The following is a 166145-nucleotide window of genomic DNA, read 5'->3' as shown; positions in this document are numbered from 1 at the left end:
CCGAGGCTGCGGTGCGCAGCGTCCGGCAAAATGGCGAGATCAAGTGGAACGGCGGCTTCATCTACGTGTCGAAGACGCTGGCCGGCGAAGCGGTTGCCGCGACCGAGACCGAGACAGGGCAATGGGCGCTCCACTTCTATGCCCACCCGCTCGGCTTCATCGACGGCCGGCACAAGAAACTGGTCCGCCGCAGCCCCATCCAACCCCGACCAGATGGCGCTGCGGCGGACAGCAACTCAGGGAGAAAACTGTAACCCATGTATCCGGTTCAAAGTGTTACCCATCTATCGGCTGGACATCACGGTCTTAGCCGGAGCTCTTGCGGAGGCTAAGTCGTAGAAAATCCAAGAGAGGGGATTTCATAGGGCACGGACGTCCACGTTTTGCGGGAACAGCGCTCTTTTCTCGGAGGCTGGCGCGGTGCCCCCTCTCTTGCGATTTCTAACACTTAGCCTTCGGCTAAGATGTTGAAATCGCTTTCTCCCCCACCGAAGGGGAGATAGTGCCCAGCCTGGCGATGTCGCCGATTATCCGCTGAAACGCCGCCGCCGCACTTGGCACCGTGGAACGTGCCCGCAGAAAACTGTGCACCAGCCGCTTTTCCTCGCGCCACACCGCCTGTCCACCCGCAGCGAGGACGCGGTCGCGATAAGCCTCGCCATCCGACGACAGCGGATCGCACTCGGCGGTAACGATGACTGTCGGCGGCAGGCCGGAGAAATCGCGATCCCTGAGCGGCGAGAAGGTCGGATCATCGAGCGACTGACCAGGCGCGGATCGGACACGCCGGTAGAACTCGATATCGGCGAGCGTCAGCAGCGGTGCCTCGGCGTGCTCGACATAGGAGCGGCCGCTTTCGTCACCGCCCAGGCCGGGATAGATCAGCATCTGGCCAACGGCATGCCGCGCATGTTGCCGTGTCGCCTGCGCCACCGCCGCGGCCAGATTGCCGCCGGCGCTTTCGCCGCAAAGCACGATCGGCAGCGTGCTGGTCGCCGAGGCCCATTCGAACACGGCCAGCGCATCGTCGAACGAAGCGGGGTGCAGGTGTTCCGGCGCCAGCCGGTAGTCTGCCGAGATCACCTCGAATCCGGTGCCGGCGCAGATTTCCGCGCAGATGTCGTCATGGCTGTCGAGGTTGCCGAGGACGAAGCCGCCGCCGTGATAGTAGACGACGACCGCCGCTGCCGCCTTGCCCGCCGTGCGGTAGCGGCGGACCGGGATCGCATGCGCAGCGGTGGCGACGACGCCATCGCTGGTCGTCACACCGTCCGGGCGGCCTTGCTGAAATGCCACGCACATCCGGTCATAAACCGTGCGCTGCTTCGCGATGGGTGCTGCCACGATCTCGGGCGGGTACCAGCTGTTGACCTTGTCGATATAGTCCCAAAGCTCCTGGTCGAGCCGATCGGCATATCCGCCGCGGCTCGTCGGATCGGTTGGGTTGCCGGCCATTGCCGTCAGAGCTCTGCGTAAAGCCGCGCCGCATTCTCGAAAGTGAAGCGCAGCGGCACCGAGCCCTCGACCTGCCAGACAGCGACCGTATCGCCGGCCATCAGCCGGCAGGCATCGAGCGTGTTGGTGACGGCGCCGCCATAGAGCCGGTTGGCGAGGTTGAGGATGCCGGTCTGGTGCATGGCCGCGCTCGCGCTGCCGCAGGCGTCCTTGACCAAAAGCACGCGAAAACCGCGAGCCACCGCGTCCTTCACCGTGGCGTCGATGCAGGCCTCGGTCCACACGCCGGCGACCACCAGCCATTCGATAGCGGAAGCCTTGAGCTTGTCGGCGAAATCGTTCTTGCCGAAGGCGCTGGCTTCCTGCTTGACCAGCATGGTTTCACCGTCCTTCGGGCCGACTTCATGGCAGATCGCCGTCAGCGGATCGTCCTTGTCGGAGAAGGCCGACTTGCCGCTGTCGTCCACGGGGTGGAACGGCCGCGCCGCGGCGAGGTCGACGATATAGGCCCAGTGGTGGAGCGGCACGAAATTGCGCCGCGCTGCCTCCTGCAGGCGCTGGACGTTGGCGAGGATGTCGCCAAACCCCTCGACCAGATAGCGTTTGTCCTTGCGATGCTCCTCCTGGAGATCGATGAACACTGCGGCCACTGAGCCGCGCCGGATGGAGATGGGCGTTTTCATGCGGGTCTTGCTGTCGATGCGTAGGCGCTACTTGTCAAGAAACTCATCCTCATAAGGGAAGCGCGAGAGCAACTCGGTTCCCGTCTCGGTGATCAGGATCTCATCCTCCAGCTTGACGCCTTCGCGGCCGCCCTTCTCGCCGATATAGCTTTCGACGCTGACCACCATGCCGGGCACGATCATGCCGTCGCGGCCATAGGTCTCGTAATCCATCGCATGCGCGATGAAAGGCGTCTCGCCATGCATGCCGACGCCGTGCATCACCGATGTGTAGCGCTGGTCGACGAAGCGGTCGGGGATCTTCCACGCCTTCTCGGCGACCTCGCGGAACGCCATGCCTGGCTTCACGATGCCGATATTGTGCTGCACCTGGTCATAAGCCATGCGGTAGAGCGACTTCTGGTAGGGCGTCGGCTTGCCGGGTCCGCAGCGGAAGGTGCGCGAGAAGTCGGAATAATAGCCGTAGCAGCCGATAGTGTCGGTATCGAGCGCCAGCAATTCACCCGGCCGGATCTTGCGGCCGCTCGCTTCGTTGAACCACGGATTGGTGCGCTGTCCCGAGGTGAGCAGGCGGGTCTCGATGAACTCGCCGCCCTGGCGGATGACCTCGCCATACATGATGGCGAAGAGGTCGTTCTCGGAAACGCCGGGCTTGATCGCCTCGCGCACCGCCGCCACCGCGGCTTCGGCGCCCGCCATTGATGCCAGCAGGCATTTCACTTCCTCGGGCGTCTTCACCGCGCGCACAGCGAGGATCTCCCCTTGGCAATCGCGAACCTCGCAGCCGCGTTTTTCCAGCGCCAGCGCCTGCAGATGGCTGCAGCGGTCTAGGCCAAGCTTCATCGAGCCGCCGCCATGCTTCTTCAGAAGCTCGGCGATCTCGTCGGCGAAGGGGCCGGCGGTCTCATCGTCGCGACCCGAGACCGACGACCAGACCAGCTTGGACGGCCGCGCCTCATCGATCGTGTCGAGCACCATCGAGACATGGTAGCTCTGCGGATATTCGAACAGCACGATCGGCCCGTCGGTCGGGATGAAGAAATAGCGTGTCGAGTTGCGCAGGAAATAGCCGAACATATTGCGCGAGCCGGTGGCGTAACGCTGGTTATAGGGATCGAACAGCACGACGCCGCCATAGCCCGCCTCGCGCATCCAACCGCGCAGTTTTGCCAGCCTGCCCTTGCGCAGCGCGTCGGCATCGATGAAGGAGGGCTCGGTGTCGGACAGCCACATGCCGCCGGCGGGATCGGCGGCCGCCGGGTGGCGCATGCGGTCCTTGAAGTCCACATCCTCGGTGCTGTCGGGGTCGAATACGACGATGCTCATGCGGGGCCTCCTGTTCTCGCGAACATAGCGGGGCGCTCGAAGATCGCTGTGCGGAATTCCGCAGATGTTATGCTGGGTGCCGCAGGCGTGACGGGGGGGAAACGACAGGTGCCGCGATCCTTCGCGCCCCTCTGTCCTGCCGGCGTCTCACCGGGCCAGCGCGTTCCTAATGTCTTCTCCCCGCCTTCGGCGCGTGCCCATGCTCTTCGCGAAAAGCGCGCGAGAAACTCGACATCGAGGCAAACCCGCAGGCCAAGGCCACATCGCGCACCATCAGCGTCGAATGCGCCAAAAGATCGGCGGCGCGTTTCAGCCTGAGCCTCCGGTAATAGCCGTTCGGCGAGATATCGAGTTCCGCCCGGAAATTGCGCTCCAGCTTGTCCGACGACACCCCCAGCCGCTCGGCCAGCTCCGCCATGCCAAGCCTTTCCTCCACCGCGTCCTCCATGATGGCGATGGCCGACAGCACCAGCTCGTTCTGCACGCCGGTGCGCAGCCTGAGCGGCATCAGCTTGCGGTCGACGCTCGACCTCAACGGGCTGTGCACGAACCATTCCGCGACCCCCGCCGCGATCTCGGCGCCACAATCGCGCGTGATGATCTCCAGCATCATGTCGAGGCTGCCGACGCCGCCGGCAGAGGTGAAGCGCTTGCGGTCGATGACGAAGAGATCGCGCCGAAGCTCGATATCGGGAAAGGCTTCGGTGAAAGCGGCCTGGCTGGTCCAGTGCAGGGTGCAGGCATGGCCGTCGAGCAGCCCGGCGCGGGCGAGGAAGAAGGCGGCGTCCGCGACCGCGCCGATATGCGCGCCGCCGCGCAGGCTTTTCCTGATCCAGCTCATCGCGTCGTCGGCAATGACATGGTCGGCATCGCCGCCGGAGCACACTACGATGCGGTCGACCTTCGGCGCGTCGGAGGCTGAAAAGCCCGGCTGGATGACGACGCCGTTGGAGGCCTCGACCGTGCCTCGGTCGGCGCCGACGATCACCCAGCGGTAGCATTCGCGCCCGGCAAGCACGTTGGCGGCGCGCAGCGGCTCGATGACGGACGAAAACGCCATCATCGGAAAGCCGGGGAACACCAGAACGGCGAAGGTGAGGGGCGCTTCGCCTGCCCCCGGCTGGGCGCGGTCGCGTTTTCGGCTGGCTTGGGCGGCACTCACGATTGTGTATTTCCCGGGCGCTGCATTGATGGCAGAGAGAGCGGGACTCTACCGGGCGCGTCAGCGCCCTTGCAACGGAGAGACGACACGATGTTTGCGGCAACCGCCATAGACACGAGCAACAAGCAGGCCTTCTACAACGAGCTGGCGACGCAGCTGAAGGCGTTGCTGGAAGGCGAGGGCGATTCCATCGCCAATGCCGCCAATACGGCGGCGCTGATCTACCAGATGGTGCCCGACCTCAACTGGGCCGGCTTCTATTTCCTCGCTTCCGACGACGAGCTGGTGCTAGGGCCGTTCCAGGGCAAGCCGGCCTGCGTTCGCATCGCCGTCGGCAAGGGCGTCTGCGGCGCCGCCATCGAGCTCGACATGTCGATGCTGGTCAAGGACGTGCACGAATTTCCCGGCCACATCGCCTGCGATGCCGACTCGCGTTCGGAGCTGGTGGTGCTGTTGCGCGACGCCGAAGGCGCGTTCGGCGTGCTCGACCTCGACAGCCCGCTGCCCGGCCGCTTCGACAAGGAAGACCAGGCCGGCATCGAGAAGCTCGCCGCGATCTATGTCGCGGCCAGCTCGTTCGAGGAGGATGACGACTAGGTCGCCGGAACCTCAGGCAAACTTCACCAGCGTCAGACTGAAGCCCGCGATGAAGATGAAGGCCGAGAAGGCCAGCATCAGCGGGCGCAAGCCGCGCGAGCGCAACTGGGAAATGTCGGCCTGAAGGCCCATGGCGGCGAGCCCCATGGTCAGCATGACCTGGGCGGCCAAGGCGATCGCTGAATGGACCTGCGTTGGGACCGCGACCAGACTGTTCAGGGCCACGACCGCGACGAAAGCGACGACGAACCAGGGCATCGGCGGCTTGGCGCTGGAAGCCTCAGTGCTGCCGCGGCGCGCCATCAGGCCGAGCGCGATGACCATCGGCGCCAGCATCGCGACGCGGGTCAGCTTGGCGACCGTGGCGGTCTCGCCGGCCTGCGTGCCATTCTGGAAACCGGCGCCGATCACCTGCGCCACCTCGTGGATGGAGGCGCCGGCCCAAAGGCCGAAAGCGTGCTGGTCGAGCCCGAAGACTGGCGCCAGCAGCGGGAAGCCGAGCATAGCGATGGTGCCGAACAGCGTGATCGCGGCAACCGCATAGGTGACGTCCTCGTCGTGCGCTTCGGTGACGATGTTGGTGGCGACGATGGCCGAGGCGCCGCAGATCGAGGAGCCGGCGGCAATCAGCCGCGCCAGCTTGGCGTCGACGCCGAGCAGCCGGCCGAGCGTGACCGTGAACAGGAAGGTGGCACCCAGCGTGGCGGCGACGATGCCGACGCCGCCGAGGCCGATGCCCGCGACCTGGCCGAGCGTCAGCTGGAAGCCGAGCAGCACGATGGCGAAGCGCAGCAGGCGCTTTTGCGAGAAGGCGATGCCGGCCTTGGCGTGCGCGGGAAGGCCAAGCACGTTGGAATAGACCATGCCGGCGACGACCGCGAGGATCATCGGACTGAACAGGGTCAGGCCCGAGAGATTGCGCATCGAATAGGCGACGGTGGTTATCATCGCCACCAGCACTAACCCCGGCACGATGCCGGACCAGACCGGCGCGAGAGCCGGGCTGTTGCCGGCCGGATTGAGGTCGTTTGGAAGATCGTTCGCGGTGGCGGGCAGGAAAGACAATTGAATTCTCCGGGCACTCTCGCCCCCGAAATGCCATTCCAGAACCAATCTTTCCAACGAATTATGCGAGTTATAATGATCGATTTTTGCGAACGATTGAGCGGAACCGCCCAATGGGTGGCCCAACGACCGGCTCCGGCCGAGTCTTGACGCTTGCCGGCTCCTGCCTCAGCTTGCCGGGATGTCTACTGCCGCACCCGCCAATGCCAAGCGACGCCGCCTTCGCCGAGTGCGAAGCGGCAGGCTGATTGCGCGACGATAAAACCTGGCGCGACAGATCCGGTTCGTTCGTTTCCTGCCTCGCCCGCGACTTCAGCCGGCGGGGTTTTTCATATCTGGAGCCGTGTAATGACCACCACTTCTTCCATCCGGTTTCGGCCGGCCGAGGCGGCGGATGCCGTTGCCATCCGCGACATCGTGCGCGCCGCCTATACCAAATGGGTGCCGGTGATCGGCCGCGAGCCGCTGCCGATGCGTGCCGACTATGACAAGGCCGTCGCCGAGCATCCATTCGACCTCGCCATCGCGCAGGATCGCATTGTCGGCATGCTCGAGACGATGCTCGCAGCCGACCACCTCTGGATCGAGAATGTCTGCGTCGCGCCGGACGCGCAGGGCAGGGGAATCGGCCGGCTATTGCTCGAACGGGCGGAGGCCAGGGCGCGCGAGGCCGGGCGCGATGAGCTTCGCCTGCTGACCAACGGCGCCTTCGAAGCGAATGTGTCGATCTATCGAAAACAGGGTTATACGGTCGACCGGGAAGAGCCGTTCATGAATGGCACCACCGTCTATATGAGCAAGAGGATCGCCGGATGACCGCCGATCGCAGCCCGGCAATGGCTGCCGGGATCAGGCTGAAGCAACTGTCCGGCTTCTACGCGATTTCACGGCTGGAAGCCGGACATGGCATTCCCGATTGGGCGGATGGACCAGGGTTCGTCAGCATCACCAGAACCGAGGATGAACTCTCGATCACGTGTCTGCAGGATCGCGTTCCGGATATCGTCAGGCAGGATGGCGACTGGGTCGCCTTCAAATTCGAGGGGCTTTTGCCTTTGGCGAAACCGGCATCGTGTTGTCCGTCATCCGGCCGTTGTCGGAGAACGGGCTGGGCATCTTCGTGGTGTCCACCTTCGACGGCGACCACCTGCTGGTGAAGGCCGCCGATCGGGATGCGGCTGCACGGCTGCTGGGCAAGGCTGGACATACGCTGCTGTAGTCCATCCCAACCGACTTGAGCCGATATGTCGGGCCTAACGGAGGGGTGGCTCAATCGCCCGCGCTTGCGTTTGACAGGGCGCTTGCGGCATCGTTATCTCTGGCGGTATACGACGACCCAAATCCACTACAATCGAGCACCACGGCTGGCCGAGGAGGAAATCCATGTCCCACAATCTGCAGTTCTATATTGACGGCGCCTGGGTCGATCCCGTGGTGCCGAACAATTTCGACGTCATCGATCCTTCCAATGAGGACGCCTTCGCGCAGGTCTCGCTGGGCGGCAAGGCTGACGTCGACAAGGCGGTGGCCGCCGCCAAGCGCGCTTTCAACACGTTCGGCTTCACTTCGGTCGAGGAGCGCCTCGACATCCTCAACCGCGTCATCGAAATCTACAAGAAGCGCAGCAAGGACCTCGCGCTCGCCGTCTCGCGCGAGATGGGCGCGCCGCGCCAGATGGCACTGGACAGCCAGGTCGGCGTCGGCCAGGCGCATCTGGAGAAGATGGCCGAGGTGCTGAAGAGTTTTCAGTTCCGCCATGTCAAAGGCTCCTCGCTCATCGTCAAGGAGCCGATCGGCGTCGTCGGCCTGATCACGCCGTGGAACTGGCCGCTGAACCAGATCACCTGCAAGGTCGGCCCGGCGCTTGCCGCCGGCTGCACCATGGTCCTGAAGCCGTCCGAGATCGCGCCGCTCGATGCCATCATCTTCGCCGAGATCATCGACGAGGCCGGCGTGCCGAAGGGCGTCTTCAACCTCGTCAACGGCGACGGCCCGACCGTCGGCCAAGCTCTGGCCAGCCATCCGGACATCGACATGATGTCCTTCACCGGCTCGACCCGCGCCGGCATCCTGGTCGCCAAGGCGGCCGCCGATACGGTCAAGCGCGTGCATCAGGAGCTCGGCGGCAAGTCGGCCAACATCCTGTTCCCCGATGTCGATCTCCAAAGGGCCGTCACCAAGGGCGTCGCCGGCTGCTTCGGCAACAGCGGCCAGTCCTGCAATGCGCCGACCCGCATGTTCGTGCCGCGCGACCGTCACGACGAGGCCGCCGGCTATGCCAAGACGGCGGCGGAAAAATTCACCGTCGGACCGGCCGATGCGCCAGGCTCCAAGCTCGGCCCGGTGGTCAGCCAGCTTCAATTCGACAAGATCCAGGGGCTGATCCAGAGCGGCATCGACGAGGGCGCGACCCTCGTAACCGGCGGCCCCGGCCGTCCGGCCGAGCTCAATCGCGGCTATTATGTGCGCCCCACCGTCTTCGCCAACGTCACGCACGACATGCGCATCGCCACCGAAGAGATATTTGGGCCGGTGCTGTCGATCATGCCCTATGACACGGTCGAGCAGGCGGTCGAGCAGGCCAACGACACCGTCTTCGGCCTTGCTTCCTACATCCAGGCCAAGGACATCGAGAAGGCGCGCCAGGTTGCTGCCCGCATGCGCTCCGGCAATGTCTACATCAACTACCCGACCTGGGACGCGGGCCTGCCCTTCGGCGGCTACAAGCAGTCCGGCAACGGTCGCGAATATGCCGAATACGGTCTGGAGGATTTCCTCGAGATCAAGGGCATCGCGGGATATGAGGCTGCTGAATAGGGTTCACTGTTCAGCCAGCAATCGTCGGAACTGAAAAGAGCGCTGCTTCGGCCGCGCTCTTTTTTTTGAAAGCCGGTCGAAACCGGGTGAGATGACGCGATCTATCGGGCCTGGCTGATGCGATCAGGGCTGGTCGACTGCTTGTGTTTCTCGAACAATCGGAGCTTGGCCGGATATCCGAGCCGCAGTGCCGTCTGGCAGCCCGCGCATTTGAATGTGGCCACGGACTTGAACCAGGAGCCCTTCCGGACAATCGGATGCTGGCACCTCGGACATTCGAATCTGAGATCCGCGTCATTCAGGCTTTGAGGGATCGACATTTGCCACACGCCCCTAATGCACCACCGAGAGCACGCTAAAGTAGCAGTGTTTCTGTTTTGCGACCGCCGAGCAACCGTATTGTAACGAGAGTGTTTCCTGGCTACGGATGTCCGACCAGGGCGAGGCTTGCGGTCAACGCCGTGGCCAGCCGATCAAGCGTTTGTTCGCAAAGCTAATTTTCCGGGAAACGCATCAGAAAGTATGCTTGGTAAGGGTTAATTCAACCCCGCCGGGTATTGTGAAGGTGGCGGCTCCAGCTGGGTGCGGGGTTGCGTGGGCTAGAGCCGCCTGCACGGTCATTGTGTGGCAGTAGACCGCGCTGTTCCAGAATAGGACAGCGCGGTCTACGATTAGTTAATGCTAATAAAATGCGTCATGATACCCCGACGGCGCCTTCAGGCCTGCAGCGCTTCAGGAATTTATCCGCCGCGCGAAATGCTCATAGGTAATGCGCCAGGGGTCGCTCTCGGCGGCTCTTTCCTCGCCGAACCAATGAAAGCTGTCGGCGGTGATGCCGGTGAAGCGCCATCGCGTTTGCAGGCCGCGCGAGTCCTCGCCGATCTGGACGATATCCTTGCCCTCGGCGCGCCCGATCTGGCGCGAATAATCCTGGTTGAGCGGATCGCTCCAGATGATGTGCCAACCACCGACCCCGGGATCGAAGACGCGCAAGGTCGTGCCGTACATGATGGATGGGGCAGGGCGCCTCGGCCTGATCCAGAGGTCCTGTATGGCGCGGCCTTCGAGCACCCAGCCGAAGTGGCATTCGCCATCCCATTTCTGGATCGTGCCGTCGTCGAGATGGTGGACCGTGTCCATGTCCCAGCTTCCGACCAGCCATCCGTAAAGGCCCATGTCTTTGGCCATGTCGGCCGAAGGGCCTTCGGACCCGAGAGCGGCAAGAAACGGGGGCATTGCGATCGGCATGATTTTCTCCCAAGGACAACGCAAACGCGAACAGAACCGTTGCAGCGCTACGGGTTTCAAAGCTTGGGAAAAATTGCTGAAATGCCGGTTTGGATCAGATTGCCGAGGGACCAGCCGACAAAGGGACTGGGCTCCTGGTGTGCGGCACCGCTCGTTGGGAAGAATGCCACGGGCGAGCAGAAACCGTTACCCCTTTCGAAACGCAAAAAGGCCCCGCCGGCGATATGCCGGCGAGGCTCTTTCCAGCGCGACGTGCCGATTAACGGCGATCGCCGCGGCTCTCGTGGTGACCGCCATTGTTCGCGGCGCCGAGGCACATGCCATAGTAATCGTCATGGTTGCTGCACGAATTGATGGTTGCCTGCTGAGCATAAGCCGAGCTCGCCAGGCCGGCGACGGCAACAACGGCGAGAATTGCATTGCGAACGATCTTGGACATTTCGTCTTTTCCTTCGTTTGAATTCCGGTCGTGCCGGTCGATGGCGGTTTTCCCGCAGCTGGGTTTCGATTTGATGGCGCTTGAGCGCGCTTTTGTTTCGAAACGGCAACTATGCATCCGCCGGTAAGCCAGGAAGGCCTGACGCCTTGCATGCAACGATCAACTCATTTGCATGCAGATGTTTCAGAGGCAGTCGTTCTCGTTACGGGCCTCATGTTTGCGTGCAATGCGACGGAAACAGTCATCGACCATTTAGACCGCCACAATGAAGGCGGCGGGGATTGTCTCCGTCATAGCCTTGGCGAACAGGATAAGGTCTATGTCGCTTTTGAAGACGTTGAATCGCATGGGCATGGCCTTGAAATACGCGCAGGACGGCCGCAGGACGGCGCGGATGCCGAACGGGCTGCCGTCCGACACTCAGATGGATGTTTGCTGGCCGGTGATGCCGACAGCCAGGCATCTGTCGTCGAACACTTGGGGCGGCCTGAGATGACGATCGCCTGGAAGTTTTGATCTTTGACCGGTGGCAACCATCGCCGCCGGGCTTCGGGCAATGCGCCGGCACCGCGCTTCTCGGCACTTCCAAATTCGTCGCGAGCGTGTCGGCGTCCGCGGTTTACCCGCGCCCCGCCTCGATGATGCCGACCATCGCCCGGGTAAATTCGACCATGCTGTTTGCCGTGATGGCCGCGTTGTCGGGGGACTGCCCGATATGCTCGGCCGCGCCGCAGCATGACCGGCGGATGCTGTCGTAGTATGGATCTCTCTCATCGTCCGGCATCGTCGCCAAATTCAGGGCGCGGCGATGGATCATGCGCAATATCTGCGCCAATGCTGTTTCGACACTCATGCGTTTGCTCCGCATCGGTCGAGCGTCTCGGCACACAGAGCGCCGGATCGTCGATCGGGGATACTCCCGATTCGAGCAGGCTGCGCCGCAGCTGTTAATATATGGTTGATTGCTAATATAGATGGCGGATCAGCAGGGGTTTAGCCAATGGGGATGTCCTGTTCCGATGAGCTCACGGTTTGAGTTTGAGAACGGACCGGAAAACTTTGGCTGGGGAACCTGGAAGCTTTTCGAACTTTCTGGGCCGCGCCTCAGCCCGATTTGCGCGGGCTTATGGACAAAGCGGGGCAGTAGATGCGGGTTTTGGTCAATTTGACATGCATCGAGTGGAGACGGCAGCTTTGCGCCTGGAGATTTGCTTAGACGCGGCCTGAAAGGGGACGCGGCTAGCCACAGGACTGGACGTCTTAATTGCGCCAGGTCTTGCGCTTCGCCGAGCTATTTCGAACGACTCGGGTCGAACCTATGCGGACCATCTGACCAATGACTCGGGGCTATCTTCCCTGTGCTCAATGGCTCTATGTTGAGAAGGACGGCGCGATCTGGCTGCAGTTGGCCGGATGAAGGAGCACGACGTGAGTGAGACCCGGAAAATAGCAGCGATCCTGGTCTCGGATGTGGTCGGCTACAGCCGGCTCGCCGGCGCGGATGAGGATCGCATCCTAGCGCGGCTGCGGGCGCTCCGCAGCGATCTGATTGATCCGACGATTGCCGTGCATCATGGTCGCGTGGTCAAGCGCACCGGGGACGGAGCCCTTGTCGAGTTCCGTAGCGTCGTGGACGCGGTGCGCTGCGCCATCGAGGTGCAAAATGGCATGGTTGAGCGCAATGCCGGGCTGCCGCCCGACCGCCGCATCGACTTTCGCATCGGCATCCATCTGGGCGATGTCGTGGAGGAGCGCGACGGCGATCTGATGGGCGACGGCGTCAATATCGCCGCGCGGCTCGAAGGCATTTGCGAGCCTGGCAGCATCTGTCTCTCCGAGCAAGCGTACTGGCAGGTCAAGGCAAGGCTCGATCTCGCAATCAACGATCGTGGCGCGGTGCAACTCAAGAACATCGCCGATCCGGTCCGAGTTTATTCGCTGCAAGTCGGAGTCCCCGCTCAGGCGAAGCCGGCGGCAGCCGCGGAAGCCGCTGTGCCGGAGAGGCCTTCGCCACAGCTCGCGCTGCCCGACAAGCCTTCAATTGCCGTGTTGGCGTTTCAGAACATGAGCGGCGATCCTGATCAGGAATATTTCGCCGACGGGATAACCGAGGATGTGATCACCGACCTCTCTAAAGTCAGCGGCCTGCTGGTGATCGCGCGCAATTCGAGCTTCGCCTATAAGGGCAAGGCTGTCGACGTGCGGCAGGTGGCCCGTGAGCTCGGTGTCCGCTCGGTGCTTGAAGGGAGCATCCGCCGCGCCGGCAACCGGGTAAGGATTACCGCTCAGCTGATCGATGCGGAAACCGGCGGACACCTGTGGGCCGACCGCTTCGATCGCGAACTGAGCGACGTCTTCGCGGTCCAGGATGAGGTCACCCGGCGGATCGTTGACGCGCTGATGATCGAATTGAGCCCGAGCGAAGCCGCGATGCTTGGTGCTGTCAAAACGACCAGCAAGGCACACGACTTTTTCCTGCTCGGGCGCGAGGCGCTATGGGGGACCATCAGGAACCGTGGCGTGTTCGAGCGCTCGACCGACCTATTCGCGCAAGCGATCGCCCAGGATTCGAACTATGGCGAACCCTATGCCGGGCTCGCAATGGCCGAGGTGCTCAACTGGCAGTTCCATTGGACGGATGGCTGGAGCGAGTCGCTTGAAAAGGCCGAGCGCCATGTCGACTTGGCCTTGCAGAAGAGCCCGCAGGTTGCCTTCGTGCACTACGTCGCCTCGGTCTTTTACTTGTGGAACAAGGATCTCGACCGATCCGCGGCTGAAGCGGACGCGGCGCTTAATCTCAATCCGAACTACGCTCAGGCACACAACTCGCGCGGCATCGTCAACATCTATGGCGGCCAGCCCCTCGCGGCTATTCCCCATATCGAACAAGCCATCCGGCTCGATCCCGCGTTGAGGCAGCTATACATCCACTTTCTCGGCTCTGCCTATCTTGTCGCCGGCAAATTCGAAGCTGCCTCGGCGCTGTTCAGGGAGCGTATCCGGCTCGCCCCGAACACAGACCTCTCTCGCGCTTTTCTTGCTGTTGCGCTCGGCCATTTGGGCGAGGCCGAGGAAGCCGGCCGGGTCTGGCGCGAACTGATGGAGATCAATCCGAAATACTCATTTGCCGAGCATGTCGGACGGCTCCCCTTCCGCGATCAGGCCGACGTTGACCATCTGTCCGAGGGCCTTAGCAAGGTTGGCCTCCCGAGTTAGATGCAAATTGGCATCGAGCTGGCTGTCTTGCTGAAGGGCATCGTCTCGGCTCTACTTCCCGAGCTTCAAATATGGCGTTCGCACAAAGGGAGCCACGTCCGTCCTGGCACAAGGCCGGTGCCAGGATGAGGTCGCCCTCGGCCACTTCGTGATCGGTTAGACCCCGAGCCCGGTTCACGCAACGCTCCGAACTCTCCAGCGCATCTATCGCGCAGCCTGTTTCAGCTCGGATCGTAAATTCTCCCAGCCTTGATGTCGATCAAGGGGGCTCGTGGCCTTCTTCGCTATCAAACCGTGATGATCGAGAACTCAGCCTTCCCAACGTGGCACGGCGTGGCGAGCCCTACTGGTCGCGACCGGCTATCGAGGTACTGCAGGAATGCCGCTCTCGACCCACCGGGCTGACTTCGACCGAGGCGCGCAACTGGCTTTCGCGCCAGGGGCCAAACACGTTCGCCGAGCTGGCGGTCCTGTTGCGGCAGTTTTGCAATCCACTGGTTCTGATGAGCCGAGCGACAGTCCGGGGCCTGATTGAGGATGCCTGTTCAGCCGGTCACCGACAGGGTGCGTTGCCCTTCCCGGGTGGACCGGAATTGGAGGCGACGGAGGCGCACCGAAGGTGAGCGGCATTTTCGCGACAATAGCAGGGCGCTTCACCCCCTTGGAGCTGATGGCCGACGCGATGCGCCCTGGCGGAAGTTTCCCAGTTTTGTCCGGCGCGCCAGCGGCACGTATGAGGTCTATATCAGCGGGCGGATGACGATCCCGTCGGCATAGGCAGGATCTCGACCGGGCGGCCGACGGCCGTCGACAGGACCGAGTATTTGTTGGTGTCGAAGCGAACCGTACAGGTCTTCGACACCGAGGTCGGCACCGTGTGGAAGCCGTCGAAGGGCCGCGATACTCGACTATAGCCATCGCGCCACGGGGCGTCTCCGACCTTCTATCGTAACGAGGCGGCGCACGGTGATCTGCGCGCGTTGCGGCGGCGCGGAGAAATCGACGTCCCAGAATGAGGGATCAATGACTTGTTAAAAACGGGCATCATTCACGCCGCCTCCGCAGAGACAGACTCTTACCGTTGGCATCGGTTGCGGCGGGCGCTGTTTGCAAAAACGCAGTTGGTTGTGACGGCGCTCAGGCCTTACGGCTGCAGTTGCGTGTAACCCTGCTGGACAAGTTCGATGACGCGAAAATTTGCGCCGGCGTTGATCTTCACGCCAGGCAGCATGTCGGCATTTACCCAATGATTGTCCACCATCGTCTTGCCGCACTCCTCGAACTGGACGCCCAGTTCCTGAAATTCCGCGATCTGCTTCTTGTAGGGATTGCCGTCCTGCCATTTACGCACTCGATTATATGTATCGTCATCGAGAAGCATGTAGCCGGACTCACCGTGAAACACCGCGATGATGTCCGCCTTGGCACCGTCTTGTTGAAAGTGGCTGGTCATCACGCGGATATAGGATAGCGCCGCTGGCTCGTCGCCTTCGAAGGCCGGGCGACTGATATTCAGAACGACCTTCGCTTCCTTGATGTTTGCGGGGATGTCGATCGTGATGCCGCCGCGATCAGCGCTCTCTTCGGCGAAGGCAGGAGAGAGCGCGAACATCGCCAACGCAAGCGACGCCGTAATCGCTTGGATGTGCAATTTCAGGTGCTTGAGTCGCCGGCTCGTCAGAGTGGGGGTTTCATGCATCGCCAAGGACCTTTCATAAAGCTTGCGAATCTGTGTTCCCTTCGAGCCCTGCCAAAATCATATATCGACGTAGGGAAGTTCGTTTTTGTTGGAGAGGTAGGATCGCGTAACGTTGAGGGCGAACGAAGAATACATGCAAACTAGGGATCCTGCTTTCAGTATCACATAAGCCGCAAACAAAACCGGGTTGTCCGACTCTTTCAGCTTGGGTGGAGGATTAATGAAAAGCGCCACAAATATAGATCCCACCATGCCGAATTTCAGTCCCCTCTGAGCATCGGATACGTCCTTTTCGTCAAATGACGCAATCGTATAGTTTGTGCAAACTAAAATGAATCCCAAGGCCCCTAGGGCGGCGTTGATTGCATAATAAAGCATTGGCTGAACGTTATCGTCCGCTGACTGTAGATACGACGTGATACACAGTATTATTAGTATATATATAACCGCACCTTCTATTAGAAGAACAAGAGTGTTTTTGGCTGGGTTGTTCAAGGTTGTTATTATGGATACTGCGGCAGTTAAAGTTTTCAGCGTCGACGATATTACGCTCACGTATTTTAGGGGTTTACCTTTTAGGACGATTGCGACTGTAGACAGAATTGCCGTAGAAAATCGACACCCCGCCGCGACGCACGACAAAATGAATGTCGCATACCATGGCATTGCTGGGGACTTGCTATCCATCAGTGCTTGCGTAGCACGCGGTGCAGAACCGTGCTGCGCGGAGAGGATCGTCTGAAAAGCATCGAGCGAGTCCGCGCCGTATAGCGCGTCGGCTTGCGCGCCGGAGAATGGCGCTTTGTCCGTCACAAGCTTGCAAATTACAGTCGCCGGGATTGCAGCGATCAGGCAACTGACGTCCAGAACCGTCAGCTTGCTGCCAGGTGCGATGATATTCTCGTACAGCCACGTGATAACTGGGATGTTGATATGGGCGTTCAGGATGGAGTCGATTGCCTCGATCGCAAGTTGGGTCACATCGCAGACGACCGTCACGATATTCTTCGCCGTATCGAGCAGCGCGTCAGTGAACGCGACAATCACCCGGTTAAATATCGCTTCGAGATCGAAGTGCATTATGTTCTTTGCGACGTCGACAACGATTTCATCATAGGCGGTCTGAATGGCCTTGATCTCGTCTTCTCCAATGCCCTCGAGCGTTTTGGCGATCGAGTCCGAAGGCAGATCGGAATGCGTGGAACTCGCTCGACCAACCGTGTGACGGTTGACCTTGCTGGCGATCCAACTCGTTTTCGTGTCCTTGGTGAGGGATTGGGCCTTGCTGCCTTTGGGCGCGGCTGCGATGGTCATGTGCGATACCCCGTCCGCGGGCCATTTCAAAGTCTTCTTGGCCAGGTCTGGCTTCAGCCTATCGAGAGCTGCGATCACGTCCTTTTCAACAGATGAGATGGAGGTTTCGATGTGTTTGAAAGCAAGCTGCGTCATTTTCCGCATCACCACGTGGGTGTTGAGAATGTCTCCCCATTCAAATAGGAAGCTCAGCCATTCGATGAGTTCCTCGATGGCCGCGCCGATCTGTTGAAAGACCCATTCAACGACGTTCCAGACCTGCTCCGCGAATTTCAGCACGGCTGAGAACGCCGTCTTCAAGCCATGGATGACGATCCGCAGCCCGTCATCGACCTTCTCGATAACGATCTTCGCGACATCGATCAGGCCGTTTTTCACGGCTTCCCACGCATCGCCGAAAGCGTGTTCGATGGAGTCGAAGATACCTTCCGGGGCGGCCAGGCGGGCCGGCGTCGCGGCTGTCGTCGGTAGCGTCAGAACAACGCCGTTTTGTAGATGCGAAACGTCGAGAGGCGTCGCCACTGCGCTGCTGAGCGGCTTGATGTCATATGATTCCGGGCCGGCATCGCCGACATCAACGTCGACGTCATCGGCTTTGCCGGGCTTCGCTAGGCGGGTCTGTACCTTGACGAGTTGGCGCAGGGACTGTGCCGCATCGGAAAGCTGGGCCGATCGACCCGCGGGGACCAGCGGTACCTTCTTGCCGCCCCGTGTGACGGTTGCCCCCTTCAGGTCGTCGACACTGATGGATTTCAGCCGGTTTCCCACCGCGGTCTTGGGGTCGAAGTCGATGGCCTCCTTCATGAAATCGCCGGTGAGCCGGATCTTGGGGGTCGCGAGACCCTTTGCCGCCGTCGCAACGCTGAGCATGCCGAGAGCGTTGGTCTCGGCCGTGGCGACCTGGCCGGACTGGTCGACGAAGAAATGCGACCCGTCGACGGAGACGAGGCTGAGCGACGAAGCCGAAATCTTGACGGTCTGGTTGGCAAGAGGAGCGCCATCCGCATCGCTGAGCGTGATCTGCGTCGTATAGGCGCTGCACTCCACGGTCTTGGTCAGATTGCTTTTATCGACCGGCAGCAGGATCGATCGCGCCGACCATAGCGTCGTCGTGCGGTCCTGCGCGAGATGGGTAAGGGAATGATTCTGGTCGACCGTGAAGAGATCGATCTCGCCGCTCACCGGATTGCGCCACGCGGTCATCTCACCGATCTGCTTTTGCAGTGCGATCGGCTGTCCCCAGCCGCCGGCAGGCTTCTCTTCCACGAAGGACAGGATGCCGTTCTTGTTCAGCCACCAGATTTCGAGCCGGCCGTCGGGATGGCGCCCTGTCGCCATTGCAAGCGCCGAAGCGTCCGGCCCCATGGGCACGATCTTGGTAGACGCTTCCGACACGTCCGCTGCATCCTGCGTCATCTGCTGCTTGGGGCTGAGCCCGTAAAGGCTGTCGGTGCCGAGGAACAATTGCGTATCGCCGGACGGCAGGCCGATCGCCGCAAGCGCGGTCGGGCTGGTGGTAACCGGTATGACGTGGTTGTAGACGGTGAAATCGGGAAATGAGGTCACGATCACGCGTGTCGAGACGTCATCGACGCGGAGCAGCGTATAGATCAGTCCCTCGAGCCCCGCGACGCCGGCTTCAAGCTTTGCATTGTGTCCGATCGCCATATCCACGACACCGCTGCCATTGAGCGGCAAAGGGACTTCCTGCCAGATGGTGTTCCCACCCTTCGGGTCGGGATGAAGGAAGAAGGTGGACATGTGCCGTTGCCCGTCGACGGTAGCCACGGCAACGACGGGCCGGCCGTCGGTGGCGGAGCCGGTTGTCATCGCGGTTATTTCCACGCCGGTGCGCGAGCCTCTCGGGCTCCAGCGCTTCGGCTTCGGCGTGAGTGAGAAATCCGTCGCGACATAGACCGTCCGCTCGGCACCCGATTGCGGTGCAGTCGCGATGGCCAGGATCGGCGAACCGTCAACCGCCTGCGCGGCGCACAGATGCAGTGTGCGGATCCCCGCCGGCAGATCCGCGCTGAGATCAGTTCGCTTCCATCCCGTGCTCGAACCCGGCGCCTTGGTGAGCATGTAGACATGCTCGTCGACGCCGATCGAGAAGAGAAGGAGCGTGCCGTCCTTCTGCATCGCCGCCACGATATCGCGGTCGCCGGCCAGCTCGCTTCCCGGTACATAGTCTTTCATGATTTCAGAACGGAGGCTGACATTGATCATCGATCTCTCCTGCAGAGATTGGGATTGCCGCGAAGGTTTTTTTGAGCCACGTGTCACCAGTTAAGGTGGCCGCCTCAATTCTTAATCGTGGTCGTCATCTTGAGATGGCCCTGTGGCGTCGTGGCGATGTCCTTGAAGAAGAACTCGGAGCCAGCGGCCAGGATAATGCGCGACTTCAGGTTCAACCCGCTGGCTTCGAGTGGCGCCGCGATGCCCTTGGGCCACGCCTGGCTCTCCATGTTGTGGAAAATGCCGTTAACTTTGTTGTCTGAGATCGCCGACATTGCTGTGTCCGCGATCATGGAGATCACTTGCTCGAATTCACCGAGTGAGTTCGGATGCTTATGGATGTTGTTGCTTGTCTTGCTGTTGACGAGGTTGAGCGTCAGATTATTGCCCCCGTCGAGGCCAAAAAGAAAATCCGCGTTCCAGAACATCTCGACATCTGCATATCCAATATAACTTCCGGCCATGTCTTTCGCATCGACCTTGAACGCGACGCGGATTTGACAGGAATATTGGGGCTTGTTGGCAACCGGCGTGAAGGTGATCGTCGTGGATTTATCCGATTTTCCTGATTTATGCGCGGTGACGGTATTGTTCGATTGCTGGAAATCCTGTGGCTGGAACCCAAACAATTTTGCAACTGGGGGCACCAGTAATTCCATTACGAGGCGCTCGGCGATCACGTAGGTGCCTTGGACCTGATCAGAACTGATCCAGTTGCTGTCGAAGAGCCCCGACTTGGCGTCGGAAGGAACAGCTCGTCCTTGCGTTTGCGACAGGAAGTTCAGACTACTCCGGCCGGGATCCGAGCCTTCAGCGTAAATTGAATAGCTGGATCCCGTCGGCACGAACATCGCATCCTTTGGCGGCACTTTCTTGTTTGTTACCGCATAGCCGAAGATGAAGGGATTGTTCGATCCACGGAGGGTCTCGATCACGCTTTGCACCACGGCGCGCAGTTGGGTGATCACGTTGGGGGAGACGAGGTCGGCGTTCTTTACACCAGCGGCCGGAATGAACTCGTAGCTGTCCGTAATCAAGTCCGCGTCCTCGAAGTTGAGAAACAGATGACGAATGTCGTACATGTCGACGGTGAAGGCCTTCAGTTGCCGCTTGACTGCATCTGGAATGAGCTTGTGTGCCGCGATGTCTGTCTGGGCGATTTCCGCAAGACTCATATTAACCGTGACTTTCAGCCCCCAGCCCTTCATCTGGATCGTTTTGCTGATGACGGCAGGCTTGCCGTTTGCGTCACGGCCGAGGCTCGAATAGGTCATCGTTCCTCCGGTAAACGGAAAGATGACGTTGAGCGCTCTTGCGCCGACGTTGCCTGTCACTGCGTCGACGGTTGGGGTTCCGACCGAAAGGTCGATAGACCAGAATCCATCGGGGTCGGCGGCCTTCCAAGTGGTTGGCATAACCGAGAGGGCTGATAGTAGCTCCAACTGGTTATTGATCGTCTTCTGGCTGACCGCGTAGACAAGGTCGTAGCCGCTCAACTCGTTTAACCCGCTCATCCCTGTCTCCTGCCGCTGGTCTGCGGTCGGGGAGACTGTCACGCCAGGACTGACACCGTTAGTCAGTTTGTCTCATGGAACAGGACGTTTTATCTCCGCGGCATGGATCGGTTTTGCAACGAAAAGACTTGGTATAATAATCGTTAATTTCACGACAAATTTTTTACTAAACTTCCGCCTGCAAGTTTATTCCTATTTTAACGCCGCCATAGCCAAAGTATATATCTCAAGTTTCAGAAATATCAGTCAGGTCTTTATTAGTATTTTCTGTAATATGCTGTCACAATTCTGTTTGATAGAATACAGTCCAGGCGGCGGAGCCGTGAAATCAGCACCCACATCTCTCGCGAATCTGACCACGACATCGGTGCCGGTCGCAGACCACCTGGACTTCTGGCAGGAGCAGTTCACATCCTGCGTGATATCCCGGCCTACAAACAGTACCGGAGCCGATTTCTGTAGCGAGTTGCTTCGATGCAAGGATAGTGACGGAACGTCCTTCATTCATATCCGCGGCGACCCGCTGATATGCGGCTTCGGCAACCGCGAGAGCGGCCTGGTGCTTGTCGGGTGCGTGCGCTCGGGGATGTTCGAGGTCAGTCATGACGATGAGTGCACAACGGTGCTTGATAGCAACAGCGGGCTGATCCTGTTGGATTGCGACCGCCTTTTTGTGACCTCGTCCACTCGGTACGAACTCGCGCAGCTTGCGCTTCCTCGTTCGCTGATAATGAGTGTGCTTGGCCCCAGACCGGCGTTGCGTGACAAAGCTGTTGTCAAGTTACCAAAGAGCGGTTTGACGCCAATCCTGCTTGCCCATCTCGACGCCATGTCACGCCATGGCACCGAACTGGATAAAGCCGACGCTGCGGCCGCAATGCACTCGATGGCCTCTCTCGCGATCGCCATGCTCTCACGCCTTGCACAAGGCGAAGATCGAAAGAACGAACTCGACGAATATCTCTTCGCCGCAGCCAGGCGCTACATAGAGGCGCATGCTTCACGCCACGATCTGACTGCCGCTCGCATTGCAACAGCTATAGGGTGTTCACGCGCGCGTCTCTATCGACTGTTCGCCGATCGATCGATGTTTGTTGCCGGTCTCTTGCGGGAAGTTCGGCTTACGCGTGCACGCGCCTTGATCGAGACATACCCTAGGCGGCCGGTTGGGCAGATTGCATTCGATTGCGGATATTCCGATCTCTCAACTTTCGGCAAGGCGTTCAAGCGGCGTTACGGGATGTCGCCAATCGAATATCGCGGAGAGGTCATCAGAGAAAACCATCCGCATTTCAGGGAGACGTCTCGCCGATCGTGATGTTTGGGAATAGTAAGACGCAGGAAGGAAACGATTTTAGGGAAGTGGGGATATGATAGACGCGGGCACGTTAGCGACATTGAACCGTGCAACGCGAGAGAGTTCAGTTGTCAGCGCATTGGATGACGCCTATTGGCGAGGCGCGGCGTTAGGCTTGCTCACCGTGCGGGTCGTGCACGGTTTCATATATTGGGGCGGGGGCTCGCGCCGCTTCATTTACGATCCCGAAAAACTTGACCCGAGCGCACATAACTGGATGGCGAACAAGTTACAGGATGCCATGCCCGGTGCGCTTTTTGGAACCGATCAGGCCATCTCCTTCGTACTCAAACACTTCGATCTTCTCTATGCGACGATCATCGTGTTCAGTGCTGCCGAGTTGATCGCGGGGATGATGCTCATCGCGGGCTTTATGACGCGCGCCGCCGCGTGTGCGTCTCTCGGCATTTCAATCATCTTGATGGCGATGTTCGGATGGATAGGTGCTGTATGTCTCGAGGGATGGACGATGGCCGCATCCAACATCGCCATGGCCTGCACCCTAATGCTTAACGGCAGTGGCGCATATTCGGTTGATAATTTGCTGCTCAGGCGCCGTCCGCATCTGGCCACGCATCGCTGGTTCCGATGGACCAATGGAAGCCTTCCTTTGCCGCTCTCAGAAGGGACTTTCCAGAAGGTCGCGCTGCTAGGCTTCTTTCTCGCCACGATCTTTGTGGTCGGGCTCTACAGTCACTTTCGCGGCGCTGTGTTGACCTCATTTCATCCTGGTCCAGTGAGCCCATCGGTAACCCATTTCAGCGTGGGAAACGCGAGGTTGAGCGGAAACTTTGTCAGCCTTCACGTCTACCTCGATGCTGGCACGCCCGAAGCTCCAGCCTTTATAGTGGAAGCGGCGGTCGAGGACAGCTCCGGAAAGATTCTCGCCCATTGGGACGCGACAGAACTCGCAGCCCTGCCCTCAGATCACATCAAGAACGAGTACGCGTATAATCAGGTCGTCCCGGGGCCGCACGGGCTGATTGCCCGCATGGGCGCAAAGGCAGAAATACGATTACCACTTGAGCATTCGCTTCCTGCTGCGGCGCCAAATGCCGTTATCAGGTTGGTTGCTGTCGATGGTCAAAGCTTCCGCGGCGACCTCAATATGGACAACAGCAATTCGAGCTCTCTGGCAGAAGAGCAGAGGTAGGATTTCTGACTTCCGTTTCCCCCATCGATTGTGATGTAGCATTGCTTTCCGCCAATTCTGTCATTGGCGCAGCTCAAGCCGCATTCGCATCGGACCATCCATAACTCTCCTGGAGCTTTCGGTCCTCCTGGCGAGCACGAACATGCCGACGATCCCGTCGGGAGTGCCCTAACTGAAACAGGGTCATTCCATTGTGCTCTCAAGCAAGAGCAGAAGCAGGAAACCAGCGAAAAACATAGCCGTGACCCAAGGCCGGTCTGGGGTCTCGTGAGCCTCGACGAGGAGTTCTTCCGTCACCAAATATAGAAGCGCGACCACGCCGAAGGCAAAGAAGCCGGTAAGATACGGGCCAGGAAGTGTCGAAATCGGGACTGCGGCAACTGCACCGAGCGGCGCAAAAGTACGAGCAAGGCGGTAACTGCGACGACCCAGATGGGAGTTTTGACCGACTCGCCGAGTTCGACCGCTACAGTCAACCCGAGAAAGAGCACTTCGATTGTGAGTGCAATCGTCAGAAGCAACCCGACCTTGGCGCCGGCCACGAAACCGAGACCAAGCACCAGACCATCGACGAGAATGTCAGCTCCGACGATCGTCAAGAAGCCGATCTGTCCCTTGCTCCTCTCCTCGAGGTTCTTCAGCAGCAGCATGACGACCACACCCACGGCGCCGCCGATGGCGACGGGCACGGCTGACCCTTCGTGCTTCAGGCCCGGGAGAATTTCACCTGCCGCAGCGGCGAAGACGACGCCGGCAGCGAAATGCTGAATTGCGCTGACAAGCGCGGCCCCGGGGCGGCGATAAGCAGCAATTGCGGCTCCAAGAATTGCGGCACCCACAGGAATGAGCGTGTAGACAAAAGAGGCCATTCCGAATGATTGCGGCATAGCGTATCCCCCATGGCCGAAATCGCACGGCGGAAGATAGTATTAGAAGCCAGTGTCTAAGGACGATACCCTAACTTTCTCGGGTCGACATCGACCTGTCTACAATCGCTCGGAAACCGTGCCGGAAAACGCGCCGCCGCAGGCTATCTTTTGGCCTGGCAATCCGGCCTTACATGGCAGGAGATCCCGCCAGACCGCCCGCCGGCACAAGTTGGGGCATGGTCAAGCTCGACGGATGCGCGCGAATATTCGGTCGTCTTCGAAACCGATCTGAAAGACTGGACCGAGCAACGTTTACCCTCTTCATAAGGTTGGCGAGGTAGTCGCACTTATCAAGGCCATGCATTGCGGCTTCTTTGGCGTCAATAGGCGCATAAGGATGATCTCTCAAACTTGGTATCGAGGCAAAACGCCTGCTGTGATCGCTACGCCGATTTCAACCTGACCCACTACCGAGCGCGGACACAACTTGACGTAGCAAGAATGGCGTGTGCATCTGTGCCATAACCCTTTGATGGAGACGGCACATGCCTTTTCGAGCATTTGCTTCGCGCCGTTGTCTCATGCCCCACGGGTACAAGCACTCATCAGTGCTCCGATCATCGCCGGACAGCAGCCGCTCTATCTTGCCAATGCGGTTCACGCCTGGGGCAACGGCATCCATGCAGGAAATCGTCAAGGATGCTGCCGACGCCGACATCAAGGCGTTAGCCGATTGGGTTGGAGCACAGCAATGAGAACAACAATCGCTTTCGCACTTGTGGCGCTGGTTCTGGCCTTGCCCATGGCTCGTGCTGATCAGCTTATCTACCTAACCGAACCCGCCGGCGAAAAACTGTTCGACGAGGCTGATGAAAAGTCGCCTTACTTCAAGCTAGCGACCTATCTTGAAACCGAGCAGATCCTCACGTTTTGCGCCCCGGCCACCATTGCCGCCGTTCTCAACAGCCTTGAAATAAAACGCCCGTCGCCGCCGCGCCTGTATCCGTGGGGTCTGTTCACACAGGATCTCGTGTTCACTCCGGAAAACCAGAAGATAAAGTCCTATGCCATGGTTGAAGAGGACGGCCTGGTGCTGGAGCAGATCAACGCCTTTCTCCTGAATCTAGGCGTCAAGGCGGAGTTCCACCACGCCGACACCATCGACGTGTCCAGACTCCGGCAGCTGATCAAGGATACGCTTGCCGATCCGAGCAAGCGGCTCATTGTCAACTATACACGCCAGGCCATCGGTCAGAACGGCGCTGGTCATGTCTCGCCGATTGGTGCCTATGACGCCGAGACGGATCGCGCCCTGGTGCTCGACGTGGCCAAATACAAATATCCGCCCGTGTGGATGACACTCGCCGACCTTTACAGGGCTATCGATACAATCGACAGCAGCTCAAACAAGACCCGCGGCATTATCGTGGTAACGAAATGAGGTTCACAGTTCGTTGGCCTGTCCATCTTGGCGGGGCAGCCGGCTGCCTGCGCAACGCGACAAACTGGCGCTTCTAGGCGGAGGGGATAATTCGCGCGACCGCAGCAAATCGAGACATCCAGCGATCTGCGGCAATCCGTTGATGCGGCAGTGATCGCTGCGGCATCGTGGGCGGTCTTCGCGGTCTACTAGTTGGCGCAGTGCTCCTTGAAGGTCGCGCTTGTCGAAAGGGATACATCGGCGCCGAGCAGTCGAGCCGGAACTGGGGCAGTGCAGCCAGCAGAAACCGCGCCGCCGGCGAGGCGCAAAGCCGCCGTTTTTCACCCTAACCAGTACCACTCCTTGCGATATCCAGCTGCGGGCGGCTATTTATCGACGCCGAGACGGCCAAAACCACTGGCCGGACCAACTTCACCGAAATGGTCAAATATCTGCGAAAGCATCCCGGCATTCGAAGCGTCCTGGTCGAGAAGACCGACCGGCTCTATCGCAACCTGAAGGACTGGGTGACCCTCGATGAGCTGGATGTCGAAATCCACCTTGCGAAAGAGGGTGTGATGCTGTCGCGAGACTCGCGCTCGTCTGAAAAGTTCATGCACGCATCAAGGTCTTGATGGCCAAGAATTATATCGACAACCTGTCGGAAGAAGCTCGCAAGGGGCAAATGGAGAAGGCGGAGCAGGTATATGGCCGACCAAGGCTCCGTGCGGCTATGTCAACACCACGGGGAAGGATGGCAGAAAGGTTATCGAGCCGCATCCTGAACTGGCTCCAGTGGTCACACAGCTATTTGAGCGCTACGCAACCGGCCAGTATTCGCTCAAGGCCTTGGCCAAGGCAGCCCATGGCGATGGGCTGATCTATCCCAAGAGCGGCAATCTGGTTCCGGTCAGCACCGTGCATATGATCCTGCGCAACCGCCTCTACACAGGGCTGTTCCAATGGAACGGCAAATTGCACCAGGGCAAGCACGAACCTCTCGTATCGATCGAACTGTGGGAGCGGGTCCAAGGCATCCTGACGGGCCGCAACGCGGTGCCGACCCACCCGATATGGAACGAGTTCGCCTTCACCGGATTGATGACCTGCACCGAATGCGGCTGCATCGTAGCGGAGATCAAGAAGGGCAAATACGTATACTATCACTGCACGGGGCACGCGAACAAAGGCCGAGGCGGGTACGCAGATTGCCGCCGCAAATATGTCCGCGAGGAAATGCTCGACAGGCATTCGCCAACCTGCTCGACCGGTTGCATTTCGACGAAGAGATACTGGAATGGGTCAAGGCAGCCCTCATGGCCAGCCATGCGGATGACCGCCGCGAGCACGAACAGGCGATCCATCGATGCCAAGTCGAGTACAAGCGGCTCGACGACAGGCTGCACGCCATGTATCTCGATAAGCTCGATGACCGCATCGACACCGCCTTCTACGACCGGATGTCGGCACAGTGGCGAACCGAACAGACGCGGCTGCTTCGCGAGATAGAGCGCCATGGCAGCGCCGAAGAGTCATACATGGCGGACGGCATCCGGCTGTTGGAGTTGGGGCGCAATGCCAGCCGACTGTTTGCGAAGCAGCCGGTACACGAGAAAAAGCGGCTCCTGAATCTCGTGCTGTCGAACTGCCAATGGGACAAAGGCGACGTTCACGCAGTCTGCAGACAACCGTTTGATCTGCTTGCGGAAACCGTCGCATCGGGGACAACGGTAGGAGCACAGCAGACAGCTTTATCGTCGGGGAGTCCAGTTTGGCTGGGGAACCTGGATTCGAACCAGGACTAACGGAGTCAGAGTCCGTGGGTCTACCGTTAACCTATTCCCCAGCAGGGCGCGATTTGCGTCGCGCGAAGCGGGCGGCTATGTGCCGCGAGCGCTGCCTTGTAGCCGCCATCCGAAAATAGTCAAGCCCGCAGCTGAGTTCAACCGCAGCCTTTTTGACGAGGCCTGCCATGAGGCGAGCGGAAGGCTTCAGCCTTCGCCCTTGCTGTATTGCGAATGCTCGAAGAACAGCACCAGGCACAGCCCGATCACGAGCGGGATGATGAGATAGAACAAGCGGAACACCAGAAGCGCGGCGAGCACGCCCACTGGGTCCATGTCCGAAAGGCCGGTGAGGAAGACGACCTCGAACACGCCAAGCGCGCCCGGCGCGTGCGATAGCAGCCCGATCGAGAACGACACCATGAACACGCCGAGCACGACGAAATAGCCTGGATTGCCGGCTTCGGGCAGGGCAAAGTAGATGATCGCGGCGGCCGCCAGCAGTTCGACCGGGCCGATCAGCAATTGCCGCGCGACGATCGGCAGCGCCGGATAGTGCAGCTGGAAGGAGCCGATCTTTAGCGGCCTGAGCCCCAGCCAACTGCCGAATACATAGGCGCCGACGAGGATGAGCATGGCCACGCCCGCGGCAAAGGCGGCGCCATGATGCGGCGCGCCGGTGAAGCGATCGATGACCTGGGGCTCCAGCAAGAGCACGAGGCCGCCGAGAAAAACGCTGGACAGGATGAAGGTGAACCAGCAGATGGCCACCAGCACGCCGATCTCCTGGCCGGTCAGCCCCCGCGTGGCATAGGCGCGGTAGCGGATCACCGCGCCGGAAAACACCGAGCCGCCGATATTGTGCGACACCGCGTAGGTGGTGAAGGAGCACAGCGTGACGAACAGCCACGACACTTTCTTGCCGATATGCAGCAACGCAATATGGTCGTAGCCGGCGAGCGCCGCATACGCGACGACCGAGCTCAGCGCCGCGAGCACCCAGCTGCGCGGCGGGATAGCGGCGATGCCCGTCCAGACATCGTTGAGCGAAATGCCGCGCAGTTCGTGGATAAGCAGCCACAGCGAGAAGGCCACGGCCGCGATGCCGATGACCGGCCAGAAATAGCGCCTCCAATTCATGGCGTCGTCATCATGCGTTGCAGCTCATTCGTCCGGATTGGCCCCACTTCGCCCGCATAGTCTCATTTCAGACATGCCTGATCGAAGCCGGCTATTCAACCGGCAAGACATTGCCCTTACGTGACCTTGGCAAAATTCGGGCCATGCGCTCTTGGTGATTGCCAAACGCACTGCTACTCTGTTGCCAACTTGAAACAAATCGAGGTGCCTGCTGCGTCCGTTCAGGTTCGCGCGGCGCCGGAAGGAACCGAAGTGGAAGACCACGACACCGGCGCGGGCGCGTCGGCAGTGGGTGTGTCCGGGGCATCGCCGGCGGAACCGGTGAGCCCGCATGCGGGGCGTTTCAGCCGCCACGCGGGCGCGCATGCCAGACATGCCGATCAGCGACATACCGGCCAAGGAAAGGCCGACCATCAGGCCGAGCAGCCGAAGGGCAAGACGCGCAAGCGGCGCAAGCGCAGGCGCGGCCGCAAGGTGTTTGCGCGCGACGAGAACGGCGCCGTGCCGCGTGCAGCGCCGGCCGCTATCTCCGCCAGCCAAGCCAAGACCGCGCCGCCGCTGAGTGAGCCAGGGCCACCGCTCCAGGCCCCGCCACGCCCGCCGCATCAGGAACTGCCGGTTTTCGCCGCGCTCGACCTCGGCACCAACAATTGCCGGCTGTTGGTCGCGGTGCCCGGCCGTCACGGCCAGTTCCGCGTCATCGACGCCTTCTCACGCATCGTCAGGCTGGGCGAGGGGCTGACGGCCAGCGGCAGGCTCGGCCAGGCTGCGATGGACCGCGCGGTCGAGGCGCTGAAGATCTGCGGCGAGAAGCTGCGCAACCGCAAGATCAGGAAAGCCAGGCTGATCGCAACCGAAGCCTGCCGTTCGGCCGCCAACGGCGTCGAATTCCTGGAACGCGTCGAGCGCGAGGCCGGGCTGAAGCTCGAGATCATCGACCGCCAGACCGAGGCGCGCCTTGCGGTCTCCGGCTGCGGCTCGCTGGTCGAGCGCGACACGCAAGGCGTGGTGCTGTTCGACATTGGCGGCGGTTCGTCCGAAATCGCGCTGATCGACCTGACGGGGCGGCGCTCCCCGCGGCTTGCCAACCACATCGTGTCGTGGACCTCGCTTCCCGTCGGCGTGGTGTCGCTCGCCGAGCGCTTCGGCGGCCGCACGGTGACGCGCGAGACCTTTGCCGCCATGGTCGACGACGTGGCCACGCGGCTGAAAGTCTTCGACGGCCGCGACCGGCTCGCGCATGTGCTGGCCAGCCCCAACTTCCATCTGCTTGGCACCTCCGGCACGGTGACGACGCTTGCCGGTGTGCATCTCGATCTCGAACGCTACGACCGCCGCCGCGTCGACGGGCTGTGGATGGATCGCGACAGCGTCGATCGCATGATCGAGCGGCTGATCGGCTGGGATTTCCAGCAGCGCTGCGCCAACCCCTGCATCGGCGCCGACCGCGCCGACCTGGTGCTTGCCGGCTGCGCCATCCTGGAAGCCATACGTGGCGTTTGGCCGTCCGAGCGCCTGCGTGTCGCCGACCGTGGCCTGCGCGAGGGGATCCTGAGCGAACTGATGGCCGATGACGGCGTGTGGCGAAATGATGGGCGTGGCCGGTGATGGGCAAGAAGCCGGAAAAGCCGGGCTCGGGGAGCATTCGCGTCCTCAAGACCAGGATCAAGAAGAAGAGCGGCCTGAAGGAATCGTCGCGCCGCTGGCTCGAGCGTCACATGAACGACCCCTATGTGCAGCGCTCCAAGGCCGATGGCTACCGCTCGCGCGCCGCCTACAAGCTGATCGAGATCGACGACAAGCATCATCTCCTGAAACCCGGCATGAAGGTCATCGACCTGGGTGCCGCTCCCGGCGGCTGGTGCCAGGTGGCGGCCGCGCGGACGAAGTCGAGTGCCGAGAATCCGCATGTCGTCGGCATCGACTATCTCGAAATGGGCACGGTTCCGGGCGCGGTCATCCTGCAGATGGACTTCCTCGATCCGGACGCGCCGCAAAAGCTTGCCGAGGCGCTCGGCGGCCAGCCGGATGTGGTGCTCTCCGATATGGCCGCGCCCACGACCGGCCACCGCCGCACCGATCATCTGCGCACCATGCATCTGTGCGAAGTCGCGGCCGATTTCGCGCTGCATGTGCTCAAGCCCGGCGGCCATTTCCTCGCCAAGACATTTCAGGGCGGCGCCGAGAACGAACTCCTGTCGCTGCTGAAGCAGAACTTCCGTTCGGTCCATCACGTCAAGCCGCCGGCTTCGCGGGATGAGTCGGTGGAGCTTTATCTGCTGGCGAAGGAGTTCAAGGGGTGAGAAGCGGTCCGCGTTAGCGGACGAAAGCCAATTGCTTGGCTTTTCGAGCTTCGAACGCCCTGAGCCTGCGAAGGGCCGGGCGGCCGCCGAAGGGAAAGGCGCCTACTTTCCCGCGGTCCCGACCGTTTCCAGCGTCTTCGGCGTGGTCAGCCGCCCGTGCCCCGACACCGCATTGCCGGCATCCGGCGCCAGCCGCATGAAGGTGATCGACGCCGCCGCGGACACTGCCGCCACGATGAAGAAGGCGATGTGGAAATCCTGCAAGGTCAGCGGGCCGCCATGGATCGAGGTCGACACTTCGAGGATGCCGCCGGCCAGCGCCACGCCGAGCGCGATCGACAATTGCTGGAAGACCGCCGTGATCGGCGTCGCCTTGCTGGTGTCGGCGGGCGTGATCTCCGCATAGGAGAGCGCATTGACGCCGGTGAAGAACATCGAGCGGATGAAGCCGCCGACCAAAAGGATCGCCAGCATCAATGCATAGGGCGTCTGCGGCGTGAACAGGCCGTAGATGGCGATCGAGGCGGCGGCGATCAGCGAGCCCCAGATCAGCACTCGCCGGAAGCCGGCAAGGCGGAAAAGCAGCGCGGTCACGAATTTCATGCCGATGGCGCCGATCGCCGAAACGAAGGTGATCATGCCGGACTGGAAGGGCGTCAGCCCGAAACCGATCTGGAACATCAGCGGCAACAGGAACGGCACCGCGCCGATGCCGATGCGAAACAGCGAGCCGCCGAGCACCGAGGATCGGAACACCTGGTTGCGGAACAGCTCCAGCGCCAGCAGCGGATTCTGGGCGCGCCGGGCATGGATGAGATACAGCACGCCCGAGACCACGCCGACCGCCACCGTGACGAAGCCGGCGATCGGTGGCAGCGCCGGCAGGCTGACCACGGAAAGGCCGAAGACGACGCCGGAAGCGGCCAGCCCCGATAGCACGAAGCCGGGGAAATCGAGCGGTGGTGTCTCGGCCGGCTCGGTTTGCGGCAGATAGCGCGTGGCGAGCCACATGCCGATCAGGCCGATCGGCACGTTGATCAGGAAGATCCAGTGCCAGGTGAAATAGGTGGTGATGAAGCCGCCGATCGGCGGGCCGACCAGCGGGCCGACCAGCGCCGGCACGGTCAGCCAGGACATTGCCGCGACCAGCTCGCTCTTCGGCGTGGCGCGCACCAGCACCAGGCGCCCGACTGGCGTCATCATCGCGCCACCCATGCCTTGCAGGAAGCGCGAGACCACGAAAGCCGGCAGCGAATTCGCGAAGGCGCAGGCGACAGAGCCCGCAATGAAGACGCCGATCGCGGCGCGAAACACGTTCTTGGCGCCGAACCGGTCCGCCATCCAGCCGCTGATCGGAATGAAGATCGCCAGCGACACCAGATAGGCCGTCAGTGCCAGCTTCAGCGCGATCGGACTGGTGTGGATGTCGATCGCGATCGCCGGCAGCGAGGTGGCGATCACGGTCGAATCCATGTTTTCCATGAAAAGTGCGACGGCGAGAATCAGCGGGATGACACGCGAGACCGAGGCCGGTGGGATTGAACTTTCCATATTATAATCAGCACTTTAGGTTGGCATTGCACAATGGCGCACAGGAGCTCTGCACATTGCTGCACATTGGCGAACATGTACGCGAATTATGGTTGACGGGACCAAAACCATAATTTCTCCTTTCGCATCCGGCGAGTTGTGTCCTATGCGTTGCTGACACTGATTTAGGGCGCTCCAGGGCAAAGGAATGAGCATGGCAAGGGCTGTCAACAAACTGACCGACACGTGGTTGAAGCGGGCACAGGTGAAGCCAGGCATCTATAGCGACGGAGGGTCGCTTTACCTACGAGTAGCGGGCGACACGCGGTCCTGGTTTTACATATATGTGGATGGCCGGGGCAAGCGGCGGGAGATGGGCCTAGGTGGCTACCCTTCGGTTTCGCTGTCAATTGCTCGTGAGAAAGCGCGTGATGCACGTGATGTCCGGGCAAAGGGCCTTGACCCAATCGAGCACCGCAAGGCTGCGAAGGAAGCAGCTATGCGTGCCGAACGGCAGACTTTTGGTTGCGTCGCCGATGAGTTCATCACTGCAAATTCCGCTCGATGGGTGCCAGCGCAGACTGACCGTTATAAAGGCTATTGCGCCAATTGGCTCAAGGATGTCGTAGGGCTTCCCGTCGAGACCGTTGATGACGACCACGTGGTTGACGCGCTGCGCCCCGTTTGGGGCACACCAACCGGCGCTTATCTCCGATCTTTCATTGAGCGGGTGTTGGATTTCTCCGTCGCGAAGCGATATCGGCCGAAGGGCCTGAATCCTGCTCGTATCAAGGGCCATATCGCGGTCTTGCTGCCACAGCCTCGTGCCGCGACTGTGCACCATGCTGCGTTAGCATGGGCGGGAGTAGGCGATGTTATGCGATCCCTTCAAGGGATGGCGGGTGAGGGTGCCCGCGCGTTTCGCCTCACGATCCTATGCGGGCTGCGCCAAAAGGAAGCGCGTGAACTCCGCTGGCGTCACGTCAAGGACGACAGGCTGGTTTTTCCGGCGTCCGAGTACAAAACCCGCCGCGAGCATGTGGTGCCGCTGTCGGCGCAAGCCAAAGCTGTCCTTGCTGAGATAAAGTCCAACCGCGAGCCCGAAGCGCTGGTCTTCAAAGGCCGTCTGCATGATCGCCCGTTGTCGAGCCACACTTTCGAGTATCTGCTAGCCGATCTTGAGCTGGCCGTTAAGCCGCATGGCTTCCGCACGTCACTTGCCGTGTGGGGGGTCGAAGCTGGTGGCTTTGCGGACGACATCATGCAGCGCTGCCTCGGCCATGTAGTCGGCACTGAGGTCAGCCGCGCCTATCAGCGTTCCGATTTCTTTGAGGCGAAACGGGGAGTTTTCGATGCCTGGGGCAATCACTGCATCGCCCAAGCTTGAAAGGTTAGTCCTTGTCCTTGATGCCGGCCTCAGATCGACGTCGGTCGATTTCGGCATCAACACGCTTGCGCTGAATATCCATGAGCATTTTTGGCATTCCCAACGTGAGAACGAAAGCTGTGACGCCTAAGGCCAGATGGACGTGCGCAATCATCGATTTGGTGTCATCCGATATGACGGTGTTAGGTGCCTTGCTTAGCAGCGCACCAACAAAAATCACGCCTATGGTCACCAGGTAGAGCACGAACAACCACGTATGGCGTATCAGCCTATCTTCTATGGCCTGCCTATGGCTTTCAGCAGACCTCCAAGAACCGGAAGGCAATAAAGACGGGTCTCCCAGAACTGTTATCACGGCAACCAAAAAGCCAGCTAGCACGGTGTAGACAGTCACGAATATGCCTATCGCCGCTTCATTTCCGACCACATACTCCCCCCAATACTTTGAAACTAAGATCCCCACCGCAAACGAACCAATTATGAACACGGCGCGCATGGTTTACTGTGCCACAATGCCGGATTCTTTCAAATCGCTCTCGAATTTACGAAGCGCCTTCCAAGCGCTGTCTCGCAAAACGGACTTCCCATGGCGGTCTATTGAAACTTTCTGTCGGATGAAAACCTCTTTTTGGCTAATCCGTTGGTTGTTGCCGGTAACGATGACGTAGTCATCATCCTCGTCTTCGATTACGTCACGAGCTACGCTATCCATAAGCTTCCTACCGACCACTCGCCCCTCCTTCCGTCGGGTATCGAAAGATAGCGAAAGGGACACGTTCACGTTTTCCAGATCCACAGGGACATCGTCCCCAAATAAGGCCTTTAGATGCTTGAAAGCTGCGCCTACGGCACCAGCCGTGTCGGTCTTGCGCTTGACATAATTTATACTCGCCTCGTAAAGCGTAGCCCGCACTTCGACCGCCTTCACACCTTGGGCCTTGATCAGCTTCATCTTATCGACGTTTCCAACATTCTGAAGTTCGAATTCGTCTGCGTCATCGCCGACATCGGCCTTTTTTAGCAGTTGCCGGCAATACGTCGAAAACGAGCCATCTTTCAGTACGGTCGAGCATAGGAATACATCGTTTCCGCGGACTAGCGCGAACACATCTCCATCCATGAAATCGCGCCTTGCCGGCGCTGGCGCCGTACCGACTTCAAATTCCTCTAAATCGTCATCCGCTGCCGGAACGATGCTGGCGCGATCCCCGGGAGTTCCCGCGACCAAGTGAAGGAGCAAGCCCCCACCGGGATTATTGTGGGCCTTGTTCCCTTTTATTACTTGGCCATCAGCGCGCGCGAATTTTCGCTGGCCGATTTTGGCCAGCTTCTTGTGGGCTTCTCGCAGATAGTATTCCAAGGTTTTGGAAGGGTCGTGGCCATCAAGCCACATGGCGCGTCTATATACGACGGTTTTGACTCGTGTCTTCATTCTAAACCCCTCCCAGGTATAGAAGGCGAATTATCACAATTATTTTTTCTTGTGTAGAAGTTTGCCACGGGTCGATGTTGAGTAGATCAGTTTCCTGTTGATAGATAGGGACGTGGGGTGCACTGGATGCCTCTCGCGCATCATCAGAGAGGTGCGTCAAGGCTTTCCTGCCTCTGAGCCTATTGTCCGATTGATGATTGGGAACGGCGGGTGTTCGACACTGACCACGACCTGATAGCTTGGCGCGCCGAATTCTCCGAAGAGTCTGATCGGCACAATCCAAGTGACTCCGAATTTGGTTACGCCGCGCGCAAGGCCAATTTCATGGATTTCTTGAGATGCGGGGAGCAGCTTTGGAGAGCCCCCGATCAAGTAGGGCAATGGCGGAGCCGAGGGTTCCCGTAAGATCGTGTCTGCTAAGACAGGGTTGAAATGATCTATGTCGTCCCGCTCGGCAGTGGCAAATCCATGAGCGATCTTCGCAAGAAGCAATGCGAAGCGTTCACCTATCAGGGAGCCTTGGTATGATCGGCCTTCCGTTGCCCCGAATCTTGCGAAGAGCGCGGACGGATCACCGGCGGACATGTTTACGAACTTGAATGACTCAGTATTGATATTTGTTCGGCTAGGTTCACGCTCATAGAGTATCTCTGGGGGATGGAAGATGGGGAGAAGAAGCGTGAAGGGCGCCAACTCGACTGGCACATCCCGTGTGACCCATTCACCTCCAATTTTCAGCTGCAGCGGCAGCGTTTCCGGCCGATCCTTTGGGCGCTTTGTTTTGAGACCTAAAGCGTACCGTAGCGGCCCCAACGTCTGTTTCATGCAATATTGTTCGAACTTGCTGATTGCGCCCTCGCACCTTCCGCACGCCGCCTGGGGAAGAACGAGGCTGCCGTTGATCGCCTCGGGAATGATATGTTCGTCGCCCAGTTTGTCGCGGTGAATGGAGTGCACCCTGGCATCGCAGTAGATGCATCTACCAACAGCGTCGTAGGTAGGGGTTGGTTGCATAGATATGTCGCCCGTTGTGCTATGTGAACAAAAAGGGAACGAAAAGTCAACCGCCCTCTTGACCGTGGAGGAATATGTTCCTCACTTCAGCGAATTGTTTCACCCTAGTGACGAGCAGGCACACAGAATCCGTTTCCGGCGTTTGGTGGAGATCCGGTGGGAGAAGCGGGTTATTTGGCGAGACGCCCTCTTTTCACGAAGAGATCTAGACAGCGGCGACTAAGCGGTCCGAACTGCGTCGCCCACTGTCAGTCAACGTTCATGACGAAAGGCAACTCGCCCTTGGGGTCAGCTAGGCGCTTCGCCAGGACCAGCAGTTCGAGCTTCGCCTCTACATTGTACTTTTTGATCGACTCGACCGCCGAGCCCGAGATGCGGAAGTGCTTGCAGGTCGGACATCTGTACTCCTCGTAGTCGCCGAACGTCTTCTCAAGCCGCGCGGCTGGCTCGTCCGTTATCGGACAATCAGCCTCAATCCAAGTTTCCATGGTCGATTCCTTGCCACAGGCGGTCAGTAGGGTATCCCGTCGTCGTCCCCGGTCGCAGGCGGCGGGTTGTAGCTGGCCCGGTCATACATCAGCTTGATCTCAATCACGTCGCCGTCAGTACGGCTGATGCGGTCGTAGATTGCGCCAATCGTCTCGTCGCTAGTGAACGTGAATGCCTTGTCCTCGAAGTAGGTTATCCAGAGCTCGCTGCCGTCATGATGACTTTCGCCGTTCGATTCCCGCTGACGCACCTTGGCGACGAAGACGTACCGATCCACCATCAGAATCACCCTACGATTTTGGCCAAGCCCATCAGGTAGCACGGCTTCTGACGTAACGGTACTGTCAGAGGTAGCTGCGACGCGGTCAATGCGACCGACCTTGCAAGGCACGGGGGTGTGGGGGATAACATGTACAATCTATAGTTGAGGAGGGCATTGACGTTGCGCATCGCTGTCGCAGTCGGCGCGATCACCCTAACCGCAGCGTCGGCGCACGCTGCATCGCTGACAGCTGCTCAGCTCGAAACGGCTAGGCAAGTCTGTTACGCCGATACTGCGGTCCAGTATTGCAGTGACACTAGCTATCCACTCGCGTGGTCTCCCGAAGCTCAGGACTCTGTAGACGCTATCGAGGGTAGCGCCGACGGAGACATTACGACTGCGTGCGCGCATGGCGGAAAACAGTTCGAAGCGATCGCCGGCATTCAGGACGATGGTAAGCCTGCCAGCGCGAGTAGGCTCGTTGCTGCATGCATGGGAGTCGACGCATCGCAATCGATGATCGTTAAGGCAAAATAGTCTGGAGTTCCGGAATTTTCCTAAGCTACGCTCTCAATGAAGGTGATTGAGCTCCCGCCACTGGTTAGGGTGTCAAATATTGCGAGGTTCGAACGAGCAAGTAAGTCGCGCCAGATCGCTTCCATATCGTCAAACGCGTCATTCACGAATTGCTCGGTGAGTCTCTTCTGCCAATCAGCCGTCAGATAGCCACGTTTTTCCAGTTCTTCGTGCGTCGTCACGATCTCCTTGTCTGTTCGCAACTCCAAAGGTTTGCCGTGAGCCAGCGTGTCACGGAAATCTTTGAGATCGCGCACGGATTTATATGGCCGGGTTTTGTCATCAAAGGCGACGCCGAGATGCTTGGTCACCCTTCTCACCTTATCCAGATACGGTGCCCTCTCATCCCATTTTGCTACAAGTCTATGGCCAAGAAAATTGAACTTTGCTTCGACTGCAAATGCGATCATCGTCAAGCACGCCATCATTTCTAACCCAACCCCTTCGTGGTCTCCGTTCTTCAAGCGCTCCGAGATTCGTTGCTTGAAGTAGAAAGCTGCGTTGGCGAGGTCGTTGTGAATGAAAACGTTCCTGTGCTCCTGGACTCGTACTTTGATCTTATCTGCCATTGTCCCCTCCCTCGGTAGCATCATGCACCAACAGTCAGCTCTATGCTAGACTACGGATGGGTTACTTGCTTCTCGTAGCCGATCCCAGGGTGCGACTTCGCCTGACAGTCGGAGGGTGACAGGTCGCAAGGAGCGCCGTGAGTTTAAAGGGGTTCCTGGGTACGGAGAAGGGGCGTTTCCGTCGCCCCTAGAACGGCGCCAAGAGCACCGCGACTTTCGCAACAAACATCGCGCTCGGAGCGGCAAGCCATGCGAAGTAAGGGCTTCGGGCGACCCGTTACCGACTCGCCATAACTCAGACCCTAACAAGCGGCGAGTTGAGGTGGGGAGCCGTCGACATGGACACGGGCGTAGGGACGCGCCGTCGCGTTCGTTCGCAACCGAGAGGCCAAGACTGTCGGGTAATGTTGGGCATCGCCATCTGCGACTGCCCAACATTCCGAAGTGCCGATTTTCAAGGGGCTGCTGGCGAACGTTGGGTACGTTGGGTACGTTGGGCAGTTTCTGAAAGGGGTAATAGGAAAAGAAGATACTGAGGGCTGGAAACATTGCATTTAATGTGCGGGGATTTTTGCGGGGTACCCAACGCCCCAACCGCCCAACATTCTCTGACGAACGGTGACTGCCCAACATCAGCGACGGAGCACGACGACAGCGGAGGTTGGCACCTTCCAATCCGGGCGGTCAAGGATGCCGCCATTTCCGTCCTCAATTGTCGCCCAATCGTAAGGGCGGCCACCGAAGTACTTAAGTTCCCAGAGCCGACGGCAAACCCACAACGGCGGCCAGCGCCGCCCCTCAAATGAGTCCCGCCCAAATCGCTTTAGCCGGCGTTTCTCCTTTTCGTCGCGCCCGCACCAAGCGAACGCGGTCATAACGTTCCGACCGAAGGCTGTATCGTCAACGTTGTCGATTTTGATGCCCGGCAGGTTGTTGATGCAGGCCCGCATGATGTGGCTCTGCACGAAGTGAGCAGGCACGTGGCCGACGTCGCGCAGTTGTGGGTCAAGTTCAGCGGCGTCCATACGCTCGCCGGTTTCGGTAAAAGGTAATTCCCCGCGGTCGAGCAGCAGCTTCAGCATGTTCGGAAACCCGGCCAGCGATCGCTCGCGCTGGGCGTCCATCGTCGCGGTTATCGGCTTATGCACCTGCGGGTGAAATTCCCGGATCCAAGCATGGTCCCTCGCCGAAACCATGAGGCTGAAGAAGCGGTCCATCTCACCCCCCGTGCGAAAGGCATCAAAGATGCCTTGAAGCGCCCCATAGAACTTGTGGTCGTTTCGGTGAACGGCGCTGACTTCCGTTGCAAAGATACGGTCGGAGCCGCCCCCTCCCGATACGGCGAAAGCCCGGTTGGTCGCAATCATACGGCGGCCAAAGTTGACCACCTGCCGCATGCCGACCCCCTTCGGCTCAAGATCCAATGTAGGATCATCGATTAAGGACCATAGAAACGCGCCGCGCTTCGCTGCGTCGGTCGCTTCGCGCCCGCTCTGTGCGACAGTCGGGGCCTCATCCTGGCAGGTAAAGTACTTGTTTGCGAACTGCTCGGTGAAATCGCCGTCCATCACTTTTTGGCGCGCCGAGCCAAAGCATTGCTCCTTGCCGAAGATGGCCACGTTCATATTGAAGAACATATTCTTGCCTGTGCGCCCGAGCGGGTCCCAGAAGTAAAGGGCTGTCCTGCCTGCAAGGCGCCGGGGGTTGACTACCGCATCGGTTTCCCAGCGGAGGATGTATTGGAAAACGTCTCGATCTCCGGCCGCGATGACGTTGAACAGGTACTCGTGGATCATCGGGCATTGCTGGTCGAGGCTCAGACATGGATTCGCCGGGATGATGGCGGGCTGGTAGCCCCTCCAGATGTTGAGATCGTTGTCACCGTCAGCGCGCGGAATCACTTTGCTGAACTCGACGCCGGGTGGCTGTGGCTCGAACCGCTCGAGGGTATAGCGGTTGTGTTTCGACAGGTCGTGAGAAAGCCAGGCGCTCGCGACAGCAACTGGCTTTCCCTCTTCATTGAAGGCAATCCGGTCGCCATACGCGACCACAAACTTATCGCGGGTGAAGAAGGAGCCGGTACCATCCTTGTTCTTGATCACCATCGTGCCGCCGTAGTCGCGGATCGCGTACATGTGGGTGTTAAACCACCCCAAGCCTTGCTCGACGCTGCCAATCGGCGTGACGCCCTCTCCAGCCGCGCCTCGGTGGTCGCGCTCGACCTCCTTGAAGGCTGCTTCAAGCCGCCTGGGGCTGTGTCCGGTCGATTTCGTAAGAGCAGTGAAGAAGTCACCGAGGTACGAAGGACTACGTCTAAGCCCCGCTTCAATGGCGCGGACGAACATCTGGCGTAGGTCGCTGAGCCTGCAATTCTTCTCTCCGGCCGCCGCATCCTCGACAAGATTGTTGAAGGTCTTCAGCCGGTCCCCCAAGGCTGCTTCCATTTCAGCCTTCGCCCTCGCGGCAATCGCGGCAGAATCGTACGCCGGAAAAGTCTGTGGAGGCTGAGGCTGGGCGCGCTCGCCAATGTACTCGCCAAGCACGCCGTTGAGCTCCGCTTCGAAATCGGAAAACTCGTCGTCGGAAACGGGCTGACCATGGGCGTCGTCGTTCGCATGCTGCTTTTCGGGCGGCTGCTTGATGGCAAATTGCGCGAGCCGGGGATCAGGTCTCGGAATATCGTCGGAAGTTTCGTTGGACATGGTTGGCCTCTACTTGCCGCCGGGGCATGGGGACTACGGCCACCAAGGGCGCGGGCCAAGTTGAGAGGATTCGGCCAACCAGTGAGTCGGATGTTACGCTGCGGCGCGCGGAAGGACAAGTATGGGGCAGGGCACGTCGGCGTAGGTGACAGTCGGATGAACGACGGGCTCGTGGCTATCGAGATTCACTGACGCGTTCGGAAGGTAAAAGGCTACCAGCTTAGTCAGGAAATCGAGCGGCGGGTTTGCCATCACTCCGAGGCGGAACCTCGTTAGCTGCTGGTAGTCGCAGCCAATGGCCTTTGCCAGTTCGACGGTATTACGCCGGTCAGCCTTTACTCGATTTTTGAGATTGCCATCGACGAGCAATGTCAGATTCAGGGGAAGTGCTAAGTTCTCAGTCATTGTTGCTCCTTGCGTATTAAGAGGGTCGCCGGAAATTCATTTAAACGTTGTATTCGCATTGATTGCGTGTGTCACGAGCGGCGTTAAAATATATATTTCGGAACAATTGACGACACGTCGCAAATCGCACAATTATAATAAATAACAATCTCAAATAATCGAAATAAAGAGAGGCGCCACGGTGAATATTAAATCTATAGTTGCGATACTGATAGGCTTGAGCCTGGGCGGTTCAATCATCGTCATAGCAGCGGCCATCCCGGCCTTTCTGCGAGCCGCGTGGTGATCGTGATGCAGGTCTACAGTCCACGCGTAAGTGCGAACGCGTTTAGGTACAAACCCGTTGATCTCCGGCCGATTATTCAGCACCTGATCGTGCTCGACGGAGCGAAATGGCTGGTGCCGCTCCGGGGCGACCGCGTCGTAGGACCAGCGAAGCTAGTGGAAGCTAGAAGGAAGCGCTGAGCATGCGCTTTGACAATCTTGGGATTTTCGTCGCCAATGACCCTCGGTCAGTGCCAAAGTTGTCAACGTCGCCATGGCGAGTATGCCATTATGCGGAAATGCAACTGCGCGAGAAACATGCAGTCCGCTTCACCGAAGTTACGGAGCCGACAGACTTCACCGGACGCCTCGACAAAATCACGCGAGGCTTCGTCTACCCAGGACGGCCCTGCATGACGTTCTGGTTCTCGGTGCTCGACCCACTACCGTGGCGAAACTTCGCATGGCATGAAGAACATTGCCTCTGCGACTGCGACGAAGACGACCACATGGCCGCAAGGATCGCCGAGATCGGCATGGGGTTGTGCCAAACGGAACTCCCTTGCGACCTTGATACGCTTATCGGTCACAGCTTCCGCGGAGTCATGAACCCAGCATGATCAGTGATCTGCGTGCCCGCGCCAAAGCCTTCTTGGAACAGGGCGTCAGCGACAATTGGCGTCCGATGATGGACGTCAATTCCTGGCTGACGTTTCAGATTCGCCAACGGGAAGATGGCAAGGTCGATAAGGTGCCAGTCAGGGCGAACGGGAGGGACTGCAATGTCAACGATCCGCGAAATCACACGTCCCTGAACAACGCGATCTATTACGTGAAGAATTACCCCGATCTCCATCACGGTATTGGCTTCGTATTTGCCGGGGAGCATGACTTTGTCGGCATTGACGTTGACTTCTACAAGCTCGCCCAACTTACTCCTCTCGCGCAGCAGGCCATCGGCTACATCCTGCAATTTCCAACGCTGACGCAGCGCTCGCTGTCCGGCAAAGGCTTCCACCTTTTCGGGCGGCTCAATCACCCCGTGACTATGCAAAGGCTAGGGGCCGCACGGCAGGGTTTACTTGGAGCGGTCGAGGTGTACTCGACCACCCGCTTTTTTGCGATGACCTTCAACACGGTGCAGGAGAAGGACCTGCCGATCAAGGACGCTGCTCCGTTGATCAACTACATTCTCGACAGGCACTTGGAGAACGGCGGCCAGCTACCAGAGCAGGGCGGGGCCTCGTTGTCGCGCTCGCCACTAGTTACCGAAAACCTCGAGCTGGTCATTAAGGCCATTCGCCATATGTATTCGCTGCGCGACGATCCCTGCCGCGAGTTCCTTTTTCCCCTTAAGTCGGATGAGGGCAACGCACACAGTAAGGCGCAGCTTGCAGAGGCTAAGGGGAAGTTGCTGGCACGGTATGGTAACGACCAAAGTAAGGTCGATATGTCCTTAGCGAGGACCGTCGCTCAAAAGACCGACAACTTCGCCCATTTCGAAATAATTATGGTTCGAAATGGGTTCTGGCCGCGCCCTGGCAAATCCGCAAGATACCTAGAGAGCACGTTTCACAAAGCAGTAGGCGCGTTCGAGCAGCGCAGGGAGGGATGAGCATGGCCACGGTTCATGAGCGGATCATAGCGAGGATCGTCGAGCAGCCGGGTTTAACGGAAGCCGAATTGGCACATGCCATATTTGGCATGGACGGCTATCAGCAGCGAGTTAACTCAACTTGCCGGCGCATGATCGCTCGGGGAGAGGTAGAGCGACGTGGGGATGGAGGCCCAGCCAATCCATTTACCTATCACTTGCCGACGTCGAAATAGCTCGCGGAAAGAGAACATTCCCGACTGGCGACGAAAATCGCCTCTGCGCCCGCTCGACAGCGCGCGCAACGGATCGGTGCCCGCATATGCATTGTTCGGGAGCAATCGCTCGCTGACCGGTCCGTATGGCGCTCGGGGGCAATAATCACGCGACCCCGGCCTTGAGAAAGCGTTTCTGTCGTTGCGCCGTGTCGGCATCGTCAACAGTGTTCGGTTCCGGTGTGATTGTGTAGACCGGTGCAGCAGGCGGAATGGCGCCCATTTTCATCGGCTGCGTTTGTGTTGGCGGGGCGAAGAGATCCTCGCCCGTTCCCGCTACGCCGACCTTATGACGCGCCCAACGTTCAAATTGGTCGAGTCGATCCGGCTCGGCGCGCCCCGTTGCAAGAAAGGTTCGGGCGTCATTCACAGGCCACTTGAGGGCGAAAGCAAGCGCTTCGCCAGTCCAGCCCGCATTGAGAGCAAGTCTGATAATGTCACGAATGTTGGTCGCCATTGTTTTACATTTCCTGCTTGACTGAACTGATTGCAGCTTGGAGGGCAGCTATAGCCCTGGCCAGCGCATCGAACTGCAGGCCGGCGGCCCTAGCGTAGGCTCCGAAGGGAGGCGGGTCGTAGTGCTGCCGCGACAATACGAGCGCGCCCGGGCAGCAAGGTCTGTCGACTAACGAGATTTCGCGAATGGTTCCCCGCTTTACTACCGCATGGGCACGCGAGCCTTGACCGACGATTTCGTAGTCCTCGACCCGGAACCTCGCCGAGAAGCCCTTGATCGTGGCGTACATGTCCTCGACTAGGGCCGCGATCGCAAGCCCGTCCGTTGTCCACTCGAGTCGATGGATGGTGCCGACGGTCTTGCTCAGGTCTAGGTCGTGATCAAACAGCAGCGGCGGTAGCGTCGCGCCCCATTGCAATGCACCAAGCCGTACAACATTGTTCGACTTGTCGAGGTCTTCAGTTGATGCGAGGCCTGCCAGCAGATGCATCTTAGGCCCAACTGCCGCCCTTGAGCTTATTCACCTTGGCGTAAGCTTTCATGCGCTTCTCGATCTCGTAGAGGGAATCGGTTTCGGCCGCGCGTGCCTCGGCAAGGTCACTCTGCATCTTGAGCGATTTGAAAACGTCTTCGTTTGCGTTCGACACAGGTGCGCCAGCCATTTTCATCCCGGCTGAGATGGCTGACTTGTCGAGCTTGGTCATCCTGGCGACCTTTCGTTTCAGGAGGTGGGTGAGGCGCGCCGCCTGGGTTCTGCCCCACCGTAAAAAGTGACGCCTCAACTTCGGAGCGCCCTAGGAGATCTCGTCAGCGCTCAACAAATCAACGTCACGACGTTGACGATATGTGTAACGTATTATTTGTCAACGGACGTCCCTTGATTTTGTAACAAATAATGCGCAATAAATAAATACATCGAAATAATGCGTCCGCTGAACCGACGTAAGTGAAAAACAGAGATGCCATTTTACTTGAGTTTTGACGCGAATATAGTTTCGCCACGTGCAGAGTCGCGGTGGACGGCTGAGGAGTGCGACCAATATCGCGCAGAGCAGGCGAAGCTCGACGCGACGGAAAAGCAGGCTCGGCAAGACCGATATGTGCAGGCTCGTCACGAATATGCCTGCACTGCGGCAGGCACTAATCCCAAGCGCGGTATTACTTCCCTTACTGAGGCGAAGGCTTATATCCGCGCGCGCACTCTTCACATGCTACCCAAGGCTCTCGACACTATCGACGCTGCGCTGGCGGATGAAAAGGGTAAGCTTGCCGACAGGGCCACGCTTGCCCTCGACTATATCAAGCGAGCGAATGAGCGATCCTCAATGGACGCCGGCAGGCTTGCCCAGGTGCCCCCGGCGGATGCTGTGGAATTGGTTATGACGGCGTTCGCGAACGGCGACTGCGATGAGGCTTTCGCCAAGACCATGCTGACGATCCTCGGCCAGAAAGTTGAGAGCGCTAAGGTCCAGAGCGCAATGGAAGCCGCACGCAAAAAGGTCGAGAAGTCGAATGCCAGGCAGCCGGTGCAGCAATCCCAACCAGCGCCGAGCAAGAGCAAGATGAACTAGCATGGCTTTGCTCACGCCGAGCCGCGCCGAGAGGCTGTCGCGCACCATACATCAAGAGGCGTCCCAGCTAGTTGCACACGGGCAAGCCGGCCTCTCACTTCCTGTGATTTTCCCTCGCAACCACGCGCAAGTTCTGTTTGCGCCGGGGGTGCCTTTCAAGGCCCTCAAGGGTGGTCGCGGGACCGCCAAATCAACCAGCGCGGCAAGCTATATCATTCTACGCATGGACGCCGACAACGTTCGGGTAGCTTGCCTGCGTCGTTTCCAAAACAGCATCCGCCAGTCATCCAAACGATCACTTGAAAAGGCAATTGAGCGGTTGGGGCTGTCGCACCGGTTCCACGTCACCAAGAAGAACGAAATCTACAACAAGGTGACCGGATCGGAAGCGTTCTTTGGTGGCATCGAGCGCAACACCGACGACATGGCGCGCGGCCTGGAAGACGTCGATATCTTCTACATCGACGAAGCCCATTCCGTAGCTATTGCTTCGTTCAGCGTTATCATCCCGACCATCCGTAAGAGTGGCGCCGAACTGATCCTGTGCTGGAACCCACGCGACCCCGAGGACGGTCCTGACAAACTGTTTCTCGCAAATGGGCTGTATGCGGGCGAGACGCTCGTCCATCACGCCGAGATCGAGGACAACCCGTATTTCTTCCAAGGCCAGATGGGAAATTCCATGCGCCTCATGAAGGCGCAGAACCACGACCTTTACCTTCATGTCTGGCGAGGCCATTACGACACCAAGCGCGGTGACCGCATCTTTGACATTACGATTGGGGCTTTAGGCCACAATGCATTGGGCGGGGTCGAACCGGTCTACGGCATGGACCTTGGCTACGTGGACGACCCGACTGTGGTCGTTAAGTGTTATGTTCTGGAGCATTCGAAAACGATCTACGTGGCGAAGTCGGCGCATGAGTATGGATGCGAGGCCGATGACTTACCGGGTCTGATAGACGAGGTAATCGACGACCGCGGCGATGCCGTGATCTGCGACACAAACGAGCAACGCACGACTGCCGCCCTAACGCGGAAAGGCTTCAACCTAATAAACGCCGAGAAAGGCCCTGGCTCGGTAGTGGCTGGCGTTCGCTGGCTGCGCGGATACCAGATCGTGGTGCACCCTGATTGCGAACTAGTCCGCGAAGAAGCTCGCCTTTACAAATGGCAGGTTGATCGTGCGACGGGGAAGCGCAAGGACGTGCCTGTAAAAGGCAATGACCACACCTGGGACGCCATCCGTTACGCGACCCAAGCAGCTCAAGCCGGTGAGGCCGTCGGCGAAACATTTCTCTGGTAGGGCGATGATGTCGATGGTTCGGATTTTCGATGTTAGTGGGCAGGAGATCGCATTTCCTCACGACTCTCGCATCTCATCCGACGAGGACGAGGGACCTCAAGTCACTTTGCTTTTCGTGCCGTCCGGCAAATTTCTCCCGCCAGAACCGAATTGGGCGACAATACAAGTCGCCAACCAGCATTCGCTCGCCGTGCCAGAGTTAGTGGAACAATCATTTTTTCCTGAGCCCGACATTGAGCGATTGCTGAGAGCGGAGGAACCAGCCGCGACCCCCGTGCAACCTGAAAAGCGCCTGCCGACCTACGCTGAAGCAATCGCTCAAGTCGAGGCATACGATGCGGCAAAGCGGGAGGGCCGACCGTTCGACCTAGCCGAGTGGACTGTACGAAAAGCGGCGGAGATTCGTAAGCTATGAAGAAAACCAACCTTGAGCGGCATTTCGAGGAAATCGCGCGTCGCGCAATCCAGCGCGAGAATAGGCGTGCCGAGCGTCGGAGGCGCGAGATCCAAGGAGAGGTTGAGTTGCGAAGGCGCGTGAGAGTGTCGGCGTATCGCTCGCCTTTCCAAGAGATGATCGACGCCTACCGAGAGGTCGAGCGCACGAAAAGGCCTGGTGTGTTCGAGCTCGTGCTGTCTGCATTAGGTTGGAAATCGTCATGACACTTAGACCGGGTCGGCGCTATCGCGTCAGCCGCTGTGCTCCAGTATGTTGACGAAAGGCAGGGAGGACAGAAATGGCCCGCGTTAGACTCCCCGAGGACGCAACAGTTCTCTACGTTGTTCGGACATTGGATAATCCGCGCGTCTACGTCGAAGGCTTATTCAACAAAATGCACGATTACAAAAGGCTGCATGGATCAGCTTTCGTCCGCATCGGCATAACCGGAGGAGGGAGAATCCCCCACTATCGACTTGAGCCCACCAACAGCACGACGGGGTTCTTAGCCGAGTTCGGCAACGGGATAGGCGACCTAGCCCGACATTTCGAAGCCTACCACGGCCAGACCCATAAGCAGCTGGATTGGGGGATGTCACGACTGAAAGGGGAGAACTGGAGTCGCGTCTACATGAGCTACGAGCAAATACGCGAGCTCCTTTTGAAGACCCCAAAGCCGACTAAGCGCCCTGCGACCGCGCGCTAGCGCCACCATTTGTCGACAGGGTCGCTTGACGCCGGCCATTCGAACACAGGGGCTGCCTGCGGATTGTTGAAAGCGTCGGCCTGTCGCTGCTGTTCTGGGGTGAGTTCAGCCTTTGGCGCGGTCCCCGCTAAGTATGCGTTCACGTCGACCAGCCGGAAGTAATTCCGACCATTCCTAACGACCGGCTGCACCCCGAGCTTTTCGATGAGTGCGGGCAAGCTATTGCGGTGTTTGTATCCGCAGCGAGCAAGCGCTTCCTTGGCTGGAATTAGATCGGACATTGGAGCAATCGGTTACGTCATCACGGCGTGGATTGTCGGGCGCCGCTTATAGACATGTCAATGTTTCGAATTGCGCCGGTAGCTGGTAAGTACGAAATTCCGCCCCGATCACGATTTTGCGTACGTTCGGTTCGGAAATAGGCGGAGGCACCGGCTACAACCCTGGCCCGCTTGAACGCGCGACCGCTTTGCGCGATTGTCGTAGCGCTTTAACATGGGTGAACGATGAACAGTAGGGACAAGGCGTCACCCTTCGTGCCGACCGAGATCCACGTCGTCACGGTCGAGGATGACAAAGGCGCTCTCGGAATTCTGTCGATCCTGACAACCGAAGGCCTGCTAGATATCGCTCTCGACAGAGAAGCCGCAGACGCCATCGTCAAGGCGATAGGTACGATCCGGCCTAAGTTGGACCCAGCCTAAAAAGAAGCCCGGCAATCGGCGCGCCGGGCGAGAGGGTACACGGGAACACTGATCGGGAGGATCAGACAAGCTACTGTGCCTTCCGTTCATGACGCGGAGATGAAGCCTCATTCGGCCATATCTGCTTGTCGCCACGCATGAGCCTGTAACTTTCGTCCAAGCTGGGAATGATCGCCAGAGCTTCTTTAGCCGAATAGAAGATCGCGATGGTCGTGGCGTTGCCGTCTGCCACGCGCTGCAACCGGTATGCATCCCTATACGGACTGTCTTCGTCCACCAAATGTTCCCCCGAACGGGGATCGCTTTAGCAAACGATCATGAAGCTTTCATGAGACGGCTGCATTTCAAACTGACCCACTACCGTTGCGCCGCCTGGGACCTGCGTCGATTTATGGTGCAAATTATGGTCTGAAATTGCCGAAAACAGGAAGGGGTTGATTTCGTTTCCCTTTTCGAAATGGTTCGATTTTTTCCATGAAAAGAGCGACCGCCAGGATGAGCGGGATGATGCGGTTCAAGGGAACGCCCTGACTTGTCTTCGCGATTCTGGAGCCTGGCTTGGGGGCGAGCCGGCACGTCCGGGCGGTTATCACGCATTGGCCCGGGTGTCGCATTAAATTGCTATCACTTTTGTGCGACCGCAACCCCTGGTGGCTGGAGAATAGCCGAGCGCAACGCCTTGCGATTGGCGCAACGATCTGCTTTTCAACCGCAACAGGACGTGTTACCAGCCAGCGCCAATCCTGAAAGGGAAGACAGAGTCGGCGCTGGCCATCTTGGCCCAGCGCCTTTTCCGCATTCAAAAGGACTGGCCATGGGAAAAATCATCGAAACGTCCACCGGCGCGCTGGCGCTGACCTTCGACGACGTGCTCTTGCAGCCCGGCCATTCCGAGGTCATGCCGGGTGAGACCGACATCCGCACCCGCATCGCCGGCGACATCGACCTCAACGTGCCGATCCTGTCGGCCGCCATGGACACGGTCACCGAGGCGCGGCTGGCGATCGCCATGGCGCAGGCCGGTGGCATCGGCGTCATCCACCGCAATCTGACGCCGGCCGAGCAGGCCGAGCAGGTCCGGCAGGTGAAGAAATTCGAATCCGGCATGGTGGTGAACCCGGTCACCATCGGCCCGGACGCGACGCTCGCCGACGCGTTGGCGCTGATGCGCGGCAATGGCATTTCCGGCATTCCGGTGGTCGAGAACGGTGGCACCGGTGGCCATACGGTCGGCCGCCTGGTCGGCATCCTGACCAATCGTGACGTCCGCTTTGCCTCCGACCCGGCCCAGAAGGTCTACGAACTGATGACCCGTGAGAACCTGATCACGGTCAAGGAAAATGTCGACCAGGACGAAGCCAAGCGGCTGCTGCACAAGCACCGCATCGAGAAGCTGGTGGTGGTCGATCGGAACGGCAATTGCGTCGGCCTGATCACCGTCAAGGACATCGAGAAGTCGCAGCTCAATCCGCATGCCACCAAGGACGCACAAGGGAGGCTGCGCGCCGCCGCGGCCACCAGCGTCGGCGATGACGGCTTCGAGCGCGCCGAGCGTCTGATCGACGCCGGCGTCGACCTTTTGGTCATCGACACCGCGCACGGCCATTCGCAGCGCGTGCTCGACGCGGTGGCACGGGCAAAGAAGCTCTCCAACTCGGTGCGCATCCTGGCCGGCAATGTCGCCACCGCCGACGGCACGAAGGCGCTGATCGATGCTGGCGCCGACGCGGTCAAGGTCGGCATCGGCCCAGGTTCGATCTGCACGACCAGAATCGTCGCCGGCGTCGGCGTTCCGCAGCTGTCGGCGATCATGTCGGCGGTCGAGACGGCCAGCAAGGCCGGCGTCAGCGTCATCGCCGACGGCGGCATCAAATATTCGGGCGATCTGGCCAAGGCGTTGGCCGCCGGCGCAAGCGCCGCCATGATCGGCTCACTGCTTGCCGGCACCGACGAAAGCCCGGGCGAGGTCTATCTGCACCAGGGCCGCTCGTTCAAGGCTTACCGCGGCATGGGCTCGGTCGGCGCCATGGCGCGCGGCTCGGCCGATCGCTACTTCCAGGCCGAGGTTCGCGACACCCTCAAACTGGTTCCGGAGGGCATTGAAGGGCAGGTTCCCTACAAAGGACCTGTGGCTGGCGTGCTGCACCAGCTTGCAGGCGGCCTGAAAGCCGCTATGGGTTATGTGGGTGGACGTGACCTTGCAGATTTCCGCGAGCGCGCCACCTTTGTGCGCATATCCAACGCCGGACTTCGTGAAAGCCACGCCCATGACGTCACGATCACCCGCGAAAGCCCAAATTACCCGGGCGGAATTTGATCGGGAGGCCGATCAGTCCGACCGCCAGGGGGGGCTGTGGCGTGATTTGAGCGTGGCGGTGTTGCGGTCGTCGCGCCACGCGGCAGCCCTCTCCATCGCCTCGATTGCGCTTTTTCTGGTCATGACGGCGCTGGAGTTTTTCTACTTCCAACGCCTGAGTGGCGGGCTGCCCTCGCTCGACTTACGCATCGCCGGCTTCACGCCGGACGATGGCATGGCGTGGCTGACCGCGCTTGGCCGGCGCGGCGGCGAGATCATCATCGTCTGGCACTATTTGACCTTCGATCTTTTGTTTCCGGCGCTTTTGTCGCTGACGCTGGTCAGTCTCATTCTTGCCTTCGGCCGAAAACTCAGCACGTTCCGCGCCATGCCGACGCAGGTGCAGGCCCTTTTTGCGCTCGTCCTGGTGCTGCCCTATACGATCGCCGATTATGCGCAGAACTTCGCTGTGGCGCGGCTGTTGTCCGACTTTCAGTCGGCCAATCCGGATTCCCTGGCGTTTGCGTCCCTGCTGACCGTCACCAAATTCGCGTTGCTGGCCATCCCATTCTTCGTCGTCGCGGTCTTCGCGCTGGCCGGGCAACGGCGGCGCTGAGGGGAGGAGGGGCGCACATATGCACCAGACCACCATCTTCTGGCCGATGCTGGCGCATGTGCTCCTAGTCTACATCGTCTATCTGGTGATGCTGAAACGGCGCTATGGTGCCCTGAAGTCGGGCGAGGCCAGGATCAGCCAGTACAAGCTCCGCTCGACCGAGCCGGCCTCCAGCGTCACCGTCGCCAACAATCTGATCAACCAGTTCGAGCTGCCGGTTCTCTTCTACGCACTGTGCCTGGCATTGTTCGTCACCAACGGCGTGAACGACCTGACGCTGGTGCTGATGTGGCTGTTCATAGTCACGCGCTATGTTCACGCCTGGGTGCATCTCAACAGAAACTATGTGCTGCACCGCACCCGCGCCTTCTTCCTCGGCGCAGGCATACTTTTCGTCGCCTGGGTCTGGTTCGCGCTCCACCTGCTTGGAGCGGTTTGATTTAAAGATCGAACACCGCGATCCGGCGCTTGTCGAATTTGATGCCGATCTCGCCGCGCACCAGCTTCAGTGCCTGCTCGCCGAAAACGGCGCGGCGCCATCCCTGCAGCGCCGGCACGTCGGCTTCGTCGCCTTCGGCCGCGATCCGGTCGATATCGTCGCTGGAGGCGAGCACCTTGCTGGCGACGCCTTCCTTCTCGGCGACGATCCTGAGCAGCACCTTGAGCAGTTCCGCCGCAGCGCTCGATCCTTCCGGCGGCTGCACGCTTTTCGGCAGTTTCGGCATCGCATCCTTCGGCAGGGCCAGCGCCGTATTGACCGCGCCAAGCAGCGCGGTTGCCGTCGCGGAACGCTCCCAGCCTTTCGGCGTGGTGCGTAGCTTGCCAAGTGCCGTTACGTCGCGCGGCGCCTGCTGAGCGATCTCGTAGATTGCGTCGTCCTTGAGCACGCGGCCGCGCGGCACGTCGCGCTCGCGCGCCTCGCGCTCGCGCCAGGCGGCCACTGCCTGCACGATCGCCAGCTCCTGCGGTTTGCGCAGGCGCATCTTCAGTCGCTTCCAGGCATCCTCGGGATGCGGATCGTAGGTCTCGCGCGAGGTGAGAACGTCCATCTCCTCGTTAAGCCAATGGGCGCGGTCCTCGCGCTTCAGTTCGGCGCTCAGATGCTGGTAGACCTTGATGAGATGGGTGACGTCGGCGAGCGCGTATTCGAGCTGCTTGTCGGAGAGCGGCCGGTGTCGCCAGTCGGTGAAGCGCGAGGATTTGTCGAGCCGCGCCCCGGTGACCTTCTGGACGAGCTGGTCATAGGAGACACTGTCGCCGAAGCCGCAGACCATCGCCGCGACTTGCGTGTCGAACACCGGATGCGGCACCAGATTGCCGAGATGGACGATGATTTCGATGTCCTGGCGCGCCGCGTGGAAGACCTTCAGCACCGCTTCGTTGGCCATCAGCCGGAAAAACGGTTTCAGGTCGATGCCGGGCGACAACGGATCGATAAGCGCCTCAATCCCAGGCGCGGCGATCTGGATCAGGCAAAGGATCGGCCAGAAGGTCGTCTCGCGGATGAATTCGGTATCGACGGTGACGAATTCCGACTTCTCGAACGCCGCGACAACGCTCTCAAGTTCTTCTTGTGTGGTGATGACGTGCATCAAATCGCTTTTGGCACAGTATGAGGCCTCTTTCAATTTCAGCCGCGCGCGCTTTCGTCAAGCCGCCGCAGCGTAAGCGATGGCTCGATCATCGGATTCTCGGTGCAGAATTACGCCGAGCGCCGGCGCCCCGGCCCGCTCCGCTAAGCGGCGCTGCTCCGCGAGCCGTTCATGCCTCATAGGCTCGCGCCGGGACCCTCTCTCCACTCGAGCCGGATCCCGCGCCGTCCGCCACGGTATTCGACGAAGGCCGCCGGCCGAGTGCGCCCGCGGCCGCCAGGCTGAGCACGATGAACGGTATGCCGATGCCATAGGCCGAGCGGATGCCCCAGTGGTCCGAGACGAAGCCGAGCAGCGGCGGTCCGAGCAGGAATGCGACGAAGGAGATCTGCGACAGCGCGGCGACGTTGATCGCTGCGGAGCGATCCGTCATCTGGGCGGCCGCCGAAATCGCCAGCGGAAAGATGGCGCTGCAGCCGATGCCCATGAGCGCAAAGCCCAGCATCGAGACGAAGGGCAGGGGCGAGAAGAAGACGATGACCACGCCGGCCGCCATCGTCGCCAACAGCACGCGCGCCACGCCGCTCGGCGAATGACGGTCGACGAAGCTGTCGGCGAAGAAGCGTGTCGTCGCCTGCGAGAAGGCGAACAGCGCCACGGTGATTCCGGCGACGAACGGGCCTGATTCGAACACGGTGCGCATATAGATCGCCGACCAGTCCATGCTGGCGCCTTCCATCAGCATTGCCGACAGCGTCACCGCGACGAGGATGAGAATCGGCAGCGTCGGTCGCGCGAACATCGGCGCCTTGTCGGCGGTCGCGGCGAAACGCGCCGGTGCCGGTTCGAAGCCGCCGAGGAACAATGCCATCGCAACCGCCACCATTGGCGCCACCAGCACCAGATGCAATTGCGGCGACAGGCCGAGATGTGCCAGCGCGCCGCCGAACAGCCCTGCACCGAAGAAGCCGATGCTCCAGAACGAATGCGCCCGGTTCATGATGCGGCGCTTGAGCAGAAACTCGGTCCTGTCGGCCTCGACGTTCAAGATGATTTCGATGCTGCCGATCATCAGGCCGACCGGCAGCAGCATCAGGAACAGAGCGGCCGGGCCGGGCGCATGCACCGCCACGGCATAGGCGATCGCAAGCAGCGGCACCAGCCAAAGTAGCGCGCGGCGAAAGCCGATGCGCTCCAGGATCGGCGTCGCCAACGTCAGCGCGATCAGAGTGCCGATCGGCGTGCCGATCAGGGCGAGGCCGAGCGTGCCGTCCTCGATCCGCATGGCATGCTTGATGTCGGGCAGGCGCGGAAAGATGTTGCCCATGGCAAAGGAATAGATCGCGAAGCCGGCATAGACGCGGTGCTGCGGAGCGAGTTTCAGGCCAAAGGTCATCACGGACAATCCAACAAGGAGATTTCGGCGGGCGGCTCTCGGGTCGCCGGTCGACTCTTTCTTGCATGAACAGGCAAATCATGCAATAACGTGCACAAATAAATAGGATCGTGCATGCTCACCGAAGAACGCCACCAACTCATTCGCGACCAGCTTGCGGCGGACGGAAGGGTGCTGGCCGGCGAGCTCGCCAGCCGTTTCGGCGTCTCGGAAGACACGGTGCGGCGCGATCTCAGGGAACTGGCCAAAGCCGGGCAGTTGCGCCGCGTCTATGGCGGCGCGGTCGCCTCGGCGCCCTTTGCGGCCGCGACGCTCAGCCAGCGCAGCCGTCATGCGGTGGAGGAAAAGACGCGCCTGGCAAAGGCGGCGGTAGGGCTGCTCGTGGCCGGGCAATCGCTGTTCATCGACGGCGGCACGACCAACGAAGCGATCGCCAGGGCGATCCCGCGCGACATCCAACTGACGGTCGCCACCAATTCGCTGGGCGTCGCCTCGGCGCTCGCGGACCTTCCGCTGGTCGAGTTGATCGTGCTCGGCGGCCGCTATGTGCCCGATCTCGGCACCTGCGTCGGCGCCGACACGCTCGCCGCCGTGGCGCAGCTCGGCGCCGATCTGTTCTTTCTCGGGTCCTGCGGGCTGGATGTCGCGCGCGGCGTCACCGCATTCGATTCGGCCGAAGCCGAGGTCAAACGCGCCATGGTGAAAAACAGCGCCGGCATCGTCATTGCCGTCACCGACGACAAGCTTGCCACCGCGGCGCCGTATCGCGTGGCGGGAGCGGATGCGATCCGCCATCTCGTGGTGGAAAAGACCGCGCCTGCCGCCACGCTCGCCGATTTCCAAAGCCAGGGTGCGCAAATCCATTTTGCCTGAACGGCGAAAGCGGCGCCTGTGTGAGCGGTTGCCTTGACAAAGCCGGCCTCTCATGCGCTTTTCGCGCCAATTTTCGAGCCGGGCTGATGCCCGCAATTTTCCGGACTTTACCCATGACCACGCATCGTTACCGCAGCCACACCTGTGCCCAGTTGAGAAAGAGCGACGTCGGCAATTCCGTCCGCCTGTCGGGCTGGGTGCATCGCGTGCGCGACCATGGCGGCCTGCTCTTCATCGACCTGCGCGACCATTACGGCCTGACCCAGATCGTCGCCGATCCGGATTCGCCGGCCTTCAAGGTCGCCGAGACGGTGCGCGGCGAATGGGTGATCCGCGTCGACGGCGAGGTCAAGGCACGCCTGCCGGAGACGACGAACGCCAACCTGCCGACCGGCGAGATCGAGATTTTCGCGCGTGAGATCGAGGTGCTGTCGGCGGCCAAGGAACTGCCGCTGCCGGTGTTCGGCGAGCCGGATTATCCCGAAGACATCCGCCTGAAATACCGCTTCCTCGACCTGCGCCGCGAGACGCTGCACAAGAACATCGTTGCGCGCACGAAAATTATCGCCGAGATGCGCAAGCGCATGGGCGAGGTCGGCTTTACCGAGTTTTCGACACCGATCCTGACGGCTTCCTCGCCGGAAGGCGCGCGCGACTTCCTGGTGCCGTCGCGCATCCATCCCGGCACCTTCTATGCGCTGCCGCAGGCGCCGCAGCAGTACAAGCAGCTGATCATGGTCTCCGGCTTCGACCGCTATTTCCAGATCGCGCCCTGCTTCCGCGACGAGGATCCGCGCGCCGATCGGCTACCCGGCGAGTTCTACCAGCTCGACCTCGAGATGAGCTTCGTCGAACAGGATGACGTGCTCTCCACCATGGAGCCGGTGCTGCGCGGCGTCTTCGAGACGTTTGCCGCCGGTAAGCCGGTGACGCAGAAATTCCGCCGTATTCCCTATGATCAGGCGATGCGCGTTTACGGCTCCGACAAGCCGGACCTGCGCAACCCGATCGAGATGCAGGCGGTGTCGGATCACTTCCGCGATTCCGGCTTCAAGGTGTTCGCCAACATTCTGGCCAACGACCCGAAGGCCGAGGTCTGGGCCATTCCGGCCAAGACCGGCGGCAGCCGCGCCTTCTGCGACCGCATGAACTCCTGGGCGCAAGGCGAGGGCCAGCCTGGGCTGGGCTACATCTTCTGGCGCAAGGAGGGTGAAAAACTCGAAGGCGCCGGTCCGCTGGCCAAGAACATCGGCGAGGAGCGCACCGAGGCGATCCGCCAGCAGCTCGGCCTTACCGATGGTGATGCCGCCTTCTTCGTCGCCGGCGATCCGAAGAAGTTCGTCACCTTCGCTGGCGCCGCGCGCACCCGCGCCGGCGAGGAGCTGAACCTCGTCGACCGCGAGCGCTTCGAATTGTGCTGGATCGTCGACTTCCCGTTCTTCGAATGGAACGAGGACGAGAAGAAGATCGACTTCGCCCACAACCCGTTCTCCATGCCGCAGGGCGGGATCGACGCGCTGAACGGCGAGGAGCCGCTCGGCATCAAGGCGTTCCAGTACGACATGGTCTGCAACGGTTTCGAGATCGCCTCCGGCGGTATCCGCAACCATCTGCCGGAAACCATGGTGAAGGCTTTCGAGATGGTTGGATTGGACCGCGCGACGGTGGAAGAACGCTTTGGCGGTCTCTACCGCGCCTTCCAGTATGGCGCGCCGCCGCATGGCGGCATGGCGGCCGGTGTCGACCGCATCGTCATGCTGCTGGTCGGGGCAAAGAACCTGCGCGAGATCACGATGTTCCCGATGAACCAGCAGGCCTATGACCTGCTGATGAACGCGCCGTCGGAAGCGACCCCGCAGCAACTGCGCGAACTGTCGCTGCGCGTCGCGGTGGCAAAGAAGGAAGGCTAGGACTCAGAGCCAAGCCTTTCTTTATTCTCCATGAATTGATTTTTACGGACAGGCATTCCTTAGGCCTGCCCGCGCAGGCGGGCGCTGGTTGCCAAATTTGTTACGATCAATTATGTTAGGCATTACATAAATGCCAACGGAGATGGTCATGACCTATCTGGCGGAGGTCGGCATTCTGGCGCTTGGAAGCAGGCTGCGGGCAGCGAGTGAACAACTCTACGCGATGGCCGATGAGGTCTACGCCGCGCACGGCATCGGCCTCGAGGCGAGGTGGTTTCCGGTGCTCAGGACCATTCACGACCGCGGGCCGCAGTCGGTCGGTGATTTGGCCAAGGCGGCGGGGCTCACCCATTCGTCGATAAGCCAGCTCGCGTCACGGCTGACCAAGGATGACTGGCTGATATCGGTGCCGGGCAAGGATGATCGCCGGGTGCGCGAGTTGGCGCTGACGGACAAGGCGGAGGCCGCATTGCGCAGGGCCAAACCTTTGTGGCGCGCCCTGCGGGACGAACTGGATGCGCGGTGCCAGGCAGGCGGGATCGACCTGGTGTCGGCCATCGGAGGGCTGGAGCGAATGCTCGACGACACGATGGCCGCTGCGGTCAGCGAGCGAGCGCGCAGATTGGGCGCCGGTGCAATCGAGATCGTGCCGTTCAAGCCGTCGCTGCGGGACCACTTCTACCGGCTGAATGCCGAGTGGCTGAAGCGGTACTTCTATATCGAAGAGGGCGATCACGCCGTCCTCTCCGCGCCGGAAAAGCACATACTGGAACGGGGTGGCATCATCTACTTTGCCTTGCATGGCGAGGAAGTCGTCGGCACTTGTGCGCTTTTGCTGGCAGGCGAAAACGAGGTCGAACTCACCAAGATGGCGGTCGATCCCGCGGCGCGAGGGCTGGGGATCGGGCGGCTCTTGCTTGAGCATGCCATCCGCGCGTTCGAGCGGCTGGACCGCGACACGCTGTTTCTCGAAACCAACACCAAGCTCGCCCCGGCCATCCGCATGTATGAGAGCGTGGGCTTCCAGCATCAGCCGGCGGCACGGGCGGATACGCACTACCAGCGGGCGAACGTCTACATGGTCTGGAAGGGCTGGCCGAAGCCGAACTGATACGCCGTGCAGTCTTCGCTCAGGAGCGATCGACAGCTGGCGATCGCTCCCGGCGCCCTTGTCAAGGACTGGTTCAGAGCGCGTGGGCAACCGCTCGGATTTCAACCAATTGCTGCGGGAATGCCAAGCCCGAAACGCCGAGGAGCGTCGCGGCGGGGCGGTGTGGCCCGACATACTCCTTGTATAGAGCGACGAACGCCTCAAAATCTTCCTTTGGGTTCGTCAGATAGCAGACCAGTTCGGCAAGGTTTGCCTTGGTGGCGCCGAACCCGGTCAGCACGCGATCCAGATTCTCCAGCGTCTGCCGCACCTGGGTTTCGAAATTGCCTTCGCCGACGAATTCGCCGTTCATGTCATGGGAGAATTGTCCCGAGACATAGATGGTGCCATCGGCTCTGTGGCCCTGGGTGACGCCGAAGGCTTCCTCCCAGGGAACACCGTGATTGTAGGTTTTGCCGTTGGAAGTCATGTGGTCGTCCTTTCCGGTTGTTGTTGAAAGTCTTGGGTAAATTCGCCCGTCAGCAAGTTTCGCCGGCTGACCCATCGAGCTGGCATGCAGTGGGCATCCGATGGCCCTGGCCGGTTCCGCTGCGTTGGGTGGCTATAGCCGATTGATTGACGAACGGACGTCGACACAGAAGCGACACGGCAGACGCGTGCGCTGCCGCCGAGCTCCGTTCGAGGCAGGCAGTCGATTGCCTCAGACGGACGCCCTAGTATGGTGTATTGGGCTGCCCGACAGTTCTGCCGCCGCCAAGCCGATGGAGCGCATTGTGTCGCGTGCAAATCTGAACGACATCATGATCTTCATGGCCGTCGCCGATGCGGGAAGTTTCGTCGCGGGCGGGCTTGCGATGGGCCTCTCGCGTTCGGCGGCGGGGAAGGCCATCGGCCGGCTGGAAGACAGGCTTGGCACACGCCTCTTCAATCGCAACACCAGGACGCTCAGTCTCACCGAGGAAGGCGAGACTTTCTATCGCCGTGGCCTGGAGGTTGTTGCCTCGGTCGACGAAGCCGAGGCCAGCGTGGCTCGGCGCGGTGGCAGGCCTCGAGGCGTGCTGCGCCTCACTGTTCCTGATGCCTTCGGCAAGCTCATCGTGCTCCCCGTGATCCAGAAATATTTGGCGACTTGGCCGGAGATCCAGGTCGAGGTGAGCTTCACGGACCGCGTGGCCGACATTATCGAGGAGGGGTTCGACCTTGCGGTGCGGATCGGGGCGGCACCGTCGGATACGAGATTGGTGTCACGGGTGGTCGCCCGTTACAGGGCAATACTCTGCGCCTCGCCATCCTACGTTGCCGAGCGCGGCGAGCCTTTCGATGTCGACGCCTTGGATACTCACGACTGTCTGATCTTCAGCAGCCGCGGCAACAGGCAAAGCTGGCGCTTTCGTCGCGAAGGAGGGGGCTGGGCCAAGGCCGGCGGTCGTAGCCGGGTACGTTTGGATAGTGCCGAAGCGATCCGGGATGCCGCCATCGCGGGCCTCGGCATTGCTTTACTTCCTGAGTTTCTGATCGCGAGCGATTTGGCGGCTGGGCGGCTGCGGCATCTGTTGCCCGAACTGCAGACCGAAGAGGTGAAGATCGTGGCGATCTATCCAGACAAGCGGCTTCTGGAACCTCGCGTGAGGCAATTTGTCGATCTCCTCGTCGAGGAGGTCAGGCCCTGATCCTACGAAAAACGGCGGTCCGGATGATCCGAACCGCCGCTGCATAGTGCTTGACGTGCGCCAAGCGCCGCCGATTAGTCCTGGTTCGCCTTGACCTTGACGCCGAGCGTCTTGGGCAGGTCGAGCGGGTTGGACATGGCGCCGGCCATGATCAGCGCGAACGGCACCGACGACGGCGGTTCGGCCGAGATTTCCAGGCTCTTCGGATCGTCGAGGAAGGTGTTGACCGCCGAGGAGACTTCCGCCGTCAGCTCGGGATTGTTGAGCTGCGCCATGCCGAACGGCACGATCGCCTTGGCCTGGTTGGCGACGTCCTTGCCCGACATTCCCTGCTGCTTGCCGACATAGTCCAGGATCTTGCCGGTCAGCGAATCGTCCTGGTAGCGGATCGAGGCGCCGTTGAAGGAAAGCTGCTGCAACAGGCCGAGCATAGCCATGCCCTGGGCCGAGTTGTCGGCGCCTTCCGGCTGCGCGGCAAGCTGCTTCTGCATCGCCTGCATCGACTTGATGAAGTCGACCGTGTAGCCGCCGAGGTCGAAGGTCATGCCGAGCGTGCCGGCATTCTCGACCGAGATGTCGTATTTCGACAGCTCCATCTTGCCGTCGCTAGGCTGCCAGGTACCGGCCATGTCGATATTGCCGGAGATGTTCTGGTAGCCGAGCGCCTCGATCGCTTCCTTCGACTTGGGGTCGTCGACCAGCGACAGGTCGGCGGTGAATTTCTCGGTGTTGGCGGTGAAGTCCATCGCCTTGCCGTCGGCCGGCGGGGTGATTTGCACATTGAGCCCGTCCATCGAAAAGGCCGTCTTGTCGCCGACTTTGACCGTCATGTTGGACAGCTCGGCCGACTTGTACATCATCAGCGAGCCGAGAGGGTCGGCGCCGCCCTCCGCCGGAACCTTCATGTCGTGGATGACCAGCGGGCTGAGATCGAGCGTCACGCCGTCCTTGCTGTGTTCGAAAGCCGAGGTCGAGACCGTGGCGATCTCATAGCCGCCATTGGCCTCCGTGACCCCTTCCAGCTTCACGTCGCCGATCGGCAGCGCTTCCTTCTCGGCCGCCGGCTTGATGGACACGCCCTGCAGCACGGCGTTCGAATCGTCGCCGGAGACGCCGGTCCAGGAAATGTCGACGCCTTGGGCAGCGAGCATGGACTTGACGCGCCCGGCCACCGCCGGATCGGCGGCGAAGGCAGCGTTGAGTGGCAGGGTCAGCAGAAAGGTCGAAAAGGCCAGTTTCTTGAGCGTTGAGCGTTGGATTGTCATGGCGAGTTCCCTGTCCTGATTGGCTATGATGAATTTGTTCTGAAACCTGCTCCGTCACCATTCCGAGACGAACGGGACGGGAAAAAGGCATTTCCCGGCCCATTTGTCGAAAATCGCGATGAAAAGCAAACGCCGGCCGGCAGCCATTTCTCGATGCGGTGAATATGTCATGAAGACCGCGGCCCCTCCGCCAGCGCGTTGCATGCCAGATAGAACCCGCATGTAACAGATTGATGTTGGCCGGCGTAATGATCCCGCCGCCGCCTGTTGCAGATCGGCGGCAAAGTGCAGCCGCCGGCTTAGCACTTCCGTGAAATCCTTCACACCGCGGGTTGCGCGTTCGCCGCCGCGACGAATGCGCCGATGGTCACGCGGCGCTTGCCGCGAATCATCCGCTCGGCTAGTCCAAATCCATGGGAAAGAGGCTTTTGCCGCCCGATGACAATGGCGGCGGCGACAAAATCGAACCGGTCGATCTGAAGGAAGCGCTCGAGAAGCGCTACCTTGCCTATGCGCTGTCGACCATCATGCACCGGGCCTTGCCGGATGTGCGCGACGGACTGAAGCCGGTCCATCGCCGCATCATGCACGCCATGCGGCTGCTCAGGCTCAACCCCGATCAGGGCTTCGCCAAATGCGCCCGCATCGTCGGCGACGTGATGGGCAAGTTCCACCCGCATGGCGACCAGTCGATCTATGACGCGCTGGTTCGCCTCGCGCAGGAATTCTCGATGCGCTATCCGCTGGTCGACGGCCAGGGCAATTTCGGCAATATCGACGGCGATAACGCCGCCGCCATGCGTTACACCGAAGCGCGCATGACCGAGGTGGCGACAGACCTTCTGGCCGGCATCACAGAGGACGCGGTCGATTTTCGGCCGACCTACAATGAGGAGGACGAGGAGCCGTCCGTTCTCCCCGGCGCCTTCCCGAACCTGCTTGCCAACGGCTCCTCCGGCATTGCCGTCGGCATGGCCACCTCCATCCCCCCGCACAACGCGGCCGAGCTTTGCGACGCCGCGCTGCATCTGATCGAACATCCGGAAGCGCCGGTGGCGAAGCTGATGGATTTCGTCCAGGGGCCGGATTTCCCGACCGGTGGCATCATCGTCGACAGCCGCGCCTCGATCCTCGAAGCCTATGAGACGGGCCGCGGCGGCTTTCGCGTGCGCTCGAAATGGGGGCAGGAAGACCAGGGCAGGGGCACCTGGAGCATCGTCGTCACCGAGATTCCTTACGGCGTGCAGAAGGCCAGGCTGATCGAGAAGATCGCCGAGCTTTTGATGGCGCGCAAGCTGCCGCTGCTCGAGGACATCCGCGACGAGAGCGCCGAGGACATCCGCATCGTCTTGGTGCCGAAGAGCCGCACCGTCGATCCCGGCATCCTGATGGAATCGCTGTTCAAGCTCACCGAGCTCGAAAGCCGTTTCCCGCTCAATATGAACGTGCTGTCGCGCGGCAGGGTGCCGAACGTGCTCTCGTTGAAGGGCGTGCTGAAGGAGTGGCTCGACCACCGCCGCGAGGTTTTGATCCGCCGCTCGAAATACCGGCTCGGCGAGATCGAGAAGCGGCTGGAAATCCTTGCCGGCTACCTGATCGCCTATCTCAACATCGACGAGGTCATCAGGATCATCCGCGAGGAGGATGAGCCCAAGCAGGTGATGATGGCCCGCTGGTCGCTCACCGACAACCAGGCCGAAGCCATCCTCAACATGCGCCTGCGCGCCCTGCGCAAGCTCGAAGAGATCGAGATCCGCAAGGAATTCGACGGCCTCACCGAGGAGAAGAAGCAGATCGAGGCCCTGCTGGCGTCCGACGCCAAGCAATGGTCGACGATCAAGTGGGAAGTCACCCAGGTCCGCGACAAGTTCGGGCCGGAGACGGAGCTCGGTAAGCGCCGCACCCAGTTCGCCGATGCGCCCGAGCATGATCTGACCGATATCGCGCATGCCATGATCGAGCGCGAGCCGGTCACCGTCGTGGTGTCGGAAAAGGGCTGGCTGCGCGCCATGAAGGGTCACCTGACCGACCATTCGCAGCTTGCCTTCAAGGAAGGCGACGGCCTGAAGCTTGCCTTCCATGCGCAGACCACCGACAAGATCCTGGTCTTCACCACCGGCGGCAAGTTCTACACGATCGGCGCCGACCGGCTGCCGGGCGGGCGCGGCCATGGCGAGCCGATCCGTATCATCGTCGACATGGAAAACGACCAGGACATCGTCACTGCCTTCGTCCATGACCCGAAACGCAAGCTGCTGCTGGTTTCTTACGATGCCAACGGCTTCGTCGTTTCGGAGGAAGAGGTCGTCGCCAACACCCGCAAAGGCAAGCAGGTGATGAACGTCAAGGCGCCGGACGAAGCCAAGCGCTGCATTCCGGTGTCGGGCGACCATCTCGCCATTGTCGGCGAGAACCGCAAGATGCTGGTCTTCCCGCTCGCCGAAATTCCGGAGATGGCGCGCGGCAAGGGCGTGCGCTTGCAGAAATACAAGGACGGCGGCGTGCTGGACTTGAAAACCTTCACGTTGGAGACCGGCCTCTCCTGGCAGGATTCGGCCGACCGCACCTTCATCAAGTCGCGCGAGGAACTGGCCGAGTGGATCGGCGTCCGCGCCGCCGCCGGCCGCATGGTTCCGAAGGGCTTCCCGCGGACTGGGAAGTTTGGGTGATCAGCTGATCTCCCCCACAAGGGGGGAGATTAGCCAATCATTTGGACTATCGTCACGATTGCTGCACTATGATGGTGCATAAGCATCCATTGAAGCATCGGGCAGGGGAGAAACGCCGGATTGAAGCGGGCTGAGATCCAGAAGCCGGGGCAGCGCCTGTTCGGCCTGTCGACGCCGCTGAGAGCGGCGGTCATCCCGCCGCTTTCGGCGGCGCGCTGGCTTCTGGTGCTGATCGTCGCCGCCGGCGTCTATTTCTTCCACGGCTTCCTTTTCCCGGTGCTGGCCGCGCTGGTCATCGCCTTCGCCAGCTGGCCGCTCTATCGCCGGCTGCTTGTCGCCGTCGGCGGCAACCGCACCGTCGGCGCGACCCTTGCCATCCTCTTCATCCTCGCCTTCCTGGTGGTGCCGATCGCGCTTGCCGGCACCTATGCCATCAACGAGCTGCGCGAATGGGTCGTCTGGGCGATCGAGACCAACCGCCACGGCGCGGTGACACCGGTCTGGATCGCCACCATGCCGGTGATCGGCGAGTGGCTGAACGAGCAATGGACGGCCTATCTCGGCCATCCCGGCGGCATCGGCGAATTGATCCAGCTGATCAGCGGCTCCAACATCGGCACCATCTATCGCGGCGCCTTGGCCGCCGGCGGCAGCGCCTTCGGCCTGTTGCTGACGCTCCTGTTTATGATGATCGCGCTGTTCTTCGCCTATCGCGACGGCGAGTCGTTCGCAGCCCAGGTCGATCGCGTCGGAGAACGCATCCTGCCGACGCGCTGGGAGCGGTTCTCGCGCGTCGTGCCAGCCACAATTTCCTCGACGGTAACGGGCATGACCGTCATCGCCATCGGCGAGGGGCTTGTGCTGGGCATCGCCTACTGGCTGGCCGGCGTGCCGTCGCCGGTCACGCTCGGCGCGCTCACCGGCATCATGGCGCTCATCCCAGGCGGTGCGCCGCTCTCTTTCACGCTGGTGTCGATCTACCTCGCGGCCAGCGGCAAGCTGTTCGCCGGGCTTGCCCTGTTCATCTGGGGCGCGGTCGAGCTCTTCATCGTCGACAAGACGCTGCGGCCCAAGCTCGTCGGCGGCCCGATCAAGCTGCCGTTCCTGCCGACCTTTTTCGGCCTGATCGGCGGCGTCAAGACGATGGGCTTCCTTGGCTTGTTCATCGGCCCGGTGCTGATGGCGCTGCTCGTCGCCATCTGGCGCGAGTGGTTGCGTGAGGTGGAATCGATGGACGAGATTTCGGCGGTCGCCGACGAGGTCGGCGCGCCGCCCCAGATCGAGGCGGCCGCCGAGCCGCGAAAAGTTCAGGCAGGGTGAACCACGGCAAGTGCCGCCCGGCGCTTGCGGCCCTCATGCAATTGCCAGAGCGAATGCGCCACCAGCGTCACGACCAGGATCGTGCCGCCGATCAGGCTGTTTCGCGAAGGCGCTTCGGCGAAGATCAGCCAGACCCAGACTGGCGCAAACACCGTCTCCAGCAGGTAGAACATAGCCACTTCCGGCCCGGAAATGTATTTCGGTCCGTTGGCCAGGCAGAAGAACGAGATCGGCATGACCACGGCGCCGTTGAGGAGGATCCACCACGGCGCCTCGACGTGGAAGCCGGCTTTCGACACCATGAAGAGCGCCACGGCGAACGGCAGGACCACGCCCACGAGCGAGGTGAAGCCCATCTCCCTGCCGCTGGCCCGCGAGACGGTGATGGCGCATGCGACGCAGAGCGCGGAGCACAACGCCATGATGTCGCCGAACAGATTTCCGCTGCCGATCGAATCGCCGACGATTATGGCGACGCCGACGATCATCAGCGCCAGCGCCGCGAGTGTCGCCGGTCGCGGCCTCTCTTTCAGGAACAGCCAGGACAGCAGCGCCGAGAACATCGTGGTGAAGGCCAGGATGAAGACGAGGTCGGCGGTCGAGGTATGATAGACAGCGGTGATGAAGGCAATCGAGCCGAGCCCGTAGAGCGTGGCGACTACCAGGCCCAGCCTGCCCGGGATGAGCTGCGGCGCCTTGTCGCTCAACGAGCGCCACACCGCCCAGATGACGAGCGCGGCAATGAACATGCTTCCGGTGCGCAGCAGAAGGATCGTCCAGGCCTCGCCATGGGCAAGTCGGATCAGCGGAATATCGACGGTCAGCGTCACCCCGCCAAGCGCGGTGAGCAGAAGGCCTTTCTGGTGGTCGGCGTGAGTGGACACTCGGCTATCTCGCAAAGCAATCTTGAGGAGGCGCACAGCGGCCACGCCGCGGTCGTTCCAGCCTGACTGCCAAAAGACCAGCGTCCTCCTCCTTGAAACAGTTTAAGGATGAAGCGTGAGGCGGGTCAGCGACTGACCGCTTCGTGGTCGTAGCGTTCCCAGCCTTTCGGGCCGAGATGCTCCTGCGGCATGAAGCGCATCTTATAGTTCATCTTGCGCGAGCCGTTGACCCAGTAGCCGAGATAGACGTGGGGCAGGCCCATCGCCTTGGCGCGGGCGATGTGGTCGAGGATCATGAAAGTGCCGAGCGAACGGTCCTCGAAGTCGGGATTGAAGTAGGAATAGACCATCGACAGGCCGTCGGCCATCTTGTCGGTGAGCGCCACCGCGATCAGCTCGCCGTGGCCTTTGCCTGTGATGAACGTGTCCGGGCCGCGGCGCCGGTATTCGATGATCTTGGTGTCGACATGGGTGTCTTCCACCATCATCGCATAGTCGAGCACGGTCATGTCCGACATGCCGCCACGGCGATGGCGCGCGTCGAGATAGCTGCGGAAGAGCGAGTATTGTTCGGTCGAGGGCTGAGCGTCATGCATGGCGCCGACGAGATCGGTATTGTGCTGGATGACGCGGCGCATGTTGCGGCTGGGCTCGAATTCCTGCGCCAGGATGCGCACCGACACGCAGGCGCGGCAGGACTCGCAGGCCGGTCGGTAAGCGATGTTCTGCGAGCGCCGGAAGCCGCCTTGAGTGAGCAGGTCGTTCATCTCCGGCGCCTTGTCGCCGACGAGGTGCGTGAACACCTTGCGCTCGAACTGTCCCTCCAGATAGGGGCACGGCGACGGCGCGGTCAGGAAGAACTGCGGCGACTGGGTCGGATGCTGCGTCATCTAATCTTGGAAACGCTCCTGCGAATCGCCCTACCTTTGGCCCGGCCGGCGAAAAATTCAACAGGATTATGCTGCGGCGACGGCTTCGGCCTGTTCATAGTCTAGCACAGGCGGTGCGGCGATTCGATGAGCGCGGCCGTGGACATCGTCAGATGTCGGTGCGGGTAACCACCGTGCCGAGCAACAGGTCGTGCAGCGTGCGCTTGCGGTCGGAGAACAGCGTGATCAGCAGCACCAGCGGCGTCAGGATGACGTTGCCGGCCCAGAACAGCACCGAGTGCACCACCGCAGTCATGCCGTCGATGCGGCTGCCGTCGAGCTTCTCCAGGCGGATGCCCATGATCTTCATGCCGGTCGTCGCCTGGTCGCGGCTGCCCAGCGTGTTCCAGATGTAGAGGATGGCGACCATCGGCACGAGCACCGAAAACAGTGCCCAGCCGAGACCAAAGGTCAACAGGCCGAGAATGGCGACCAGGATGGCGAAAGGAATGGTCAGCAGCGCCACGAAGAAATAGTCGAGGAGGAAGGCAAGGATGCGCCTTGTCCGCACTCCGCGGTAAGCACGTGTGTCCTCGAACCTGGTCGTGATGATCTCGCCGTCCAATACGCGTGCGTTCATGTCCGTTCCTCGATCGCGGCACCCGTATGGGGATGCCCGCCGCCCTTTCAAATGGTGAGGGCGGCCCGGAATTCAAGGAACGTGCCCGCCGCCGGCGGGCGGCGCCATGTCAGAAGATGCCGGGGAAGAGCCGGTAGCGAACCCGCCCGAGATATTCGCGATATTCCTCGGTCAGCGCCAGGATGCGTTCCTCGCGCAGGATGCGATGGACCTGGAACAGGGTGATGATCGCGTAGACGGTGAAATTGTAGACCGAGAAGCTCGACAGCAGGAACAGGATGTGCCCAGCCAGATAGCCGGCATAGATCGGGTGCCGCACGAACCGGTAGGCGCCGCCGGTGATGACGCCGCGATTGGCCGGCAGGATGGCGAAAGAGCGGCCGAGCGACATTTTTCCCCAGATCACCATCCAAAGCGCCAGGAACTGCAGCGGCGCCGCGATGTAGAGCGGGATGATCTCGATGCCTTCCTGCAGTGAAACCAGGCCGGAGCCGAAGCCCGCGGTCAGCGAGATGAAGACCGTGAAGGGGCTCCAGTCACGCACGAGCGGCCGGCGCGCCAGGAGCAGCCAGACAAAGGTGAGCGTCTCGGAGATCAGCAGCATCAGGACGTTGAGCCGGCCGTTGTCGATGACTAGGTTGTTTACGCCGCGATAGATGAAGACCGCCGCGACCGCGAGCGCGATGAAACGGAACAGGCCTTCGCGCAGGTCGGTGAGAACCGCGCTGCTCTGAAGGCCGGACCAGAAACCAGTCTCTGCGCCAGGCAGCGCATCACTCTTGGAAATCGCCAACTCTGTTACCCCGGTGGTCCCCTCGTCAGGCACCATTGCACGCAAGCCTTGCTGTCCGGTTAAGGTTTCGCATGCTTTTGGTGTATCTGGAGTATTCGAGCCGCGCGGAATGGTGTTGGCAGTTGAACATGACGTTCTTCCCGGTCTAGCTTGCTGCGGCGCACAAAACAGGGGACGGGGACATGGACTACGATATGGTGGTCATCGGCAGCGGCCCTTCTGGGCGTCGGGCCGCTGTGCAATCGGCCAAGCTTGGCAAGTCGGTGCTGGTGGTCGACAGGGGCCGGCGCCTGGGCGGTGTCTCGGTGCATACCGGCACCATTCCGTCGAAGACGCTGCGCGAGACGGTGCTGAACCTCTCGGGCTGGCGCGAGCGCGGCTTCTACGGGCGCGGCTATCGCGTCAAGCAGGACATTTCGATCAGCGATCTGGTCGAGCGCCTGCACAAGACGCTCGACCACGAGGTCGAGGTGCTGCAGCATCAGTTCATGCGCAACACGGTGAGGAGCGCGCGGGCCGCGGTGAAATTCCTGACGCCCAACAAGGTGAGCCTGACCGCCGACAATGGCGATTACAGCGAGGTCGGCTTTGCCAACGCGCTGATCGCCGTCGGCACCCGGCCGCACCGACCGGCCGACGTGCCCTTCGACAGGAAGCGCGTCTTCGACAGCGACGAGATGCTGGAACTCGCCCATCTGCCGCGCACGCTGACGGTGATCGGCGCCGGCGTCATCGGCGTCGAATACGCCACCATCTTTTCGGCGCTGGATGTCCCGGTCACGCTGGTCGAGCCGCGCAACACCATCCTCGATTTCATCGACCGCGAGATCGTCGACGATTTCATCCACCAGATGCGCGACCGCGGCATGACCATACGGTTAGGCAGCACGGTGAAGGAAATCGCCTCGAAACCCGACCATGCCGAGGTGACGCTGGCCGACGGCCGCACCATCCGCTCGGAGATGGTGCTCTATGCCGCCGGCCGCACCGGCAACGTCGCCAGCCTCGGTCTCGACCTGGTCGGCATCGAGTCGGATTCCAGGGGCCGCATCAAGGTCGATCCGCATACCTTCCAGACCAGTGTGTCCAACATCTATGCCTCCGGCGACGTCATCGGGTTCCCGAGCCTCGCCTCGACGTCGATGGAGCAGGGCCGGGTGGCGGCATGCCACGCCTTCGGCGTCCACCTGCCGCCGCCGCCGGAGAGCTTTCCCTATGGCATCTACGCCGTGCCGGAGATCTCTACGGTCGGCCTGTCGGAAGAGCAGGTGCGCGAGAGCGGCGCCCCCTATGAGGTCGGCCTGGCGCGTTTCCGCGAAACCTCGCGCGGCCATATCATGGGCGTATCGAGCGGCTTCCTGAAACTATTGTTCTCGGTCGAGACGCGCCGCCTGCTCGGCGCCCACATCGTCGGCGAGGGCGCCACCGAGCTCATCCATATCGGCCAGGCGGTGATCAACCTCGGCGGCACGGTCGATTTCTTCGTCAACAACACCTTCAACTACCCGACGCTGGCCGAAGCCTACAAGATCGCGGGCTTGGACGCCTGGAACCGGATGGGGAAGGGCAAGGTCGACTAGACTAGACTTCCATCTGCGACAGCAGCGAAAGCATGACATCGGCCGAAGGCATCGGCAGCACCGCCTCGATTTCCGCCGGCCGCACGCCGGCGATGGCGTCGGCATCGCCCGCCACGGTGCCGAGTGGCCCGCGGAAGCCGTGCTTCGACCAGGCGAGCTCCTGCAGCTTCGGGCTGGTCAGCGCCTCGAGCAATTGGTCGACCGCGGGATCGATGACGATCAGCGGATGCGCCGAATACACGGTCGGGCGCGGATAGAGGATTTCCGGCTTGGCGCCGGCGCCAGCCTGCACGCGCTGCCAGCGCGCCGGGTCGGCGAGCGCCCATTCGACCAGCTGGTTCTCGTAGCCGACGACCATCGGCTCGGCGCCAAGCCCGCCGGCGATATACTGGTCGAACAGCTTGCCCGACGATGACGATTTGAGCCCCATGCTGCGGAAGATCGCCTTCGCCGCCTCGCCATGTTGTGCCAGCAGTTCCTGCGTCGCCACGTCGCCGCTCATCAGGCTGAGCACGAGCCCTGCGAACATGAAGCCCGAATTGGAGCGGTTGGGATCGGTGGAGACGATGCGGGCGCGGCCATAGAGCTCGGAAATACCGAGGTCCGACCAGTTCTTGCCGGCGAGGATCGCATCGAGCAGCGCCTTGAGGTCGAGCTGGTTGTACCCACCCTTGGCGGCGACGCTGACCAGCCCGCTCCTTTTCAGGCCTTCGACCACCGGCCCCCAGGTGTAAACGACGATCGGCGAATTGAGCACGACCTGGTCGTTGCGGATGGAGACGCCGCTCTTGCGCGCCAGATCGACCATGATCGACGAGGACGGCCACAGGAATTGCGGTTTTTGCGTCAACAGCGCCGGCTCGCGCACCATCTCGACCGAGCCGGCGACGCGCGCGTCGAGCTCGAGCCCGTAGCCGCCGAGCGCGCCGACGACGTCGGGATCGGCCAGGAAAGCCTGTTTCTCGCCGCCGATGAAGCCGAACAGATGCACCCGGTTGCCGAGATAGCCGCGGAACTCCGGCCGATCCTTGAGCGTCAGATAGCCGCCCGTTCCGGCCGCGGCGGCGCCAAGCAGTCCCAGTCCGAAAGCGCGGCGAGAAAGGGCCATCAGCGACCGATATCCTCTTTCAGCGACTCCTGGATGAGTCGAAGGTCAACGTCGAGCGTGCCAAGCTCGGAGTCCGCTTGGCTGTCGGCATAGTGCACGAACGCGTCCTGCAGCTTGGTGATCACCGCGCCGACCGTGGCAAGCCGCTGCTGGCTCGGCGCGCGGCGATTGGCCAGCGTCGCATAACCTTCCGCGACTTCCGCCGCCTGCGGCACGTAATAGGTCAGGAAGCGGCGGACGGAAGCAGCACTTGCCGGTTTCGCCTCGACCTTAGAGATGACGTCGGCTGCGATGTCGGACAGGTTCTTTACCTTGGCCTTCATATCCTTGTCGGCGATCGAGCCGGCCGCCGCCGTCAGCCGGTCGGCCGCCGGCTGCGCCTGCGCCAGCAATTCCCGCGCGAACGCCACCTGGCCGCCGCCGATCGAGCGCAGGTCTAGCCCTTCGAAAAGCTGCCGCGGCGCCAGCACGAAGATCAGCCCGGTGAACACCAGCACCGAAATCACCGCCGAGACCAGGAAGGGGAAGTGGGTGAGCGTGCCGAGGCCGATCAGCAGCGCGGCCGACACCAGTCCCGCCACGATCCAGTTCCCGTCATTGCCGAACAAGCCGCGCATCGTTGGCCTTAGTTATAGCCGCGCGCGGCGCGGAAGGCACCGGCAAGGTCGCCGCCGCCGTCGAAGACACGCGCCGAGGTCGCCTTGGCGAGGCTATCGAGCTGGCTCTTGTCGGCGTCGCCGAAGGTGATGCCGAACACCGGCACCGGCACCGGCGCCTGGCGCCACTCCGCCAGGAACGGCTCGGCGCTGCCGTCGGTGCGGCCGTCCGTCATGATGACGATCGCCGGCAGGTATTTCGACAGATCGGGTGTCGCCAGTATCTTCCGCAGCGCCTGCGAGGCGCAGGCATACATGTCCGTGCCGCCTCCGGCGCGCTGCTGCGCCACGTCGCCAAGCAGCTGGTTCTGGCCCCCCGGATCGCCGGTCGCGTCGAAGATATCGCGCACCGTGCTGTCGAAGGGCAGCACGAAGATGTGGTCGGACGGCGTCCATTGCACCAGCACCTCGCTCGATTTTTCCGGCGTGAACAGGAACTGCGCGGCCTCCTGCAATTGCTTCTCGCCTTCGTTCTCCATCGAACCGGAGAAGTCGAAGCAGAGCGCCGTCAGCGACGGCTTGCGCAGCGCCTCCTGATAGAGGTTCAGCGCGGTGCGGATCACCGCTGGCTCGGGCATGCGGATCGAGGTCACCAGCTTGCCCGGATCGAAATTCCAGTCGGGCTCGGCCGTCGCCTGGATCGCCGCGCCGCCGAGCGGCAACCGCCGGCCGGTGTCGCCGATGCGCTTGCGCACCGCATCCGTCTGCAGATAGGCGAGCAGGTCGGTGAAGAATTTCTCGACGTCGGCGCCGCGGCCGTGATCGATGAAGCCGAGCGGAGAATCGCCGACCGCGACGCCGTCGGCCGGATAGACTGCGTAGAGCCGCTCGTCGCCCATCTGCTTCAGCTTGTCGTTGGTCTCCTTCAGCGTCGCCTCGTAATTCCACATCGCGTCATAGAGCGTGCCTTTGCGCGCGGAATCGACATAGAGATCGGCCAGCCAGCCTGACGACCCGGACGATCGCTCGACCCCCTGCAGCAACGCGCTGACCGTGTCATGCACGGACGGATTGTCGAGGTCGCCGGGCTCGATGACCTGCTTGCCGCCGAGCGCGCCGGAAAGCATCGCCAGATAGGCGCTGGCGCCGGAATTGGATTGCGTCGCCGAGGTCATCAGGAACTTCATCTTGCCGTCCTTCACCGCGGCAAGGATGTCTTTCATGTAGACTTGCTTGCCGATCCAGCCGAGTTCTGCGGCCTTGGACTTGCGCACGCCTAGGATGACCGGCATCTGCGCGATCGAGGTGAGGTTGCGCACCTTGCGGCCGGAATCGAACAGGTCGACCCAGACGCTGGAGGCCGGCCACACGGCATCCTGGTCGAGGCCCTCGGGCTTCTGCAGGCCAAGGCCGATATCGAGCGACCCCTGGTAGGAGATGGTGCAGGTCGCGCCCTGCTTGGCGCAAAATTCCTGCACGATCGGCTCCAGCACCGTATTCTCGGAACCGGAGACGATCGAGAATTTGACATTGCTCGAATTGCAGGCGGCAAGCAGCAACGCGGCCGCCAGCGCGAGAACGGACGAAAGCTTCATTCGCATCGAGGCCCCGTCAGCCCTGGAGCCGGATGATTTCAGGTCCACTTGACCTGAAATCATCCGGCTCCAAATCAAAGAGATAGAGCATGATGTCGTCCGAAAACCGCTTCACACTTTTCGGCATCATGCTCCGGTGAGCGCATTCTTGAGGTCGGCAGTCATCTGGTCCATCTGCTTTTCGGCATCGGCCCGCTTCTGCCGGCCCTGCTCCTGGACCTTGAGCACGCCTTGCACGGTATCGATCAGGTCGCGGTTGGCCTGCGCCAGCGTCTCGACATCGACGATGCCGCGCTGCGCCTGCTCTTCGATCGAGACGGCCTGATCCTTCATCATCTTCGAAGTCTGGCGGATCATCTCGTTGGTGGCGTCGGTCACCGTCTTTTGCAGCTCCAGCGCCGATTTCTGGTTGGTCAGGCCAAGCAGGATGACCATCTTCTGCTTCCAGGCCGGCACCGTCAGCGCCGAGGTCGCCTGCAGGTTTTCGATCAGCGTCTCGTCGCCCGACTGCACGATGCGGATCTGCGGCAATTGCTGGATGCCGAGCTGGCGCGCCTGCACCAGATAGAAGATGCGCTTCTCCAGCCGGTCGAGCGCCTGCACGGCGTCCCGGTAGGTCTGCGCTTCCAGCGCTCCGGCTGAATCGCCGCCCTTGGCGTCGGCCGCGGCCTTCAGCTTCGGCAGCTCGTTGGCGCGGTAGTCGTCGACGAATTTCTTGCCGGCCTGCACATAGGCATCGAGGTTGAGGATGGACTCCTTCGTCTGCTCGTGCAGGTCGTCGAGCACGGCGATGTCGCGGCGCAGCGTATCCTTGTGACGGTCGAGCTCCAGACCGATGCGGTCGATCTGTCCAGCGACGTCCTCATACTTCTCCTTGAAGCGCTCGAGCCTGGCCTTGAACGAGGAGAACAGGTTGCTCAGGAACCCTTCGTCCTTCAGCGAGGCCGGATCGAGATTCTTGGCCTTCATGATGATGTCGGTGAGCAGCGTGCCGGTGTCGCCGAGATCGCGGTTGCGGATCTGCGACAGGATCTTGTCGGCATAGTCGCTGACGGCTTGCTGGGCGCGGTCGCCGAAGACAGAAATCGCCGCGCGGTCGCGAATATCGATGCCGCCTTCGATCCGGGTGACTTCGCCTGGGTTAGCGGCGATGACAGGCAATTTCGAAGTGTCGTCGAGCAAAGTGATGCTGTTCTCGTCGGCCATTCAGACCTCCCCCTCAATGAACAGTATCTCGATAGACAGTGTGTGACAGACATATGACAATGGGGCGGCGTGCCGCTTCAGGCTGTGAAATGCGTTGCTCTTTCAACTTGCGCCCGCCTGCGGCTGACATCCCTATGGCCGGTGCTGTCAGGCGATGGCGACAGATGCCGACAGCCACTGCCGCACGATCGCGGCGTCCGCATCGCCGAATTCATGGCCCGCGGCAACGATGCGCGCATCGATCTCGGCCCCGCGCTGGCTGAACAGCGTCACCAGGGCAGGCGCGAACGGACCATAAGTCTGGTCGGCGGCGCCGGCGATGATCAGCACGCGTGCTCCGCGAAGAGTCACCGCGGGCGGATCGTCGAGCACCGGCATCGCCCGCAACAGCGCCGCCCGCCTCACGAGGCCGGGATGAAGCAGCATCAGGCTGGAGACCACATTGGCGCCGTTCGAGTAGCCGAGAAATGTCGCACGTTGCAGGTCGAGGCCGTAGCACTCAGATACTTCCACCGCGAATTCCGCATAGGCAGCGGTCTCGTCGCGGATGCTGGTCTGTTCGAAACTGGTCGGCGTGATTCGCCCGAACCAGCGGAAGCCGTCGTCCTGGGGGATGCGCCCACGGGCCGCAACCAGCGTCACGTCAGGCGCGATCTGCCTTGCAAGCGGGATGAGCGTCGTTTCGTCCACACCCGATCCGTGCAGCAGAAAAAGGCATTTGCCGGTCGACTTTGCCGGTGTCACCACCCGGTAGCGAAAGCCGAGATCGTCATACAGGACATTGTTTTCGTCGCTATATTCGGACGCGCTCATATCCATTTGATTCCATGAGAGATTCGTTGATTTGCCGGCTTCAAAACGGAATATTTTTCGGCTCCGCGAAAGTTGATTGAACCAGGCGCATTTCAGTCCGTTTCTTCGCCGATACACTTCCACCTGGGAGGAATCGAAGCGGTGCGCCCCGGGGGTCGCATTGCTGGGTATGAACAACCAGCTTTGAGGCCTTTTGTCGATGACCACCCCTGTATTCTCAGAGCGCGATACGCGCATCGACGTGCTGCGCGCGCTCGCGTTGCTCACCATCTTCGTCGACCATGTGCCGGGCACCGTCTTCGAAAACTGGACCTACAAGAATTTCGGCTTTTCCGACGCGGCCGAAGCCTTCGTGCTGATTTCCGGCATCTCGGTGGCGCTTGCCTACGGGACGAAGTTCAAGTCGGGCGGCCGGTTGCTCGCGACTTTGAAGATGTGGCGGCGTGCCGGCGTCCTCTACATTTCCCACATCGTCATCACCATGGTCGTGATCGCACTGTTTTGCGCTGCGGCTGTGCTCGCGCACCGGCCGGAAATGCTGACGATGATCAACATCGAGCCGCTGATGAAGAACACGCCGCAGGTGCTGCTCGGCATCGTCACGCTCGGCCATCAGCTTGGCTACAACAACATCCTGCCGGTCTATGCGGCGCTGCTTCTGGCAGCACCCGCCTTCGTGCTGTTCGTCAGCTATCGGCCTGTGCCGGCGCTGATCGTGTCAGGCCTTCTCTGGCTCGTCGCCGGCATCTGGCAGATCGCGCCGCCGAACTATCCCGAGCCCGGCCTCTGGTTCCTCAACCCGCTGTCCTGGCAGTTCCTGTTCAACATCGGTCTTGCCGCCATGCTGCATGTGAAGCGGGGCGGGCGGATCCCGGTTAGTCCGTGGCTGCTTGGTGCCGCCGGAATCTATGTGGTCGGCGCGGCGATCTGGGTGCATAGCCCGCTCTGGGGCCAGATCACTTGGTTCAACCTGCCGGTGGTGATCGGCGGCTTCGATAAGACGTTCCTGTCGCTGCCACGGCTCCTGCACATCCTTTCGGTCAGCTATCTGATCGTCGCGCTGCCGGCGGTCTCGAACCTCTTCCGCGTCCGGTCCGACAATCCGCTGGCGATCCTGGGCAAGCGCTCGTTGCCAGTGTTCATCGCCGGCACGCTGCTGGCCATGGCGGGACAGGTGCTCAAGCTGATCAACCCGGGCGGCCCGGCCTACGACACGCTGCTGATCTCGGCCGGCATTGCCATGCAGCTCGCGCTTGCGCTCTATCTCGAATGGCTTGCCGGCCTCGGCCCGTCCCGTGCCAAGCCGGTGCGCGAAGAGCGTGCGCGCGCGTCGTTCGGCGCGCAGCCGGTGCCGGCGAGGGCAGGCGGCTACTGACGCAACAGGGAAGTCGGTTGGCTGTTCAGCCTTTGCGGGCCGGACCGGTCGAGCCTCTGGCGATCAGCTCGACGCCCATCGTCTCGCGCCGCACCGCGCCGTCATGGTCGAGGATCATGCGCGCCGCGCGGCGGCCGATCTCGGTGATCGGCTGGGCGATCGTGGTCAGCGGCGGTGTGCACAGCGCGCCGTCCGGCACGCCGTCGAAGCCGACGATCGAGACGTCGCCGGGAACGCTGAGCCCCCGCGCTTTCAGCCAGTCGATGGCGATGAGCGCCATGCGGTCCGACATCGCCAGGATGGCGGTCGGCGGCTCGCCCTCGGCGAAGATCGCCTCGAGGCCGGCCCTGGTGCTTTTTACTTCGTTCTCGGTCTCATAGACCGGAATTTTCGCCGTATCGACGCCGAAGCGGGAAAGTTCCTCGAAATAGCCGGCGAGGCGGTCACGCGTTCCGGTGTAGAGCGCTCCGCGCACGATTTCAGGCGTGGCGAAGCCGGTGCGGTTGTCGGCAAAGGCCAGCGACAGTACCGCGAAGCGGCGATGGCCGAGCTCGGCCAGGTGGTGCGCCGCGAGCCGCGCGCCGGCGACATTGTCGACGCCGATGGCCGAGACTGTCTCGTCCTGGAAGCCGAGCTCCAGTGCCACGAATGGCAGCCTGCGCTCGCGCGTCAGGTCGACGAGGCGCGAGCCGCCTTCGATGCAGAACAGGATGAAGCCGTCGACGAGCGCGCTCTGGATGTTCCAGGCGAGCTTTTCCTGGTTGGCGGCCGAGACCAGCGCGATGCCCGCGCCGGTGGCGTCGCAGGCTTCGGAAATGCCGGCCATCATGACGCGGGCGAAGGGATCGTCGAAGAAATAGGAAAGCGGCTCGGTGGTGGCGACGCCGATGGCGTTGACCTTGCCGGCGCGTAGCAGCCGGCCTTTCGGATCCGGGCCGGCATAGCCCATCTGCTCCGCCACCGCCTTGACCCGCTCGCGCACTTCGGCGCGCACGATCTCGGGCCGGCTGAAGACATTCGAGGCCGTACCATGCGAGACGCCGGCGGCCTTGGCGATGTCCGCCAGCCGGATGGGTCTTGCCTGGCCTTCGAGGAGTGATGCCATGTCTTTCCTCCGAATCCGGTCACGCGACGAACATGACCGCTGAATTGTTGCCGGTCATCTAACATTTTTGTTGGATCGATTCAAATTTCTGCTTGACTTGCAGTGGGGGAGATCTATTTTTTGAATCGATCCAAGTTTCTGCTTCGTAGTGAAGCGGCTTTCAACAGGAGGATGCCGTGCATCCGGTGAGCTATTTGTTCGAAGACATCTACCGCAACGATTGGGGCATCGCCTCGGTCACCGTCAGCGAGAAGCGTCGCGGCAGATTTGGTCCTTGGAAGCGCGAGCCGCGCTTCTTCGTGGAGCGCAAGCGTGGCTGAGCAATAGCCATTTTTCGCATCGTTTGATTGGATCGATTCAATTGAGAGGAGGCAGTCATGCATCCGATTGGTCATCTGTTTCAGGACATCTATCGCAACTATTGGGGCATCACGCCCGGAACCGAGCAGCCTGAACGGCGCCGCGTCGTTGAGCTGTTTGCGCGCAAGCGTAAGCGGAGCGCTGGCCGAAAATAGTCGCCGAAAATGATCTAGGGCCGAGCTCGCCAGAGCGCCGAAACGGCGATCGCCACCCAGCCGGCGATCAAAAGGGTGCCGCCGATCGGCGCCGACATCGGAAACAGCCGCGAGCCGAGAAAGTCGCGTGCGAGCAGATCGCCGCAGAACAGGAGCAGGCCGGCAAGCAGCACGAAGCTGGCGATCCTGAGGCAGCGGTTGCCGCCGGTAAGGCCGATAGCGAGGAATACCGAGGCGTGCATCAGGAGGAAATTGGCCGCCGTGCCGGTGAAGGCGCCGCCGCGATGCGCGGCCGCCGCCGACATCGCCACGCCCGCCGCGCCGACGAGCCCGCCCGCCAGCACGTGAAGTCGGCTGCTGCCGTTCGACGATTGTGTGGCGAGGCTCATGCGGAATGCTCCGTGCTTTGGTTTGACCGACGATCCTACGGGGATTCGCCGGCCTCGAGCAGCATATGCCGCGTCCGGCGCGACTGGACAATCCAGTTGTAGACCGCGCCCAGCGCCATCAGCACCGCCGTGCCCAAAAACACCGAGCGCATGCCGAAATGCCCGCCGACGAAGCCGCCCGACAGCGGCCCCGCGACCTGGCCGACATATTGCGCCGAGATGGCCAGTCCAAGCACATTGCCGCCGATTCCGTCAGGGATGTTGTGGCGGATGACGCTGGTGATGCAGGGCAGCAGGCCGCCCAGCGCCAGCCCCATCAGGAAGCGCAGGCCGATCAGCTGCCAGCCATTGGTGACGAAGGCCTGCGGGACGAGCAGCAGCGCCGAGACGGCAAGCGCGTCGACCACGACGTTCCAGTGGCCGACACGATCGGCGAGCTTTCCCAGCCAGGATGAGGACAGGATGGTGCCGAGCGCCGTCGCCGACATGACGACGCCGGCGACCATGGTCACCTTGCTCTGGTCCTCGATGAGCTGCTGCACATAGACAGTGATGATCGGCTCGATCGACATGGTGGCGAAGGCGAGCAGCATGCCGGTGGCCAGCATGGCGACGATCGGCCGTTTGTCGGGGATCTGCGACCAGCCGCTTTTGGTCTTCGCCGTCGTGGCAGGCTTGGGCGCCGGCGGGTTCTCCTTGATCAGGAAAGTCGTCGCCAGGAACGCCAGGAAGATGACGGCGCCCGAAAGCAGGAAGGTCGCTCGGATGCCGATCAGCGGCGGCAGCAGCCCGCCGAGCAGCGGTCCGACAAGGGAGCCCGACGTGATGCCCGCCGCCAGCACGCCCAGCGCCCAGCCCGAACGCTGTTTCGGCGTCTGCATCGCCACCAGGATGGTGGAGCCCGACGAATAACCGCCGGCAAAGCCGATCAGCAGCCGAAGCAGCACCAATTGCCAGACGCTCTGAACCATGCCGGTCAGCGACATGCAGATCGCCATGCCAAACGAAGCGCGCACCAGCATCAGCTTGCGGCCGTAGCGGTCGCCCAGCCGCCCCCACAAAGGCGCGACCAGCGCCGCCGCGAGGAAGGTCGCGCCATAGGCGATGCCCGACCACTGCACGATCGCCGCGTGGCCCTCGGCGCCGAGCTGCTCGACGTAAAGCGGCAGGAACGGCAACAGCAGCGTCATGGCGATCAGCGTGCTGAACGAGCCGGCGAAGCAGACCGCAAGGTTGCGCCGCCAATGGAGGTTGAAGCCGTTCTGTCCGGATTCGTTCGGCGTCATGTCGCGCATGCCGATGCTGGGGTTGTTGCGGATACCAATTTGGGATACCAGGCTGGTACTCCCATGGACCTCGTACTTGCCGCTGTCAATGCGGCTTTGGAAAGCGTGACGCCAATGTCGCAGATGCAAAATGTCGAAAAGCAGCTCCGAGAGATGATCCTCGGCCTGGAAATCGGCCCGGGCGAGCGGCTGACCGAGCGCTGGATCGAGGGCCGCTTCGGCGCCTCGCGCACACCGGTGCGGGCCGCATTGCTGCGCCTGGAGACGGAAGGGCTGATCGGCCGCGACGGCCGCGGCTGGACGGTGGCGCCGATCAATCTTGCCGAGCTCGGGCAGATCGCCGTCTACCGCGAGGCGGTCGAGGTGGCAGCAGTCCGCCTGACGGCGGCACTCGAGGACCGCAACGGGATCGACGTGATCGCGGCGATGCTCGATTCCTGCGATGCGGAGACGCCGCGCGAGGAATGGCACCGCGTCGGCCTGGATTTCCACATCGAACTGGCGAGGCTTTCCGGCAACGAGTTTCTGCTCAGGGCCGTTCGCGACGCGATGACCAGGCTGTCGCGGGCGCGCTGGCTGGAGGTGCGGGATGAAATGGCGCTCGGCCGCGCCTGGGCCGAACATCATGCCATCCTCGCCGCCACCAGGGCCGGCCATGCCGACGAAGCGGCGCGCCTTCTTTCCGCTCACATCGCCGGCAGCCGCGACCGCCTGGTCACATCGCTGCATGACGACCGGCGCGGCCTGCGCGCACGCGGATTTGCCGTGGTCGCCGCCTGAGGCTCAACGCGTCGTGTAGGATCGGCAGCATTAGCAGGCTTGCAACATGGCCGGGAGAATGCTGTAGGAGACGAGGGGGATGAAGGCCGACTACCATTGATCATCTTGCTGAACACGCGGACGCATGGCCACAATCGCACGAACCGCCGCAAAGCTGTTCTACTACGCGCGCAATTTCGCGCGTGACCGTGCACCGCAGTCCCTGTTCCGCGACCGGCTGGCCGGCCGGCTCGAACAGGCCAGGTTCTCGGGCAAGACGGTCCGCGAGCGACTGAACTACTATAACAAGCTGGAACACTCATTCGCGCCCAGTCCGGACGCGATAGCCGTCGGCAAGCTGCCGACCTCTTCCAGCATGTATTATTACGACCTCAAGGAATTCGCCCGCTACTTCGATCCCGGCCTGCTGATCGATTTCGAATACGGCGACGTCGTCGGCATTCCGGAGGTGCCCAGGATCGTCAAGGACCGGCCGATCGGCGACGGCAACGCCAACGGGGTGTTGATGAAGCTGAACAAGTTCCGCCACTTCTACATGCCGCCCGACAACCTGCCTTTCGCCGCCAAGCGCCCGATGGTGGTCTGGCGCGGTCACCTCAACAATCCGATCCGCACCCGCTTCGTGGAAAAGGCAGCCGACCTGGCGATCTGCGATGCCGGTTCCCACAGGGCCGATGCGCCGGACGGATATCGCAAGCCGTTCCTGAACATCGAGGAGCAGCGGCGCTACCGCTACATCGTCTCGCTCGAAGGCAATGACGTCGCGACGAACCTGAAATGGATCATGAGTTCCAATTCGCTCTGCCTGATGCCGGAGCCGACCTATGAAACCTGGTTTGCCGAGGCTCAGGTCGAGCCCAATGTCCACTACGTGCCGCTGGCGCAAGATTTCTCCGACCTGGCCGACAAGGTGGCTTATTTCGAAAAGCATCCAGCCGAAGCGGCACGGATAACCACTGCCGCCAATGCCTATTGCCGCAGATTTGGCAATGAGCAGGACGAGCAGGCGATCTCGCTGCTCGTCCTCTACAAATATTTCGTGCTGAGCGGCCAGATCCAGCCAGCCCCCGAAGTCTGGCGCTTCATCGCCGGCTAGGGCGGCTCACCGTTTCACGGAAACGGTGAGTCGCCCTATCTCTCTGTTTTTACGCAATTCCGGACGGAAGGTTACGGCGAAGGCGCCGAACTTAACCGCCACACACTTTTGCTGGAATTGCTCTAGGCGTGGGAGCGGTCGAGCACCTTGTCGGCCGGCCCGAAACGGTCCCTGGCGGTGAACTGCTGGTGCCAGTAGGGATAGAGCGCCGGCGGCCGGCTGACCACATCGAGGCGCTGGCGGTCTTCCTCGGAGAGCGAAAGACTGGCAGCGGCGAGGTTGTCCTTGAGCTGCGTCTCGTTGCGGGCGCCGATCACCAGCGAGCTCACGGCCGGGCGGCCGAGCAGCCAGGCAAGCGCCACCTGGGCGCCCGAGACGCCGCGCGCCTTGCCGATATCGGTGAGCACGTCGACGATGCGCCAGAGGCGATCCTCGTCGCGGATCGGCGGTTCCTTCCAGCCGCCGAGTTGCCGCGCGGTCGGGCTTTCGCGACGATATTTGCCGGAGAGCAGGCCGCCGGCCAGCGGACTCCAGACCAGCACGCCGAGGCCCTGATCGACCGAGATCGGCAGCAATTCGTACTCTGCCTCGCGTGCTTCCAGCGTGTAGTGGATTTGCTGGGTGACGAAACGCGCCTGATGGCGGCTGTCGCTGACCGCCAGCGCCTTCATCACCTGCCAACCTGACCAGTTGGAGCAGCCGATGTAGCGGATCTTGCCTTGGTTGACCAAGGTGTCGAGCGCCGCGATCGTCTCCTCGACGGGGGTCTGCCCGTCCCACTGGTGAACGAAATAGACATCGATGACGTCGGTCCTGAGCCGCTTCAGGCTCTTTTCGCATTCGCGGATCAGATGATGGCGTGACAGGCCCTCGTCATTTGGGCCGCTGCCGATGCGCATGCGCGCCTTCGAGGCGATCAGCACGTCGTTCTTGCGTTTGCCGCCAAGCGCTTCGCCGATGATTTCCTCCGACAGGCCGTTGGAATAGACATTGGCGGTGTCGATCAGGTTGATGCCGGCATCGATGCAGGTGTCGATGATGCGTTTGGCTTCCGAAAGATCGGAATTGCCGACCGCGGCGAACGGACCGGTGCCGCCGAAGGTCATGGTGCCAAGCGTCAGCGACGAAACCTTGAGGCCGGAACGGCCAAGGGTGCGGTATTCCATGTCAGATCCTCGCAATGTGTTCGAAGTGGCGCCGCGAAAGGGGCACCGGCAAAAGGCGAGGGGATTTGTAGGACAAATCGGTCGGCCTGTCGCCCCGCTATCGATACGCGTCGATCACATATCGTGTGGTCCAGCGTCGTTGGGCGGCGCTTGCAATAAAACCGTCATTGCGCCTCTGTATCTCAGTCGGCTTAAGGAGTTGCGTGTCCGGCCCGGGGCCGGAGCATTCCCAAGCGATGATGGCTGACAGCGGAGCTGCGCGATGAATGAAGTGAAACCGAATTCCGGGGCGAAGGACTGGCTGGAGGCCGAACTCGAGGACACGCTCGACGAGGACTATGAGCTGGAGCTTTCCGAGCCGGCGCTCTCGCTCGAGATCGCCAAGATCTACAAGAAGTCGCATCCGCCTTCGATCGAGCGGATGACCTATTTCCGCGAGTTGCTCAGGCTGCAGTCCGAGCTGATCAAGCTGCAGTCCTGGGTCGCCTACCACAAGAAGAAGCTGGTGGTGATCTTCGAGGGCCGCGACTCGGCCGGCAAGGGCGGCGTCATCAAGCGCATCACCCAGCGCCTCAACCCGCGCATCGCCCGTGTCGTCGCGCTGCCGGCTCCGACCGAGCGCGAGAAATCGCAGTGGTACTTCCAGCGCTACGTGCCCCATTTGCCCGCGGGCGGCGAGATCGTGCTGTTCGACCGCTCCTGGTACAACCGCTCAGGCGTCGAGCGCGTGATGGGCTTCGCCAACGGGGATCAGGTCGAGGAGTTCTTCCACGACGTGCCGGAATTCGAGCGCATGCTGGTCCGCTCCGGCATCACGCTGGTCAAATACTGGTTCTCGATCACCGACGAGGAACAGCAGATGCGCTTCCTCATGCGCATCCACGATCCGATGAAGCAGTGGAAGCTGTCGCCGATGGACCTGCAGTCGCGCGTGCGCTGGGAGCAGTACACCAAGGCCAAGGAAGAGACTTTTGCCCGCACCAACATCAAGGAGGCGCCCTGGTTCATCGTCGAGGGCAACGACAAGAAACGGGCGCGGCTGAACTGCATCGACCACCTGCTGCGGCAATTGCCCTACGAGGAGGTTCCGCACGAGGAGATCTCGCTGCCGGAGCGCGTGTTCAATCCGCAGTATGAGCGCCAGGTGCTGCCGCGCGATCTTTACGTGCCGGAGAAGTATTGAGGGATATTTCCCTTCTCCTCGTTCACGAGGAGAAGGTGCCCGAAGGGCGGATGAGGGGCGGCGCTGGCGCCTAAGGTTGGCCTCCTATTCGCCGCGCGGGCCGGGCCTCACAGGTGCTTCGGCTAACCTCAACCGGCAGCGCTGCCCCTCTTTGCCCTGCCGGGCATTTCTCCCCGTATAGTGACGGGGAGAAAGTGCTACTTCGCCTACACCCGCCCGATCGTCACATGCAAGGCGTTCGCCGTCGCCACTTGCTCTGTGCAGCGATAGCCGAGCTTCACCATGTCGAGGCCGGCGAAGAGATTCTCGCCGGAACCGAGTAGCACCGGCGAGATCGCCAGATGCATCTCGTGGATCAAGCTCTCCTCGAGATACTGCCGCACGGTCGAAACGCCGCCGCCGACGCGTACATCATTGCCGTTGGCCGCCGCCTTCGCCTGTTCAAGCGCCGAACGGATACCGTCGGTGACGAAATAGAATGTCGTCCCGCCTTCCATCTCGATCGGCGCGCGCTTGTGGTTCGTCAGCACGAAGGTCGGCACGTGATAAGGCGGGTTGGGGCCCCACCAGCCTTTCCAGCTGTCGTCCGGCCATTCGCCGCGGCTCGGCGCGAACATGTTGCGGCCGAGGATCCAGGCGCCGACATTCTCGAAGCTGCGCACGGCAAACTCGTCATCGGTATCCGTCGTTCCGCCTTCCTTGCCGATCATTTGATGGAAGGAGCGGGTTTTGATCATCCATTTGTGCAGGTTTTCGCCGCCCACGCCGAGCGGGTTGTTGAGGCTCTGGTCGGGGCCGGCGCCGTAGCCGTCGAGCGAGATCGTAAAACAATTAACACGGAGCTTGGACACAGATTTCACCCTGAACCGATTGTGATTTGCAAGTGGTCTTGGAGTACCTTAACTGATTGCGTTGTGCAAGCGGTAATCTGAGAATCCCGATCGGCGCTAAAGGCTGATCAGGTGGCTCGATACGACGATGTGGTTGACATCGGCCAACGTCAAACACGTCAGCCCCTGTTTTCGGCAGACATGCGCCGGCCGGCGACAAGCTGGCGCTGCAATGCCACCAACATGGCCTTTCCGAGCTCATCCGGCGCCTCGCAGTTCGTTGAAACGCGGTAGTAGCTGTCGACCTCAAAGGCCAAGCCGATCGCCAGCAACTCCACGTCGCCGGCCGTTTCCAATTGCCGAACCATCTCCAAGAGGTGATCGTGCAGATAGCGCTGGCCATTGGCATGAAGCGTGGAGTCGTCAACCGGCGCCCCATCGGACACGACAAGCAGAATTTTGCGGGCTTCAGGACGTTGCCTTAGCCGCCCTGCGGCCCACTCGATGGCTTCTCCGTCGATGTTCTCCTTGAGCAGGTCCGGCCGCAACATCGGCTTGAGGGAATGGCCAAGACTGCTTTGACGCATATCGTTGGCATCCCGGTAGATGATATGCAGCAAGTCGTTTAGTCGGCCCGGGTTCTTGGGTCGGCGATCCGCATCCCAGGTGTTTCGGGATTGCCCGCCCTGCCAGGCGCGGGTGGTGAAGCCCAGGACTTCGACGCTTGTGCCGAGAAACCTCAGGAACTCTTGCGCAATGTCGACGGAAGCAGCCGCATAAAGCATCTTCTGTCCGCGCATCGAACCGGACTGGTCGACGAGGACGCAAACCACCGTATCGGAGAAGTCCGGCGCCGATAGGCTTTTACGGATTTCCACGGCGATTTCTGATGCCAGGATCTGGTGTTTCGTCTTCCAGGCGGCCAAGCCGCTTTCCAACTCGGCCCATGCCGCATCGAGCGCGGATTTGTCTTTTTCCGACAGCCGCCCGATGGCGCTGGAGAGCTTGGAACTCGGCACGATCCAGTCATAGAGCGTGACATAAGCGTGATAGCCGGTCGTCTCGGTGTCGCCGCGTGGCTCGGGGACAAACAACGACCTGAAACGCTTGCCCAGCCCCCGCAGCAATGTCGGCTAGCCTTTCAGCATTTCCGCCACAACCGGCGCGAAATAGGTCAGCACGCCGTCGCAGCCGGCGCGTTTCAGCGCAAGCAGCGATTCCAGCATTGCCTTTTCGCCGTCGATCCAGCCATTGGCGGCGGCTGCCTTGATCATCGAATATTCGCCCGACACCTGATAGGCGAAGGTCGGCATCCGCAGCTCGTCCTTCAGCCGGCGGATGATGTCGAGATAGGGCAGGCCTGGTTTGACCATCAGCATGTCGGCGCCCTCGGCGAGGTCCTGTTCGGCCTCGCGCACGGCCTCGTCCGAATTGGCGTGGTCGATGTAATAGGTCTTCTTGTCGCCCTTGAGCAGGCCGGCAGTGCCGACCGCCTCGCGATAGGGGCCGTAGAAGGCCGAAGCGAACTTCGTCGCGTAGGACATGATTGCCACGTCCTGAAAACCGTTGGCGTCGAGCGCGTCGCGGATGGCGCCGATGCGACCGTCCATCATGTCCGACGGCGCAATGATATCGGCGCCGGCCGCGGCCTGGATGACCGCAGCGGCGGTGACCTGCTCCACCGTCTCGTCATTGACGATGATGCCGTCGCGCAAAATGCCGTCATGGCCGTGGCTGGTGAAGGGGTCGAGCGCGGCATCGGTGATGATGCCGATCTCCGGCACCGCGTCCTTGATGGCGCGCGTGGCGCGGTTGATGACGTTGTCGGGGTCGAGGATGTGCGAGCCGGTCTGGTCGCGCAGCCCCAGCTCGACATTGGGGAAGGTGGCGATGGCCGGAATGCCGAGCTTGGCGGCGCGCTCGGCTTCCTTGACCGCGAGATCGATGGTCAGGCGATAGACATCCGGCATGGCGGCGATCGGCTCGCGCGTGTTCTTGCCGTCGATGACGAAGATCGGCCAGATCAGGTCATTCACCGAAAGCTGGTTCTCCTGCACCAGGCGGCGCGACCAGTCGGCCTTGCGCATGCGCCTGAACCGCCGGCTGCCGGTGATCTCGTCGACGCTGCGCGCGCCGGCAGGCTTTGCTGGGGTGAATTTATTCATGGCCGCAACTCTCTTTTGGCCGGCTTTTACCACGCGCCGTTGCCGCTGACCAATGCGACACGATTGTGCCAGCTGGAGCCCTAGTTCCTCGCCCCCGCCAAAGGCGGGGGAGAGGTGTCCGCGCAGCGGACGGAGAGGGGGCTTCGTAGGGTGGAAAGTCATACAATACGAGGCGCTTTTGCCGACGGGACCGGCGCTCCCCCTCTCCGTCGCGGCTTCGCCGAGCCACCTCTCCCCCATTTCATGGGGGCGAGGAAATGCTCTCACGGCTGCCCGTGCCCCGACAGGATCTGCGCAGCGCCCCTTATCGCCACCCGAAACGCCTCGTCGAAGCTGACGCCGCGCACCTGCCAGCGATAGGTCTTGCCGCGATCCGCCAGCCGCCAGTCGGCGATCCAGCCGAGCTCCTTGTCGCTCCACACGATGCTGCCGGCGAGCGCCCGGGCCGCTCCCGTCTTCCTCGCGAGTTGGTCAAGCCTTGCCATATTGGCCGCCATGAGCGCCTTCTCGTCGAGCCCGCCAAGCTCCTCGGTCTTGGGAAAGCTGACGCGCATCAGCAGTGGGCCGGCAGCGTTGGCAAAGGATTCCCGCATCGCATCGCCGCGTGCTTCGTCGGACGTCAGTACGAAATGCCGCGCGCCTTGCTCGGCACCCATGAAGACGGCGATCAGTGGCCGTTCGCCGAGCCATGGCCTGCTGCCTAGCTGCGCGAGGAGCTTGTTGACCACGGCCGGCTTGTAGAGGCAGGTCAAATCGTGCGGCCGGTCATGCGTGCCCTGCTCGTCGTGGACCGGGATGCCTTCCAGCCGATCATGATAGCGGAAGGATTGAACGAAATGGCCGGCCTTGTCGCGCAGCGCCAGTATCTCCGGCTTCTGCGTCAGGCGCTGGTCGCCCGAGACCTTGACCAGCACCTTGTCCAGGCATTCGCGAAAGCCGATCTGCCGGTTCACCTCGCCGGTGCCGGTGACGATGGCCTGCGCTTGATACAGCTCAGCGGACGTCGCGGCGATGACGGGGCGGGCGATGAGGCAGGCGGCGATAATGCCGATCGCCGCAGCCGCGAGGCGAGAAAATCCGGGCATGGCTTGCCGTCCGGTTCGAGGTGCCCATTTTCTACCACCGGGCGCGTGCGGTGGCCAAGACGGATTGCCGGCTAACTGAAGGAGCAAGGCATGGCCTTCATCTGGTTCATCTATGCCGCCTGGCTGCTGTTGATTGTCTACCTGACGGTTCGGGCGACCGGCGTGAAGCGCGATACCGAGCCGCATCTGCCGCAGAGTTTTGGTTTGATGTTTGCCCTGATCGCTGCCTTCCTGCTGCCGCGCCTGCCGCTGTTCGGCTTCGTCAACTTCGCCCCCGTGAACGGGTTGCTGAGCGGCATCGGCGCGGCGATGGCCATCGCCGGCATGGCGCTCCTGGTCTGGGCGCGGCAGAGTCTCGGCCGCAACTGGAGTCAGACCGTCTCGGCCAAGCAGGAGCATGAGTTGGTGAGGTCCGGTCCATACCGCAGGTTGCGTCACCCCATGTACACGGGCGGCCTGCTCGCATGCCTGGGCTCGGCGATCGTGGTGGGTGGCCCCTTCGTCTTTCTGCTCGTCCTGCTCGGCGCGATTTTCATCTGGCGGGTCGGCGCCGAGGACCGGCTTCTGGCGCGTCAATTTCCCGATGAATTCCCTGACTATGCGCGCCGCACGAACGCCCTCATCCCATTCGTCTGGTAACCTGCTCGCCGCAAGAGGCGCTGCCTTATCCCCGGCACTCGACAATTGACGTTGGCCCGGTCGCCGCTTAGCACTTCTCCTCCCGCAGGCGCGGGGGAGGATTCTCACATTATGGATTTTGGCGGAGGCGACGAAATCCGCTTCGAGCGGCTGGGTAAGGCGGGCGTCGTCACGTTGACACGGCCGAAGGCGCTCAACGCCGTCACGCACGACATGGTCAAGGCGCTCGGCAAGGCGCTCGACGCCTGGGAAGAGGACGCCGGTGTCGGTGTCGTCGTCGTCAAGGCCGAGGGCAGGGCGTTTTCGGCCGGTGGCGATATCCTGCACATCTACGAGGCTGGCCGCGCCGGCCGGCCGCCTGTCGACTTCTTCGCCGACGAGTACCGGTTGAACGCCCGCATTGCCCGTTTCAAGAAACCCTATGTCGCGCTGATCGACGGCATCGTCATGGGCGGCGGCGTCGGCATCTCCTTCCACGGCTCGCATCGCGTGCTGACCGAGAACGCGCAGTTCGCCATGCCCGAGGTCGGCATCGGCTTCTTCCCCGATGTCGGCGGCAGCCACCTGCTGCCGGATCTCGGCGGCTGCTTCGGCATGTATCTCGGGCTGACCGGAAACCGCATCCGCTATGGCGATGCGCTGTGGTCGGGCCTTGCCACTCATACAATCAAGGCCGCGGACCAGCCGGGCCTGCTCGACGAGCTGGCGACGAGCGGCGATGCCAATGCGGAATTGCGCGATTTCTTCGTGCCGGCCAAACGCGAGAGCGAGCGGCACGACCTGGAGGCCATCGCTCGCCATTTTTCGCAACCTTCGCTCGCCGACATTGTCGCCAGCCTGGAACGGGCCGGGGCTCAAGACGCCTTTGCCGCAAAGACGCTGGCGACGATAAAGACCCGCTCGCCGACCAGCCTCAACGTCGCCTGGCGCCAGATCAGCGCGGGATCGACGCTGTCGATGGACGAATGCATGAAGATGGAGTTCCGCATCCTGAACCGCATGCTGGCTGGCCATGATTTCTACGAGGGCATCCGCGCCGCCATCATCGACAAGGGTTCGAAGCCTGCTTGGCGGCCGGCGGAGCTGGATGAGGTCAGTGCTGCCGACATCGACGCCTATTTCGCGCCGCTCGGGGCTAAGGAACTCGTCCTGTGAGCGAGGTCACCTCCAGGCGCGTGGTGCTGCAGCCCTCGACCACCGAGATCATCTTCGCCTGGTTCCAGCGCGTGATCGCCGGCTACTGCCTCTTGTTCGGCGTCCTCTACTGGATCCGCCTGATCGGCATTTATCCGGGCGAGCTGTGGCGCTTCGACCTGATGCCGGTGCACTGGCAGGTGGCGGCTGCCATGCTCGCCGTGTTCTTTCCTTTCGCGGCCGCCGGCCTATGGATGCTGGCGTCCTGGGGGCCGGTGATCTGGTTCATCTGCGCCGCGACCGAGACGGTGATGTATGCCGGTTTTCCCGATCTCTTCGGCCACCGGATACTGATCGTCGTCTCGCATGCCTGCGTGGCCTTGCTCTACATCGTCTTTCGCGTCACCATCTGGCTGCAGAAGCGCCAGCTTCGCCAATGAGCATGATGCCGAAAAGTGTGAAGCGGTTTTCGGACGACATCATGCTCCACTCATAGAGCCGGCCGAAGACCGGCCTCCCGGGTCGATTTCGAGCCCGTTTTTGGCCCAAGATCCATTGCCTAAATCTTTAGGTTAATTGTTCTTGCTCGGGTGACCGATCGTTAAGCGTCTTCCGAAACCTCTTACCGGTAAGCTCTTGTTAGCCCTGGCGTTTAAGTCGAATTTTATGAGTATTCGATAGTGTCGCGATCAAGGTGAAAAACAAAAAATCACCAAGGCGACAAACGAGAGGCAAAGACAATGATCAATTCGCGTCCGGCGGCGAAGACCGCAAACGTATCCGACGATCGCCGCGAGGCTATCCGCTCGCTGTACATGGAATCGCTGCAGCTGGTGGAGCGCCTGCACCGCCGCCTGCTCGACGTGATCAAGGACGAGTTCGACCGCAACGGCCGTTCCGACATCAACGCCATCCAGGCGCTGCTGCTCTTCAACATCGGCAATTCGGAGCTGACCGCGGGCGAGCTGCGTTCGCGTGGCTATTATCTCGGCTCGAACGTCTCCTACAATCTGAAGAAGCTGGTCGACCTCGGCTTCATCAACCACCAGCGCTCGCGCATCGACCGCCGTTCGGTCCGCGTCTCGCTGACGCCGAAGGGCAACGAAGTGGCCGACGTCGTCGCCGGCCTCTATGAGCGCCATGTCGGCTCGATCGAGGCTGTCGGCGGCATCAACACCGACGAGTTCAAGCAGATGAACCGCGCGCTGCAGCGCCTGGACCGCTTCTGGAACGACACGATCGCTTACCGGATGTAAGTCTCCGAAGTCTGCCGAAGCAGCGGCGAAGAAGCGCGGCCGGGGGGAATGAATATGGGACTGGTGCGGAACGCGCCGGTCCCATTCGTTTGTCACGTCTATCGGCTCAGATATTTGGTTTCCTTTCGCTATGGCGCTGCCTAATGTCGTGACCTCGTGAAGGGCGCGCACAATGGGCTTGGGAAAACGCTCGAAAATTTGCTGGGTTGGCGCGCTGCTTCTATCGCTTTCGTCGCCGGCCTTCGCCGAGGAGTGGTGGAAGGATGCCTTTGCCGCGGCCGGCAGTGCTCCATGCGACAACAATGACTCGATCGTGACATTCACCGACAAGACGGTGGACATGTGGGAAGTCGGCTGCGCGCTGGAGAAGGTCCAGAAGATCAATCGCCTGGACGCCGTCATTCTGGACATGACATGCACCGACGGTGAAAGTTCGAGCAAGAGGCGGGAGCTGCTGCTCAAGCTGGAGGACGACAAAATCCTGCGCTACCCGCAAAATGAGGTGCTGCAACGGTGTTCGGAATTGAAGGCGGGTGCGCGGCCTTAATTTACGACATCTCCCATGGCCGCAGCCCCGACAGAAGCTCGACCGATCACCAGATCAACGACGTCGACGACAATGTGGTGCGCGATGGCTCGGCTGCCTCAGGCTACGACTATACGATCGAACAATTCAAAGCTCTGTGCCCGAAGCGGGTGAAGTGAAGACATGCGATGCAAAAAAGCATCGTCGCCATTTCTTTCACCTTCCCGCCGCAAGCAAATCGCGGGCCAAGGCCAAATTGCCGCCATAATCGCGGTGGATGCGGATTGTGGGTGACGCTGCGGGCCTGTGCCCCGCGCTCCTTGGAACCCGCGTGGCGGCAGCGCGTTTCTGGCAGCCGGCGATGCGGGTCATGGTTGGCGAATTGTTAAGTTCGCCGCTCCTAGAGTGCGGACAAGCCGCCCGGCAAGCGAATTGAGCGAGAGCGATAAAGCAAGAATGTCTGCCATGAGAACCAGCCGCCGTTTCTTCCTCACCGGAGCCTCCGCGCTCGCCGCCGCCATGGTCGCGGGCCATGCCAGCGCGCAGGACGTGGTCGGGGACATCCTGAAATCCTCGACGCGCGGCAATTGGGACGACCAGTTCGACGCCCGCGCCAGCGACACCAACAAGGTCGCCTCGACGCTGCCGATCTTCAGCCAGCAGACCGTGGCCTTCACGGAACAGGCGGTGGCGCAGTATCAGAACATCGTCTCGCAGGGTGGCTGGGAACAGGTTCCGGCGACCAAGAAATTGCAGCTCGGCGTCGACGATCCGGATGTCGTTCCGCTGCGCAAGCGCCTGATGGCCTCGGGCGACCTGCCGCAGAGCGCCGGCATTTCGACGGCCTTCGATTCCTATGTCGACTCGGCGGTCAAGCGCTTCCAGCTCCGTCACGGCCTGCCGGCCGACGGTTCGATGGGCAAATACACCTATACGGCGATGAACGTCTCGGCGCAGATCCGTCTCGGCCAGTTGCAGACCAATCTGCAGCGCCTGAAGGAGAAGGCTGGCACGCTCGGCAGCCGCTACGTGCTGGTCGACATTCCCGGCGCCCAGATCGAAGCGGTCGAGAACGAGCGCGTCGTGCTTCGCCATACCGCGATCGTCGGCAAGATCGACCGCCAGACGCCGATCGTGAACTCGAAGATCAACGAGATCATCGTTAATCCGTACTGGAACGCGCCGGTCTCGATCGTGCGCAAGGACATCATTCCGCTGATGCGGAAGGATCCGAACTACCTCAAGGAAAGCCACATCAGGCTGTTCGCGCCGGACGGCAGCGAAGTCGATCCGATGAACGTCGACTGGTCGACGGACGATGCCGCGAAATACCGTTTCCGCCAGGATCCGGGCAGCAACAACGCCATGGCCTCGGTCAAGATCAACTTCCCGAGCCCAGACGGCGTCTACATGCACGACACGCCGCAGCAGAGCCTGTTCGGCAAGCTGATGCGCTTCGATTCCTCCGGATGCGTGCGCGTTCAGAACGTGCGCGACCTCGTCACCTGGATCCTGCGCGACACACCCGGCTGGGACCGCCAGCATTTCGAGGCGGCGATCAAGACCGGCGAGAACACGCCGATCCAGGTCGTCAATCCGGTGCCGGTCCACTTCCTCTATCTGTCGGCCTGGTCGACGGGTCCGGGCGTCGTGCAGTTCCGCGACGACATCTACGGCCTCGACGGCGCCCAAGAGCTGCAAATCAGCTCCGCGCAGTAAATATCTGATCTTGAACAAAAAAGGCCGCTCTTGCAGCGGTCTTTTTTTGTTTCAGATGAGCCGCTGGTTCACCAGCCTTGCCACCGCCTGCGCGCGATTGACCGCGCCAAGCTTGCGCCTGGCATTGTCGACATGGAACCGCACCGTGGATTCGGCGATGCCCAGGATCACCGAGATTTCCCAGTCGGTCTTGCCTTCCGCCACCAGCGCCACGCTGTCGCGCTCGCGCCGCGTGAGGCTGTCCGCCGTGGTCGGCGGCGGCGACGTCAGGCTCATCAGCCTCTCGGTCAGCGCAAGGCCCGCCAAATGGATGGCGAAGCGATCGTCCGGCGCAAAGTCCCGCTTGTGAAAGCCGAGATGCAGCGAGGCGATCACGCCGTCGCCGCCGTAGGAGGTGGCGCAGAGCGCGTCATCGATATTGGCTTCGCTCAGCGCCTCCCAGTAGGAGCCGTATTGCATGTTGTCGTGCGGCGCGAAATCACTGAAGCGGTAGCTGGTGCGGCTCTCGCGGATCGCGCCGAGCAGCGGGTTGCATTCGAAGCAGACATAGTTGAAGGCCGGGCTGCCCGGCCACCCGCTTGGCGCCAGCCTGGTGATGAAGCCGCCCGCCGCCCAATGGCTGGCCGAAGTCAGGATTGCCGCTGGCCGCCGGTAAAGCCTCGTCTGCAGATAGGAGGCGCCGAAATCCTGCATTGCCGCGAAGAAGGCCACGCTGGCGTCTTCGGCGGTAGGCGCCGCGTACGCCGCTTCGACATGCGTCATCAATCGTGACAGCATTCGGTCGCCCCGATTTCAACCTGCCCGAAACGCAGGGTTGCACGGTCGGTTCCAAGCCGCAAGGCAGCAATTTCGCGGCATTGGCCTGTCAACCCCACGGTATCGGGAGGTTGATGGACTTGCTTCCTCGCGTATCAGGAAAGGCGCGGCGCTGGCCATCCGCACACTTCTGGCGGAAGAGTTCGGACCCGGCGCCCTCTTCTGCATTTGCCGCGCCGATTCCAGGGCCTTGGCGTGGCGGCCGGTCACCCGGTGCCCCTAGGCAGCTTGCGCTGACACCGGGTGCCGGCCGGTTTTTTGCAATTCCTTCGGTTGGCGCTCCAAAGCTTGTGAGCCGCCGCCAGATGCGCCCCGACATTGGGGCCGCTCTCGAATGGAGCGGGGCTTGGGTGTGGGGTCCGTCGGGGCGCATCTTCGGCTTGTCTTTGCCGGCGGGGGCTAAAGCATTCAGGGCGAGGCGACGGATCCTGTCCCTGATCATCTCCAAGGCGATGCTCGCCGATGACAAGCATGTCGGGGACAAGTCGATCCGGCATCAGATCGAAGCAGGGCGGCAAGCGCTGCCGTCGTTGCTAGACTAGACGGCATTGCTGGACGCGGCGCGTTCAATTGCGCATGGTCCGCCAGAGTGCCGGAATCGCGCCATGGACGTCGCCATCTTCATCCTCGTCGTGCTCGCCTTCGTGACTTTGTCCGGCGCGCTGGCGCGGATGGTGCGCGTGCCGCTGCCGGTGCTGCAGATCGCGATCGGCGCCGCGCTGGCCTGGCCGGCGCGCGGCCTGCATGTCGAGATCGATCCGGAGCTGTTCCTGCTGGTGTTCATTCCGCCGCTGCTGTTCGGCGATGCCTTTTCGGCGCCGAAGCGCGAACTGATCGCGCTGCGCGATCCGATCCTCGACCTTGCCATCGGACTGGTCTTTTTCACCATCGTCGGTTTTGGCTACGCCCTGCACTGGCTGGTGCCGAGCATCCCGCTGGTCGTCGCCTTCGCTTTGGCCGCCGTGCTGTCGCCGACCGATGCGGTCGCCGTCTCCTCGATCGTCGACCGCAATGTCGTCCCGGCGCGGCTGATGCACATATTGGAAGGCGAGTCGCTGCTGAACGACGCCTCCGGCCTGGTGATGTTCCGCTTCACCGTCGCGGCGGCGCTGACCGGCAGCTTTTCGTTTGCCGCGGCATCCCTGAGCTTTCTGTTTGCGGTGGCGGTCGGCATCCTCGCCGGCATCGCGGCGCTGTTCATCGCCGCAAAGTCGTTGCAGATCCTCGGCCGCATCACCAGCACACCGGCCGAAGCCCAGGTGCTGGTCATGGTGCTGCTGCCCTTCGTCGCCTATCTGATCGCCGAGCATTTCGGCGCTTCTGGCATCCTGGCGGCGGTCACGGCCGGCCTTCTGACCGGATATTCCGGAATCGTCCGCCACATGGCGGTCTCGGCGCGCATCCAGACGATCTCGCTCTGGTCGATGCTCATCTTCATGTTCAACGGCTCACTCTTCATCCTGCTTGGCCTGCAACTGCCCGACATCATCCGCAAGGTGCCGCCGGAACTGACGACCAGGCACTGGCTGTTCGAGCCGGCATTGACGGTGCTGCTGCTGACGCTCTGCCTGATTGCCCTGCGCTATGTCTGGATCTGGATCGGCGACATGGGCGCCGTGCTCGCCGCGCGGCTCGGCAAGCGCAAGGCCGAGCCGTTCGGCTTCCGCGTCAGGCTTGCCGGCTCGATCGCCGGCGTGCGCGGAGCGGTGACACTGGCCGGCATCCTGTCGCTGCCGCTCACCTTGCAGGACGGCTCGCCCTTTCCAGCCCGCGATCTCGTGATCTTCCTGGCCGCCGGCGTCATCATCTGCTCGCTGGCGATTGCCAGCGTTGCGCTGCCGACGGTCGCGCGCGGCCTCGTCGAGCCAGGCGAAAATCCTGGTGCAGCCGAAGAGCGCCGGGCGCGGGTCGGCGCTGCCAACGCCGCCATCGCCAGGATCGAGGGCCTTGCCGGCGATAGCAACGAAGGCGAGGCGGCTGAGATGAAGCTCGCCATCGCCGAGAGCGTCGCATCCATCTACCGGCGGCGCATCTCGCTGTCCGACGGCGCCGACGAAGCCCGCGCCGAGGCCCGCGAATCCGGCCGCATCGAGGTCGAACTCAGGCTTGCCGGCATCGAGGCCGAGCGCGCCGAACTGCGGGCCATGCTGCGCCGCGGCGACATCAATGACCACACGGCGCGCAAGCTGTTCACCGAGATCACCTTCACCGAAGCGATCCTCAAGGGCCGAGAACCACGGGATTAGCAGCCGGCAGGCCCGCCTTGGCGCAAAACGGCCAGCAAATTTCGCGCCGCAAACGTGGCGGCCCGGAAACAACTGTGTTAATGCGCGGCGACCTCGCAGACCTCCGGCCCCAAGGGAAAGCAAGCCATGTCAAATGCCGCGGCATCCTCCAGCAAATTCGAATCCTTTTTCGAGACCACGCTTGCCGACGCCGATCCGGAAATCTTCGGCGCCATCCGCAACGAACTCGGCCGCCAGCGCCACGAGATAGAGCTGATCGCTTCCGAAAACATCGTGTCGCGCGCCGTGCTCGAGGCGCAAGGCTCGATCATGACCAACAAGTACGCCGAAGGCTATCCGGGCAAGCGCTACTATGGCGGCTGCCAGTTCGTCGACGTGGCAGAGGAACTGGCCATCGAGCGGGCGAAAAAGCTGTTCGGCTGCAACTTCGCCAATGTCCAGCCGAACTCCGGCAGCCAGATGAACCAGGCCGTGTTCCTGGCGCTGCTGCAGCCCGGCGACACCTTCATGGGGCTCGACCTGAATTCGGGCGGCCACCTCACGCACGGCTCGCCGGTCAACATGAGCGGCAAGTGGTTCAAGGTCGTCTCCTACGGCGTGCGCAAGGAGGACCACCTGCTCGACATGGACGCGATCGAGAAGACTGCGCAGGAGACCAGGCCGAAGCTGATCCTGGCCGGCGGCACCGCCTATTCGCGTATCTGGGACTGGAAGCGTTTCCGCGAGATCGCCGACTCGATCGGCGCCTATCTGATGGTCGACATGGCCCATATCGCCGGCCTGGTCGCCGGGGGCGTGCATCCGTCGCCGCTGCCTCACGCCCATGTCGTGACCACGACCACGCACAAGTCGCTGCGCGGCCCGCGCGGCGGCATGATCCTCACCAATGACGAGGAAATCGCCAAGAAGATGAACTCGGCGGTATTCCCGGGCCTGCAGGGCGGCCCGCTGATGCATGTCATCGCCGCCAAGGCGGTTGCCTTCGGCGAAGCGTTGAAGCCGAGCTTCAAGGCCTATGCCGAAAGCATCGTCGCCAATGCCAAGGCGCTGGCGTCCAGCCTGCAGGAGACCGGACTGGACATCGTTTCGGGCGGCACCGACAACCACCTGATGCTGGTCGACCTTCGTCCGAAGAACGCCACCGGCAAGCGCGCGGAGGCCGCGCTCGGCCGTGCCAACATCACCTGCAACAAGAACGGCATCCCGTTCGACCCGGAAAAGCCGTTCGTCACCTCGGGCGTGCGTCTCGGCACGCCGGCCGGCACCACGCGCGGCTTCGGCCAGGCCGAGTTCAGGGAGATCGGCAAGCTGATCGCCGAGGTGCTGGACGGGCTGAAGGTGGCGAATTCCGACGAGGGCAATGCGGCGGTCGAGGCCGCGGTGAAGGCCAAGGTCACAGCGCTGACCGATCGCTTCCCGCTCTACCCTTATCTCGGTTGACCCCTCTCTCGGTTGCCCTCTCTGTTGGTTGACGGGGCGCCGCGCGTCATCTTTTATCCTTGCGCTTCGCGCCGCCTGATCGGGCGGCGCAGGCTACCGGAGACTTTGATGATGCGTACTTTCCGTCCTGCCGTCCTGGCACTGTCTGGCTCGCTGGCCGCTTTCACGCTGTCCGGCGCGGTCGCGCAGGAGCAGACACAGCCCAATGCCGACATGCCGGTCACCAGTAGTTTCGGCAAGTGGACCACCATCATCGATACGCTCGATACCGGGCAGGATGCGCACAAGACCTGCGCCGCCTCGACCGCTTTCGTCGACGGCCTCGGCAATGCGGGCTCGCTGACGATGTCGATCTCGACCGGCGACGCGCTGCCGCCAGACGCCTATCCGGCGATCATGTTCATCGTCGACAACAAGACCCTGCCGACCGGCAACAAGATCGCCGCGACCTTCGGTGACCCCGGCGTCAAGGTTGCCGCGACCGTAACCTCCGACGCAGCCGCCGGTGGCCGTCCCAGCTGGATGGTCGACAACCAGCCCAAGACCAGCCTTGCCTTGCTGCGCGCCATGCGCAAGGTCACCTCGCTCGACGTGGTTTTCGGCAAGCAGGCGGTGGCCAGCATCCCGATGGATGGCTTCACCAAGGCCTATCGCAATCTCGGCACGTCCTGCGGTTTCTCGACCAAGGATGTGGCGCCCTGAGCCTGCCGGCCGTCGGCGGCAGGACGCTGGCAATTATGCTTGCGCCTCGCTATCTCTGCTACGAAGGCGCTGCGCTTTGCCGTAGCGGCAAAACACACTAAGCCTTCCGCATCCCGAGAATCGCCAAACCGAAAGCTTCCCATGCGCTGTCCCTATTGCCAGTCCGAAGATACGCAGGTGAAGGATTCGCGTCCCGCCGAGGACGGCGCCGCGATCCGCAGGCGGCGGGTGTGCCCCGATTGCGGCGGCCGGTTCACGACCTTCGAGCGCGTCCAGCTGCGCGACCTCGTCGTCGTCAAGAAGTCTGGCCGCAAGGTGCCTTTCGATCGCGACAAGCTGCTGCGCTCCGTCGAGATCGCGGTGCGCAAGCGCAATGTCGACCCGGAGCGCATCGACCGCGCCGTGACCGGCATCGTGCGCCAGCTCGAAAGCTCCGGCGAAACCGAGATTGCTTCGGGCGAGGTCGGCCGGCTGGTCATGGAGGCGCTGAAATCTCTGGATGACGTCGCCTATGTCCGCTTTGCCTCGGTCTATCGCAATTTCCGTGAGGCCAAGGATTTTCACGAGCTGCTGGGCGAATTGAAGGGCGACGAGGAAAAGACTGAAGAGGACGCCGGCTGATCATGGCGAAAGCTCAGCTGAACGAGGCCGCGCAGGCGGCGCTTGATCGCCGTTTCATGGCCGCGGCCATCAGGCTGTCGCGTCGCAATGCCGGCCGCACCTCGACCAACCCGTCCGTTGGCACCATCATCGTGCGTGACGACGGCGCCGGCCCGATGATCGTCGGCACCGGCGTGACAGCCGTTGGCGGGCGGCCGCATGCCGAGACCGAAGCGCTGGCCGAGGCCGGCGAGTTGGCTCGCGGCGCCACCGCCTATGTGACATTGGAGCCTTGCGCCCATCACGGCCGCACGCCGCCTTGCGCCAACGCGCTGGTCAATGCCGGCATCGCGCGCGTCGTCGGTGCGGCGAGCGATCCCGATCCGCGCGTCTCCGGCAAGGGCTACGCCATCCTGCGCGCCGCCGGCGTCGAGGTGGTGGAGAAGGTGTTGGCGACCGAAGCCGCCGAGCAGATGGCCGGCTATCTGACTCGTTCTCTGAAGAAGCGACCGGAAGTAACTCTGAAGCTTGCGCTTTCAAGCGACGGCAAGATCGGCCGCAAGGGTGCCGGCCAGGTCGCGATCACCGGCGAGATCGCGCGGCGCGATGTCTATCTGATGCGCGCCGAGGCCGACGCCATCCTGGTCGGCATCGGCACCGCGCTGGAGGACGATCCGGCGCTGACCGTGCGCCTGCCGGGACTGGAGAACCGCTCGCCGGCGCGCATCATCCTCGATCGGCAGATCCGGCTGCCGGAGACGTCGAAGCTGGTGTCCGGCGTCGACCGCGTGCCGCTCTATATTGCCTCCTGCCTCGAAGCCGATCCGCATCGGCGGGCGGCGCTCGAACGTGCAGGCGTGCGCTTCATCGGCACCGAAACCCATGAGGGCGTCGTCGCATTGCCGGAATTGCTCGAGGACCTTGCCGCGCTTGGCATGGCAAGCGTTCTGGTCGAAGGCGGCGCCAAGGTGGCAAAAGCCTTCCTCGACGAAGACCTGGTCGACCGCATCGTCCTGTTCCATGGTCCTGAGGCGATCGGCGAGGACGGCATTGCATCGCCGATCGACGCCGACCATATCCCGGCAGGCTTCCGCAAACTGCGCGAGATGCGGTTTGGCGAAGACGCTTACGCTGAATGGGTGAGGGACCATTAATGTTCACCGGAATTGTCACCGACGTCGGGACCGTCGCTTCGGCGAAGCCGCTCGCCGAAGGCGTCGGCTTGCGCATCGACACTGCCTACGATCCCGAGACCATCGCCATTGGCGCCTCGATTTCCTGCGGCGGCGTCTGCCTTACCGTCACCGCGCTTCCCGAACATGGCTCCAACGCACGCTGGTTCGAGGTCGAGGCCTGGGAGGAAGCGCTCAGGCTGACCACCGCGTCGAGCTGGAAATCCGGCACCCGGATCAACCTCGAACGGGCGCTGAAGATCGGCGACGAACTCGGCGGCCACATCGTCTCCGGCCATGTCGACGGCACCGCCGAGATCGTCGAGCGCAAGGAGGAGGGCGATGCGGTGCGCTTCACGTTGGAAGCGCCGCGCCATCTGGCCAAGTTCATAGCGCCGAAGGGGTCGGTCGCCCTCGACGGGACCTCGCTCACCGTCAACAAAGTCGACGACACTCGCTTCGACGTGCTCCTGATCCACCATTCGCTGAGCGTCACCACCTGGGGCCAGCGCCAGGTCGGCGACCGCGTCAACATCGAGATCGACACCATGGCCCGCTACGCCGCCCGCCTGGCAGACGCAGCGAAAGAGGGGCTTTGAACAAGAGGGCAACCCTTGTCTATGAAGGCGTCAAGGAACTCGATCGTTCCCGGACGTACAAGAGTTTGCTTTCCGGCGAAACGGGCGAGCAGATCAGAGCAATTCTGACTATCTCCTGGCATGACGACTGGCGCTTTGCCCAGGATGTCTGCTTCAAATACGCACGCCACACCGATTACTCGGTGCGCAATATAGCTATCGTTGGGATAGGTCATATCGCGCGTATTCACGGAGCTATCGAAATTGGGTCGGTTCTAGCGCTGTTGGCCGATTTGCGGCACTTGGGGCACCATCACGGATCCGTCGAGGACATGCTCAGCGACATCATGGTGTATGTGGCACGACAGGGCCGGCGCGAGATTTAGCCGGACAGGTGGCGCGCGGCCTGATCAATAGGCCTCGCACGCTTCCGCCAATCTTCCGCTTGCGATCAATCCGGCTTCGGCCTAAGTCACCGGCAACCCCCCGGAGATTTTTATGGCTGGCACATCCCAACACGGCAAAGCGTTCATTCGCCCGAAGGCGAAGGCGCATCTGCTCATTGTCGAAGCGCGTTTTCACGACGATCTCGCCGACGCCCTGCTCGAAGGCGCGACCGGCGCGCTCGACGAAGCCGGCGCCACCTATGACGTGGTGACAGTTCCCGGTTCGCTGGAAATCCCGGCCGTGATATGCTTCGCGCTCGATGGCGCTGCCGAAGGCGGCACGCATTATGACGGCTTCGTCGCGCTCGGCACCATCATTCGCGGCGACACCTATCATTTCGACATCGTCGCCAATGAATCGAGCCGCGCGCTGATGGACCTTTCGGTGCAGGAGGCGGTTGCGATCGGTAATGGCATTTTGACCACCGAGAACGACGCGCAGGCATGGACGCGCGCGAAGAAGACGGAAGGCGACAAGGGCGGCTTCGCAGCGCGCGCGGCGCTGACCATGATCGCGCTCAAAGAGAAACTCGGAGCCCAATCGTGACCGAACCCGCCTCGACCGGTGCGGTGCGCCACGCCAACAAGCGCGGTGCCGCCCGTCTTGCCGCCGTCCAGGCGCTCTACCAGATGGATGTGTCCGGCAGCGGCGTCTTCGAGATCACGGCCGAATACGAAGCGTTCCGGCTCGGCAAGGAAGTCGACGGCGCGCTCTACCGCGAGGCCGACGCGCAATGGTTCCGCGCCATCCTGACCGGCGTCGTCGAAAACCAGAAGACCATCGACCCCGTCATTCGCCAGGCGCTCACCGAGGACTGGCCGCTGTCGCGGCTGGATTCGACGCTGCGCGCCATCCTGCGCGCCGGAGTCTACGAATTGATGAAGCGCGAGGACGTCCCGGTGGCCGTGATCGTCTCCGAATATGTCGATATCGCCAAGGCCTTCTACGAGGAAGACGAGCCGAAGCTGGTGAACGCCGTTCTCGATCGTGTCTCGCGCCGGGTTCGCGGCGAGGGGCGTGGCAAGGACGCTTCGTGACGGCCGCAACAGCAGCGGTCGCCGAGACCGGCAGGGAAGGGCGCCGCACCGCGGTGTTGCTTGCCGCCGCGCAGGCAATCGTCGGTTCGGCCGCTCCGATCGCCATTTCGCTCGGCGCGCTCGCCGGTCAATATCTGCTCGGTCCGGACAAGTCGCTGGCGACGGCGCCGGTCACCGGTTTCAACATCGGCGTGGCGCTCGGCGCCTTGCCTGCCGCCGCCATCATCCGCAGCCTCGGCCATCGTGGCGGCTTCATGACCGGCACGATCGTCACCGCGCTCGGCGGCCTGATCGCGACGCTCGCGCTCTATCAGGCGAGCTTCTGGCTGTTTGCCTTCGGCCTCTGCGTCATCGGCGTCGGCGGAGCCTTCGTCCAGCAGTTCCGCTTCGCCGCCGCCGACAACGCGCCGCCCGCGTTCAAGGCCCGCGCCATTTCCTTCGTGCTGGCGGGCGGCATCATCACCGCCATACTCGGTCCGCAGATCGTCATCTACACACGCGAATTGCTGGCCCCGGTGATGTTTGCAGGGTCGTTCGCCTCGATCCTGCCGCTGGCGGCGGCCGGCGCGCTGATCCTGTCGTTGCTGCGCGTGTCTCCGCGTGCGAACACCGTCACGGAGACCGCCTCGAGCGATGCCCGGCCGCTGATCGAAATCGTCACCCAGCCGCGTTTCGTCGCGGCGCTTTTCTGCACCGTCGGCAGCTACGCGCTGATGAGTTTCGTCATGACCGGCGCGCCGCTCGCCATGGTCGGCTGCGGCCTCTCGGAAGACAATGCGACGCTCGGCATTTCCTGGCACGTCATGGCCATGTTCGGACCGAGCTTCTTCACCGGCTCGCTGATCCACCGCTTCGGCGCCGAACGCATTGTCGCCGCCGGCCTCGTGCTGCTGATCGGTTGCGGCGCCGTGGCGCTTTCCGGGCTGCATCTGTGGCAATTCTGGACGGCGCTGATCCTGCTCGGCCTCGGCTGGAACTTCGGCTTCATCGGCGCCACCGCCATGGTTGCCGCCAGCTACCGGCCTTCCGAGAAGAGCAAGGTCCAGGGTTTTCACGACTTCGTCCTGTTCGGCTCCGTCGCCTTCGCCTCGCTGATGTCCGGCGCGATCTACAATGTCTGGGGCTGGACCATGCTGAACTGGATCGTCTTTCCGGTCGTCGTGCTTTGCTTTCTGGCGCTGGGCACGTTGAGGATGGTAGCCGCCCCCAAATTTTGAAGAAGCGGTCGGACCAGCTCTTCCGGCCGCTCGAACAGCCCGCCTGATGCATGTCGCCCGGAAGTGTGCAACGGTTCTGGGACAACGACATGCATCAAAACAAAGCCGCCGGCGTTATGCGTCCGGCGGAAGCACCTGCAGGACCCGCGCGATGAACATGTGGAATTCGTCCATATAATTGCGCAGGAATGTTTCGGTGGACTCTACCGTCACCTCGCCATCGTCGGTGATCAATCCCGGGGTAAACTGAATATAGGCTTCGGGAGAGTTCATCTGGGGTGCGTTGCAGAAGCTCAGGACGCTGCGCAAGCTTTGCTGGGCGACTGCGGTTGCGATCGCGCCGGGCGAGGTTCCGATGACGGCTGACGGTTTGCGGGAAAAGGAGTTCTTGCCGTAAGGGCGGCTCGCCCAGTCGATTGCATTCTTCAGGCCGCCGGGGATCGAGCGGTTGTACTCCGGAGTGACGAAAAGCACCGCCTGGACGGACGCGATGGCTTTCTTGAACTCCAGCGCGACCGGCGGAAAGTTGGCATCATAGTCGTAGCTGTAGAGTGGCAGGTCCTTGAAGGGGATCTCAGTCATTTCAAGTTCCGGCGGCGCCAATTTTACCAGGGCCTTCGCAAGTTTGCGGTTGATGGAGCCCTTGGCAAGACTGCCGATGAGGTAGCCGACTTTGTGCTTGGCCATGACATACTCCTGTGTTGGCCGCCGACCCCGCCGTCCTAATATTCCCCAGAACAGGGCAGGCGGCCAGCGGGCCTTAGGTCGGCCTCACGTTAAGTCGGGCGGGAACAGGGCTTAACTCGGCCGAACAAAATTATTGCGCGTGTTCCCCTAGTTATGAAACCGTATGCCCCGACTGAGCGTTGAAGCCGTGCTCATATGCGGCCACCGATCGATCGGTTCATAGCAAGGGATTTTCATAATGTTTTCAGTTAGAAAGCTCGCTTTCGCGGCGATAGCGCTTGGCATCGCGACGGCTTCGGCCAATGCGCAGGTGGTCGTCTCCTCGAAGATCGACACCGAGGGCGGGGTGCTGGGCAACATCATCCAGCTCGTGCTCAACGCCAACGACATCAAGACGACCGATCGCATCCAGCTCGGCGCGACGCCCGTGGTGCGCAAGGCGATCACCGCCGGCGAGATCGACATCTATCCCGAATACACCGGCAATGCCGCGTTCTTCTTCCAGAAGGCCGACGATCCGGCCTGGAAGGATGCCGCCAAGGCCTACGAGACCGCCAAGAAGCTCGACTATGACGCCAACAAGATCGTCTGGCTGTCGCCGTCGCCGGCCAACAACACCTGGGCGATCGCGCTGCGCAAGGAAGTGACCGACGAGAACAAGCTCGTCACGCTTTCGGACTTCGGCAAATACGTTTCTGGCGGCGGCAAGGTGGTGCTCGCGGCTTCCGCGGAGTTCGTCAATTCGGCCGCGGCGCTTCCGGCCTTCCAGACGACCTACGGCTTCACGCTGAAGCCCGACCAGCTGATCACGCTCTCCGGTGGCGATACCGCGGCGACCATCGCGGCCGCCGCCAACCAGACCAACGGCGCCAACGCCGCCATGGTCTATGGCACCGATGGCGGCATCCAGCCCTCCGGCCTCGTCGTGCTCGAGGATGACAAGGCCGTCCAGCCGGTCTATCAGCCGGCGCCGATCATCCGCGAAGAGGTCCTGAAGCAGCACCCGGAAATCGAGGCGCTGCTGAAGCCGGTCTTCGCCAAGCTCGATCTCGTCACGCTGCAGGAGCTCAACGGCCGCGTGCAACTGGGCGGCGAACCGGCCAAGGGGGTGGCGGAGGATTTCCTCAAGAAGAACGGGTTTTTGAAGTAGTCAGCTCGCGCAACGGTTTCTCATGACCCTCCGCTTCGACAAGCTCGGCGTCGTGATCGCTGTGATCGTGGCTTATGCCGCCTTCTTCGCCTCCTTCGCTACCTTCCGCGCCAACCGCATCGTGCCGGGGCAGGCGCGCCCGATCCTCGAAGCGTTGCCGCCGACGCTTGGCATGTTGTTGCTGACGATCGTGATCGTCTGCGGCATCGTCGCGCTGCTCAAGACACCCCTCATCCTCAGGCTGGCCGCCAGCGTCGCTGCGCTTGTCGCTCTTACGATCCTGATCGGCGTTGCCGGCGGCTTCTTGACGCCGGCCGGCAACACCTTCGCCCGCATCGCTCCGGCCTCCGGCTTCTGGCTGCTGATCTTCGCCTTCACGTTGCTTCTGGCCGATGTGCTGACCCGGCTGAACCTGTCGCCTTGGTCACGCGTCGGTGTGCTGGTGCTCGCCGCGCTCGCCATCGCGGCACTGCTCGTCTCGGGCAGCTGGGACAGCCTCTCGATCCTCAAGGAATACGCCAGCCGGGCCGACAGTTTCTGGGCCGAGGCTTCCAAGCACGTTACCCTGGCGCTTGGCTCGCTGGCCGGCGCGATGATTGTCGGCATACCGCTCGGCATCCTTTGCCATCGCGTCGAGAAACTGCGGGCAGCGGTGCTGAACGTGCTCAACATCATCCAGACCATTCCGTCGATCGCGCTCTTCGGCCTGCTGATCGCGCCGCTCGGCTGGGTCTCCGTCCACGTGCCGGGCGCCGCCGCGATCGGCGTCAGGGGTATCGGCACGGCGCCCGCTTTCGTTGCGCTCTTCCTCTATTCGCTACTGCCGGTGGTGGCCAACACCGTGGTTGGGCTGGCTGGTGTACCCCGCGCGGCCAACGACGCCGCGCGCGGCATGGGCATGACCGACCGCCAGCGCCTGTTCGATGTCGAGTTCCCGCTCGCCTTTCCGGTGATCCTGACCGGTATTCGCATCGTGCTGGTGCAGAATATCGGCCTTGCCACCATTGCCGCGCTGATCGGTGGCGGCGGCTTCGGCGTATTCGTTTTCCAGGGGGTCGGCCAGACGGCGATGGATCTCGTGCTGCTCGGCGCGCTGCCTACCGTGGCGCTGGCCTTTGCGGCGGCCATCATCCTCGACGCGGTCATCGAGATGACCGCCACCATGCGCAGGGTCGGAACGGCATGATCGAGATCGAAGGCATCACCAAGCGCTATGACGAGACGACGGTGGTCGACAATGTGTCGATGGTCATCGAACCGCGCACGATTGCCACCATCGTCGGCACGTCGGGGTCCGGCAAGACCACTCTGCTCAGGATGATCAATCGCTTGGTCGAGCCGACCTCCGGCGTCATCAAGCTCGACGGCGCCGACAACCGTTCCTTGCCCGGCTATCAGCTGCGCCGCAGCATCGGCTACGCCATCCAGGGCCATGGCCTGTTTCCGCATCGGACGGTGGCGCAAAACATCGCCACCGTGCCGCTGCTGCTGGGCTGGGACAGGGACCGCATCAAGGCCCGCGTCGACGAACTGATGACACTCTACCAGCTCGATCCTCAGGCCTACGGCCCGCGTTACCCGCACGAGCTTTCCGGAGGCCAGCAGCAGCGCGTCGGCGTTGCCCGCGCTTTGGCGGCCGAGCCCAATGTGCTTTTGATGGATGAGCCCTTCGGCGCGCTAGACCCAATCATCCGCACCAAGGCGCAGGAGGATCTGCTCGCCATCCAGAAACGCTTCGGCACCACCATCATCCTCGTCACCCACGACATGGAAGAGGCCGTGCATCTGGGGGACAAGATCGCCGTCATGGATGCAGGCAAGCTGGTGCAATACGCAAAGCCGGCGGAGATTCTGGCCAGGCCGGCGAGCGGCTTCGTCGAGACGTTGGTCGGCGCCAGCGAAAGGCCATTCCGGTTGCTGTCACTGGGCCATGTTCGCGACGCTGTGGAGCCGGGCGGCGCGGAAGGCGAGGCGATCCCCGGTGACGCCACGCAGCGCGACGCGCTGGCCGAGCTCCTATGGTCGGGTCGCCCCGCGCTGCCGGTAAAGGGCGCGGACGGCAGGCTCATTGGCCGCGTCACCGTCGAGGGCCTTGTGAAACGCGCGGCGAGGCCGCAATGAAAGCATGGCTGCCCACGCTGCTGAGGCTGGCGGTCCTGGCTTTGCTGGTGGTCTTCATCACCAGTCCCGGCTGGTTCGAGCCGCTGCTGAAACCCCTGACCGAGAATGGCGCGCCGGCGATCTACAACCAGGGCAGCCTGCTGACGCTGACCTTGCAGCATCTGCGGACCGTGCTGATCGCGACCGTCGCCGCGACGACCGTCGCGGTGGCGCTGGCCATCCTGGTCACCAGGCCGGCTGGCGCCGAGTTCCTGCCGCTGTCGCGCAGCCTGGTCAATATCGGCCAGACCTTTCCGCCGGTGGCCGTTCTGGCGCTCGCCGTGCCGGCGGTAGGCTTCGGCGAGAAGCCGACGCTGATCGCGCTCTTCCTATATGGCCTGCTGCCGATCTTCGAGAACGCGCTGACGGCGCTCACCACGCTGCCCGGCAACGTGATGGAAGCGGCGCGCGGCGCCGGCATGACCGGTTGGCAAAGGCTGATGAAGGTCGAGTTGCCGCTCAGCACCCCGGTGATCCTCGGCGGTATCCGGCTCTCGGTGGTCATCAGCCTCGCCACCGCGACGATCGGCTCGACGGTTGCAGCCAAGACGCTGGGCGAGGTGATCATCGCCGGCCTTATCTCGAACAACCTTGCCTACGTCCTGCAGGGCGGCCTGATCGTCGCCGCGCTCGCCGTGCTGATCTATGACGGCCTCTCGGCGATCGAGCGCTACGCCGCGCGGCGCATGGGGCAGGGGGGTGAATAGCGCTGGGTCAGCGGTCTGGCCGGTGATGCCCTTGCGTCATTTCAATCGATCTAAATCCTGGCCCGCGCTGGCACAACAATTCCTGCCTTCTTCTTTTGGGCGAAAGCCGGGCAAAAACCGAACAATATCTTGACGTTCCAAGCCCTGTTTCGCATACACCCCAGCCAAGGGGTGGATTCCGTGCTTCGGCATCCGCTCCCGTTCCAACGGCCCAGGGAGGGGTTCTTTTGGGCCAACAATCGAGGAAAATCCGGCAATGACCATCATTACCGCCGTCATCGCCTGCGGCTTGCTGTCAATTCTCTACGCCATCTGGGCGACACGTTCGGTCCTTGCGTCCGATCAGGGCAATCAGCGCATGCAGGAAATCTCCGCGGCCATCCGCGAAGGCGCCCAGGCCTATCTGGCGCGCCAATACTCCACCATCGCCGTCGTCGGCATCGTCGTGCTCCTGCTTGCCTGGTGGCTGCTTTCCATCACCTCGGCGATCGGCTTCCTGATCGGCGCCGTGCTTTCGGGCGCGGCCGGCTTCATCGGCATGCATGTCTCGGTGCGCGCCAACGTCCGCACCGCGCAGGCCGCTTCCAACAGCCTCGCCGCCGGCCTCGACATCGCTTTCAAGTCGGGCGCCATCACCGGCCTGCTGGTCGCGGGCCTGGCCTTGCTCGGTGTCTCGATTTACTACGCCATCCTGACCGGCCCGATGGGCTTGCAGCCGAATGACCGCGTCGTCATCGACTCGCTGGTCTCGCTCGGCTTCGGCGCATCGCTGATCTCGATCTTCGCCCGTCTCGGCGGCGGCATCTTCACCAAGGGCGCCGATGTCGGCGGCGACCTCGTCGGCAAGGTCGAGGCGGGCATTCCGGAAGATGATCCGCGCAACCCGGCCACGATCGCCGACAATGTCGGCGACAATGTCGGCGACTGCGCCGGCATGGCCGCGGACCTGTTCGAGACCTACGCTGTGACCGTCGTCGCCACCATGGTTCTGGCCTCCATCTTCTTTGGCGGCTCGGCAGCGCTGGGTGCGTCGATGCTCTATCCGCTCGCCATCTGCGGCGCCTGCATCCTGACCTCGATCGTCGGCACCTTCTTCGTCAAGCTGGGTTCCAACGGCTCGATCATGGGCGCTCTCTACAAGGGCCTGATCGTCACCGGCCTGCTGTCGATCGTCGGTCTCGCCGCCGCCACCTCGGCCACGGTCGGCTGGGGCGAGGTCGGCACCGTCGCCGGCATCGCCATCACCGGCAAGAACCTGTTCATCTGCGGCCTGATCGGTCTGCTGGTGACCGGCCTCATCGTGGTGATCACCGAATACTATACCGGCACCAACAAGCGCCCGGTGAACTCGATCGCCCAGGCCTCGGTGACCGGCCACGGCACCAACGTCATCCAGGGCCTCGCGGTCTCGCTGGAATCGACGGCGCTGCCGGCCATCGTCATCGTCGGCGGCATCATCGCCACCTATCAACTCGGCGGCCTCTTCGGCACGGCGATCGCGGTAACCACCATGCTTGGCCTTGCCGGCATGATCGTGGCGCTCGACGCCTTCGGCCCTGTCACCGACAACGCCGGCGGCATCGCCGAAATGGCCGGCCTGCCCAAGGAAGTGCGCCACTCGACCGACGCGCTCGACGCCGTCGGCAACACCACCAAGGCGGTGACCAAGGGTTATGCCATCGGTTCCGCCGGCCTTGGCGCACTGGTGCTGTTCGCGGCCTATTCGAACGACCTGAAGTTCTTCGCCGCCAATGGCGACAAGTATCACTACTTCCAGGGCATGGGCGACGTCTCCTTCGACCTCTCCAATCCCTATGTCGTCGCCGGCCTGATCTTCGGCGGCCTGATCCCCTATCTGTTCGGCGGCATCGCGATGACCGCCGTCGGTCGCGCCGCCGGCTCGATCGTCGAGGAAGTGCGCAAGCAGTTCCGCGAGGACAAGGGCATCATGGCCGGCACCTCCAAGCCGAACTACGCGCGCGCCGTCGACATCCTGACCAGGGCGGCGATCCGGGAAATGATCATTCCGTCGCTGCTGCCGGTGCTGGCGCCGCTCGTCGTCTATTTCGGCGTGCTGCTGATCTCGGGCTCGAAGGCCTCGGCCTTTGCCGCGCTCGGCGCCTCGCTGCTCGGCGTCATCGTCAACGGCCTCTTCGTCGCCATCTCGATGACCTCCGGTGGTGGCGCTTGGGACAATGCCAAGAAGTCGTTTGAGGACGGCTTCACCGACAAGGACGGCGTCAAGCACCTGAAGGGCTCCGAGGCGCACAAGGCCTCGGTCACGGGTGACACCGTCGGCGATCCCTACAAGGACACCGCCGGCCCGGCCGTCAACCCGGCGATCAAGATCACCAACATCGTCGCGCTGCTGCTCCTCGCCGTGCTCGCGCACGGCTGAGCAAGGCGCTCATCCTGGGACAAGCCCGCGGGAGCGATCCCGCGGGCTTTGTCTTTGGCGAAACGCTCAGCTTTCTTACGGCTTTCCGTTGCCGGCGCGATAGCGGGCCAGCAGTGCCTCCACACCTGGTTCGCGCTCGGGCATCGCCGGCAGGTCGCGTTTCTTGCGCAGCAGGGCAATGAACGCGCCCCGGCGATATCGACGCCGGAATTCCCGGGCTCTCGGATGGATGCCAAGCGCAGCCAGCAGCCTGCGTTTGAGATAGCGGGAGCGTTTGGGAAGCGAGGGGTCGTCGGCGTTGCTGAGAATCTTCAAACGCAATGCGTCTGGCGCGATCATCGCGTCCATCAAGTCTTCCTGCTCCGACGCCGCATCTCGCGCATAGCTGCCTTCGCGCTTGCCCGAATGCAGCATAAGCACGGTCAGGTGCGGCATCGTTGCAATCACCGCGCCCTTGCGCCAGGCGCGAAACAGCCAGTCCTGGGAGCTCTCGCAGAAGCACTGGCTGGCCGGTCGCCATGGCCCAAGCATTGGCAGCGACGAGCGCCGCACCATTTGCGCCGAGCCGAATCCTATCGTGATCACGGGATCGTAGAAGCCATCCCGCCCCATGCCCAAGATCGTATGTCTGGAACCGTTGCTCGCGGCCGACTCGATGACGGCAGCTCGCGCGATGACCACGTCGGCGCCGGTTGCGTCGATCCAGCCGCTCATGGACGCCAGATGGTCGGGAAACCAGAGATCGTCGTGATTCAAAATGGCAACGAAGCGGCCGCGGGCTCTGGCGAATCCGATATTGTTCGGGCCGGACTGTTCGCCGAAATTCACCGGAAGATCGATATAGGAGATTCGGGCGTCATCCTGGGCCGCTACCGTCGCCGCGGTGTCCGGCCGGCATCCGTCTCCGACGACGATGGCTTCCCAATCCTGCAGGGTTTGACCGGTCAGGCTCTTCAGCGTTTGACGCAGGACCGCCGGGCGGTTGTGCGTCGCTATCACGACCGAGACCAGCGGTTCCATCCGTTCGACTGACGCTTCCTCGCCGGCCTGTCCCACGCTACGCCAGCCTGTAGGGGATCTGTTCCGTATCGGGTGGCAGCCGCCAATGGTCCGGCGCATCATAGGCGTAGGCCTTGTCGACGAGGTTAAGCAGCAAAGCCGGCTCCGGTCCGAGCGCGACGACACCGTGCCAGACGCCAGGTGGGATAGTAACGATTGCCGGTCGCATGGCGCCGACAATCTTGTGCCAGACGGTGCCGAAACTGGGCGAGGCCTTGCGCCCGTCGAAAAGCGAAATCCGCACGCTGCCGGCGCAGCAAAACAACCGGTCGAGCGTCGCCGCATGTGCGTGCCAGCCGGTCATCGCGCCCGGATACATCGTGCGTTGAAACACTTGCGCGACCGGCAATTGATCGAGATCCCATTCCTGGCGAAAGATCTCCGTCAGATAGCCGTTGGACGTCGCTACGGGTCTGATTTCCTTGACCCGCACGCCCTCGATTGCTGAAACATCGATGGTAAGCCAGTCAGGCGTCACGGTCTGGCCGTCAGGCGTGCCCGTTGCCATCCAACCTTGCGGTCTTGCGCGCTCATCGCCGCTCATATCAAGCCCCCAAACCCGGTCGGCTTGATAAGGGGTTTGCCTTGTAGCTGGCAAGCCGGGTCATTTCCACGGCTAAACAAAAACCCGTGAGAGCGATTCTCACGGGTTCTATTTTTCCTGGACGCAAAGAACAGCGGCAGATCAACCGCAAGCAAACTCAAGGCGTACCGCCACCTGGGATACCAGGAGCAATCTTCGACGCGCCCTTGATGACCTGGCTGAGGAAGTTCTGGTCCTTGCCGCCGGTCGGCGTGGTCCTCGAGATGAAGTCGAAGATCTTGCCGTCCTTGAGGCCGTAATTGGCGATCTGGGTGACGCGGCCGTCTGCGCCGAAATAGACCGCAAGCACATGCTGGTCGATGATGTGCGGATTGTCGAAGGCGACGTAGCGCTTGCGCGTCTGGGAGATGTAGTAGAATGCCTCGTTGTCGAAGGTCGCCGTCGTCGACGGGGTACCCAGCGCCAGGAGCACCTGCTCGCGGCTCGACCCGACCGGAACCGAATCGATCGCCTGCTGGTCGATTACATAGCCTTTCGTTATCGTCTCGCTCGGATGGAGATCGCCGAACATCTTGGACGAATTGCAGGCGGAAAGCGCCGAAACAACCACCAGCAGCGAGGCCACGCCCACCATCGGGGCAGGCGCAAAGAACGACTTGAATTTCAGCGCACCCAACAACAATTCTCCATCACATCCCCGCAACTTGCGCTGGGCCGCAAAACCGGTAAACCAGCTTGCATGCCGATGCAACAAGGCCAAATCAAACAACAGGTCCCCGGGAGACCGCCCTCAATGTTCCAGCGCCTTTTTGGCCGCGAACGCAATGCCAACCGCGCTATCACCGACGCGCTCTACGCACAAATCGTGGCGGCGGCGCGGCAAACGGTGTTTTATTCCGACTGGAATGTGCCGGACACGCCGCTCGGCCGCTTCGAGATGCTGTCGCTGCACATGTATCTCGTCCAGCACCGGCTGCGTGGCGAGCAAGGTGTGGCTGCCGAGGTGGCGCAGGTGCTGATCGACGAGTTCTTTCTCGACGTCGAACACTCATTGCGCGAGCTCGGCATCAGCGATGTCGGCGTGCCCAAACGCATGAAGAAGCTGGCGAAGATGTTTTACGGCCGCACGTCCGCCTATGACGACGCCCTCGAGCAGGACGACCGGGTGGCGCTCGCGGCGGCACTCGCCCGCAATGTCATGCCGGACACCAGTAACTGGCCGCAAGCATCGCTGCTGGCGAACTATGTTGGCGGGGCCTCGCAAAAGCTTGCCGCGCAGTCGACCGAATCGATCGCCGCCGGCACGGTCGAGTTCCCGCCCGCCGGGGCGGCGTGAAGGAGGCAGGGATGAAAGACGCCGAATTGCGCAGTCCGGTATCCTTTGTCGCCAATGTCGCGCGCCTGCCGCAGAAGGGTCTGCCGGTCGTGGTCGAGGCCGACGAGCGCCAGCGCGAAGCGCTTGCCGCCGAGTATGAGCTGCTTTCAGTCGAAAGCTACCGCGCCGAGCTGCTGGTGGCCTCGTGGAAGCGCAACGGTGTCAAGGTGACTGGCCGCGTCGAGGCCGACATCACCCAGGCCTGCATCGTCACCCTGGAGCCGGTCGACGCGCATATCGACGAGCCGGTCGAAGCACTGTTCTTGCCCGAGCAGTCGAAGCTTGGGCGCGAGGGTTTCGAGGGCGGCGGCGAGATCATCCTCGACGCCGACGGACCGGACAGCCCGGAGACATTTTCCGGCGACACCATCGATGTCGGCGCTCTGGCCGAACAGTTTTTCGGTCTGGCGATCGACCCTTATCCGCGCAAGCAGGGAGCCTCGCTCGACGTCACCGGCGACGAACAGCCCGAGGAAAGCGAATTTCAGAAAAAGCTGCGTTCGCTGCTTGGAAAATCCTGAGAGAGGTCGGGATTTTGGAAAAGTTGGTTGTGCACAGGCGCAAAACCGCTATTTTCGCCGAACCTTCGCGAGCCCCCTTACCTCGGCAGGCGTCCGCCGCAAGCCAGGCAAACCGTGAGAAAAGCACTACGTGATCAGGATTTCCATCGATGCCATGGGCGGCGATCACGGACCGAGCGTGGTCATCCCGGCGCTGATGACCGCCGCCATCCGCCGCCCTGACATTCGCTTCGTCATCTATGGCCGCGAGGACGTGGTGCGCCCCGAACTCGCCAAGTTTCCGAAACTCACTGAAGTGAGCGAGTTCGTTCATTGCGAGATCGCCGTGCGCATGGACGACAAGCCGAGCCAGGCACTGCGCCATGGCCGCTGGAAGTCGTCGATGTGGAAGGCCGTCGAGGCAGTCAAGAACGGCGGCGCGCAGGCCTGCGTCTCGGCCGGCAACACCGGCGCGCTGATGGCGATGTCGAAATTCTGCCTGCGTACCATGGCCACCATCGAACGTCCGGCGATCGCGGCATTGTGGCCGACGACGCGCGGCGAGAGCGTGGTGCTCGATGTCGGCGCCACCATCGGCGCGGATGCGCATCAGCTCATCGATTTCGCCATTCTGGGCACAGGCATGGCGCGCTCGGTGTTCGGCATCGAGCGGCCGAGCGTCGGCCTGCTCAATGTCGGCGTCGAGGAGATCAAGGGCCAGGAAGAGGTCAAGGAGGCCGGCCGCATGCTGCGCGAGGCCAACATGGCTTCGATGAATTATCGCGGCTTCGTCGAAGGCGACGATATCGGCAAGGGCACGGTCGACGTGGTGGTCACCGAGGGCTTTGCCGGCAACATCGCGCTCAAGACCGCAGAAGGCACGGCGAGGCAGATCGCCGGCTACCTGCGCGCCGCCATGAGCCGCACGCTGATGGCCAAGATCGGCTACGTCTTCGCCAAGGGCGCTTTCGACAGACTGCGCGAGAAGATGGATGTCGGTCGCTCCAATGGCGGCGTCTTCCTGGGATTGAACGGCATCGTGGTGAAGAGCCATGGCGGCGCCGATTCGGATGGCTTTGCGGCGGCCATCGAGCTCGGCTACGACATGGTGCGCAACAATTTGCTTGACCGGATCGAGGCCGACCTCGATCTGTTCCATGCGCGCAACCCGACTGCCCAGGCAAACAGGAAATCCGGTGTCTCCGCCGACGCCGAGGAATAGGAAAGAGCTTTGATCAGATCAGTCGTGCGCGGCAACGGTGCCGCGCTGCCCCGCCGCATCATGAAGAATGCCGATTTCGAAGGCATGGTCGAGACGTCCGACGAGTGGATCGTCCAGCGCACCGGCATTCGCCAGCGCCACGTCGCGGCAGACGACGAGACGACGGCCTCGCTGGGCGAGGCGGCGGCGCGCGCCGCGCTCGACAGCGCCGGCATGACGCCGGCCGACGTCGATCTCATCATCCTGGCGACGTCGACGCCCAACAACACCTTCCCGGCGACCGCGGTCGAGATCCAGAACCGGCTCGGCATGCATCACGGCTTTGCCTTCGACATGCAGGCCGTGTGTTCGGGCTTCGTCTATGCCGTCGCCACCGCCGATCTTTACATTCGTGGCGGGTTGGTCAGGCGCGTCCTGGTGATCGGCTCGGAAACATTCTCGCGCATCCTCGACTGGAACGACCGCTCGACTTGCGTGCTGTTCGGCGACGGCGCCGGCGCGCTGGTTCTCGAAGCGGAGGAAGGAGTAGGCGCCATTGCCGATCGCGGCGTGCTGGCGGCCAGCCTGCGATCCGACGGCGTGCACAAGGACAAGCTCTTCGTCGACGGCGGCCCTTCGACCACGGGAACCGTCGGCCATCTCAGGATGGAAGGCCGCGAGGTGTTCAAGCATGCCGTCGGCATGATCACCGACGTCATCGAGGCGACCTTCGGCGATGCGGGCATAACGGCTGAGGACCTCGACTGGTTCGTGCCGCATCAGGCCAATAAACGGATTATTGACGCTTCCGCCAAGAAGCTCGGGATTGCCGAGCAGAAAGTGGTGGTCACCGTCGATTTACACGGTAACACCTCGGCTGCCTCGGTGCCGCTGGCTCTCTCGGTGGCCGTCGCCGACGGTCGCATCAAGAAGGGCGACCTGGTGCTTCTCGAGGCGATGGGTGGGGGTTTCACCTGGGGCGCGGTGTTGCTTCGCTGGTAAGTGCCGAACGCGCCGGTTCGGTTCTTGACCTTGACGGATCAATTACTTAGGCTCTGCCTTTACCTGTATCGATTTACGTTTTTTTGCTCGCGGATGGGACGGTCGCATGGGGGGAAAGACACTTACGCGTGCCGACCTTGCTGAAGCCGTTTATCGGAAGGTTGGGTTGTCGCGAACTGAATCGGCGGAGCTCGTCGAGGCTGTCCTGGACGAGATCTGCGAAGCCATCGTTCGCGGCGAGACGGTCAAGCTGTCGTCCTTCGCCACCTTCCATGTCCGCTCCAAGAACGAGCGCATCGGCCGCAATCCCAAGACCGGTGAGGAAGTGCCGATCCTGCCGCGCCGGGTGATGACGTTCAAATCGTCGAACGTGCTCAAGAGCCGGATCCTGCGTTCGCACCAGAACAGCAAGGGCAAGGGCGGCAAGTAGTTTGCTGGCGAATGCGGTTGAAAACCGCAGGTTGTTTTGACGCCGGGCTTGAATATCGTTTTATAAACCGCTGAAATAAGGGCCGATTCGGCATCATACGCCGGGTCGTGGTCCAGTGTGGAGGATTGGCCATGGACAAGAGTCCCGATGCTTTCCGCACCATCAGCGAAGTCGCGGAAGATCTTGATCTGCCGCAGCACGTGCTGCGTTTCTGGGAGACGCGCTTCACTCAGATCAAGCCGATGAAGCGTGGCGGCGGCCGCCGCTACTACCGGCCGCAGGACGTCGAGCTGATCAAGGGCATCCGGCATATGCTCTACGATCAGGGCTATACGATCAAAGGCGTGCAGAAGCTGCTGCGCGAGAACGGCAACCATTTCCTGGTCGCCATCGGCAATGGCGACATGGCCGCGGTGGAGGCGATCGCCCAGCGCCGCCAGGCCGAACAGGTGCCGCTGACGACGGCCGCGCAACCGCGCGGCGACGAGGACGCGCTCGTCGGCCAGCCGAAGGTGAAGCCCAGCCGCCGTTTCTTCGGCCTCGGCAAGAGCGACGACGAAGGTCCGGTTCAACCTGACGCTTCGAAATTGTCGCGCGACAACCGTGCCTTGCTGCAGGAGGCGTTGTTCGACCTCCTGGAATGCAAGCGCCTGCTCGACCAGGTTCGTTGAACGGCCGCCATCTATTTGGCCCGCCGCTGCTCCGTCAGCTCGCCGGAACTGGCGCTCCATCCATGCGTTAGGCCTTCTCCAAGAGAAGGACATAAAGCATGGCATCGTTTTCGACCCTCTCCGACCTTGATCTCGACAGGCAGGTCGCTGCGCTCTCGCGGCAACTGAACGATCTCAAGAAGGTCTTGGCCAGGCGCGGCGACGCCTACTACGAAGACGGCCGCGAGGTGGCGTCCGACTATTATTCGCAGCTCGCCGATCGCCTGCATGAGACGCTGCCGGCGATCAGGCGCAGGGGCAGGGCGCTCGAGCGAACGGCGCGCGATCATCCGGCAACGGCTGCTGCTGTCGGGCTGGTCGTGGTCGGACTGCTTGCCGGCCTGCTCATCAGCCGGCGCTGATCTTTTCAACGAGCCATGAAACAGAAATGGCGGCCGTCCTCGACGGCCGCCATTTCCGTGCCATGCGGCTGGGCGCGATCAGTTCGCGAGCTTAAGCCGGGTCTTCGGATCGACCTTCATGACCTGGTTGCACTTGCCGTAGACGGTGCCGTTCTTGTCGGTGGCGTCGGTATAGGTGCCTTTGCAATCGAGTTCCAGCACCAGGCACGAGCCATGGCCCTTACAGACGGCGCCGCCGTCGCCGGTCGGATGCGTGCCGGCGAAAGCCGGGGCCGAGACCGAGCCGAAAGCCGAGACGACGAGAGCTGCGGCGAGGGTGATGCGCTTGAAAGTGGTCATTCGAGCATTTCCTTCCATTGGTTGTTGGGATCGCCTTCTGGCGTCCCGTTGGATTGAGGAGCGCCTTGGTGGCGCCCATGTCCCGTTAGTGTCCTTGCCAAGGGGAAGGTTCATATGCCGCGCGATTTTTTTCATTTGGGACACTGCGGCCCGTTGCACTGGAAAATCCCAGGTGTGGATTTCGTTAGTGCTGCGTACCGCATCTGGCGCGCAACGCCTCGGCATAGAGACGGCTCACGCCGCGATGCCGTCGCCTGAGATAGGCCGAGTCTTCGAGCCGCCAAAGCCGTTCGGCGATTGAGGGCAAGCCTTTGCCGCCAGCTTGTCGGTCAGCGTCACGAACAGCGGATTGTGGTCGCCAATCTTCCGCCACAGCATCGACTCGTCATGGCGCGTCGGGGCGGCCGGGTTCGGCGCATAGCCCAACCTTCTGGCAAAGCGAACAACGAGAAAAGGATGGCGAAGGGAGAGGAGGGTTCGGGCGGCGGTCAGCACCAGGCGGTGTCTGGCCGGAAGGTCGGCGCTGATCCGTATAAAACACATTCCTGAGTGTAGTGGGGCATCACCGGATGCTCAGGCAGGAAAATTCCGATGGGAAGGCCGGACCGCGCAACAAGCGAAGGCCTGCCCATCGGTAAAAAGCGAAAGGTCAGTACTTCTTCGGAGCCATCTTGTTGTGGTGGTGATGATGGTGATGGTGATGGTGATGATGATGCCAACGATGGTGCCAGTGGTGATGATGATGATGATGATGCATCTTCATCGAAGCCGCATCAGCGCTGGTGGTGCCCAGGATCGGCATGGTGAACGCCAGGGCCAGAGCCAGCCCGAGCGCTGAGAGAAGGGACTTCTTCATGACTCGTTTCCTTGTTACGCGGGCGTTCCGGGATCCCCGGATCAAATCCGTGACCCAAGCCTCGCAACAAGGACTATCCGCCTGGTTTTTTTCGACAATTTTTCCCAAATGTAGATTTTTGTTTCTGGATTGTTTCCGAGGATTCCGGTTGCATCGCCTGCCCGCCCAGACAGGCGAAGATCGCGGTTTGGGATGCGGCCGCCTGGCATCACATGGGCGGCGCGATGCCGTGATTCCCAACGACTATCCGGTTCCCGGTTAGCTTCCCGTCGCTGCCGCGCTCGGCGTTGACGAACACCGCGACGCCCGGCGCGAGATCCGCCGGCGTGGCGGCGGCGAACGTCACGATCGGCGTCGTCTGCGGGATCGCGATCTGCTTTTTCTGGCCGTTGTCATAGGTGAGCGTGACTGTGCGGCCCTGGATTTCGGTGACGTCGGCCACGGTGCCGTTGGTCATGCGGCTGTTGGGCTGTAGATCCCAGTCGCGGTCGCCTTCTCCGGTGCCCTTCAGCGCCGCCGGGAAGATCACGACTTCCAGGGCGCCGCTTCCGCCATCGGCCTTGGAAGCCGAGGCGATGCCGAGAAAATCGCCCTGTTTGATATCGGCCGCCGATGCCTTGGCGACACCCGAAATCTTCCAGCCGGCGGCAAGCGTGATCGCATCGGTTTTGCCGTTGCGGTCCTTCACTGTAAGCGTCGATCCGGCAACGCTGACGACAGTGCCTCGAACACGAGCGGCATCCGCCGCCCCCGCTCCCGTCGCACCGACGACGCTTGAGATTGTGCCAATTACGAACGATTTCAATTTCATGGCTTTAGATCCTTCCTCGAAATGTCCGGCGCGCCGTCTGTCGGCTGGCGGTGACGGCTTGCCAACGAATCGCGGCGTCGAAAATGCCGACGAATCCGGTCGCGGAGCTTCAGAAGAACTTGATTGAGCGCCGCGCGACCTTACATGTACGAGGCCTGCGATACCGGCCGAAAATGCCGCTTCACGATGGCGTGACGGCCGAAGCTCTTGGCAAATCATTTGTTAACGAGCATTCTCCCGCCCGTCTCAGGCAACGCCACATTTCATCAGACCCTGTTTCATCCAAAGGAGTTGCCATGCCCAACACCGCACGGAACGCCGTTTCCAACGACATCATTGCCGCGTCCGGCCTTAATCCACTGAAAGCCGCTCGCGAAACGAGGGGATATACGATCGAGGAACTCTCTTTGACCTGCGGCCTGGCCGTGGGCGAGATCGTCGACATCGAGGACGGCAAGGACGCCGATCCCGCCAAGCTCCGGCGCATTGCCTCGGCATTGCAGATGCCGGAAGAGGAATTGATCAGAGTGCCGGCCGCCGAGAATCGGCCCACGCAGCAATAGAGGCACGAAAGCATCCATTCGAGAGCCCGCCGCGGTTTTGCCCCGGCGGGCTTTTTAGCGCCTGCAAAGGAGAGGCGCTGGCTCTTGCCATTGGCGGTTGCCCCATGCGATTCGCCGGATCGCCGCTGTTCGACAAATCTGACGAGGAGTTCGCCATGAGCTTGGAATCGGTTCGCGCCTTTTTTGCCGAGCACGCGCCGGACGTGGGGGTCATCGTCACCGAAGCGAGCTCGGCCACTGTCGCGCTGGCGGCCGAGGCCCATGGCGTGACGCCGGCGCAGATCGCCAAGACGATCTGCCTGCGCGTCGGCGACGAGACCATGCTGGTCGTGACCAGCGGCATCGCCAGGCTCGACAACCGGAAATTCAAGGACAGGATGGGCGGCAAGCCGCGCATGCTTAGTGCAGAGGAGGTGCTGGCGGCGACCAGCCATCCGCCAGGCGGCGTCTGCCCGTTCGGCCTGCCGGCACCGCTGCCCATCTATTGCGATCTCTCGCTCGAGCCTTTCGACGAGGTCGTCCCCGCGGCTGGCGCCACCAATGCCGCGGTGCGCATCACGCCGCGGCGTATGGCCGATCTGGTCGGCGCGGTATGGGTCGACGTCTGCCAGTAACGATGGTCGCCTAGATATCCCGCACGGCTCGCGAAGGCCGCCGCGCGGCGTTGCCGGCATTCGGCTGCGAGCGCACGCTCCGATTTGGTTTCAGTGCTGGCATGACCGCTGTCCCGCACCCCTCTACTCATCGCGCGTGGGCCAATTCGAAAAGCGTCGGCCAACAGCCAAAGAATTGGACATTAGTCTTGACAGAAATACATATGTTCACTACCCGTCAAGCAATCGAACAGCATGCGATGTGGGAGGAATAAGCGGCATGGCTTCCAATATTTCGTTGACGGGCCTTGCCCGTGACCTCGAGGAACGCGCCAAGTCCGGCAAGCCCATCCGCATCGGCCTGATCGGCTCCGGCGAGATGGGAACCGACATCGTTACCCGCGTCGCGCATATGTCCGGCATCGAGATCGGCGCGATTTCCGAATTGAATCTGCCGGCGGCCAGCAAGGCGGTCGACATCGCGTTCCAGGAAGCCGGACACGCGCGGGAAGTGTCGAACGTGTCGGCAATGACCGCTGCCATGGAGGCCGGCAAGATCGCCGTCACCAACGATTCCAGTCTTGTCATCGGCAATGACCTGATCGACGTCGTCATCGACGCGACCGGCGTTCCGGCGGTCGGCGCCGAGATCGGCCTGCGCGCCATGGAGCATGGCAAGCACCTTGTGATGATGAATGTCGAGGCCGACGTCACCATCGGCGCCTACCTCAAGGCCGAAGCCGACCGTCTCGGCGTCACCTATTCGCTAGGCGCCGGCGACGAGCCGTCTTCCTGCATGGAACTGATCGAGTTCGTCTCCGCCATGGGCCACCCGATCGTCGCCGCCGGCAAGGGCAAGAACAACCCGCTCAACATCGACGCCACGCCGCCCGACTATGAGGAGGAGGCGAAGCGCCGGCACATGAATGTGCGCATGCTGGTCGAATTCGTCGACGGCTCGAAGACCATGGTCGAGATGGCGGCGATCGCCAACGCGACCGGGCTGGTTCCGGACAAGCCGGGCATGCATGGCCCCGCCGCGACGCTCGGTGAATTGTCGAAGGTGCTGGTGCCTGAGAAGGACGGCGGCGTGCTGTCGAAGGTCGGCGTCGTCGACTATTCGATCGGCAAAGGTGTGGCGCCCGGCGTCTTCGTCGTCGCCGACATGTCGCATCCGCGCATTTCGGAACGCATGGAAGACTTGAAGATGGGCAAGGGCCCTTACTTCACCTTCCATCGCCCCTATCACCTGACCTCGCTTGAAGTGCCGCTCACCTGCGCGCGCGTCGTGCTTTACGGCAAGGCCGACATGGTGCCTTTGGCCAAGCCCGTGGCCGAGGTCTGCGCCGTCGCCAAGAAGGACATGAAGCCCGGCGACAAGCTCGATGCCATCGGCGAGTATTGCTACCGCGCCTGGATCATGACGGCGCCGGAAGCGCATGCGGCAAGGGCCATTCCCTGCGGCCTGCTGCAGGGCGGCTCGGTCACCCAGCCGATCAAGAAGGGCGAGCTCATCACCTATGCCAATGCGGCGCCCGCGCCGGGCTCGAAGATCGCCGAGCTGCGCGCCCGCCAGGACAAGCTCGTCTACGGAACCGTGGAGGCGTGATCATGACCGGAGCCCGCAAAGCCGTCATCGATAGCCGCGCCAACCTGCCTTTCGTCTACCGCCAGTACAGCCCGGAGCAGCTCAGACAAGTGCTGCACAAGATGTACCTGATCCGCCGCTTCGAAGAGGGTGCGGAAGAGTGCTACACGCGCGGCCTCATCCACGGCACGATGCATCTGTCGATCGGCCAGGAAGCGAGCGCCATGGGCATCTGCATGCCGCTCGCCGAGGATGACCAGATCACCTCGACGCATCGCGGCCATGGCCATTGCATCGCCAAAGGCGCGGAAGTCAGCCGCATGTTCGCCGAGTTCTTCGGCAAGACCACCGGCTACTGCAAGGGTCGCGGCGGCTCAATGCACATCGCCGATGTCGCCAAGGGCAATCTCGGCGCCAACGGCATCGTCGCCGGCGGCATTCCGATCGCGGTGGGTGCCGCGCTTTCGTCCAAGATGATGAAGACCGGCAAGGTCGTGGTCTCCTTCTTCGGCGACGGAGCCAACAATGAGGGAGCCTTCCACGAGGCGCTCAACATGGCGGCGGTCTGGAAACTGCCGGTGATCTTCGTCTGCGAGAACAACGGTTACGGCATGTCGACCTCGACGGCGCGTTCGACCGCGGTGAAGAACATCGCCGAGCGCGCTGCCGCCTATTCGATGCCTGGCGTCATCGTCAACGGCAACATCTTCTCCGAGGTTGCCGAGGCGTCCTTCAAGGCCGTCGAGCGGGCGCGCGCGGGCGAGGGGCCGACGCTGATCGAATCCAAGACCTACCGCCATCGCGGTCATTCCAAGAGCGATCGCAACCGCTACCGCACCAAGGAAGAGATCGAGGACTGGATGGCGAACCGCGATCCGATCACGCTGTTCGAGAACGAGCTGCGCGACTTCGGCTTCATCGACGACAAGGGCATCGAGGCGATCCGGGACGCGGTCGCTCGCGAGATTGCAGACGGCATCGAGTTCGCCAAGGCGAGCCCGGCGCCAGAGATCGCCACCCTCGAGAACTATGTCTACACGGAGCATGCGTGATGGATGCCGCCGTGCGTGAACTGAGCTACGCCCAGGCGATCCAGGAAGCCATGGCGATCGCCATGGACATGGACGAGCGCGTCTTCCTGATGGGCGAGGATATCGGCGTCTATGGCGGTGCCTTTCAGGTCACCGGCGATCTGGTCGAGCGCTACGGCGCCGACCGGGTCATCGACACGCCGATCTCGGAACTGGGTGGCGCGGGCGTCGCGGTGGGCGCGGCCGTCACCGGCATGCGGCCGATCTTCGAGTTCCAGTTCTCGGATTTCGCCACGCTCGGCATGGAGCAGATCGTCAACCAGGCGGCCAAGATGCGCTTCATGCTGGGCGGCGAGGTTTCGGTGCCGCTGGTGATGCGCTTTCCGGCCGGTTCCGGCACGGGTGCCGCCGCGCAGCACAGCCAGAGTCTCGAGGCCTGGCTCGGCCATGTGCCCGGCCTGAAGGTCATCCAGCCGGCGACGCCGCATGATGCAAAAGGCATGCTGCTTGCCGCGGTCGCCGACCCGGACCCGGTCATGATCTTCGAGCACAAGCTACTCTACAAGATGAAGGGCCATGTGCCGGAAGGCCATTACACCGTGCCGATCGGCAAGGCCGAGATCCGCCGCGAGGGCCGCGACCTCACCATCGTCGCGACCTCGATCATGGTGCAGAAGGCGCTCGACGCGGCGGCCGCGCTGGAAGGCGAGGGCATCGACATCGAAGTGGTCGATCTGCGAACGATCCGGCCGATCGACCGGCAGACCGTCATCGACAGCGTGAAAAAGACCTCGCGCCTGCTCTGCGTCTACGAAGCGGTGAAGACGCTCGGCATCGGCGCCGAGGTGAGCGCCATGGTCGCCGAGAGCGAGGCGTTCGATTATCTCGATGCGCCGATCGTGCGCCTCGGCGGCGCCGAGACGCCGATCCCTTACAATCCGGACCTGGAGAAGGCGACGGTGCCGCAGGTTCCCGGCATCATCGCCGCCGCCCGCGACCTCGTGAAAGGGGTCCGCTGAGCGATGCCGACCGAAGTCATTCTTCCCAAGGTCGACATGGACATGGCGACCGGCCAGATCTCGCGCTGGTTCGCCGGGGAGGGCGCCCGCGTCAAGAAGGGCGACGTGCTCTTCGAGATCGAGACCGACAAGGCGGCGATGGAGATCGATGCGCCGGCCAGCGGCACGCTGCGCAACGTCACCGGCAGGGAGCGCGTCGACATTCCCGTCGGTGAGCCCGTTGCGTGGATCTATGCCGACGACGAGGTTTATGCGGCTGAGACGGCGCAGAACAAAGCTCCAATCTCCCCCCAAGTGGGGGAGATGTCGGCGAAGCCGACAGAGGGGGGCGCTGTCCCTCCGACGTTTCAGTCTGTCACGCCTGCCCTGCCGGGCATCTCCCCCCCAAGGGGAGAGATCAGCCGATCTCCGGGACCTGCCCGAGCTACGCCTTTGGCTCGACGTTTGGCCCGTGAGGCAAATCTAGACCTCTCGGCGATAGTGGGCAGCGGCCCTCGCGGTCGCGTTGTACGCGCTGACGTCGAGGCTGCGGTCACCGCAAAAGGCTCCCCTACACTTGAGCAGCCGACTGCCGATATGGCATCGCCAGTGCCAGCTGAAGCCCCGCCAGCTCCAGCGGCCCCCAAGCCGATGTCGGACGACCAGGTGCTAAAACTGTTTGCCGAAGGCTCCTACGAACTCGTGCCGCATGACAACATGCGCAAGACCATCGCGCGCCGCCTGGTCGAGGCGAAGTCCACCATCCCGCATTTCTATTTGACGCTGGATTGCGAGCTCGATGCGCTGCTGGCCTTGCGCACGCAGTTGAATGCCGCCGCGCCGGTGAAGAAGACCGACAAGGGCGAAGTGCCGGCCTACAAGCTCTCGGTCAACGACATGGTGATCAAGGCTTTTGCCGTGGCGCTGATGGCGGTGCCGGATGCCAACGCTTCGTGGACCGACAGCGCGATGGTCAAGCACAAGCACGCCGATGTCGGCGTCGCCGTGTCGATCCCCGGCGGTCTGATCACGCCGATCATCCGCCATGCCGATGAAAAGACGCTGTCGACCATCTCCAACGAGATGAAGGATCTGGCGAGCCGCGCCCGCAGCCGCAAGCTGAAGCCGGAAGAGTACCAGGGCGGCACGACGGCGGTGTCCAATCTCGGCATGTTCGGCATCAAGGACTTTGCCGCCGTCATCAACCCGCCGCATGCGACGATCCTTGCGATCGGCGCCGGCGAGCAGCGGGCGGTGGTGAAGAACGGCGAGATCAAAATCGCCAACGTGATGTCGGTGACGCTCTCGACCGATCACCGCGCCGTCGATGGCGCGCTTGGCGCGGAACTGCTCGGCGCCTTCAAGCGCATGATAGAAAACCCGATGGGCATGCTGGTCTAAAGCAATTCCGAGCCGGCCTGAATCGGCCTCAATCGCACAGGCACCGGCTTCCAGATCACCGACTTGTCAGGCAAGTGGACCGCGCTGACCTGATCCCCATGCTTGAAGCCGCCGCTATTTCGTTCCACATCGGGCAGCATGAACGGCAAGATGCGGGAATGGTTTCGGAATTGGCGATGGGCTCTGGCCGCATCGCTGTTCCTGCATGTCCTGATCGCGGCGTTCCTGTTCTTTGGCCTTCCGAGACCCCAGCAGCAGCCGGATCAGCAGGATCAACCAGTCAACGTCGCGATCGTGCCACCACCCGAGCAGCCGAAGCCAAAGCCCGCTCCAAAGCCGCCGGCGCCGAAACCTGAACAGAAGGTCGAAAAGCCACCTGAACAGCCCGTGCAAAAGCCGCCGCCCCCGCAGCCACCGAAACCGCAGGACGTCCCGGTTCTGAAGCGCGTTTTCCAGTATGGCGAGAAGGATACCGGCCCGGAGAAAGCCCTTAACGGAGGCAGCGCTCCAGCCAACGCCCCGTCGCCAGCCCTGGATGAACCTGCGAAGCCGCCGGTCGCACAGAAGCCTACGCCGAACCCACCTGCGAATCCCGAGCAACAGGCGGATACCGGCAAGGCCGATGAGAAGCCTGTAACCCCGGCGCCAGACGAAAAACCCGCGCAAAGCGAGGAGAAGCAGGCGACCGTGGACGCTGGTGAACAGCAGCCGGACAACCAGGAGGCCGCGCCGCAAACCGTTGCAAAGCAAGCGGCCGAAGCGCCAGAGCCGTTGGCGGCCGACCCCGGTGAGAAGCCAACGCCTCCATCGTCATCCGAAGAGGCAAAGCCTAAACCTTCGAAGGCGATGAAGTTCAAATCCGCAAGAGCTTTGAGAGCGCCAAGCGGCAATCCAGGAAGGTCGAACCCCGCCGACAGCGCGGCTGCGGGATCGCCGATCTATTCCGGCCTTCCGGGCGTCAGAAAGCTTTACTCGCCGGGTGCAACCGGCAACGCGTTGGCCACGAGCTCAATGGAAAACGTGCCGCGTGATCAGCGGATTGCCAATCTTTGCGCAAACGTTTTGAACCAGGAATTGCAAAGTGCCGATTACTCGCCGAAATGGCTGCCGACCATTCCCCTGAAGCAGGGCAATGTTCTCAATCCTCCGCAGGCCGCCTTCAGCACGACAACCCAATGGTTTGACCTGAGCTTCCGCTGCGAGGTCGACAGAGATGCGACAAGGGTCCTGTCCTTCAACTTCCGTGTCGGAGGACTGGTCCCACCCGGCGACTGGACCCGGCGTCGCTTCCCCAGTCTCCGCTAGAGCATGATCCCGAAAAGTGGGAACCGGTTTTCGGAGAAGATCATGCTCCAGCAAAGAGTTGAATTAGGCCGGCACGCCGAGCCCAGCCAATTGCCGGCCGACCTCATGCCAGTCGGCGCAGATGAAATCGGCGCCGGCGGCCTTCAGCCGCGCGCCGTGCTCGGGATAGGTATGGCCGCCGCCGGTATAGCCGATCGCGATCATGCCGGCGGCGACCGCACCCTGGACGCCAAAAGGCGAATCCTCGACCACGATGCAATCGGCCGGCTGCGCGCCCATCTTCTCGGCGGCGTGGAGGAAAATGTCTGGCGCCGGCTTGCCGTTCCTCACCATCGAGGAGGAGAAGATCGCCTCGCCGAAGAAGCGCGACAGTCCCGTCACCGACAGGGAGTGGTTGATGCGTTCGACCGAGGATGACGAGGCGACGCAGCGGTCGCCGGCAAGCCCGCTCAGGAAAGGCGCGATCCCCGGCGTCGGCTTCAGTTCCTCGGAGAAGAGCAGCTTGGTTTCGGCCCAGATGTCGCCGGCGGCGGCGGGCGGAAACTGATGGCCGGTCAATTCCTTGATTTTGACGATGATGTCCGACTGCTTCATGCCGATGCATTGCGCGATAATGCCGCCATGCACGCCAGGCATGCCGTGCCTCTCATAGACGCGCTCATAAGCCTTCGCGGCCAGCGGCTCGCTGTCGACGAGAACGCCGTCGCAGTCGAAGATCATCAGTCTGGATCGCGCCACGCGCCTCTCCCGCCTTCGATATCAATGGTGCACATCGCTATCGATAAAAAGTCAGATGTTCAATAGTATCGCGGCTAGGTCCCCAACGCATCAAAGCTGGCGCAGCGCCTCGCTGACCGGGGACGATCCAAGCGCGCGCTGCATGGCCTGGCGCGACTGGGCGCGGTCGGGCGTGATCCAGTTGGGCTCGGCGCCGAGGAAGCGGTCGAGGAAGGCCACGGCATAGGCGGGCATCTCCGTCGCGTTCTCGCGATAGGACCACCAGATACGCAAATCGTCGGCGCATTTGTCGATGCTCGGCGCGGTGCCGAATTCCTGCTCGTGTACGGCCAAGATCGCCGACACGCAGTAGTTGGTATAGAGGAAACCTTCCGGCCAGAAGCGCACGATTTCGGCCGTGCCGGCATTGGCCTCCGTCTCGACCATTTCGGTCAGCCTCGAAATCTCGCGCGCCGGCGCCTGCCGGATCAGCTCGCGCAGCACCAGCCCGGCGGCGAAGACGATGAAGTCCGCCCGGTCCACGTCGGCGAATCGCTTCTGCGCCTCCATCACCTCGATCCAGTCGAGAAAGGCGCGCGTCAGCTTGGCCTCGTCGATCTCGAAGCGCACGCCGAACGTCTCCGACACCACCTTCGCGCTGCTGCGGAACGTGGCGCGGAACCAGCGCAACTGGCGCAGCCGGTGGCGAAGGTCCGGCATAAGCGCCAGTTCGTGCCTGAAGGGCAGGTCCATGTCTCATTTCCCGTTTGAAGACAGGCTAGCACAGGCGCCGCCGATGCCGAAATCGGCCAACCGCCTGTGGAGCGCTATGACGGCTAATATAATACATGTTGACATCTTAGGAAACAAATGTTCTCACTTTCGGGTCATCTCTCCTCCGTTCAATATGCGACGGAGATAGAGACTCGGGAGGAAACCGAAATGGCGATCTGGCAGTGGGCGCTGCTTCTGCTTTTTGTTGTCTGGGCGCTGCAATCGCTCGGCGTCTGGCTGCAGATGCGGCACTATTCGGACGTCTTCAAAGGCGTCACCAACCAGTACAAGGACGGCTTCGTCGGCGCCGGCAATTTCCGCGGCCGGCTGGCCAAGGGCACCATCGCGCTCGTCGTCGTGACGCCCGACCTCATCGTGCGCCGCATGATGGTCATGAGCGGCCGCTCGGTGCTGACCAAGTTCAAGCGACATGAAGAATTCGAGGGCATTCCCCTCGATCGACTCCGGTCCAACCCTGCGATCATGGGGGAGGGGGAACCCGGTGTGGCCGAGGCTGTGAAACGGGCGATCGAGCAGATCGACCGCGCGCGGTCGGAGCCGGGGAAGAAGCCGGGCCTGTCCGGCTTGAACGTAGCAAGGGCTTAAACGACGCCGGCAGCCGGCTGGGAATGACCGGCAGGGGTCATAAGGAGGAGAAATGTCTGTAATTTCGTTATTGGCGCAGCATGCCGACCTGGCGGTGCACAACCTGCATGTCGCAGGCACCATGGTCTCGGACGCTGCCTGGCACGGCAAGCTCGGCGTCGAGCACGCCACCGATCATCTTGTGGTCCTGGCGCAGGCGACGACCGACAGCGCGCCGGTCACCGCCGACCAGTTGAAGGAACAGCTGAAGAACGTGCAGCAGGAAGAGCAGCTCGGCTGGCTTACCGCGATCGGCAAATACTTCATCGGTATCTTCCAGAAGGGCGGCGAAGTGTTCGCCGGCTTCGTCACCGGCATCATCCCGACGCTGGTCGTGCTGATGACCGCCTTCTACGCCGTCACCGAACTGGTCGGCGAAGAGCGCGTCCACGGTCTGGCGCGCGGCGCCGGCCGCATCGCGCTGACCCGTTATACGGTGCTGCCGGTCCTGTCGGTGTTCTTCCTCACCAACCCGATGGCCTACACCTTCGGTTCGTTCCTGGAAGAAAAGCACAAGCCCGCCTTCTACGACGCGGCAGTGTCCTACGTGCATCCGCCGCTCGGCCTCTTCCCGCATATCAACCCCGGTGAATATTTCGTCTGGGGCGGCATGCTCGTCGCGCTGCTCGACCTCGAGAAGCGTGGCGTCATCGCCAGCGGCTATCACGTCAAGGTGGCCATCTGGTACGCCATCGTCGGCCTAGTCGTCATCCTCTTGAAGGGCATCCTGACCGAGCGCATCACGGCCATCATGGCGCGCCGCCAGGGCGTCGAGCTCTAAGGGCGGGAGGACACCATGGCCAACACTTACAAAGCCGTAAAGATCTCCCGGGGCAACACGGGCTGGGGCGGTCCGCTCGTCATCGAGCCGACCCCGCAGCGCGACAAGGTCGTCTCCGTCACCGGCGGCGGCATCCATCCGGTCGCCCAGCTCATCGCCGACATGACCGGCGCGACGGCCGTCGACGGCTTCAAGGCGCCGCCGATCGAAAGCGAGATGGCGGTCGTCGTCGTCGACTGCGGTGGCACCGCGCGCTGCGGCGTCTATCCGCGCAAGCGTATCCCGACCGTCAACCTGACGCCGGTCGGCCAGGCGGGTCCGCTCGCCCAGTTCATCACGGAAGACATCTACGTTTCGGGAGTGAAGCCGGCCAACGTCACAATGGCGGACGGATCCGAGGCGGTCACCACTGCGGGGGGAGCAGCATCGATGAGTTCGAGCAACAACAACACAGCAACCAGGGCGGCCGAGCCGCTGCCGAGCGAAGGCGGGCTTATCGGCCTGATCAGCTCGATCGGCCGCGTCATGGGCCGTGTGGTCGGCATCTTCTTCAATTCCGGCCGCCGCACCATCGACCAGGTCGTCCGCAACGTGCTGCCCTTCATGGCCTTCGTGACCATGCTGATCGGCCTCATCCTCTATACCGGCATCGGCGACGTGCTGGCGCAGCCGATGGGACCGCTGGCCAACAACATTGTCGGCCTGCTGATCATCTCGGCGATCTGCGGCCTGCCGTTCCTGTCGCCCATCCTGGGGCCGGGCGCGGTCATCGCGCAGGTCATCGGCGTCGCCATCATCGGCCCGCAGATCGCCAACGGCACCATCTCGCCGGCAATGGCGTTGCCGGCGCTGTTTGCCTACAACACTCAGGTGGGTTGCGACTTCGTTCCCGTCGGTCTGGCGCTCGGTGAAGCCAAGCCGAAGACGATCGAAATCGGCGTGCCGGCGGTGCTCATCAGCCGCCAGATCATGGGCCCGGTCTCCGTGCTGATCGCATGGGTCGTCTCCCTGATCGTGTTCTAAATCAGTAACGATAAACGAGGTTCGCCATATGTCGGTTCTTCTCAAGACACGGGTCACGGCAATTGGACCCGAAGTGGCGGACCTCGCCGAGGGCGGCGTGGTCATCCTGTTCGCGGATGGCTCGCCTCCCGAACTGGCCGAAGTCTCCGTGCTGCACCTGACGGAACAGGGACCTAGTGACGACGCGCCGCAAAAGGGCGCTTCGATCACGCTCGGACCGGTTTCGGCGACGATTACGGCGGTCGGTGACACCGCCTGGAGCAAGGTCCGCGAGATGGGCCATGTCGTGATCTCCTTCAACGGAGCGACCGAGGCCGAACGGCCCGGTGAGCTGTGCGCGTCCGAGATCGACACCGGGGCGCTCGTGACGGCGCTTACGCCGGGCGCCGTCATCACCATCGCCGCCTGATAGGATCGCGCCGTCCGGCGCTTAAAGCTAGAGTACAGTCATGGAACGCTCGACCATCGTCAGAGTGCATGAAGGTTTGCACGCCCGTCCCGCCACGCGGTTCGTCAAGCTCGCCAAGGGTTTCGAATCCGACGTCGAGCTGGTCAAGGACGGCAAGGCGGTCAGCGCCAAGAGCTCGGTCAAGCTGATGCTGCTGGCGGTCAAGGAGAACCAGGAAGTCACCGTGCGCGCCAATGGCGCCGACGCCATCGAGGCGGTCGAAGCGCTGATCGGTTATCTCGAGAACCCGCGTGCCGGTCTCGACAATGAGAGCGAGGCGGGCTCGGAAGCCGCGTCCATGGCGTCTGCTCCTGAGCTCGCGCCGTCTGCCGCCGCGCTGGCGGATGGAACACCGAAACTCCAGGGTGTCGCCGCCAGCGAGGGCGTGGCCTTCGGGCCGGCCTTTGCCCATTTCCCGGCCGAGATCGAAGGCCCGGGCAGGCGCCTGCAAGCCGGTGAGATCGACGGCGAGGTCGAACGGTTCCGCCGCGCGGTATCAACGGTCCAGGCGCGCATGGACCGCACGCTTGCCGAGGACAATCTCTCGGCCGGCGACCGTGGCATTGTCGCGGCCTTGCGCGACATTGCCTCTGACGACAGCCTGACCGGTGAGGTCGAAAAACTGATCAGGGAGGGCGATGACGCGGTGTCGGCCGTCATCGGCGCGGCTTCCGCCATCGCCGCGGATTTCAGCGCCGTCGACGACCACTATCTCAACGCCCGCGCCGATGACGTTCACGCCGTCGGCCGGCAGATCTGCCTGGTGCTGCTTGGCCAGGACGAGGTCAGCCTGGAGTCGATCCCGCAAGGTGCGATCCTGATTGCAGACGACATCGGTGCCTGGGACCTGGCGCGCGCGCCGCTGAAGCGCATCGGCGGCGTGGTTTGCGGCCATGGCGGCGCGACCTCTCACATCGCCATCATTGCGCGTTCGCACGGCATCCCGGCGGTGCTGGGCCTCGGCGACAAAATCAACGCGTTGCGCACCGCCAGGGATGTAGCGATCGACGGCAATGCCGGGCATGTGATCGTCGATCCGGACGAAACGGCTCGCGCCGATTTCGCCCGGCGCGTCGAGGCGGCAGCGCAGGAGCGTGCCGGCCTCAAAGTGTTCAAGAGCGTGACGCCGACCCGCGCCGACGGCACGGTGATCGAGGTCGCGGCCAATATTGGCTCGCTGGAGGAGATCGAGGCGGCGCAGGAAGCCGGCGCCATGGGCGTCGGGCTGTTCCGCACCGAACTGCTCTTCATGCGTCACATGCACCTGCCGTCGGAAGACATGCAGGCCGAGACCTACAGCGCCCTGGCCAAGGCGTTCGCGCCGCATCCGGTCATCGTGCGCACGCTCGACATCGGCGGCGACAAGCCGATCGCCGGCATCGAGTTCCCGGACGAGGAAAACCCCTTCCTCGGCTGGCGCGGCATCCGCATGTGCCTGGATCGGCCAGACATCTTCAAGCGCCAGCTGCGAGCGCTTCTCAGGGCCGCCGTGCACGGCAACATCAAGGTGATGCTGCCGATGGTTTCGGAGATTTCCGAGGTGACGCGCACCCGCGCGCTGGTCGAGGAATGCGCGGCCGAATTGAAGGCCGAAGGCGTGCCGCATGCCGGCTTCGATCTCGGCGTGATGATCGAGACGCCGGCCGCCGTGCTGATCGCGCCAGATTTGGCAAAAGAAGTGGCGTTCTTCTCGATCGGCACCAACGACCTGACCCAGTACATCATGGCCGCCGACCGTCTCAACCCGACGGTCGCCAAGCTCAACGACGTCACCAATCCGGCGGTGATGTCGGCGATCGAGCTGACGGCCAAGGCAGGTGTCGCCGCCGGCATCATGGTCGGCATGTGCGGCGAGGCCGCCGGCCGCCCGGATCTGATCCCGGCTTTCATCAAAATGGGGCTGACCGAACTCAGCATGAGCCCGGCCTCGATCCAGCGCGCCAAGAAGACCATCGCGGCCATGGCGGCCGAGCAATAGCGGAGCCCTGGCGGCGACGGTTACGTCAGATGCGCAAGCAGGGTGGCGAGAACCGGCGTCAGTTCCTGCACCGCATTGGCCTGGCCGACGGCCTGCCGGATGCGGTCCTCGCGCACTTCCGTCGCCAGCAACGCGATCTCGAGGATATCCGGCTCGGACGTCTCGCCCTTGGTGGCGAGACCGCAGGCAAGCACGACTGGCGCAAGGCAGTCGATGTCGAACGCTCTGTCGCCAGAGATCGTTGTGGTTTCACCAAGCTGGATGGGGCGGTGGTTGAGGCATTCGACGAGCAGGGCCGAGCAGGCCGCCGCGATCTGATCCGTGGAGGCCGCGGGTTCCGTCGCGGCGGCGAGCAGATCCGCGTGGCGCTTGCGCATCGCGGCATGAACGGCCGAAAAGCTCGCCTCATGCACCCTGGGGTTTTCTATGCCGAGCCCGGCCAGGACCGCGCGCGTCAGATAGTACATGTCACGCCTGAACTGACGCTCGCCGCTTATCTGCCGGTCTTCGTTACCTTGCGGGAAATAGGCCCGCAGGCTTTTGACGGTCGTGCCGTCGACCTTGAGCGGCCGGGAATGCGGAACGAAGGATTCGGCGATCGTCAGCGCCTCGTCGACGGCGCTCGCTGCGTGGCCGAGCAGGCTGCGGCCCGGAAAGGGCGGCAGATTGTCGATGATATCGCGCGGGGTTTCGCCGGCCCTGTCGTGGCGGCTCTGGCGGATGGCGTCGCGCAGTTCCCGAAGCCGATCCTTCAGGTTGACGCGAACGTCTTCGGAGATTTGTCGCAGCATCGCCAATCGCCTCGAAATGCTGAAGCCGGTCACGGCTTTAGGGCGCAAGCCGCCCTCTCTAGATTGTTCGTGTCGATTGGTAGATCAATAGACGATATTTAACCAGCATGCAGAATCGGCTGACGGCAGCGTCATCGCCGGGTTGGGAGGGGAAGTTGGGCAGGCGACGGCAAGGCGAACCTGAAAGCGGCAGGGCGGCGGCTTCCGAGCCGATCGTCAATGAAAGCCGGACCGACCGCCTCAGGATTCGCGCCGCCTGGATGTATTTCGTCGAGCAGATGACGCAGAACGAGATCGCCGACGTGCTCGGCGTCGGCCGCGTCACCATCGTGCGCATGCTGGCCGAAGCGAGGGCGCGCAACGAGGTGAAGATCACCATCGAGAGCGAGCTCTCCGAGATCGTGCGGCTGGAACGCGCGCTGGAGAAGACCTTCGGCCTGCAGCAGGCGCTGGTCGCGCCGCTCACCGACCCCAACGCCGATCCGATTCCGGCAATCGCCGCCAAGACCGGCATGTTCCTGTCCGACGCGATGAAGTCGGGCACGCAGGTCGGCGTCGGCTGGGGCAGGACGTTGTTCAGCACCTTGCCGTTCATCAGCGCCAAGTCGCTGAGCGACTTCCGGGTGATCTCGCTGCTGGGCGGCGTCGGCGTCGTGCGCCGGTATAACCCCGCCGAATTCGCCTGGCGTTTCGCCCAGATTTTTCAGGGCGACGGCTACCTGATCCCGACGCCGGCCGTCGTCGACAGTGTCGAGACCAAGATCGCGCTGGTCGAGCGCTGTGGCCTGCAGGAGGTTTTCGAAATGGCCGATTCGCTCGATGCCGTGCTGCTGAGCGTCGGCGGCATCGCTTCGGCCACCACCTTCTCGCGCGGCGGTTTCTTAAGGGAAGCGGACCGCGAGGCGCTGCTCGCGCGGGGCGCCGTAGGCGACCTTCTGTTCCACTTCTACGACCGCAACGGCGCTCTGGTCGACCATCCGGTCAACAGCCATGTGATGTCCGTGGATGTCGACCGCCTGCGCAAGGCGCCGGTCCGCATCCTCACCTCCGGCGGCGCCGAGAAGACCGAGGCGCTGCTCGGCGCCATGCACCTGATCGCGCCGACCATCCTGATCACCGACGAGGAAAGCGCGCGCCGCATGCTGGCGGTGGATGGGGGGCAGGTTTGACGATCGTCCAGGCGCTCGCGCCGTAACTGACTTGGTCAATGTGGCGGGCGCCGCATGGCCTGCCAAATGTCGAGGAGATATTGCTCCGAGAGCAGCGCGGCTCTTCCGTGCGTGGAGTAGCCATAACGCTTGCTGAGCGTTATAACGCTCCGCCGTGTCATCTTGAGGCGCACTACGGCTTCTTCTGCTGTGTATATAGTGCCTAAAAGTGTTAGCGCCGGAATATTTGCGATCGAATTTGAAGAGGCCCTGCAGTTGTTGCGCGCAGTACGCGCCGTGTTTCTGTTCGCCGGGACGGCAGATGCGGTGCGCGGATGACAGCCTAACTAACTGGGCCACGCGCCCGCAAAGAAGACTACTTGTTTCATTGTTCGATCCGATCAAAGAAGTAGTTGGCTTGCACCAACGGCTGATATTTCCAGTTGTATGCTCGAATCTCGCTGTCCAGGGGGAGGTCAAGATACTTACCTCGCGAACCGTGAAAATCCTCTTCGTGCCAGAGATGTCCAGAATTGGCGCTGAGGCTGCGGACGTACACAAGTACGTCAGCTTTTAGTGCCGCGCCTTCAAGAGCCGCCAGCAGGCAAACACCTTCCACTATCGAGGGAACGCGAAACGCCCGAGCGGTCTTGGCTAGCTTCCTAAGATCAAGATTTGGAAGATAGGCGCCCGCATTTTCCTTAATCAGAAAGCGATCCAGTTCAAGGACTTGGGCATTCAGCGCCATGCCGAGCTGTCGGCTAAGAAAACTCTTTCCCGATCCGTGATGCCCGTCGATGCCGATAATCTTGGCGTCGCGACGGGAAATTTCCGCCGCAAGAGTCTGTGGGTCTGTATACACTGGACGCTCAACGTCTTGGTCGCGCCAGAGACGCCGGCCCGTTACCTCGTCGAAGGTGAAGGGGTCCGAATCCCCCATGGAGCGATTCCGCACAGATGACGGGCAATAACCACTGGCTACAATGTGGCTATATTTTTGTAGCCACCTCTGGGGGATATGGCTAACTCGTTGATTTTGTTGGTCGGAGTGGCCGGATTCGAACCGACGACCCCTTGACCCCCAGTCAAGTGCGCTACCGGGCTGCGCTACACTCCGGACCGGTGGCGATGTATCGTGATAAGGCGGTGCGGGTCAACCGAATTCGGTGCCTATCGCGCAGCTGAAATCGACAGGAGCGATGCGGGCGCTCCCAGCCGCAATTCCCGCTGATGCCGGTACTCCAGCGCGATCGCGCCCCAGACCAGCCCGAGCAGCAAATAGAGATGGCGCCAGTGGTCGATGTCGATGAAGGTGCCAAGCCCGATATTGCCGAGATAGGCGACGTAGGCGCAAAGCAGATAGGGTTGCCATGGCCGGTCGCGCAAAAGGATGCGGAAACCGGCGCCGATCGTCCACAGCGTCAGCGTCAGGAACGAGACGAAGCCCAGCCAGCCATAGTCCATCAGCGTCTTCAGCCAGATGTCGTGCGTGTCCTCGCCATAGATCGTGCCGAAGACCAGCGGGCCGATGCCGAACGGGTGCTCGGTCGCCAGCTGGAAGCCGATCGCATAGCGGGCGAAGCGGCCGAGCCGCGCCGAGTCGTAGCTCTGCTCGAGCTGCGCGCGCTGGGTGAACATGTCGGACACGCCGGGCAGTTGCAGGATCACCAGGAAGGCGATGACCAACAGCGCTGCGGCCGCTATCGTCATCACCACCACGCGCAGCCGGAACTTGCCGCTGGCGCTCTGCAGGAACAGGCATGCGGTAAGCAGCACCGCCGATACCGCGAACATGCCCCAGGCGCCGCGCGAGAAAGAAAAGAAGATGCCAGCGGTGATGATGAGCAGCGGCACAGCCGGAAGCGGCATCCGCGACACAGGGCCGGTCAAGAGCAGATAGAGCAGGTAGGTTCCTGGCAGCACCAGGAACGGCCCGAACACGTTCGGGTCCTGGAAGGCGCCGGCCGCGCGGTCGTATTTGGTGAACATTTCCGCGCCCGGAAAGGCATGGAAATAACCGGCGATGCCGAGCAGCGACGTCGCCACGGCCGACACCACATAGGCGATGAAGATCAGCCGGTAGAGGCTCGGCTGGACCGAGGTCACCGAGGCGAAGAACACCGCGCTGAAGGCCAGGAACAGCGAGACGGCGAGATAGAGCGGCGTGTTGGCGAGGTCGGCCATCTGCGTCATGGCAATCATGCCGCCGATGTTCATCGCCACCAGAAGCACCAGCAAGGGCACGGTGGCGCGCGAGATCCTGAGGCCGAACAATGCCCAGACCGCGATCAGCCCGGCCATGTAGATTTCGTAAGGCGCTGGTTCGCTGATGACGAAGCCGGAGAGCAGGATGCCGACGCCGATCGCCGCCGACGCGATCAGCGAAATCAGCTTGGCGTTTATCGCCGGCGCCGGCAACTCTTGGGCGATAGCGCTCAATAGGCGTTTTCCGTGTTGAGCAGGCGGACCGGCGTCAGGAACAGGATGCGCAGGTCGAACAGCATCGACCAGTTCTCGATGTAATAGAGGTCGTACTCGGTGCGCATGCGGATTTTTTCATTGGTGTCCATCTCGCCGCGCCAACCATTGATCTGCGCCCATCCGGTGACTCCGGGCTTCACCTTGTGGCGGGCGAAATAGCCGTCGACCACTTCGTTGTAGAGCAGGTTGTGGGACTGCGCGGCGATCGCATGCGGGCGCGGCCCGACGAGCGACAGCGAGCCGAACAGCGAATTGAAGAACTGCGGCAGTTCGTCGATCGAGGTCTTGCGGATGAAGCGGCCGACGCGGGTGACGCGCGGATCGTTCTTGGTCACCGTCTGCTTGGCGGTCGGGTCGGACCGGTCGGTGAACATCGAGCGGAACTTGTAGACCTCGATGATCTCGTTGTTGAAGCCATGCCGCTTCTGCTTGAACAGCACCGGCCCCTTGCTGTCGATTTTGATGGCGATCGCTGTGACGAGCATCACCGGCGAAAAGACGATGATACCGATCAGCGAGAAGACGATGTCGAAGGCGCGCTTTGCGACCGAGTCCCAGTCGTTGATCGGTTTGTCGAAGATGTCGAGCATCGGCACCGAGCCGATATAGGAATAGGCGCGCGGCCGGAACTGCAGCGCGTTGGAATGCGCCGAGAGGCGGATATCGACCGGCAGCACCCAGAGCTTCTTCAGCAACTGCAGGACGCGCGACTCGGCGGTCAGCGGCAGCGAAACGATCAGCATGTCGATGCGCGCGATGCGGGCGAATTCGATCAGCTCGGAAATGGTGCCGAGCTTCGGATAGCCGGCGACGATCGGCGGCGAGCGCTTGTCGTTGCGGTCGTCGAAGATGCCGCAGATGCGGATATCATTGTAAGGCTGCTTCTCGACCGAGCGAATCAGTTGTTCGGCTGCCTTGCCGCCGCCGACGATGAGCGCGCGGCGCTCCATGCGGCCGTCACGCGCCCAGCGCCGGATCAGCGTCGACATCACCAGCCTGAGGCCGAAGATCAGCAAGAAACCGGCTATGAACCAGGTGCCGAACAACAGGCGCGAATAGTCTTCCGACGCCTTGATGGCGAAGGCGGTCAGCGCCATCAGCGCGAAGCTGCCGGCCCAGACGAGCAGCACGCGGCCGAAATTGGCGAGAGGGCGCATCAGCGCCGCGATCTGATAGCAGTCGGTGACGTCGAGCAGCACCACGGTCAGGAACGACGTCGCAGCGATCGCCAGCGGATATTGCCAGGCCAGATAGTTGAAGAAGCCGACATAGTAGAAATAGACGCAGAGTCCCGACAGGAAGAGCATCGCGAACTCGACCATGCGCAGCACGCCGCTGACCATGATCGGCGACATGGTATCGCGCCGGTATTGCGAGGCGACCTGGCGCGCCACATCGTTGATGCCGCCAGCTTTATCGCCGTCGGCAGGAGCCTCGTAGTTGCGCACCGCATCCATGGAAAAGCGGTGCGCGGGGTCGATCTCATTCATGGCAACTGTCCGCGAGCTTCGCGCAACTGCATAGCAAAAGAGAGCTAAGAAAGCCTTGAAACAACCAGTGGTTTTGGAAAGGTCGGGGTGCCGGCCCTATTTGCCAAGCGCCGCGAAATAGGCCTTCTCGATATCGGCCGCCATCACATCGGCGCCGAATCGGGCCTTAAGCTCATGCATTTGCGGCATCAGTTGGCGATACGCGCCGAAGTCGCCGAACGCCGTTCCCACCTTGCCCGCAAGCTCGGTGGGATCCGGCCGGATCAGGGCAGGGGAGTCATCGCCGAAAATTTCAGGAATGCCGCCGACCGCGGTCGCAATCATCGGCATGCCGGCGGCGAGGGCCTCGAGCACGATATAGGGCATCGCTTCAGCGCGGGACGGCACGACGATCAGTCCGGCCAGGGCAAAAGCCTGCCTGGCCGGCATGGGCGGCAGGAAACGGACATGGCTTTTCAGCCCGAGTCGCTCGACCTGCGCGTGGTAGCGCGGCAGGTCGTCGCCGTCGCCGACCATCACGGCGCTCAACGGGCGCCCGAGCGCGTTGCCGGCCAGCGCCAGCGCGTCGATGAAGATGTCGGGACCCTTCAGGTCGCGCATCATGCCGATGTAGAGGAGGTCGGCAGCGTCCGCCGCCGCCGCTACAGGTTCGAACTCGGCGGCGCGCAGGCCGTTATAGACCAGCCGGTTGGGGATCGGCGGCTCGCCGACCTTGCGGCGATAGGTTTTGCGCTCGTAATCGGAAACGAACAGCAGGCAGTCGGTGAAGCGCGCCATGGAACGCTCCAGCCCGAAGAACAGCTTTCCGGTCGCCGTCGTTTCGTCATAGTGGAGGGAGCCGCCATGCGGCGAATAAAGGCGGGCAACGCGAAACCTTGATACCCGCAACAATGAGCCGAACAGACGAGCATAGGCGCCACCCTTGGCGCCGTGCCCGTGCAGCACGTCCGGCCGCAATTCCTGGATGATTCGATAGGTTCGCCAGGCCGAGGCGAGGTCGCCTGGCCCGACATGGCGCTGCATCGGCGTGCGATGGATGCCGAGCGCCAGATTATCCTTCATCGTTTCGAACAAGCGCTCTTCATAGTCGCCACCGGTGGTCGAGTCGCAGACGATGCCGACCGAATGACCAGCGGCGACCTGCGCTTCGGTCAGGTCGCGCACATGCCGGAAGATTCCTCCGACAGGTGAGCGAAAGCAGTGGACGATCCTCAGGGACACCGCCACGACGGTTTTTTCAGAACAGGCGTTCGCGGACGTAGACGGTGTCGCCGGGCAGCAGCGGGTCGGATGTCACCACCCTGCCGGTCATCACCTTGCCGTTGATGTCGCGGGTGATGTCGACGCTCTCCTGGTTGGCGCGCGGCGTGAAGCCGCCGGCGATCGCGATGGCCTTTTGCACAGTCAAGCCCGGCACGTAGGAATACTGGCCGGCGGCGCCCACCTCGCCCATGACGAAGATCGGGCGGTAGCGGTCGATCTCCACCGAAACGTCGGGATCGCGCAAATAGCCTTGGCGCAATTTGTCGGCGATTTCCTTTTCCAGCTGCTGCGCGGTGTGGCCGCGCGCCGGCACGGCGCCGACCAGCGGGAAGGAGAGGTAGCCGGACTGGTCGACGCTGTAGGTGTTGGTCAACCCGTCCTGCTCGAACACCGTGACACGGACGCGGTCGCCGGCGCCGAGTCGGTAAGGCTGATCGAGCACTTCATGGAAGGCAGCGGGCGTCGGGCGGTAACTCGAGCAACCGGTGAGCAGCGACAGGACGATGAAAGCGCGAAAGAGAGAAGCTGTGCTTTTCATGACCGGTCAGGAACCTTCATCGCTCGCGCCGCAACCGCTGCGGTCAACCCCAGGACGTACGGCCGTTATCATCCTGTTAGGGTTAATGGGCGGTAAAGGAAGGCGTCCTGAGCGAGCGACGATCAGCAAAAAACAGAGTCTTTATATGGCTTTCGCCTAATGTTCTTGGGTCCCGCCCCAGTAGCGGTTCGTTCTCTTCTTAACGGGTGAGTTACCATAGTTGTTTACGGTCCATCCTCGACTCATACTTCGGAGCAGGATGCATGTCCGTTCAGTCCGCGGCCGCAGACGTCGATGTCGATCTGAGACAGCTTTTCGCCAGTCTGGGGCGGAATTGGCTGCGCATTGTTGTTGTGACGCTTCTGGTCACCGGACTGGCCTTTGCTTTGGCCTGGCTCGCGACACCCTATTACAAGGCGACGGCCAAGCTGGAGATCGGCTCGCGCGAATCGGAATTCACCCGGCCGCCGGGCACCAATGACGACGACAAGCCGATTCTCGACGAACAGGGCGTGGCCACCCAGGTCCAGATCATTTCCTCTCCCGACATCCTCAAGCAGGTGGCGACCAAGCTCAACCTGGACAAGCTGCCGGAGTTCGACGAGACGCTGAAGATGTCGGCGCTGGGGCGCGTGCTGGTCCTCGTCGGCCTGAAAAGCGATCCCTTCGACATCCCGCCGGAAGAGCGCGTGCTGAACGCCATGCACGACAAGCTCAATGTCTATGCCGTTGAAAAGACGCGCGCCATCGCGATCGAATTCGCCTCGAAGGATCCCAAGCTCGCCGCGGCGGTCGCGAACGGCATTGCCGACGCCTATATCGCCTCGAAGGGCGACGCCAAGCTCGAATCGAACGCCGCCGCCACCGACTTTCTGGCGCCCGAAATCGCCGACCTGCAGAATCGCGTGAAGGATGCCGAGGCCAAGGTCGCGGCGTTCCGCGCCCAGTCAGACCTTCTGATGGGCGGCAACAATGCGGTGCTTCCGACTCAGCAGCTCGCCGAACTGTCGAGCGAATTGTCGCGGGTGCGCGCCAATCGCGCCGCCGCCGAGGCGAGCGCCGAGAGCGTGCGCCGGGCGCTGCAGAATGGCGGTTCGCTGGACAGCGTGCCGGAAGTCCTGTCTTCCGAGCTGATCCAGCGTCTGCGCGAGCGCCAGGTGGAGCTCAGGGCCAACATCGCCGATCTTTCGACGACCTTGCTCGACAACCATCCGCGCATCCGGGCGCTGAAGTCGCAGCTTGCCGACCTCGACGGTCAGATTCGCAACGAGGCTCAAAAGATCATTCGGGGGCTGTCGGCCCAGGCCCAGACGGCCAAGGCCCGCGAGGACCAGCTGGTTGCGGACGTCAACACCCTGAAGGCAGCCTCCGCCCGCGCCGGCGAGCAGCAGGTGCAACTGGACGCCTTGCAGCGGGACGCGAACGTTCAGCGCCAACAGCTTGAATCCTATATGACAAGCTACAACGCAGTGGCCTCGCGCAAGGATCGGAAATACTCGCCCGTCGCGGCGAGCCTGATCGCGCAAGCACAGGTGCCGTCGCAGCCCTATTTCCCGAAAATCGGGCCGATCACCGGGGCCGCCGCTGCCGCTTCGCTGCTGCTGATGGCGATCGGGACGCTGCTCGGCGAACTGTTCTCGGGCCGCGCCATGCGTCCGGCCGCCGGCGCGCGCTTCGCCAATATCGAGCAGGTGGCGATGCCCGTGGCGCGCACCGAGTCGGCGGTCGCGGCGGATGGGGAAGGTGACAGTCCTTTCGCCCCCTACGAAGCGGCCATGCGCCACGAGCGATTGCCGGAAGAGCCTCGGATGGCGGAGACCCGCGCAATGGAGGCGGACCCCATCGAGGCAAAGCAGTCCATGCCCGCGCCGAAACCCGAACCGCTTCCGTCCAGGCTCGGCGAGATCGACGTCGACAAGGCGGCGGAGAAACTGATCGCCTCCGGCACGGCGCGCGCGATCTTCGTATCGCCGGAAGGCGACGAGGCAGCTGCCTCCGCCGTGCTGGTGGCGCGCGAAGTGTCGGATGCCGGCCTGCGCGTGCTGCTGCTCGATCTGACCGCATCGGGCGCGGCGTCGCGGCCGATGCTGGACTCGAGCCTTTTCCCCGGCATCACCAATCTGCTGGCGTCCGAGGCGCAGTTCAGCGACGTCATCCATCCTGATCTTTATTCGGATGCGCACGTCGTTCCCGTCGGCACCGCGGATCCGGTCCGCGCCATGCGCGCCGCTGACCGGCTGCCGATCATCATGCAGTCGCTGACCACCGCCTATGACCTGGTGGTGGTCGAATGCGGCCCTGCCGACGCGCAAGGCATCGGCCGCCTGGTTGGCGACGGCACCGAGGTCTTCCTGTCGATGCTGGAAGCCGACGACCAGGTGACGCAGGCGGCGTTCAAGCTGATCGAGAATGGCTACCCGAATCTGACGCTGGTGACGCCGGTCGGCCACGAACCGCCGGGAACGCCCGTGCCGGGACGCCGCTCGGCGGCCTGAGCACAGCACACAGGTCGGACGGTGCGGAAGCAGCAGTGTCGTCCGTTTCAAAGGGGGGATGATCAGTTATCGTCGTCGGCTGGCGCGGGCGCAGCCTGACCCGCCGTCTTGCGGCGCAGCATCTTGGTCAGCTTCCAGACCGTCGGGTTGTTCTTGACGAAGGCCTTGGCGCGCGCGCCTTGCCGCATCGTAGTCGCCAGCGCGCGGCCTTTCAGTGTCAGCGGCGCCAGCACTTCGAAATGCTGGGTCTCGATATCGCACCAGAGCCGTTTGTAAGGCTCGTCGCCGACCGAGAAGTCGTAGACATTGAAGCCGAGCTCGCAGGCTTCCTGGATGTTGTCGAAGAACAGGAAGTCGCCGGGGCTGGTGAAGGCGAGATCGTCCTCGACGATGGCGCCGAACTCGCAGATCAGGCGCTTGCCCGAGCGGCTGGAGCCGGTCACCGCGCGCAGCTTTCCCGCCACCTCCAGCCCATGCAGCAGGAAGGAAGGCTTTTCCTCGGTCAGCGCATCGGCAAACAGCGCCCTGAAGAAGGCGCGCACGCCCGCATCGCCAAAGACATTGGCGATGCCCATCTTGGCGAAACGCGCTTCCTTCATGTCGAGGAAGGCATTGAGCAGCCTGTCGACCTCTTCGGGGGTGCGGGCCTCGATGCGGCGGAAGGTTCCGACCGCCTCGAACTTGCGCGTTTGCGAACGATGCTTCTTGCGCTTGCGCTTGCCGCTCGCGCGCGACAGCAGCGCGTCGAACCCGCCGTCGAGATCGACCGCAAGCGAAAGGTTCGGACTTGGGAAGCTTGGCAGCGCCGCCAGCGGGTTGGCGACGCCGTCGAGATCGGGCAGCAGCCGTTCCAGCGAGATCAGGTCGACCTCCGGCCGTGCCCTGGCGACCGCCTGGAACATCGAACGGATCGCCGGGCCGTCGATGGCAGGCAGCAAGCGCGGGTCAGCCGCCGCGAAATTGCCGTTGGCGTGACGCCCGCCGGTGAAACGCGCGACCTTGAATGGGCCGTGGCGCACGACTTCCAATGCAAGCGAAAGCGCCGGACGGCCGTCGCAGGCAAGCGTCGCGACAATGATGTCGGCGCCGGTCGCGGCCGCCCAGTTACTGACCCAGGATGTACTTTGCGCCGGCGCGTGCAGCGCCGAGGCGCTAAATTGCGCGTAGTCCGCGAGGCCGGCGCTATCGCTCGTGGTCGCAGCCCACCGGCCCTGACCAGCCCGCACGGAAACCTCGTTGGCCGCGACCCGGTTGCCGTCAAATGACGCGGCGGCGTCAACCATACCTCAATCCTTAAGACGTATTGGTTCCGACTTGGGGGTTCGCATAGGCGCAATTCGTGCTTGGATGAGCCTAGGCGCAAAAGGTGAAGGAATGATCGACGGGGGCGAGGCAATCCGGAAGCTGGCGTTGAACCTTGCCCGCTACACCGGCTTGGCGCCTCTGGCGCGGCCGTTTGTCGGCGGCATCGGCGCCATCCTGATGCTGCATCGCGTCACCGCGGCGCCGGAGAAGCCGAACAGCGTCAACCGGCACCTCAACATCGCTCCCGCTTTCCTCGACAGGCTGATCGCCGACATGAAGGCAAGGGGCTATACCTTTGTTTCTCTTGATGAAGCGATCGAGCGCATCGACGCTGGCGGGAAGGGTGGCCAGTTCGCCACCATCACCGCCGACGACGCCTATCGCGACAACATGACGGAAGCGCTGCCGGTGCTGGAAAAGCACGGCACGCCGATCACGATCTATGTCGCCCCAGGCTTGATCGACGGCGCCGCCGACCTCTGGTGGGATGTAGTCGAGGACATCGTCGACACAAGCTCGCGCCTGACACTGAAGACGGCGGGCGGATCGACAGTCATCGATTGCTCGACGCCGGGCCGCAAGATCCAGGCCGTGGCGCGGCTGAACGCCTGGCTGACCGTGGAAGTCGCCGAGCAGCAGCAGGGCGCCGCACTGCGCGAACTGGCCCGTTCGAATGGCTACGAATTCGGCTCGGGCCGAGCGTGCGCCTTGATGAACTGGGATGAGCTCCGCGCCATGGCCGCGCACAAGCTGGTGACCATCGGCGCGCATACCGTCAACCATCGAAACTTGAAGCGGCTGTCCGAAGCCGACGCGCGCCATGAGATCGGCGACGTCCGCCGCATCCTCGCGGAAAAGCTCGGCGAGGAGCCGCGCCATCTGGCTTACCCCTACGGCTATGCCAGCGCCGTCGGTTGCCGCGAGGTGGGTTTCGCCCGCGACGCGGGTTATGCCTCGGCGGTGACCACACGCCACGGTGTGCTGCGCGCCGAGCATGCCGGCTTCCCGCACGCGCTGCCGCGCATCTCCGTCAACGGCCGCTATCAGAGCGTGGCCCACATCCGCACGATGCTGTCAGGCATCACGACGCCGCTTGCCAATGCTGGTAAGATGGTGGTGACCATCTAGCCCGCGCTTCGATCAGCATTTGTGGAACAGCGCTATGTGTCCGGCGCGCTCATCCATTCGAGCTGGGCCTCGAGCCCGCCATGCGCGTTGGAATCACATTCGCGTTGGCGCGCCTGCGAGGTTCAACCGTTCGGGCGACGCTCTATCATAAGCCATTTGATGATGCCCATGGCCGGCAGCACCCACAACAGGCCGCTGAACAGAAAGAACAGGAGATGCACCACCGGGCCGTATTCGACCAGCCTGGTGACCGCGACGGCGGAGGCGATCAGCGCGTAGATGACGACCAGCGCCACCAGCAGGATGGTTCCGATCAGCTTTTTCAGGCGAAGGGGCATGTCGCGGTCCCGTTGACCCGCTTCGCTTAGGCCGAACGGAGGGCGTGCGCAACCGTCGCGACCCGGCGCGACGGCGTGCCGCGCTGTCCGGCCTTGTCAGCCGGGCGGCCATGGTCCACCAATCCGCCGTTTTCAATCGCTGGAATACGCCCATGGCTGACATCACCGCCACGGCCCCACATGCCGCACGCGACCGCGACGTCACCAACCGCGCGCTGGTGCGCGGTTGGCTCTACGTCATGCTGCTCGTGCTGTTCGCGCTGGTGCTGGTCGGCGGTTCCACGCGTCTCACCGGCTCAGGGCTGTCGATCACCCAGTGGCAGCCGATTCACGGCGTCATCCCGCCGCTCAGCGACGCCGAATGGCAGGAAGAGTTCCAGCGCTACCAGCAGATCCCGCAATATGCCGAGATCAACAAGGGTATGAGCGTCGAGGACTTCAAGTCGATCTTCTGGTGGGAGTGGGCGCACCGCATCCTGGCGCGCGGCGTCGGCGTGGTCTTTGCCCTGCCGCTGCTGTTCTTCTGGGCGACACGACGCATCGAACGGGGGCTTGGGCTGAAGCTCGTCGGCATACTGGCGCTCGGCGGGCTGCAAGGCGCCATCGGCTGGTGGATGGTGGCTTCGGGCCTGGTCGACCGCGTTTCGGTCAGCCAGTACCGATTGGCGACGCACCTGACGCTTGCCGCGCTGATCTTCACCGCGACCATGGTGGTGGCGCGGGGCCTGGCGCCGCATTCCGAGCCCGCAGCCGATCGGGCGACGCAAAGACTCGCTGGCTTCATCGTGCTCCTGGCGCTGATCCAGATCTATCTCGGCGGGCTTGTCGCAGGGCTGCACGCGGGCCTTTCCTACAACACGTGGCCGTTGATGGATGGAAAGCTGATTCCGTCCGACCTGCTTCTCCTGAGGCCTGCTTGGCTGAACTTCTTTGAAAATCCGAAGACGGTGCAGTTCGTCCACCGGCTGGGCGCCTATACGGTCTTTGTCGTGGCGCTCTGGCATATGCTCGCGACGTGGCGGCGCCAGCCCGGCACCACACATGCCCGCCGGGCCACGCTTCTGTTCGCGCTGGTGGTCGTTCAGGCCTCGATCGGCATCGGGACGTTGCTGATGCAGGTGCCGCTGCACATGGCGTTGACGCATCAGGCGATCGCGCTCGTGTTGCTCGGCTTCGCCGCCGCGCATTGGCGCGGCACCAAGGGCGCTTACCCGCTGCCGACAGCCGTCAAGAGCTGACGGTCACATCGAGAACAAATGCGACTGGGTCGTCGGTTCGTTGTCGAACTCGGCCTGGCGCGCCGCTGCGGCGGACGTCGTCGACTGGTTCTGATCAGCCTGCTTCGCTTTGTCGGCGGCCTTGAGCGCGTCGAGCTTGGCTTGGAGCGCCGCGGCTTGCTGCTGCAGCCTGGCCGCGTCGGCTTCATCCTGAGCCGCCTTTGCCTGATCCTCCAAAGCCTGGATCTGCTTTTCGAGCGCTGCTTCCTGCGCCGCGTCGTCCGACGATGCGGACGAGGAAGATTGCACCGACTGGACGGGGCTCAAGATCGCGCTGACCATGGGAAATCCTTTGTGGGAGGCTCGGTCCCATCAGTAGCCCATCATGGTGAATCCACGGTTACCGTGGCCTCGAAGGTCAGAGCTTTGCCCGCACTGTCCGGACTGCCTCGGCGACAGCCAGTTCACGGTTCTCGTCGACCGCGTTCTTGTCCTCGCGATGCCACGCGGCCGACAGGCAGCCATAAGCGATCGCATTGTCGAGGATGGCGCGCGGCGACTGCCCGAGCGTTTCGCCGAACACTTCGGCCATATGCGCGATCCGGCGCGGATCGAGGCAGAGATCGTCGTGGTCGAGCGGGTTGTAGAACACGTTGGCGGCATCGAAACCGGGATCGCCGATGACGCCCTTGGGATCGATCGCCAGCCAGCCGCGCGGCCCGAACAGGATGTTGTCGTGATGCAGGTCGCCATGCAGCGGGCGGACAGCATGTGGCTCGGCAAGCAGCCGCTCGGCGATCGCCGCCGCCTCGACATAAAGCATGTCGCGGCCGGCATCCTTTTCCGCCTTGGCAGCTCGAAAAAGGCTGACGAACCGCTCGTAGCGGCTGCAGGTCTACTGGCGGCGTGCGCTCGGACGGCGAAAACAGCTTTGCCATCACCTCGGCTACAATCGCGGTGGCCGCATCGTCGCCATGCTCGGCAAGATGCTGCGAGAGCAATCTTTCGCCGGCATATTCGAGCAGCATGCGATTGCCGTCACGGCCAAGCAGCCGCACTGCGCCTTCGCCGCGTCGCCAGGCGAGATAGTGCTCGCCGCGCAACTCGTCGGCGACATCATCGAAGGGTTTCAGATCCTTGACGATTGCCGGCGAGCCGTCCTCGCGCGTCACCCTCCAGATCCGGCTGGAAAACGTCTCGGCAATGAGTTCGGTAGCGCTGAGTTTCCAGCGCTCGGGAAATGCCTGCATATCCGCTCAGTGCTCGATGCCGAGCATCAGGTCGAGGTTCTGCACCGCGGCCCCCGACGCGCCCTTGCCGAGATTGTCGTAGACGGCCATCAGCAGCGCCTGCGCCCGCTCGTCATTGGCGAACACATAGACCTTCATCCGGTTGGTGCCGTTATAGACCTCCGGGTCGATCTCCGGGATGCGCTCCATATGCGTATAGGGCGCGACCTCGACCACGCCGCCTTTGATGGACGCGTAGTGGTCGGCGATCGCAGCGTGGAGTTCGGCGCCTGTCGGCACGCGGTCGAGACCGCCGAGTTGCAGCGGCACCACGGTGATCATGCCTTGCGCGAAATTGCCGACCGCCGGCTGCATGATCGGGTCGTGCGACAGCTTCGCATAGGCGCGAAGCTCCGGCACATGCTTGTGCTGCAGCGTCAGGCCGTAGGGCAGGAACTCGGGCGCGTCCTCACCCTTGCCGACATAGTCCTCGATCATCGGCCGACCGCCGCCGGAGTAGCCGGAAATGCCGTTGACGGTGATCGGGAAGTCAGGGGGCAGCAGACCGGCCGTAACCAGCGGCCGCAGCGTCGCGATCGGACCTTGCGGCCAGCAGCCGGGATTGGCGACGCGCGTCGCGCCGGCAATCTTCCTCGCCTGGTCCTTGTCCATCTCGGCAAAGCCGTATTCCCAGCCCTGGGCGACGCGAAATGCCGTCGAGGCGTCGATCACCTTGGTCGTGTCGTTTTCGATCAGCGACACGCTTTCCTTGGCGGCGGCGTCCGGCAGGCAAAGGATCGCGACGTCGGCCGCGTTGAGGAATTCGGCGCGGGCGGCAGCTTCCTTGCGGCGTTCCGTCGGGATGGAGATGATCTCCAGGTCGCCGCGGTCGGCAAGCAGCGCCCTGATCTGCAGTCCAGTCGTGCCGTGTTCGCCGTCAATGAAGATCTTCGGTTTCATCTCTTGCCAAATTCCCTGCGATTCCAAGCCTATATGCCGTGCGCGTGATTTGCCGCCGCATGATTGCCGTTGTTCAACTCTTCCGCCCGCGCCTTTCGCTCCGCCAGTAGGCCAAGATAGTGCACGGCGATGATCGATCCGGCGATCGCCGTTATATCGGCATGATCGTAGGCCGGCGCAACCTCGACGACGTCGGCGCCGACGATGTCGATCTGGCCGAGCTGGCGCAGCGTCGACAGCATCTTGGCCGAGGACGGGCCGCCTGCCACTGGCGTGCCTGTGCCGGGCGCGAAGGCCGGGTCGAGGCAATCGATGTCGAAGGTGAGATAGGTCTTCTTGCCGCCGGTGCGCTCGACGATCGCATAGGCGATGTCGGAAGCCCTCATTTCCTCGACTTCGTGGCCGTAGAGGATCTTGATGCCGAACGTATCCGGCGCATGCGTGCGGATGCCGATCTGGATCGAGCGGTCCGGATCGATGATGCCTTCATTCACCGCACGAGCGACGAAGGAGCCGTGGTCGATGCGCTTGCCGTCGTCCGGCCAGGTGTCCTGATGCGCGTCGAACTGCACCAGCGCCAGCGGTCCGTGGATCGCGGCATGCGCCTTGAGCAGCGGCCAGGTGACGAAATGGTCGCCGCCGAGCGTCAACAGGAACGCGCCTGATTTCAGGATCTTGGCGGCCTCGCGTTCGATCGTTCCGGGCGTCTTCTGGTGGTTGCCGCTGTCGAGCAGGCAATCGCCATAGTCGACCACCGAAAGATGCTCGAACAGGTCGCGCGAGAACGGGTATTGCGGGTCGTTGTCGAGGATCGCCGAGGCGCGGCGGATCGCCTGCGGCCCGAAGCGGGCGCCTGGCCGGTTGGTCACCGCGGCGTCGAACGGAATGCCCCAGACGACGGCGTCCGCGCCCTTCACGTCCTTCGTGTATTTGCGCCGCATGAACGACAGCGCGCCGGCATAGGTCGGCTCGAACGACGCGCCCGTCTTTGAGCGGGCGGTGAAGGCGTGGTCGATCTCTTGGCTCGCCATTACGGGTCCTCGGTTTTCATCGGGCAGCCACCACTACAGAACCGGCACGCAACATGCCAGTCACAGCTTGCGGAAACGAGGCGGCGCTGGGTGAGTGCCACGGCAACACAGGATCTGTATCATTATGGCTGAGACGGCTCTGCTCAACCTTGCGCCGGCACCGGCGGCGACCCGTGTCGGCACGGCGGCCGGCGAGCGCTTCCTGGTGCTGGATTCTTGGCGCGGCATCTGCGCGCTGCTGGTGGCGCTGTTCCACTTCCCGACGACCTCGACAATTTCGCAAAGCGCCTTTGTCGGCGGCTCCTACCTGTTCGTCGATTTCTTCTTCGTGCTCTCCGGCTTCGTCATCGCCAGCGCCTATGGCAGCCGGCTGAACGAGCAGGATGACCTCGCCCGCTTCGCCCTGGTGCGCTTCGGCCGCATCTATCCGCTGCATGTCCTGATGCTTGCCGCCTTCGCCGGCTTCGAGGCGTTGCGGCTCGTCCTGCCGGCCCTGCATGGAACGGGTCCCGCGCCATTTACCGGCGGTTTCGACGTGAAAAGCCTCATCGCCAACCTCTTCCTGCTGCAGGGCATGGGCGTTGAGGACCACCTGAGCTGGAACGCGCCGAGCTGGAGCATTTCGGCCGAGTTCTTCACCTATCTGCTCTTTGCCGCCGTCGTCTTCGCCGCTGGCCAGCGCGCCTGGATATGGTTCGTCGCCGCCGCCGTGACGGCGCCCCTTTTCCTGCTCGCGGTCTCGACGCGTCATATGGACGTGTCCTTCGATTTCGGCTTCATCCGCTGCCTTTACGGCTTCTCGCTCGGCGCGTTGCTTGCCTGGTTTCAGCACGATTCCATTGCAGAGGCGCGACAGGCATTCGGCAGTGGGGCAGGGCGCTTCGCCTGGACGCTGGCCGAGCTTGCGATGATCGCCGGGATCGCGCTGTTCGTCTCCTTGGCGGGCACCAACGACATCGGCATTGCGGCGCCGGTGGTCTTCGCGCTGGCGCTTTATCTTTTCGCCCATGAGGGCGGCTGGGTTAGCTTGTTTTTGCGCAGCCGGCCGATGCTGCTGCTCGGCTCGCTCTCCTATTCGATCTATATGGTCCACATCTTCGTCCAGGCGCGCATGATCAATGTCGGTGGCCTGATCGAAGGCAAGCTGGGGCTGGGCATCGTCGGCGATCTGATGCTGCGCGGCGACCATGCGACCGGCTTCGGCACCGGCTCGCCATGGATCAGTTTCGCGGCTCTGATCGCGATGCTGATCGCCGTCATCGTTGCGTCCTGGTTCACCTGGCGCTTCGTCGAAATGCCGGCGCTAGCGTGGTTCCGCCGCCTAGCCAAGCGGATCTGACTGGAAAAACTAGCCGGCTTCGTTCACCTGCATGTCATGGGCATCGCCTAACCGGGTCGCGACCCGGAACGGAGCGATTCCCCGATGCGAACACTCTGGCTGAGCCTTCTTCTGTCCACAGCACTTGCCGCCATCTCCGGCCAAAGTTTAGCCGGCGAGACACGCGCCGCCCAGATCCTCGACCGTTTCGAACATGCCAATCAGTGGCGCGACCATGTGATGATCGCCGCCCACCGCGCAGGCAGCATGCAGGCTCGCAAGATGCTCTACGCCGAGAATTCGCTGGCCGCGGTCGAGGGCTCGATCGCGATCGGCGCCGAGATCGTCGAGGTCGATATCCGGCGCTCGCAGGATGGCGAGTTCGTCGTTATGCACGACAGCTGGCTCGACCGCACCACCACCTGCAAGGGCGAGGTGGTGAAATATACGCTGGCGGAGCTGAAGAAATGCCGGCTGGTCATTGAAGGGACAGGCGCCGTCACCAATGAGACGGTCTCGACGCTGCGCGAAATGCTGCTCACGACCAGGGACCGGATCCTCATCAACCTCGACAACAAGCTGGAGGTGAACGACCTGCCAGGCATGATCGCGGTGGCGCGCGATCTCGGCATGGCCGACCAGGTGATCGTCAAGGAGAACCTCTGGAACCGCCAGCGCATCGACGCCGCCAGGACAGCCCTTGCCCAGGCAGGCGGCGGCTTCCAGTTCATGCCGATCCTGGCCGACGACGCCGTGCATGATGCCGCTTTCGCCGGCGAGGTCGTCAAGGCCTTTGCACCGCGCGCCATCGAATTGATCAACTGGCGCAATGGCGCCGAGACGCTGACGGCGACCGGCGGCCCGCTGTTCGGCAATCATATGCGGGCGGAAGCGGCCCGCGGCGACTGGCACCTCTGGGCCGACACCTACGCCATCGTCAACAAGCCCGGCGGCTTCCTCGCCGGCGGTCGTGGCGACGAGCTCGCCGTCGCCGCCAGCCTGCCGCGCGAAGCCTGGGGTTTCTGGGTCGACCGCGGCGCGACGATCATCCAGACCGACGAGCCGAAAGCGGCAATCGAGTGGCTGGCAGCCAATGGCTATCGCGTGCCTTATACGACGGACATCAAGCAGGCTGAGCCGGCGCATACGGCGAGTATCAATTAACTGGCGTCAGCGCTTCACCCCGCCCGGCGCTTCGCGCCGACCTTCCCATCGAGGGGTGGTAGAGCGTCGTGCCAATCTGCCGTCGCCACATACCTGCGAAATCCACAATGCTAAACCAGCGTTTGAGCTTAAAGCGCTGCGCCTTACCTCTCCTTGATGGGGAGGTCGCGCCGCAGCCGCGGGCGGGGTGCTGCGCCGACCTACGCGGCTTTCGCCACGCCATCCAATTCATTTAACACCTCAGCCGATAGCTTCAGCTCCGCCGCCGCGAGATTCTCCCGCAAATGCCCGACCGACGACGTGCCCGGGATCAAAAGGATGTTGGGCGAGCGCTGCAACAGCCACGCCAGGGCCACCTGCATCGGCGTCGCGCCAAGCCTTTCCGCCACGCCGGACAGCGTCGAGGATTGCAGCGGGTTGAAACCGCCGAGCGGGAAGAACGGCACATAGGCAATGCCAGCGCGAGCGAGCTCGTCGATCAGCGCGTCGTCGTCGCGATGCGCCAGATTGTACTGGTTTTGCACGCAGACGATCTCGCAGATCTTGCGGCCCTCCGCGATCTGGGCACGGGTGACGTTGCTCAGGCCGATATGGCGCACCAGGCCTTTGCGTTGCAACTCCGCAAGCTTGGTGACCTGCGCCTCGATGGAGCCTTCCGCCGGACCATGCACCCCGAACATGATGCGCAGATTGACGACGTCCATCGCCTTGAGGCCAAGATTGCGAAGGTTGTCGTGGACGGCCTGCTCGAGCTCATCGGCTGTAAAGGCCGGCAGCCAGGAGGCGTCTTCGCCGCGACGGGCGCCGATCTTGGTGACGATGGTAAGGTCGTCCGGGTAGGGCGACAGCGCCTCGCGGATCAGCTTGTTGGTGACGTACGGACCGTAATAGTCGCTGGTGTCGATATGGTTCACGCCCTGGGCCACAGCTTCGCGCAGTACGGCGATGGCCGCGTCATGATCCCTCGGCGGGCCGAACACGCCTTTGCCCGCAAGCTGCATGGCGCCGTAGCCAAGGCGGCGGACCGAGCGGTCGCCGAGTTTGAAAGTGCCGGATTTGTCTAGACTGGACATCGTGGTTCTCCTTCGCTGTCGGCGAGTGAGATAGGGCATGGCCGCTGTCCCGATAACCGGGTATAACCAGCACGACCTGTACGGAATTACGAACAATGGCGGCTGATCTCAACGATCTCGGGGCATTCATGGCCGTGGCACGCGCCGGCGGCTTTCGCGAAGCGGCCCGCGTGACGGCAGGCAGCGCGTCCGTACTCAGCGAAGCCATCCGCCGACTGGAAACCCAGCTCGGTGTGCGGCTCTTCAACCGCACGACACGCAGCGTCGCCTTGACCGAGGCAGGCGCCGGCCTGCTGGCGCGTCTTGGCCCCGCGCTGGGCGAGGTGGAGGCCGCGCTAGACGTCGTGAACGGCTTTCGCGACCGGCCCGCGGGCACCTTGCGCCTCAATGTGCCGATCAGCGCCTCGCGGCTGGTGCTCCCGAAAATCGTTCCGGGATTTCTCGCTGCCTATCCGGCCATCCGGCTGGAGGTGATTGCGGAGGAGAACTTTGTCGATCTGCTGGCGGCCAGCTGCGATGCCGGCATCCGCTATGACGAGCGGCTGGAGCAGGATATGATCGCCGTGCCGATCGGTCCGCGCACGCAGCGTTTCACCACCTCGGCCGCACCAGCCTATCTCGATCGCCACGGCCGGCCGCAACACCCGCGTGACCTGCTTGGCCATGCGTGCGTACGCGGCCGCTTTCCCAGCGGGGTCATGACGCCTTGGGAGTTCGAACGCGACGGCGAGGTAGTGCGGGTCGATACCACGGGGCCATTGGTCGTCAGCATCGGTGGAGGCGTCGATCTCGCTATCGATGCGGCGATCGCCGGCGTCGGCATTCTCTGGCTGTTCGAGGACTGGGTGCGCCCGCATTTCGAGAGCGGCGTGCTGGAACCGGTGCTGGAGCCGTGGTGGCAGGAATTTTCCGGGCCGTTTCTTTACTATCCCGGGCGCCGTTTGGTGCCGGCGCCACTGCGCGCCTTCATCGACTACATCAAGACGCCGGCCGGGCACTGGTAACCGGAAACAAAAAGGCCGCTCTCGGGCGGCCTTTTCGAAATGCTTGGATTTCGTGGCGCTTAGCGCTTCGAGAACTGGAAGCTGCGGCGGGCCTTGGCCTTACCGTACTTCTTACGCTCGACCACGCGGCTGTCGCGGGTCAGGAAGCCGCCCTTCTTGAGCACCGAGCGCAGGCCCGGCTCATAGTAGGTCAGCGCCTTGGAGATGCCGTGACGCACGGCACCGGCCTGGCCGGAGAGGCCGCCGCCGATGACGGTGGCGACGATGTCGTACTGGCCGGCGCGGTTGGCCGCGACGATCGGCTGGTTGAGGATCATCTGCAGCACCGGACGCGCGAAATAGGCCGCGAATTCCTTGTCGTTGACAGTGATCTTGCCGGAGCCCGGCTTCACCCAGACGCGCGCGATGGCGTTCTTGCGCTTGCCGGTGGCATAGGCGCGGCCCGACTTGTCGAGCTTCTGGACATGCACGGGCGCGGCCGGCTGCGCGGCGACGGTGCCGAGTTCTGCGAGCGAGGAAAGCTCAGCCATTACGAGGCCCTCTTGTTCTTGGAGTTCAGCTTGGCCACGTCGAGCGCGACGGGCTGCTGGGCGGTGTGCGGATGCTCGGCGCCTGCATAGACGCGGAGATTCTTCATCTGGCGGCGGCCAAGCGGGCCGCGCGGGATCATGCGCTCGACGGCCTTCTCGACGACGCGCTCGGGGAAACGGCCCTCGAGCAGCTGGCGCGCGGTGCGCTCCTTGATGCCGCCGGGATGGCCGGTGTGCCAGTAGTAGACCTTGTCGGTGTACTTCTTGCCGGTGAACACCACCTTGTCGGCATTGATGACGATGACGTTGTCGCCATCATCGACATGCGGGGTGAAGGTGGGCTTGTGCTTGCCGCGCAGATGATTGGCGATGACGGTGGCCAGACGACCGACGACGAGACCTTCGGCGTCGATCAGCACCCACTTCTTCACCACATCCGCAGGCTTCTGCGAAAAGGTAGCCATGGTTTTGCTCTCACGTTGACCTTCCCTGCCAAGGGCAGGAAAAGGCGTTTCTTGTTGCTTGGATTGGCTTGAGCAGCCGGAGCCGCCCGCCAATAACAAAACGGCGGCCGCTGTGGGCCGCTGCTTCGGGAGGGCTTATAGGCGAGGGTGCCTGATGCGTCAAGGCAACGGAAAACAAGCGCATCGAATAAAATAATGCAAAAACAATGGTTTGAATAAGTGGTATTATTTTACCACATCATTCTCGCGCTTCCTTGGGATCGAATAGGTACCGGTGGCATGCGCGACGGTGTGGCCATCCAGGCCCGCCACGATGTCGATGTCGAACACCATCAGGCTCTTGCCCAGCTTCAGGATCCGGCAGTGGCCGTCGATCGGGCCGGCTTCGGCCTTGCGCATGAAGTTGATGTCGAGGTTGACCGTCACCGAAAGCGCGTCCGGCCCGGCGTGGCTGAGCACGCAGACATAACCGCCAATGTCGGCCAGCGTGAACAGCGACGGCCCCGAGACCGTGCCACCGGGGCGCAGATGCCGCTCGTCGGCGTTGAGACGCACCGTGCAGCCGCCCGGAAACACGTCGATCGCCTCATAGGAAGTGAAATTGTCGTTGAGCTGCGGATAGACGCTCGCCATCAGCGCGTTGACTTCGGCCGCGTTGAGCATCGGCTTCAGATTGCTTTGGGCAGGCATGGGCGGCGTCCTATATGAGATGGCAAGCTCCGGGCGATATGCCTGGACCAAACGGTGCGACGGAGAAAACACGCCTCGCGGCTGTTCTTCAACCGGCAGCGTGCTAGTTCTGTTGCTCCATGCGCCGCGAGCGCTGAACCGAAAGGTTGGAAAGTGGCTGAAGTCGTTGCCATCAAGCCCGCCGTCGCCGACGGTCCCGTTCTTGCCAGCCAGGACAAAGGTGTTCTGCGCCTCACGCTCGCCGGCCCGCCGGCCAATGCGCTGTCGCTGGCGACGATGGCGGCATTGCAGGCCGAGTTCGATCGCGTGAAGGCCGACAAATCCGTGCGCGTCATCATCCTGGCAGCCTCCGGCAAGGTGTTCTGCGCCGGTCACGATCTGAAGGAATTGACCGCGCACCGCGCCGAGCCGGACCGCGGTAAGGCCTTCTTCGAAAAAACCTTCGCCGCCTGCGCGAGCCTGATGCAGACCATCGTGCGCCACCCGAAGCCGGTGATCGCCGAGGTCGATGGCCTTGCCACGGCCGCCGGCCTGCAGCTGGTCGCGAGCTGCGACCTTGCCATCGCCTCGCACGAAGCGAGTTTCTGCACGCCGGGCGTCAACATCGGCCTGTTCTGCTCGACGCCGATGGTAGCGCTGTCGCGCAACGTCTCGCGCAAGCAGGCGATGGAAATGCTGCTTACCGGCGAGACGATCGACGCCGCGACCGCCAAGGAATTCGGGCTGATCAACCGCATCGTGCCACGCGAATATCTGAATCAGGTCGTCAACAAATACGCGCAAACCATTGCCTCGAAATCATCTTTGGTCGTCAGGACCGGGAAGGAAGCGTTTTATGCTCAGGCCGAAATGGGGCTGGCCGACGCTTATGCCTATACCGGCCGCGTAATGGTCGAAAACATGCTGGCGCGCGATGCCGAGGAAGGCATCGGCGCCTTCATCGGCAAGCGCAAGCCGGAATGGATCGACGAGTAGCCGGTTTGAATGAAGCCGCGACATTCCATCGCTGAAGGTTCGACGTGGCTGCCCGCAAGCAACTGACACGGCTGAAGGCGCCTTATCTCAAGCGCATCCTGCTCGAGCCGTCGCGCGTCGCCGACTGGGAGCAATATCCCTGGAGCCTGCCGCTCTTCCGGGAGCGCGCATTCGAGTTCGAATTCGCTTCGGCCATCACCATCATCGTCGGCGAGAACGGCACCGGCAAATCGACGTTGCTCGAAGCGATCGGAGCCTTGGCCGGCTATGACGAGGCTGGTGGCGGCAAGGGCTACATGCCCGTCGATCATTCTCGCGCAATCGACAAGAGCGGCGCAGGGCTGGCGAGCGGTTTCCGGTGCCACTGGCTGCCGAAGGTGACCGCAGGTTGGTTCTTTCGCGCCGAGTCTTTCTATTCGGTTGCGCGCTATCTCGACGAGGCCGCGCGGGAATCCGGCGGTGCGCCACCCGATTTCCTGTCGTGGTCGCATGGCGAAGGCTTCATCCGCTTCTTCGAGGAGCGCTGCCGCCGGCAAGGCATCTACATTCTCGACGAGCCCGAAAGCGCGCTGTCGCCGACGCGCCAGATCGAACTGCTCAAGCTTTTGCAACGCATGGAGCAGTCCGGCACCGCGCAGGTGATCATGGCCACGCACTCGCCGCTGCTGATGGCTTGTCCGAATGCGCGGCTCTTCCGCATCAGCCGCTTCGGCCTCGACCCGGTCGATTTCCAGGACACCGATCATTTTCGCATGATGCGCGACTTCTGCAGCGACCCGGCTGCCTTTCTCGCCGAAGCGCTGTATGAGGACGAGCCATGAATCACGACACCTACGACAACGCCTACATCGCCGGCATCCTGAATTCGGTGAAAACCATCGCCATGGTCGGCGCTTCGCCGAACGACGTGCGACCGAGCTACTTCGTGCTGAAATATCTTCTCGCCAAGGGTTTTTCGGTGTTTCCGATCAACCCGGGCCATGCCGGCAAGGAAATCCTTGGCCGCACGGTTTATGCCAGTCTGGCCGACCTGCCGCAGCCAGTCGACATGGTCGATATTTTTCGCGGTTCGGCAGCCATACCGGGGATCATCGACCAGGTGCTCAAGCTCGACCCGCTGCCCAAGGTCGTCTGGATGCAGCTCAGCGTGCGCCATGACGAGGCCGCTGCCCGTGCCGAGGCAGCCGGCATCAAGGTGGTGATGAACCGCTGCCCGAAGATCGAATATGGCAAGCTGTCGGGCGAGATCGGCTGGACCGGCGTCAACTCCGGCGTGCTGTCGTCGAAGAAGCCGATAATGCGACAGGGTTTTCAGAGCTTCGGCGTGCGGCAGAAATAGGCAAGTACAGCTCGCGCAAAATTATTCCGGGAAGAAATGGATTTTCTCGGGCGTTCGCCCAAGGTCGCACTCCGAAAGGTATTTTCTTCTTTGCATTCCCACCCGGGCTTCGCCAAGAATGCCCGGCGATTTTCGAACGGTTAGGAGAGGGAGATTTCGATGACCCGTACGCCTGGTTTCAACACGCTAGCCGTTCATGCCGGCGCCAAGCCGGATCCGGCAACCGGCGCCCGCGCCACGCCGATCTACCAGACGACCTCCTTTGTCTTCGACGATGCCGACCATGCCGCCTCGCTATTCGGGCTGAAGGCCTTCGGCAACATCTACACCCGCATCATGAACCCGACGCAGGCGGTGCTCGAGGAGCGCGTCGCCGCGCTCGAAGGCGGCACGGCGGCGCTCGCCGTCGCCTCGGGCCACGCCGCGCAGGTCATCGTCTTCCACAATCTGATGCAGCCTGGCGAAAATTTCATCGCCGCCAACAAGCTTTATGGCGGATCGATCAACCAGTTCGGCCATGCTTTCAAGAATTATGGCTGGGAGGTACGCTGGGCCGACGTCAATGACCTCTCGACCTTCGAGAACCAGATCGACGACAAGACCAAGGCGATCTTCATCGAAAGCCTCGCCAATCCCGGCGGCGCCTTCGTCGATATCGAGAAGATCGGCGACATCGCCCGCAAGCATGGCCTGCCGCTGATCGTCGACAACACGCTAGCTTCGCCCTATCTGGTGCGGCCGATCGAGCACGGCGCCGACATCGTGGTTCATTCGCTGACCAAGTTCATCGGCGGCCATGGCAATTCGATCGGCGGCGTCATCGTCGACGGCGGCACATTCGACTGGTCGAAGTCGGGCAAATATCCGATGCTGTCGGAGCCGCGACCCGAATATGGCGGTCTCGTGCTGCACGAGACCTTCGGCAATTTCGCTTTCGCCATCGCGGCGCGCGTGCTCGGCCTGCGCGACCTTGGCCCGGCGATTTCGCCCTTCAACGCCTTCCTGATCCTGACCGGCTTGGAAACCCTGCCGCTCCGCATGCAGCGCCATTGCGACAACGCCGTGAGTGTCGCGGCCTGGCTTTCGAACCATCCGAAAGTCGCGTGGGTGAACTATCCTGGAGTGCCGAGCGACAAGAACAATGCTCTGCAGAAAAAGTACTCGCCGCAGGGCGCCGGAGCCGTCTTCACCTTCGGCCTCAAGGGCGGCTACGAGGCCGGCGTCAAGTTCGTCGAGGCGCTGGAGCTGTTCTCGCATCTCGCCAATGTCGGCGACACCAAGTCGCTGGTCATCCATCCGGCCTCGACCACGCACCGGCAGCTGTCCGACGAGCAGAAGATCAAGGCCGGCGCCGGGCCGGATACGGTGCGGCTGTCGATCGGCATCGAGGACGTCAACGACATCGTCGCCGACCTCGAACAGGCGCTCGGCAAGGTCTGATATGTCGGCCTTTCTTACGGTCAATATCGACAGCGTCGAACCGGAGGCCGGCGCGCCGGCCCCGGACCGGGTGATCTCGGGCGATCCGAAATTCCGCACCTGGAATGTCGAGGAGCGCGACGGCGGCCTCTATGCCGGCATCTGGGAAGCGACGCCTGGCAAATGGCGCATCGCCTATGATGAATGGGAATTCTGCCACATCCTGTCCGGCGTCTCGGTGATCGCCGAGGACGGCGGCGAGGCGCGCACCGTGAGGGCCGGCGACAGTTTTGTGCTGAGGCCGGGGTTCAATGGCACCTGGGAAGTGCTCGAAACGACGCGCAAGGAATATGTGATCAAGCTTTGATCGCTTCGCAGTACTCAGAGCAGCCGGTCGATATCGCTGTCGGAAAAGCCATGTTGGCCCATCATCTCCCGGTGCCAGGCGCTTCCGAGCAGATCACCGAGGCATTGATGGACACGCCGGCGCAGCGCGTCGTTGCCTTTGGCCAGAGCGAAAGCGCCTGCGGCGGGCAGCCGTTCGGAAACAGGCACATCGATCACATCGAGCAGCGCCCCAGGCCGTGCGTTGACATAGCCGCGATGCGCCATGGCGACGCTGGCATAGGCGTCGGCGCGGCCTGCCGCGACGGCTTCGGCTGCTTCGGCCTGCGTGGCGAAAATCCTGACCCGCTGCGGCGGCACGCCGTTTTGCAGCGCGGTCTGGTGCTGGATCTGGCCCGATATCACCGCGAGCACGGCGGAGGGATGGCGGGCGACGGAGCTATAGCCGTTCAACTCCAGCGGATTGCCTTTGACGACCATCAGCCCGTCCGGCAGTGACCAGATCGGCCGCGTGAAGTTCACGAGCTTGCTGCGTTCCTCGGAGATGAACAGACCGGTCGTCATGTCCCAGCGGCCTTCGGCCAAACCGGGGAGCAGTTCAGCGAACTCCGCCTCGATCGATGAGAAGTCCTCCGGCCCGAGCATCTGGCAAATCTTCTCGGCGAGCACCGCATCGCAACCGCCGAGGTTGCCGGCGGCATCGGTGAAGCAAAAAGGCGACTCCTGCAGGTAGGCGAATTTCATGTCCAGCTTCCGAGCGACGAATTCAGCTGTTCGAGGCGGATCGGTTCGCGGTCAAAAGGCCACGGCAACTCGTTCCAGCCCATGGAAATGGTAAGTGTCGCGGAAGCGCGGCGCCTCCGCTAGGCGCAGATCCGGCAACCGGTCGAACAGCGTCTTCAGGGACACCTGCAGTTCGAGCCGCGCCAGCGGCGCGCCGATGCAGAAGTGAATGCCGGCGCCGAAGGAGACGTTCTTCTGGTCCGTGCGGGCCGGATTGAAAATGCCGGGTCCATCGAATGCCAGCGGGTCGTGATTGGCCATGCCGAGCAGCAGCGCGACATTCTCGCCCGGCTTGACCACGATGCCCGGCGAAACTTCGATCTCCTCATAGGTATAGCGCAGGAACATATGCAGCGGCGCGTCGAAGCGCAGGCATTCCTCGACCGCCGCGACGTTCTTCTCCGGCGTGTCGAAGAAGCGGCGCGGATCGCCGCCTTGCGCGAGGATCGAGCGCACCGCATTGCCGGTCTGATGCACGGTCGCCTCATGGCCGGCATTGAGAAGCAGGATGGCCGAGGATACCAGTTCGTCCTCGGAAAGTTTCTGGCCGTTGTCCTGGGCCTCGATCAGCAGCGACAGCAGGTCGTCGCCAGGCTTCCTGCGCCGCTCGGCGACATAGCCGCGCAGGAAGTCGGAAAAGTCGCGCGCGGCGCGGTTGGCCGTATCCTCGACCTCGCGCGTGCGGCCGTGCATGTACATGGCGACCATCCGATGCGACCAGTCGAGCAGTTGCGGCCCCATCTCGATCGGAACGCCGAGCATTTCGGCGATGATGGTGATCGGCAAGGGCGAGGCGTAGGCGGGCAGCAGATCGACGCCGTTTGGCTCGAAGCGGTCGATCAGCTCGTTGGCCAAAGCCTCGATCCGCGGCCTGAGCCGCTCGACCTGGCGCGAGACGAAGGCGCGATTGACCAGCGTGCGCAGCCGCGTATGCACAGGCGGCTCCAACTCCAGCATGGATTTGGCCTCGATCGCGTCGAAGGCCACCAGATGCGAGCGGTCGTCGCCGACGCCGCGGCTGTCGGGAACCCCGGCCGGGTTCTGTCGGCCGAAGCGGCGGTCGCGCAGCAGCCGGCTGACGTCGTCGAACCCGCCGAAGCACCAAAAGCCGTAGTCCTCCCAGAAGAAGGCGTTGGCGACGCCATGCAGGAAGGCATAGGCCTCGTAAGGGTTCTGAACGAAGGCCGGCTCATGCGGGTCGAGACGCAGGCGGCGGCTGGCGGGGTCGAAGGCAAGATAGGCTGGCATCATGCTAAACCATTAGCGCGCCTTGTCAGTCAGATGCCAGATCGTATCTTGGAGCCCGTGAGGTCGAACCGTTGAGCCAGGCGTGCGGCAGGCATCGCGAGGCTGTCTACGACTTGGTCGCTCCAGGCCTGTAGCAATGCCTCGACGGCGACATCACTTCGGTATGATAGCCGGCTAATTGATCGAGCCGACGGCTCAGTGGCCCGTCTTCAGAATGGTCGCCGCCTTGGCTGCAATTGCCGCGTCGAGCGCAGGCCAATTCGCGAGCAGCTCGCGCGGGAAACGGTAGGTGAGGCTGAGATCGTCGCCGACCTGGAGGTCGCGTTCGCAGGGCGCCAGCGATTCCTCGGCGCTCGGACCGCTCAGGCAGCGGGCGACGAACGGATCCTTGCCAGGACGCTCGGCGACGACCAGCACCTCGTTCAGATAGCCTGATTTTTCGCTGAAGGCGTAAACCGTCGTGCCGCCCGGACCGGCCGTGCCCGGCTTTTCGATCAGGGCGCTGTAGATCGGCGCGAAGCGGCCGCTCATGTCGCGCGACATCATCCGCGGCTCGAACGACAGGAAAATGATCTTCCGGGTCGTCGCGTGGTTGAAGTCGTCGCGCGCGGCCGTGCTGTAGCCGTCCATCTCGGGATAGCGCAGATAGAGATCGAGCCGCGAGGCGATGCCGTCGCGCCTGGCCTGGTCGAAGCGGATGAAGTTCGCCGGCACGCTGATCAGATTGTTGCCCATGACGATCTGGCGCACCGTCGTGTCATCCGAATAGCCAGCCATGGCGATAGACCGCCCAAGCCATTTGCCGCCGACGCTGATCGCCACCGAAAGCAGCGCCAGCGCCGCGAAGATATAGAAGACCCGCTTCATCAAGGTCGAATCGACGACCTCGAAGTCCGGGCTCTCGGCGACGGTCGCCTGTCTCATTCGCTCTTCCCCGATCCGCCTACCTGTCCTGCAGCGGCACAGCCCGGGCGGCATGGCTCTTGCAGCGCGTTGGCACGACTGTGCGTTTTCATGGTAAACGGATGGTAAACATGGATGCCGTTGTGCTTGTTCTTTACGCTTTTGCGGTCGGTCTGACGGCCTGCGGACTGTCCGGATCTGCGATGGAACTGCTGTCCGGACGACGGCTGGCCTTTGCCGAGCCCTATGTCTCGTCCGTCCATATCCTGCGTTCGCTGGCGGCGACGGCTTGCGCCGGGCCGTTCATGCTCACCAACGAAGCCTTGGCCGCCAGGCGCGAGGGCCGCATCGGCACGATGGCGCTGCTGTCCTGCGGTTGCACCGCCATTGCCTGGGCGCTGGCCCTCGGCGTCGTGCTCATCGCCATTGCATCCTGGGCGACCGCCAACCTAGGGTCTTTCGAATTCGCTGGTTGAGACGATTCGGAGACGAACAATGCCGGTCTATGCGATCGATGGGAAAGCGCCTGAGTTCGAGGATGCCGAAACCAACTGGGTGGCGCCCGACGCCACGCTGATCGGCAATATCAGGATCGGCCGCAATGTCGGCTTCTGGTTCGGCGTCGCCATCCGCGGCGACGGTGAGCCGATCATCATCGGCGCCGACACCAATGTGCAGGAACACACGGTCATGCATACCGATCCGGGCTTTCCGCTGACCATCGGCGAGGGTTGCACGATCGGCCACAGGGCGCTGCTGCATGGCTGCACGATCGGCGACAACAGCCTGATCGGCATGGGCGCCATCGTCTTGAACGGCGCCAGGATCGGCAACAACTCGCTGGTCGGCGCCGGCGCCCTGGTGACGGAAAACAAGGTTTTCCCGGACAACTCGCTGATCGTCGGCTCGCCCGCCAAGGTGATAAGGACGCTGGACGAAGCGGCGATCGAGCGGCTGCGCGTCTCGGCGGCCCACTATGTAGCCAACGCCAAACGCTTCAGGGCCAAACTGACGACAGTGTGACGGCGGTGCGCTGACTAGCACGCCATCATACGCGGCGGCTGTCCATCGCTTCACGCATCAAGCAAGCACCGGTGTCGAAGCCGGCCTGCTCAGCGCCTTCCAACGGCGTTTCGTAGTCGTCGATGCGGGTGCGCAGCGACGGATCCGCGCCCGACAGCAGCAACTGGCGGATCGCCTCGGCATCACGCTGCGACACCGCATAGTGCAAAGGCGTCCAGTCGTTGACGCCGCGCATATCCGGGTCGGCGCCGTGGTCGAGCAGGATACGCACGACCTCCAGCCTGTCCGGCCGTTCCGTTGACAACGCGGCAATGATGGAGGGAAACCCGGCATGATCCTCGTAATTCGGGTTCGAGCCGGCATCGAGTAAGACGGTGATGAACGCGGCCGGGCTCCAGTAGATGGCATATTCCAGCGGATGCCCGAGGCCGAGCTCGAACGGCATCCTCTCGTCGAACCAGCGTGCCGAACCGCCGAGCGCCTTGCCAAGGCCTCCGAAGTCGCCCGCCTTGAAGGCGTCGTCTATGGCCTTGAAC

172 protein-coding genes, 2 tRNA genes and 6 pseudogenes (1 of these 180 cut by a window edge) are annotated in these 166145 nt (G+C 62.4%); 96 read left to right on the top strand and 84 right to left on the bottom strand.

The genetic code is table 11. The features are described 5' to 3' along the window. Positions 1 to 254: pseudogene (locus DPM33_RS23785) on the top strand (integrase); the annotation flags it as partial. Positions 255 to 459: 205 nt separating this feature from the next. On the opposite strand, the gene DPM33_RS23780 reads toward DPM33_RS23785, so the two are convergent. The 4 genes from DPM33_RS23780 to DPM33_RS23765 form a co-directional block, all read right to left on the bottom strand. Next, on the bottom strand, positions 460 to 1455 hold the full coding sequence (locus DPM33_RS23780; protein WP_112099833.1) for an alpha/beta hydrolase: 996 nt from the start codon (positions 1453 to 1455) through the stop codon (positions 460 to 462). 5 nt (positions 1456 to 1460) lie between these two features. Then, complete coding sequence (locus DPM33_RS23775; RefSeq protein WP_112099832.1) at positions 1461 to 2138, bottom strand: isochorismatase family protein; 678 nt, start codon at positions 2136 to 2138, stop codon at positions 1461 to 1463. A gap of 27 nt (positions 2139 to 2165) precedes the next feature. Next, positions 2166 to 3464, bottom strand: a complete 1299-nt coding sequence (locus tag DPM33_RS23770; protein WP_112099831.1) for a M24 family metallopeptidase — start codon at positions 3462 to 3464, stop codon at positions 2166 to 2168. Between the two features lie 166 nt (positions 3465 to 3630). After that, positions 3631 to 4527 (bottom strand): GlxA family transcriptional regulator, encoded by an 897-nt coding sequence (locus DPM33_RS23765; RefSeq protein ID WP_245442343.1) that lies wholly within the window; start codon positions 4525 to 4527, stop codon positions 3631 to 3633. A 189-nt stretch (positions 4528 to 4716) separates the two neighbouring features. Between DPM33_RS23765 and DPM33_RS23760 the strand changes: the two genes are divergently transcribed. Continuing rightward, positions 4717 to 5223: a GAF domain-containing protein gene (locus DPM33_RS23760; RefSeq protein ID WP_112099829.1), complete on the top strand. Its 507-nt coding sequence runs from the start codon at positions 4717 to 4719 to the stop codon at positions 5221 to 5223. Positions 5224 to 5235: 12 nt separating this feature from the next. On the opposite strand, the gene DPM33_RS23755 is transcribed toward DPM33_RS23760, so the two are convergent. Continuing rightward, positions 5236 to 6288, bottom strand: a complete 1053-nt coding sequence (locus DPM33_RS23755) for a YeiH family protein (protein WP_425373568.1) — start codon at positions 6286 to 6288, stop codon at positions 5236 to 5238. A gap of 348 nt (positions 6289 to 6636) precedes the next feature. Here DPM33_RS23755 and DPM33_RS23750 point away from each other — a divergent pair, with 348 nt between their 5' ends. From DPM33_RS23750 to DPM33_RS23740, 3 genes and pseudogenes are all read left to right on the top strand, one after another. Beyond that, positions 6637 to 7104 (top strand): GNAT family N-acetyltransferase, encoded by a 468-nt coding sequence (locus DPM33_RS23750; protein WP_112099828.1) that lies wholly within the window; start codon positions 6637 to 6639, stop codon positions 7102 to 7104. Between the two features lie 20 nt (positions 7105 to 7124). After that, positions 7125 to 7507, top strand: a pseudogene (locus DPM33_RS23745) (ACT domain-containing protein). Between the two features lie 164 nt (positions 7508 to 7671). Further along, positions 7672 to 9105 carry an aldehyde dehydrogenase family protein gene (locus tag DPM33_RS23740; RefSeq protein WP_112099827.1) on the top strand — a complete coding sequence of 478 codons (1434 nt, stop codon included), beginning with the start codon at positions 7672 to 7674 and terminating at the stop codon, positions 9103 to 9105. A gap of 732 nt (positions 9106 to 9837) precedes the next feature. On the opposite strand, the gene DPM33_RS23730 is transcribed toward DPM33_RS23740, so the two are convergent. Both DPM33_RS23730 and DPM33_RS23725 read right to left on the bottom strand, forming a co-directional pair. Next, positions 9838 to 10353 (bottom strand): hypothetical protein, encoded by a 516-nt coding sequence (locus DPM33_RS23730; protein ID WP_112099825.1) that lies wholly within the window; start codon positions 10351 to 10353, stop codon positions 9838 to 9840. Positions 10354 to 10612: 259 nt separating this feature from the next. Then, on the bottom strand, positions 10613 to 10792 hold the full coding sequence (locus DPM33_RS23725; RefSeq protein ID WP_112099824.1) for a hypothetical protein: 180 nt from the start codon (positions 10790 to 10792) through the stop codon (positions 10613 to 10615). A gap of 111 nt (positions 10793 to 10903) precedes the next feature. Between DPM33_RS23725 and DPM33_RS35920 the strand changes: the two genes are divergently transcribed. Continuing rightward, positions 10904 to 11308: a hypothetical protein gene (locus DPM33_RS35920; protein ID WP_167449193.1), complete on the top strand. Its 405-nt coding sequence runs from the start codon at positions 10904 to 10906 to the stop codon at positions 11306 to 11308. Between the two features lie 103 nt (positions 11309 to 11411). Here DPM33_RS35920 and DPM33_RS23720 read toward each other — a convergent pair whose 3' ends face one another. Further along, positions 11412 to 11645: a hypothetical protein gene (locus tag DPM33_RS23720; protein ID WP_041011524.1), complete on the bottom strand. Its 234-nt coding sequence runs from the start codon at positions 11643 to 11645 to the stop codon at positions 11412 to 11414. Positions 11646 to 12220: 575 nt separating this feature from the next. Here DPM33_RS23720 and DPM33_RS23715 point away from each other — a divergent pair. After that, positions 12221 to 14008, top strand: a complete 1788-nt coding sequence (locus DPM33_RS23715) for an adenylate/guanylate cyclase domain-containing protein (protein ID WP_112099852.1) — start codon at positions 12221 to 12223, stop codon at positions 14006 to 14008. A 323-nt stretch (positions 14009 to 14331) separates the two neighbouring features. Further along, positions 14332 to 14631: a cation-transporting P-type ATPase gene (locus tag DPM33_RS37810; RefSeq protein ID WP_167449192.1), complete on the top strand. Its 300-nt coding sequence runs from the start codon at positions 14332 to 14334 to the stop codon at positions 14629 to 14631. Between the two features lie 158 nt (positions 14632 to 14789). Here the strand turns inward: DPM33_RS37810 and DPM33_RS37805 are convergent. The 4 genes and pseudogenes from DPM33_RS37805 to DPM33_RS23690 all read right to left on the bottom strand — a co-directional run. Further along, a pseudogene (locus DPM33_RS37805) lies at positions 14790 to 14903 on the bottom strand (Mu transposase domain-containing protein); the annotation flags it as partial. 249 nt (positions 14904 to 15152) lie between these two features. Further along, complete coding sequence (locus DPM33_RS23700; protein WP_112099822.1) at positions 15153 to 15707, bottom strand: DsrE family protein; 555 nt, start codon at positions 15705 to 15707, stop codon at positions 15153 to 15155. Between the two features lie 57 nt (positions 15708 to 15764). Continuing rightward, entirely contained in the window at positions 15765 to 19247 is a 3483-nt protein-coding gene (locus tag DPM33_RS23695; RefSeq protein WP_112099821.1) for a hypothetical protein, read from the bottom strand. A gap of 74 nt (positions 19248 to 19321) precedes the next feature. After that, positions 19322 to 20770, bottom strand: a complete 1449-nt coding sequence (locus DPM33_RS23690) for a hypothetical protein (protein WP_112099820.1) — start codon at positions 20768 to 20770, stop codon at positions 19322 to 19324. 322 nt (positions 20771 to 21092) lie between these two features. Between DPM33_RS23690 and DPM33_RS23685 the strand changes: the two genes are divergently transcribed. Then, positions 21093 to 22088 (top strand): helix-turn-helix transcriptional regulator, encoded by a 996-nt coding sequence (locus DPM33_RS23685; protein WP_167449191.1) that lies wholly within the window; start codon positions 21093 to 21095, stop codon positions 22086 to 22088. A gap of 52 nt (positions 22089 to 22140) precedes the next feature. Further along, positions 22141 to 23280 carry a TQO small subunit DoxD gene (locus tag DPM33_RS23680; protein WP_112099818.1) on the top strand — a complete coding sequence of 380 codons (1140 nt, stop codon included), beginning with the start codon at positions 22141 to 22143 and terminating at the stop codon, positions 23278 to 23280. Positions 23281 to 23463: 183 nt separating this feature from the next. Here the strand turns inward: DPM33_RS23680 and DPM33_RS23675 are convergent. Beyond that, positions 23464 to 24149: pseudogene (locus DPM33_RS23675) on the bottom strand (ZIP family metal transporter). A 532-nt stretch (positions 24150 to 24681) separates the two neighbouring features. Between DPM33_RS23675 and DPM33_RS23670 the strand changes: the two are divergent. The 4 genes and pseudogenes from DPM33_RS23670 to DPM33_RS37085 all read left to right on the top strand — a co-directional run bounded on the left by DPM33_RS23670 (position 24682) and on the right by DPM33_RS37085 (position 27374). Then, positions 24682 to 25590 carry a phytochelatin synthase family protein gene (locus DPM33_RS23670; protein WP_208648443.1) on the top strand — a complete coding sequence of 303 codons (909 nt, stop codon included), beginning with the start codon at positions 24682 to 24684 and terminating at the stop codon, positions 25588 to 25590. A 347-nt stretch (positions 25591 to 25937) separates the two neighbouring features. Continuing rightward, a complete protein-coding gene (locus tag DPM33_RS37095) occupies positions 25938 to 26204 on the top strand; it encodes a recombinase family protein (protein ID WP_425373570.1) in 267 nt (88 codons plus the stop codon). Between the two features lie 160 nt (positions 26205 to 26364). After that, positions 26365 to 26757, top strand: a pseudogene (locus DPM33_RS37090) (recombinase family protein); the annotation flags it as partial. Between the two features lie 83 nt (positions 26758 to 26840). Further along, positions 26841 to 27374 (top strand): hypothetical protein, encoded by a 534-nt coding sequence (locus DPM33_RS37085; RefSeq protein WP_245442345.1) that lies wholly within the window; start codon positions 26841 to 26843, stop codon positions 27372 to 27374. Here the strand turns inward: DPM33_RS37085 and DPM33_RS23660 are convergent. Both DPM33_RS23660 and DPM33_RS23655 read right to left on the bottom strand, forming a co-directional pair. Further along, a tRNA-Gln gene (locus tag DPM33_RS23660) sits at positions 27342 to 27415 on the bottom strand. The genes DPM33_RS37085 and DPM33_RS23660 overlap by 33 nt on opposite strands. A 145-nt stretch (positions 27416 to 27560) precedes the next feature. Next, a complete protein-coding gene (locus DPM33_RS23655; RefSeq protein ID WP_112099816.1) occupies positions 27561 to 28493 on the bottom strand; it encodes a lysylphosphatidylglycerol synthase transmembrane domain-containing protein in 933 nt (310 codons plus the stop codon). Between the two features lie 252 nt (positions 28494 to 28745). Here DPM33_RS23655 and DPM33_RS23650 point away from each other — a divergent pair, with 252 nt between their 5' ends. Then, on the top strand, positions 28746 to 30101 hold the full coding sequence (locus DPM33_RS23650) for a Ppx/GppA phosphatase family protein (RefSeq protein WP_112099815.1): 1356 nt from the start codon (positions 28746 to 28748) through the stop codon (positions 30099 to 30101). Further along, on the top strand, positions 30101 to 30796 hold the full coding sequence (locus DPM33_RS23645; RefSeq protein ID WP_112099814.1) for an RlmE family RNA methyltransferase: 696 nt from the start codon (positions 30101 to 30103) through the stop codon (positions 30794 to 30796). Before DPM33_RS23650 ends, DPM33_RS23645 begins: the two co-directional genes overlap by 1 nt. A 102-nt stretch (positions 30797 to 30898) precedes the next feature. Here the strand turns inward: DPM33_RS23645 and DPM33_RS23640 are convergent, their stop codons facing one another. Next, positions 30899 to 32347, bottom strand: a complete 1449-nt coding sequence (locus DPM33_RS23640) for an MFS transporter (protein WP_112099813.1) — start codon at positions 32345 to 32347, stop codon at positions 30899 to 30901. A 193-nt stretch (positions 32348 to 32540) separates the two neighbouring features. On the opposite strand from DPM33_RS23640, the gene DPM33_RS23635 reads away from it, so the two are divergent. After that, positions 32541 to 33713: a tyrosine-type recombinase/integrase gene (locus DPM33_RS23635; RefSeq protein WP_167449190.1), complete on the top strand. Its 1173-nt coding sequence runs from the start codon at positions 32541 to 32543 to the stop codon at positions 33711 to 33713. A 4-nt stretch (positions 33714 to 33717) separates the two neighbouring features. On the opposite strand, the gene DPM33_RS23630 is transcribed toward DPM33_RS23635, so the two are convergent. From DPM33_RS23630 to DPM33_RS23590, 8 genes are all read right to left on the bottom strand, one after another. Continuing rightward, positions 33718 to 34209 carry a hypothetical protein gene (locus tag DPM33_RS23630; RefSeq protein WP_112099811.1) on the bottom strand — a complete coding sequence of 164 codons (492 nt, stop codon included), beginning with the start codon at positions 34207 to 34209 and terminating at the stop codon, positions 33718 to 33720. 3 nt (positions 34210 to 34212) lie between these two features. After that, positions 34213 to 35145, bottom strand: a complete 933-nt coding sequence (locus DPM33_RS23625; protein WP_146770314.1) for a hypothetical protein — start codon at positions 35143 to 35145, stop codon at positions 34213 to 34215. A gap of 156 nt (positions 35146 to 35301) precedes the next feature. Then, complete coding sequence (locus DPM33_RS23620; protein ID WP_146770313.1) at positions 35302 to 36102, bottom strand: hypothetical protein; 801 nt, start codon at positions 36100 to 36102, stop codon at positions 35302 to 35304. Between the two features lie 305 nt (positions 36103 to 36407). Next, positions 36408 to 36647 carry a hypothetical protein gene (locus DPM33_RS23615; protein WP_112099808.1) on the bottom strand — a complete coding sequence of 80 codons (240 nt, stop codon included), beginning with the start codon at positions 36645 to 36647 and terminating at the stop codon, positions 36408 to 36410. 23 nt (positions 36648 to 36670) lie between these two features. Continuing rightward, entirely contained in the window at positions 36671 to 36928 is a 258-nt protein-coding gene (locus tag DPM33_RS23610; protein ID WP_112099807.1) for a hypothetical protein, read from the bottom strand. 539 nt (positions 36929 to 37467) lie between these two features. After that, the gene (locus DPM33_RS23600; protein ID WP_112099805.1) at positions 37468 to 38055 is read right to left on the bottom strand and encodes a hypothetical protein; all 588 of its coding nucleotides are present in this window, start codon (positions 38053 to 38055) and stop codon (positions 37468 to 37470) included. A 632-nt stretch (positions 38056 to 38687) separates the two neighbouring features. Next, positions 38688 to 40757 (bottom strand): primase-helicase family protein, encoded by a 2070-nt coding sequence (locus tag DPM33_RS23595; protein WP_112099804.1) that lies wholly within the window; start codon positions 40755 to 40757, stop codon positions 38688 to 38690. A 93-nt stretch (positions 40758 to 40850) separates the two neighbouring features. Continuing rightward, positions 40851 to 41162, bottom strand: coding sequence for a hypothetical protein (locus tag DPM33_RS23590; RefSeq protein WP_112099803.1), 312 nt, complete (start codon positions 41160 to 41162; stop codon positions 40851 to 40853). 467 nt (positions 41163 to 41629) lie between these two features. Here DPM33_RS23590 and DPM33_RS23585 point away from each other — a divergent pair, with 467 nt between their 5' ends. After that, entirely contained in the window at positions 41630 to 42046 is a 417-nt protein-coding gene (locus DPM33_RS23585) for a hypothetical protein (RefSeq protein ID WP_146770312.1), read from the top strand. After that, the gene (locus DPM33_RS23580; RefSeq protein ID WP_112099801.1) at positions 42043 to 43041 is read left to right on the top strand and encodes a hypothetical protein; all 999 of its coding nucleotides are present in this window, start codon (positions 42043 to 42045) and stop codon (positions 43039 to 43041) included. The genes DPM33_RS23585 and DPM33_RS23580 overlap by 4 nt, the downstream gene beginning before the upstream one ends. A gap of 360 nt (positions 43042 to 43401) precedes the next feature. Here the strand turns inward: DPM33_RS23580 and DPM33_RS23575 are convergent, their stop codons facing one another. Genes DPM33_RS23575 through DPM33_RS23565 form a run of 3 tightly spaced genes read right to left on the bottom strand, consistent with a single transcriptional unit; the run spans position 43402 to position 44456 of the window. Further along, positions 43402 to 43752, bottom strand: coding sequence for a hypothetical protein (locus DPM33_RS23575; RefSeq protein ID WP_112099800.1), 351 nt, complete (start codon positions 43750 to 43752; stop codon positions 43402 to 43404). A gap of 4 nt (positions 43753 to 43756) precedes the next feature. Beyond that, positions 43757 to 44242, bottom strand: a complete 486-nt coding sequence (locus DPM33_RS23570; protein WP_112099799.1) for an HK97 family phage prohead protease — start codon at positions 44240 to 44242, stop codon at positions 43757 to 43759. 1 nt (position 44243) lies between these two features. Continuing rightward, complete coding sequence (locus DPM33_RS23565; protein ID WP_112099798.1) at positions 44244 to 44456, bottom strand: hypothetical protein; 213 nt, start codon at positions 44454 to 44456, stop codon at positions 44244 to 44246. Between the two features lie 255 nt (positions 44457 to 44711). Here DPM33_RS23565 and DPM33_RS23560 point away from each other — a divergent pair, with 255 nt between their 5' ends. The 5 genes from DPM33_RS23560 (at position 44712) to DPM33_RS23540 (ending at position 47771) form a co-directional block, all read left to right on the top strand. Beyond that, positions 44712 to 45323, top strand: coding sequence for a hypothetical protein (locus tag DPM33_RS23560; protein WP_112099797.1), 612 nt, complete (start codon positions 44712 to 44714; stop codon positions 45321 to 45323). A gap of 1 nt (position 45324) precedes the next feature. Then, positions 45325 to 46629 (top strand): PBSX family phage terminase large subunit, encoded by a 1305-nt coding sequence (locus DPM33_RS23555; RefSeq protein ID WP_112099796.1) that lies wholly within the window; start codon positions 45325 to 45327, stop codon positions 46627 to 46629. A gap of 4 nt (positions 46630 to 46633) precedes the next feature. Continuing rightward, complete coding sequence (locus DPM33_RS23550; RefSeq protein ID WP_112099795.1) at positions 46634 to 47044, top strand: hypothetical protein; 411 nt, start codon at positions 46634 to 46636, stop codon at positions 47042 to 47044. Next, positions 47041 to 47289 (top strand): hypothetical protein, encoded by a 249-nt coding sequence (locus DPM33_RS23545; RefSeq protein ID WP_112099794.1) that lies wholly within the window; start codon positions 47041 to 47043, stop codon positions 47287 to 47289. The genes DPM33_RS23550 and DPM33_RS23545 overlap by 4 nt, the downstream gene beginning before the upstream one ends. Positions 47290 to 47363: 74 nt before the next feature. Next, positions 47364 to 47771, top strand: coding sequence for a hypothetical protein (locus tag DPM33_RS23540; protein ID WP_112099793.1), 408 nt, complete (start codon positions 47364 to 47366; stop codon positions 47769 to 47771). On the opposite strand, the gene DPM33_RS23535 is transcribed toward DPM33_RS23540, so the two are convergent. Further along, positions 47768 to 48052 (bottom strand): hypothetical protein, encoded by a 285-nt coding sequence (locus tag DPM33_RS23535; protein WP_112099792.1) that lies wholly within the window; start codon positions 48050 to 48052, stop codon positions 47768 to 47770. The two genes, DPM33_RS23540 and DPM33_RS23535, sit on opposite strands and share 4 nt — an antisense overlap. Positions 48053 to 48277: 225 nt before the next feature. On the opposite strand from DPM33_RS23535, the gene DPM33_RS23530 reads away from it, so the two are divergent. Beyond that, positions 48278 to 48475: a hypothetical protein gene (locus DPM33_RS23530; RefSeq protein ID WP_112099791.1), complete on the top strand. Its 198-nt coding sequence runs from the start codon at positions 48278 to 48280 to the stop codon at positions 48473 to 48475. A 70-nt stretch (positions 48476 to 48545) separates the two neighbouring features. On the opposite strand, the gene DPM33_RS35915 is transcribed toward DPM33_RS23530, so the two are convergent. Beyond that, a complete protein-coding gene (locus tag DPM33_RS35915; RefSeq protein ID WP_146770311.1) occupies positions 48546 to 48752 on the bottom strand; it encodes a hypothetical protein in 207 nt (68 codons plus the stop codon). 537 nt (positions 48753 to 49289) lie between these two features. Between DPM33_RS35915 and guaB the strand changes: the two genes are divergently transcribed. The 3 genes from guaB to DPM33_RS23515 are packed head-to-tail and all read left to right on the top strand — an operon-like array spanning position 49290 to position 51826. After that, positions 49290 to 50792: an IMP dehydrogenase gene (gene guaB / locus DPM33_RS23525; RefSeq protein WP_112099790.1), complete on the top strand. Its 1503-nt coding sequence runs from the start codon at positions 49290 to 49292 to the stop codon at positions 50790 to 50792. Beyond that, on the top strand, positions 50728 to 51387 hold the full coding sequence (locus tag DPM33_RS23520) for a hypothetical protein (RefSeq protein ID WP_245442338.1): 660 nt from the start codon (positions 50728 to 50730) through the stop codon (positions 51385 to 51387). Before guaB ends, DPM33_RS23520 begins: the two co-directional genes overlap by 65 nt. Positions 51388 to 51406: 19 nt before the next feature. Then, positions 51407 to 51826, top strand: a complete 420-nt coding sequence (locus DPM33_RS23515) for an MAPEG family protein (RefSeq protein ID WP_112099788.1) — start codon at positions 51407 to 51409, stop codon at positions 51824 to 51826. Between the two features lies 1 nt (position 51827). Here the strand turns inward: DPM33_RS23515 and rnd are convergent, their stop codons facing one another. Further along, positions 51828 to 52979: a ribonuclease D gene (gene rnd, locus DPM33_RS23510; protein WP_112099787.1), complete on the bottom strand. Its 1152-nt coding sequence runs from the start codon at positions 52977 to 52979 to the stop codon at positions 51828 to 51830. A gap of 169 nt (positions 52980 to 53148) precedes the next feature. Further along, entirely contained in the window at positions 53149 to 54375 is a 1227-nt protein-coding gene (locus DPM33_RS23505; RefSeq protein ID WP_112099786.1) for an MFS transporter, read from the bottom strand. Positions 54376 to 54489: 114 nt separating this feature from the next. On the opposite strand from DPM33_RS23505, the gene DPM33_RS23500 reads away from it, so the two are divergent. The 3 genes from DPM33_RS23500 to DPM33_RS23490 all read left to right on the top strand — a co-directional run bounded on the left by DPM33_RS23500 (position 54490) and on the right by DPM33_RS23490 (position 58269). After that, entirely contained in the window at positions 54490 to 55248 is a 759-nt protein-coding gene (locus DPM33_RS23500) for a DeoR/GlpR family DNA-binding transcription regulator (RefSeq protein WP_112099785.1), read from the top strand. Between the two features lie 113 nt (positions 55249 to 55361). Continuing rightward, positions 55362 to 57158 (top strand): aspartate--tRNA ligase, encoded by a 1797-nt coding sequence (gene aspS / locus DPM33_RS23495; protein ID WP_112099784.1) that lies wholly within the window; start codon positions 55362 to 55364, stop codon positions 57156 to 57158. A gap of 148 nt (positions 57159 to 57306) precedes the next feature. Next, positions 57307 to 58269: a bifunctional helix-turn-helix transcriptional regulator/GNAT family N-acetyltransferase gene (locus DPM33_RS23490; protein WP_167449189.1), complete on the top strand. Its 963-nt coding sequence runs from the start codon at positions 57307 to 57309 to the stop codon at positions 58267 to 58269. A gap of 73 nt (positions 58270 to 58342) precedes the next feature. Here the strand turns inward: DPM33_RS23490 and DPM33_RS23485 are convergent, their stop codons facing one another. Continuing rightward, entirely contained in the window at positions 58343 to 58813 is a 471-nt protein-coding gene (locus tag DPM33_RS23485; protein ID WP_208648442.1) for a RidA family protein, read from the bottom strand. A 229-nt stretch (positions 58814 to 59042) separates the two neighbouring features. Between DPM33_RS23485 and DPM33_RS23480 the strand changes: the two genes are divergently transcribed. Continuing rightward, positions 59043 to 59939, top strand: coding sequence for a LysR family transcriptional regulator (locus DPM33_RS23480; RefSeq protein WP_112099851.1), 897 nt, complete (start codon positions 59043 to 59045; stop codon positions 59937 to 59939). A 74-nt stretch (positions 59940 to 60013) separates the two neighbouring features. Here DPM33_RS23480 and DPM33_RS23475 read toward each other — a convergent pair whose 3' ends face one another. Further along, a complete protein-coding gene (locus tag DPM33_RS23475; protein WP_112099781.1) occupies positions 60014 to 61204 on the bottom strand; it encodes a hypothetical protein in 1191 nt (396 codons plus the stop codon). A 413-nt stretch (positions 61205 to 61617) separates the two neighbouring features. Here DPM33_RS23475 and parC point away from each other — a divergent pair, with 413 nt between their 5' ends. Further along, the gene (parC, locus tag DPM33_RS23470; protein WP_112099780.1) at positions 61618 to 63873 is read left to right on the top strand and encodes a DNA topoisomerase IV subunit A; all 2256 of its coding nucleotides are present in this window, start codon (positions 61618 to 61620) and stop codon (positions 63871 to 63873) included. 120 nt (positions 63874 to 63993) lie between these two features. After that, entirely contained in the window at positions 63994 to 65193 is a 1200-nt protein-coding gene (locus DPM33_RS23465) for an AI-2E family transporter (RefSeq protein WP_112099779.1), read from the top strand. Here DPM33_RS23465 and DPM33_RS23460 read toward each other — a convergent pair. The 4 genes from DPM33_RS23460 to DPM33_RS23445 form a co-directional block, all read right to left on the bottom strand. Next, positions 65181 to 66077 carry a DMT family transporter gene (locus DPM33_RS23460; protein ID WP_112099778.1) on the bottom strand — a complete coding sequence of 299 codons (897 nt, stop codon included), beginning with the start codon at positions 66075 to 66077 and terminating at the stop codon, positions 65181 to 65183. The genes DPM33_RS23465 and DPM33_RS23460 overlap by 13 nt on opposite strands. A 125-nt stretch (positions 66078 to 66202) precedes the next feature. After that, positions 66203 to 66967, bottom strand: a complete 765-nt coding sequence (locus tag DPM33_RS23455; RefSeq protein ID WP_112099777.1) for an arginyltransferase — start codon at positions 66965 to 66967, stop codon at positions 66203 to 66205. Positions 66968 to 67115: 148 nt separating this feature from the next. Beyond that, entirely contained in the window at positions 67116 to 67586 is a 471-nt protein-coding gene (locus DPM33_RS23450) for an RDD family protein (protein ID WP_112099776.1), read from the bottom strand. Positions 67587 to 67695: 109 nt separating this feature from the next. After that, positions 67696 to 68415 carry a methyltransferase family protein gene (locus tag DPM33_RS23445; RefSeq protein WP_112099775.1) on the bottom strand — a complete coding sequence of 240 codons (720 nt, stop codon included), beginning with the start codon at positions 68413 to 68415 and terminating at the stop codon, positions 67696 to 67698. Positions 68416 to 68561: 146 nt separating this feature from the next. On the opposite strand from DPM33_RS23445, the gene sthA reads away from it, so the two are divergent. Then, positions 68562 to 69959 carry a Si-specific NAD(P)(+) transhydrogenase gene (gene sthA, locus DPM33_RS23440; RefSeq protein ID WP_112099774.1) on the top strand — a complete coding sequence of 466 codons (1398 nt, stop codon included), beginning with the start codon at positions 68562 to 68564 and terminating at the stop codon, positions 69957 to 69959. 1 nt (position 69960) lies between these two features. Here sthA and DPM33_RS23435 read toward each other — a convergent pair whose 3' ends face one another. The 5 genes from DPM33_RS23435 to DPM33_RS23415 all read right to left on the bottom strand — a co-directional run bounded on the left by DPM33_RS23435 (position 69961) and on the right by DPM33_RS23415 (position 75484). Then, on the bottom strand, positions 69961 to 71067 hold the full coding sequence (locus DPM33_RS23435) for a type 2 periplasmic-binding domain-containing protein (RefSeq protein ID WP_112099773.1): 1107 nt from the start codon (positions 71065 to 71067) through the stop codon (positions 69961 to 69963). Continuing rightward, the gene (locus DPM33_RS23430; protein WP_112099772.1) at positions 71067 to 71684 is read right to left on the bottom strand and encodes a 5-bromo-4-chloroindolyl phosphate hydrolysis family protein; all 618 of its coding nucleotides are present in this window, start codon (positions 71682 to 71684) and stop codon (positions 71067 to 71069) included. Before DPM33_RS23430 ends, DPM33_RS23435 begins: the two co-directional genes overlap by 1 nt. Before the next feature lie 8 nt (positions 71685 to 71692). Further along, complete coding sequence (locus tag DPM33_RS23425) at positions 71693 to 73264, bottom strand: VWA domain-containing protein (protein ID WP_112099771.1); 1572 nt, start codon at positions 73262 to 73264, stop codon at positions 71693 to 71695. Positions 73265 to 73384: 120 nt separating this feature from the next. Beyond that, on the bottom strand, positions 73385 to 74464 hold the full coding sequence (locus DPM33_RS23420) for a toxic anion resistance protein (protein ID WP_112099770.1): 1080 nt from the start codon (positions 74462 to 74464) through the stop codon (positions 73385 to 73387). Positions 74465 to 74611: 147 nt separating this feature from the next. Next, the gene (locus DPM33_RS23415) at positions 74612 to 75484 is read right to left on the bottom strand and encodes an alpha/beta hydrolase (protein ID WP_425373565.1); all 873 of its coding nucleotides are present in this window, start codon (positions 75482 to 75484) and stop codon (positions 74612 to 74614) included. Between DPM33_RS23415 and DPM33_RS23410 the strand changes: the two genes are divergently transcribed. Further along, entirely contained in the window at positions 75477 to 76652 is a 1176-nt protein-coding gene (locus tag DPM33_RS23410; protein ID WP_112099769.1) for an OpgC family protein, read from the top strand. The two genes, DPM33_RS23415 and DPM33_RS23410, sit on opposite strands and share 8 nt — an antisense overlap. A gap of 25 nt (positions 76653 to 76677) precedes the next feature. Here DPM33_RS23410 and DPM33_RS23405 read toward each other — a convergent pair whose 3' ends face one another. Then, entirely contained in the window at positions 76678 to 77757 is a 1080-nt protein-coding gene (locus tag DPM33_RS23405) for a LacI family DNA-binding transcriptional regulator (protein ID WP_112099768.1), read from the bottom strand. 185 nt (positions 77758 to 77942) lie between these two features. Between DPM33_RS23405 and DPM33_RS37490 the strand changes: the two genes are divergently transcribed. Both DPM33_RS37490 and DPM33_RS36370 read left to right on the top strand, forming a co-directional pair. Next, the gene (locus tag DPM33_RS37490) at positions 77943 to 78077 is read left to right on the top strand and encodes a hypothetical protein (RefSeq protein ID WP_281004810.1); all 135 of its coding nucleotides are present in this window, start codon (positions 77943 to 77945) and stop codon (positions 78075 to 78077) included. A gap of 57 nt (positions 78078 to 78134) precedes the next feature. After that, the gene (locus tag DPM33_RS36370) at positions 78135 to 78272 is read left to right on the top strand and encodes a hypothetical protein (protein WP_167449188.1); all 138 of its coding nucleotides are present in this window, start codon (positions 78135 to 78137) and stop codon (positions 78270 to 78272) included. 14 nt (positions 78273 to 78286) lie between these two features. On the opposite strand, the gene DPM33_RS23400 is transcribed toward DPM33_RS36370, so the two are convergent. Next, on the bottom strand, positions 78287 to 78661 hold the full coding sequence (locus DPM33_RS23400) for a DUF423 domain-containing protein (RefSeq protein ID WP_112099767.1): 375 nt from the start codon (positions 78659 to 78661) through the stop codon (positions 78287 to 78289). A gap of 35 nt (positions 78662 to 78696) precedes the next feature. Continuing rightward, positions 78697 to 79956 carry an MFS transporter gene (locus DPM33_RS23395; RefSeq protein ID WP_425373563.1) on the bottom strand — a complete coding sequence of 420 codons (1260 nt, stop codon included), beginning with the start codon at positions 79954 to 79956 and terminating at the stop codon, positions 78697 to 78699. A 105-nt stretch (positions 79957 to 80061) separates the two neighbouring features. Between DPM33_RS23395 and DPM33_RS23390 the strand changes: the two genes are divergently transcribed. Both DPM33_RS23390 and DPM33_RS23385 read left to right on the top strand, forming a co-directional pair. Then, a complete protein-coding gene (locus DPM33_RS23390) occupies positions 80062 to 80727 on the top strand; it encodes a GntR family transcriptional regulator (RefSeq protein WP_112099766.1) in 666 nt (221 codons plus the stop codon). A 124-nt stretch (positions 80728 to 80851) separates the two neighbouring features. Next, on the top strand, positions 80852 to 81823 hold the full coding sequence (locus tag DPM33_RS23385; RefSeq protein WP_112099765.1) for a glycosyl transferase family 90: 972 nt from the start codon (positions 80852 to 80854) through the stop codon (positions 81821 to 81823). Between the two features lie 122 nt (positions 81824 to 81945). Here the strand turns inward: DPM33_RS23385 and DPM33_RS23380 are convergent, their stop codons facing one another. Continuing rightward, on the bottom strand, positions 81946 to 82989 hold the full coding sequence (locus DPM33_RS23380) for an aldo/keto reductase (protein WP_112099764.1): 1044 nt from the start codon (positions 82987 to 82989) through the stop codon (positions 81946 to 81948). Between the two features lie 262 nt (positions 82990 to 83251). Here DPM33_RS23380 and ppk2 point away from each other — a divergent pair, with 262 nt between their 5' ends. Next, the gene (gene ppk2 / locus DPM33_RS23375) at positions 83252 to 84172 is read left to right on the top strand and encodes a polyphosphate kinase 2 (RefSeq protein ID WP_112099763.1); all 921 of its coding nucleotides are present in this window, start codon (positions 83252 to 83254) and stop codon (positions 84170 to 84172) included. A 206-nt stretch (positions 84173 to 84378) separates the two neighbouring features. Here the strand turns inward: ppk2 and DPM33_RS23370 are convergent, their stop codons facing one another. From DPM33_RS23370 to DPM33_RS23355, 4 genes are all read right to left on the bottom strand, one after another. Continuing rightward, positions 84379 to 85023: a dihydrofolate reductase family protein gene (locus DPM33_RS23370; protein ID WP_112099762.1), complete on the bottom strand. Its 645-nt coding sequence runs from the start codon at positions 85021 to 85023 to the stop codon at positions 84379 to 84381. Positions 85024 to 85181: 158 nt separating this feature from the next. Then, on the bottom strand, positions 85182 to 86129 hold the full coding sequence (locus DPM33_RS23365) for a cobaltochelatase CobT-related protein (protein ID WP_112099761.1): 948 nt from the start codon (positions 86127 to 86129) through the stop codon (positions 85182 to 85184). 6 nt (positions 86130 to 86135) lie between these two features. Continuing rightward, positions 86136 to 87167 carry a porphobilinogen synthase gene (hemB, locus tag DPM33_RS23360; protein ID WP_112099760.1) on the bottom strand — a complete coding sequence of 344 codons (1032 nt, stop codon included), beginning with the start codon at positions 87165 to 87167 and terminating at the stop codon, positions 86136 to 86138. Positions 87168 to 87430: 263 nt separating this feature from the next. Continuing rightward, on the bottom strand, positions 87431 to 88252 hold the full coding sequence (locus tag DPM33_RS23355) for a DUF2066 domain-containing protein (RefSeq protein ID WP_112099759.1): 822 nt from the start codon (positions 88250 to 88252) through the stop codon (positions 87431 to 87433). 90 nt (positions 88253 to 88342) lie between these two features. Here DPM33_RS23355 and DPM33_RS23350 point away from each other — a divergent pair, with 90 nt between their 5' ends. The 7 genes from DPM33_RS23350 (at position 88343) to DPM33_RS23320 (ending at position 93526) form a co-directional block, all read left to right on the top strand. Continuing rightward, positions 88343 to 88891 (top strand): methyltransferase family protein, encoded by a 549-nt coding sequence (locus tag DPM33_RS23350; protein WP_112099758.1) that lies wholly within the window; start codon positions 88343 to 88345, stop codon positions 88889 to 88891. A 111-nt stretch (positions 88892 to 89002) separates the two neighbouring features. Next, the gene (locus DPM33_RS23345) at positions 89003 to 90046 is read left to right on the top strand and encodes an enoyl-CoA hydratase/isomerase family protein (RefSeq protein WP_112099757.1); all 1044 of its coding nucleotides are present in this window, start codon (positions 89003 to 89005) and stop codon (positions 90044 to 90046) included. Then, positions 90043 to 90465, top strand: a complete 423-nt coding sequence (locus DPM33_RS23340) for a DUF6163 family protein (protein WP_112099756.1) — start codon at positions 90043 to 90045, stop codon at positions 90463 to 90465. The genes DPM33_RS23345 and DPM33_RS23340 overlap by 4 nt, the downstream gene beginning before the upstream one ends. 300 nt (positions 90466 to 90765) lie before the next feature. Continuing rightward, positions 90766 to 91281, top strand: coding sequence for a transcriptional regulator LdtR (ldtR, locus tag DPM33_RS23335; protein WP_040983294.1), 516 nt, complete (start codon positions 90766 to 90768; stop codon positions 91279 to 91281). Positions 91282 to 91459: 178 nt separating this feature from the next. Beyond that, positions 91460 to 91828 (top strand): hypothetical protein, encoded by a 369-nt coding sequence (locus DPM33_RS23330; protein ID WP_245442337.1) that lies wholly within the window; start codon positions 91460 to 91462, stop codon positions 91826 to 91828. Beyond that, on the top strand, positions 91795 to 91986 hold the full coding sequence (locus DPM33_RS23325) for a hypothetical protein (protein WP_112099754.1): 192 nt from the start codon (positions 91795 to 91797) through the stop codon (positions 91984 to 91986). The genes DPM33_RS23330 and DPM33_RS23325 overlap by 34 nt, the downstream gene beginning before the upstream one ends. Positions 91987 to 92272: 286 nt before the next feature. Then, positions 92273 to 93526 (top strand): L,D-transpeptidase family protein, encoded by a 1254-nt coding sequence (locus DPM33_RS23320; protein ID WP_112099753.1) that lies wholly within the window; start codon positions 92273 to 92275, stop codon positions 93524 to 93526. Between the two features lie 51 nt (positions 93527 to 93577). On the opposite strand, the gene DPM33_RS37485 is transcribed toward DPM33_RS23320, so the two are convergent. Further along, entirely contained in the window at positions 93578 to 94303 is a 726-nt protein-coding gene (locus DPM33_RS37485) for a helix-turn-helix transcriptional regulator (RefSeq protein ID WP_112099752.1), read from the bottom strand. A 644-nt stretch (positions 94304 to 94947) separates the two neighbouring features. Between DPM33_RS37485 and DPM33_RS23305 the strand changes: the two genes are divergently transcribed. From DPM33_RS23305 to DPM33_RS23260, 10 genes are all read left to right on the top strand, one after another. Then, entirely contained in the window at positions 94948 to 96588 is a 1641-nt protein-coding gene (locus DPM33_RS23305) for a Na+/H+ antiporter (protein WP_112099750.1), read from the top strand. Positions 96589 to 96714: 126 nt separating this feature from the next. After that, positions 96715 to 98028 carry a serine hydroxymethyltransferase gene (glyA, locus tag DPM33_RS23300; protein WP_112099749.1) on the top strand — a complete coding sequence of 438 codons (1314 nt, stop codon included), beginning with the start codon at positions 96715 to 96717 and terminating at the stop codon, positions 98026 to 98028. Positions 98029 to 98139: 111 nt separating this feature from the next. Further along, positions 98140 to 98730: a hypothetical protein gene (locus DPM33_RS23295; RefSeq protein WP_112099848.1), complete on the top strand. Its 591-nt coding sequence runs from the start codon at positions 98140 to 98142 to the stop codon at positions 98728 to 98730. A gap of 141 nt (positions 98731 to 98871) precedes the next feature. Continuing rightward, positions 98872 to 99351: a transcriptional regulator NrdR gene (gene nrdR / locus DPM33_RS23290; protein WP_112099748.1), complete on the top strand. Its 480-nt coding sequence runs from the start codon at positions 98872 to 98874 to the stop codon at positions 99349 to 99351. Positions 99352 to 99353: 2 nt separating this feature from the next. Then, positions 99354 to 100484, top strand: coding sequence for a bifunctional diaminohydroxyphosphoribosylaminopyrimidine deaminase/5-amino-6-(5-phosphoribosylamino)uracil reductase RibD (gene ribD / locus DPM33_RS23285; protein WP_167449187.1), 1131 nt, complete (start codon positions 99354 to 99356; stop codon positions 100482 to 100484). Next, positions 100484 to 101101: a riboflavin synthase gene (locus DPM33_RS23280; RefSeq protein WP_112099747.1), complete on the top strand. Its 618-nt coding sequence runs from the start codon at positions 100484 to 100486 to the stop codon at positions 101099 to 101101. The genes ribD and DPM33_RS23280 overlap by 1 nt, the downstream gene beginning before the upstream one ends. Beyond that, a complete protein-coding gene (locus tag DPM33_RS23275) occupies positions 101098 to 101466 on the top strand; it encodes a hypothetical protein (protein WP_112099746.1) in 369 nt (122 codons plus the stop codon). Before DPM33_RS23280 ends, DPM33_RS23275 begins: the two co-directional genes overlap by 4 nt. 112 nt (positions 101467 to 101578) lie before the next feature. Beyond that, the gene (gene ribH / locus DPM33_RS23270) at positions 101579 to 102073 is read left to right on the top strand and encodes a 6,7-dimethyl-8-ribityllumazine synthase (RefSeq protein WP_112099745.1); all 495 of its coding nucleotides are present in this window, start codon (positions 101579 to 101581) and stop codon (positions 102071 to 102073) included. Next, positions 102070 to 102564: a transcription antitermination factor NusB gene (nusB, locus tag DPM33_RS23265; protein ID WP_112099744.1), complete on the top strand. Its 495-nt coding sequence runs from the start codon at positions 102070 to 102072 to the stop codon at positions 102562 to 102564. The genes ribH and nusB overlap by 4 nt, the downstream gene beginning before the upstream one ends. Then, positions 102561 to 103781, top strand: coding sequence for an MFS transporter (locus tag DPM33_RS23260; RefSeq protein WP_112099743.1), 1221 nt, complete (start codon positions 102561 to 102563; stop codon positions 103779 to 103781). Before nusB ends, DPM33_RS23260 begins: the two co-directional genes overlap by 4 nt. A 114-nt stretch (positions 103782 to 103895) precedes the next feature. Here the strand turns inward: DPM33_RS23260 and DPM33_RS23255 are convergent, their stop codons facing one another. Continuing rightward, positions 103896 to 104468, bottom strand: a complete 573-nt coding sequence (locus DPM33_RS23255) for an NADPH-dependent FMN reductase (protein WP_112099742.1) — start codon at positions 104466 to 104468, stop codon at positions 103896 to 103898. Between the two features lie 238 nt (positions 104469 to 104706). On the opposite strand from DPM33_RS23255, the gene osmF reads away from it, so the two are divergent. Genes osmF through DPM33_RS23235 form a run of 4 tightly spaced genes read left to right on the top strand, consistent with a single transcriptional unit; the run spans position 104707 to position 108485 of the window. Next, positions 104707 to 105618 carry a glycine betaine ABC transporter substrate-binding protein OsmF gene (osmF, locus tag DPM33_RS23250; RefSeq protein ID WP_112099741.1) on the top strand — a complete coding sequence of 304 codons (912 nt, stop codon included), beginning with the start codon at positions 104707 to 104709 and terminating at the stop codon, positions 105616 to 105618. Positions 105619 to 105640: 22 nt separating this feature from the next. Then, positions 105641 to 106804 (top strand): ABC transporter permease, encoded by a 1164-nt coding sequence (locus tag DPM33_RS23245; protein WP_112099740.1) that lies wholly within the window; start codon positions 105641 to 105643, stop codon positions 106802 to 106804. After that, entirely contained in the window at positions 106801 to 107739 is a 939-nt protein-coding gene (locus DPM33_RS23240; RefSeq protein WP_112099739.1) for an ABC transporter ATP-binding protein, read from the top strand. The genes DPM33_RS23245 and DPM33_RS23240 overlap by 4 nt, the downstream gene beginning before the upstream one ends. Next, positions 107736 to 108485, top strand: a complete 750-nt coding sequence (locus DPM33_RS23235; protein WP_112099738.1) for an ABC transporter permease — start codon at positions 107736 to 107738, stop codon at positions 108483 to 108485. The genes DPM33_RS23240 and DPM33_RS23235 overlap by 4 nt, the downstream gene beginning before the upstream one ends. A 36-nt stretch (positions 108486 to 108521) precedes the next feature. Here DPM33_RS23235 and DPM33_RS35910 read toward each other — a convergent pair whose 3' ends face one another. Then, the gene (locus DPM33_RS35910) at positions 108522 to 108752 is read right to left on the bottom strand and encodes a hypothetical protein (RefSeq protein ID WP_146770310.1); all 231 of its coding nucleotides are present in this window, start codon (positions 108750 to 108752) and stop codon (positions 108522 to 108524) included. Between DPM33_RS35910 and DPM33_RS23230 the strand changes: the two genes are divergently transcribed. Beyond that, positions 108742 to 110883 (top strand): sodium-translocating pyrophosphatase, encoded by a 2142-nt coding sequence (locus DPM33_RS23230; RefSeq protein ID WP_112099737.1) that lies wholly within the window; start codon positions 108742 to 108744, stop codon positions 110881 to 110883. The genes DPM33_RS35910 and DPM33_RS23230 overlap by 11 nt on opposite strands. A 75-nt stretch (positions 110884 to 110958) precedes the next feature. Here DPM33_RS23230 and DPM33_RS23225 read toward each other — a convergent pair whose 3' ends face one another. The 3 genes from DPM33_RS23225 to DPM33_RS23215 form a co-directional block, all read right to left on the bottom strand. Beyond that, positions 110959 to 111903 carry a glycosyltransferase family 2 protein gene (locus tag DPM33_RS23225; RefSeq protein WP_112099736.1) on the bottom strand — a complete coding sequence of 315 codons (945 nt, stop codon included), beginning with the start codon at positions 111901 to 111903 and terminating at the stop codon, positions 110959 to 110961. Positions 111904 to 111940: 37 nt separating this feature from the next. After that, the gene (locus DPM33_RS23220; RefSeq protein ID WP_245442335.1) at positions 111941 to 112486 is read right to left on the bottom strand and encodes a dTDP-4-dehydrorhamnose 3,5-epimerase family protein; all 546 of its coding nucleotides are present in this window, start codon (positions 112484 to 112486) and stop codon (positions 111941 to 111943) included. A 157-nt stretch (positions 112487 to 112643) separates the two neighbouring features. Next, entirely contained in the window at positions 112644 to 113162 is a 519-nt protein-coding gene (locus DPM33_RS23215; RefSeq protein ID WP_112099734.1) for an outer membrane protein assembly factor BamE, read from the bottom strand. 117 nt (positions 113163 to 113279) lie between these two features. Here DPM33_RS23215 and DPM33_RS23210 point away from each other — a divergent pair, with 117 nt between their 5' ends. From DPM33_RS23210 to DPM33_RS23180, 7 genes are all read left to right on the top strand, one after another. Further along, a complete protein-coding gene (locus DPM33_RS23210; protein WP_112099733.1) occupies positions 113280 to 113822 on the top strand; it encodes a ubiquinol-cytochrome C chaperone family protein in 543 nt (180 codons plus the stop codon). A gap of 11 nt (positions 113823 to 113833) precedes the next feature. Continuing rightward, the gene (locus tag DPM33_RS23205; RefSeq protein WP_112099732.1) at positions 113834 to 114382 is read left to right on the top strand and encodes a YceD family protein; all 549 of its coding nucleotides are present in this window, start codon (positions 113834 to 113836) and stop codon (positions 114380 to 114382) included. 130 nt (positions 114383 to 114512) lie between these two features. Next, entirely contained in the window at positions 114513 to 115583 is a 1071-nt protein-coding gene (plsX, locus tag DPM33_RS23200) for a phosphate acyltransferase PlsX (RefSeq protein ID WP_112099731.1), read from the top strand. Between the two features lie 9 nt (positions 115584 to 115592). Next, entirely contained in the window at positions 115593 to 116564 is a 972-nt protein-coding gene (locus DPM33_RS23195; protein ID WP_112099730.1) for a beta-ketoacyl-ACP synthase III, read from the top strand. Positions 116565 to 116670: 106 nt separating this feature from the next. Continuing rightward, positions 116671 to 116994: an integration host factor subunit alpha gene (locus DPM33_RS23190; protein ID WP_023815657.1), complete on the top strand. Its 324-nt coding sequence runs from the start codon at positions 116671 to 116673 to the stop codon at positions 116992 to 116994. Positions 116995 to 117125: 131 nt separating this feature from the next. Further along, the gene (locus DPM33_RS23185; RefSeq protein WP_112099729.1) at positions 117126 to 117665 is read left to right on the top strand and encodes a MerR family transcriptional regulator; all 540 of its coding nucleotides are present in this window, start codon (positions 117126 to 117128) and stop codon (positions 117663 to 117665) included. A 98-nt stretch (positions 117666 to 117763) separates the two neighbouring features. Beyond that, positions 117764 to 118066 carry an ElaB/YgaM/YqjD family protein gene (locus DPM33_RS23180; protein WP_112099728.1) on the top strand — a complete coding sequence of 101 codons (303 nt, stop codon included), beginning with the start codon at positions 117764 to 117766 and terminating at the stop codon, positions 118064 to 118066. 78 nt (positions 118067 to 118144) lie between these two features. On the opposite strand, the gene DPM33_RS23175 is transcribed toward DPM33_RS23180, so the two are convergent. From DPM33_RS23175 to DPM33_RS23160, 4 genes are all read right to left on the bottom strand, one after another. Beyond that, positions 118145 to 118405: a hypothetical protein gene (locus tag DPM33_RS23175; protein ID WP_112099727.1), complete on the bottom strand. Its 261-nt coding sequence runs from the start codon at positions 118403 to 118405 to the stop codon at positions 118145 to 118147. Positions 118406 to 118639: 234 nt separating this feature from the next. After that, on the bottom strand, positions 118640 to 118900 hold the full coding sequence (locus DPM33_RS23170; RefSeq protein ID WP_146770309.1) for a hypothetical protein: 261 nt from the start codon (positions 118898 to 118900) through the stop codon (positions 118640 to 118642). Between the two features lie 154 nt (positions 118901 to 119054). After that, complete coding sequence (locus DPM33_RS23165; protein WP_112099725.1) at positions 119055 to 119261, bottom strand: hypothetical protein; 207 nt, start codon at positions 119259 to 119261, stop codon at positions 119055 to 119057. Positions 119262 to 119469: 208 nt separating this feature from the next. Then, on the bottom strand, positions 119470 to 120072 hold the full coding sequence (locus DPM33_RS23160) for a hypothetical protein (protein ID WP_112099724.1): 603 nt from the start codon (positions 120070 to 120072) through the stop codon (positions 119470 to 119472). Between the two features lie 296 nt (positions 120073 to 120368). Between DPM33_RS23160 and DPM33_RS23155 the strand changes: the two genes are divergently transcribed. The 6 genes from DPM33_RS23155 (at position 120369) to DPM33_RS23130 (ending at position 126246) form a co-directional block, all read left to right on the top strand. Then, positions 120369 to 120635 (top strand): helix-turn-helix domain-containing protein, encoded by a 267-nt coding sequence (locus tag DPM33_RS23155; RefSeq protein ID WP_112099723.1) that lies wholly within the window; start codon positions 120369 to 120371, stop codon positions 120633 to 120635. 155 nt (positions 120636 to 120790) lie between these two features. Beyond that, positions 120791 to 121249 carry a YbaK/EbsC family protein gene (locus DPM33_RS23150; RefSeq protein ID WP_112099846.1) on the top strand — a complete coding sequence of 153 codons (459 nt, stop codon included), beginning with the start codon at positions 120791 to 120793 and terminating at the stop codon, positions 121247 to 121249. A 259-nt stretch (positions 121250 to 121508) separates the two neighbouring features. Next, positions 121509 to 122837, top strand: coding sequence for an NAD(P)H-dependent oxidoreductase (locus DPM33_RS23145; protein ID WP_112099722.1), 1329 nt, complete (start codon positions 121509 to 121511; stop codon positions 122835 to 122837). 2 nt (positions 122838 to 122839) lie between these two features. Further along, on the top strand, positions 122840 to 123868 hold the full coding sequence (locus tag DPM33_RS23140; RefSeq protein ID WP_112099721.1) for a thiamine pyrophosphate-dependent dehydrogenase E1 component subunit alpha: 1029 nt from the start codon (positions 122840 to 122842) through the stop codon (positions 123866 to 123868). Next, positions 123868 to 124866 carry an alpha-ketoacid dehydrogenase subunit beta gene (locus DPM33_RS23135; RefSeq protein ID WP_112099720.1) on the top strand — a complete coding sequence of 333 codons (999 nt, stop codon included), beginning with the start codon at positions 123868 to 123870 and terminating at the stop codon, positions 124864 to 124866. The genes DPM33_RS23140 and DPM33_RS23135 overlap by 1 nt, the downstream gene beginning before the upstream one ends. Before the next feature lie 3 nt (positions 124867 to 124869). Continuing rightward, positions 124870 to 126246, top strand: coding sequence for a pyruvate dehydrogenase complex dihydrolipoamide acetyltransferase (locus DPM33_RS23130; RefSeq protein ID WP_112099719.1), 1377 nt, complete (start codon positions 124870 to 124872; stop codon positions 126244 to 126246). On the opposite strand, the gene DPM33_RS36365 is transcribed toward DPM33_RS23130, so the two are convergent. After that, positions 126243 to 126395 (bottom strand): hypothetical protein, encoded by a 153-nt coding sequence (locus DPM33_RS36365; protein WP_167449186.1) that lies wholly within the window; start codon positions 126393 to 126395, stop codon positions 126243 to 126245. The genes DPM33_RS23130 and DPM33_RS36365 overlap by 4 nt on opposite strands. Between DPM33_RS36365 and DPM33_RS23125 the strand changes: the two genes are divergently transcribed. Then, positions 126385 to 127551, top strand: a complete 1167-nt coding sequence (locus tag DPM33_RS23125) for a DUF930 domain-containing protein (RefSeq protein WP_112099718.1) — start codon at positions 126385 to 126387, stop codon at positions 127549 to 127551. The genes DPM33_RS36365 and DPM33_RS23125 overlap by 11 nt on opposite strands. Before the next feature lie 63 nt (positions 127552 to 127614). Here DPM33_RS23125 and DPM33_RS23120 read toward each other — a convergent pair whose 3' ends face one another. Further along, complete coding sequence (locus tag DPM33_RS23120) at positions 127615 to 128289, bottom strand: HAD family hydrolase (protein WP_112099717.1); 675 nt, start codon at positions 128287 to 128289, stop codon at positions 127615 to 127617. A 90-nt stretch (positions 128290 to 128379) separates the two neighbouring features. Further along, entirely contained in the window at positions 128380 to 129021 is a 642-nt protein-coding gene (locus tag DPM33_RS23115) for a hypothetical protein (protein ID WP_112099716.1), read from the bottom strand. Positions 129022 to 129210: 189 nt separating this feature from the next. Here DPM33_RS23115 and DPM33_RS23110 point away from each other — a divergent pair, with 189 nt between their 5' ends. Genes DPM33_RS23110 through ptsP form a run of 5 tightly spaced genes read left to right on the top strand, consistent with a single transcriptional unit; the run spans position 129211 to position 133917 of the window. Then, positions 129211 to 129648 (top strand): transcriptional regulator GutM, encoded by a 438-nt coding sequence (locus DPM33_RS23110; protein ID WP_112099715.1) that lies wholly within the window; start codon positions 129211 to 129213, stop codon positions 129646 to 129648. Positions 129649 to 129700: 52 nt separating this feature from the next. Then, positions 129701 to 130468 (top strand): PTS glucitol/sorbitol transporter subunit IIC, encoded by a 768-nt coding sequence (srlA, locus tag DPM33_RS23105; protein WP_112099714.1) that lies wholly within the window; start codon positions 129701 to 129703, stop codon positions 130466 to 130468. A gap of 15 nt (positions 130469 to 130483) precedes the next feature. Continuing rightward, a complete protein-coding gene (srlE, locus tag DPM33_RS23100; RefSeq protein ID WP_112099713.1) occupies positions 130484 to 131491 on the top strand; it encodes a PTS glucitol/sorbitol transporter subunit IIB in 1008 nt (335 codons plus the stop codon). Positions 131492 to 131519: 28 nt separating this feature from the next. Beyond that, positions 131520 to 131900, top strand: coding sequence for a PTS glucitol/sorbitol transporter subunit IIA (locus DPM33_RS23095; RefSeq protein ID WP_112099712.1), 381 nt, complete (start codon positions 131520 to 131522; stop codon positions 131898 to 131900). A gap of 40 nt (positions 131901 to 131940) precedes the next feature. Continuing rightward, positions 131941 to 133917, top strand: coding sequence for a phosphoenolpyruvate--protein phosphotransferase (gene ptsP, locus DPM33_RS23090; RefSeq protein ID WP_112099711.1), 1977 nt, complete (start codon positions 131941 to 131943; stop codon positions 133915 to 133917). 20 nt (positions 133918 to 133937) lie between these two features. On the opposite strand, the gene DPM33_RS23085 is transcribed toward ptsP, so the two are convergent. Continuing rightward, complete coding sequence (locus DPM33_RS23085; protein ID WP_112099710.1) at positions 133938 to 134708, bottom strand: hypothetical protein; 771 nt, start codon at positions 134706 to 134708, stop codon at positions 133938 to 133940. Positions 134709 to 134863: 155 nt separating this feature from the next. Between DPM33_RS23085 and DPM33_RS23080 the strand changes: the two genes are divergently transcribed. Beyond that, entirely contained in the window at positions 134864 to 135877 is a 1014-nt protein-coding gene (locus DPM33_RS23080) for a sugar-binding transcriptional regulator (RefSeq protein WP_112099709.1), read from the top strand. A gap of 364 nt (positions 135878 to 136241) precedes the next feature. Here the strand turns inward: DPM33_RS23080 and DPM33_RS23075 are convergent, their stop codons facing one another. The 6 genes from DPM33_RS23075 to DPM33_RS23050 form a co-directional block, all read right to left on the bottom strand. Beyond that, entirely contained in the window at positions 136242 to 136796 is a 555-nt protein-coding gene (locus DPM33_RS23075) for a P-loop NTPase family protein (protein WP_112099708.1), read from the bottom strand. 100 nt (positions 136797 to 136896) lie between these two features. Further along, a tRNA-Pro gene (locus DPM33_RS23070) sits at positions 136897 to 136973 on the bottom strand. Positions 136974 to 137026: 53 nt separating this feature from the next. Continuing rightward, positions 137027 to 138295 (bottom strand): O-antigen ligase family protein, encoded by a 1269-nt coding sequence (locus DPM33_RS23065; protein ID WP_112099707.1) that lies wholly within the window; start codon positions 138293 to 138295, stop codon positions 137027 to 137029. Further along, positions 138292 to 139827 (bottom strand): undecaprenyl-phosphate glucose phosphotransferase, encoded by a 1536-nt coding sequence (locus DPM33_RS23060; RefSeq protein ID WP_112099706.1) that lies wholly within the window; start codon positions 139825 to 139827, stop codon positions 138292 to 138294. Before DPM33_RS23060 ends, DPM33_RS23065 begins: the two co-directional genes overlap by 4 nt. A 96-nt stretch (positions 139828 to 139923) precedes the next feature. Further along, the gene (locus DPM33_RS23055; RefSeq protein ID WP_112099705.1) at positions 139924 to 141054 is read right to left on the bottom strand and encodes a glycosyltransferase family 4 protein; all 1131 of its coding nucleotides are present in this window, start codon (positions 141052 to 141054) and stop codon (positions 139924 to 139926) included. Between the two features lie 10 nt (positions 141055 to 141064). After that, positions 141065 to 141628: a polysaccharide biosynthesis/export family protein gene (locus DPM33_RS23050; RefSeq protein WP_112099704.1), complete on the bottom strand. Its 564-nt coding sequence runs from the start codon at positions 141626 to 141628 to the stop codon at positions 141065 to 141067. A 263-nt stretch (positions 141629 to 141891) separates the two neighbouring features. On the opposite strand from DPM33_RS23050, the gene DPM33_RS23045 reads away from it, so the two are divergent. Further along, on the top strand, positions 141892 to 144123 hold the full coding sequence (locus tag DPM33_RS23045; RefSeq protein ID WP_112099703.1) for a GumC family protein: 2232 nt from the start codon (positions 141892 to 141894) through the stop codon (positions 144121 to 144123). A 62-nt stretch (positions 144124 to 144185) separates the two neighbouring features. Here the strand turns inward: DPM33_RS23045 and DPM33_RS23040 are convergent, their stop codons facing one another. After that, on the bottom strand, positions 144186 to 145406 hold the full coding sequence (locus DPM33_RS23040) for a GNAT family N-acetyltransferase (protein ID WP_112099702.1): 1221 nt from the start codon (positions 145404 to 145406) through the stop codon (positions 144186 to 144188). A 91-nt stretch (positions 145407 to 145497) separates the two neighbouring features. Between DPM33_RS23040 and DPM33_RS23035 the strand changes: the two genes are divergently transcribed. Then, positions 145498 to 146556 (top strand): polysaccharide deacetylase family protein, encoded by a 1059-nt coding sequence (locus tag DPM33_RS23035; RefSeq protein WP_112099701.1) that lies wholly within the window; start codon positions 145498 to 145500, stop codon positions 146554 to 146556. 122 nt (positions 146557 to 146678) lie between these two features. Here the strand turns inward: DPM33_RS23035 and DPM33_RS23030 are convergent, their stop codons facing one another. After that, a complete protein-coding gene (locus tag DPM33_RS23030) occupies positions 146679 to 146894 on the bottom strand; it encodes a DUF2842 domain-containing protein (RefSeq protein ID WP_112099700.1) in 216 nt (71 codons plus the stop codon). Positions 146895 to 147046: 152 nt separating this feature from the next. Between DPM33_RS23030 and DPM33_RS23025 the strand changes: the two genes are divergently transcribed. Next, positions 147047 to 148132 carry a COX15/CtaA family protein gene (locus DPM33_RS23025; protein WP_112099845.1) on the top strand — a complete coding sequence of 362 codons (1086 nt, stop codon included), beginning with the start codon at positions 147047 to 147049 and terminating at the stop codon, positions 148130 to 148132. A 3-nt stretch (positions 148133 to 148135) separates the two neighbouring features. Here DPM33_RS23025 and DPM33_RS23020 read toward each other — a convergent pair whose 3' ends face one another. From DPM33_RS23020 to speB, 4 genes and pseudogenes are all read right to left on the bottom strand, one after another. Further along, positions 148136 to 148453, bottom strand: coding sequence for a hypothetical protein (locus DPM33_RS23020; protein WP_112099699.1), 318 nt, complete (start codon positions 148451 to 148453; stop codon positions 148136 to 148138). 76 nt (positions 148454 to 148529) lie between these two features. Then, positions 148530 to 149361 (bottom strand): annotated as a pseudogene (locus tag DPM33_RS23015) (aminoglycoside phosphotransferase family protein). A 6-nt stretch (positions 149362 to 149367) separates the two neighbouring features. Then, positions 149368 to 150300, bottom strand: coding sequence for an N-acetyl-gamma-glutamyl-phosphate reductase (gene argC / locus DPM33_RS23010; protein ID WP_112099844.1), 933 nt, complete (start codon positions 150298 to 150300; stop codon positions 149368 to 149370). A gap of 29 nt (positions 150301 to 150329) precedes the next feature. Then, positions 150330 to 151331, bottom strand: coding sequence for an agmatinase (speB, locus tag DPM33_RS23005; protein WP_112099698.1), 1002 nt, complete (start codon positions 151329 to 151331; stop codon positions 150330 to 150332). A gap of 124 nt (positions 151332 to 151455) precedes the next feature. Here speB and DPM33_RS23000 point away from each other — a divergent pair, with 124 nt between their 5' ends. Then, complete coding sequence (locus DPM33_RS23000; protein ID WP_112099697.1) at positions 151456 to 152670, top strand: acyltransferase family protein; 1215 nt, start codon at positions 151456 to 151458, stop codon at positions 152668 to 152670. Positions 152671 to 152754: 84 nt separating this feature from the next. Then, positions 152755 to 153813, top strand: a complete 1059-nt coding sequence (locus DPM33_RS22995) for a glycerophosphodiester phosphodiesterase family protein (RefSeq protein ID WP_112099696.1) — start codon at positions 152755 to 152757, stop codon at positions 153811 to 153813. A 200-nt stretch (positions 153814 to 154013) separates the two neighbouring features. On the opposite strand, the gene DPM33_RS22990 is transcribed toward DPM33_RS22995, so the two are convergent. Further along, positions 154014 to 154886: an aldo/keto reductase family oxidoreductase gene (locus DPM33_RS22990; RefSeq protein ID WP_112099695.1), complete on the bottom strand. Its 873-nt coding sequence runs from the start codon at positions 154884 to 154886 to the stop codon at positions 154014 to 154016. A 95-nt stretch (positions 154887 to 154981) separates the two neighbouring features. Between DPM33_RS22990 and DPM33_RS22985 the strand changes: the two genes are divergently transcribed. After that, the gene (locus tag DPM33_RS22985; protein ID WP_112099694.1) at positions 154982 to 155890 is read left to right on the top strand and encodes a LysR family transcriptional regulator; all 909 of its coding nucleotides are present in this window, start codon (positions 154982 to 154984) and stop codon (positions 155888 to 155890) included. 59 nt (positions 155891 to 155949) lie between these two features. Here DPM33_RS22985 and rpsI read toward each other — a convergent pair whose 3' ends face one another. The 3 genes from rpsI to DPM33_RS22970 all read right to left on the bottom strand — a co-directional run bounded on the left by rpsI (position 155950) and on the right by DPM33_RS22970 (position 157574). Further along, a complete protein-coding gene (rpsI, locus tag DPM33_RS22980; RefSeq protein WP_112099693.1) occupies positions 155950 to 156420 on the bottom strand; it encodes a 30S ribosomal protein S9 in 471 nt (156 codons plus the stop codon). Beyond that, positions 156420 to 156884, bottom strand: a complete 465-nt coding sequence (rplM, locus tag DPM33_RS22975; RefSeq protein ID WP_073989574.1) for a 50S ribosomal protein L13 — start codon at positions 156882 to 156884, stop codon at positions 156420 to 156422. The genes rpsI and rplM overlap by 1 nt, the downstream gene beginning before the upstream one ends. A gap of 225 nt (positions 156885 to 157109) precedes the next feature. Continuing rightward, complete coding sequence (locus DPM33_RS22970; RefSeq protein WP_112099843.1) at positions 157110 to 157574, bottom strand: PaaI family thioesterase; 465 nt, start codon at positions 157572 to 157574, stop codon at positions 157110 to 157112. A 153-nt stretch (positions 157575 to 157727) separates the two neighbouring features. Between DPM33_RS22970 and DPM33_RS22965 the strand changes: the two genes are divergently transcribed. From DPM33_RS22965 to DPM33_RS22945, 5 genes are all read left to right on the top strand, one after another. After that, a complete protein-coding gene (locus DPM33_RS22965; protein ID WP_112099692.1) occupies positions 157728 to 158549 on the top strand; it encodes an enoyl-CoA hydratase in 822 nt (273 codons plus the stop codon). 44 nt (positions 158550 to 158593) lie between these two features. Further along, complete coding sequence (locus DPM33_RS22960; protein ID WP_112099691.1) at positions 158594 to 159370, top strand: AAA family ATPase; 777 nt, start codon at positions 158594 to 158596, stop codon at positions 159368 to 159370. Next, positions 159367 to 159888, top strand: coding sequence for a CoA-binding protein (locus DPM33_RS22955; RefSeq protein ID WP_112099690.1), 522 nt, complete (start codon positions 159367 to 159369; stop codon positions 159886 to 159888). Before DPM33_RS22960 ends, DPM33_RS22955 begins: the two co-directional genes overlap by 4 nt. A 159-nt stretch (positions 159889 to 160047) precedes the next feature. Beyond that, the gene (locus DPM33_RS22950) at positions 160048 to 161328 is read left to right on the top strand and encodes an O-acetylhomoserine aminocarboxypropyltransferase (protein ID WP_112099689.1); all 1281 of its coding nucleotides are present in this window, start codon (positions 160048 to 160050) and stop codon (positions 161326 to 161328) included. Position 161329: 1 nt separating this feature from the next. After that, positions 161330 to 161674, top strand: coding sequence for a cupin domain-containing protein (locus DPM33_RS22945; RefSeq protein ID WP_112099688.1), 345 nt, complete (start codon positions 161330 to 161332; stop codon positions 161672 to 161674). 14 nt (positions 161675 to 161688) lie between these two features. On the opposite strand, the gene DPM33_RS22940 is transcribed toward DPM33_RS22945, so the two are convergent. The 3 genes from DPM33_RS22940 to DPM33_RS22930 all read right to left on the bottom strand — a co-directional run bounded on the left by DPM33_RS22940 (position 161689) and on the right by DPM33_RS22930 (position 164607). Continuing rightward, positions 161689 to 162396, bottom strand: coding sequence for a transporter substrate-binding domain-containing protein (locus DPM33_RS22940; RefSeq protein ID WP_112099687.1), 708 nt, complete (start codon positions 162394 to 162396; stop codon positions 161689 to 161691). A 51-nt stretch (positions 162397 to 162447) separates the two neighbouring features. Then, a complete protein-coding gene (locus tag DPM33_RS22935) occupies positions 162448 to 163686 on the bottom strand; it encodes a cytochrome P450 (protein WP_112099686.1) in 1239 nt (412 codons plus the stop codon). A gap of 192 nt (positions 163687 to 163878) precedes the next feature. Next, entirely contained in the window at positions 163879 to 164607 is a 729-nt protein-coding gene (locus DPM33_RS22930) for a hypothetical protein (RefSeq protein ID WP_112099685.1), read from the bottom strand. Between the two features lie 101 nt (positions 164608 to 164708). Here DPM33_RS22930 and DPM33_RS22925 point away from each other — a divergent pair, with 101 nt between their 5' ends. Then, the gene (locus DPM33_RS22925) at positions 164709 to 165062 is read left to right on the top strand and encodes a DUF6949 family protein (RefSeq protein ID WP_425373569.1); all 354 of its coding nucleotides are present in this window, start codon (positions 164709 to 164711) and stop codon (positions 165060 to 165062) included. A 19-nt stretch (positions 165063 to 165081) separates the two neighbouring features. Continuing rightward, positions 165082 to 165609, top strand: a complete 528-nt coding sequence (locus DPM33_RS22920; protein WP_112099683.1) for a gamma carbonic anhydrase family protein — start codon at positions 165082 to 165084, stop codon at positions 165607 to 165609. A 25-nt stretch (positions 165610 to 165634) separates the two neighbouring features. Here the strand turns inward: DPM33_RS22920 and DPM33_RS22915 are convergent, their stop codons facing one another. After that, a protein-coding gene (locus DPM33_RS22915) for an ankyrin repeat domain-containing protein (protein WP_112099842.1) crosses the window boundary here: on the bottom strand, positions 165635 to 166145 show its 3' portion. 41 nt of this gene lie beyond the right edge of the window; the window shows 511 of its 552 coding nt (coding positions 42-552); its start codon lies off the right edge, out of view; the stop codon is at positions 165635 to 165637.

The organism is Mesorhizobium hawassense, assembly GCF_003289945.1.
Classification (GTDB): domain Bacteria; phylum Pseudomonadota; class Alphaproteobacteria; order Rhizobiales; family Rhizobiaceae; genus Mesorhizobium; species Mesorhizobium hawassense.
This window is presented reverse-complemented; position numbering and strand designations above follow the sequence as displayed.

Excerpts from the sequence above, each read along its gene's own strand:
- DPM33_RS23780 (WP_112099833.1), bottom strand. The coding sequence starts at position 1,455 with ATGGCCGGCAACCCAACCGATCCGACGAGCCGCGGCGGATATGCCGAT.
- DPM33_RS23775 (WP_112099832.1), bottom strand. The coding sequence starts at position 2,138 with ATGAAAACGCCCATCTCCATCCGGCGCGGCTCAGTGGCCGCAGTGTTC.
- DPM33_RS23770 (WP_112099831.1), bottom strand. The coding sequence starts at position 3,464 with ATGAGCATCGTCGTATTCGACCCCGACAGCACCGAGGATGTGGACTTC.
- DPM33_RS23765 (WP_245442343.1), bottom strand. The coding sequence starts at position 4,527 with ATGATGGCGTTTTCGTCCGTCATCGAGCCGCTGCGCGCCGCCAACGTG.
- DPM33_RS23760 (WP_112099829.1), top strand. The coding sequence starts at position 4,717 with ATGTTTGCGGCAACCGCCATAGACACGAGCAACAAGCAGGCCTTCTAC.
- DPM33_RS23750 (WP_112099828.1), top strand. The coding sequence starts at position 6,637 with ATGACCACCACTTCTTCCATCCGGTTTCGGCCGGCCGAGGCGGCGGAT.
- DPM33_RS23740 (WP_112099827.1), top strand. The coding sequence starts at position 7,672 with ATGTCCCACAATCTGCAGTTCTATATTGACGGCGCCTGGGTCGATCCC.
- DPM33_RS23730 (WP_112099825.1), bottom strand. The coding sequence starts at position 10,353 with ATGCCGATCGCAATGCCCCCGTTTCTTGCCGCTCTCGGGTCCGAAGGC.
- DPM33_RS23725 (WP_112099824.1), bottom strand. The coding sequence starts at position 10,792 with ATGTCCAAGATCGTTCGCAATGCAATTCTCGCCGTTGTTGCCGTCGCC.
- DPM33_RS35920 (WP_167449193.1), top strand. The coding sequence starts at position 10,904 with ATGCATCCGCCGGTAAGCCAGGAAGGCCTGACGCCTTGCATGCAACGA.
- DPM33_RS23720 (WP_041011524.1), bottom strand. The coding sequence starts at position 11,645 with ATGAGTGTCGAAACAGCATTGGCGCAGATATTGCGCATGATCCATCGC.
- DPM33_RS23700 (WP_112099822.1), bottom strand. The coding sequence starts at position 15,707 with ATGCATGAAACCCCCACTCTGACGAGCCGGCGACTCAAGCACCTGAAA.
- DPM33_RS23695 (WP_112099821.1), bottom strand. The coding sequence starts at position 19,247 with ATGATCAATGTCAGCCTCCGTTCTGAAATCATGAAAGACTATGTACCG.
- DPM33_RS23690 (WP_112099820.1), bottom strand. The coding sequence starts at position 20,770 with ATGAGCGGGTTAAACGAGTTGAGCGGCTACGACCTTGTCTACGCGGTC.
- DPM33_RS23680 (WP_112099818.1), top strand. The coding sequence starts at position 22,141 with ATGATAGACGCGGGCACGTTAGCGACATTGAACCGTGCAACGCGAGAG.
- DPM33_RS23670 (WP_208648443.1), top strand. The coding sequence starts at position 24,682 with ATGGAGACGGCACATGCCTTTTCGAGCATTTGCTTCGCGCCGTTGTCT.
- DPM33_RS23655 (WP_112099816.1), bottom strand. The coding sequence starts at position 28,493 with ATGAATTGGAGGCGCTATTTCTGGCCGGTCATCGGCATCGCGGCCGTG.
- DPM33_RS23645 (WP_112099814.1), top strand. The coding sequence starts at position 30,101 with ATGGGCAAGAAGCCGGAAAAGCCGGGCTCGGGGAGCATTCGCGTCCTC.
- DPM33_RS23640 (WP_112099813.1), bottom strand. The coding sequence starts at position 32,347 with ATGGAAAGTTCAATCCCACCGGCCTCGGTCTCGCGTGTCATCCCGCTG.
- DPM33_RS23635 (WP_167449190.1), top strand. The coding sequence starts at position 32,541 with ATGGCAAGGGCTGTCAACAAACTGACCGACACGTGGTTGAAGCGGGCA.
- DPM33_RS23630 (WP_112099811.1), bottom strand. The coding sequence starts at position 34,209 with ATGCGCGCCGTGTTCATAATTGGTTCGTTTGCGGTGGGGATCTTAGTT.
- DPM33_RS23625 (WP_146770314.1), bottom strand. The coding sequence starts at position 35,145 with ATGAAGACACGAGTCAAAACCGTCGTATATAGACGCGCCATGTGGCTT.
- DPM33_RS23615 (WP_112099808.1), bottom strand. The coding sequence starts at position 36,647 with ATGGAAACTTGGATTGAGGCTGATTGTCCGATAACGGACGAGCCAGCC.
- DPM33_RS23610 (WP_112099807.1), bottom strand. The coding sequence starts at position 36,928 with ATGGTGGATCGGTACGTCTTCGTCGCCAAGGTGCGTCAGCGGGAATCG.
- DPM33_RS23600 (WP_112099805.1), bottom strand. The coding sequence starts at position 38,055 with ATGGCAGATAAGATCAAAGTACGAGTCCAGGAGCACAGGAACGTTTTC.
- DPM33_RS23595 (WP_112099804.1), bottom strand. The coding sequence starts at position 40,757 with ATGTCCAACGAAACTTCCGACGATATTCCGAGACCTGATCCCCGGCTC.
- DPM33_RS23590 (WP_112099803.1), bottom strand. The coding sequence starts at position 41,162 with ATGACTGAGAACTTAGCACTTCCCCTGAATCTGACATTGCTCGTCGAT.
- DPM33_RS23585 (WP_146770312.1), top strand. The coding sequence starts at position 41,630 with ATGCGCTTTGACAATCTTGGGATTTTCGTCGCCAATGACCCTCGGTCA.
- DPM33_RS23580 (WP_112099801.1), top strand. The coding sequence starts at position 42,043 with ATGATCAGTGATCTGCGTGCCCGCGCCAAAGCCTTCTTGGAACAGGGC.
- DPM33_RS23575 (WP_112099800.1), bottom strand. The coding sequence starts at position 43,752 with ATGGCGACCAACATTCGTGACATTATCAGACTTGCTCTCAATGCGGGC.
- DPM33_RS23570 (WP_112099799.1), bottom strand. The coding sequence starts at position 44,242 with ATGCATCTGCTGGCAGGCCTCGCATCAACTGAAGACCTCGACAAGTCG.
- DPM33_RS23565 (WP_112099798.1), bottom strand. The coding sequence starts at position 44,456 with ATGACCAAGCTCGACAAGTCAGCCATCTCAGCCGGGATGAAAATGGCT.
- DPM33_RS23560 (WP_112099797.1), top strand. The coding sequence starts at position 44,712 with ATGCCATTTTACTTGAGTTTTGACGCGAATATAGTTTCGCCACGTGCA.
- DPM33_RS23555 (WP_112099796.1), top strand. The coding sequence starts at position 45,325 with ATGGCTTTGCTCACGCCGAGCCGCGCCGAGAGGCTGTCGCGCACCATA.
- DPM33_RS23550 (WP_112099795.1), top strand. The coding sequence starts at position 46,634 with ATGATGTCGATGGTTCGGATTTTCGATGTTAGTGGGCAGGAGATCGCA.
- DPM33_RS23545 (WP_112099794.1), top strand. The coding sequence starts at position 47,041 with ATGAAGAAAACCAACCTTGAGCGGCATTTCGAGGAAATCGCGCGTCGC.
- DPM33_RS23540 (WP_112099793.1), top strand. The coding sequence starts at position 47,364 with ATGGCCCGCGTTAGACTCCCCGAGGACGCAACAGTTCTCTACGTTGTT.
- DPM33_RS23535 (WP_112099792.1), bottom strand. The coding sequence starts at position 48,052 with ATGTCCGATCTAATTCCAGCCAAGGAAGCGCTTGCTCGCTGCGGATAC.
- DPM33_RS23530 (WP_112099791.1), top strand. The coding sequence starts at position 48,278 with ATGAACAGTAGGGACAAGGCGTCACCCTTCGTGCCGACCGAGATCCAC.
- guaB (WP_112099790.1), top strand. The coding sequence starts at position 49,290 with ATGGGAAAAATCATCGAAACGTCCACCGGCGCGCTGGCGCTGACCTTC.
- DPM33_RS23515 (WP_112099788.1), top strand. The coding sequence starts at position 51,407 with ATGCACCAGACCACCATCTTCTGGCCGATGCTGGCGCATGTGCTCCTA.
- rnd (WP_112099787.1), bottom strand. The coding sequence starts at position 52,979 with ATGCACGTCATCACCACACAAGAAGAACTTGAGAGCGTTGTCGCGGCG.
- DPM33_RS23505 (WP_112099786.1), bottom strand. The coding sequence starts at position 54,375 with ATGACCTTTGGCCTGAAACTCGCTCCGCAGCACCGCGTCTATGCCGGC.
- DPM33_RS23500 (WP_112099785.1), top strand. The coding sequence starts at position 54,490 with ATGCTCACCGAAGAACGCCACCAACTCATTCGCGACCAGCTTGCGGCG.
- aspS (WP_112099784.1), top strand. The coding sequence starts at position 55,362 with ATGACCACGCATCGTTACCGCAGCCACACCTGTGCCCAGTTGAGAAAG.
- DPM33_RS23490 (WP_167449189.1), top strand. The coding sequence starts at position 57,307 with ATGACCTATCTGGCGGAGGTCGGCATTCTGGCGCTTGGAAGCAGGCTG.
- DPM33_RS23485 (WP_208648442.1), bottom strand. The coding sequence starts at position 58,813 with ATGGGTCAGCCGGCGAAACTTGCTGACGGGCGAATTTACCCAAGACTT.
- DPM33_RS23475 (WP_112099781.1), bottom strand. The coding sequence starts at position 61,204 with ATGACAATCCAACGCTCAACGCTCAAGAAACTGGCCTTTTCGACCTTT.
- parC (WP_112099780.1), top strand. The coding sequence starts at position 61,618 with ATGGGAAAGAGGCTTTTGCCGCCCGATGACAATGGCGGCGGCGACAAA.
- DPM33_RS23455 (WP_112099777.1), bottom strand. The coding sequence starts at position 66,967 with ATGACGCAGCATCCGACCCAGTCGCCGCAGTTCTTCCTGACCGCGCCG.
- DPM33_RS23450 (WP_112099776.1), bottom strand. The coding sequence starts at position 67,586 with ATGAACGCACGCGTATTGGACGGCGAGATCATCACGACCAGGTTCGAG.
- DPM33_RS23445 (WP_112099775.1), bottom strand. The coding sequence starts at position 68,415 with ATGGTGCCTGACGAGGGGACCACCGGGGTAACAGAGTTGGCGATTTCC.
- sthA (WP_112099774.1), top strand. The coding sequence starts at position 68,562 with ATGGACTACGATATGGTGGTCATCGGCAGCGGCCCTTCTGGGCGTCGG.
- DPM33_RS23435 (WP_112099773.1), bottom strand. The coding sequence starts at position 71,067 with ATGGCCCTTTCTCGCCGCGCTTTCGGACTGGGACTGCTTGGCGCCGCC.
- DPM33_RS23430 (WP_112099772.1), bottom strand. The coding sequence starts at position 71,684 with ATGCGCGGCTTGTTCGGCAATGACGGGAACTGGATCGTGGCGGGACTG.
- DPM33_RS23425 (WP_112099771.1), bottom strand. The coding sequence starts at position 73,264 with ATGCGAATGAAGCTTTCGTCCGTTCTCGCGCTGGCGGCCGCGTTGCTG.
- DPM33_RS23420 (WP_112099770.1), bottom strand. The coding sequence starts at position 74,464 with ATGGCCGACGAGAACAGCATCACTTTGCTCGACGACACTTCGAAATTG.
- DPM33_RS23410 (WP_112099769.1), top strand. The coding sequence starts at position 75,477 with ATGACCACCCCTGTATTCTCAGAGCGCGATACGCGCATCGACGTGCTG.
- DPM33_RS23405 (WP_112099768.1), bottom strand. The coding sequence starts at position 77,757 with ATGGCATCACTCCTCGAAGGCCAGGCAAGACCCATCCGGCTGGCGGAC.
- DPM33_RS36370 (WP_167449188.1), top strand. The coding sequence starts at position 78,135 with ATGCATCCGATTGGTCATCTGTTTCAGGACATCTATCGCAACTATTGG.
- DPM33_RS23400 (WP_112099767.1), bottom strand. The coding sequence starts at position 78,661 with ATGAGCCTCGCCACACAATCGTCGAACGGCAGCAGCCGACTTCACGTG.
- DPM33_RS23395 (WP_425373563.1), bottom strand. The coding sequence starts at position 79,956 with ATGCGCGACATGACGCCGAACGAATCCGGACAGAACGGCTTCAACCTC.
- DPM33_RS23390 (WP_112099766.1), top strand. The coding sequence starts at position 80,062 with ATGTCGCAGATGCAAAATGTCGAAAAGCAGCTCCGAGAGATGATCCTC.
- DPM33_RS23385 (WP_112099765.1), top strand. The coding sequence starts at position 80,852 with ATGGCCACAATCGCACGAACCGCCGCAAAGCTGTTCTACTACGCGCGC.
- DPM33_RS23380 (WP_112099764.1), bottom strand. The coding sequence starts at position 82,989 with ATGGAATACCGCACCCTTGGCCGTTCCGGCCTCAAGGTTTCGTCGCTG.
- ppk2 (WP_112099763.1), top strand. The coding sequence starts at position 83,252 with ATGAATGAAGTGAAACCGAATTCCGGGGCGAAGGACTGGCTGGAGGCC.
- hemB (WP_112099760.1), bottom strand. The coding sequence starts at position 87,167 with ATGAATAAATTCACCCCAGCAAAGCCTGCCGGCGCGCGCAGCGTCGAC.
- DPM33_RS23355 (WP_112099759.1), bottom strand. The coding sequence starts at position 88,252 with ATGCCCGGATTTTCTCGCCTCGCGGCTGCGGCGATCGGCATTATCGCC.
- DPM33_RS23350 (WP_112099758.1), top strand. The coding sequence starts at position 88,343 with ATGGCCTTCATCTGGTTCATCTATGCCGCCTGGCTGCTGTTGATTGTC.
- DPM33_RS23345 (WP_112099757.1), top strand. The coding sequence starts at position 89,003 with ATGGATTTTGGCGGAGGCGACGAAATCCGCTTCGAGCGGCTGGGTAAG.
- ldtR (WP_040983294.1), top strand. The coding sequence starts at position 90,766 with ATGATCAATTCGCGTCCGGCGGCGAAGACCGCAAACGTATCCGACGAT.
- DPM33_RS23320 (WP_112099753.1), top strand. The coding sequence starts at position 92,273 with ATGAGAACCAGCCGCCGTTTCTTCCTCACCGGAGCCTCCGCGCTCGCC.
- DPM33_RS37485 (WP_112099752.1), bottom strand. The coding sequence starts at position 94,303 with ATGCTGTCACGATTGATGACGCATGTCGAAGCGGCGTACGCGGCGCCT.
- DPM33_RS23305 (WP_112099750.1), top strand. The coding sequence starts at position 94,948 with ATGGACGTCGCCATCTTCATCCTCGTCGTGCTCGCCTTCGTGACTTTG.
- glyA (WP_112099749.1), top strand. The coding sequence starts at position 96,715 with ATGTCAAATGCCGCGGCATCCTCCAGCAAATTCGAATCCTTTTTCGAG.
- DPM33_RS23295 (WP_112099848.1), top strand. The coding sequence starts at position 98,140 with ATGCGTACTTTCCGTCCTGCCGTCCTGGCACTGTCTGGCTCGCTGGCC.
- nrdR (WP_112099748.1), top strand. The coding sequence starts at position 98,872 with ATGCGCTGTCCCTATTGCCAGTCCGAAGATACGCAGGTGAAGGATTCG.
- ribD (WP_167449187.1), top strand. The coding sequence starts at position 99,354 with ATGGCGAAAGCTCAGCTGAACGAGGCCGCGCAGGCGGCGCTTGATCGC.
- DPM33_RS23280 (WP_112099747.1), top strand. The coding sequence starts at position 100,484 with ATGTTCACCGGAATTGTCACCGACGTCGGGACCGTCGCTTCGGCGAAG.
- ribH (WP_112099745.1), top strand. The coding sequence starts at position 101,579 with ATGGCTGGCACATCCCAACACGGCAAAGCGTTCATTCGCCCGAAGGCG.
- DPM33_RS23255 (WP_112099742.1), bottom strand. The coding sequence starts at position 104,468 with ATGGCCAAGCACAAAGTCGGCTACCTCATCGGCAGTCTTGCCAAGGGC.
- osmF (WP_112099741.1), top strand. The coding sequence starts at position 104,707 with ATGTTTTCAGTTAGAAAGCTCGCTTTCGCGGCGATAGCGCTTGGCATC.
- DPM33_RS23245 (WP_112099740.1), top strand. The coding sequence starts at position 105,641 with ATGACCCTCCGCTTCGACAAGCTCGGCGTCGTGATCGCTGTGATCGTG.
- DPM33_RS23240 (WP_112099739.1), top strand. The coding sequence starts at position 106,801 with ATGATCGAGATCGAAGGCATCACCAAGCGCTATGACGAGACGACGGTG.
- DPM33_RS23235 (WP_112099738.1), top strand. The coding sequence starts at position 107,736 with ATGAAAGCATGGCTGCCCACGCTGCTGAGGCTGGCGGTCCTGGCTTTG.
- DPM33_RS23230 (WP_112099737.1), top strand. The coding sequence starts at position 108,742 with ATGACCATCATTACCGCCGTCATCGCCTGCGGCTTGCTGTCAATTCTC.
- DPM33_RS35910 (WP_146770310.1), bottom strand. The coding sequence starts at position 108,752 with ATGATGGTCATTGCCGGATTTTCCTCGATTGTTGGCCCAAAAGAACCC.
- DPM33_RS23225 (WP_112099736.1), bottom strand. The coding sequence starts at position 111,903 with ATGGAACCGCTGGTCTCGGTCGTGATAGCGACGCACAACCGCCCGGCG.
- DPM33_RS23220 (WP_245442335.1), bottom strand. The coding sequence starts at position 112,486 with ATGAGCGGCGATGAGCGCGCAAGACCGCAAGGTTGGATGGCAACGGGC.
- DPM33_RS23210 (WP_112099733.1), top strand. The coding sequence starts at position 113,280 with ATGTTCCAGCGCCTTTTTGGCCGCGAACGCAATGCCAACCGCGCTATC.
- DPM33_RS23205 (WP_112099732.1), top strand. The coding sequence starts at position 113,834 with ATGAAAGACGCCGAATTGCGCAGTCCGGTATCCTTTGTCGCCAATGTC.
- DPM33_RS23190 (WP_023815657.1), top strand. The coding sequence starts at position 116,671 with ATGGGGGGAAAGACACTTACGCGTGCCGACCTTGCTGAAGCCGTTTAT.
- DPM33_RS23185 (WP_112099729.1), top strand. The coding sequence starts at position 117,126 with ATGGACAAGAGTCCCGATGCTTTCCGCACCATCAGCGAAGTCGCGGAA.
- DPM33_RS23180 (WP_112099728.1), top strand. The coding sequence starts at position 117,764 with ATGGCATCGTTTTCGACCCTCTCCGACCTTGATCTCGACAGGCAGGTC.
- DPM33_RS23175 (WP_112099727.1), bottom strand. The coding sequence starts at position 118,405 with ATGACCACTTTCAAGCGCATCACCCTCGCCGCAGCTCTCGTCGTCTCG.
- DPM33_RS23165 (WP_112099725.1), bottom strand. The coding sequence starts at position 119,261 with ATGAAGAAGTCCCTTCTCTCAGCGCTCGGGCTGGCTCTGGCCCTGGCG.
- DPM33_RS23160 (WP_112099724.1), bottom strand. The coding sequence starts at position 120,072 with ATGAAATTGAAATCGTTCGTAATTGGCACAATCTCAAGCGTCGTCGGT.
- DPM33_RS23155 (WP_112099723.1), top strand. The coding sequence starts at position 120,369 with ATGCCCAACACCGCACGGAACGCCGTTTCCAACGACATCATTGCCGCG.
- DPM33_RS23150 (WP_112099846.1), top strand. The coding sequence starts at position 120,791 with ATGAGCTTGGAATCGGTTCGCGCCTTTTTTGCCGAGCACGCGCCGGAC.
- DPM33_RS23145 (WP_112099722.1), top strand. The coding sequence starts at position 121,509 with ATGGCTTCCAATATTTCGTTGACGGGCCTTGCCCGTGACCTCGAGGAA.
- DPM33_RS23140 (WP_112099721.1), top strand. The coding sequence starts at position 122,840 with ATGACCGGAGCCCGCAAAGCCGTCATCGATAGCCGCGCCAACCTGCCT.
- DPM33_RS23135 (WP_112099720.1), top strand. The coding sequence starts at position 123,868 with ATGGATGCCGCCGTGCGTGAACTGAGCTACGCCCAGGCGATCCAGGAA.
- DPM33_RS23130 (WP_112099719.1), top strand. The coding sequence starts at position 124,870 with ATGCCGACCGAAGTCATTCTTCCCAAGGTCGACATGGACATGGCGACC.
- DPM33_RS23125 (WP_112099718.1), top strand. The coding sequence starts at position 126,385 with ATGAACGGCAAGATGCGGGAATGGTTTCGGAATTGGCGATGGGCTCTG.
- DPM33_RS23115 (WP_112099716.1), bottom strand. The coding sequence starts at position 129,021 with ATGGACCTGCCCTTCAGGCACGAACTGGCGCTTATGCCGGACCTTCGC.
- DPM33_RS23110 (WP_112099715.1), top strand. The coding sequence starts at position 129,211 with ATGGCGATCTGGCAGTGGGCGCTGCTTCTGCTTTTTGTTGTCTGGGCG.
- srlA (WP_112099714.1), top strand. The coding sequence starts at position 129,701 with ATGTCTGTAATTTCGTTATTGGCGCAGCATGCCGACCTGGCGGTGCAC.
- srlE (WP_112099713.1), top strand. The coding sequence starts at position 130,484 with ATGGCCAACACTTACAAAGCCGTAAAGATCTCCCGGGGCAACACGGGC.
- DPM33_RS23095 (WP_112099712.1), top strand. The coding sequence starts at position 131,520 with ATGTCGGTTCTTCTCAAGACACGGGTCACGGCAATTGGACCCGAAGTG.
- ptsP (WP_112099711.1), top strand. The coding sequence starts at position 131,941 with ATGGAACGCTCGACCATCGTCAGAGTGCATGAAGGTTTGCACGCCCGT.
- DPM33_RS23085 (WP_112099710.1), bottom strand. The coding sequence starts at position 134,708 with ATGCTGCGACAAATCTCCGAAGACGTTCGCGTCAACCTGAAGGATCGG.
- DPM33_RS23075 (WP_112099708.1), bottom strand. The coding sequence starts at position 136,796 with ATGGGGGATTCGGACCCCTTCACCTTCGACGAGGTAACGGGCCGGCGT.
- DPM33_RS23060 (WP_112099706.1), bottom strand. The coding sequence starts at position 139,827 with ATGAATGAGATCGACCCCGCGCACCGCTTTTCCATGGATGCGGTGCGC.
- DPM33_RS23050 (WP_112099704.1), bottom strand. The coding sequence starts at position 141,628 with ATGAAAAGCACAGCTTCTCTCTTTCGCGCTTTCATCGTCCTGTCGCTG.
- DPM33_RS23045 (WP_112099703.1), top strand. The coding sequence starts at position 141,892 with ATGTCCGTTCAGTCCGCGGCCGCAGACGTCGATGTCGATCTGAGACAG.
- DPM33_RS23040 (WP_112099702.1), bottom strand. The coding sequence starts at position 145,406 with ATGGTTGACGCCGCCGCGTCATTTGACGGCAACCGGGTCGCGGCCAAC.
- DPM33_RS23035 (WP_112099701.1), top strand. The coding sequence starts at position 145,498 with ATGATCGACGGGGGCGAGGCAATCCGGAAGCTGGCGTTGAACCTTGCC.
- DPM33_RS23030 (WP_112099700.1), bottom strand. The coding sequence starts at position 146,894 with ATGCCCCTTCGCCTGAAAAAGCTGATCGGAACCATCCTGCTGGTGGCG.
- DPM33_RS23025 (WP_112099845.1), top strand. The coding sequence starts at position 147,047 with ATGGCTGACATCACCGCCACGGCCCCACATGCCGCACGCGACCGCGAC.
- DPM33_RS23020 (WP_112099699.1), bottom strand. The coding sequence starts at position 148,453 with ATGGTCAGCGCGATCTTGAGCCCCGTCCAGTCGGTGCAATCTTCCTCG.
- argC (WP_112099844.1), bottom strand. The coding sequence starts at position 150,300 with ATGAAACCGAAGATCTTCATTGACGGCGAACACGGCACGACTGGACTG.
- speB (WP_112099698.1), bottom strand. The coding sequence starts at position 151,331 with ATGGCGAGCCAAGAGATCGACCACGCCTTCACCGCCCGCTCAAAGACG.
- DPM33_RS23000 (WP_112099697.1), top strand. The coding sequence starts at position 151,456 with ATGGCTGAGACGGCTCTGCTCAACCTTGCGCCGGCACCGGCGGCGACC.
- DPM33_RS22995 (WP_112099696.1), top strand. The coding sequence starts at position 152,755 with ATGCGAACACTCTGGCTGAGCCTTCTTCTGTCCACAGCACTTGCCGCC.
- DPM33_RS22990 (WP_112099695.1), bottom strand. The coding sequence starts at position 154,886 with ATGTCCAGTCTAGACAAATCCGGCACTTTCAAACTCGGCGACCGCTCG.
- DPM33_RS22985 (WP_112099694.1), top strand. The coding sequence starts at position 154,982 with ATGGCGGCTGATCTCAACGATCTCGGGGCATTCATGGCCGTGGCACGC.
- rpsI (WP_112099693.1), bottom strand. The coding sequence starts at position 156,420 with ATGGCTGAGCTTTCCTCGCTCGCAGAACTCGGCACCGTCGCCGCGCAG.
- rplM (WP_073989574.1), bottom strand. The coding sequence starts at position 156,884 with ATGGCTACCTTTTCGCAGAAGCCTGCGGATGTGGTGAAGAAGTGGGTG.
- DPM33_RS22970 (WP_112099843.1), bottom strand. The coding sequence starts at position 157,574 with ATGCCTGCCCAAAGCAATCTGAAGCCGATGCTCAACGCGGCCGAAGTC.
- DPM33_RS22955 (WP_112099690.1), top strand. The coding sequence starts at position 159,367 with ATGAATCACGACACCTACGACAACGCCTACATCGCCGGCATCCTGAAT.
- DPM33_RS22950 (WP_112099689.1), top strand. The coding sequence starts at position 160,048 with ATGACCCGTACGCCTGGTTTCAACACGCTAGCCGTTCATGCCGGCGCC.
- DPM33_RS22945 (WP_112099688.1), top strand. The coding sequence starts at position 161,330 with ATGTCGGCCTTTCTTACGGTCAATATCGACAGCGTCGAACCGGAGGCC.
- DPM33_RS22940 (WP_112099687.1), bottom strand. The coding sequence starts at position 162,396 with ATGAAATTCGCCTACCTGCAGGAGTCGCCTTTTTGCTTCACCGATGCC.
- DPM33_RS22935 (WP_112099686.1), bottom strand. The coding sequence starts at position 163,686 with ATGATGCCAGCCTATCTTGCCTTCGACCCCGCCAGCCGCCGCCTGCGT.
- DPM33_RS22930 (WP_112099685.1), bottom strand. The coding sequence starts at position 164,607 with ATGAGACAGGCGACCGTCGCCGAGAGCCCGGACTTCGAGGTCGTCGAT.
- DPM33_RS22925 (WP_425373569.1), top strand. The coding sequence starts at position 164,709 with ATGGTAAACATGGATGCCGTTGTGCTTGTTCTTTACGCTTTTGCGGTC.
- DPM33_RS22920 (WP_112099683.1), top strand. The coding sequence starts at position 165,082 with ATGCCGGTCTATGCGATCGATGGGAAAGCGCCTGAGTTCGAGGATGCC.